Source organism: Hymenobacter wooponensis (genome assembly GCF_004745865.1).
GTDB lineage: Bacteria > Bacteroidota > Bacteroidia > Cytophagales > Hymenobacteraceae > Hymenobacter > Hymenobacter wooponensis.
Genome location: NZ_SRKZ01000005.1, coordinates 230,687 through 461,372, shown reverse-complemented (window position 1 = coordinate 461,372; position 230,686 = coordinate 230,687). Strand labels below are relative to the sequence as shown.

The following is a 230,686-nucleotide window of genomic DNA, read 5'->3' as shown; positions in this document are numbered from 1 at the left end:
GTATCATTCAGAATAGAGTATGACTGCTCGCCGGGCGAGAAGTTATAGGTCTTCTTGTCGGAGTCGTTGGGGGTGTATGAAATGCGGTACTCGGCCTGTAGTTGGCTGTACTGGCCTAGCGGCTCGGTGTAGTTCACATTGCCGTTCCAGGCCCAGCCCCGTTGCGTTAGCTCCGAGAACTGGTTGAGCAACGCCGTTTGAGTAGCGCCCGTGGTGTCAACCGATGAGGTGCTGGAAAGCAGGTTGTTGTCGCCGTTTTTGGAGTTATACGTCGTGTTGAGGCCTACCGAGAGCGTGCGCCGACGCGTCTGGAAGCGGTGGCGGTACAACAGCTGGTTGCCGGCCGTAATGCCCGTCAGGGCAGAGCGGTAGTCGCTGAGGTTGCCGCCCAAGCCTTGTTCTCCCTCTCCCGAAGCCACCTCGTAGGTACGGCCATTGAGGTTATTGTTGCCCGTATTGCGTTGCACCGACAAGCTTGGGCGCCACAGGATGGAGTTCAGAGAGTCAAACTTATGATCGAGGCGCAGATTAAATCGGTTGTTGATGTTGCGGCTCGTGGTAAGGGAGTTTTCATTATAGCGCAGGTCGCGGGTAGAGCCGGCGGGCGCCACATAATTGCGCAACAGATCGGTGCGGGAAGTATTGTCGCTGAGGTTGAAGAAATAGCTGCCCTGAACCTCCGTTTTAGCGCCCCAGCTGTCGGAGTAATTCAGCCCGATGGCGTGCGTTTTAGAAATGCCGCCCTGCTGGTTTACCAGGAAGTCGCCGGCATTATTGCCCCCGCCCTGGTTGCCACCACCGCCTCCGCCGCCTCCCACTCGGCCGCCGCCCTGGCCCCGCTGGCCCTGACCACCTCCGCCGCCCTGCCGCGAAGAGCCCACCACGCCTAGCAAGTCCTCGGTTCCGAAGTTCTGCTCATTCACGTTGTTGCTCTGCGCCACTACCGACAGCCGTTGCTTGCCCTTAAACGAGTTGATGTTCCCGCTCACGCGGTACCGGTCGTCTTGGGGGCCATAGCCGGCCAGCACGCGCCCAAACTGCCCGTTCCGAAATTGGGGCTTGGTAATGATGTTGATAGTTTTCTGCTGGTTGCCGTCGTCGAAGCCCGTGAACTGCGCTTGGTCGGAGGCGCGGTCATACACCTGAATCTTGTCAATTACCTCAGCCGGAATGTTCTTGAGCACCGCATCGGGGTCGTTGCCAAAAAACTCTTTGCCATCTACCAGCACCCGCTGCACCTGCTCACCCTGGGCCTGCACCTTGCCCGAGGAGGGGTCCACGGTTACGCCGGGCATTTTGGTGATGAGGTCCTGGGCGTTAGCGTCGGGGTTGGTTTTGTAAGAGCCCGCATTAAACTGCGATGTGTCGCCTTTCTGAACAGCGGCCGCCGCCTGGCCTACTACTTCTACTCCTTTAAGTGTAACGCCGCCGGTAGCCAGTGGCAAGGCTCCTAGCGCTATTGGCTGGCCAGCCAGCGTAAGCTCACGCCGCAGTGTCTGGTAGCCCAGAAAGGAAATAGTAAGCTCGTAGCGGCCATTGGGCAGCCCGGTTACGGTGAAGTTTCCGTCAGCATCGGCAGCAGCGCCGCTCTTTACCGAGTCGGCCGACAGGCCTCGCACTAGCACGTTGGCCCCAATCAGGGGCGACTGATCTGCACCATCTACCACGCGCCCACTTACCGTAGACTGGGCTTGGGCCGCTCCCAGGCTCGCCCACAACAGGGCAAAAAACAATAGAAAACGTCTAAGCATACGTCAGGGATAATGAACCACTGTCGCAATAGACGCAAAACGACGCCTGGCGTTTAGTCCGTCCCTAAAAATATCCGAATTTATAGATAGGTAAATATATATGTCTCAGTCTCAGGCGGAGTGGCCTAGCGCTTCCTAACCAGCAGCAATCCGTCGCGGAGGGGCAGGAACACATTTTCCACCCGCTCATCGGCCTGCACTTTGTCGTTGAATGCCCGAACGGCGAAGGTGTCTTTGTCCGAAGCCTTAGGGGAGTAGGAGGGCAGCACTTTGTCGCCCCACAGCACATTGTCAATGAGCAGGAAACCACCGGGGCGCACCTGTGGCAGTACCAGCTCGTAGTAGGTGTCGTTGTTGATTTTATCGGCGTCGATGAACACTAAGTCCCAGGTTTCGGCTAGGCCACCTAGTACATTGCGGGCATCGCCAATGTGCAGCTGAATCCGGTGCTCCTGTCCTGCCTCGCGCACATAGCGCCTAATGCGGCTTTCCAACTCAGCGTTCTGTTCTACCGTGTGCAACAGGCCGTCTTCAGCCATCCCTTCGGCTAGGCACAGCGCCGAGTATCCGGTAAAGGTGCCTAGCTCCAGAACCCGGCGCGGCCGAACCATGTGACTCAGCATGCTTAGCAAACGGCCTTGGGCATGGCCCGAGAGCATGCGCGCATGAAGCAGTTGCACATGAGTTTCGCGGTTCAGGCGGGCAAGCAGCGCGCTTTCAGGCGTGGTGTGCTGATCGGCGTAGGCCTGTGCTTCGTCGGTGAGGTACATATACTAGGGGACAATAGGCGCTAGGCCAGTGCACGCGGGGAGGTTAAGCCGCAGAGGATACAGGAATCAGCCGAAATTTCCAGACCATAAACCCAGACTTTCCGGCCTCAAAAGTAGCACCTACTACGCGATATAAGCCTTCATACCGATAGACCGACTCGCCCTCGTAGGCCACTTTGCGCACCACGCGCACAGGCTGACCAGTGGTGTGGCTGTGCAACAGTGCCTGATTTTTAGGGTTTAGGTCTTGGTCACTGACTTGATGGCCGGTTTTGGGGTCGCGGCCACCGTGGCCGGCATATACCAGTTCGTCTTCCGCAACTACATCATCCTCATATTGATCGGCCAGTACTATAGAGTCGGCACCTGCGGCGGGCGTGCCACTGATGCCGGCCCGCGTAGGCCTGTGCACACCCGCTTGGCTCAGGGCTAAACGGTTTGGGAAGGTATCGCCGGGTTGGTAGTAACTGACGTGGCCGAAGACGCGAAGCGACATGGAGGGATACAAAAAATAGAAGGGCAGTACTTAACTGCCTTAGCGAACAATTAAATGTAGCCCGCAAATAGAAAAACCAGGCTTAGAAGGCGCTAGGCCACTTTCTAGGTTATAGCCCAAAGCTAAATCCTGAACAATACGAACGAAAACGGTACTTTTAGCTTTTACAAATTCGTGTAATTCAGCGTAGTGGTTTCCATTTAAGCTGAACTTTATACTCTTATCTAATAACCAGTATACTGCTAATCAGTTGTTTGTCTTCAGTCTAATAAGCTTTAGCATTCTACCAAAGTAGCTTCTATACATACTATTCTGAGTTTAGACTAGGCTCCTGCCGATCTTACCCAACACATGCGGGGGCACTAGCCCTCTTACTAGCGCTTTAAACCGTCTATTTCATGCAAGACCACAACGCCACTTCTCTCGTCAGCCTGCCTCAACTGCCTAAAGCTCCCACCGGGATTGATGGGCTCGATGAGATTACGGAAGGGGGCATACCCAAAGGGCGGCCAACGTTGGTGTGCGGCAGCGCTGGGTGCGGCAAAACGCTCATGGGAGTAGAGTTTCTGGTACGGGGTATTCTAGAGTACGATGAGCCGGGAGTGCTCATGGCTTTCGAGGAAACTGCTGAGGAGCTTACGGCCAACGTCACATCATTGGGGTTTGACCTGAATGGTCTCCAGGCGGCTGGCAAGCTCCGCATCGACCATGTGCACATTGACCGCTCGGAGATTGAAGAAACCGGCGAGTATGATTTAGAAGGCCTTTTCATCCGGCTCGGCTACGCTATTGACTCCATTGGGGCCAAACGAGTAGTGTTGGATACTATTGAATCCTTGTTTTCGGGTTTTCCAAACCAGGCAGTGCTGCGCTCCGAGATTCGGCGCCTGTTCCGCTGGCTCAAGGATAAAGGCGTAACCACGGTAATTACTGCGGAGCGCGGCGACGGTTCGTTAACCCGGCAGGGCTTAGAAGAGTACGTTTCTGACTGTGTAATTCTGCTCGACAACCGCGTTATCGACCAGATTACTACTCGCCGCCTGCGCATTGTGAAGTACCGCGGCAGTACCCATGGCACCAACGAGTATCCGTACCTGATTACCCAAGAGGGAATTTCGGTGCTGCCCGTGACCTCCCTGCTGCTCAACCACGAGGTATCAGATGAACTGGTATCAACGGGGGTGCCGGCTCTGGATGATATGTTTGGCCTGAAGGGCTTTTACAAGGGCAGCAGCATTCTGGTAACCGGCACGGCGGGCACGGCCAAAACCACGCTGGCCGCAGGCTTTGCCAATGAGGTGTGCGCAAAAGGTGGCCGCTGCTTGTTTTTTGCCTTTGAGGAGTCGCCGCAGCAACTTGTGCGCAACATGAACTCGGTGAATATTCACCTGACTCCCTGGCTTGAGAATGGACAGTTGGTAATTGAGGCGTCTCGGCCCACCCTCAACGGGCTAGAAAAGCACTTGGTCACTATCCATAAACAGGTAAGCATTCACAAGCCCGACGCGGTAGTAATTGACCCCATCAGTAACCTAATTACTGTGGGCAACATTGCAGAAGTACGCAGCATGCTCACCCGCCTCATCGACTTCCTGAAGGTCAACAATATCACGGCTCTGTTTACTTCCCTGCTCAGCGGCCGCAATGAGCGGCAGGAAATGACGGAAGAAGGTGTTTCCTCGTTGGTTGATACCTGGATCAGCGTGCGCGACCTGGAAGGCATTGGGGAGCGGAACCGCGGCATCAGCATTCTTAAGGCGCGAGGCATGGCGCACTCCAACCAAGTGCGAGAGTTTATCGTTACCAGGGAGGGTATCCAACTCCTGGACGTAGTAATCGGTCCGGAAGGTATCGTGACCGGGGCTAGTCGCCTCACTCAGCAACTGCACGAGCAGGCCCAGGCCCGGGCGGCTCGCCTGGAGCTGGAGCGCAAAGACCGGGAGCTGGCCCGCAAGCGCCTCGTGCTAGAGGCCACTATCGCTAACCTACGCACCGAGTTTGAATCGGTAGAGGAGGAGTTGCGCCAGATCAGCTACGAAGAGCAATTCCGGCAGCGCCCCAGCAATGGCAGGAACCCGCTCGCCGATGCTGCTGAAGGTGGGCAATCCACTACTTCGGCCGATCAATAGGCTTTTTTTAGTACCGCATGAACACTGACGTTGCCAATACGGCACCTACAATGGAAGAAGAAACTTGGGAACTGCGCCTGTATGTGGCAGGACAGACTACCAAGTCGGTGACGGCGTTGGCAAATCTGAGGAAGTACTGCGAAGAATACCTGAAAGGACGGTATCAGCTGGAAGTAATTGACCTGCTGGAGCACCCCCAACTGGCTGCCGGCGACCAAATTCTGGCCATTCCTACGCTAGTGCGCAAGGTGCCCGTGCCCATCCGGAAAATTATTGGCGACTTATCAAATCAGGAGCGGGTTCTAGTAGGACTGGATATCCGGGCAATTGATGCTAAATAGTCACCAAGAAACAACGCCTGGGCCGGAGGAAGAGCCCTCCGCTGAATATGTGTTGCACCTGTATATTACGGGAGCAACGCCTAATTCTACTCGGGCGGTGCGCAACATTAAGGCAATTTGTGAGCAGCACCTGCGGGGCCGCTATGAGTTGCTTATAATTGACATTTATCAGCAACCTGCCCTGGCAAAGCGGGAGCAGATTATTGCCGCGCCCACCCTGATTAAAAAGCAGCCTCTGCCATTGCGCCGCCTAATCGGCGACCTGTCGGAGGAGAAAAAGGTGTTGGAAGCGCTGGGTTTACCTGACTTGCCCCTGAGTAACAGCCATGAATGAGGTGTCTGCTGATACGTACGCTGAGTTACTTCGCAAAAACGAAGAACTACGCTGGCAGCTGGAAGAGGCCGAAGAGCTAATTTCGGCTATCCGGACAGGCGCCGTTGATGCATTGGCTGTACAGGGCGCTGATGGCCCGCAGATTTTTACCCTCCACGGCGCCGACCAGGGCTACCGCACCCTGATTGAGCAAATGAACGAGGGAGCCCTGTTGCTCAGCCCAGATGGTACCGTGCTGTATTGCAATGCCTGTCTGGCCAGCTGGCTGCAGTATGCGCTCGAGGAAGTGATGGGTAGCTCGTTCACGGCCTTTGTTCCGTCGGCATTCCAAATTTATTGGGCTGAGCTACTGGCGCAGGGTTGGGCGGGCAAAAGCCGCGGTGAGTTGCCTTTGCAAACGCGCAACTCCTCCCTGCGGCCCTTTTCGGTTTCTATGAACCGATTGCTGTTCAACGATGCGCCCGTGCTGTCCGTCATCGTAACCGACCTCTCGGCGCAGCAAAAGATTCAGGATATTCAGGCCCTGGTTGCGGAGCAGAATGCCGTTATCAGCCGCAAAAATGAGGAGTTGGAATGGGAAGCGGCGGCTCGGCAAGCCGTGGAACAGGCCGCTGCCGAAGCGCGCCGTATGCTGGAGGGTATCCCGCAGATTGCCTGGACGGCCAACCCGGAGGGCAATAACACCTACCTCAACCGGCGCTGGTTTGACTATGCCGGCCAGGAGCACAACCTTGCGCTGTCTGACTGGCTCAGTAACTGTATTCACCCCGACGACATCACGAAGGCTGCAAAGTGCTGGAAAGATGCCCTGCTCACAGAAGACGCGCTGGAGGTAGAGTGCCGCATCCGGAACCGGCACGGGGAGTACCGCTGGATGCTGGGCCGGGCGCTTCCTTCTCGCAACAGCCAGGGCGAAATCATTCAGTGGATTGGCACCTATACCGACATTCATGAGCAGAAGCTAGCCCTGGAGCGTGTAGATCAAGCGCAGCGGCAGTTGCAGGAGAATAACACGCAACTCATCCGGGCAAACGTTGACCTGGACAACTTCATCTATACTGCCTCGCACGACCTGAAAGCACCTATCAATAATATTGAAGGGCTGCTGCACGCGCTGCTCTCGGAGTTGCCATCGGGTGCGGGTATAGAGCCAGTGCAGCCCATCGTGGATATGATGCAAGACTCCGTGGACCGCTTTAAACGCACCATTGAGCACCTAACGGAAGTCACGAAGCTGCAGAAGGAGAACGACCAGCCCGTTACATTGGTAGAGCTGGGTACCGTGATAAGAGACATCTGCCTGGACTTAGCCCCCCTTTTCCAGGCAGCAGAGGCGGAGCTGGAGATTGACGTGGACAAGTGCCCTACCATTTCTTTCTCTGAGAAAAACCTCCGCTCAGTGGTGTATAACTTGCTGAGCAATGCCCTCAAGTACCACGCCCCTGATCGGGCAGCGCGGGTTAGCATTAGCTGCCACGAGGTGGACGACTACGTAGTGCTAAAGGTGCAGGACAATGGCTTAGGCCTAGATATCACGAAAAGCCAGAAGCTTTTCAGCATGTTTCAGCGTTTCCACGACCACGTAGAAGGCAGCGGCATCGGCCTCTATATGGTAAAGAAGATCATGGAAAATGCTGGGGGCCGCATTGAGGTGCAAAGCGAGTTAGGCGCCGGCTCTACTTTCACAGCCTACTTCCGATTGCGGTAATACGCAACGAGGGAGCTTTCGCCATGCAAAAGCTCCCTCGTTTACCCTTTTGGCTAGGCCTCTAGGCCTACTCCGGCACGTATTGCAGGATGCTAAGCTGATCTTCGTGTAGCACTTCGTTCGCTAGTTCTAGTAGCTCAGAGGCAGTAATCTTTCGCACACGGTCGAAGATTTCGTTGATAGACTCTACCCGGCCCAAGTCGAGGGTGCTTTTGCCTAGTAGCTGCATGAGGCCACCATTGCTTTCCTCAGCCATAGCCAGCTGGCCCATGAGCTGCTCCTTAGAGGTATGCAGCTGAGCCGAGCCCAAGGCCTGCTCACGCAGGCGCTTCAGCTCCTTTTGCACCAGTGAAATGGTACGGTTCACCTGCTTTTTCTCCGTCCCGAAGTAGATACCGAACAGGCCGGTATCAGTGTAAGGTGAGTAGCTGGAATCAATAGTATACACGAGGCCGTATTTCTCGCGCACGGCCAAGTTGAGACGGGAGTTCATGCCGGGCCCACCCAACAGGTTGTTCAGCAGAAAGAAGGGGATGCGACGCTCATCTTCTAAGGAGTACGCCGGCCCGCCAATGAGGCAGTGAGCCTGCGAAATGGGTTTGCGCTCTACCCGCTCCACCCGGTTGTAGGCCCCAAACGGAATGCGGGGCCGGTCGCCGAGTTGCGCGGGCAGCGGGGCAAGGTATTTATTAGCCAAGCGCTTCACTTCCGAAAATGGCAGATTGCTCACCGTGCTGAACACCAACCGGTCGGTGCGCACGTTTTCGCCGAGAAACTTGAAGAAGTCCTCCTGCTGAAAGCTGCTCACACTTTCGCGGGTACCCAGAATGTTGTGGCCTAGGGAGTGGTTGCCAAATACCACCGCGTCGAAGTCGTCGATGATGGCATCCTCGGGAGCATCCTGATACATCGACATCTCCTCCAGAATTACGCCGCGCTCTTTCTCAATCTCCTTTTCAGGGAAGACGGAGTGAAAGGTGAGGTCGGTGAGCAGCTCCATAGCCCGCTCGAAATGCGTGCTGAGCAGGGAAGCGTAGAAGCAGATCTTTTCCTTAGTGGTGTAGGCATTCAGCTCACCACCTACCGTTTCGAGGCGGTTCAGAATGTGAAAGCTCTTGCGCTTCTCGGTGCCTTTGAACGCCATGTGCTCCCAGAAGTGGGCCAGGCCTTGCTGCGCGGGCTTCTCGTCACGAGAGCCAATATCTAGCAGGAAGCCGCAATGCGCGATTTTGGTGTGCGGAACGGTTTTATGCAGAACCCGGATGCCGTTGGGCAACTCGTACAGGTCGTAATCAGACATTAGGTAGAATCTTAGAAACGTAGGGCCGAGACGTGGAAGATAGCCAGTCTGGTTGAGTATAACCACGTAGCCCTGCGAGTGGTTGCAAAGGTACGGGAACGGGTAATGAGTGGGCAGCGAATGAGCGTAAGTGGCACCGGACTGCGTTCTTCACATCATGCTAGGCCACTTATGCTCATTCACTCTTTTGATTAACATACAGCTTGTGCCTCTCTTTCGGCTAAAACGGCCAGGAGCTGTTGGGTATTGATGCCGTGGGCGCAGCGGAAGTGGCCTAGCGGGCACTGGCGGTAGCCATGCAGGCCGCAAGGCTGGCAAGCCAGCTCCTCCTCAATCATTACAATTCGGGAGAACGGGCTCAGCGGGCCAAAGCCGAATGCAGGCACCGTGGAGCAGTAGATGGCGCACACCGGCGCGCCTACCGCCGAGCACAGATGCATGGGCGCCGAGTCGTTGACGTAGTTAAGGGTAGCTCCGCGCATAAGGGCTGCCGAAGCCAGCAGGGAAAGCTTACCTGCTAGGTTAACCGTATTGGGCCGCCCACTGGCTTGGAGTAGATTCTCGCAGGCTTCTACATCGGGTGGCCCACCCAGCAGGTACACGGTATAGTGAGGCGGTAGCGCCGCCAGCAGCTTCAGCCACTGCTCCTCTGGGAACTGTTTGGTAAACCACACCGATGTGGGAGCAATGCACAGGTACTGGCCTACGGTGGCATAGGGCGCAGCCGCGGCTTCATCCTGAGCAGTAGGGAAGAGGTGGGGGGCAATGGCAGGTCCGTCGTACGCCGGGTTGAGCAGGTGCAGGTTGCGTGAAACTTCGTGCACTCCATCACCAATTACGTGCGGAGCCGTGCGAGTAAAGCCGCGAGCTAAGGGGTTTTTGTCGAAGCCTATGCGCTCAGGGGCGCCGGAGAAGGCCGTCAGGAAGCCCGTGCTGGCAAAGCGCTGCAGCGTTACCACCCGGCCGTAGCCCGTGCCCCGAATCTGTTGGAGCAGGTGCCAAAGCCCGCGGTACTTCTCCTTTTTCTTATCCCAGATGAGCACGTGGCGCAGGTAGGGGTGACCCTTCAGCAGACCCTCATTGCCTTTGCGCACCAGAAAGTCTACAGGGGTATCGGGCTCGGTGCGGTGCAGGTACTCTAGCAGCGCCGTCGCCAGAATCACGTCGCCGATGAAGGCGGTTTGAATAAGCAGGATGGCGGAGCGGTTGGCTGAGTCAGGCATAGGGCTAGAGCAATTGGCAAAGGTACCGCACTACCCGCCGTTTGCCAACTGCAGAAGATAGCCTAGGCCACTACGCTAAAGCCGCGCGGAACTACCTAACTTGCCCCGGCCGCTTCGGCGGTTTCCGTTTGTGCCACCTTACCCCGCTTCCGCCCATGCGCTACGGCTCTATTTCGCCTGACCTATTTATTGAGAACCGCCGCCGCTTCACCCAGCAGCTGCCGCCGGCTTCCCTGGCCATTTTTCAGTCTAACGACATCATGCCGACGAATGCCGACGGTACGATGCCCTTCCGCCAAAACAACGACCTGTTCTACCTTTCCGGCGTAGATCAGGAAGAAAGCATTCTAGTGCTCTTCCCCGATGCGGTGCTGCCCCAGTACCGCGAAATTCTGTTCCTGAAGGAAACCAGCGAGCATATTCTGGTGTGGGAAGGCTACAAGCTCACGAAAGAGCAGGCCCGCGAGCAAACCGGCGTCCGCACCATCATGTGGCTTGATTCCTTCAAGTCGGTGCTGCCAGCCTTGATGAACGAGGCCGAAAATGTATTCCTCAATGCCAATGAGCACATTCGCTCGGTGGTAGAAGTGGAAACTCGCGATGCCCGGTTTATCAAGTGGATTAAAGAGGCCTATCCTCTGCACACTTACCGCCGCGCCGCGCCGCTCCTGCACCACCTGCGCGCCATCAAGAGCGATGAGGAAATCCGGCTGATGCGCCGCGCCGCCGACATCACTGACAAGGCTTTCCGCCGTTTGCTGGCCTTCGTGAAGCCGGGCGTGATGGAGTACGAGATTGAAGCGGAAATCTTCCACGAGTTCTTGCGCAATGCTTCCCGCGGCCCCGCCTACGGGAGCATCATTGCTAGTGGTGCCAACGCTTGCATTCTGCATTACGTCAGCAACGACCGTGAGTGCCAGGACGGCGACGTGCTGCTGCTCGACTTCGGAGCCGAGTACGCCAACTATGCCGCTGACCTTTCGCGCTCTATTCCGGTAAATGGTACGTTCACAAAGCGCCAGCGCGATGTGTACGAGGCCGTGCTGCGGGTAATGAAGTTTGCTACCTCACAACTGGTAGCTGGCAACAACATTGAGGCCTACCACGCTGCCGTAGGCCACACCATGGAGCAAGAACTCATCAAGCTCGACCTGCTCAACGAGCAGGACGTGAAGAACCAGGACCCTGCTGCTCCGCTCTATAAGAAGTACTTCATGCACGGGACCAGCCACTACCTCGGCCTCGATGTGCACGATGTGGGAGCGAAGTACCGCATGTTTGAGCCTGGCATGGTGTATACCTGCGAGCCGGGTATCTACATTCGGGAAGAGGGACTGGGTATCCGACTGGAAAACGACATCCTTATTACGTCTACTGGCAACGATGACTTGATGAAGAACATCCCTCTAGAGGCGGATGACATTGAGCGCATAATGCGGGAGAGACGCTAAGAATTCTTGCCCTGAGCTGAAAAAGCGGGTAGCCTAGTACTGGGCTACCCGCTTTTTTTGGTAGCACCGCTTCTGGTTGAGGTAATCAACAGCGGACAAGCGAAGCTCAAGAGGACAGACCCCAACTAGTAAATAAATAATCCAGAAATGGAACTTACTTAGATCTGGATGTAAGAAAGGGCAGCCAACCCATTTCCTTTTGTTATCCCACAAGTGGCGTTGGAGTAATAACACTTCTATCTCCGAAAAATGGCCTTGCCACTATATGTTGGCTTGCTTATGAGACAAGTAAACAGGAAGGTTAGTATATTTTTTTTGCTTTTTGAGGGTTAATGAAATTTGGGTGATTTCATAGAATAATTCAATATGTGGCGATGAGTTAAACAGTTTTTAAATAATAGATATATTGAATATAATGAGCTCTCGCAGTTGTACTTAGGCTAGCATTAGAGCGCGCCTGAATGGTTTTCTAATGCTCTAGATACAACTTTATTCGTTGGAGAAAGTATAGGCAGCTTAGCCGGGGTCGTGCGATCCACCACGCACTGGATTCTGACTGTACTATTTTCTTCACCTAATTTCGCCCATATGAGACACCTTTTAGCAACCACAACGGCCCTGGGTCTGTCGCTTCTGGCGGCTGCCCCAAGAGCGCAAGCGCAGTCGTCAGACCGCAAAACAGCCATTAGCCTTACCGGTAATGCTTTTCAGTACAAAGGCAGCTTCGGCTCCGATTATTGGAAGTGGAAAAACAACGAGTACGGCCCTGGCATCTCTATTAACCGCTACCTCACAGATGGCCTAGACCTGATGCTGAGCGGTAACTATGTTGAGTTTGCAAAGTCGGCCCCGGCTGGCAATCCTTACTTCGGGAGCAACTTCTCAACCAACGTAGTAAACGTAAACCTAGGCCTGAAACTGAAGCTCTTCAAGGAAGAGTCTTTCGTGCGTCCTTACCTGCTGGCTGCTCCTGGTATTACATATACTAGCCGCGAAGGCACTATCAACCGCAACAACGCCCCTATCCGTACTGATGAAGACAAGACGTACTTCGATCTGTTCGGCGCGGCTGGTCTGAACTTCCGCCTCGGTGATGCTGTGAGCCTGTTCGTACAGACGGGTCAGCATTTCCCGCTGGGTGCCAACATTGACGGCGAGCCCAACCGCGACGACAACAAAATTGATGACCGCTTCCTGCAGCACACTGTAGGCCTCACCTTTGCCCTCGGCAAAGCCAAAGACACCGATGGTGACGGTGTTTCTGACCGCAAAGACAAATGCCCCGACACGCCTGCTGGTGTAGCGGTGGATGAAACCGGTTGCCCCCTCGACGGCGACAAGGACGGTGTTCCAGATTACCAAGATCAGTGCCCCACCGAAGCTGGTACGGCTGCTATGCAAGGCTGCCCCGACCGCGACAACGATGGTGTAGCTGACAAAGACGACCAGTGCCCCGACCAAGCTGGTACCGCTGCTCTGCGCGGCTGCCCAGATGCTGACGGCGACGGCGTTGCTGACAAAGACGACAAGTGCCCCGACACGCCTGCTGGCACGCAAGTAGATGCTAGCGGCTGCCCCTTGGTAGTTGACGCCGACGGTGATGGTGTTCCAGATGCTGCTGATAAGTGCCCTGATACGCCAAAAGGTGCCCGCGTAGACGCCAACGGTTGCCCCATGGAAATTGATCCGGCTATCCGTAAGCTCGAGCAGCCTATCCGCTTCGAGACCAACAGCACCGTGATCAAGCGTACTTCGTATCCTGCCCTCAACAAGATGGTACAGGCCCTGAAGGATCACCCTGAGTACAGCATCCGTGTAGTAGGCCATGCCGACTCACGCGGTACTGATGAGTACAACCAGGCTCTGTCGGAGCGTCGTGCTGGCTCCGTGAAGCGCTACTTCACCGGCAAGCAGGTTGACCCAGCTCGCGTTGTGACCGAAGGTCGTGGTGAATCGGAGCCCGCTGCTCCTAACACCTCGTCTAAGAACATGTCGCAGAACCGTCGGGTAGAATTCCACTTCGAGTTCTTCATCCCGAACGCTCCCCAGCCCTAATCGGCCGGAGTAACAAGTAAGAAAGCGGCGTACCGAAAGGTGCGCCGCTTTTTTGTTGTCCCTAGTGCAATAGTAGCCACCCATGAAGAGCCGGCATTACTGCCCCTTATTAAGCCACGACTTACCGTGCTGCTGTATTGCTAGGCCAGTTGCTAAGGCACTTACCCGGAGGTGAAGCAAGTAAGGATAAGCTTTGGGGAGTAGAATGCAGTGAGGGCCAAGTTGGCTTCCTATCTATGTCTTGACAGTTGCTAGGCCAGTAGAATGCACGAAGGCAGTTCAAGCGAGTACCGAGCGATAAGGTGTAATTCCAAGCCAGTACAATGACCCCAGTGCAAGTGGGTGGCTGGTAGGCTCAGCAAGTAGAGTAGCCGTTTATAGAAGACAAACAAAAAGGCGGCCCCGGTACCGGAGCCGCCTTTTTGTAATGTGTGGTGGGGGATTAAGTTATCTGGAAAGCTCACCTGCTACGCTGGGCAGGAACTTCTTGATTTGGTTGAATTGCTCTTGCGTGAAGTTGCCGCCTACTGAAATCAACATAAATGAATCTGGGGCGCCTTGCACGTTGCCAGTTGCCACAAACTCTGTTATTCGGTCGCCTTGCTGGCGGGTGGCATAGCGTAGTACCGTGGCGTGGTCGGTGTTGTCGAGGGCAAGGGGGGTGTAGCGCTCATTGGCCAGTAGGCCATCTACTTCTTTCGTTAGGCCCTGCGCCACCAGCTCACGGGCGCTGTTGGTGGTGGGGGCAAACGTGAGCACCTTGGCGCTTCTGATAGAGCTTAGGGCCTGGGTCAGGTCGTTGTCGCCGCCTAGCTTGCCTAGCCGGCCCAGTAGCAGTCGGGTGGTTAACCCCGCCGACCAGTCGGTGGCCTTAAAACCGGGTCGGTTTTCATACTTGCTGAAGAATTGGGCTACGGTGCGGGCGGGTTGGCCCGGCCCACCGGCGCGACAGCCAGCCAGCAGGAGCAGGGCCAGAACCGTCAGGAAGGAGAGGGTGCGGAGTTTCATAGGGTACAAAGGAATAGGATGTGCCCCTGACATACGCAGTAGCGCACATCGTGTTCTGGGCAGCTTCCTATTCGAATGCAACACTATTAATGAAAAACACATTGCGGCTATTGAACCCCGACGTACGAACGCGCTGGTAGCCGTAGGCCAGGAACTTGCTGCCATACCACGCCTGCAACTCCGAGTGTGAAGTGTCTAACGTTTTCTCGTGCTGATCTTCTTCACTGGTCCGCAGCAGTACTTCCAGATCATTAGAAGAGGAAGTGGCCTGATCAATCACCTTATAGCGAAGCTTGTCTTCGTATAGATAGCTAAGCACTAAGCGCTTGCCATCCGGCATGGGGCGTACCTGTATGGTTTCAGCCAGCTCGCCGGTTTCTACATCTTTTAACAGGAAAGAGTTATCCCAGAGTAAGTTGCCGTACCGGTCGAAGGCGCACACCAAGGCATGGGTAAATCGGTAGCCATCCACGTTGCGGTTGCTGCGGTTGTAGCCCCGGCCATACATGTTGGAGCCGTAAAGCGGGTTATACATGGGCATGTAGGCCGCGGTATTGTAGTAAGTGCCATAGCCATACTGATAGCGCGGGTAATAAACCTCCGATACCAGCACATAAGCACCCTGAAAAGGAATCATATCATGCATAAGCAGGCGGTAGCGCAGCCGCTGCTGCCGAGAGCTAGCCCGTAGCTTTTGACTCCGCTGGCGCATGCGCTCTACTCGGGCGGGAGACATAAAGTCGAAGAAATGCTTCAGGTTCAGGAAATCGTAGAAGCGCAAAGAGCGGCGCTGGCCGGTTTCTGTAACGCCCGCCGTGAGGTCGGCGGCAAATAATCCTTGAGAGTAGCGAGAGTCGCGCAGGGTGTAGGTGCCAGCCAGCAGCCGGGCCGCACTATCGCCGGGGCTCAGCTGGGCTGAGATAAGGCCCCGCTCGCTTTCGGCCTGCACAAACTCAGAGTGCAGTAGCTGGCCTTGGTCAGAAAGCTGCTTCACCTGCAGGCGCGACTTAAACCCGTTTGATTCACTCAGGATAAATTCAGCGCGCTTCGTAACGGAATCGGCCAGGAAGGTGAGTGTGGCGGGTAGGGGCTCGTATACTGAGGGCAGAAACTTAAACTGCGCCGTGTGCAGATCTAGCAGCAAGATGGTCACGTGCTGGTCTAGGCCTACTGTCACGAACAGGTTGCCTTTCAATGCCTTCATGTTGTGCACGTGGCGAGTCAGCTTCGTATCGAATTCTCCTTTGCCTAACTCGCCGGTACGCGTGTCAAAAGCGGCTACCCATAGCTTTCCTTCTACGGAGGAGGTAAACAAAGCATATACGTCGGAGCCCTCAGCGCAAATCTGGCTGAATTCGTACTCGCGGGGTACTTCCACTACCTGCTTACGACCCGGTTGGAGCTGGTGGTTATACTGCTGAAAGAAGAACTCCGACTTCGTGGATAACGGTAGGTCTCTTTCTACTAATAACACCAAGCTGCTGTCTTCGGGCAGGGGCTGTACATGCACGTCACTGTTGTAGGCTTCCAGCGGAAGCTCTAGGCGGAACGGCTGCTTAGGGGTGGGAGCGGTGGGAGGAGTTTGGGCACGAGCCGGCCCCAGCAACCAACTCAGTAGCAGCAGAACAAGGGCAGAATACGCGTGTTTCATAGAGCAAGAGTGTACGTAAGCCAAGCGGAGTCAGTACTAGAAGTAAGATACGACGAAGTAGCCGCATTGTCACGTGCGCTATCAGATTCTTGATGCCTCAACCGTGCCTATTCCATACGAGTTCAGACACAAAAAAGCGGCTGCCTTATGGGCAGCCGCTAGAGTCAATAGGGCAAACGTACTTTAAGCGCTAAGCTCCAAAATCACATCAAACTCTTCTACACGCAGTGGCATCACTGAAAGGCGGGATTGGCGCAGTAGGCCTATCTGGCTCAGTCGTTCATCTTGCTTGATTTGTGCCAGCGAAACGGGGCGCGCCAAAGGCTCTTGGGGCTTCAGGTGTACGGCTACCCAACCGCTGCCCGCCTCGGCAGTAGCATCAGGGGCGGCTGAAGCAGCTACCTGAGCCACGCCCACCACTTCCTTGTCGCTGACGCTGTGGTAATAGAGTACGAGGTCGCCGGGCTGCATCTGCTGCAAAAAGTTACGCGCCTGATAGTTGCGGACGCCAGTCCAGTCGGTGCCGCCGTCGCGGTTAAAATCGGCCCAGGAATAGGCCGCGGGTTCAGATTTTACAAGCCAATAGTTCATGGCCTGCAAGCTACAAAAGATGGGGCGTGAGTACGCAGAAGCCAGTAGCGCTAGGCCAGAGGTACTGGCCTAGCGCTATCTGTGATGTTGCCGGGCTATGGGTTAATAGGTGCGGCGCGCCTTCAGCGTTTCACTATCCACCCCCTGCACGTGAAGTGTATAGCCTTGCCGTTGCGGATCCGTGAACTTGATCTGGTACGTGTATTTGCCAGTTTCCGTCCAGGTGCCGGGGCGCTCCTCACCTGCATCAGTGGGGCCTAGGCCATATTCAATGAAGTTACCGTCTGCCTCCATCCGAAAAGCATCATACCGCCAACCTATGGTTTGAGAAGTAGTACGAAAGGTGAAGAAGTCTTTTTCGTCCGGCGTGAAGGTGTTGTACCATTGCCGCCCGAACAGTGTTGTGGGCGCAACAGTATCTTCTTTGCAGCTACTCAGAATAAGTAGGAAAGCACTTAGCAATAGCGTAGTATAAAAGCGCATGGTTCGTATTGATATGAAAAAGGCCTCCCGTTCAGGAGGCCTCTAGCGCTAAAAAACGTTGCAAGCGCTACAAGTCTTTGCGGCGCACTTTCAGCACGTTGTTTTCCAGCGAGACTATTTCCAACTGATAGTCAGGATCTTTTTTGTCGTCGAGGCTGATGCGGAGGGTGTGGTCGTTTTCCGCAGTCCAGCGGCCTTTGCGGCCTTCAATGCCATCAGTGGGGGCAATGTCAAATTGCGTAAACAGGCCATTGTGGTCGAAGGAAAAGCCCGTACGGCCACGAGAGGGCGGAAAAGCATAAGTGTTGGGCCGGTACACGCGCACATCGGCTTGGTCCTCCTCGTGGGCGTGCAGCCAGGTACGTTCGAGTTGTTGCATTTTTACGGCCGTGTTGGCGTCGGGCTTGCAGGTGGCGGCCAGCAGGAGCACGCTCAGGCAGGCTAACAAAGTGAACAGACGCATAAGTTATAAGGGGTTGGGGCGGGTGACTACTTCAGACCGCAGCGTATGCTGTAGATAACGGTAAAAAGCAGATTGCGTTAGAATAGGAGGCGAAGCTGACGCCAGGAAAGGTTGTTACAGAAACCAGCAGCTCTAACGAGCCGCCAATCTACAACTTTGCCCCGTACATTTGCTGTGCCCTCATTTTCCGCCCTCTTATCCTCTTGCCGTGGACAACCGCGCCCTCATCCGTGCCTTCCGTCTAGCTGCCCAGCTCATGGAGCTGCACGACGAAAATCCGTTTAAAATCCGGGCCTACGAAGGCACCGCCAGTTCCTTAGAAGCGCTGAGCTTTCCTGTGTCTGATGTGGAGCGTACTGGCCTGCCCGACCGCACCGGCCTAAGCAAGACTGCTGCCGCCCGCGTGGCTGAAATGCTTGACACGGGTACCTTTGAAGAGCTCACGCGCCTGCTGAGCATCACGCCTCCTGGCGTAGTAGAGCTGCTGCAAGTAAAGGGCATCGGACCAAAGAAAATCCGGGCGCTGTGGAAGGAGCTAGGCATAGAAAGCCCCGAGCAGCTACGCGAGGCGGCCGAGAAAGATGAAGTGAGCAAACTGAAAGGCTTCGGCAAGAAAACGCAGGAGACTATTCTGGCCGCACTAGAATTTTCCAGCCAAAGCCAGGGCAAGCTGCTCTATCCGCAGGCAGAGGAACTAGCCCAGGACCTGGCTAAGCACCTCAAGGATGCCCTCCAGACGGAGCAGGTAGCCATAGGAGGCGAAGTGCGCCGCCGCCTGGAAATTGTGGAGACGATTACACTGGTAGCCGCCACCACCCAGCCCGACAATGCGCACGAACTGCTCGATACAATACAGGGTATTACGCCCGACCCGCGCCGCAGCGGGCCATTTGCCTGGCGCGGCACGGCTACGGTTTCGGGGGTAAAGGTGGAAATTCTGCTGGTTTTGCCTGCCGACTTTACCAACCAGCTTTTCCTTAACTCCGCGGCTGAAGCTCACCTTTCTGAAGCATTGGCTGATGTGCAACCTGGCCGGCCAGCTACGCTACGCCAGCTGCTGAAGAAGGAGAAGTTTGAGCAGGAAACTGATATTTACCAGAAGGCAGGCCTACAGTATGTAGAGCCCGAACTACGCGAAGGGCTAGGTGAGCTAGCTCTGGCGCAAGCGCATAAGCTGCCCCGCCTCCTGGAGAATGAAGACCTACGAGGCTCTGTGCACAACCACAGTACCTATTCCGATGGCAGCCATAGCCTGCGTGAAATGGCCACTTTCCTGCGCGACCAGGGCTATGAGTACCTGGGCATCTGCGACCACTCACAGGCGGCGCACTACGCCAACGGCCTCACCCCAGAGCGCGTGCGCCAGCAGCAGCGCGAGGTAGATGAGCTGAACCAGGAGCTAGCGCCGTTCCGGATTTTCAAGGGTATTGAGTCTGATATTCTCAGCGACGGTTCTCTGGACTACACGCCTACTGTGCTAGAAACCTTCGATTTCGTGGTAGCCTCGGTGCACAGCAACTTGCGCATGGATGAGCGCAAGGCCACTACCCGGGTGCTGCGAGCCATCGAGAATCCTTACACCACTATGCTAGGCCACCCCACCGGCCGGTTGCTGCTACGGCGCGAAGGCTACCCCCTCGACCACAAAGCGGTAATTGATGCCTGCGCTCAGCATAATGTCATCATCGAAATCAACGCCAACCCCTGGCGCCTCGACCTGGATTGGCGCTGGGTACATTATGCCTTGGAAAAAGGCGTAATGCTCAGCATCAACCCCGATGCCCACCATACCAACGGCTACGCCGACATGCGCTACGGCGTCTTTATGGGCCGCAAGGGAGGCTTAACCAAGGAAATGACCTTCAACACGAAGTCGGTGGCAGAAGCGGCGGAGTACTTTGCGCAACGTAAAGCAGCCATTAAGCCCCCACTGGAATTCAAAGATTCGTTGTTTGGTTGAACGCTGATAGAGGCGGCTCCTATGTTAAATGGGGCTGCCTAGTTCCTTGTTACTACTCACCGGAGCACCGGGAGGGCGCTAGCAACGCGCCTCTGCTGTTACTATGAAAATTCTTGTCCTGCGCTTTTCTTCCATTGGTGATATCGTCCTGACGACGCCGGTACTCCGTGGCCTGAAGCTGCAGGTGCCGGGTGCAGTGGTGCACGTAGCCACTAAACCAGCGTACCGGGGCCTGATTGAGCCAAACCCGTACGTGGATAAGGGCCACTACCTCACTGGCGGCTTGAAAGAGCTAGTAGCTGAGTTAAAAGATGAGCAATTCGATTTCATCGTCGATCTGCACAATAACCTGCGTACTTCGCTTATCAAGCTGCAATTGGGCGTGAAGTCGTCGAGCTTTGATAAGCTGAACCTGCGCAAGTGGCTCTTAGTAAACTGGAAGATAAACACCATGCCGCGGGCCCACATAGTGGACCGCTATTTGGCTGCTGCTGCGCCTCTGGGCGTGAAGAATGATGGCCTAGGCCTAGATTATTTCATCCCGGCCAAGGATGAAGTAAACCTCAGTGCCTTGCCTCCCGGCTTCCAAAATGGCTACGTGGCCTTTGCCATTGGGGCCCAGCATGCCACCAAGCGCCTGCCCGTAGAACGGATAATTGAGCTATGTGGCCTACTGCGGCAGCCCGTAGTGCTACTAGGTGGACCTGAGGATGAAAGCACAGGCCACATTATTGAACTAGCCTTCGACAACCAGGCGGCCGTATCGCCGCCCGCCCCCGGCCGCATTCCGGAAAGCCCGTATTACTTCCCTTCATCGGGAGCTAGTCAAACTCCTGCTCGAACGGTGATTTATAACGCTTGTGGGAAGTTCACTTTGAATCAATCGGCGTCATTGGTGCAGCAAGCACGTTTTGTGGTAAGCCATGACACCGGCCTTATGCACATTGCTGCCGCCTTCCACAAGGAAATTTACAGTGTGTGGGGCAACACCGTACCCGAGTTCGGGATGTATCCCTACCGCACCGAGTTTCGGATACTGGAGGTAAAAGGCCTAGGCTGCCGGCCATGCTCTAAGATTGGCTACGAGAAATGCCCCCAGGGTCACTTCCGCTGCATGCGCGACATTAAGTTTGATTTGAGCTAAGCTGCTCGCTACGTATAGGACAATAAATTGTTGCGCTATTAAGAGAGGTGCATAAAAATGTCCAGTAGAAATCGTAGAATTGCCGGGATTTGGTCGGATAAATCCTATAACATTCATTTCTACTACGCGTTCTATGCGATTTTCTACTCTGCGGGTTTTTGCCTGTGCCCTAATGACCGTATGGCTGACTGCCTGCGGACCAAGTATTTATTTGGCTCAAGATTTCAGGACCTATGCTCCCAAGCATAAGACGGTTGCCATTTTGCCGGCTGCCGTAACTATGCAGATGCGTCCTAATCAGGCTCGTCATACAACAGCTGAGCAAGTCCATAATCTGGAGCAGCAAAGCGGTGTTGATTTCCAGGAAAAGATCTACGCGTGGTTGCTGCGTCGCACTACCCAGCGTGGGTACACTGTGCAGTTCCAAGATGTAATGAAAACGAATTCCCTCCTGCGGGAAAGCGGCATCCCGTACTCAGAATTGCGGAGCCACTCTCCTCAGGAGTTGGCTAAAATTCTGGGTGTTGATGCCGTTCTTACTACCAGCGTGCGCACCAGCAAGCCAATGAGTGATGGCGCAGCCGTAGCCGTAGGCCTGTTGGTAGGTGCTTGGGGTGCCACAAATCAAGCGAATATCACGGTAAACATTCACGAGTCTGATGCAGGAAAGCTGCTGTGGAAGTACGACTACGTGGCCTCTGGCTCGGTTGGTAGCTCTACCGACGGCATGGTAAACGTGCTGATGCGGAATGCCTCCAAGAAATTTCCTTATACCCCAAAATCCTAGTGTAGGCCTGCCTGACCAGCTCCACAGATTTCAACAAGAAAAAGGCCGCTTCTGCTATATGCAGAAGCGGCCTTTTTCTTGTTGAGCTGACAACGTACCCAACAGGCACTTCGTAGGCTATGTACGTTTTTAATGCTGCATATGCCGATGTCTGAGATACCTAATACCGCAGTAGTAGTACGAGTAGGTGCTGAGGCTCTGCTAGCCGATGTGCAGGCCGGAATGCACACCTTCTTTGTGGATGAGCCCGTAGCGGTAGGTGGCCTAGACCGTGGCCCCACGCCCTATGATATGCTGCTCTCTGCCTTGGGGGCCTGTACTGCCATCACTCTACGCCTCTACGCTAACCAGAAAAAATGGCCGCTAGAAGCTATTGAAGTGCGCCTCAGCCACGCGCGGGTGCATCGCCAGGATTGCGATAAATGTGAATCGCCGGGCGAAACATTGGAGGAAATACGCAAGGAGTTACGTTTATTAGGCCCACTTACGCCGGATCAGCTCCAACGCCTGCACATTATTGCCGATAAATGCCCCGTGCAGAAAGCGCTGACGAGCGGCTCCTTCCGAGTGTTTACTACCGTAGTAACTGCTTAGTTTCATCCATCTTACCCACGTGCATATGGCTCTTTGCTCGCATCTGCAATCCATTGAAACCTTGCTGCCTGCCCCCGCCGACCACCTCTGCCCCGAGTGCGTAGCGCTGGGCGATACCTGGGTCCATTTGCGCGTCTGCCAAGCCTGCGGACACGTCGGCTGCTGCGACCAATCCAAGAACAAGCACGCCACCAAACACTTTCATGCCTCCCAGCACCCTGTTATTACTTCCGCGGAGCCCGGTGAGCAGTGGGCTTGGTGTTACGTGGATGAGCAAATGGCCGAGTATTAAAAGCGGGACATCAGCTCTTCTAATTTGGAAGCAAGTGCCGTAGAAGGAAGTAAGCTCTTTTGCTACTAGCAAAAAGAAAGGCCTTCGTCTGGAATACGAAGGCCTTTTCTAGATTCTTAGGTGGCCTAGGCCAGTCTCATTATCCTATCTTGTCAAAACCGCAGTAGGAGTGCAGTGCTTGCGGCAGACGGATGCCCTCCGGCGTCTGATTGTTCTCTAGCAGTGCTGCCACAATGCGGGGCAGGGCCAACGCCGAGCCATTGAGCGTGTGTAGAAGCTGCGTTTTACCATTCTCAGCGCGGTAGCGCAGCTTTAAGCGGTTGGCTTGGTAGGTTTCAAAGTTTGAGCACGACGATACTTCGAGCCAGCGGCCCTGGGCGGCGCTCCATACTTCCAGGTCGTAGGTGAGGGCTGAAGTGAAACCCATGTCGCCGCCGCAGAGGCGTAGCACGCGGTAAGGCAGTTCCAGCTTCTGCAATAAGCCCTCAATGTGGCCTAGCATCTCCTCCAGCTGCGTGTAGCTCTGGTCTGGGTGCGTAATCTGCACAATCTCCACTTTGTCGAACTGGTGCAGGCGGTTAAGGCCGCGCACATCAGCGCCCCAGCTGCCCGCCTCGCGGCGGAAGCACGGCGTATAGCCTGCGTTGCGCACTGGTAGGCGCTCAGTAGCTACAATCTCGTCGCGGTAGAGGTTGGTGATGGGTACCTCGGCCGTCGGAATCAGGTAGAGGTTGTCCTGGGCGTCGTGGTACATCTGACCTTCTTTGTCGGGTAGCTGGCCCGTGCCGTAGCCCGAAGCTTCATTTACCAGAATAGGCGGCTGCACCTCATCGTACCCAGCGTTGCGAGCCTCATCGAGGAAGAAGTTAATGAGCGCGCGCTGCAGGCGAGCCCCTTGTTTTTTATAGACCGGGAAACCAGCGCCAGTGATTTTATTGCCCAGCTCAAAGTCGATGATATCGTACTTCTTAATGAGCTCCCAGTGGGGGAGGGCATCGGCAGCAAGCTGGGGCTGCGCGCCCACTTCGCGCACTACCTCATTGTCTTGGGCACTGCGGCCTTCAGGTACGCTGCTGTGCGGCAGGTTGGGGAGTTTGTATAAGGTTTGTTGCAAAGCAAACTCTACCTGCGTCAGCTCGTCGGCGTGGGCTTTGGTTTGCTGCTTGAGCTCCGCAGTGCGCTGCTTCAGAACTTCTGCGCCGGCCTTATCCCCAGATTTCATCAAGCTGCCAATCTGGCGAGCCAGCTCGTTGGCCTCCGCCTGGGCAGAGTCGTGCTCAGTTTGCAGTTGCCGGCGGCGCTGGTCCAGCTCCAGAATAGCCTGAACATCGGCTTCAGCAGTCTTATAATGCTTTTTGGCCAAGCCGGCCAGCACCGCATCAGTGTGCTCTTTTAATACGGAAACTTGCAGCATAGTAGCAGAAAACGCGGATGTAGATGAGGCAAAAGTAGGAAGATGAATCGCAGATGTTGCAGAATAATCAGATTAACCCATCTGTAGGCCACTCGGTACGGCTAGCTGGGTTGAGAGGTTAACCTCCTAGGCAATTGAATACTGTTGAGATTGGTACTACCCAGGTAAAAAGACAGCACGAGTTTTAAGCTCAACCGTCTCCGTGAGAACTGCAAAAAGGCCTTGCTCTGGGGATGAGCAGCGCCTAAGCAGGAGTCGGTTTTATAACAAGGGTGAACTTTCTCTAAAAACCAAGGCGTTAAGCATACAAGCTCCCACTCTTTAAGCGGTGCTGCCACTGCCAGAATGCGCGTATGCAGTGCCTTTATGTAGTTGTACTTCGTCCGGGTTTACCAGGATTCGTACAATTACTGAATAATAAGGAAAACGAGAGGTAAAATTCCCGTATCCGATTTGGCAGTTCATCCGTATTAAGCTAACATTGCGTTAGCAAGCCGGCAGCTGATACCGGACCCGCAGTAAGTTTGTTTTTCTCGCGTACGGTCCGTTTTGTCTTTAGCGCCACCCCGCTACTACCCCTCCGTATTCGTTCCAGAATCCTGTTGAATGCGCGCCGCACTGCGGTTGCCCTTGTGTCCGGAATGGCCTGTGCTGCCTCTCATTTGGCTTTGTGCCCCGCCTGATTTTTTCGCCCAGCTTCTTATATGTACACTATCGAAGAGTTGAAGGACCGTCTGCTGTCCGAGTTAAAGGAAATTGCAGAAGAGCTAAGTGTCGGCAACTTCAAAAAACTCAGCAAGCAGGATCTTATCTATAAGATTCTAGATCAACAAGCTATTACGCCGCCAGATAAGCTTCCTAAGAAAGTGAAATCAGCGGCTGGTAAAGCCAGTGCAAATAGCCCCGCCGAGGCGCCCGCAGAGGCGGTGGCGGTAGCGGAGGCTACGCCGCCCGCCCGCCCAGCCCGGGCCCCCCGGCCTGCTCGCCCGGCCCGCCCCGCTGCAAAAGCAGCCGCACCGGCCCCAGAGGCCACAGCGCCAGAAATTGCTGCTCCAGCTGCTGTAGCAGAAGCGCCCGCTGTTGAAGCCCCAGTAGCTCCTGCCCCTGCTATCACACCCGCGCCTGTTGAAGCCGCGGCACCTGCAGAAGCTAATGAGGCTGCGCTACCCGATACTGAAGCACCGGCCACTGCCCCGCAGCCTGCTTCAGAAGAAACCGGCACCGAGCGCCCCATTAAGATTTACCAGCGCCCCGAGCGCCGTCAGCGCACTGACCGCAATGGTCGGCCCACGCCACAGCCCGCTGCCAATGGTGCCCCCGTTACGGCGGAGTTTGCCCAGCCTGAGGCTGTAGTAGCTGATGCGCCCCCTGCCACGGCCCCTGCTGAGGCCGAGGTGGCAAGTGCACCCGCTCCTTCTGCTGTACCACAAAGCTTACCCCGCGAACTACGCCCCATTGATCCTACCGCGCCTGCGCCTCTGCGCGATGGCCGCGAACAGCGTTTTAGCCGGGATGGCCGCGAAGGGCGGGAGTTCCGTGAGAACCGTCAGGAAGGAGGCCAGAATGGTCGCGAACTGCGCCAAGACGGCCGCAACGATCAGCCCCGGGAATTCCGGAACGATGCTCCTCGCGCGCTACGCGAAGGAGTAGTGCGTCCGGATGGCCGCGAAAGCCGCGAGCAGCGCCGTGAAGAGCGTTATGCCGCTCGTGAGCAGCAGCGCCAGCAGCGTTTGGCTGAGCGCCTTGAGCAGCGCCAAGGTCAGGGAGAACTCCGGCAAGGAATTGAGCCCCGTCAGAACGGTGAGGCACGTCAAGTTCAGGAGCAACGCCCCGCTCGTCAAGAGTTCGATATCGTTATTCCCGGTGATGGTACTCTGGAGATGATGCCCGATGGTGGCTATGGCTTCTTGCGTAGTCCCTTCTACAATTACCTGGCTTCACCCGACGACATCTATGTATCGCCGCAGCAGGTAAAGCAGTTTGGCTTGAAAGCTGGCGATACGGTGAAGTGCACCATCCGGCCCCCACGCGAAGGCGAGAAATACTTTGCGCTAGTGGGAGTAGAAGGTATTAATGGCCGCTCCGTAGAAGAAGCTCGCGACCGTATTCCGTTCAACAACCTGACGCCACTGTTTGCGGAGGAGCGCCTAAAGCTTACGACCAAGTCGGCACAATACAGCACGCGCATTCTCGACCTGTTCGCTCCGATTGGTAAGGGCCAGCGGGGGCTGATTGTGGCGCAGCCCAAAACCGGTAAAACGGTGCTGCTTCAAGAAATTGCCAACGCTATTTCTGAAAACCACCCCGAGGTATACCTGATGATTCTGCTCATCGACGAACGCCCGGAAGAAGTGACGGATATGGCTCGCTCAGTGAAGGCTGAGGTACTCAGCTCTACCTTCGATGAAACCGCTGACCGCCATGTGAAGATTGCCACCATTGCGATGGAGAAGGCCAAGCGCCTGGTTGAGTGTGGTCACGACGTAGTTATCCTACTCGACTCTATCACTCGTTTAGCCCGGGCCTATAACACGGTGCAACCTGCTTCCGGCAAGATCCTCTCGGGTGGTGTAGATGCTAATGCTTTGCACAAGCCCAAGCGCTTCTTCGGTGCCGCCCGTAATGTAGAAGATGGCGGCTCACTAACTATCATCGCCACCGCTCTGATTGAAACGGGCTCCAAGATGGACGAGGTAATCTTTGAGGAATTCAAAGGTACCGGCAACATGGAACTGCAGCTGGACCGCAAACTGGCCAACAAGCGCATTTTCCCTGCCATCGACGTGCCGGCTTCCGGTACTCGCCGCGAGGACCTGCTGATGAGCAAGGACGAACTGAACCGCATCTGGGTGCTACGCAAGTTTATGTCGGACATGACGGCCTCCGAAGCTATGGAGTTCCTGAAGGACCGCATGAAGGGCACCCGTGACAATGAGGAGTTCCTGATGGCCATGAACGGCTAACCTGTTTTAAGCAGTCTCTAGGCCACTAAAAAGCCCGCCCTACAAGTTGTAGGGCGGGCTTTTTAGTGACCTAAAAGGATCAAAATATTATTGCTTCACAAAGCGCTGTACGTTGTGCTTTTCAGCGGAAATAAGCTCCAAGAAATAGACACCCATGGGCACGTGCTGAATGTCAACGGTTGAGCCGCCAGCAGCCTGCCCAGTAGCCACGTTCTGGCCGGTTGCGTTGTAGATGCGGTACTGCACTAGGCCATTCACTACTGGCAACGTTACCTGGCTATTGGTGGGGTTGGGGTAGAAAGACGCCTCAATCTTATCAGCGCTAGAAATAGCAACTACGGAAGAGTATGACGAAGTACCATCAGTATCAACTTGGCGCAGGCGGTAATAGGAAGTTGCTGCTAACGGACTCTTGTCAGTGAAACTATAAGAAGCACCTGTAGCAGTGGTACCATTGCCAGCTACTTTACCGATGGTTGTAAAAGATTTGCTGTCAGTGCTACGCTGTACCTCAAAATAGGCGTTGTTAAGTTCATTAGCAGTGGCCCACTTCGCATATACGTTGCTTGATTGGCGCGAAGCAGAAAAGCTAGTGAGGGTAACAGGCAGGGTTTTTCCGTTCAGGATTACGCGCGTGATAGCATCATCAGCGCAGTTGCCTGTGGCAGTGGTTCCGCGTACTGTATATTGTGTAGTAGCCAGTGGCGTAACACTTATGGAGGGGTCAGTGGTAGTTGCAATTAACACATTACCGTTACCGCTGTTAGCATACCATTGGTATGTACCAGTGCCACCATTAACCGTGAGAGTCGAGGAGTTGCCGGTCGTAATATTAGCAGGCGAAGCCGAGGCAGTAAGTTCGTTCGCACTAATGCTGATTACCTGAGTTACGGTTGAATTGCCGCAGTTAGGCGTATTGGTTGTTACCGTATAAGTGGTAGAGGTAGTAGGCGTTACTTGCAAGGTGCCAGTCGCGTTTTGCCCCACAATTGTTCCGCTTGCATCGCGGAATGTATAGGTAGCACCGGAGCTAGCTCCTGTGGCTGTTAGAGTAACGTTGGTACCTGGGCAAATAGGGCTGGTCACGGCAGTGCCATTTACAGCAGCACTCAAATTTAAAGAAGGACTCAGTGCAAGTTGAACATACACTGCTTTCACATTTGAACAACCTATAGTGTTAACCACTGTATAGTTAGTAGCTCCGGAAGAACCAACTGTTAAAGTGAAGGTTACGGACCCGCCTTGAGTAGTAGTAACGGTTTGTAATGGCGTTTGAGTAGGAATGCCGCCGTTGTCAGCAATAGTGCCAACATATATTCGCGTTGTACTACCACCATTATTATCACCATCAGTCAGGGTGAAAGTGGCAGTGCCCTGACCATTAGGGCAATACGTAACAGGGGATGAATTAGTACCGTTATTGTAGGATAAAGGGGTTGTAGCTCCTGAATAGTTGATTGTAAACTGCCCGGAGCATCCCGCGAGCGATGCATTATATGCTCCGATGACTAGCCCCACTATGAGGACCATTATTCTGTACATTTTTTCCATGTTGCAAGAAGATATGTTTGAGTGCAGTTGTCTCGTATTTAATTACAGATTCGGCGAAGATAGGGATTTGCATTAATATCCAAATTTCCAGAGCGCTCAGTCGATTGTATGAGTTGTCCTTTAGATGAGCAAGGTGTCCTAATGAAACGAGAAAAACTGATAAAAAGTGTGTTGATATTTTAACTATGGAGTCAAATAATTATACAAATTCAGTGTGATCTTTGCTATTCCGAAATCTCCTGCTTTCATCCAATGTACAGATCTAGGGTTTGTATATTATTCAATAATATTGTTTTTGTTCAATTATAGTCAAGAATGAACAAGCATATATTAAGCCTCCGAAGTACTAGAAATACCAGTATGAACTGAAGGAAGAGATACGCTTATTCACTTCATGAAGAGGGTATGTGACCTATAGAATAGTAGGCCTTTTGAAAGCATAAAAAAACTATATAGCGCTTTAATGGCTGCACTCTAAGCGGTAGAGCTGGATCTTACCCGAAAAATTCCTGACGTACCTTTGTGCCATGCAGCCTCACCCCGACCTCCCCGAAATCCTTTACATCTACGATGCTTATTGCGGCTGGTGCTATGGTATGAGCCCAGTTATGCAGCGTGTAACTCAGGAGTACGCGGGGCGCGTGACCTTTGCGGTGTTGAGCGGCGGAATGGTTACGCAGGATGAAGTTGGCCCCATCGGCGAATCGTGGGAGCACATAGCAAATGCGCTGCAGCAAGTGGAGCAGGTAACCGGGGTGCGGTTTGGAGAGGCCTACAAGCAGCTAGGCCAGAAGGGAAGCTATGTACAGGACTCTGAGCCGCCAGCCAGGGCGTTGTACGCATTCCGCCAGCTTGACGCACAGGGCAGAGCAGTAGCATTCGCGCACGATGTGCAGCTAGCGTTGTTTGAGCGAGGACAAGACTTGAATACTTCGGCTACATACGAGGTGCTGGCTCAATCCTATGGCCTAGCGGCAGAAGATTTCCGGCGGGTTTTTCAGCAGCCTGAAACAGCTGAAGCGGTACAACAGGAGTTTGTGGCTGTTCAGCGCATCGGCGTGCAGGGGTTCCCAACTATTATTCTGCGGGTAGGGTCGCAGGGCTATGTGCTTAGCCGTGGGTACCAGCCTTACGAGACTTTTGTGGAGGGGCTGGAGCAGGCACTACAGCAAGCAGAAGAAGAGGCCTAGAAATTTCTAGGCCTCTGGCTATGAAAAAAGCAGCTGGCTATTGCACGCGCACTACCTGTTTGCGGAGTGGCGACCAGGCAATTACCCGGAGGTCTTCTTTCCCTACTAAATAGTGAAAGCTAAGGGCATCAGGCCGGCGATGGAGGTCATCCCAAGCGGCCCGATCGGCTAGACCAGGCTGGTAGGTAGCGGCGGCCGGTACTGCCGGACGCTGGAAGTTTTTATCCGCGAAAAACTCGTCTAGACGGCGGCGGACGTAGGCTTCACGCTCTGCCTGGGTAGCAGTTGGGCCTTTCATCTCGTAAACCAGCGCGGCTTCCAAATCGGGAGCGGTTAGCACTTCCCGAAAAATAACCTGGCCGCTAGCAGTGGTGATGGTAAATACCGCCTCGCTGCTAAGCAAATTGGGGCCACGGAGAGCCAACGTAAATACGTCGGGGGTAGCTGCAGCGGAAAATATGTGCCGCTTACGAACCACCTTCAAGGTGTCTGACTGAGCATTGACTGCCGCTGGCCGGGCCGTATCCATAGGTTCAGCCACTGTTTGCGCCGAATCAGTGTCAGAAGAGGTAGTGGCTTGCTCGGCGGGGGAGGAGCAGGCTCCTACCAAGGGCAGCAGCCAGAAAAGGGTACGGCGCATAGCAGAGTCAGGTAAATAGTTCGGTCAGGGAATATAGCGTTCTACGCGTAAAGCTACTGTTGGGGTTGAGCTGCCGGCTAATGTACCCTACGCGGGTGGCCTAGAGCCAATGGTGCATCAACATCACCAAGAATGCGGCGCTCAAGCATAACGAGGAAACCTGGTTCATACGCATGGTTCGCTCAAAATTGGCATTAGCGGGTGACTGCCACACGGCTCGGGCCCAACTTAGAAACAGGAGCACCACTGGGCCGGTGGCAAGCAGGAAAATATAGAGGTTAGGAAGCTCCTGCCGCCAGACATAGGCCAGGGCCAAAACAACGGCACCGGTTAACAGGCCTAGGCCAGCAAATACAAACGTGCCCCGGATGCCCAGGCGTAAGCTCAGAGTTTGGTCGCCGCGGCGGGCGTCTTCATTATGCTGGTACACCTGAGTGAGCGGGTAGGAGCCGCACAGGAACAGGCTACTCACCACCGCAACTAGTATGTTCTGAGGCGCCAGAATCTCGGTTAGGCTGGCATTTACTCCTACTTGCGTCATCAGAAAAGTGTAGGCGCCTTGAAATACCACTACTACCATAGTGCTGATCAACGGGTATTTCTTTAAGCGAATCCCCTCAAAGCTGTAGGCCTTCGAAACCAGAAGGTATACTGCTACCAGAAGGCCAAACCAAATATTCAGGAGTAGGCCACCTAGCACAGCCAGCACATCAAATAGCCACACCAGATGCAGTAGCTCAGGGGAAACTTTGGGCGGGTGTTTAAGGCCGCCAATGCTTTCCTCGTCACGGTCGTAATAGCTATTGTAGCCGTTAGATGCTGGATAAGCTAGTAGGTGTAGAATCACGAAAACACCAACGGCCCGACTGATGCTGAAAGGTTGGCGTAGGGCACTCAGCCCAAACCAGAACACCGGCATTAGGTACACGGAAAAGGGAATGCGCAGCAGGGGCAACGCGCGACGGTAGGCGGCAAGTGACATGGGCAAGCAGCGCCGTTGGGAGCGGAAGCGCAGAAGCAGGTTCCGGCGGCGGGTTGCGCAAGCTACGGCTTACGGCGTAGTATCCCGCGGAATACCCACTAGGTACGTTACCTGCGGGCCCCACCAATGGCGCACTTTGCCGGCTTGCCAAGTAAAAGTGCCCGCGGGGTCGGCGCGGTGGGCAAGAGCGAGGAGCTGCTCCGGTGGGTACATGCGCAGAATAGATACGCAACCATCCCACATGGTGAATAATGGGATGAGCGGCACCAGGTAGGTGAAGAAAAGTCGGCTCCAGCGAAACGGACGGATGAAGGGCGTAATGAGCAGTTGGGCCACGGGTAGCACCGTAAGCGCCAGCCCAATTTCCGCCCAATGCTTGCCGGCCCCTTCAAATACACCAATGCCCGCTCGTTGGCGCACGGCATCCGCCAAGATTGCCTCCGCCAGGTGCGGTGAGAAATGGTGAAAGGCTGAGAATACCGTGCGGAAACCGCCCAGGCCAGGTGGTACGGCCGTAGCATCAACCGCAGTGGGCTCAAACTCCAAGCCCGGCGTGCGGCTGGCCAGCAGCTGCCACGCCGCCGGTTGTGGGTACAGGTCTGTAAGGCAGATGCGCGCCTGCGGGAGCCCGGTATTCTGTATCGTACGTAGCACACCTTCGGTACCGCCGCCGGCCCCGGCACCCAGTTCCAGAATGTGAGGCTGCTTGGTTTGCCGTAAGGCGTCTCGTAATAGGGGCACAATGGGCTGATAAGTACCCAGCGCGGAAATCATGAAACGCAGGTAATCCATCATGCCCGCCCGAATCACGCGCGGAAACCAGGGCAGGTCTTCAAACTCGAATAGCTGGAGGCGAACTTTCACCCGCGTACGTACGCAGAAAACGCTGCCCAGGCTACTAGCTTAGGCATGAGCCAACTCAGCGCGGGCCGCTGGGCCATACAGCCATAGTACGGTTAGAATGGCTGAGCCCAGATAAGGCAGCGATAAATCTAGTAAACCAATAAGTGAAGTAACGGGCAGTAGCAACAGCAACAAGTAGTTTGCCACCAAAAAGTACAGACTTACGCCCAGCAAAGCCATTGTCCGCCGGGGCCAATCGGAGTAGCGGGTCATGACGGCAAAAAATGGAACCACAAGGGGAATTATCACCATGGATACCATAGCCGCAACTAACCCCACCAGTAGGGCAATGGAATAATCAGCTAGCCGGTCGAGGGAGAAGTCAATCGTGAGCCACAAGGTACCGCCCAGGTTGCTAAGCAGCCACAGTAGCAGCGTCCGAACAAAAGTAGACTGAACGGAGGGGTAAGAGTTAATCATAACTGAGTGAGATAAGCTAGGCCACTAACCCGACTGCAATCGGAGGGAAGTGGGAATGGTTGAAGGATAAGAACACCGGGATTTACGTTGAATAAAAGCGCGCCAGTTTGCGTGTAAACAGTGTTTTTATGGGAATTTGAGGACTATTTTGACACCTTCATTCCTGGTTTGGGAAAGGTGAATTGGGCCTCTTCTTAAAGGGTAAAGGCGTTAGAAATAGATCATGCTTGGATTGAAGAAGCAGTATGGCAGACCTAGAGTGTTGCGTTCGATTCAGTAAGTGTAGCTCAGTTAAGATCAGCCAGAGGGTAAATAGAGTTTGCTGATTACTGGTAGCGGTTAAGTGAGTACCACTAAGGTAATTGGATGAAGAAGGTCATCCCTTTTTCATCTAGAGTCACCCACGTTGGATCTATGCCTTCGATAATCCATTTTGATAGGTCTTGCCCTCTCAAATACGTTTTAAGAGATAGTTTTCCTAGTCCCAAGTGTAAAGGATGTATTTGATGGGTAAGTGGCTTTTTCTTGCCACTTCTTCCTTCCATCCAAGCTCGCAAAATAATCTCCTTACTTTTTGTAACATGCTGGGGTAGATACTCTTCTTCCCATTCAGGGTAGAGTACTCCATCGCACCAGTACCTGCGCAACTCTTCGTTATCTGACTCAGCCAAAGCATGAGTAAAGGTGTACTCTAATAGAGTGAAGAACTCTTGAGTTAGCATAGAATGACAGGCCTGCTGAGAGTTAAATATGATGCAAAGAGTTATTACACTAGTTGTATTGATACTGGAGCCTCTAGCATTACACATAAAAATATAGCCAATGAGGCTTGCAATGCCGAAGAAGTTTGCTGTGCTTTGCAATACAAAGTGCTTTTAGCTATGATGCAGCCCGCCACCGATCCGCTTGCCCAGCTTACTGAGATTCGCGCCATCATGGAGCGTTCCTCCCGCTTCATTTCCTTGAGCGGCCTCTCCGGGGTAGGGGCGGGCGTAGTAGCGCTAGCGGGAGCTGGCCTAGGCCACTGGTTTTTGCTGCGCTGGTTTCCGAGCAGCAGCTACGGTACGGTGGGCTACCTGCGGTTGCTGCAAAGTACTGAGTCGGAAAGGCTGTTGGTGCTGCCCTATTTGTTGGGGTTTGCCTTGGGCATAATTGCAGTGGCCTTAGTAGTGGCTACGTTTTTCACAGTGCGCCGCGCCCGGCAAGCTGGGCTGCCCGTTTGGAGTGCGCTGGGCCGCCGCTTGGCCATTAGCCTGGCTATACCGCTGGTTGCTGGCGGGTTATTTTGCCTGGCGCTGTATGTGCGCGGTGCGGTAAGCTTGGTTGTGCCGGGGCTGCTGACGTTCTACGGCCTAGCTTTACTGAACGGTAGCAAGTACACGCTCGAAGAAATTCGCTGGCTTGGCCTCACCCAAATTGTGCTCGGATTAGTTGCTGTGTTGCTCCCCGGCTTTGGGTTGGCGTTCTTTGCGCTCGGTTTTGGGTTTGGTCACATCCTCTATGGGCTGCTCATGTACAACCGCTACGAGCGTAAACAGGCCTAGCTACTGGTTTACCATTCTCACCTTCTTTATGGCCTAGTGCCTGTTGCTTCCTCGGGAAACTTGCCTGTGAAACATGTTATCCATACGCTTAATAAAGCTTTTGACAACCGCGTGCGGTTGGGCGTAATGGCTGTGCTCATGGCGAACGAAACGGTGAGCTTCAATGAGTTGAAAGAAGCCCTTGACCTAACCGACGGTAACCTGGCCAGCCACGTATCGGCCCTTGAGAAAGCAGGGTATGTGGCCGTGAGCAAGCAATTCGTTGGGAAGAAGCCCAATACCACGTATTCAGCCTCGACAGAAGGAAAACAGGCTTTTCAGGACCACTTAACGGCCCTCGAAAAACTGCTGCGCCCAAGCGGCTAATTTTTTTGCCCCTATACTTTGTAATTCAAAGTTCTTTCAAATATTAACTATGACTTCATTTGCTTCACTAGCTGGTGCCGTGTCCGAGCCACGTGCACATCGGGCGCAACCTATTCCGCTCAGCATCCTGCAGAAATTGATGGTGCCGTTGGGTGCCATTGCCTTCGATGTTCTATTCTGGAATCAGGAGGTTGGGGTAAACTTGGCCCTGTACTCGCTGTTTGTGGTGGTAGTCACACTGCTAGGCTTGCCGCGTCATGCTCCCCAATGGAAGTCAGCTGGGTTCTGGACAATGCTATTGGGCACGCTTCTCAGTTCGGGCTTGGTAGTCTGGCTGGGGTCGGGGGCGGCGCGGCTGGCTTGTGTGGTGTCGCTGGGGCTATTTCTGGGTTACCGTAACCAGCCGTTACTTCGGCAGGTGGCCTACGCCTTACTCACGGCGCTGGCAAGTGCCACACTAGCGCTGCCCGCGCTTCTGCCTTACCTGCACCTACCAGTTGGTGGCTCGGCAGGCTGGGCCCGTGCTCGTTTCTATAGCCGGATATTACTACTGCCTCTCGTAACACTGGGCGTGTTTCATGTGCTGTTTTCCCTTGGGAGCCCACAGTACGCGGAGCTAGGCCACCGGCTTTTTGGTGCGCTAGAAGAGTGGCTCGGCCAAGTGCTGGCGGGCATATCGGTGCCGCACCTGTTGTTCTTCCTAGTTGGATTCGTACTCACGGCAGGAGCTATCGTCATCGTGCCGTATCACTACTTCCTCGATCAGGAGTCGCGCTTCGGGGAGTTTGTGCGGCGCCAACGCGACCGGGTGGCTTCCTTGGCCGTGCGGCGCCCCGACTTCAGCTTCAAGAAGTTTCGCACCCTTGACCTGCGCAAGGAGTATCTGGCGGCACTAGCTGTGTTCGGGCTAGTGAACGTGTTGCTGCTGGTAGTAAATGCCCTCGACGTCAACCTGCTGTGGTTTGGCTTTACGCCCCGCCCCGGCTTCGACCTGACGCAATTCGTGCATGAGGGTACCTACGTGCTCATCCTGAGTATTCTGGTAGCCATGGGTATTGTGCTGTGGTTCTTTCGCCGCAACCTCAACTTCTACCAGCAAGGCCTGCCCGCTTTGCGCTGGGGCGCTACCATTTGGGTGGTGCAGAACGTGGTGCTCGTTATTTCAGTAGGCCTGCGCAATTACTATTACATCCTGCACACTGAACTGGCCTACAAGCGCATTGGAGTATATGGCTTTCTGCTCCTGACCCTGTTCGGATTGGGAACCGTGCTGCTTAAAATCTGGCAGCGGCGCTCTGCTTTCTCTCTGGTTCGCCTGAATGCTTGGGCAGTGTATGCACTAGTACTTGGGCTAGCCGCGGGCAACTGGGAGGTTTGGATTACGCGCTACAACCTGCAGCCCCGCTTCAAGGAAGTGAATCTGGGCTTTCTGCTGGATATGCCCGAGCGGATGCTACCCGAATTGGCTGCCCGGGAGGCCGTGCTAGATGGCATGACGCGCATTGTGGTGATTAATGATTCAGGCTACGGCGAAACGCAATTCACTCCGGCAGAGGCTCACCGGCTGGTGAAGCAACGCTTGCAGCGCTGGAAAGAAGCCTATCCCCGCTACCACACCTGGCAAAGCTGGACCTACGCTGAAGCCCAGGCTTACGAAGAATTGTATGGGCAGCCCCAGACTAAGGTTGCCCCCTAGGCCAGTAGTAGAGGGCTAAATCAATCCGGTATTTCCACTCATTGTGTAGTCGTTATGACACTTCTTCCCATGTTCTTGACCGCAGGCGGTGGGCTCCTATGCGCTGCGTGCATAGGTGGCCTAGCCTACCTGCTAAGCTGGCGGGAGCTGGCTGCTACGCCCTCAGAGCGTGCTCGGCGTTTATACCTAGCGGTATTGCCTGGCGCTAGCTTTTTACTCAGCCTCTTACTCTGGACCCTACTGCACGTGATGCTGCTCTGGGCGCCGGGGGCTTCGCCCGCCGTGGCGGTTGCACCATGAGCCGGGCTGGTACTCCGCTGCTGGCTTCTCGCGTGTCAGCTGGCCGCAGCTTATCGGTGCTCATCCTAGCGCTGGCCGTGCTCTGGATGTGGAGCCAGTTTCCGGCCTGGTACGCGAGTGGTCACAATGACGCCATGGCCGCACATCAGCTGGAGCGCTTTTGGTTTCAGCCCTGGCTGCTAGGCCTGTTGCTAGCCGTCACGAACCTAACCACACTGCATTGGGGCACCCTTCCCCTGGCCTTGCCCAGCTCGCCGGGCAGCCTGCTTGATGCGCCGCAGTGGCAGCGCGATGTGGTGTTCTGGACGTGCGTCATTTTTCACATCGGGAGTGCTGCCGCAGTGGTAGGGCTTGCCGCCAGCTGGCTGCAGCTATGAGCCGCCAGAGTTTTAGCCCCCCTGACCCCATCGGGCGCCTGTTCCGCTTCGGGTTAAATACCGTGCTGCCCGCTGCTCCGGCCGGCTTCTGGTGGATGATAGGCCTAGGCCTATTCAGCCTACTGAATATAATATTCCAGCAGGAAATCTGGCCGCACACGCCGGGCAGCGAAAAGTGGTGCATGCTCTTGGGGCTTGTTTGCTTATTGGTTCTGCCCTGGCAGATTGGGCGCACTGCCAATCAGGTAGCCAACTCATTGCACAGCATAATCTGGCAATTCTGCTGGCGCTTAGCGGCCTGGAGTGCCTACGTAGCTGGTGGCGTGTTGCTAATACCCGGCGTCATCGGGATAAGCTGGCTGCTAATAGCTGGCTAATGGACGGCACCAATTGGGGGCTTAGCCATTAAGCCAGAAACCAGCCTCTTCTCCATTTCTAACCAAGACTTTTACTCTACCTCTGTATGCAATCTTCTGAAGCTGTAACCGCTACCGAGCAGTCTGGTGTAGCCATTGCTCTGGCTTGGGCTCAACAAATGAAGGATACTATCACCATCATACTAATGAACCTTATGCTGCTAGTGCCTATTGCTTGGCCGGGACTGATATTGTTTGGCTTCCGGTGGTCACTACTGAAAAAGTCAACCTCCTCAACAAAGTCGGCGGTACTATGGAGCTGCACCATTGTGCACGAGGTGCTATGCTTCATGTTATTTGCCTCTTTCTCGCCGTCAGACGAGGTCATTGGCTTAGTGCCCAACCACTATTATGCCTGCGGATATGCTATTGGAATAGTAGTGAGTGCAGTGAGCTTGCTGGAGATGATGTACCGTAGCTCTGCCTCGGAATATTAACTTCTATCTGTGTTCTGGAAGTGGTACGCAGCAGAGGAAGACTAGCAGTTATCTAACAGTGAGTGGCCTACAGACACTCGTTACCGACACCGCTCCAAATCTAACATGGCTAAAACGAGGGGCTTTTCATCTGCCACCCGCGCCTAACTGGTATATTTGCGCCTTAGTTGCCGGGCCGTAGCGCCCTATTCGCCTCAACGCGCCCTGAATGTCCGCACCAGACTCTCCGAATACAACTTCTCCCACCCAGCCCACCCGGAAATGGCCTAACATCCTTTCCCGAACCATGTGGGGCTTTTTTGTGGTAGGACTAGGCATATTCCTGCTGTACCCCATCCTGGTCAGCATGAACTTTCTGTTCTTGTTTGGCAAGTCGCCGAGCTTAGAAGAACTGGAAAACCCTAAGGTAGAGCAGCCCTCGGAGGTCTATACTGCTGATGGCGTATTGATGGGCCGCTACTTCCGCGAAAACCGCTCGCCGGTGCCACTCAACCAGATGTCGCCGTGGTTGACGAAAGCCCTAATTGCTACCGAAGACGTGCGCTATTACGACCACTCCGGCATCGACCCCACGGCTATTGCCCGGGCCGTGGTGGGCGTGGTGCGAGGTGGGGGAGGCGGTGGTTCTACCATCACCCAGCAGCTAGCCAAAAACCTGTACCGCACCCGGCGTGAGGAGAATACGGGTGGCCTAGGCCACATTCCGGTGCTGAATACCATTATTAGCAAGACCAAGGAATGGCTGACTAGTGTGGAGCTAGAGCGACGCTATACCAAGGAGGAAATTCTGCGTCTTTATCTAAATACAGTTGATTACGGCTCCAGTTCGTTTGGTATTAAAGTAGCCGCCAAAACCTTCTTTAGCACCTCCCCCGACAGCCTGCAGCCCGAACAGGCCGCCATGCTGATTGGGGCCGTGAATGCGCCCACGGCGTACAATGCCCGCTTTCACCCTCAGGCTGCCATGCGCCGCCGCAATCTTGTGCTCACGCGTATGGGCCAAGCTGGTTTCCTGACTGCTGCTCAGGTGCAGGAGTATCAGGCTAGGCCACTCGGGCTGCGCTACCAAGTAGAGAAGCACGTGGATGGTCCCGAAAACTACTTTCGTGGCGCTATCAGTCAGCAGGTGGCCGCGTGGTGCAAGAAGAACGGCTACGATATGTACCGCGATGGTCTCAAAATCTACACGACCCTCGACTCCCGCATGCAAACGTATGCTGAAGAGGCAGTGCATGAGCGTATGAAAGCCCTGCAACGGCAGTTTGATAATTTCTGGCGCAACCGCGGGCAAAATCCGTGGGTAGATGAAAAGGGCAAGGAAATCCCCGACTTTATCGAAACCCAGATCAAACGCACCGAGCAGTATAAGGAACTAGCGGAGCGCTATAAGGGCCGGCCGGAGCTGCTAGAAGAAGCCCTGCACCGCAAGCGCAACATTGCCGTCTTCACCTGGAAGGGTAACGGAGTGGACACTTTGAATCTTTCCCTGCTTGATTCCCTGGCCTACTACAAGCACTTCCTGCACGCTGGCATGATGACGATGGACCCGTTCACGGGCCAGATCAAAGCCTGGGTGGGTGGCCTAGACTACAAGTTTTTCCAGTACGACCATGTGAAACAAGGCAAACGGCAGGCGGGCTCCACGTTTAAGCCTTTTGTGTACCTCACCGCCCTGGACAACGGATACACGCCCTGCGACCGAATTCGAGACCAGCGAGTAACCATTAAGTACGTGGAGAACGGGGAGCCCATGGAGTGGCAGCCCGACAATGTAACCCGCGAGTATACTGGCATCAACATGACGTTGCGCCACGCTATGGCGCGTTCTGTAAACTCCGTTACGGCTCAGCTCACCGAAAAAGTAGGGTGGGATAACGTAGCAAAGTATGCACATAAAGTAGGTATCCGGAGCAATCTGTTGGCGGTGCCCAGCATAGGCCTAGGCTCCGGCGGCGACGTGAGCGTGTACGAAATGGTGAATGCCTACAGCACCTTCGTAAACCAAGGCTTCCGGCCTGAGCCCATGCTCATCACCCGCATTGAAGATCAGAACGGCAACGTCATTAAGCAGTTTGACCCTCAGCAGCAGCGCGTGCTCCCCACAGAAACGGCCTGGCTGATGGTGTACATGCTGCGCGGCGGCATGGAAGAACCAGGGGGCACCTCCCAAGCACTCTGGGACTACGAACTGTGGAAGAAAAACAACCAAATTGGCGGTAAAACCGGTACCACCAGTAACTACTCCGATGGCTGGTACATGGGTATCACGAAAGATCTAGTAACGGGGGTGTGGGTAGGTGGCGAAGACCGCAGCATTCACTTCCAGGGCTCGCAGCAGGGAGAAGGGGGCCGCATGGCTCTGCCAATCTTCGGCAAGTACATGGAGAAGGTCTACCGCGACCCGGAGCTAGGCATTACTATGGGCCCATTCCCGCAGCCCACCGTGAAAATCAGTAAGAAGTACAACTGTATTTCTGAGTCGGAGCCCCGGCGGAGGCGCGTTGAGGCCGTAGATACTATTGTAGTAGACAACCTGCTCGAGAATTTAAACAACGGTACCATGGCGGTGCCTGATAGCTTGTAGCGGAGCTATTCATCCGGCAAGTAAAAGCCCTACCTGTTGCTACAGGTAGGGCTTTTACTTATTAGCAAACGAAGCGTTACGCTTCGTTGTAAAACGACTCTAGAGCGGGCTTTAGCTCAGGGTATTCGTATGTAAATCCTTGGTGCAGGACTTTCTCTGCACTTACGCGCTGAGAAGCCAGCACAATTTCGCTCATCTCGCCCATCACTAGCTTAAGGCCAAACTCGGGCACTTTGGGTAAGACTAGGGGCCGGTGTAACACCTCGGCTAGTGTTTTAGTGAATTCTTGGTTGGTAACCGGGTTGGGCGAAACGGCATTATAGGTCCCTGCCCAAGTGTTTTCCTCCAGAGACTGAATAAGTAAACGGCACAAATCGTCTAGGTGAATCCACGACATGTACTGCCGACCTGACCCCAAGGGGGCCCCAGCCATCATTTTTACTACGCGAGCCAGGGGTACCAGTGCACCACCTTCCGGGCTCAGCACAATCCCAATCCGAAAAATAGCCGTACGGATATTGCCCTCAGCTACACTCTGAGCAGCTGCTTCCCACTGCTGGCAGACTTCAGCCAGGAAATCGTTTGGAGCGGGCGGCGTCTGCTCGTTAACCACGCGGTCATCCTGGTCGCCGTAGATGCCAATGGCCGAGGCGGAGATAAACGCTTGCACATGGTGATTGCCCTTGGCCAGCTCACGGGCTACCAGTTTAGTGCCAGCCAAGCGGCTAGACAAAATTTCCCGTTTGCGCTCATTGGTCCATTTGCCATCCGATACGCTACTACCAGCCAGATTGATAATGTAATCGGCATAAGTGACAGCGGCTCCGTCAATGGCACCTGCTTGTGGATCCCAGCGGAAGCCACGGTAACGAGACGCGCCGGGATGTCGGCTCAATAGGGCCACCTCATAACCAGCGTCAATCAGCATCTCAGCAAGACGAGTGCCTATTAGGCCAGTGCCACCAGTAATCAGAACTTTGCGGGACATTATAGAGAGTTGCCAGGTGGTAGAGCCGGTGATTTGTAAAGTTCAACCCGGCAGCATAGATAGAGATCAGAGACGCAAGCTAACAGGCAACTGATAACTCGCAACAGAATAGTTTGCGACAAGTGGCCCAGCAGTTGAGCTTACTTGCCTACCAGACGCAGAAACTCTTGCCGTAGCGCACTATCAGTATTGAAGGCACCACCGTATTCGGCCGTAAGCGTACCACTGCTGGTGTCATTCACGCCCCGGCTCATTACGCACAAGTGGTCGGCTTCAATTAGCACTGCTACATCATCAGTGCGCAGCGCCTGCTTGAGCTCTTCGGCAATCTGGCGGGTAAGACGTTCCTGCACCTGGGGGCGCCGAGCATAGTATTGCACCACTCGGTTGAGCTTGCTTAGGCCTACCACATGCTCACCCGGCAAGTAGGCCACATGCGCTTTTCCAATGATCGGGACAAAGTGATGCTCGCAGCAAGAGAACAGAGTGATATCGCGCTCTACCAGTAGGTTCTGGTACTGGTAGCGGTTCTCAAACAGCTTCACATCGGGGCGGTGCTCGGGGTTGAGCCCTCGGAACCACTCCTGCACGTACATCTTAGCAACCCGCCTAGGGGTACCGTTCAAACTATCGTCGGAGAGGTCAAGTCCAAGCACTTCCATTATCTCACGGAAGTGGCCGGCAATAGCAGTTATTTTCTCCTCATCACTGAGGGTGAAAGCATCGGAGCGGAGGGGAGTACGGAGCGACTCGGTCAGGTGACCATCGGCCGCCGGAGCTGCGCCATCCGCAGCGGAGGCCGCGGGCACTGGGTTATCCATGGTATTCTACAAAATTGCGTTCGGTCTCATACAGCGTGACCGACAGGCTTAAGTGAGCCGCCAAGTGGGGGCGTAACCGGTTCCATATCACAACAGCGATATTCTCGGCAGTAGGGTTGAGGTTGCGAAAATCCTCCGTGTCAAGATTAAGATTGCGATGATCAAAGATATCCAGAATCTCGCGCTTCATCAGGTCACTGAGCCGCTTCATATCATATACGTAGCCTGTATCTGGATCAATTGGGCCCGTGAGGCGCGCAATTAGCTCGTAGTTATGGCCATGATAATGAGGGTTGTTGCACTTGCCAAACACGCGCTGGTTTTGCTCCTCGCTCCAAGCGGGGTTGTGCAACCGGTGGGCAGCATTAAAGTGTTCCTTGCGGCAGACGGTTACTTGCATAGTCGAGATAGAACCTGGAAGAGAGGCTTTTGTTTGCACTCTCCAAAGAAGAAAAAGGAGGCGATAGTTTCATCAAAATCGGCATTTATAGGAACATATATATGTTGTTTTGGCAGTTAAATAATACTGCATATGAATTATTCAACAAAAATGGTAAATCTCAAAAAAAATCAATCTGAGGTGTGCGAAGTTGGCTTACAGTCTATTTAAATTTGATGAGTCGGATTCCTGTATTCAAGCCGAATTAACCTGTAAATCATTTCTTCTCAACTCATTCCATTCCATATGAAAAGAGGCGTACTCCTTTCTTTACTGCTGGTATTAGTACTATCAGTAACCAGCTTCGCGCAAAAGTCGCCGGTTGACGAAACGGACATGGCTATTAAGGGCATTCCGCGTAAAGGCCAGCGTGTTTCGGTGCAGCTTGACAGCAAGCGTGTAGAAGATTCTTGGAAAAAGAAGCTCGACACGGAGTTCGGAGGCAAAGTAAAAGTTGACAAAGGTATCTATACCATGGATGGTGTGGTTATCGAGGCAATTTCGAAAACCCCTATTCGTGTAATCAGCAAAGTTGACGCGGTACCAACGGGTACTACCGTATGGTGGTCGATTGACTTGGGTAACGCTTACTTGAGCAAAGACGCTACTCCCGTGCAGTGGAAGTCGGCTGAAGGCTATTTGAAAGATTTCGCTCGTATGCTCTACCGCGAAGACTTGGCTATTCAGGTAGCTGAGGCTGAAAAAGGCTTGGTATCGTCGCAGAACAACCACAACGCAGTAATTGCGAAGGCCGACGCTATCAAGAAGGACATCGAGAAGAACAAAGCTAAGAAGGCTGAAATTCAGCAGCAGCTGGCTCAGAACGCCGCTGAACTGCTCCAGTACAACAACATGGTGGACATGAACCTGAAAGAGCAGGAAGCCGCACGCGCCGACATTGTGAACATGCGCGTGGCTCTGGAAGCTGTAAAGGAGCGCATGAATAAAATTGAGTAGTCGTTAACTACGCGCATAAAAAAGGCCCAACTGGTTACCAGTTGGGCCTTTTCGTTTACTGGCGTCACTAGAAAGTTCTTAGCAAGGGGGAGCTTGAAATTTAAGGGTGGCCTAGCAGCTACTACTGTAATTGCGCCTTGATCTGCTGCTCCGCGAATTTCTCGTCCTTCCAGCCAGCAATACGCACAGCATTGGAGGGGCTGCGGTGTTGGAACCATACGCCTAGTGCTTGACGAACTGCTGGGTAGCGTCGTTGCAGGGTAGTCCAATCAGTAACGTCTGGCAGGATACGTTGGCCAGGGCGGGCCGGCACGGCGAGTATTACCTGCTCCAATGCCCCATCAACATCCAGCAGCACTAACCCAATGGGCATCACCTCTAGGATGGTACCCGCAGGCTGAGTTTCAGCTAGCACCAGCGCTTGCAAGGGCTGGAAGGTACTGGCTGAGGCCTCCGCCGAGCGAGTGCCTGGAATAAAGCCGTAGTTGCCAGGAAACGGTAGGAACTCCACTACGCGTTCTACACCTGCCTGCCGCATAGGCTGAAACTTGTGGGTCTCAGGGTCAAAATGCTGCTCGTGGTTAGTGCCCGCTGGAGTTTCCACCACTACTTGCAGCAGCCGACGTTCTTTGGAATAGGTAGGAAGGTCGGCATAATCGGTCTGGCAACTTACCAACAGGCCTAGGCCACCAAGCAGGAATCCGATAACCAAGCCAGAAGCACGCATGAGGAAAGGACGTAAGGAAAACAAGCATTCCGAGCCAAGAAGCTCCAGCCTGCTTCTAGGCCAGTGTCTTCTCAGCTCGGAATGCCAAGTAACTTAAAAAACCGACAGATTAGAACTCTATTGCGCTAGCTGCTCATCCAGTAACCGGAACGGATTGAGCTGCTCCAAGTGCAGTACAAAGCGAATACGATCGGTGAAATCTTTGCGGCTGTTGGGCAAACCGTCCTGGTACTGGGAGCCCGCCACCGGCAGGTAGAGCCGGAACACGTTCTTGAATAGCGGAAGTACCAAGCCCGCATCATAATAGAGGCGCTGAGCCCCGCGCGATTCGTACAGCGTCTGGAATTCCTTGGTGGCGCCAAAGTCGGCAAATACGGCTAGGCTGGTCACGGGCAAATCAGCTTCCAGGTTCAGGGTGCTCAGCCAGCGCTGGCTATTCACTTGTAGGCCACTCGTGGTAGGCACGTAGCTTTTGAAGGCACCGTCGCGGTCATCGGTCTGGTGCCGCTGCGCGGTGAAGGCATCCGAAATCTGCTGACGGTCAAGGAAAGCTGTTTGCCGGCGGTAGTCGGGGCTACCGCTCAGGCCCATATAGAAGTCCGTGAAGGTAGATGACTGCAGAAACCGGCCCCCAAACAGGCGGGCCCGCACTTGCTTCTTGGCTGAGTAGTAGCGCCCATAGGTGGCCGTAGCGCGCAGCAAAGTGGCTTCGCTGGAAGGAATGTCGTCGGCTTGGGACGGGATGAAGTGGTTCAGTTCCAGGTGCGCCGACCAGTTTTGCAAGGCATTGTTCTGCTGCACCCTGTACTCCAGCGTCTGAATGCTGCTGGTGCGATGCAGGTCTTCGTCTTTGATATAAGACAGAGTTCCCTTCAGCGTGTGCTGCGGCTGATCATAAGCAGAGTGGGGGAGGGTAAGCGTGATGCTGGGCTCCAGCTTGCGGTACCGCTCAAAGCGCTGCACCAATACCTCCGTCACCAGCTGCCGAACGTTCTTCTGGGGCAGCACATTCAAGCTGATGTTGCCGATGCCGTTCAGTTCATTGCGGTTGAAGCTGTACATGGGCATGGCCAGGAAGTTTAGCTTCTTGGGCGCAATGCTGTTGTTGTAAAAGGCTGCCCCCAGCATAAACTTATCGGAGGTGTTTGCCCCAAACACGGGCAGCCAGTTGACGGTATTCCGGTCCCAGCGCTCCAGGCTTGCCAAGGGGCGGATGTGAAGTGGCTCCCAGGTACGGAAAGAGCCAGTGACCTTAATGTGGTCGTCGCGGCGGTTAAGTTGGGGGGTGAGGTAACCAGGGTCAATTACTACAGAGGCTACTCCCTCGCTACGGAAGTTGAGTTGCACCTCATCGTTCTCGTCCCCTTTAGTAGTGCCAAAGACAGGCGTCCACTGAGTTTCGAGGACTTTTCCTTGGGCATCAAGCGTCGCCACGGGTACTGCGAAGGGTGCCGAGCCATCATTACGAACCAGTACTTTCACTTGCTGGTCTTGCACCAATATGTCGGATAGGGTAGCGTCGTAGTGCACCTGATTCGTGAGCATGTCCTTGAAGAACCAGTCAAGCTTCTGCCCGCTCACTTCCTCAAACACTGCCTCCATATCTTCGGGGTAGGGGTGGCGGAACTGCCAGCGCTGGTAATAGGCCTGCATAGCGGCATCAAACTTATCCTGGCCCAGGTAGCCCGCTAAGTACTTCAGTAAAGAGGCAGTTTTGCCGTATACAATGGTAGCGTAATTCAGCCGGCCATATGCCATTGATGTGGGGCCGCTCACAGGCTGGTCTAGGCCACGGCTAGCCATCATTTGGTAAGGCACCTGGTTCAAGGCTGTAGCATCTAGGCCATCTATATCGAATGTACGAGCCAGGAACGGCACCTTTGTAAGAAAATCGAACTGCCCGGCCGTGGGGTTTTCGCGCTCAGCTACCCGATTCTCCACGTAGGAGTTCACGCCCTCGTCCATCCACGGAAAGTCACGCTCATTGGAGGCCAGAATGCCATAGAACCAGTTGTGGCCTACCTCGTGCACAATAGCGGCGGGCATGGTAACGGTCACCATGGGGTACTCCATACCAGAGCCGGCACTGAGAGCCCCATCAACGGCTGTAGCAGAAGCATACGGGTATTCGCCTACCCATTGTGAATAGTAGGTAAGAGCGTCGTTGACTTCCTGAAGGCCTTTTACCCACTTCTCCGCCTCTTTATTAGTAAACATAACCCAAGAGGTCACTTGCTTACCAGAAGGCAGCGTAACGCCGCTTTTTAGCACGTTAAAGCGCTTATCGGCAAACCAGGCAAAGTCGTGCACCCGGTCCTGCACATAGCGGAGAGTTTTAGTCTCCGGAGCTGAGGCCGGGAAGCTGACGTCCTCCCCAAACTCTTGCTGAGTTTTCTTGAGTGCTGTAGCTGCGGCCAACTGGTCCAGGCGCGCCTGTTCATCGGGGTTTTGCAGCACGCCGGTGGCCCCCACGGTATAGTTGGCCGGCAGCGTAATGCGCACATCAAAGGTGCCAAACTCCGAGTAGAACTCACCCTGATCTAAGTAGGGCATCTGGTGCCAGCCCTTACGGTCGAATACGGCCGGCTTTGGGTACCATTGAGTGACTTGGTAGCTCTGTCCAACGTGTCCGAACCGGGAGAAGGAGTTCGGAATCTTAACCCGGAATGGGGTAGTAATCGTAGCGCTGGCGCCGGGGGCAAGTGGCCTAGGCAGCACCAGTTTGGCTATGTCGGGGTTGTTAGGGTCAAATTCCAGCTTGGCCGCTACACCGTTTACTTTAAAATCTAGGCCGTCTATAAAGCCACGTTGCTCAGCTTTTGCAAACTGATACGTCCGAAACCCATTACGCAATTGCTGACGGGCAAAGGCCGTAGTGTTGTCGCGGTATGCATTCGGCCACAGATGAAACCAGATATAAGACAGGGAGCTTGGCGAGTGGTTAACGTAAGTAAGCTCCTCTTGCCCCGTCAACACGTGCTGCTTGTCGTCAAGCGCTACGTCAATAGAATAGTTGGTTTCCTGCTGCCAGCTAGCTTGTGCTGGCCTAGATTGAGCCTGAGTAAATAGGGGAAGCAACACCAGCCAGGTGCCGGATAAAAGTTTTTTCATGCGAAAGGATAAAGGACATGGGCGGGTAATAACACGAAAGTACGGTTCAGCCACCGGATAGCCGTCCATAACCTTTGCCAACCTCTTCCGTTTGCCACAGTGTTCCCTTCCTCAACTCCGCAGCAGCGGCTCAACCAAATACTTCTATGTCCTTCCATAAGCAACCCAAAGACGATACGCAGCACCAGAACCACCTTGACGGCGCAGTAAAAATCCTGACTAGCGACCTGCAGGAAGAAGCCACCCGCTCGGGCCTCGATAACCACTTCCAGCGCTGGATTGAAGATCTGAAAGACGTTAACAACCCGGAGCTACACCAGATCGTCACGGATTTGCAGGCGCTGAAGGCACACTTCGGTGGAGGTACTATTGATAAAAACTTGGTGTCGCAACTACTCAGCCGTCTCGGGGCCAATACGAGCAAAGCCGCCGTATTTGCTGACAACCCTAATACTGCAGAGCGGGTAGCTAACTTGGGTGAAGCCCTTAGCGCCGCTGCTAAGCAAGTACAATCTCCCCAGACTACCCCTGAGCAGGACCTGAGTCAAGATTCTAACCGCTAATTACTTAAGTAGCGGTTGTGTCAAAATAACGCCGGCTCCTGTAGCTACATAATTGCAGATACGGGAGCTGGGCGTAATGCTAGGCCTGTAACATCGGCATAGCAAACTGTCAAACGCAGAAAAGCCGGCCTCCGTAAGGAAGCCGGCTTTTTTATTCTCAGAGAAGTAGCTTAAGCAGTTACTTTCTCGGCTACGTTCAAACGACGCTCCTTGATACGAGCAGCTTTGCCCGACAGGCCACGCAGGTAGAACAGACGAGCACGACGAACTTTACCACGACGGATTACCTCGATCTTGTCGATGTTAGGCGACAAGAGGGGGAAAATACGCTCGGTACCGATCTGGTTCGAGATTTTACGTACGGTGAAAGTCTCGCCGTTCGAGTTAGAATTCTTGCGCTGGATAACTACGCCCTGGAACTGCTGAATGCGCTCCTTATTGCCCTCACGGATTTTCACGTGAACATTGATGGTGTCACCGGCGGCAAATTGGGGGAAGCTGGCGCGGCGCTCCTTGGATTCCTGCTGAATAAAATCGAGTAGTACGCTCATGGCTGGAAAAACTGTGAAGGACGGCCGCGCCGTCCGAGGTTTCTGTTAAAGAGGCGCAAATATAGCGCTCTATTTTTGAAATGTGAAATGGTGAGTTAGCGAAATTGTGAGTTAGTAGTTCTAGCTGGGGTACTTACGGAAGCAGAACAGCAGAATTTCCCTTTTACAACTTTCTAACGTCACTCTGATAATAAGTCCGGACGCCGCTGGCGGGTCCGTTCCAGTGCCTGGTCGTGACGCCAGACATCAATTTTAGGCGTGTTGCCGGAGAGAAGAATCTCTGGCACCTCATGGCCGCGCCACTCAGCCGGGCGAGTGTACACCGGTGGAGAGAGCAGGTTGTCCTGAAACGAATCGCTTAAGGCTGATTCCTCGTTACCGAGCACACCGGGCAGTAACCGTACAATGGCATCCACCAGAATAGCAGCTCCTAATTCACCGCCGCTCAGTACGTAGTCGCCCACGCTGATTTCGTGGGTGATGTAGGCCTGTCGAATTCGCTCGTCTACACCTTTGTAGTGCCCGCAGAGCAGCAACAGGTTACCGGCTAATGACAGCCGGTTTACGAGTGGCTGACGCAGGGTTTCTCCGTCGGGCGTTAGGTAGATAATGGCGTCGTAGGTACGCTGAGCCATCAGCTCATCGAAGCAGGCAGCAATGGGCTCTACCCGTAGTACCATGCCGGCTCCACCACCAAATACGTAGTCGTCAATCTGGCCATGCTTGTTGATGGCATAGCGGCGCAGATCGTGCAAATGAATTTCGGCCAGTCCCTTATCCTGGGCGCGCTTCACGATGGAGTGCGCAAAGGGGCTGACCAGCAAATCCGGCTGGCACGTGACGATGTCAATCCGCATGATGGGGGTGGCCTACTCTTCGTCTAGAGGTTCATCCCCATCATGCGAGCTCGGTGACAAGTATACGTCGAGCAAGCCTTCCGGCAGCCTTACGTGCAGCTTGCGTTCCTGCTCATCAGCGCGAGAAATCAGTTCATCTACCACCGGAATCAGCACCTCTTTTCCCTGATAGCGCATGGCCAGCAAGTCTTGCTGAGGTAGTTCGTAGAAAGTTTCTACGGTGCCTAGCGCGCCCAGCTGTTCATCAACTACTGTGTAGCCAATGACATCATGGAAATAGAACTGATCTTCTTCTAGCTCAGGCAGCTCCGCCAAGGGGCGCCACAGCTTCGCATTGCGAAGCGGCTCGGCGTCTTCTACGCGGTCAATGCCTTTGAGCTTGAAAAGAACCCGGTTTTCAGCTTGCGGCTGCACCTTCTCCACTTCGTAGGCCACTAGCTTGCCGGGGGCTGAAGGAAGCTCCAGCAAGACGGACTTAAGCTTGCGGTATTCGTCGAGGTTATCCACGTCGAAGAAAGCCACCACGAAGCCTTTGAGGCCGTGCGGCTTCCCAAGGGAACCGAGTTGGTAGCAGTCGTCGAGAGTCATGGTAGAGAATGGGAAGAGGAAAAACGTGAGAAGGTGATGAGGTTGAACAAGAAGCGTGGCGGCAGTTGCCAGCAGCACTTCTTAGTACCTCATCACCCTCAACCGTATACTCTAGAATTAAGCGCCAGCTTCCTCCGTGGTGTCAGCCGAAGCTTCAGCCGTTTCAGTAGCGTCGCCTTCAGCAGCAGGAGCAGCGGCAGCCAGAGCAGCAGCCTGCTTCTGACGCTGAGCTTCAGCGCGAGCTTCTTTAACTTTGGTTTCAGCAGCCAGAGCAGCTTTGCGAGCTTCCTCTTTAGCGCTGCCAATGTTGGTACGCTTGCCTTCGATCTTAGCGTCTTTCTGCTCTTTCCAGTCGGTGTAGCGCTGGTCAGCAGTTTCCTGCGAGATAGCACCTTTGATTACACCAAGCTGCAGGTGCTTACGGTAAAGCACACCACGGTAAGAGAGCATAGCACGCACCGTATCGGTGGGCTGGGCACCTTTCATGATCCAGTCGAAAGCCTTGTCGCCATCGAAGTTGATGGTAGCAGGGTTGGTCTGGGGGTTGTAGGTACCGATTTTCTCGATGAAGCGGCCGTCGCGGGGCGAGCGGGAGTCAGCAACAACGATGTCGAATTGAGCGGCCTTTTTGCGGCCGCGACGGGCGAGGCGGATTTTAACTGCCATAAACCGGGTTGGTTAAGCGACGCATCTCGTGCGTCTGATTGAAAGTGAGGCGCAAAGGTAGGGAAAAGTCTGGTAGAAAGGAATGGCTACAAAATGATTCCTGAACAAACCTAGCGCCTGCTTATTATAGCTGGTCAGGGCCTACGGGAAAATTAGCCGCACTAGGCCACTAGAAGGGGCTGCAGCATTTCTGCTGGAGACAACGAAAAAGGGCTGCTCCGCTCGCGGAACAGCCCTTTCCTACTGGTTACAATGAAAGCTAGGCAGCCATTTTCTTAGCTGGTTTCTTAGAAGTAGCCTCCACTTTACGCTTAATCTTTACAACCCCTACTTTATCCATGCCCCAGATGAACATGTAGGTAGGATCAAACTCCCACCACTTCACGCCGAAGTTAACGCGCATAGGGAGTTTGTGATGGTTATTCTGGAACAGCTCGCCGAAAGCAAGGAAATCCAGAGCCAGCGTATTTTTGGAATGGTCGTGGTTGTCGAAGTTCTGGTAGCCGTACTTGTGGCCGCCCCAGTTCACAATAGCGCCGTGGATGGGGCCCATCAGGAAGTGGATGGGCAACAGCAAGAACTGCCACCAAGCCGTAGCAAACTGCACGTAGAACAGCACATAAAGCGTGCCCCAGCCAAGGCGGGAGTACCATTTGTCGCCGAAGTTCTCAATAGCAGCCCACTCGGGGTAGTCGCCCTCAAATCGCTCCGCCAGCTCGTAGCGCTTGTTCAGTACATCATTGTAGATATTCTTCGTCTTCCACATCATCGAGAAAGCATTCGATGAGAAGAGCGGAGAGTGGGGGTCAAGCTCTGTATCGGAGTACGCGTGGTGCATGCGGTGCAACAGCGCGTACGCCCGTGGCGATAAGAACGAAGAGCCCTGGCAGATGTACGTGAACAGGAAGAAGAATTTTTCCCAGAAAGCATTCATTGTGAACATCTTGTGGGCCGCGTAGCGGTGCAGATAGAAGGTCTGCGTGAAGAGCGACAAATAGTAGTGCGCTACGAAGAAAACGAGTATCGCCATGGGCCAAAAAAGAGGTGAAACGGGGTTGGAAGCAGCTATGCCTCAGTTCGCAAAAGCCGGAAAGCCGAGGATAAGTTCAGCTGCTGTTTTGCAAAACTACTGCCAGGGTAAGGCAGACTGCAATTTCCCTATATAAAAGGCCAAAATGTTGTTCAGCACTAGCCGGGCAGAAAGACTACTATACAAAACAGCCGTCAGCCGGTACTGCTAAGGCATCTATTCGCAAGGAAGAAGTGGCCTAGCCACTACTCATCTGGAACCGATATCCTCTACATCGAGCTGACGGCTGGTTACTTTGTCTAGTGTTCTAGTAATAGACTTTGGCGGCCTCCCAATGCGCAATTTCGGGTACGGGTGCCTCAAAGCTCATGGCTTCTTTCGTAACAGGGTGCTGCAGCTCCAAGCGACGGGCGTGCAGGGCAATGCTTACATCAGGCAAGGGCGCCAAGAAGCCATACTTCACGTCGCCCACAATGGGGGTGCCTAGGCCAGTACTGAGCTGTACCCGGATCTGGTGGGGCCGGCCAGTAATGGGGTTTACCTGCACCAGCCAGCGGTTGCCGGCTTGGCCTAGCACCTCATAGTCTAAGTCTGACTTCAGGCCCTGGCCATGGCGCTCCGAGTACGCCTTGGTAGTGTTTTTAATGGGATCTTTCACGAGCCAGTGCGTAAGGTGGCCACTAGTAGGCTCGGGGCACTTGCCCGTAAGTGCCCAGTACGTTTTGTGCACCTTATTATCGCGGAACATCTCATTGAGCCGGCTTAAGGCTTTGCTGGTCTTCGCCAAGGCTACCACGCCGCTCACGGGCCGGTCGAGGCGGTGAGCTACGCCCACGAAAGCTGCCCCAGGCTTCTTATACTTGAAGCGCAAGTATTCCTCTGCCTTGGCAGAAAGTGGCTCGTCGCCGGTGGCATCGCCCTGCACGAGTAGGCCGGCGGGCTTGTTGATGATGAGCAGATGATTGTCTTCGAACAGAATTTCTTTCCGTTCCGACCACAGATTCGGACGATTCACTGGATAAAAATGAGCAATGAAAAATGCGTAATGAACAAGCTAGGAGCGTTGCACTAGATAGTAGGCAGGCTTCCAACGGCAATTGCTCATTGCGCATTGGTACTTGTTCACTGACTTAATACGCCTCGTCGGGCGTGGGGAAATCGCGGGCCTTTACATCCTGAATGTAACGCTGCACGGCATCGTGCATTACGTCGCCCAGGTCGGCGTAGCGCCGTAGGAAGCGCGGCTTGAACTCTTTGGTAATACCCAGCATATCGTGCACTACCAGTACCTGCCCGTCTACATCGGGGCCAGCGCCAATGCCAATTACGGGAATTGTCAGCTTTTCGGCTACCTGCTTGGCTAAAGCCGAAGGAATTTTCTCAAGAACCAGTGCAAAGCAGCCGATTTCCTGCAGCAGCAGGGCATCTTCAATAAGCTTCTGGGCCTCGGCTTCTTCCTTGGCCCGCACCGTGTACGTGCCAAACTTATAAATACTCTGCGGAGTGAGGCCGAGGTGACCCATTACCGGAATACCCGCCGTAAGAATCCGGGTGATGCTATCTTTGATTTCAGCGCCGCCTTCGAGCTTGATTCCGTGCCCACCTGATTCCTTCATGATCCGGATGGCCGAGCGGAGTGCCTCAGATGAGTTTCCCTGATAGGAGCCAAAGGGCATGTCCACTACCACAAAGGCCCGTTTTACAGCCCGCACCACTGATTGCGCGTGATAGATCATTTGATCCAGGGTGATGGGCAGCGTAGTTTCGTGACCCGCCATAACATTGGAGGCGGAATCGCCGACTAGTAGAACGTCAATGCCCGCGCCGTCCAGAATCTGTGCCATCGAGAAGTCGTAGGCCGTGAGCATGGAAATTTTCTCGCCGCGCTGCTTCATGGCCAGCAACTGATGCGTGGTCACGAGCTTGACTTCTTTGTGCTGAGACATAGCAGGAAGGGGATGTTAAGTTCTGAAAGGAAGTGGAAATAGCGTATTTGCGTTAAAGCGAATGGCGCCCCAAATCTGCAGAATTTTTCCACAACCGGCGGCTAAGGCAAGTCTTTGCCAGCGGGCTAAAGCTTACGGCCACAACCGTAGTCAGCTTCCTAGGCCAGTTGAGTATTGACCTAAACAACACAAAAAGACGCCTGCAATAAGCACTAGTGGCAATACTGGCCTAGAAGTTTCTTATAAACTACTGTGCCTAGTAGTTCAGGAAAGTGCGGTTTCGGCTCAACTTAAGGCTCTGCAGTAGCGCTGATTTGGCCGCAATGGTCACGAAGTAGCCGCGAGTAGGCCCAAATGGCCGCCAGTTGCCGTTAATCTGCCAGCAGTGCAGGTCCTTAAACACATCAAGGGACGTGAATGCAGGGTTCTTATTAACGAAGTCGTAGTTGGTGCTGAAGCCAAAGCGCAACGTTTCCGTCAACTTTACGGAGCCATTTAGGTTCAGGCTCACCGCTGTGTAGGGCGACCTGCGGGGCCGGTACAGTTGAGCAGGTAAGGGGCCTTGGTTGGCGTAAGTAGCCGTAAGGTTGGTGCTAAGGTCCCAGGGAATTTCGAAATCAACGTAATCCTCGTAGGGGTCGATGCGCGTAGGCGAACCTAGAGTGGGGTCGTTGGCCGGGGCTACTGGCCGTGAAATTGTCGACTTACGGTCGCCGGTGCTGGGGTTGAACTGGTAACTGATCGTGAGGTTGGCAGATCTCAAACGAGCTAACTTTTTCTTCTGCTGTTCCCACAGATATTTATTGATCAGTCGGCCAGTAGAGTCTTGTTGATAGAATTCGAAGTTGCTGTTGACCAGTAAGTTTAGCTTGCGGGCTACCTGCGTGCGGAACACAATACCCAGGGGGCTCAGGTTAAAGGCAGTATCAGCAAAATTGTAACCGATGTTAAAGTCTAGGCCATCAATCAAGCTGACTTTATTAAATGGAGTAGTGCCTGTAGTGTCGTTGCTGTTACGCACCTTCATCTCCACCGAGTTCTGGAGGGAGAAGTTTATAGCACTGACTTTTCGTGTAGTAGGCACGCCAAATAGAAAGCCGTTGTAGCGAGGCAGTAGCTGCGCATTTTGATAAGGTTGGCCACTAGAATTCAGTACATCCCTGAGGGCCGGATCATTGCGGAAAGGTCGACCTGTGGTTGGGTCAACCAAGTCCTGCAGCTCAGTAATGCCAAAGGCATTACTAGTCAGGGTGTTGTCTGGCGAAAATTGATAGCTTAAACTGGGCGTTACCTTGTGGCGGAGCGCTTGGATTTTGCGCGTCCCCTTACGTACAATAGTGCCGTAAAAGTTGGTGCTCAGGTTAGCCCCATAAGAAGCACTATTCAGGCGGTTGAAGCCATTGATGGTGTCAATCCGAACGGCACGAGCTACGGAATTATAGCTGTAGTTGAGGCTCTTGAAATACCAAACCTCATTGTAGTTGACACTAGGATTAAAGTTGAAGTGTTTTAGCAGTGTATAATTGCCTAGTGTAATTTGAAACTGGTGCTGAATACCGTTCTGAGAATTGCGCAGCAGCTTGTTGAAGTTGTCCAGCTTGAAGGGAATGACGGCAGCCTCTCGGGAACCACCTAATACTGGAATAGCACCGCTGTTGAGCAGCGTTCCAGATGTCGCATTAGAAATCCGGTTCTGGCCTACTAGGGTGTAGGCCACTGCCAGTTGTTCGTAGAACTTGCCTCGCGGCTCTAGGCCTACCAAGTCGTAGAGGTACTGCCGGGCCACACCCACTGTAACATCAGGCAGGGTAAAGTTCATAGTGCCCGTCTGCGTGTTCTGAGACTGGCTCAGTTGCAAGGCGTAGTTAATAGGAGAGTTGCGGATCTGCTTCGAGTAGGATACGGTAGAGGAAAAGGCCGACTGCAGGTAGTTGCGGACGTTATAGGAGTTTTGCCGGTAGTAGTTATTGCTGCTAATGTTCACGTTAGCCGAAAAACGTCCACCATTAGGCCGCGCTACGGGGGTGTGATTCCACGCTAATGCGTAGTTCTTCGAGGACCTGGGCGCGTTATAACCAGGGTTGGTATTCGCGTCGGTGGAGCCTAAGAGCTGCTCGGTGGGCTGAGAACTGTAGTTAAAGGATAGCAGCCCGCTGAACCGGTAGCGGGTAATGTATTGCATCTCGGCCGTGCCCCGCCAACCTCCGAAACGGTCAGCGTTGCCGGAGTAGATGTCGCCGGTGAGGCGCACGCCAATGTGGTCGTTGGCCGCCCAGTAGTAGCCGCCGTTGCGCAGAAAGAAGCCCCGGTCGGCGGCCTGACCAAACGTAGGAATCAGCAGGCCTGAAGCGCGCTTGTTACTCTTGGGCGTCGGGAAGTAGCCAAATAAGAAGCCCAGCGGCGTCGGAATGTCACCGATAACCAAGTTGAAAGGGCCAGTCACGACCTTCTCACCCGGTATTACCTTCATCTTGGAGGCGTTGATGTAGAAGTGTGGGTCTTCGAGGTTGCAGGTAGTGTAACGTCCTCGTACCCCGAACAGCTCATTCCGGTCGTTCTTCTTGATGGTTTCAGCGTGGATATAGCCCTCGCCCATGTTCGTGACTACATCGGTAATGCGGCCCCGCTTGGTTTTGGTGTTATAGTCGATGCGGTTGGCTTGGTAGGTGCTGCCCCCATCCTTGAACACCGGCCGGTCCTGCAGGCGGCCGGTAGAGTCCTTCCGGCCTTCCGCCGTTACAATGTTGGTGCTGTAGTCTACCGTAATTTTGGCCGACTGAATGTTCATGTCGCCGTAATCCACGTTGGCCTTATCGTACAGGATAGCGCGCTTGTTCTGCACTTCGAATCGAATCGAATCCTTGGCCTTGTACTTGACGGTAGTTTCCACGGCGCCTTTGCGGCCACCGGCGGCTACGCTCAACGAGTCCTGAGAGCCCGTTACCAGGCCTACAGTGTCGGGGCGGGTAGGAGCGTTGGGCTGTGGGGCGTTAAGTATGCGTGGTGCCGGGCGCACATCAGCGGGCACACTAGTGGTGCGGGGGCGCTGCTGGGCTAAGCCAGGTTGAATGGCGGCCAAGCATAACAGCAGGGGAAGTAACAGCAGGAAGAGCCGTGCCCACCGGCCGGGCGCGTCTAAAATCGGATGAAACACAGGCGCTAGCGGGGCCACGTAGTTTTTATCGTTTATTTTGTGGCGGTTTGCAAAGGTAGCGGGTAGCTACCCCAACTAACGAACTCCGTGCGGAATATTGTAGCTCTTAGCGCGGCGAGCCTGTTATTTTTCGCCGGCTCGTCGCGGGCTGTTGTGCCGGATGCTCCGGTACCGGCCCCACCCAAGTATCATTTGCGCACCGTTGTGCTTGACGCTGGCCACGGCGGCAAGGATAGGGGGTGCGCTGGCGTGAAAGCCCGCGAGGCAGATGTTGCCCTGAAAATTATTCTGGCGCTAGGCCACCAGATAGAGGCGGAGATGCCCGAGGTGAAGGTGGTGTACACCCGCAAAACCGACGTGTTTGTGGAACTTGCCGACCGGGCCGGTATCGCCAACAAGCATAATGCCGACCTGTTTATTTCTGTCCACTGCAATGCATCCTCTCCATCGGCCAACGGTACCGAAGTCTGGACCATGGGCCCGCACAAGACGGATGCTAACCTCTCCGTAGCCAAACGAGAAAACGCCGTAATTCTGCAGGAAGACAATTACCAGGAGCGGTATAATGGCTTCGACCCAACTTCTCCCCAGAGCCATATCCTGTTCTCGCTTTACCAGAGCGCGCACATCGTAAATAGCATTCGGTTTGCGCAAAAAGTAGATAAGCAGTTGCGCACCACAGTAGGGCGGCCGTCGCGCGGGGTGAAGCAGGCGGGCTTCTTGGTGCTCTGGAAGTCGACTATGCCCTCGGTCTTAATTGAGTCAGGCTTTCTAACTAACCGCGCTGAAGAACAGTATCTGAACGATAAAGCGGGGCAAACGTATATAGCCACAGGCATCTACCGCGCCTTCCGCGACTACAAAAATGAGCTGGAGGCGATGAATGGCGAATAGGCCTAGGCTCATTCGTCTGATCGGTTTCTACCTCTCCGCTACTCTCTCACTTTACTCTGACCCCTGTGTCGAAAGAAATAAAAGTGGCCCTCTTGGGCATCGTCGCTATTGCCTTGTTGGTCTTAGGCTTCAACTTTTTGAAAGGCAGCAACTTGCTGTCTTCTGACCGAACTTACTATGCCAAGTATGATAACGTGGATGGATTAACCATCGGCAACCCGGTTATTCTGAACGGTATCAAAGTAGGGCAGGTAAAAGAAATGAGCTTGATTCCGGAGGAAGGCAACCGGGTAAAAGTGGCCGTGGAACTCCAGAAGGGCGTTACCGTCGGCGACTCTACCGTGGCTAGCCTAAGCGGCTCGCTGCTCGGCTCGAAAACTATTACCCTGTTTTTGGGCAAGAACACCAAGGTGTATGATGGAGGCGAAGAACTGCGCTCCTATACCGTAGCCAGCATTACCGATGCCTTCCAGGCTAAAGCCCTGCCTGTGCTTGGTACTGTAGATTCAACGCTGATTAAGGTAAACGGCTTCCTGAACAAAGACGCCAAAGTAAGTCTGCAGGCTACTTTGCAAAACGCCCAGGGCAGCACCGAGGCGTTGAAGAATTTGCTGCTGATGAACCAGCGCAACATCAACCAGATTACGACCAATATGGCTCGCTTAACAGCTGATCTGAACAAGACTAGCGCCAAGTTCGACCGTATTGCCAGCAATTTTGCCCTGCTCAGCGATTCCCTCAAGAGTGCACCGGTAGGCCCTGCTATGCGCAAGCTCAATGCCACCATGACGGAGGCTCAGGGCACTATGACTACTTTGAACCGCTCCCTCTCCGACCAGAAAGGCTCATTGGGCAAGCTGATCAATGATACGCTGCTGTATAACAACCTTAACGCTACGGCGGCTAGCACTAACACGCTGCTGACCGATTTCCAGGCTAACCCCAAGCGCTACGTGCACTTCTCGGTGTTCGGTGGCGGCAAGGACAAGACCAAGAAGGAGGTAGAAACTACTACCACCAAACCCAACGGCACCACCGTAGAAACGGAAGCCAAGACAACCGTGAAGTAAGCTGGCTAGGCCAGTTCCACATTCTCCTTACCTTTGAAATCCGCCCCCACAGGCGGATTTCTTGCTTTCCCACCCACAGTGAATAAGTGAGAGGAGTGAAATAGTGAGTTTGAAGTTCAGCCAGCGCTGACGTTCAATCTAGGCCACTAGAATGTCACCTCACTCATTCACTCCCATCACTCATTCACCGCATCCCACCCTTCCCACCCACCCCATGAATCTCGAATTCAACAAGAACGAAGACAGCATTAAGCAACTGAATTTCCAGCTCCAGCAGCGGCTCAAGCGCGTGCAGCTCGGCGGCGGCGAAAAGCGCATTGCGGCCCACAAAAGCAAAGGCAAGCTGACCGCTCGTGAGCGGATAGACTACCTGCTGGATAAGGGTTCTGAAACCATTGAAATCGGGGCCTTTGCTGGCGAAGGCATGTACCAAGAGGAAGGCGGCTGCCCCAGCGGCGGCGTGATAGTAGTAATTGGCTGGGTGCAGGGCCGGCAGTGTGTGGTAGTGGCCAACGATGCCACCGTGAAAGCCGGAGCCTGGTTCCCGATTACGGCCAAGAAGAACCTGCGGGCCCAAGAAATCAGCATCGAAAACAAGCTGCCCATCATTTACCTCGTCGACTCAGCGGGCGTGTACCTGCCCATGCAGGACGAAATTTTCCCCGATAAAGAGCACTTCGGCCGCATCTTCCGCAACAATGCCGTGATGAGCAGCATGGGCATTGTGCAGTTGGCTGCCATCATGGGGCCTTGCGTAGCCGGTGGGGCCTACCTACCGATTATGTCCGACGAGGCAATGATTGTGGATGGCACAGGTTCGGTGTTCCTGGCGGGTTCCTACCTGGTGAAGTCGGCTATCGGCGAGAGCATTGACAACGAAACGCTGGGCGGCGCTACCACGCACTCTGAAATTTCGGGCGTTACGGACTACAAGTTTGCCAACGACGAGGAGTGCCTCGACCACATCCGCAACATCTTCGATAAGCTGGGCGGCCAGGCTACGGCCGGTTTCTCGCGGAAAGCTGCTGTTGCGCCCAAGGAGAACCCGCAGGAGATTCTAGGCCTGTTGCCCGCCGACCGCGCTAAGCCTTACGACATGATGGACATCATCAACCGTTTGGTCGACAACTCGGAGTTTGAGCCCTACAAAGACCTGTACGGCCAAACGCTCCTATGTGGTCTAGCACGCATTGATGGCTGGGCCGTGGGCATTGTGGCCAACCAGCGCAAAATTGTGAAGACTAAAAAGGGCGCCATGCAGATGGGCGGCGTTATCTACTCTGACTCCGCCGACAAAGCTGCGCGCTTCATCATGAACTGCAACCAGAAGAAGATTCCACTGGTGTTCCTGCACGATGTGTCGGGCTTCATGGTAGGCTCGCAGAGTGAGCACGGCGGCATCATCAAGGACGGCGCCAAGATGGTGAATGCCATGGCTAACTCGGTGGTGCCGAAGTTCTCGGTGGTTATCGGTAACAGCTACGGGGCCGGCAACTACGCCATGTGCGGCAAGGCTTATGACCCACGCCTCATCGTGGCCTGGCCTACGGCTCAACTGGCTGTGATGAGTGGTGCCGCCGCCGCCAATACTCTCCTTCAAATCCAGGTAGCCTCCCTAAAAGCCAAAGGCGAGGAAATTACCCCCGAAGCCGAGAAGGAGCTACTGGACCGCATCAAAGCGCGCTACGAAGAGCAGCTCTCGCCCTACTACGCCGCCGCCCGCCTCTGGGTAGACGCCATTATCGACCCGCTGGAAACCCGAAAAGTGATTTCTCAGGGCATTTCCATGGCCAACCACGCGCCAATTGAAAAGGCATACAACGTGGGTGTAATTCAGGTGTGATGACCATTCTTTTAAAAGAGGGATATCAGACCTATCTGAATAAACTTCTGCTACCAATTCGGGAGCAAGTAGAAAAGCTGAATTGGCTTGTTACCGGACTGGAATGTTGGGGAGAATATTCACCATCAATTGAAACTTGGCAGGCAAAAGGTGACTCGAAGCCATACTATAGTGTGGTATCCGGGGAAAAGTTTTATGAGGCATTTGTCGGTTGGAATATGCAGGTCATATGGGGCGTTTTCTGCGGTATAGTCGGTGATATTCCGGCTATACCAGCTGAAGAAGTGCCTTATGCAGATTGCAACCGACGAATATGGTGTGAACCGGAAGCGTTTCAACTGACGGTTTCTGCTATCGAAATCATAGCTTTTGATAGCACTTTTACCCTGCTAAATTTTCGTGATGAAAAACTAGGTTTTCAATTTTTAGAATCATTTCCGAAAGGCAGAATCATACGTACTCCTGATGACATGCTGACTTCCTATCAGTAGTACTTAATAAGCAAACGCCGGTAGTAATTGTGCGCGTTGGGTAGGCAGTGGAAGTGTCGCCTAATGACCTGCCACCTGATACATAGAAAGCGGCATAAATTACCCTTTTGTCATAGATTTTGGCCCGCTAGCACCACTCAGTGCGGCGGGCCGCTTTTGTTAGGGTATGCAGCATTATTCGGTTTTCTGAATGCCTTTTGTCGCGCTATAACTTATTCACATACAGATGAAAAGAATGCTATGTCTTTTGCTGTTGGGGGGCAGTATAAATTCGACCCTAGGCCAGTCCGTGAGCAAGCAGCGGGTGTTCACAGAAGATATTGACCGGTTCTGGGTAGCCTACGACAGCGTCCGAACTACCACTGACCGAACTAAGCAAGTAGCCTTCATCAACGACCTATACATCAAGCCAGGTACCGAAGGGCTGGCGGCGTTTATGAAGGCACGTGATTATTCGGTGGAGCTGTGGGTGGATCTGATTAACAAGCTACCGAAGTACTGGGCATCTATCCGGCCGAATACGCTGGCGGTGAAAACCAAAACCAAGTATATTGAGAAGAGCATCCGGGATTTCAAGCGGCTGTATCCGGAGCTGCGGGAGGCCAGCATGTACTTTACCATTGGCGGGTTACGCTCGGGCGGCACGGTGGAAGGGAGCAAAGTGCTTATTGGGGCAGAAATAGCCACTGGGAATGCGCAAACGGATGTATCGGAATTTAAGAATCCGTGGCTGCCTAGCGTATTCAAGGAGCAGTCCATGGATAACATCGTACCGCTGAACGTGCATGAATACGTGCATACCCAACAGCACGAGGGTGGTGCCAACCTGCTAGGCCAGTCGTTGAAGGAGGGCGCCTGCGACTTCGTAACCGAGTTGATTATGGGCAAGCCGCTTCAGGGGAGTTACTTTACCTATGGAGCCGCCCACGAGAAGGAACTGCGGGAAGCGTTCAAGCAGGAGATGTTCACCTCTTATTATGCCCATTGGCTGTACAATGGCTCTACCGCCAGCACTACGGCTGATTTGGGGTATTTTATGGGCTATTCCATCAACAAAGCCTACTATGCCCAAGCCAAGAATAAGCGGCAGGCAGTTAAGGAGATTATTGAGCTGGATTATGCCAACCCGGATGCTGTAGAGCACTTCGTAAAGCAGTCCGGCTACTACCCGGAGGGCTGGGATAAAGCAGAATTGCTGGCCGCTTTCACCGCTCACCAGCCAGTGGTAGTAGGCACCCTGCCCGCTACAAATGGCACCACCGAGCTCGACGCCAGTGACCGGACACTGATAATTCAGTTTGATCGGGAAATGGGGGAGGGGATGTCGTTTAAACCCGGCCCTCGTGGCAAGGAATACTTCCCGCTAAAAAAGCCAGTGGGCTTTTCTGCTGACCGTAAGTCTTTCACGGTCGAGATGGAGCTGCAACCTCACCATGAATATGAGTTCGTGGTGACCGTGATGCCACGCGGCTTCATATCCAAAGACGGCTACCTGTTGCGGCAGGACTATCCTATCAGGTTCAAGACGAAGTAAACGATTTGCATAGAGCTACAGGAAATATGATTGCTGGCAAGGAATGGAGCTTTGGATTAAGTACGCAGGTTGAGCCGGCTGAAATTGTTTTAAACACTGGTGAAGTTCGTATCACTGCGCATGGGCTTTTTACTACCCCATTGTCATTTCACAACCTTATCGGGAAGCATGCATACAGCTACCTACAGATAGTAGTAGATAAGCACAACCATTTCTTTCTATACTTCCGCTTCGATTGGCCTGCCGACCAGTACTACGGCCCATATCAGGTAATGCTCAACAGGCGGGAAACTCAATTTTTTACCGACCTACAGCTGACGAATTTTACTTGGTACGCTTATGGTACTGGTCAATTAAGTATTCGGTGCGTGCCCGGAATAGTAGGGGGAGTGTTTTATGATCTATCAGGCATCAGCGCAGAGAATGGACAGGCGCTAACTAGCCTGATCAAGAAACTGAAAGAGCCGCAAAGTCAGTGTCAGGAGTGGTTTTGACGACCACTTCTAGGCCACCCCATACGTACGGATGACCGCTAGGCCACGTACCTTTGCAGTCCAACTCAACACCGCTTCACTGTGACCGACCAGAATACCGCCGCTTTTGATAAGGCCCGCACCGGCCTCTGGACTAGCCTGCAAAAGCACTTGACGGCCGTGTATGGTGCCGAGAAAACCTTCCTGGCCGCCACCGCTTTTGTAGAGGCGTTTCCGTTTGCGCTGCACTCGGCCACCGAAGAGCAGCAGTCTGACTATACCAGTGCCCGCCGTGGCCTACGCGACCTGCACACCGACGAAACCAACCAGCTCGACACGCTGGTAAAAGCCATTCGTACCAAAGGCTACACCGAGGACCAGAAGAAGCAACTCTACCTGCTCATTCTGGGCTACATGGATATTGCCGCTTCGGTATTTGAACTGCTGACTACCCACGTGCCAGCCAAGCAGCCCGAGGATGAGGAGCTGACGGCGACGGTGGCTAAGTTTGAGCGGGTGCAGAAGTTTGCCCGACTGAATGTGAAGGGAATATCCGGGCTATTGGCCTAGAAAGCAGTATTCTGAAAAGCTGCTATCTTCCGGGGAACCCCCTCCGCCATGACCGCCGACTACCTCACCAGCGTCCGGAAGCAGTTTGAGTACTACAAGCAACTGGGGGAGAAAACCTTCGCCCAGCTCCCCGACGAGGCCTTGTTCTGGCAGTACAACGCCGAAAGCAACAGCATTGCCACCATCGTAAAGCACTTGTGGGGCAACATGCTCTCCCGCTGGACAGATTTTCTGACGACAGACGGCGAAAAGGAGTGGCGCCAGCGCGAAGCAGAGTTTGAGAACGACATTCAGAGTAGGGAAGAGCTACTAACGAAGTGGGAGCAGGGGTGGCAGTGCCTGTTTGCGGCGCTGGATTCCGTAACACCCGACAACTGCCACCAAACGGTATATATCCGCAACCAGGGCCATTCCATCACCGAAGCCATTAACCGCCAGCTGGCTCACTACCCGTACCACATCGGGCAAATTGTGTTCATCGGGAAGATGGTGCGCAATGGGGAGTGGCAGTCGTTGTCGATTCCGCGGGGCTACTCCCAGGCCTACAACGCCGAGAAGTTTGCCCAGCCGCCGCGCAAAGCGCATTTCACCGATGAGTATCTGAAAGGCACCGCCCGGGAGGCCTAGCTACAACCTATGGGTCCGCTTAGCTGCCACATTTTATGCGGCCCCTACGGCAGCCTTCCCGTATAGCCTTCGGACATAACCCCTGAAGACTATGGCGAAGAAGACTGTCTCTGAAATAATTGTGGATACCCTGATTGCGGCGGGCGTGAAGCGCGTGTACGGCGTGGTGGGCGACTCGCTCAACGGCATCACCGACGAAATTCGGGCGCGGGAGGGCATTGAGTGGATTCATGTTCGGAATGAAGAAGCCGGGGCTTTTGCCGCCGGGGCCGAGGCCCACGTAACGGGCACCCTGGCCGTATGCGCCGGTAGCTGCGGGCCTGGCAATACTCACCTGCTCAATGGCCTGTATGACTGCCACCGCAGCCGCGTGCCGGTGCTGGCCATTGCCGCCCAAATCCCGAGTATTGAAATAGGGACCCAGTACTTCCAGGAGACTCACCCCGAGAACACCTTCAAAGAGTGTAGCGCCTACTGTGAGCTCATCGGCCACCCCGACCAAACCGTGCGCACCACGGAAATAGCCATTCAAACAGCTCTCATCCAGCGCGGCGTGGCCGTACTAGTGGTGCCCGGCGACATCAGCCACCAAAAAACAGAAGCTTCGGAGCCGCGCCTGCCGGTGCTGCGCAGCCGTGCCACGCTGGTGCCCGCCATCGAGGACCTTCGGGCTGCCGCCGATGTGCTCAACACCAGTAGCAAGGTGACCATTATGGCTGGGGCCGGTTGCGCAGGCGCCCACGCCGAGCTGCTGCAGGTGGCCGAGGCGCTGGGTGCGCCTGTTGTGCACGCCCTGCGCGGCAAAGAGTACGTGGAAGCTAATAACCCCTATGATGTGGGGCTGAGTGGCCTGCTGGGCTTTACCTCAGGCTACGAAGCGCTGATGGCCGCCGACGCCATGCTGATGCTCGGTACGGACTTTCCCTACACCCAATTCCTGCCTCAAGAAGCCCGCACTGTGCAGGTAGATGTGCGGGGCGAACATATTGGTCGGCGCGCCAGGGTAGAGGTAGGCCTGGTCGGCGACGTGGCTGCCACCCTTCAGGCGCTGTTGCCGCTGCTCAACCACAAGTCAGACCGCCGCCACTTGGAGAAAGCCCTGGAAAACTACCGCGAGGCCCGCCAAGACCTGGACGAGCTAGCCACCGGGGAGCCCGGCGACACCAGCATGCACCCACAATACGTGGCTCGCCTGCTGAACGAGCAGGCCGCCGAAGACGCTATTTTCACCTGCGACGTGGGTACCCCAACCATTTGGGCGGCGCGCTACCTGCGCTTCAATGGGCAGCGCCGGCTCATCGGCTCCTTCAACCATGGCAGTATGGCTAATGCCATGCCGCAGGCCTTGGGCGCGCAACTGGCCTACCCCAACCGGCAAGTAATTGCCCTGGCCGGCGACGGTGGCTTTGCCATGCTCATGGGCGAGCTGCTGACACTTAAGCAGCTGAAAACCCCCGTGAAAGTCGTCATCTTCAACAACAATAGCCTGGGGTTTGTGGAGCTGGAAATGAAGGCCGCGGGTATTCTGGAATACGGCACCGAGCTGGAAAATCCCAACTTCGCGGCCCTGGCCGAGGCCGCCGGAGTGCGCGGCATCCGTGTTACTGACCCTGCCGATTTACCCGCCGCCGTGGCCGAAATGCTGGCCCACCCTGGCCCCGTTATTCTCGATGCGGTGGTGAAGCGCACGGAGCTCTCCATGCCACCCACCATTGATGCCAGCCAGGTAAAGGGCTTCAGCCTCTATACGCTCAAGGCCATTATGAATGGGCGGGGAGATGAGGTGCTGGAGATGGCCAAAGCCAATTTATTACGGTAGTAAGCACTGTTCAGCTTCGCCTTCCTAGTATATAACGCTTAGGCCAGTATACGCAGCTGACCTAGGCGTTTTAGGAAATATAGTATCCAGCTGATTGAACATTCTGACGTCCGCCAGATGTTAATTCCAGGCAACTTGCAGTGGTGAAACCGCGTCGGTTGCGTTTATTTGCCCTTCTCGTATGCCGGGCGACCCGCGCCGCCGACCCGCAGCTTAACTCCATGACCAACAAAGAAATCAAAGCCCTCATCTCCCTGCTCGACGACCCGGAAATTGCTCCGCAGATCCAAGAGAAAATCCAGACGCTGGGTGAGAGCATCATTCCCTTCCTCGAAGAATCGTGGGAAGAAACCTTGGATACTCAGCAGCAGCAGCGGCTCGAAGATCTGATTCATCATCTGCAGTTCGATGGTCTGCAGCAGCGCCTGCGCGTGTGGCGCGACTCCGGCGGCGAGAACCTGCTGGAGGGCATGTGGCTCCTGAACTCCTACCAATACCCCGACGCTGATTTTCAGGTGCTGAACCGGGCCATTGAGCAGCTGCGCTTCGAGGTCTGGACACTCCTGCAGCCCGAAATGCACCCCGCCGACCAGGTCCAGACCCTGAACCACGTCTTGTTCCGGACGCACAAGTTCGCGGCCAACACTCAGAATTTCCATTCGCCGGCCAACTCCATGCTCCACCTGGTGCTGGAAACCCGGCGCGGCAACCCTCTCACGCTGTGCGTGATTTACCTGCTGGTGGCCCAGCGCCTCAAACTGCCCGTGTACGGTGTGAACCTGCCCAACCTGTTTGTGCTGACCTACCGCCCAGAAACGCCGGCTGTGGAGCCGTTCTACATCAACTGCTACAACCGAGGGCTGGTATTGTCACGCACCGACATTGAGCACTACATCGGCCAACTCAACCTCACGCCCAACGAGATATTCTTCGAGCCCTGCTTCCATATCGATATTGTGCGCCGAGCATTGCGCAACCTGCAGCTGAGCTTTGAGAAGCTGCAGGAACCCGCCAAAGCCGCTGAAGTAGGCCAGCTTCTGGCTATCCTCACCGACTCGCCCAACACGGATGCGGCTCCGGATGAAGAGTAGTCTGCTCTTGAGTTAACTACACAAACAAAAAGCTTCCTGCATACTGCAGGGGGCTTTTTTGTTTCTATGGTTGGGCTAATCCGAAAATAGGACTGGCCTAGTTTTGCTTGATCAGGCAGCCTGCTGCTCGTTTGTCGGCGACGCCGGCGGGGCGGCCGGCCAATATGTTGTCGAGGGCCTGCTGGAGGTAGCGCTCCTTCACGTAGCTTTCTACTTGCGCGTTATCATCAATGGCACCTTTGTAGCGGACGGCAAACCCGTCGCCTACGGGTTGCAGCAAGATGGATTCCGGCGTTTTTGTGGCACCCAGCATGGCGCTTACCTTCTGGCCTTCATCCACTAGCAGCGGAATGTCGGCGCCGCCCGTAGTCTTGATTTTGAGCTTTTCGGCAGTGTTGCCATCAGCACTGGCTTCCAGGTTGATGGGCGTATCAATGAACAGGAACTCCACACCCCGGCCGTTGTAGCCCGAAGCGAGGGTGCTCAGGCGGTTTTGGTACAGGCGCGAGAAAGCGCAGTTGGGGTTCACGAATACTACCACAATTGCCTTCCGATCCGCGTAGCTCTTGAGGGCTACTTCCGTATTGGCGCTGTTCTTGAGGCTAAAATCAGAAACCGAACGGCTGCCCTGAGCCCGGGCTACACTTACTGCCACGGTACAGAAAAGCAGGGCCGCTGCAGTGATGATGGAGATTCGACGAAGAGACATGCAGGAGAGGTGAGGTTGTGAAGGAGTAAAGGTGTGAATTTGATGTGTTGGCGGCACTTTCTGCGCAACGAGAGCTAAGTAGGCCAGTAGAACAGCAACTCACCACTTCACAAATTCACCATTTCACCGAGAGCGTAAGTTAGGACGTAATCCGGATGTAAGCGCTGGTAATGGATCTGGTGTTGGCTGCGAGAGTTTTCGAGGAGCAGGTGTCCCGTCAACACACCGGCCTCTCGCAGCCCAAACGGTTCGAGCAATAGTTGCTCTTTAAACACCAAGCCCCGGCGGCTGTGCAGCTTGTAAAGCGTCTCCTTGGCACTCCAGTAGAGACTGTATTTAACTGCATCGTCGCCGGCGTCGGCCCGTTCCGTTTCCGATAGAAACCGCGGAGCCAACTGTTGCGCTTTGGTTCTTACTAGCTCAATATCTGTGCCAACCGCCCCGCGCGGGTCCAATAACACGGCTACCCACTCACCAGAATGTGAAATAGATAGGCCTAGGCCAGGCAGCTCCGCAAAATAGGGGCGGCCATTGGGGTCGTTGTGCACCGTAGCGGGAGCATCGTTCACCTCGCGTAGCAACTGATGCGCCAGCACCCGCCCCGCCAGCCACTGCCGAGCGCGCAGTTCGTCGCGCCCATCGGGGTAGCGGGCGAGGTAGTGCGGTTGCGCCGGAAGCAGGTCCCACAAACCGGGGATTGACTCGGTGAGCTGCCAGAGGCCTAGCACGGCCGTTTGCGATACCGGAGTGATGGAGTGTAAAGGCAAGTGGAGGCGATGAAGTGAGAAGAGGATAAGGAATGAAGTAAAGGTACGGCCGTCAGTACGAGCAGAACCAAGCACTCAGAAGACAATACCGCTAATGCGTTTTCAGCTGCTTCCAGTTAATTCATCTCCAGAAAGTCTTGACAGGTGGCCTAGCGTATCTCTCGTCGTTTAGGACTCAACTGTGCCAAGGAAAGATTGACGCCGCTTGATGCCGGAATGTCCTTCGTCCTCGCAATGACAACCGTACCTTTGTTTCCTCTTCACCCATCACTCCATTATCTCATCACCCCCTTGTCTTCCATTCACCGCCCCCAAGTTCAGAAAATAGCCTCCCTCACCGGGCACCGCGACTGCGTGTACGCGCTGGCCGGCACGCCCAGGCAGGAGGTGTTTTATTCCGCCGGAGCCGATGGGCTGGTAGCGGCCTGGAGCGCTGAGCATCCGGAGCGCGATGGTGAGCTAGTGGCGAAAGTAGAAAACAGCGTGTACGCTTTGCTGCACCTGCCCGAGCGGAACTTGCTACTCCTAGGCCACAACTTCCAAGGGCTACAAGCCATTGATCTGCAGGAGAAGAAACTGGCCTACGCCACCGCCTTGCCTCCCGCCGCCATTTTTGATATGGTGTACTCTGAGGCGCGGCAGCGGCTCTACCTTGCCCTCGGCGACGGCACCCTGGCGGTGTTGCGGGCCACCGACTTTAAAGTAGAGCAACTGCTCAAGCTTTCCGATAAAAGCCTGCGCTGCCTGGCGCTGCACGAGGAGCGTGGGGAACTGGCCGTAGGCGGCTCCGATTGGCTGGTGCGGATACTGGATGCTGACTCGCTGCAGGTAAAGCAAGTGCTGGAAGGCGCCACCAACTCGGTATTTACCCTGGCCTACACCCCTGATGGCCGCACCCTGTTCACGGCCGGCCGCGATGCCCACCTGCGCACCTGGGACGTGGCCGCCGGCTACCAGCCCGCGGCCAGTGTGGTAGCCCACATGTTCACCATCAACCATGTGGCTTTCTCGCCCGATGGGCAGTACTTCGCCACCTGCAGCATGGACAAAAGCATCAAGCTCTGGGACGCGGCCACGCTCACACTGTTGCGGGTACTTGACCGAGCCCGGCACGCTGGCCATGGTACCTCCGTAAACAAGTTATTTTGGCCGGGAAGGCAGAATAGGCTAGTTTCGTGTAGCGACGACCGCAGCCTCGCGGTCTGGGAGCTTAGTAGTGAGTAGTGAGAAAAAGGAGGCAATGGTGGCCTAGGCCACTACCCGTAGCCGTCCTGCTTCCCGTACCCGGTTCCTGGCTACTCAATACCTAATCTGTAGTACCACCCATGAAAATTACCGCTCTCGATATCCGGCAGAAAACCTTTGAAAAGGCCTTCCGCGGCCTTGATAAGGATGAAGTACAAGCCTTCTTGCTCACGCTTTCTCAGCAGTGGGAGCGGATGGGCGACGAAAACCGGGATTTGCGTTTGAAGCTCGAACACGCTACGCACGAGGTAAGCAAAATGCGGGAGGTGGAAACCAGCCTTTACCGCACCCTTAAAACCGCCGAAGATACCGGCAACAGCATCACCGAGCAGGCCCAGCGCGACGCCCAGCTGCGCATCCGGGAGGCCCAACTGCAGGCTGAGCAACTGTTGAACGATGCGCGCCAGAAAGCCCGCACCGTGGTAGATGACGCTTACCAGCAAGCTGAGCGCGCCATTGCTGATATGCAGAAGGAAGTGAATGGCCTAGGCCAGGAATGCCAGCGCCTGGAGAACGTACTGGAAGGCTTGGTAGGTGACCTGCACCGCCTGGCTTCTGATGCCCTTGATAAAGTAGAAAAAGCAAAAGCCCGGCCTAAAGCCAGCACGGCCGCCATCCTTTCCCGTGCAGCTAGCGTAAAAGTGAATCGTTCGCAACCCGCCGACGACTCACCTAAACAAGACGCTGCCATGCATACTACTCTTTCTACTACCTCATCTGTTGCTGCCGTTGCGGGCGGCACGGCCGCTTCTTTCGGTGGTTCAGCAGCAGTAGCCGAGCCGCGGCCCGTAGTGGCCCAGCCCGGCGCCTACAACCCCAAGCCCGGCCAGCAGCCCGACCCCGGCGCCCCAGCCCAAACGCCCGGCCCAGAGATTGACCGTCCCGGCGCGCCCCGCGAAAACCCTGGCATCTCGCCTGGCCCCCACGTTGACCCCATCGCGCCATCGCACGTGCCCGACCCAATGGCGCCCCAGGTAGACCCCATCGCTCCCGATATTCAGCCCGTAACCCCTAACCACCCCGAAATTGCTCAGCCTTCTCCGGCTACGCACCCGGGCCACCCAGGCATGGCGGCTGCCGCTACGCTGAGCGAGAAGTCTTTCTTCGACGAAATCTAACACAAGCCTGACGACGCGGAAATCAATCGTTCTGCGTCACTTGCTCCCCTCGAAGCCTACCTTTCCGGTAGGCTTCGTTGTTTTGTAACCGGGAAAAACAGCCAACTAGGCCACTAGCGCGCTTCCCAAATTCACACCTCACAAATTCACCACATGGGTCAGATTGCACTGGAAGGAATGGAGTTTTTTGCTTTTCACGGATACTATGATGAAGAGCAGAAAATCGGCAACAAGTACGGGGTTGACTTATACATCGACACCGACCTGCACGCCGCTGGTGCTTCCGACAAGCTGCACGAAACGGTAAACTACGAGGTGCTCTACCGCGTGGTAACCGAAGAGATGCTGGCCCCGGCTCGCCTCCTGGAGCACCTAGGCCACCGCGTAATGGACCGGGTCATGGAGGAGTTTCCCTACATCGAGGGCGTACGTATCAGCGTCTCGAAGTTCAACCCGCCGCTGGGTGGTATCTGCTACCGCGCCCGCGTAACGCTGGAACGGCGGCGGTCCTAGGCCAGTTGAAGCGCGGCCATTTGACTAGGGAATCACAAACACACGTCATCCTGAGCATTCCGTGCATCAAGCGGCGCCGAAGGGTCTTATCACACCTGAACGAGTCGTTTGGGATAGGTAAAGAGCTAAAAGGAACGTCATGTCGAGCTTGTCGAAACATCTTGCCTGCTGACATTGCAATAATAACCTAATACACCCGCACGTCATCCTGACGCAGGAAGGATCTTACCACGATAGAACGACTGGCCTAGAACAAGCAGTCCATGCGTGAGTAGATTCTTCCTGCGTCAGGATGACGTGCGGGTGTAATGCATTCTGTTTGCTTTAAGCAGGTGCAAAAACAGCAGCGGCTTCGTGGTGCATGGCACTGCGGAGCCGCTGCTGTTTTTGGGAGAGACAAAAATATTTTCCTACCTCTGTAACGAATGGTAAATCGGGTGGTACTCCTCATAACTCTCCCGCAAATAGCTCTTTCTACCCCGTGCAAAGCCCCAGCGACGAAACCCTGATGGAGCAAGTCCGTGACAACGACCTCGACCAGCTATCCACGCTGTTTGAGCGCTACCAAGGGCTGCTGTTTGGCTTTTTGCTTCGGTTGACCAACGACCGAGACACCGCCCAGGATTTAGTGCAGAACGTGTTTCTGCGCATCCTGAAATACCGCACCAGCTACCAGTCTACTCACCCGTTCAAGGCGTGGATTTACCAGCTGGCCCGCAACGTGTACGCCGACCACTGGAAGAAGCACCACGTACCGGCCGGCGACCTAGAAGAAGCCGAGCGGACGCCCACCCTACGCCGCGCCGCCATGGCCGGGGTAGAGGCCTCCTACGAAGGCCAGGATGTACAGGAAGCCATGGCCCTGCTGCCCTCAGCCCAGCGCGAAATTCTGGTGCTGCACCGCTTCCAGGGTTTCGATTATGCCGAGATAGGGGAGATGCTGGGCTGCTCAGAAGGAGCAGCCCGCGTGAAAGCGCACCGAGCCCTGGAGGCCCTGCGTAAAATTTACTTCAGCTGATTTTCCGACTACTTAGTCATGTTACCTACCGAAAACCATTTGCCCACCCCACCCGACTGCTCCGACCTGGAGCCGTTGCTGGTGGACTATGCCGCCCGCACCCTGCCGCCTGCCGAGCGGGCCCAGGTAGCCACCCACTTGGCGCAGTGCCCAGCGTGCCAGGAAAAAGCCGCTCAATACAGCACCCTACTTACCGCCCTCGACGACCTGCCGCCCGTGCTGCCTCCCATGGGTCTGCGCGACGACTTCCAGGCTATGCTAGCCGCGGAAAAAGCGAAGCTGCCTACCAGCAGCCAAGCCAAGGCGCACGAAGCTAAAGTACTACCCCTTCACCCAACCACTGGTGCTACCGCGGCCTCGAACACTGTGATGTGGCTGCGCATTGCGGCTAGTATAGCGCTGCTAGCGGTAGGTACGGTGTTCGGGTTGTTGCTGCGCCAGCCAGCTGCTCCAGAAATGGCTGCTGTTACACCCGCCGCTGATGCCCAGCAACTGGCTGCCCGGCTCACGGCCGCTACGCAGCAGCCCGCTACGGCCAGCCACCGCATTGAGCTGGTGAGCGAAGCTTCCGGCAACTCCCGCCCCGGCGACCCTACCGTGCTGGTGCTCATCAATACCCTCAACGCCGACCCTAACCCCAACGTGCGCTTGGCGGCCGCCGAAGCCCTCTACCGCCTGCGGGCCGACTCGCTGGTAGCGCCGGCCCTGATTCAGGCTCTGCCCGTGCAAACCGACCCCAACGTGCAGATTACCCTCATCGAGCTCCTCGTGAAGCTGCGCGATAAGCAAGCCGTGCCGCAGCTCAAACGCCTCTCACAACGCCCCGATGCCTTGCCCGCCGTGCGCGACCAGGCTCGCCAGGGCATTAATATCCTGATTTAACCTTCTCTTTTTTCTGATTAGGTAGTAGTTCGACTACTGGAGTCCGCGGCTCCTGCCAGTCTTACTAGGCCTATCTGCAACTGACTCTTCTTATGAAAAAGCATAGATTTCTTCTTTTCTTCAGCCTGCTGTTAGCCGGCTCCGCCGCTAAGGCGCAGGAATACCGCACCAAGCTCAGCGGCAACGACCGCAAAGTGGTGATTGAAATGCAGCACGGCAGTGAAGTGACCGTGGAAGGCTACGACGGTGATGAGCTAATCATCAAAGGCGACAAAGCCGAAGAGCCGCCCAAGCGCGCCGAAGGCTTGCGTGCCGTGTATAACTCAGCCGTAGATAACACCCGCATGGGCTTGGCCGTGACGAAAGAGGCCAACACGGTGCGCATTGTTAAGGCTTCGCGGCAGGATGGACACTACACTATTCGGGTGCCGCGCTCGGCTGATGTGGTGTACCGGGAAATGCAGTGGAGCGGGGGCAATGTGGTGCTGCAAAACCTGCAGGGTAAGCTAGAAGTGATGATGAAAAGCTCGGATGCCAAGCTGCTGAACGTGGCCGGCCCCGTAGTGGCCAACAGCACCAGCGGCGACATTACCGTGCGTTACAATACCCTGGGTAATGGGCCAAGCGCCATTACCAACATCAGCGGCGCCATTGATGTGGCCCTCCCCACAGCCACCAAGGCCACGCTGATGATGCGCACCATCTCGGGCGAGGTATACACTGATTTTGACATAGCCTTGCCCAAACCCGCCAACAGCAACGGCCTGACCCAGATTGGGGGCCAAACGCTCAACGGTGCCATTAATGGTGGCGGTACTTCTATATCACTGAAAAACGTGAGCGGCGACGTGTACGTGCGCAAAGCCAAATAGCGCATCCTAGGCCACTACCTATTCTTTCACCTCTCTACTTCCTACCCCATGTTTCGTTTCTTGCTGTTGCTGTCGGTCCTGCTCGGACTGAGCAGCCTGGGAGCTTACGCCCAAAAAGTACTCGAACAAAAGGCCACCCTGACCTCCGGGCAGCGCCTGAACCTGGAGCTGAAACACGCCACGGCTATAAAAATCCATCCGGCCAGCGGCTCAGAGATGGTACTGCGTGCCACCGTCACCATCAACGGCGGACAGCTGAACGAGGCAATCACGCTCACTTCTAGCAAAGCGGCGGAGGGCCTTACCGTCACCTCAAACCTAGACGAAAAGCTGGTGCAAACCAGCCAGCTAACTAATTGCCCCGATGGCGAAGGCGCTACCCGCTGGGGCGGCAACTGGCGCAACGGCCAGGCAACCGGCGGGGGCATTTGCCTGAAAATGGAAGTAGATGTGGCCGTACCCGCCGGCGTGTCGGTGCGCGTGAATACCATCAGCGGCAATATTGAGGTAAACGGCCTCACGGCCCCGCTAGACGTGAAATCCATCAGCGGCTTTGTGGATGTAAACTGGCCTGCCAAAGAGAGTGCCGATGTGGCATTCAAAACTATTACTGGTGAAGTATATACTGATCAAGATATAGCTTTCGTTAATCGCAAAGACAACCCCATTGTGGGCTACCAGGTGCGCGGTACGTTGGGCAGCGGGAGCGGCCCCGCCGTGCGGCTCGAGTCAGTGAGTGGCGATGTGTATTTCCGGAAGCGGAAGTAAGGAGCAAGCTGAGTGATAGCTAGGCCTATCCTTCGCCCAGCCAAGAGGCAGGGAGAGGCCTAGATGGAGCTGAAGGTAGTAGTGATAGGAACTGTGATAGGTGGGCTTGAGAAGAATAAGGTGACAATGAATTATAGAGACCAGGTTATGGGTAGTGTGCTGATAATGAGTAACAAAATGATAAACGAAATATTTCGTAGATTTTATTGCATTTATACAGATACCGCTATATGTTTGTAGTACGAAATGATTCGTAGTAATGAAGGGCTCAGCTCCATCCCGCTAGCGAGCTGAGCAGTCTGAAAGATCCTGTGTGTGCAGTGCGCTTTGGTATTCGGGCCTGAGCGCTATACAAATCAGTAACAACTATTGCCAGGTGGCCTAGGCCACTCCGGGCTACTCTTGCGGCCCCTTACCTATTTCTTCGTTGCCTTTTGCTATTGCTCGCTGAGTTGATAGCCAGGCTGTTACGTGCCTTTATATTTTCCTTTTCAGCTTGCTTAACTCCTTGATATGCTTCGTTATACACTCTTGTTATGGGCGCTTCTGAGCAGCATCTGCACGCTGCAGGCCCAAACGGTATCTGCAACTGGCACAGGCCGCTTAACGGGTACGGTGCTCAACGCTACTACAAAGCAGCCGGTGGAGTTTGCCACAGTAGCACTGCTAAGCCTGGCCAGCTCTACACCCATTACCGGTGCCACCTGCGACGACAAAGGCGCTTTTGTGCTGGATAAATTAGCAGCGGGAGAGTACAAGGTGACGGTGAGTTTTGTGGGTTTCGCGACTAAAACCGTAGAAAAGGTGACCGTAGGAGCCACCACGGTGTCGCTAGGCCAGTTGCTGCTGGCGCCTTCCGCTCAGCAGCTGGGGGAGGTACAGGTGGTGGGGCAGAAGGAACTGGTTGAAACCCGCGCCGACCGCATTGTCTATAACGCCGAGAAGGACATCAGCAATGCGGGTGCCACGGCCGCCGAAATGCTGCGCAAAGTGCCCCTGCTCACTGTGGATGCCGATGGCAACGTGGAGCTGCGCGGCTCCACCAGCGTGCGGGTGCTCATCAATGGCAAGCCCAGCTCTATTCTGGCCAGCAGCGTAGCCGATGCCCTCCGCCGCCTGCCTGCCGACAAGGTGAAGTCAGTGGAAGTTATTACCTCGCCCTCGGCCAAGTATGATGCGGAAGGTACGGGCGGCGTAATCAATATTATTCTGAAAAAGAACGACCTGGCCGGCGTAACGGGCTCCGTAAACATGTCGGCGGGAACGCGCAACAGCAACTTCAACAGCAGCCTCAGCATCCGGCAGGGTAAGCTGGGTATCTCGCCCGAACTGGGCTCCTACGCCCATTATAACCCCAACCGGGGCAGCGTTGACCGCACCGACTTTCTGGGCGAAGGCCAAACGGCCCGGCTGCTCCAGCAGCGGGAGGGCCGCAACAGTGGCGGGGGCATCTACGGGCGGTTGGGCTTTGATTATGACCTGACCGAAAAGGATGCCCTGAACGTGGGTATCTACACCGACCTCTACCACTCCACGGGCACCCAAACGATCCGGTCGAGCTACGTGGCGCCGCAAACCATCGATCAGTTTACGCGGGATATTCGGCGGCCGTGGGGCCCCAACTGGTGGCCCGAGCTGAATCTGAACGGTGGTTACACCCACACTTTTAAACCCAAGCAGGAGCTGAGCCTGCTGGCCCTGCAGAGCCGCTCCGCCAATACCAGCGCCTACAACCTTGAGCAAACCCGCCCCGAGACTGGCCTAGACTACCTGGAAACCAGCCGCAACAAACGGCGCAGCCGTGAAACCACCCTGCAGCTCGACTACACCCAGCCCATTGATAGCACGAACCTGCTGGAGCTGGGGGCGAAAACCATTCTGCGCAACGAGCAGAGCGGCTATCGCATTGAAGCCGACAGCCTCAACGGCCGCGGCTTGGTGTTTGTGCCCGCCCGCTCCAACGAGTTCCGCTACGACCAGAACGTGTTTGCGGCCTACGGCACCTACGGCTTCAGTCTGCCCCAGAATTACAGCATCAAGGCCGGAGCCCGCGTGGAGCACACCCGCGTAAACGGTGACTTTCTATCGAGCAGCACCACGGTGCGGCAGCGCTACACCAATATCATCCCGACGCTGACTATTTCCCGTGATTTTGGGAAAGAGAAGGAGCAAAAGCTTAAGCTGAGCTACGCGCGGCGTCTGCAGCGGCCTTCTATCTACATGCTCAACCCCTACCTCGACGTGAGCAACCGGCGCGTGGCCAGCTCCGGCAACCCGAACCTGACGGCCGAGCTGACCGATGCCTACGAGCTCGGCTACAGCACTACCATCAAGAAAACTACCCTGAACATTTCGGGTTACTGGCGCCAAACCAACAACGCATTTCAGCCCTTCGCCAGCAACGTGCCCGCCAGCCAGCTCATTCCCGGCGACACCTCGAATGCTACTATCTTTTTCACGCGGCCGCAGAACGTAGCCCGGCGCGCCACCTACGGCCTCAACCTGTACGGCTCTACCAAGCTCACCGACAAGTGGACTCTGAACGGAAGCGTAAATGGCTACTACCTGTCGGTGAAAAGTGCCGCGTTGGGCATCGGCAATGAAGGCTGGATTTATAACGGCAACCTCACTTCTGCCTGGACCTTTGAGCACGGCTTGAGCGCACAGGCGGCGGTGTACGTCAACTCGCCCCGGGTGTTTTTGCAGGGCCGTACCAATGGCAACGTGTGGCATACCCTGTCGGTGAAGAAGGAGCTGTTTGATAAGAAAGGCAGCCTTTCCCTGGCCGTTGAAAATCCCTTCGCCCGCACCATCCGCTACGCGGCCACGCTGGAGCAGGAGGGAGTGTTCGTCTCCCAGGACGTGAATTACGGCTACAACCGCGCCGTGCGCCTGAGCTTCAACTGGCAGTTCGGCAAGATGGACTCGGCGCCCGCCAAAAACCGCAAGACCATTCAGAACGACGACCGGCAGGGCGGCAAAGGGTAGGGGAGAGGCCTAGGAGCGTTCTGACACCCGCACCGCATCGGGGGCCCGCTGCATCACGCTGCCTACCACAAAAGCACGTCATTCTGAGCGTGCGCAGGATCTTCTCCCGGGAGCACAAGCCACTAGGCCTGTCGTTGCCATCTGATAAGATCCTGCGCACGCTCAGGATGACGTGTTGGCTTAAACAACCGAGGTATCAGCTTACGAATGCCTATATTATGGCTGTAGTGTTGTGATAGTGAGTTGGATAGGTTGCGTTATTAAATATTGTACGAAATAAATCGTAGATTATAGTTGTATGTACTACATCCTTCGTATATGTTTGATGTACGAACTAATTCGTAGGATAAACAGCCCGCATATGAACAAGTTACCCGCTCCCAAACCTACTGAATCTGAACTGGAAATTCTGCAGGTGCTCTGGCAGCACGGCCCCAGCACTGTCCGGTTCGTGAATGATGAGCTCAGCAAAAAGCGCGATGTAGGGTACACCACCACGCTCAAGCTGCTGCAACTGATGCTGGAGAAAACCTTGGTATTCCGCGACGACGAGAGCAAGACTCACATCTACCGGGCGGCCGTGCGCGAGGAGGAAACCCAAGGCCTGCTGCTCGACCGTTTCGTGGAATCAACCTTCGGCGGCTCGGCGATGAAGCTGGTAATGCAGGCCCTTGGCAACCGCCGCACCTCCCAGGAAGAGCTCCAGCAGATCCGACGCTTGCTCAACGACATCGAGATTAAGAACGACACCACCCCACCCTCAACCGACGAAGCCCTATGAACTGGCTCGAACAACTCATGCCGCCCGCGCTCATCCGCGCTCTGGGCTGGACCTTAGTGCACTCGTTGTGGCAAGGCGCGGTGGTTGCGCTGGCGCTGGCGGGCCTGTTGCTGCTATTGCAGCGGCACCGGGCGGTGGTGCGCTACAACACGGCGGCCGCAGCCCTCGTGGCTCTGCTCGTGCTGGCTACAATCACGTTTGGGCGATATTACGCCGCCGCTCGTGCTGAGCAGCAGAATGTTGCCGCTGTAACAACTGAAACTGTTGTGGCAGATGCCCCTAGCACAACAGCGGCCCCGGCTCAACAAGCAGTGGCAAGCGTAGTGCCTGCTACAAAGGCCTCGGCAGCGCTAGCCGCAGTAGCTCCGGCAGCATCCCCGGCTCCGGCTGGCTTGCAGGCTTGGCTGACTTACTTTGATCAGAATTTGCCCGTATTGGTGGCCGCTTGGTTGCTAGGCCTGTTGGCTATGACCCTGCGCTTACTCGGCGGACTGGCCTACGTGCAGCGCCTGCGCCGCTACCGGGTGCAGCCCCTGGCTGAAGAGTGGCAGCAGCGCCTGAGTGTCCTTGCTAGTCGGGCCGGTTTGCAGCAGCCGGTTGAGTTGTTAGAGTCGGCGCTGGTGCGGGTGCCGGTGGTGGTAGGCCACTTGCGGCCGGTAGTGCTGCTGCCCCTGGGCACCGTTACGGGCCTGAACCAAACCTACCTGGAGGCCATTCTGGCCCACGAGCTGGCTCACGTAGCGCGCCGCGACTACCTGGTGAACCTGCTGCAGTCGGTGGCCGAAACGCTGTTCTTCTACCATCCGGCGGTGTGGTTCCTGACGGCTTGCCTGCGCACTGAGCGCGAAAACTGCTGCGACGATATGGCCACCACCATGGTAGGCGGCAACCCCCTCACGGTGGCCCGCGCCCTGGCCGCCCTGGCCGAGCTAAGCGCCGTGCCAGCCGCTCCGGCTCAATTAGCAATGTCGGCGCTGGGGCCCGATGGCTCCGTGCTGGGCCGCATCAAGCGCCTAGTACAAGGGCGCACGGCGCCCACGTTCTCCGAAGGCTTTATGGCCGCCTGCGTGGTATTGGGCGGGATGGTGCTCCTGACTTCGGCGGTGGCTATTGCTGACCCTAGGCCAGTGAGCCCCGACAACCAGGATGGCGCCCTCAGCAAGCTACCGTTCCTGCAAGCAGAACCCGATACCAGTCTGGTACCACCGGTGGTAGTGGATGCCGATGATGCTGAGGAGGCCGAGGATGCCCTGGAAATAGTGGACGAAGCTGAGGGGGCGCCCGCCATGCAGGACGATGATGACGACAAGGATAAAAAGCGTCGCAAGCGTGCCAAGCATGTAGTAGTGGTGCAGGAAGGTGCCCGCCGCAACGGCTCCGTCGTTATTGAGAAAGACAAGAAAGGCCGCCTGACAGATTTGTACGTGGATGGTCGGCGAGTAGAAACAGCCTCCGCTGATAAGAAAAGCAAGAAGAAGAAGACTCAGGACGTGGAGGTAATTCGGGTGGGGCCCAACGGCCAGGTGTGGAGCACCACTCCGGGGGCTGATTTCCGCTTCAATGATAATTTCTCCCGTGTATTTACCATGCCCAGAGGTGGTATGAGCGAGGCTGATTTAAGCCGGATTCGTCGGCAGGCAGAGGTAGGAACCCAGTTGTGGCGTGTTAATCCGGAGCTGAAAGCCCTCACGTTTAACATCGACCGCAGTGAGCTGGAGCGCACTACGCGCCGGGCCTTGGCTCAGGCTGAGCGGAACCTGCAAGAAGCGCAGCGCAATACTACCTCTGAGGAAGAACTGGCGCGGCTGGAAAAATCATTGGACAAGCTCCGTGACCAGCGCGAAGAGTTGGAAGACCGCCTACGGGAGGGCAGCGATGAGAGCCGGCAGTTTGAGGAGCTCAGAGCACCCAACGGCAACTTCCGGGTGCTGAGCGGGAATGTGTTCCGCTTGGAAGACGGCGAAACTACCCGCCGCGTAGCCGACGCCGCCCGCAGAGAAAGTGACCTAGCGCGGCGCGAAAGCGACAAGGCTCGACGGGAAGGCGACATGGCCCGCCGGATCAGTGAGCTAGACCGCCAGCGCGATGCGGCCTACAAGCAGAAGAATCAGAAGGAAGCCACGCGGCTAGGCCAGGAGATAACTGCCCTGGAGCGGCAACTGGCAGCCGCCCACCGCGAGACGGAGGCCGCCCACCGGGAAACCGAAGCAGCTCATCGCGAGACCGAGCGGGTAGAACGTGAGACCACCGCACGGGGAACGGCCCGCCTGAGTAGCAGCACCCGCAACGGTGGCGACGAAGCCCTGCGCCGGGAGCTACTCAAGGATGGTCTCATTGAGGACGATGGCAACTTCCAGTTCAAGCTCAATAGCACGGAGCTGGTTGTGAATGGTAAGAAGCAGTCGGCTGCCTTGCACGCAAAGTACCTGAAGCTAGTGGAGGCCCAAACGGGCAATAAGCTGAGCAAGGGTTCTTACAACATTACCCGCAACACAAACAGCAACAGCAGCACGAGCTACGGCGATGCACCCGCGCCGCCTAGGCCACCCCGGGCCCCGCGAGCAATGACGCCACCCGTGCCGCCGGTTCCGCCCGCGCCAGCAGCACCCGCTGCCCCTGCTGCCCCTGCTGCCCCTGCTGCCCCCGGCGCACCAGGTGCCCCCGGTGTGCCTGCCCCGCCCGCACCTCCAGCGCCACCCCGCCTTGACTCCGACGAAATTCGCGCGGAGTTACGCAAGGATGGCCTGCTGGGCGCCAGTGAGAAAGCCTTTCAGTTTCAGCTCAATGACGAGGGCATGAAAGTGAACGGCAAAAAGCAGTCTGATACCTTGGCCGACAAGTACCGGCGGATGTTGGATGTTCCGACTACCAAAGACTCGAAAGGCAGCAAAGCCCGCCGCAACATCCAGATCAATGTGAGTGAATAGAGGCCTGACCTCTCCTCAAAAAGGCCGCCGCTGCAACGGCGGCCTTTTTTTATTGTGAAGTTTCTGTGAAGAGGCAACGATAGGGGCAGTGTCTGCATCTATAGCCACATTCTAGCCGAGCTATATATCGGCGTTGCTACCCCGTCCTGACCTGGCCTAGGCCACTCCGTCAGGTGTTTAACTGCCCATCACCCATTCGCTTGTCCCACTTCTCCTCCCGCCCACACGCCGTGAAATGCTTCTGTATGTTTATGCTGGTCTGGCTCGCTATGGTAGCGCCCACCAGTGCACAAACAGTTGAAACGGCTGCCCAAGCCGCCGTACCCGCCCCCAAGCGCCAGCTGCAGGCCTTGCGCATCACCGAAGCCATAAAGCTCGATGGCCAGCTCGACGAGCCCATTTGGCAACAGGCCCCCATTGCCACCGACTTCATTCAGCAGCGCCCCAACCCCGGCCCGCACGAGAAGCACCCCACGGAAGTGCGTGTGCTCTACGACGACGCCAACCTCTACGTGGGCGCTATCATGCACGATGTGTCGCAGGACTCGATTATGCGGGAACTGAGCGCCCGCGACGACATTGGTAACTCCGACTTCTTCGGAGTTTTCCTGGATACCTACCACGATCAGCTGAACGGCTACAGCTTTATTGTGAGCACGGGTGGCGTGCAGGTAGATGCGCGCTACTCCCCAGCCGGGGGCGAAGACGGCAACTGGAACGCCGTGTGGGACTCGCGAACCACCATGCGCGGCACCGACTGGCTATGTGAAATCCGGATTCCGTACTCGGCCATTCGCTTCAGCAAAGCCCCGGAGCAGTTGTGGGGCCTGAACTTCATGCGCCAGCGTAAGCGCGACAACCAGGCCTTCTTCTGGAATGAGGTGAAGCCCGCCGTGGATGGCTTTGTGAACCAGTGGGGCGAGCTGCGGGGCCTGCGCGATATTACGCCGCCCTTGCGCCTCTCACTTACGCCTTACGTGAGCAGCTACGTAAACCATTTCCCATACCAGGAACAAGGCACCCGCAATACCAGCACCAGCTTCAATGGCGGTGCCGACGTGAAGTGGGGTATCAATGAAAGCTTTACTCTGGATGCCACCCTGGTACCTGACTTTGGACAGGTGCAGAGCGACAACCAGGTGCTCAACCTCTCGCCATTTGAGGTGCAGTTTCAGGAAAACCGCCAGTTCTTCACCGAGGGTACTGAGCTGTTTAATAAAGGCAACCTGTTTTACTCGCGCCGGGTGGGGGCCACGCCCATTGGGTTTAGCAGCGTAAGCAGCCAGCTCCGGAAAGGACAAATGGGCCCCGATGGAGAGCGTAGGCCAGGGGAAGCCGTGGTGAGCAACCCCGGCGTCACGCGCCTGCTCAATGCCACTAAAGTATCGGGCCGCACCAAGAATGGCTTGGGGGTGGGGGTGTTCAACGCACTCAGCAACGATGTGTATGCCACCGTGCGCGACTCCGTAGATGGCAGCCGCCGCGACGTGCTTACCCAGCCGTTCAGCAACTACAGCATCATGGTGCTAGACCAGTCGCTGAAAAACAACTCCTACGTTTCGCTCATCAATACCAACGTTACGCGCGTTGGCAGCACCTACGACGCCAACGTGACGGGTGGCCTATTCCGCTTCGCCAACAAAAAGAACGCCTATGCCGTGGATGGCCGGGTGGTGTACTCGCGGCGGCGCGGCAACAAATTCGGCTCCGAAAAGGCCATCGACGACCAGGACGGTTACAAGTACCAAGTGGGCGTGAGCAAGATCAGTGGCAATTTCACCTGGGGCCTAAATCACGGTATTGAGTCGGATAAGTATAACCCGAATGACCTGGGCATCTTGTTCGGCAACAACAACATCAGCCAGGGCGTGTACGCGAACTACAACAAGTATAAACCTTTCTGGAAGGTCAATAACCTGTATACCTATTTCAACCTAAACCACTCGCTGCTCTATAAGCCCACCCGCTACCAAAACGCCAACGTGGCGGCCGGCTTTAATACTACGTTCACCAAAAACTTCCTGTCGGTGGGCCTTGACTTCGATGCCAACCCCGTCACGCATGACTACTACGAGCCCCGCCAATACCCGCTGGGCGACTACTTTGTGCGGCTGCCGGCCAACGCCAACGTGGGCGGCTATATCTCTTCCGATTATCGCAAAAAGCTAGCGCTAGACGTTAATGGCGGCGTGCGGCGGTACGATACGGATGACCGCCTGGAGCGCGCCCGGCCCCGCCGCATGGGCTACGGCTGGAGCATATCGCCGCGCTACCGCGTCAGCAACCAGCTGAACTTCCGTTACAGCCTCGACTGGAATCTGAGCCAAAACCAGGTGGGCTACGTGAATGGGGACTTGGACGAGAGCCTGCCCGACGATGCGGAGTTCCGGAAAAACTACCCCTCCGATGTGCTGCTGGGCCGCCGCCGCGTGCTCACGGTCACGAATACCCTGTCGGGAGCCTATACCTTCAACAACCGCATGTCGCTCACCATCCGCACGCGGCACTACACCAGCACCGTGAACTACGCCGACTTCGCCCGCCTGGGCAAGAACGGCCAGGAGACCCTGGTAGACTACCGCCGCAACCGCGACAATACGTTCAACGCCTTCAACGTAGATGCGGTGTACTCGTGGTGGTTTGCGCCGGGCTCGCAGGTGAGCATCGTGTGGAAGAACGCCAGCTCCTCCTTCCTGGAAGCCAACGAAGCCACACCGCTCTATTTCGATAACCTGAACAACACCATCAACACCCCGCACAACAACAACGTCTCCATCAAAATCCTATACTATCTCGACTACTTGATGCTGAAGCGGAAGCTGGCCAGCTAGGCCAGTAGGAGAACTCATTACATCAGCACGTCATCCTGAGCTTGCGAAGGATCTTCTCATGGGAGCACGAGGCGCTAGGCCTGTTGTTTCCACATGAGAAAATCCTTCGCTCTGCTCAGGATGACGTGCTGTTTTAGCGAAACAGGAGCCGAGAAAATTCTTTTACAGCGGCTGTAACGGCGGCTGTCTGACGGCGGTATTCGTGGTGCAATCATCACTTGTACTGTCTTATTCCTTCTGCCTTATTGCCTGTTTCTCTATGCGATACGCCGCTATTTCATTGCTGCTGGTGCTCACTTTATTTACTGCAAAGGCCCAGCAGTTTAGCGTTACCTACACGCCCGCGGCCTACGCTGGCCCCTTCACGGGCAACGTGATTCTCTATCTGTCCTTGAAGAACGAGGAGCCCAAAAACCAAGCGGGCTGGCCCTGTTACCGGCTGGCCGTGCGGAATGTGAAGCCCGGCGAGGCCATCGTATTTTCGGATGAAGCCATTTCCTTTCCCACGTTGCTTTCCCGAATTCCTCGCGGTGAGTATTACGTGCAGGCCGTATGGGACCTGAACCAGGAAGGACGGGTAATCGGCCTGAGCACAGGCAATCCCTACAGCCAAGCCCAGAAGGTGTCTTTGCTGAGCAAAACAGAAACCTTCACGCTGGTGTGTGACCGGGCCGTGGCGGCGCCAGTATTTGTGAATACAAAATTCTGCCGGGAACTGAAGGCCCCCTCAAAGCTGCTGAGCCGCTTTCACCGCAAGCCTACTTCCCTGAACGCCGCCGTTATATTGCCCGCCGATTACTACACTCGGCCCAAGAGGCGCTACCCGGTTTTGTTTACTGTGGCCGGCTACGGGAGCACCTACCAGCACTACTCGCGCTCCGTGAGTACCGATACGCTACCCGCTAACCCCATTGATACCATTACTTGCATACGGGTGTACTTGGATGGTGACTGCTCGCTAGGCCACAGCGTGTACGCCAACAGCGCCAACAACGGGCCAGTGGGAGATGCCTTCACCACGGAGTTTCTGCCGCTGCTGGACCGCACCTACCGCACCAACGGTGGGCGTTTGCTGCGTGGGCATAGCAGCGGCGGCTACACGGTGGCCCACCTAATCACGCATTACCCCAAGCTATTTGCCGGGGCAAATGCCAGCTCGCCGGACCCGGTTGATTTCCGCAGCTTTATCCGCACTAATCTGTACGCGGGTCAAAACCGGGTAGAAATGGTGGACTCCTTGACCTACGGTGAACGAATACCTACGGCCAGTATCTTCGACCGCCCCAACATTGCTCATCACTTGGAAGATGTACTGTACCGAGGCGAGCAGGACGTGTCGTTTGATGCCGTGTTTGGCCCTCGGGGCCCCCGAGGCTTACCGCAGCCGTTGTTTAATTCAGCAACGGGCGCGCTGGCCCCAAAGGTCTTGGCGCACTGGAAACGCTACGATCTGACCCAATATGTGGTGCAACATTGGGCACAGCTCAGGCCAGACCTGGATGGTAAACTCCGCATGGCCGTAGGCAACGAGGATACATACTTCCTGAATGAGCCAGTGAAGCTCATGGACCAGGAAATGAAAAAGCTGGGCGCCGACATGCCCTTTGCGTACTATCCGGGCGACCATTTCTCCGTCGTGACGCCAGACTACAGAAAGGCGGAAGCTATGTGGCTGCGTAAAACCTACCTGCGCTGGTTGGCTCAGCACCCAGAGGCCAAGATATAATAAGCGGCTACTGGCCTAGCAGCTCCTCGGCGGCGCCGAAGGCTGATTTGCGGCCGTTCATGACCTGCTCCCTGATTTCGGGAAGGCGGGCGGCAATGTCGGGGCGGGCGTAGAAGCGGGTTTCCAGGGTTTCGCGGATGGTTTCGTGTAGCCAGTGCAGGTTCTGCTCTTGGCGGCGGCGCTGGAAGTAACCGCTTTCCTGGGTTTGCTGCACGTACTGCTCTACCAGCTGCCACACGGCCGGCACGCCCGCCCCCGTAACGGCCGAAGAAACCGTAACGACGGGGTTCCACTGCGAAGGGGCCAACGGAAACAGGTGCAGGGCATTTTGATACTCCACGCGGGCCCGGCGGGCGGCTTGCTCGTTGCCGCCGTCGGCCTTGGTGATGGTTACGGCGTCGGCCATTTCCATGATGCCCTTCTTGATGCCCTGCAGTTCATCGCCGGCGCCGGCCAGCATCAGCAGCAGGAAGAAGTCGACCATGCCGTGTACAGCGGTTTCGCTTTGGCCTACGCCCACGGTTTCCACGAATATCACGTCGTGGCCGGCAGCTTCGCAGAGCACCAGGGCCTCGCGGGTGCTGCGCGTGACGCCCCCAAGGCTGCGGCCGGCGGGAGAGGGCCGGATGTAGGCCTGCTGGTGCGCAGCCAGTTGGTTCATGCGGGTTTTGTCGCCGAGGATGCTGCCGCCGCTGCGCTGAGAGGTGGGGTCAACGGCCAGCACGGCCAGACGGTGGCCTAGCTCGCGCACCAAATGCAGGCCTAGTGCCTCAATAAACGTGCTTTTGCCCACGCCCGGCACGCCCGTAATGCCCACCCGCACCGAGCGGCCCGCGTAGGGCAGCACCGCATCGAGCACCTGCTGGGCCAGGGCCTGGTCGGAGGGCAGGGTGCTTTCCACTAGCGTAATGGCCCGGCTCAGCAGCACGCGGTTGCCGGCCAGAATGCCATCGGTGTACTCAGAAACGGAGAAGCGTTTTGCCAAAGCGGGAAAGAAATGTGCGGGAAGCTTCGTTAGTTTGAAGCCGTTACCAGGTGCCTACGTAAAGTAGGCGTGTGGTGGCCTACAGGCCTAGCCCAAGGTATCGGCCCCAAACTAACGAAGCTTCGGCCACAATTCCGTCTTATGAAACGCACTCGTCTTTCCCTGTTGCTGGGGCTGGCCCTTACCGTGCCCACCGTTCTGCGTGCCCAAAACGAGCTGAGCAACTTCACGGCTACCGGCCGGGGCGGCGTGGCCACCACCTTCGCCACCGACTATCAGGCCATCGGTATCAACCCCGCCAACCTGGGCCGGGTGGGTGGGGCTACTTTCTCCTTTACGCTGGGTGAGCTGGGGGCTGGCGTGGGCTCCCGCTCCCTCACGCGCCAGCAGCTGCGCAAGTTCATCTACAACACCAAAGACCAGCTGCCGCAGACCGATCGGTTGGAGCTGGCGCGGGCATTTACTTCCGATAATGCCCTGAACTTAAACGCCGATGCTACCACCCTCGGGCTATCGGTGCAGCTGCCCGTAATCGGGGGTATTGCTATCAGCAACCGCATCCGGACGGCGGGACACGTGGCCCTGAACAAGAACGCGGCTGAGCTGCTGTTTCTGGGCCGTGATGCGCCGGTGTACACCTCCCTGGGCGCAGGAGGCAACGTTCCGCTGGTATCGGAGGCGTTGGCAGGCACCGATCTGCAGTTTTCCCTGCTCAACGAGTTCAACCTGGCTTGGGGCACCCGGCTGATTGATCAGCCCATGTTCCAGCTCTCGGCCGGGGCAGGGTACCGCTACATTCAAGGGCTTGGCATTGTAGACATTCGGGTGGAACCGGGCAACCTGCAGGCCTACAGCTCCATGTCGCCGCTGTTTGATATCAACTACGGCTCCTTGGCTACTAACCCTAGCTTCAACATCCGGAACGGCAGTGGCCTTAAGCCCGTGGGTACCGGCCACGGCTTCGACCTGGGCTTAGCTGCCGAAGCGGGCAAAGCTCTCCGGCTGGGTGTGGCCATTACCGACATTGGGCACATGGACTGGGAAGGCAACCTGGTAACGGCCAACGACCAGCCCTTAAAGCGCCTCAACTCCAGCGGCGTCGGGACCTACAACTTTATCAAGGAAGCTACCCAAATCTTCGCCGCCGGCACTGATAGCCTCTTTAACTATCAGGCCAGCCAAACCCGCCGCGCCGATTTACCCACCAAGCTGCGCGCTGGCGCCGGCCTGCGCATCAGCGAGTATTTTGAAGCCGGCCTCGACGTGACCCTGCCCTTGAACGATGTAGCTGGCAACCTACCTTCCGCCTTCGTGGGCGCCGGCCTCGACTACAAGCCCATGCACTGGCTGCGCCTAAGCAGCGGCCTTACTGGTGGCGCCGGCTACGGGCTCAGCGTGCCACTAGGCTTCACGCTCACTACCTCCGTCTACGAAGCCGGCATCAGCACCCGCGACGTGGTAGGCCTGGTAGCGTCTAAAAACCCCTATGTTTCCGTAGCCGCGGGCTTCCTCCGCTTCAAGTTCGGTGGCCAGTCGCAATAGTGGTGATTTAGTGATTGAGCGAGTTAGTGAAGTAATCTAGGCCTATTAGGATGCAGAACGCCAATCCTTCCCTTCTACCTCGCCAAGCCTTCTAAATCGCAAAGCCCTACGTCCATGTGGACGTAGGGCTTTTAAATAAGTCAAAGATTGTAGAGGGCTGACGAATTATTACTTCGCTCCGCTCACCATGATGATAGGCTTAGGCCACTTCACTCAATCGCTATTTCACTCAATCACCTCATTTCCCCGGCTCCGTTATGAAGTTGGGGAGGCCTAGCTTGCTGCGGCGGCCGCCGAGCTTGAGGCCGTTGTCGAGGTAGGTGGCTTTATCAGAGTTAGGGTTCTGGATGATGCCGAGGAAGAGGTTGTCTTCGCGGGCCACGTAGATGTTGCCATCGGGGGCGCGCTGCAGGGAGCCCACTTTCCGGTTAGCCGACTTGCCTACTACTGTGGCTTTGCCGGTTTTCAGGTCGAACTGGAAGATCTGGGCTTCGCCGCCACCTTCGCCGTTGCTGGAGCCGTAGAGCTTGCTGCCATCGGGCGAGAACTCCACGCCGTAGGCCTCGGGGTAGGGCGCAAAGGCCTTCACGTTGCTTACCTTGCCGGTGTTGCGGTCGAAGTCGAAGACCTCGTACTTGTTGGCTTCGCGCCACAGTGCCACGGCCAGCTTCTTTCCATCGGGCGAGAACTTCATGGCGCCAATGGCATTGCGGCCGGGGCCGGCGTGCATGGAACCCACGTTGCTCAGGATGGGCTTGCTCTGCACGCCGTCGGCCGTTACCAGGAAGGTCACGAAGGCGTTGGAATTCCAGCGGTGCGCCACAATCCAGACGTCGCGGCCGTTTTGGTGGCGCACGGCGGCCAGCTTCTCGGCCACGGGCGTAATCAGGAGGGCATTGGCCCGGGGCACGTCGCCGAGGCCGTTGTCGCGGGTCATGTCCACGGTAGAATAGCGCAGGCCATTGCCGTTGCCCTGGGCCGCTACCGTGAACACGTAGAACACGTTGCCGCTGCCGGGATCGGGCACGATGAGGGCGCTCTGGGTGCTGGAATTGGAGCCCATCAGCTTTTTGCCGTTGGGCATCACCTGGTGCTGGCGGTTGAATACAAACTCGCCATTGGTATAAAACAGCAGCTGGCCCTGCTGGTTGGTTGCTACCGCCGAGCCTTCATAGGTAGTCATTTTGCTGGTGAGCAGCGGAGTAGGCGCGCCACCATCGGCGGGGAAGCTGAGCCCCGCCTGCTGGCCAAACAGCCAGATAGACTGCTCCCGCTGGGCAAAAGAAGCCACGGCCGGTAACAGCAAAAGCAACAGAAGCGAAAGTCGTTTCATCGAAAAGATAGTGAAAGCGCAGAGTGCGTTCGTGACGCAACTTATAACGCAATTTCGTGCCAGATTTAGGTGCTGAAGTGACGGAGGAGGTAGGTGAGGAGGCAAGGTGGCCTAGGCCTGTATATCATCCTATCGAGCTGGTTGACACATCCCGCTCGAATTGTTGAAGTAGCGCCACAACCTCAGCACATGAGATGTCTCAACCAGCTCGACAGGACGTTCATTTAATTTCACCTCATCAGCACATCTCACACTTCCCATTCACCAGCGAGCAGCCTTGGGATGAGGGGGCGGATAATGTTGTAGCTGGCGCCCCAGAGTTTGTAGGCGCCTATGTGATAAAACGGTACGCGGCGGGCGCTAGGCCAGCCGGGCAACTGCCAGTCTTCTTCGGTGTGATTGGTTTCGTCGGCGAGGTGAAGCAGCGGAATCTCCAGCACTTCATCTATTTCGCGGGTTTGCCATTCCCATACCTCCGGGCGACGAATGCGGCCCAGAAAAGGCGCAATGCAAAAGCCTGAGAGTACGGGCACCGTGGGCAGCGCCGTGAGGATCTCCACATTGGTCGGCAGCAGGCTTACTTCTTCGTGGGCTTCGCGCAAGGCTGTGGCCTGCAACGACACATCTTCGGGGTCGCGCTTGCCGCCGGGAAAGGCTAGCTGGCCGCCATGCACGCCAAACGCTGCCCGGCGCACCATCACAATCTGCAGCTGCCCCGTGGCATCGCGAAACACGGGCACCAGCACCGCCGACTCGCGCAGATTCTTAGGAATTGGAACGTCTGAAATAGAGGGGATAGACATACGTGCAAGGTACAGTGCTGGGCCTATAACAAGGCTAGGCCACTCTTAGAACACAGCCAACGCCGCAGTAGATCCGGGTAAGGGCAAACTGCTGAGGTGTGCGCCAACAGTTCCATACCTGCCCGGTAGTTCACTGCACCGCGTAGGCTCCGCGGTCGGTTACCGTTACGGCTGGCAGCAGGTGGTGGTCGGCGAAGTATTGATAACCGGGTGCCAGCTCCTGCCAAAAGCCCATATGTGGGCTGCTCAGGCGGCGGGCCAGGTTGCCGGGAGTAAGCTCAAACGGGAAAATATGCACCGGAATGTCTGTTTGGCCGGCGGCGCGGGCTTCTATAGCCAGCACGTACAACTCCCGGATACCTGCGTCGGTGATGGGCAAACAGCCAATGGTCACGTCGGAGCCGTGAATAAAAATGTCCTTGCCCGGATCTTCTAGGCCACTGCGCATCAGGTCGGCAGCGTTCGGGTAGTCGAGGCCCAGCGACAAGTGGTACTCGCTGATTGGGTTGAAGCGGTTGATGTAGTAGAAACCTTCGGGCACTTGCCCGTCGCCACCACGGCGCTTGGGCCCAAGCGTGCCCGATGTGCCCGCCAGTCGAAACGTACGCAGCAGCTGATATTCGCCTTCACCTTGGTTCCGGCCCCAGGCCTCCACTCGTCGCTCCACCTTCAGGGCCCGGATAAACAGCTCCAACCGCTCCGGGTCAAGATGGTGCTCCTGCAACATGACGTGCATGCTGTTGCCAACCAGGGCATAGGCATCCCGCACGCGGGGGTAACGGAGCTGGTCTTGCCGAAAAGCCGGATCAGGAGTAGAGGAGGGGAGGTAGCAGGCCGTGAGGAGGGTGACGGCCCAGAGCAGCAGACGCATGAAAGAGAGGTGTGGCCTAGAGCTGTGTGATGAGCACTGCCAAGGCGGTGGGTAGCTCAACGCTACTAACGGCTGCAAAAGTATGGGAAGTGCTATATTCAAAACCAGCCTTACTTCTTTTTATGCAATTACACGCTATGGCTGCCCAGCTGCTACGTATACTCAACTATACCACTTAGCCTATTGCCTGCGTATGGTTAGCATGTCGCATTCCGAAGTATCGCCTCCCGCTTCCTATTCTGATTATGTGCCCGACATCCTCGGCGAGGGTTTTGAGCAGCTTACCATTACTCCCGCCGATTCTCCCGATTACGAAGGGCCCGTGTTCAGTACGCTGGTGCGCCACCCAGCCGACGTGCCCACCACCCGCGCCGTACTGTATGTGCACGGCTTCAACGACTACTTCTTTCAGCGCGAGCTGGCCCTAACGTATGGGGCCCACGAGTTTAACTTCTACGCCCTCGATTTGCGCAAGTATGGGCGGTCTATCCGGTCTCACCAACGGCCCAATAACGTCCGCGACCTGCGCGAGTATTTCTATGACCTGGATGCGGCGCTGGCTCGGATTCGGGAGGAAGGCAATACCACCATTGTACTGAGCGGGCACTCCACCGGCGGCCTCATCATTTCGTTGTATTTGTGGTACCGGAAAGAGAAAATCAGCGTAGCGGCGGTGGTGCTCAATAGTCCTTTTCTAGAAATGCACCAGCCCTGGCTATTGCGGAGGCTAGGCATTCCGTTGATGAAACGGCTGGGCGCCAAGTGGCCTGATATGAAGTTGAAAACCAACCTTTCTCCCATATATGGGGAAAGCCTGCACCACTCATTCCAGGGCGAGTGGGACTATAATCTGGAGTGGAAGCCTAACCAAGTGTTCAGCATGAATGCGGGCTGGCTGCGGGCCATTCGGTGGGGGCACGCCCAAATTCGGCGCGCCCTCGGGATTGAGGCCCCCATTTTGGTGCTACACTCCGACCGTACCGCCCGCCGTGGGCATCGGGAAGATGTGTTCGAGACGGATGTTGTTCTTAACGTGGCGCACATCCGGGAACTTGCTCCCTGGCTAGGGCACCGCGTAACCACGCATGCCTTAGAGGGAGCTATTCACGATGTGTTTCTCTCCCGGGAAAAAGTACGAGCTGAGGCCTATCGGGTGCTATTTGAGTGGCTGGGCCGAGTATTATCGCCCCCGCTAGCTCGGCCCCAAGCAGCCTAGCCTGCGTATGCAGCAGCATGAAACGCTTTGTCTTCCTGCTCCTGGCCGTTACTGTATGGAGCGCCACCGTTACGATGGCCCAGAACGCGCCAGGCTCACTAGCCTCTTGGCTGCCCAAGCAACGGTGGCAGAAACGGGTGGTTCTGCTGTGCGCCCCCAATAACACCACTCCCGAGCTGCAGGCCCAGCAACAGCAGTTTGCGGCTGCCAGAAGTGCCATGCAGGAGCGCGACATTAGTGTGCGGGAGGTGCTGTTCGAGCAACTATCGGCGGCCGATAAGCAGTATCTGACGCAAAAGCTCGGGGTGAAAACCAGCGGCTTTACCTTATTGCTCATCGGAAAGGATGGTGGCATAAAGCGCCGAGAAACCCAGCCAATTACCCCTAAGTCGCTTTTTCAAACCATTGATGTAATGCCCATGCGCCGCGAGGAAGCCCGGGGTTCTAAGGGGACCTAGGCCACGTGCTTGGCCTTGCCCATGCACGGGCTGAAGCTGAACCTTACCTTTGGGTAATCATACGGCCGTCTGCTTGTCTAGTATCACCGCTACTACTTACGATGTACTCATAGTGGGCGCTGGCCCGGCAGGTACCGCCTGCGCCCTGGCGTTGCGGGGTAGTGGCCTACGGGTTGCGCTGGTAGACAAAGCGCAGTTCCCGCGCGACAAAATCTGCGGCGACGCTATTCCCAGCCCTACGCTCAAGGCCCTGACGCGCCTTAACCCGGCGTATGCCACCGAGCTGCGGGCTCTCACGGCAGCGCACCGCGCCGAGGTAGCCCATAGTCGGTTGATAGCCCCCGCCGGGGCTGAGGTAAGCATCCAGTGGAAAGCTCCGGCCTTCAATAGCCCGCGCCTGCACTTTGACGATGCCCTGCTCCAGCTAGTACGCCGCCATACCCGCACGGAGGTGCTGGAGAACTGGCCCGTGCAGGCGGTACAGGCCACCGCCGACCACGTTGTGGTGCGTCCTAGCCGGCCCGAGCTGGCACCCCTCACGGCCCGTTTGGTTATTGGCTGCGATGGAGCACACTCTGTAGTAGGCCGCCACGTAGCACCCTGGCCCCTCGACCGCAGCCGACACTGCGCCGCGGTGCGTGCCTATTACACCGGCGTGCAACAAGCCCCTGAAACCACCAGCGACTTCTTTTTTCTGCGGCGCCATTTGGCAGGCTATTGCTGGGTATTTCCGGTGGGCAATGGCGTTTACAACGTGGGCTTCGGGATGCTATCCTCCGACATTGCCCGCGACCAGGTAGATCTAAAGGAGGTGCTACGGGAGTTGCTAGCTGAGCACCCTGGCCTAGCGCCTCGGTTTCGCCAGGCCCAAGCCCTGAGCGAGGTTCGGGGCTTTGGGCTGCCGCTGGGTGGTTCTGCTAGGCCACTCACTGGCGGCCGCGCCTTGCTCTGCGGCGACGCGGCCGCCCTCATTGACCCCATGCAGGGCCACGGCATTGACAAGGCAGTGCAGAGTGGCCTGCTGGCCGCCAAGCACGCCATGCGCTGCTTTCAGCAGAACAATTTTGGCCCCGAGAGTTTGCAGCTGTATCAGGAAGAAGTGCAACGCCGCATTGGTCGGCCCTTGGGCCAGCGCTACCGTCTCATGCGGCTGCTTGCCGCCCGCCCATGGCTGGTTGATGGGGTGATGCAGTTGGCGCGCATACCCTGGCTGAAACGCATGTTCGTGAAAGCCATCGGCTAAAAGGTTTTTAACTTTATGTAGCTCAACACGTTCTTACTACCAGGCCCAGTTCAGGCTACCCTCCCTTACTCTTGCTGACTCGCTCCCTCATATCACTCTCGCTGCGCCTGGCGCTGCTGCTGGCCTTCTGGCTGGGAGCGTTGGCGTGCCCGGCATCATCGGGGAAGGCTCGTCAGCCCGACATCCGGGCCCAGCTAACAATTGGGCATCAGCCTACTGAGCCAGGTTTTCAGTTTTCTTCGGCTGCTATGCTGGAGCAGGCCGCTCTGCTGCCGGCCGTACCACAAGTGCCCGCAGTACTTGTCGCTAGTGGCCTGCCGCCCGTCGCGCTAGCGTGGCTAAGGCCGGTGTGGCCTTCGGCCGTGGGCCTGCCCACCAATGTGCGGCCTTGCGCCCTGCCCGATTTATTTCGGGTGCGCCTCTTGCTGACGGCCGTAGCGCCCAACGCACCCTAGCTACCACTGGTTTACTGTTGTGTATGACGTGGGCCTTGAACACTTGCGGTTCAACGCCACGCCGCCTTCGTGCATCTGGCTTAAGCCCAGGGCACTGTATTCTCACGGAGGCGTTTTTACTAGAGTCTAAATCAAGTGTATGTTTTTGCAACAACTGTTGTTTGAGCGCAACAAAAAAGCGCCCGGTGAGGGAGCCCCCACGGTGGTAGGTCCACTGCCTGAGTTTCCTACGGAGGCCTTAGGTGCCGCTCGTCGCCGTATGCGGCGCGGTGGGCTGCAGGTAGGGTTAATTGTGGCTGGTATCTTTTCGGCTGCTCTGGGGCTGAAAGGGTTTTTGCTGCCTAATGAGTTTATTGATGGCGGTGTAACGGGTATTTCCCTGCTGCTGAACCAACTGACTGGCCTCTCGCTGTCGGCGCTAATCGTGATTATCAATATCCCTTTCATCATTATGGGATACTACCAGCTGGGGAAAGGCTTTGCCTTACGCACGCTGGCAGCCATTCTGGGACTGGCATTAGTGCTGCTGGTTATTTCCTTCCCGGTTATTGCTACCGATAAGCTCCTGATTGCCGTGTTCGGCGGCTTTTTCCTTGGAGCAGGCATTGGCTTAGCTATTCGGGGAGGTGCCGTGCTCGATGGTACCGAAATTCTGGCGGTGTATATCAGCAAGAAAACGCCCCTTAGTGTTGGCGATATTGTGCTGGTTATCAACATCCTGATTTTTGGGGTGGCCGCAATGCTGCTGTCTATTACTACTGCCCTGTACTCCATTCTGGCGTACCTCTCGGCGGCCAAAACCATGGACTTCATCATCGAGGGAATTGAGGAATACACCGGCGTGACCATCATTTCGCAGCACTCCGATGCTATTCGGCGCATGATTACCGAGAAGCTGGGCCGCGGGGCAACGCTCTACATGGGCAAGCGCGGTTTCGGTAGCCGTGGCGAGCAGCTAGAGTCGCTCGACATCATCTTCACGCTAGTAACCCGACTAGAAGTCTCTCGCCTGACCGACGAAATTGACCGCCTCGATCCGCAGGCGTTTGTGGTTATGAGCAGCGTGCGTGATACCAAAGGTGGCCTAGTAAAACGCCGCCCCCTACATTAATCCATACCCGGTAGCAGGAGCAAGTTTACAAAAAAGCCCCACTGGTTTCTCAAAGGTTGAGAAACCAGTGGGGCTTTTTTATAAGTAGGAGTGGCCTAGCCGATGCTCCGGATAACGCCGCCGTCAACGCGCACGGAGGCGCCGTTGGTAGCCAATGCCAGTGGGCTAGACAAGTACACTACCATGTTGGCTACCTCCTCGGTGGTGGCAAAGCGCTGCAACAGGGAAGAGGGCCGGGCATCGCGGAAGAACTCGTGCTCGGCCTCTGCCGATGTCTTACCTTCGGCGGCCATCTTGCCAATAAACTCTTGCACCCCCTCCGAGGCCGTGGGGCCCGGCAGCACCGAGTTCACCGTGACGTTGGTGCCCTTGGTCAGCTCCGCCAGGCCGCGAGCCACAGCTAGCTGCGCCGTTTTAGTGGTGCCATAATGAATCATCTCCTCCGGAATCTGTAGGCCTGACTCGCTGGAGATGAAAATGACGCGGCCCCAGTTGTTGGCCAGCATCTGCGGGAAGTAGTGGCGCGACAGGCGTACCCCGCTCATCACGTTCACCTCAAAGAAGCGCAGCCACTCCTCATCCGGTATCTCGGTGAAAGGCTTGGGGTCGAAGATGCCCACGTTATTGATCAGAATATCCACGTTAGCCACTTCGCGCAGGAGGTTGGCTACTTCCTCGGGCTTGCCAAAGTCTACGGCCACGCCACGCACGTTGGCCTGCGGCACTGCCCCCTGAATAGTAGCGCGAGCTTCTTGAATGCGCCCCTCCGTGCGGCCAGTAATGATGATATGAGCGCCTTCGGCAGCCAGGCCACGGGCAATGGCCAAGCCAATGCCGCCCGTAGAGCCCGTAATGAGAGCTACCTTGCCGGTCAGTTGTAAGTCCATAGGTAATGGTTGGTTTAGGTCAATTCCTTGTCTAACCCGCGAAGCCTGGTTTTGTCTACGTGGCCTAGCCTACCCATTGGGAAGGTAAACGGTGGCCTAGAGCGGTGGAGCCGCCCTTGCTATAGAGCTGTCTTGACCAGCTCTATAGCAAGGGCATTATCAACAACGGATGTCAGCTGCCCTCTGCCTCTGGTCAACTAGCATTGGCTCCGTACCATTAGTTGCTAGGCCACTTGAGTGGCACTACCGTTCTGCGGCGGGGCGGAAATCGGGGTTGAAGTTTAGGCTGACTTGTAGGGTGTGGTTTTGCTCGAAGACCACGCCATCATCGTGTTGCACAGTTTGGTGCAGGTAGCTGGTTTCTACGCCTAGAGCCTCCGTAATTTGATAGCCTAGGCCACCATAGAGGCGGTTTTGGTTGAACACATTGGCCTTCACGTTACGGCCGTAGCTGATGAATAGCTCATCTGAGGCCAAGGCGTAGAGGGTACCGGCTTCCACGGTTGGGCGGTTGAGCGGAAACTGCAGCTGCAGGCGGTAACGAGAACGGTTTTGAAAGGCGTAGGCCACATCTTCGGGGCCGCGCAGCCAGCGCAGATCCTGGGTGTAGCGGTGCGTAAGCGTAAGTCGGCCGAGTGAGTTTTCTAGCTCGGCGCGCACAAAGGCCCGCCGCTCATGGCTGCGGCCAGACTCGGGAAAGTCGCCGTAGGGTAGAGACAACAGGTACACGTAGCCCCCCGTGACCAAGAGTTGCTCAGTGGCGTGATAGTTAAGGCCAGTGCGGTAGAAGTACTGCTGCGGGTCTTGTAGGCCCTGGGTGCGGCGGTACTGAAACTCGGTGTGCAGCCCCCAGCGTCGGCTGAAGCGCGCATCGCTGAAGTAAGCCAGCCAGGCGTTGTGGTTGCGGTCGGTGATGCGCTCAGGCGGCATCGTTTGGGCCAGGGCCCCACAGGGTAGCAAGCTCATCAGCCCGATCTGCCACCGTACATGCAAAGAAGTTAACACGTTGAGGCTAACGCAAAGCTGAGCAGAACGGATACGCTTTGAGCGCTAGCGGCCACTAGTAGCCCGCGTAGCACAAGAGGCCCAGCACGGAGTGAGCAGGAAAGCAAGGCAAGAGAGTAGGCTAAAATGATGGCGCACCACTCGCGACATTGTCAGATCGGCTGCACACGCATAAAGGTGTTCCTAGGCCACTTTTCACAAAGCATGCAGCTTAATACGGCAGGGTGAGAAAGGAACCTAAATGCCTCTTACCAAGAACGCCCAACTGCTCGCTGAGCAATTGGGCGTTCTTGGCAAAAGATTATTGGGCTAGCGACGGGGAAATAAAATATCGAGAATGTCGCGGCCTACGGTGCCGGGGCGGCGCTGCTCAGCGGCCCGCCAATCATACTCAGCATCATAGGCCCGGTCGCCGTGCAGAATGAACGCACCGGGCTCCAACCGAACACCAACCAAACGGTCGCAGCTGGTGGGTGGCGGCTGATGCCCAGGAGGGCGGTTGGGGTACCAAATACGGCACTCGCCGGGAGGTGGGTAATGCCCCTTAGGTACCCCGGCAAGTTCCCGCGGGCCAGGTGTGCCCGGCCGCGGCAGAATTACCCGGCCCAAAACGCCTCCCACGCCACCAACCGTCCGCGGATTGCGGGAATCGGCCCGGCCATCTTTGTAGCGGTCGTCACGTTCCTTGTCTTCGTCCTTGCGGTCCTTATAATAGTCTTTCCGTTCCTTGTCGTAATCCTTGCGGTCTTTCTCCTTGTATTCTTTCTTGTCCTTGTCTTTGCCTTTACCTCTGCCCTCGTCTTGAGCCCAGGCAGGAGAAGCGGAAAGGAATAAGCCAGCAGCTAGCAGTAGGTGAAGTATTTTCATCAGCAGTAGAAATGATCGACTAGGGAAGTTCTTATGCCGTCTTGGGCAAAGTTCGGACCACAATGTATTCAGCATCGGCTATGGATGCGGCAGCGCCATAGGAAGGAGTTTATCCGACCGGGTAAAAGCTGTTCCTTTGCCTAGTATGTTGCACAATTTCCTGTTTAGTCCTTTTTCTGATGCCGGGCAAGGCCAGCTCTACGAGCAAGTGCGGGATATACTGCGCGCTGAGGCCTCAACGGGAACCACATTACTGCTGGGCAACTTTGCCGTAGAAGAGGAAGGCGTAGCACTAGATGCCGTTATTGTGCGCCCCCATAGCATCACCTTGCTGGTGCTTGTGCCCCGGGGAGGCCAGCTGCAGGTGCCAGCCCTAAGCTACGGAGCGTGGCAACTGGATGGAAAGCCACTGGCCGGAACCTTAGCCACCGCCGACAACCCCTATGAGCAGTTTCGCCGGCAGAAGGCCGCGCTTGCCGCTTGGCTGAGTTCCCAGTTCGCTCCCGAGCAAGCCAATTTGCAGTTTATCACGGGGCTGGTGGTTTTTGCCGCACCCGTTACATTTGGTTCCAGCGTAGAAGAGCAGCTTACCCAGCAACCTGATGGCAGCTTTCATCTACTAGGGAACCTTCAGCAGTTGTCCCGCCGCCTGGTTCAGTTGGCTCGCCCGGAAATTGATTTCAGTGAAGCCGACCTGGCAGAGTGGGCCCGCACGCTGGCGGCCCCAGAACAAGAAGCCGAGATATCATCGGCTGAGCCATTCTATTCTGAAGCGGAAGAGCCAGTTGCTACTCTACCTGCCGAGCGAAGTTTTCTAAGACGAGCTTGGGGCTGGTTGGGGGCTGAAGACGTTCCCGAGGATGTTCCATACGGCGGACAACCGGCGGCGCGAGCAGCAGCGAGTACTGCCGAAAAGCAGCGGTTAGAACAGATGCAGCGCGAGGCCCAGGCCCAGGTGCAGCAGCAACTCCAAGCCCTGGAAGCCCGGGAGGCCGAGCGGGAGCGGCGCATTGAAGAGTTGCGGAACCAGTTGGCCCAGGCTCCACCCGTAACCACTGAGGCGCAGGAATTGCAGGAGCGACTTGCCACGGAGAGCCAGGAAAAAGCAGCTCTGGAAGCTGCCATCCAAGCTTCACGCGCCGAATCAGAAGCCCGCAACCGTGACCTAGATGCTAAAATAATGCAGCTGGGCCAGCTTATCGAGCAGCTGAATACTAGAACCGCGGCCACTGCTGGTCCCCTCCAGGCCACGCCCGCGGCTCGCGGGGGCAGTCAGCTACCAAAGCAGCGTCAGCGCCTGTTGCGAACGGCTGCCGTGGTGGGGGGCGTAACCCTGCTGGGCGCCGGAGTATGGGGCCTGAGTAGGTTGGGCGGTACTTCTGCTGCCACAGCTCCCGTATCTACCGCAACTGCTGGCTCGGGTTCGGCCACGGAACACACGCGGCCAGCGGCCGAGAGTGTCACCACTGACCCAGCCCCGGCAAATGACTCCGACGCGCCTTCTGTGGAAGAGGCCTACGAGGCGCGCTATCCGTACGTGGATGGCTACGCCCGGGTGAGAATGAAGGGGGGAGCCTACACTTTTATTGACCAGAACGGACACCCCTTCAGCGCTACTTATTTAGAAGCCCGCGATTTCTTGGAGGGCTACGCCGCCGTACGCGACCAGCGCGGTTGGCAGTACATCACGGGGCCAGAACCGGAAGACCCAGCAACGCCCCCTTTCCTGTTTTTAGAAGCCTATTCCTTCCGCGACGGCTTGGCACGAGTACGCCTGGAGCCCGGCTACACGTACATCACTAAAAGAAACCTGGCGGGGCAAGGCCCATCGGTCTTTCAGTTATATGAGGCCGCAACGGATTTCGAAAATGGCCGGGCAGAGGTGACTCTAAGAGGGGATAGATTTATAATTGATAGCACGGGTCAGCCAGTAGAGTAGTGTGCTAGGCCACTACCACAGTGGCCTAGCACACTCAGAAAGGGTAGGCCCCATCATCCAGACGGGTAGTAGCCTAACATGGGGCGACTGTACGTGGAGAACCTCAGTGCGCCCTGTACTGGTGTATGCCTTGAGGAGGCAGAACAGCGTGAAGGCACCAGCATGAGCTTCCTCTTCAACGGCTAGTTTAATAGAATTATAATGATACTTTAATCTGGTTGTAATGTGCATTTAATGCACTTATAAGACCCTTTTAATAGACGCTTAATGTCTCGCTTTTAGGGGTGGGGTATATTTGTGCGGTATGTAATACCAACTGGTTCGAGGTTTTCACTCACGCGTTTTGCCATTTTAAAAACCATGATGCGGCCCTCTAAAAACCTTTGTGCACGGTAGCGCTCCTCTTCTTCCAGCTCATCTGAGCTGAGCGCTAGGCCCACCAATTCTTCCGGGCTCTATTTCTCCTGTGCGTTTCCTTAACCGCTGCTAGGCCTATTGGCCTGGCCTGGTTCACTCTTGTCTTTAGTTGCGTGAATTAATATGAGTAATCAACCTGGTGCTGCTCGTTTTTTAGACTTCACATATTTTAAAAACGACTTTCGGGGCGGCTTTGTCTCGTTTTTGGTGGCGGTGCCCCTGTGCCTGGGCATTGCGCTGGCTTCGGGTGCGCCGTTGTTTGCGGGCATCATTGCCGGGATAGTGGGCGGGCTGGTGGTAGGGGCGCTGAGTAAGTCGGCGCTAAGCATTTCGGGTCCCGAGGCCGGACTGATTCTAGTAGTAGTGAGTGCTCTAGATTCGTTGGGTTCGTTTGGGGCGCTACAGTTGGCGCTGTGCGTGGCCGGACTGATGCAGATTGTGCTAGGCATTGCACGTGCCGGCATTATCAGCAATTTCATTCCATCGGCCGTGATTAAGGGGATGCTGGCTGCAATCGGCATCATCCTGATCATGAAACAGCTTCCCCACCTGCTAGGCTACGATGCTGACGCGGCCGAAACGCTGGCCCTGTTCCCCAAAACCGGCTCGACCATTACGGCCCTGCTCCAAACCGCGGTGCACCACATTCAGCCTACTGGCCTAGCCATTGCAGTGCTGGCTTTGGCCGTGTTGGTGCTCTGGGAGCAAGCGGTTATCAAGCAGCACCGCATTCTTTCTAAAGTGCCGGGGGCCCTGATAGTGGTGGTGCTGGGCGTGGTGGTAAACCAGCTGGTACTGGCCTTTAACCCCGCTTTGGCGTTGCGCGGCACCCACTTGGTGCAGCTGCCCGTGGTATCCAGCGCCGCCGATTTTCAGAACCTGTTCACCCTGCCTGATTTCAGCCAGCTTACCAACGTGAAGGTGTACCTGGCGGCTTTGTCCATTGCCTTGGTGGCAAGCCTGGAGGCGCTGCTGGCCATTGAAGCCACCGATGCCCTTGACCCACTTAAGCGCAAAACGCCTACCAACTGGGAGCTGAAGGCCCAGGGCGCGGGCAACCTGGTAAGTGGCCTGATAGGTGGCCTACCGCTGACTTCCGTAATCGTGCGCAGCTCGGTGAGCCTGAATGCGGGCGCCCGCACTAAGCTGGCGGCCCTGCTCCACGGTACGTTTCTGCTGATCAGTGTGCTGCTCTTCCCGAAGCTGCTGAACATGGTGCCGTGGGCCGCCCTGGCTGCTATTCTGCTCGTGACGGGGTACAAGCTGGCGCGCATAAGCGTGTTTAAGGAGCAGCTGCAAGGCGGCTTCACGGAGTTTGTGCCGTTCATTGTGACCATCGTAGCCATTCTGGCGACGGACTTGCTCATTGGCATTGGGATTGGCGCGGCCGTGGGGATGTTCTTCATCCTGCGGGAAAGCTACCGCAATGCCCATTTCTTTGAGCACCACACCGTTGATGGGCGCGATAAAATCCGCATCAGCCTGGGCGAGCATGTATCGTTCCTCAATAAGGCCAGCATCCTGACGGTGCTCAAGGATATTCCCGAAAATGCCACCCTGGAAATCGACGGCACCAACTCCGCCTTCATCGACCGCGACATCCTTAGCGCCATTGAGCATTTCCGCGACACCGCCCGGCAGCGCAATATTCAGGTAGTATTCTTGCGCAAGGGCGAGGATTACACCCAGAGCCTAGCCGAGCAGCGCCGCGTAAGTGAGCCCGAAGCTGAGTTTGAGGCCTACTACAAACTATTCAACAACGACCGCAACTGGGTAAGTCAGAAGTTAATGAACTCGCGGCATCCGGGCGCAGAACCAGCCACCGATGATGCCCCTAAGTTCCTGTTCATTGGGTGCTGCGACAGCCGCGTGCCAGCTAGTGAAATCATTGGGACGGCGCCAGGCGAGGTATTCGTGCACCGCAACGTGGCCAACCTGGTGGTAAGCACCGATTTGAACCTGATGTCGGTGCTGGAGTACGCGGTGGAGGTGCTGGGCGTGGAGCACATTGTGGTGTGCGGGCACTACGGCTGCGGCGGCGTGCGCGTGGCCATGGAAAGCCCCGAAAACAGCCTGCTCACTAGCTGGCTGGGCAATGTGCGCGAGGTAATGCAGCGCTACCGCACCGAGCTAGAGGCGCTAGAAACCGACGAAGAGCGCTACCGGCGTCTCGTGGAGCTGAACGTGATTGAGCAGGTGTATAACCTCTACCAAACCAACGCTGTGTTGCAGGCGCGCCAGCACAGCCGCCCGCTGCATATTCACGGCTGGGTCTACGATTCTCATGCGGGCCGCATCCAGGACCTGCAGATTGATACCCGCCGCGACTTTGCTGAGTACGATACCGCCCTGCGCTACCAACTGCGCCCCGACGGCCTCGCTCGCCTCGGCGGCACGTTGCACCAGCCCCCAGCTATCTATTCCATTTTCGCTAACAACACCGGTGGCCCCATCATTGCCATTCCGCCCTTGCGCGGCGATGCGCCGCTGGGCACTCCATAAAACCACTTTTGAGGGGAAGTGAGCACAAGGCCGGGCTGGTAGTCCGGCCTTGTTGCGTGGTGGCCTAGGCCTAGGGTTGGAAAAGTTGCTTTTCTACCGCCGCCGCAAAACCAGTAAATCGTAGGGGTAATCCATTTTCTGGCATCGTCGTAGTATGTACGAACTTGTTTTACCCTTGCACTGCTGCCTTTATGGATTTTACCTCTGCCCGGCCCGAAGACTTACTGATTGATGCTGCCCGTAACGGCGATGTTGCCCACCTCCAGGAGCTCCTGGCCAGTGGCCTCGACGTAAACATGCAGAATGGCAAGGGCTTCACGCCGCTGATTGTAGCTGCTTATGATGATCAGGTAGAAGCCACGCGGCTGTTGCTGCAGGCCGGCGCCGACCCCAACGTGCAGGATGCTTCTGGCAACACGGCCTTGATGGGGGTGAGCTTTAAGGGCTACCCCGAAGTGGCGCGCCTGCTGATTGAGCACGGTGCCCAGCTTGATGTGCAAAACGGCAATGGCGGCACAGCTCTCATGTTTGCCACCCTGTTTGGCCGCAACAACATACTGCCGGTTCTGCTGCAAGCTGGTGCCGACATCAACGTGCAGGATGTGCGCGGCCTCACCGCTCCCGACCTTGCCGTGCAGCAGGGCAACGCCGAAGCCCTCCGAATCTTCGATGAGCATTTCGGCCGTAAGTCCTAGGCCTCTGGCAAGGCTGTTCTGTACAAAGTGCCCAAGGCTAAGTCAATAGCCTTACCTTAAATAGACCATTAACCCTTACTGCCTTACATCTATGGACCGCGGAAACACTTACGCCTCGTATGCCTACGCTTTGCTGCGCATTGTGGTGGGCTTGCTCTTTGCCATGCATGGCAGCCAGAAGCTGCTGGGGTTCCCCGGCGGCGACGGTAACACCGTAGAAATTGCCTCACTAATGGGCGTGGCTGGTATCATTGAGCTGGTGGGTGGCCTCCTGATCTTGGTGGGTTTCCTCACGCGCCCCGCCGCCTTCATTGCCAGCGGCACTATGGCGGTGGCCTACTTCATGGCTCACGCACCCCAGCATGCCCTGCCCATCGTGAACAAGGGCGAGCTGGCCGTAGTATTCTGTTTTGTGTTCCTCTACATCGCGGCCCAGGGCGCAGGCGTCTGGAGCGTTGATAACTCGCTGCGCCGCCGGAGCCCTGCCACGGTAGGCGTGTAGGCCTGCTCAACTTGGTATATGCACAACGGCCGGACACTTGTCCGGCCGTTGTGCGTGGTATTACTTCTGTGAGGTACGGCGGCTGTCAAAGACCAGGAAGCCTACCTGGAAGATGTACTGATTCGTGTTCTGCCGATAGGCATAGGTCTTGTTGTTGAAGCGGAGTTGTCTGGTATAGGGCGTAAAGCTGCCCTGGCAAGAAGTAAAGAAGGTAGCGTATATAGTATATATCCCTTGTAAAAAGTAGGTTACGCCCTGATTTTGCATAGCCACGTGGTTCAGCCTGACGTAATGAGAGCTACGACTACCAATCTGAACCTACTGACCTATGAAACTCAAACCACTGAACCAGCAAACCATTGTTATTACTGGGGCCACCAGCGGCATTGGCTTGGCTACGGCCCGCATGGCCGCCGAGCGCGGTGCCCGGCTCGTGCTGGCCGCCCGCAGCGAAGCCGACCTGCACCACGTTGCCGCCGAGCTCAGCCACAAGGGCGCCCAAGTAATAACGGTAGCCGCCGACGTAGCCAGCGTGGCCGATATTGAGCGCATTGCAACTACTGCGAAAGAACGCTTCGGGGGCTTTGATACCTGGATTAACAATGCGGCGGCTTCCATCTGGGGCCGTCTGGAGGAGGTGAGCCATGAGGACAACCACCGGATGTTCGAGACCAACTTTTGGGGTGTGGTATATGGCTCGTTAGCTGCCGTGAAGCACCTGAAAAAGCGGGGTGGCGCACTCATTAACCTGGGTAGCGTGGCTTCGGATATTGCGTTTCCATTGCAGGGTATGTACTCGGCCAGCAAGCATGCTATTAAAGGCTTTACTGATGCACTGCGCATAGAGCTGGAAGAGGAGGGAGCCCCCATTTCGGTTACGCTCATCAAGCCTGCCGCCATCAACACGCCCTTCCCCCAGCACGCCCGCAACTACATGGACAAGGAGCCGAAGCTGCCCCCACCCGTGTATGAGCCCGAGGAAGTAGCCAACGCCATTGTGCATGCCGCCCAGCACCCCGAGCGCGACATCTACATTGGGGGCGGTGGAAAGATGTTCAGCACCATGAACAAGCACCTGCCCCGGGCCATGGATTTTATGAATGAGAAGGTGAACATGAAGCTGCAGGCCCGCGACGAGCCTCCGCGCAACCCTGCCGGCTCCCTGCACGGCCCCTACGTGCCCGACGGCAAAGTACATGGTGACCATCCGGGCTACGTGATGAAAACAAGTTTATATACCCGCGCTAGCCTGCACCCCGTCATTACCGGGGCCTTTGCAGCGCTGGCTGGGGGCATTCTGGTAGCGCTGTTGTCGGGTAAGAACGGCAGCAGTGAAGCAGTAAGCAACGAAAGCGCCAACGAGTAACAACCCGCTAGGCCTGTAAAGCATACGCCTCCCACTACTGTAGCAGTAGTGGGAGGCGTTTTTTATGCGCTAGGCCACTGGTATGGCTATGGCCAGCCTATAAGCTGCAGAGCAGGTGGTTTAGCCGGGTGTGCTAGGCAAATACGTATCTGATTTACGTAGTAAAACTCAGATAAATAGTCGTTTGTGCGGATAAATCCAGGGGGAGGTTTCCAGACTTTTATCCTGAGTGGCGGGCCTTAGAGGCCCCGGCTCGGCTCCGGACCTGTTCATACCCAACTCGCCTTGTACTATGGATTCAACCCCACTCATCAATTCGGAAGGAAACCTCAACCGCCAAGGACCAGTAGGAACCGCCACCCAGGGCAGCACTGCCCAACGGCAAACGGAGATTGAAGGTGGGGCGCGCACAACCGAGCCCGGCATTGAGCACGACGAGCACGTGCACCACGACGAGCACCACGAGGAGCAGAACTTCTTTCAACGGTACATTTTCAGCACCGACCATAAGACCATTGCCAAGCAGTTCCTGATTACTGGTATTGCCTGGGCCTTCATTGGAGGAGCCCTTTCCAGCATCATGCGCCTGCAGCTGGGCTGGCCAGAATCCACGTTTGAATGGCTGCAACCAGTACTCGGCAAGTGGATTGAAGCCGGTAAGCTCAACCCCGAGTTCTACCTGGCGCTGGTGACCATGCACGGCACCATTATGGTGTTCTTCGTGCTCACGGCGGGCCTGTCGGGCACGTTCTCCAACTTCCTGATTCCGCTGCAGATTGGGGCCCGCGACATGGCCTCAGGCTTCATGAACATGCTCTCGTATTGGTTCTTCTTTATTTCCAGCGTTATCATGTTTGTGTCCCTGTTCATTGAGACAGGACCTGCGGCAGCTGGTTGGACAATTTATCCGCCACTGAGTGCGTTGCCCCAGGCCATTCCGGGGTCGGGGGCCGGTATGACACTGTGGTTGGTTTCGATGGCTTTGTTCATTGTGTCGCAGCTATTGGGAGGCGTGAACTACATCACCACGGTCATCAACCTACGCACCCAGGGCATGAGCATGAGCAAACTGCCGCTGACTATCTGGGCCTTTTTCCTGACGGCCATTCTCGGCCTGCTGGCCTTTCCGGTACTGTTCTCGGCGGCTCTGCTGCTGATCTTCGACCGCTCATTTGGCACGTCCTTCTTTCTGTCTGATATCTACATCGCCGGGCAGGCGCTGCCTCATACCGGGGGCTCACCCATTCTGTTTCAGCACCTGTTCTGGTTCCTAGGCCACCCCGAGGTGTACATTGTAATTATGCCGGCCATGGGCATTGTGTCGGAGGTGATGGCCACGAATGCCCGCAAGCCCATTTTCGGCTACCGTGCCATGATTGGCTCCCTGCTCGGCATCACCTTGCTCTCGTTCGTTGTGTGGGGCCACCATATGTTCGTGACGGGCATGAACCCATTCCTCGGCTCAGTCTTCATGTTTCTGACGCTGATTATTGCGGTGCCTTCGGCGGTCAAGACGTTCAACTGGCTGGCCACCCTGTGGCGCGGTAATATTCGCTTTACTACGGCCATGCTGTTCGCTATTGGCTTTGTGTCGTTATTTATTTCTGGCGGCCTTACGGGAATTGTGCTGGGTAACTCGGCCCTCGATATCCAGATGCACAACACCTACTTTGTGGTAGCTCACTTCCACCTGGTAATGGCCAGCTCGGCCATATTTGGCCTATTTGCTGGCGTGTATCACTGGTTCCCGAAGATGTTTGGCCGCCACATGGATGAAAAGCTCGGCTACGTCCACTTCTGGTCTACTATTGTGGGGGCCTACTGCGTATTCATGCCCATGCACTACATCGGCATTGCCGGCTTCCCGCGCCGCTATTACGCCTGGACGGGCTTCAACACCTTCAGCCAATTTGCCGACCTAAATAAGTTTATCTCTCTGGCTGCCATTTTGGTGTGGCTAGGCCAGTTCATATTCCTGTTCAACTTCATCTACGGCATCTTTCGCGGCCGGCGAACCACCCAGAACCCTTGGAATTCTAACACGCTGGAATGGACTGCGCCCGTCGTGCCCGGCCACGGCAACTGGCCTGGCGCTATTCCTTCCGTTCACCGCTGGCCGTACGATTACAGCAAGCCCGGGGCCGAGCATGACTACATCCCCCAGAACATCCCGTACTCACAGACGCAATCCTCTAACCTGCCCTACGAAAAAGACCCGGCAGAGTAGCCCCTAACAACTAACCATCTATCAACCCCAACCCGGCCGGACCTCCAAGTCCGGCCGGGTTGGGGTTGATAGATGGTTAGTAAAAGAACCGGCCCGCTCACTGAGCGGGCCGGAGAGAATTAGCTACTGCAACAGGGCGGTGACTTAGCCCAGAGGCTGCCATGGCTGCTCTACCACCGCGGCGGTGTTTTTGGAGAGGAAGTCGTTGTAGAGCTGTTCGGCGGGGCCCTGGCCTAGCAGTGGCTTTCCTTCGCTGGGCAGCACCAGCAGCAGGGCATCGGGGGCCATGCCTAGCAGGGAGGTAAGCTGCTGCTGTAAAGCATCGGGGTGTTGCACGTAGGCCTCCTGCAGCTTCACCACGGTAAGGTGCTGGCCGTTGTGCTCAATGTGGGCAACCACGCCCGCGGGGCCGGTGGAGAAAGTATCGGTGTCGTTCTTCATGGAGGAAGGGTTCGGTAGGTGGAGCTATCCTATACGGGCCCGGCCCGGCAACCGCCGTTTTTAGCGAAGGGCCGTCAGTGCCAGTGTGTCGCCGGGTTGCAAGGTGTGCACCGTTACGCCCGCGGTCGGGGAGAGGTAGGTGCGCAACTGCTCCGGCGTGCCTACCAACGAGGCAAACGTACCATAGTGAAACGGCACCACGTGGCGCACCCCTAGCAGCCCCGCCGCGTAAGCTGCTTCCCGCGGCCCCATCGTGTACCGGTCACCAATGGGCAGAATGGCTACGGTCGGGTGGTACAGGTCGGCTAGCAGGCGCATATCCCCGAACAGGCCCGTGTCGCCGGCGGCGTAGAGGACCGTGTTATCGGAGAAGCGCAGCACGTAGCCAACGGCTTCATGTGCATAGCCTGTGCGGCCGCCGGGCAAATCGATGTGGGCTGCGTGGTGGGCTACGGTCATGGTGAGGCGCAGGCCTAGCACATCAATGCTGCCGCCCACGTTTATGGCCTCGCACTGCTCCGGCAATACGCCATGCTCCTGCAGGTAAAACCGCACGCGGGCGGGCGCTACCACTTTGGCTCCGGTGCGCGCCAAGAGGGTGAGCATTTCCGCATCAAAGTGGTCGTCGTGGCCGTGGGTGATGAGCACAAGGTCAACCTGCTCAGGCTCGCGCAATTCATCTGGTACGAAAGGATTATCAGACAGCCACGGATCTAGCAGAATCACGTGCCCTTCGGGGGTGGTAATGCGGAATGAGGAGTGGCCTAGGAGCTGAAGTTGGGTGGTAGTGGGCATGCGAGCAAGGTAGCAGAAACTCGTTGGCTGAAGCCATGCCGGAAAGAGGAGTTATGGCGCATAACACAGTAGCGCTACTGCCCACCGGGAGGATAAATTTCAGGAAACCCTATATTTGCCTCGGATATACCCACCTGTACTCCAATGGAAATCACTGAGTAGAAAAGATAATGGCGTACCGGCCGCATTCTGAAGTTCACCAGAATGGATGGTCAGTACTTGAAAGGTCCAGTTATCCGCCGCGCTATTCTAGCTTGGCCGCCAACCTCAGTTTGCATGTAATCCATTCCCTGGCCTAGGCCTGTTCCTCAGTTCTTCCTGCGCCTCACGCGGCCAGCTTCCCGTGAAGCGGCTAGTGGCATTTCCGCGCTGCACGTGCCGCTGCTGTGTTGCTACGGCGTTTCGGCGGGCTTCTGTATTCCTGAGGCCGCCGGTATCTGGGCGCAATGCCCCAAGCTCTTTTGCCATTGCGGCTTGCTGAGTACGCGGTTGGCACTCCGGCAGAGAGAACAGGTTGCCTAGGCCTATTCCTTGTGGCTCCTGTCGCGCCACCTAGCACCTCCCATTTGTAATGCAAGCGGCTGCCTGCGGGTAGCTGCGCTTGGCGTTATCCACCTTCTATCGTTTGCACTATGAGTATCGTAGCAAGAGCACTGACTTATACTCACCCCGATAAAGAAGTTCTTTTTCAGAACCTCCAGTTTTCCCTCCTGAAAGGCGGTAAGGCCTCCCTGCTAGGGAATAATGGCGTCGGAAAATCTACTTTCCTGCAGCTGATTGCCGGCCGGGTGCTGCCTTCGTCTGGCGAGGTGGGGCTTGCCGAGACGCCATACTACGTGCCGCAGCACTTGGGCCAGTACGATGCCTGTACCGTGGCCGAGGCGCTGGGCGTGGCCGGGCAGCTACAGGCGTTGCAGGCTATTTTAGCCGGTGAGGCAACCACCGAAAACTTCAGCCTCCTGAACGACGCCTGGGACCTGGAAGAGCGCGTTTGGTCGGCCCTCTCTTGTTGGCACCTGCAGCACCTAGGCCTATGGCAGCCCCTGCGTGCGCTAAGCGGAGGCGAGAAAACCAAGGTGTTTCTGGCTGGGGCGCTGATTCATGACCCCGGCATTATCCTGCTGGATGAGCCCTCCAACCACCTCGACGGTGAAAGCCGCCACCTGCTCTACGAGTTTATGGAGCGCAGCAAGGCCACCATACTGGTAGTCAGCCACGACCGCGCCCTGTTGAATCTGGTGAATCTCACGCTTGAGCTGACGCCCACCGCGGTGGAGGTATACGGTGGGAATTACACGTTTTACCGGGCGCAAAAAGACGCCAAGCTAGCGGCCCTCCATGCCCAAGTAGACGATAAGGAAAAGACCCTGCACCAAGCCCAGCAAAAAGCCCGCGACGTAGCTGAGCAGCGCCACAAGCAGGAAGCCCGCGGGAAAGCCCAGGGTCAGAAAAAGGCCCTGCCCCGCATTGTGGCCGGTAGCCTCAAGAGCAAAGCCCAGCAAAGCTCCGCCCAGCTCAAAGAAGCTCACGCCGACAAAATCAACGGCATTACCCAAGACCTGCAGCAGATAAGGGCGCAGTTGCAGGCACAGCAACTCCTGAAGATAGACCTAGCCAAGCCAGACCTGCACCGGGGTAAAACGTTAGTAGAAGCCCAGGCCCTCAACTTTACCTACGCCAAAGAGCCGCTCTGGCAAGCCCCACTAACGTTCCAGGTGCGCTCGGGCGACAGGGTGCGCATTGCCGGTAGCAACGGAGCCGGCAAGAGTACCCTGCTGAAACTCATGACGGGCAGCTTGTCGCCCACCAGTGGAAAAATTTACGTGGCGGATTTCGAGTACTTCTACATCGACCAGGACTACTCCTTGCTGAACAATGAGTTGACGGTGTTTGAGCAGGTGCAACGCTTTAACTCGCGCGGCCTGCTAGAGCATGAGTTGAAAACAGTGCTCCATTACCAGCAGTTTCCTCGCCAAGCCTGGGACCGAAAATGCGCTGGACTCAGCGGCGGCGAGAAACTAAAGCTGCTGCTCTGCTGCCTCATCGTGAGCAACAACGCCCCCGATGTGCTCATCCTCGACGAGCCCACTAACAACCTCGATGTATACAGCCAGGAAGTGCTTACCGCCACCGTGAAAGACTTCGGCGGCTCCGTGCTGTTAATTTCTCACGATCAGTATTTCGTAAATGCCATTGGCGTGGATACCACCATTCAGCTGGCATAGTTGGTAACATGACCAGATTACTACTATAGCTGAGTAAGAAGAGAGCCTGAGCGAGTGGCCAGCGCCGCCTGCTCGGCTACTCAACGTTTACATCAGCCTAGAAACTGCTCCTAGGCCACTTGCCCTGGCCTAGGAGCAGCGAATTCTCCAGTATTTTTACCTGCATGAAAGCTACTTCGCTCGATCAATTTTACCAGCGGCTGGCAACTGCCGTAGGTACTGAGCCGCAAACCTTGCTCCCGCCTGATGCGGAGCGGGCCGTTGGGCACTTCAACGTATTCAACATTGCCGAGCAGTTTCGCAACTACCCCGAAATGCCGGTGATGCCCTACGACCGGCGCGCCTACTACAAGATCAGCCTGATTAGGGGCCGCAGCCGCGCGGAGTACGCCAACAAAGTCATTGAGCTCGACCAGAACGCTCTGCTTTTTGCCACGCCCAAAGTGCCCTACTACTGGGTTCCGCAAGATCCGGCTCAGACGGGGCGCTTCTGCGTGTTCACCAGTGAGTTTCTGCTGCCGGCTAAGAGCGGAATTGTGCTGGAAGAGCTGCCATTGTTCCAGGCGGATGGGTTTCCGGCCTTTCAGGTGTCGGATATCGACTGGGCAGAGCTCAATACTATCTTCGAGAGAATGGAGCGCGAATTGGCTTCGCCTTACGCCTTCAAGTACGATTTGCTGCGTACCTACGTGCTGGAGCTGCTGCATGCCGGGCAAAAGCTGCAGCCGCTCCCAGCCCAGCAGTCGGTTCCCACGGCTGCGGCCCGCATCACCTCACTGTTCACGGAGCTGCTTGAGCGGCAGTTTCCCCTTACTAGCTCGCCCCAACAGGTGCCGCTGCGTTCCGCCAAAGACTTTGCCGACCGGCTGGCCGTGCACGTTAATCACCTCAACAAGGCGCTGAAGCAGCAAACGGGCCACACCACCACTGCCCTGATTGCGCAACGCTACGTGGAGGAGGCCAAGCGCCTCCTGCAACAGCCCACCTGGACGGTGTCTCAAGTGTCCGACAGCCTGGGGTTTGCCGAGGTAGCCGATTTCTCCCACTTCTTTAAGCGGCACACGTCAGTGTCGCCGGCGGCGTTTCGGCAGTAACCAACTGGATTGAATGGAGCAACAACCGGATTGTTGCGCCCAACTGCCTGCCCGGTCATGGAGCGGACCTTTGCCGCCTAGGTAAACCACATTATTCCATGACCACTTCCAAAATAGCCCTCATCACGGGGGGCAGCCGCGGCATCGGCAAAGACACGGCCCTGAGCCTGGCTAAGCAAGGCACCAATGTCCTGCTCACTTACCAGAGTAAAGAGGCCGAGGCGCTGGCAACCGTTGCCGAAATTCAAGCCCTAGGCCAGCAGGCGGCCGCACTCCAACTCGACACGGCCAACGTAGCCGCCTTTGATGCCTTTTACGCCCGGGTAACCGATACCCTGGCAACCACGTTTGGCGCTGAGCGCTTTGACTTTCTGATCAATAATGCCGGTTCAGGCCTAGGGGCGTCCTTCGCCGAGACAACGGAAGCGCAGTTCGACCACATGCTGAATGTGCACTTCAAAGGCGTGTACTTCCTGACTCAGAAGGCTTTGCCACTGCTCCACGACGGCGGACGCATTGTGAATATCTCCACTGGGCTCACGCGAAGCGTTTTCCCCAACCGGGCGGCCTACGCCAGCATGAAAGGTGCCATCGAAGTCCTGACCAAGCATCAGGCCCATGAGCTAGGGCCACGCCGCATTACCGTAAACGTGGTAGCCCCCGGCGCCATTGCCACCGACTTCAGCGGCGGCATCGTGCGCGATAACCCCCAAGTAAACGCCCACATCGCCGAACAAACTGCCCTTGGTCGGGCTGGCCTAGCCAGCGACGTTGGAGGGGTAATTGCCTTCCTCTGCACCGATGTCGCCGGCTGGATAACCGGCCAGCGCCTAGAAGTATCAGGAGGCATGCACCTCTAGGCCAGTAGGGTTGTGCAGAAGGACAAGTTGGAGCTAGTTTCCTTCCTCAACTGAGGAGGGGTTAGGAGTGGTTGACTGATGCAAGAACAACCCTCTCATGTGGCATTCCGAGCGCAGCCGAGGAATCTCGTGTGCTGACATGGCTAAAGAAACTGTCATGCTGAGCCTGCCGAAGCATCTCTAGCGCTTCGTTGCTGTTCTAGGCCAGTTAGTCAGCAGTAGAGATGCTTCGGCAAGCTCAGCATGACACTATAGGGTAGTCGTTCTAGGCCGTTCAACCACCCCTAGCCCCTCCTCGTCTGAGGAGAGGAACTAGCTTTAGCCCGTAGCCTAACATTCTAAGATAGCTTTTCAACCAGCAACGGCTCACCGGTAATCTTCAACAGCACCTCGGCCAGCGGCTCAAGGCTGGTTATTTCCTCCACGTGCGCTAAGGGGCGAAGGCTGGCGGTGCGGTTGAGCCAAACCGGGCGGATGCCTACTGCCAGTGCCCCCACCACATCGGCCTGCCAGTTGTCGCCTACCATTACAGTTTCGGCGGCGCGGCTGTGCAGGCGCTCTAGGGCTACCTGAAAAATGCGTGGGTTGGGCTTGGGTACCCCAATTTCCTCGGAGGTGATGAGGGCATCTACCAGCGGCGTCATGCCTAGGTATTGGAGCTTCTCCTGCTGCTCAGCCAGGCGGTTATTGGTTACTATGCCAATCTTATAGTGGGGCTTGAGGGCTTCCAGCAAGGGTAGCGCCCCCGCAAGGGGGTGGCGCAGGCGCTGATAATGGCCGTAGTGGCGCTGCGTAAAGTCGGCCAGAGCCATATCGGTGCTGGCCACTCCGTAGGGCGCCAGCAGCCGCTGAAACCGCAGGCGGCGGGCCTCTTCGTAGGTGTATTCACCGGCCAATACCCGCGGGTGCATCTCCTCCAATATCTCGCTGTACTGTTGGTATAAGACCTCCAAATCGGTGCCCGCAAACTCTGGGAGCCCGGCGGTGCTAGTCGCCAGTGCTGCGCGGGCGGTATTGGCGTGGTCGAAAAGGGTATCGTCTAAATCGAAGAGGATGGTTGTAACCGGCGAGACGAGCGGCATGAGGGTACGGTGCGGTTGAGATATGGCCTAGAGTATGATCTGACCAAAGTAGGGTAGGTGGCGAGTAGGCCTGGTTGGCGCAGGAGTTTCTGTAGGCGGTTCGCTTCCCGAAATTACTGCCAGCCAATAGCTGCTGCTGATCCTGCTTTCATGAAATCTGTACCGTTCCCTTGATATGGGTTAACGCCCACTGGTCTAGGCGCTGCAAAATGGGCGCTAGCTCGGCACCTTTAGGGGTCAGCTGGTAGGTCACCTCGGGTGGGAAGCCGTTGTGCACGGTGCGCTCCACAATGCTGGCGTCTTCCAATTGGCGCAATTGTTCCAAGAGTACTTTCTTCGAAACCCGCGGTATGGCCCGCCACAGCTCCGTGAAACGCAGCGCGCCGGATGCCAGATGGAAAAAGATAATCGGCTTCCATTTGCCCGAGAGCAGGCCTAGGGCCACTTTGGTGGCGCAGAATTCAACCTCGTGATAGGTGTGGCGCATACATGGGAAACGAAAAGGTAACTAGGTAACCAATGGGTAACCTTCTTGGCGTGGCGGTAGAGGCAAAGATACTTTTGCCTCGTTAGGTAGCCGCTGCCGCTAGGGTGCCGCGCCTAACCAAGGTAGTATGTAACCCGCTTCTCCTATGCAAGTTCAACTGATTCGTAACGCCACGCTGCTGCTGAAGGTGGCTGGCAAAACCCTGCTCGTCGACCCGATGTTGGGCGCCCGTGCCCAGTACAACCCCATTCCGGTGGCTGGCAACGAGCTGCGCTATCCGCTGGTGGAGTTGCCTTTCCCGGCCGAGGAGCTGCCCCCGCTCGTGGCCTCCCTCGACGCCGTGCTGCTCACCCACACCCACCCCGACCACTGGGACGCCGTGGCCCAGGAACTCCTGCCCAAGGAGTTACCCATCTTCTGCCAGCCCGCCGACGTGGAAACCCTGCTAGGCCAGGGCTTCACCCAGGTGCGCCCCGTTAAAACGCAGCTCGAGTGGGAGGGTATCCGCCTCTTCCGCACCACGGGCCAGCACGGCACCGGCGAAATCGGTCAGCTAATGGGCACGGTTTCCGGCTTCTTGGTGGAGGCCGAGCAGCAGCGCCTCTACATTGCCGGCGACACTATCTGGTGCGACGATGTAACCCAGGCCCTCGACCAATACCAGCCCGATGCCGTAGTGCTCAACGCCGGTGCTGCCCGCTTCGTGCAGGGTGACCCCATCGTGATGACGGCCGCCGAAGTAGTGCAAGTGGCCCAGCACGCCCCACAAGCCCAGGTATATACCGTGCACCTGGAAACCGTGCCCCACGGCACCGAAAACCGAACCACTACCCAAGAAGTAGCCGAACGAGAGGGCCTATCATCGCGGGTACACGTGCCTGCTGACGGCGAGTGGATAACCATCCAGAAATGAGCACAACCTTCTGATATAAGAACAATGTAGAGACGCGACACTTCGCGTCTCGGCCCAGAACGACTGGCCTAGCACGTTCACCGCTCCATAGCCCAGGGTTTAAACCTGGGCTAGTGAACAACGATTCGCAACGTCAGCACGCGAGATGCTTCGGCTGCGCTCAGCATGACGTTCTTTTCTCACTGGCCACTCAGCCTAGAACGATGCGAGGTAAATAACATCAGCACGCGTCGAGACGCGAAGTGTCGCGTCTCGACATCGTTCTCACATCAGCAGTACGCTACTGCAGAAGCTTATAGAATACGTGGCGCCTGCAGCTCTACCTTCTCAGACTTGCAGATACTCTGCTAGGCCACACCGTAGGCCTCTGATTACTGCCAGCCGGGCCGGTAGTCGCGCTTGACGAAGCGGTTCACATCGTCGAAGTTCGTGACGCGGAGCTGCTTGGGGTCCCAGGTCAGCTCAATGCCGCGGCCGGGATAGTCTACGCCGGGGCCGGTGGTTTTGGGGCGCTGCAGGTCGTAGCCCCGAATGGCCAGATTGGCCATGAGCAGCGCTTCGGTGAGCGGGCCTGCCGTTTCAAAAGGGGCACTGACGGTGTGGTTGCCGTGCCCGGCTATGCAGGCTTCTACCCACTGGGCGTAGTGGCCCTCGGCCCCGCCCGGCACGCGGGCCAGGGTAGGCTTCACTTTCGCCTCCTGGTTGCGGGAAAGCGGCAGTAGGCGCGGATCGGCGGCATAGGTGCTGGCCATCATTTTGCCCTTCTTGCCCACAAACAAAATGCCGTTGCCCCCGTCGCCAAACAGCTCGTTGGGGCCTAGCTCATCGGGCCGCTCCGGCTGAATGCCGCCGTCCATCCAGTGCACCGTCACTTCCTGCTTATTGCGTTTGGTGGCCGGGAACGTGAGCGTGACGTGGCTGGAGGGCGGGCAGCTCTCGGGGAAGTAGCCGCGCTTAAACTCATCCACGTACACGCTACCCACGCTGGCCTGCACGGAACTGGCGTATTCCAGGCCCAGCACCCGGAAGGGCGCTTCCAGCAGGTGGCAGCCCATGTCGCCGAGGGCGCCAGTGCCGTACTCCCACCAGCCGCGCCAGTTAAAGGGCACCAGCTTATCCACGTAGGGGCGGAAGGGTGCCGTGCCCAGCCACAGGTCCCAGTCTAGCTCGGGGGGCACGCTGGAGGCCGGCGAAGGCCAGGCAATGCCCTGGGGCCACACGGGGCGGTCGGTCCAGCAGTACACGGTGTGCACCTTCCCGATGAGGTTGGCATCGTACCACTCCTGCAGCTGCCGCACCCCGTCGCCGGAGGCGCCCTGGTTGCCCATCTGCGTGACTACGGGGTAGCGCTTGGCGGCCTCGGTCAGGGCGCGGGCTTCGTAGAGGTCGTGGGTGAGGGGCTTTTGCACGTACACGTGCTTGCCCAGCTGCATGGCCGCCAGCGTGACGGCCGCGTGGTTGTGGTCGGGCGTGGCGACTGATACGGCATCGAAGTTCTTGGACTCCTTATCAAGCAGCTGCCGCCAGTCTTTGTAGTATTTGGCCTGCGGAAAGGCCTGCCTCGACTTCACCGCCCGGCGGTCGTCTACGTCGCAGAGGTAGCCGATGCGCGCTTTGCCGGATTTAGCAAACGAGGCCAGGTCGCTTTCGCCCTTGCCGCCTACTCCCACGCCCGCAATTACGAGCTGGTCGCTGGGGGCAGTGTAGCCCTTGCCGCCCAGCACGAAGCGGGGCACAATCATGAACGTGGCCGCCGCGGCGGCACCCTGCTTGATAAACTCGCGCCGGGAGGGCAGGAGGGGAGTTTGGCTCATACGGAAGGAAGGATAGCAGCGAAACACAAACCAGTCGCCCACCGGGCGCCTGGGTACGCTGGCCCACGGATATGCCTGGGCCCAAATAGAATAAGCGCTATAAGGTAGTAAAATCAGGTATATAGCCTACTAACCTGCTAACCATTAGCCCGTCATGCCGCGCCATTAGCCCATCCTCTCACGCCAAAAGAATGTCATGTCGAGCTGGTCGAGGAATCTCGCGTGCTGACGTTGCAATAGTAACTCAACACAAAAGCACGTCATCCTGAGCAGAGCGAAGGATCTTCTCACGTCAGCACGAGGCGCTAGGCCAGTCGTTCTATCGTGGTAAGATCCTTCGCTCTGCTCAGGATGACGTGCTAGTGGCTGTTCTAGGCCAGTTGGTTACCATTACAACGTCAGCACGCGAGATTCCTCGACCAGCTCGGAATGAGGGTCTTTTAGCTACTCCTACGGGATGCTGGAAACGTTCAGGCTAGTCAGGTCGGCTACGGAGCCCGGCAGCCAGGTTTTCTGGAGCAGCGCGGCAATGTGCTCCGGCAGCTCCGCCACCGTCAGCGGGCGGACTGGCCTAGCCACCACGTAATACCGCGAATCGGCCCGCTCGTGGAGGCGCGCCTTGGCGAAGGAGAATAGGCCGCGCTGGGCATAGCGCGCCGCGCCGGGGTAGCTGCTTTCATCGGCTCCCACTTCCAGCTGCACCGCCTCCGCCGAACCGCCCGCCGGCCACGTCAGGAAATACTGATGCAGCTCCAGCAGCGCCTCCTGAGAAGCCGCCACCGATTCGGGCAGTATCCCACCGCCGGAAGCCACGTGCAGGATATAGCCATTGCTGTCCGTGGCAAACCAATCAATATCCGCGTCTTCCTGGTCTATTTCGTCAATGCGCATGGGTTTAGTTCTAAATTCTATTAGTACAGTAGTAATTATAGGAGCGAAGTATTGCTATTTATATTTTATGGTATCCTGACTAAGGATAATGAATAATGGCGTATATTTATTAAGGTATATATTTGTGAATAATTGGTTTTTAGTATTGTAATTACCTTTTTCATAAATTCCTTGCTTGGATGATGTTTTAGTTATAAATAAATCAATTGTATCTTTTTTGGGAAAATAAAAGAATTTTTTGAATTCTGTTAAATTGTTGCCTGTTAATACGAATTTGTAATTATTGTAGAAGAAAGATATTTTTGTTAGAGAATCATGAAGAACCGGGAAGCTGACATTTTGATTATATGGTTTAACAAAATATACATCTCTTTTAGTCGATAGCTCTAAATAAATGGAATTATCAATGACATCTATTTGAGCAGGCTTCGAGTCAATTGTAACATTTAAATGCGTGTTTCCAGTAGGCTCATAACCGCTATATGTTGGAATATTTCTTTTGTTTTTGCAAGAAAATAGCAGAAAGTAACAAAAAGCTATTAATGAAACCCTCATTATTTATGGCTATTCTTGGTGTTGGTTCTTGATGTAATCTAATATCTGCTCATGATTTTCTAGTGTCTCAAAGGTTGTGGCGAAGTCAAGTGTGTTAACTCGCTTGCGAAAAAAGTATGTGTTTGTTCCTAAATATATTTTTGAATAACCAGGAAAAACAGAAGAGATATTTCTGTACATGTTATAGCTGTATGTTTTGCTAAAAAATATATTATTAACGGTTATTCCGTTTGTTGTCAGTGAAATATTCGATGTAAAAGCATTATTAAATAGTATTATTGATAAAAAGGTCAGGCTTACTGCAATTACAATCCAAAAACTGACTTTATCTGAAAAGTAAAAAGCGCGAAGCGCTATTGTGAGTCCAAGACTTGTCACAATTATTCTTGTCCATTTCAAGGCTGAGGATTGATGTACACCAATAGGCGCATCCGCATAGTTTGCCATTCTATATCGTCATCGTATTAATAAGTTACTCCCCTAGCTTCTCCAATATCTCCTGCGCCGCCACGGCAATAACCGTCCCGGGACCATACACGCCGACCACACCAGCGTTGTAGAGGAAGTCGTAGTCCTGGGCGGGGATGACGCCGCCGGCAATGACGAGGATGTCTTCGCGGCCGAGCTGCCGGAGCTCCTCAATGAGCTGCGGAATCAGGGTTTTGTGGCCGGCGGCGAGGCTGCTCACGCCCACCACGTGCACGTCGTTTTCGGCCGCCTGGCGGGCTACTTCGTCGGGGGTTTGGAACAGGGGCGCAATGTCCACATCGAAGCCCACGTCGGCGAAGGAGGTGGCAATAATCTTGGAGCCTCGGTCGTGGCCATCCTGGCCCATTTTGGCTACCATCATGCGGGGGCGGCGGCCTTCCTTGGCGGCAAAGTCGTCGGCGGCCTGGCGGGCCTTCGCGAATTCCTCGTCGTAGTTCATCTCGGCAGAATACACGCCCGAAATGGCGCGGATAGTGGCCTGGTGGCGGCCATATACTTTCTCCAGGGCATCGGAAATCTCACCTAGGGTAGCACGCAGACGGGCCGCCTGCACAGCCAAGGCCAGCAGGTTTTCGTTGCCGGAGCGGGCGGCTTCCGTGAGGGCATCGAGGGCTTGCTGCACGGCGGCGCCATCACGCTCGGCCTTAATCTGGTTCAGGCGCGCAATCTGCGACTCACGCACGGCGGCGTTGTCGATGTCGAGCACGTCAATCTTCTGCTCCTCGCTGGGGCGGTACTTGTTCACGCCCACCACTATTTCCTTGCCCGAGTCGATGCGGGCCTGCTTGCGGGCCGAGGCTTCCTCAATGCGCATCTTCGGTAGGCCAGTCTCAATGGCTTTGGCCATGCCGCCCAGCTCCTCCACTTCCTGAATCAGGGCCCAGGCTTTGTCGGCCAACTCGTGGGTGAGGGTTTCCACGTAGTAGGAGCCACCCCAGGGGTCAACTACGCGGGTAATGTCGGTTTCGTGCTGGAGGTAGAGCTGGGTGTTACGCGCAATGCGGGCCGAGAAGTCGGTGGGCAAGGCAATGGCCTCGTCGAGGGCGTTGGTGTGCAGGCTCTGGGTGCCGCCCAGGGCCGCGGCCATGGCCTCAATGCAGGTGCGGGCCACGTTGTTGAAGGGGTCCTGCTCGGTGAGCGAGTAGCCCGAGGTCTGGCAGTGCGTGCGCAGGGCCAGGCTCTTGGGGTTCTGCGGATCAAACTGCTTGATGAGCTTGGCCCACAGCAGGCGGCCAGCGCGCATCTTGGCAATTTCCATGAAGTGGTTCATACCAATGGCCCAGAAAAACGACAGGCGCGGGGCAAACTGGTCAATGGTCATGCCCGCCGCGAGGCCGGCGCGCACGTACTCCAGGCCATCGGCCAGGGTGTAGGCCAGTTCAATATCGGCGGTGGCTCCGGCTTCCTGCATGTGGTAGCCCGAGATGCTGATGCTGTTGAACTTGGGCATGTGCTGCGCCGTGTAGCTGAAGATATCCGCAATGATGCGCATACTCGGCAGGGGCGGGTAGATGTAAGTGTTGCGCACCATGAACTCCTTCAGAATGTCGTTCTGAATGGTGCCTGCCAGCTTGTCGGGGCTCACGCCCTGCTCCTCGGCCGCTACTATATAGAAGGCCAGTACCGGCAGCACTGCGCCATTCATGGTCATGCTCACCGACATCTGATCCAAGGGAATCTGGTCGAAGAGAATCTTCATGTCCTCCACCGAATCAATAGCCACGCCGGCCTTGCCCACGTCGCCCACCACGCGCGGGTGGTCGGAGTCGTAGCCGCGGTGCGTCGCCAGGTCAAACGCCACCGAGAGGCCTTTTTGTCCGCCCGCCAGGTTGCGGCGGTAGAAGGCGTTGGATTCCTCGGCCGTGCTGAAGCCCGCATACTGCCGGATGGTCCAGGGGTTCTGCACGTACATGGTGGCGTACGGCCCGCGCAAGTACGGTGCCTGCCCCGCCCCAAAGCCCAAGTGGCCTAGGCCAGTTACATCCTGCGCCGTGTAGAAGCTCTTGAGCGGAATCCCCTCAGGAGTGGTAGAAGTAGCAGTTTCAGTGGGTGGCGCCGGCAGCTGAGCCGCGTCGTAGGCTATTTGGGAGAAGTCGGGCTTCATAAGTATGATTTAGTGATTTAGTGATTTAGTGCGTTGGTGAAATACGGAGTCTGCTGTTCTGATGGCGCCTGTAGGGTCGGCTAGGCCACCAGCACATCAAACTCACTAAATCACCATTTCGCTAAATCACTTTTTCCCCTGCAAACGGGCTAGTACGTCCTCGGTGCTGTAGCCTTGCACGGTGAATTCCTGAAAGCCGAAGACGCGGATAGCTTCCTGCATGGTGGGCAAGTCGGCGGTAAGCAGAGCCGAGGGGATGAAGTTGGGCTCGTCGATGGGGATATGGTTGATGGCGCGGGCCAGCCGTCCGTACTGCTCGGGCGTGGCATACATCAGCGTAGCTTCCTCGGCCGAGGAAAACAGGACCGACAATGTTCCATCCGGGTGAGCTTCGCGCAGCTCGGGGCGCTCTGCGGCCGGCAAGGTTCTCAGGAACGACTCTAGGATGTGCTGGTTGGTGTGCGCCCCCAGCAGCACTAGGGCCGAGCGTTTCCGCTTCCGCTCGCGGCGGTCGAAGTGCATGGCAGTGGCCAAGCGCAGCACCTCCGTAGGGTAGGTAGCGCGGGTGCTGTCGAACTCCCGGCTGCGCAACAGGCGCTTAGGATTGTAGTCGAACTGCTCGTTGGGGTTCTGGAATTTGTTGGTGCCTACCACTACTTGTTCGGCATTGGCAATGCGCCGGAATTGGGCCTGAGCGGAAGCGTGCAGCTCCTGTAGCACCAGCCCCGTAGCACCCGGTAGGCCACCCTGGGCTTCAATCTTCTGAAATAATATCCAGGCTTGATGCGCCAACTGATCGGTGAGCGTTTCGAGATAGTAAGAGCCGGCCGCGGGGTCTTGCACCCGATCGAGGTAGGCCTCTTCGCGCAGCAGAATAGGGAGGTTGCGAGCCAGGCGCTCGGCAAACTCGTTGGGCTCGTGAAACAAACTATCAAACCGGCCTACGCTTACGGCGGTGGCCCCGCCCAGCACGGCGCTCATGGCCTCGGTGGTCACGCGCAGCAAGTTGGTATGCGGGTCGAGGGTGGTCTGGCTCCAGGAGGAGGTGCTGGCGAAGATGGGTAACTCCTGCGCTATGGCCGTGGGCACCCCGTAGGCCTGTAGCAGGGTGGCAAACAGGCGGCGGAAGGCGCGCAGCTTAGCTATTTCAAAGAAGTAGTTGGGATTGATGCCGACATGCAGGTGCAGCGCCCGTGCCACCATTTCTACCGTAATATCCTCCCTGGGAATTTCACTCAGGTAGGTGGCAGCAGTAGCCAGCGCGAAGGCTATCTGCTGAGTTACGGTGGCACCGCGGTCAGCATAATACGCCGAGTTGATGCCCACTATGCTTACGGCAGGCCACGCTTGGCAGGTCTGGAGTGCGGTGCGCAGCTCCGTAAGTTGGCTAGGCACGTCGGGGGCGTGGCAGGTGATGGGGTCCAGCACAAAGAAGCCCTGCGGCGTCAGGTTCAGCTCCTGCAGGCGCTTTACTAATTCGCCTAGGCCACTTCGCATGGAGTACCCCACGTAGGCGCTGTTCAACGAGACTTTTTGATGCAGATAGTCTACATCGAAAGTACCCGCGTTGGAGAGCAGGAAGTGTGCGCCTTCAGCGCCGCGCTCTAGGCCTGCAGCGGCTCGGTCGATGGCCGCGTGGCCCCGGTCGCCAGCGGGTACGCTGTAGGTGGGCACGTTGCGCCAAGTGGGTGCCGTGCGGACCAGCGGCGTGGGTGCGCCGCCCAGGGCCTGCAGCGCCTCCTGGTGATAAAAGGGCTCAACAGTAAGGCCATCGGGCGTAAGCCAGCTAAGGGCAGCCGGGTCCTGGCCTTTCAGGTCGCGTGTAATGCGCTCCTGCCACTGCGTCGTTGTGACGGCTTCAAACTCAGAAAAAGAAACCGGGGTGGAGCGGGGCGTATCGGCCATAAGTTGGCGGGGTGGGGTGGAAATCAGGCAAAGGAAAGCGGGCTAAAGATACCGTTTCGGGGCCATAAACGGACGACGAACGGCAAGGGCTTCCGCTGGGTGGTGGCAAGCGCCGGAGGGTTATACTGATTACTGTAGTTTATGGATCCGTAGCATACGGCTGCTTGTTTGCTAAGCACAACCCAGTAACTGTTGATGGCTGCTCTAGGAGCCTCTTACTTGCGAGAGTGGCCTAGGGCGCGCAACTCCCATCCATCTGCTGTATCTTTGCGGTCCGCATTCTATTTCCTCTCAGACCTGATGCACTTCCTTCGTTCTCGCGTAGCGGCCCTGGGCCTGCTAACGGCCGTAGCGCTGGCCCCCGCTTGCCAGCGTGCTGCCTACCAGCCTAAGGCGCAGCTGGCGCCCGTTACGGGCCTGCCCGTCGGCAAATCCATCCCCGACGACCCTACCGCCGCCGCCACTATTGCGCCCTACCGCCAGCGCGTAACGTCGCAGATGACCGAGGTGATAGGCACCGCCCCCGTGGCCATCACGAAGAACAATGGGGAGTCGCCGCTCTCCAACTTCACGTCCGATATTCAGCGGATGCGGGCTAGCAAGGAAATTGGTCAGCCGGTAGATTTGGGTGTGATGTCGAATGGTGGCCTACGGGCGCCCATTCCGGCCGGCTCCGTTACGGTGGGCTCCATCTTTGAGCTGATGCCCTTCGAGAACGAGCTAGTGGTTCTCGACGCCCCTGGCACTGTGGTGCAGCAGTTGTTCGACTACGCCGCCAAGGCTAAAATGCCGGTTTCGGGCGCATTCTATACGGTGTCGCCAGAGGGCAAGCCGGAGAACGTCCGCATCAACGGGCAGCCCATTGACCCTGCGCGCACCTATACTATTGCCATTTCCGACTATCTGGCTAGCGGCGGCGACAACATGGTGTTTTTCAAGCCGATCAAGTTCCGGCACACTAACGTCTTGCTGCGCAGCGCGTTTATTGATGCCATCCGGGAGCAAACCAAGCAAGGCAAGCCCATTGAGGCCAGACTGGAAGGCCGCGTAAAATAAGAGCAGGTAGGAGCGAAAGGCTAGTGCAGCCTGTTAGCTACTCGCCAGCAAATCAGCATCTCAAGAAATCAATCCCGTGGATCGTCGCGAATTTCTGAAACATACTGGCCTAGGAGCCGCCAGCGTAGCCTTGTTAGGGGTAAGCCTGCCCGCCGCAGCGGCCGACAAGAAGGCCACTCGCCTCACTATTCTGCACACCAACGACATGCACTCCCGCATTGAGCCCTTTCCTGATAATGCGGCTCAGTGGGCGGGCATGGGTGGCATGGCCCGCCGGGCTACGCTGATTGAGCAAGTGCGCAAAGAGGAGTCCAACGTGCTGCTGCTTGATTCCGGCGACATCTGGCAGGGCACGCCCTACTTCAACTTCTTCATGGGCGAGCTGGAGTACAAGCTTATGTCGCAGATGAAGTACGACGCCAGCACCCTCGGCAACCACGACTTCGACAATGGCCTGGAGGGACTGCAGAAGCAGCTGCCCAATGCCAACTTCCCCTTCCTGATTGCCAACTACGACTTTTCGGCCACGCCCCTAGCTGGCCGGTTCAAGCCCTATAAGGTGTTTGACAAGCAGGGAATCCGCGTGGGTGTGTTTGGGCTGGGTATTGAGTTGGCAGGCTTGGTAGCTGATAAGAACTTCGGCGCCACCAAATACCTCGACCCCATCACGGTGGCCAATGAGATGGTGAAGCAGCTCCGCGGCCCCGAGAAGTGCGATATGGTAATTTGCCTCTCGCACCTGGGCTACAAGTACCAAGGCCCCAAGGTAGATGACTTCAAGCTGGCTGCTGGCGCACCCGGCATCGACCTGATTTTGGGCGGGCACACCCATACTTTCCTCGATAAGCCTGACGTTGTAGCTAGCACCAACGGCCACCAGACCTTGATCAACCAGGTGGGCTGGTCGGGGATTAACCTCGGCCGTTTGGATTATTCTTTCGAGCGGGGCTCGCGCCGACCAGCTGTAGCGGCTGCCTCGGTCGTGCCTGTGCGAGAGGCGTAAAAAGCAAGAGGTAGGAGCGTTTTTTTGTCTCCTGACTTTTCCACATTTTTGTCTCCCTCTTGAAAAAACGGGCCTTTTTTTGGCGTACCGTAGTTTCCTATTCTCCTCACCTTGCACCTGTTGCTGCTGCCCTATTTAATTGATGCTGAAGGATTGCCGAACCGTATGGGTCAACTGTCTTCGCGTCATCAAGGCAAACATTGGTGAGCAGAGCTTCAAGACGTGGTTCCAACCCATCGTCCCGGTACAGCTCCACAATAATGTTTTAATCATTCAGGTCCCCAGCCAGTTTTTTTATGAGTGGCTGGAGGAGCACTATGTGGAGGTACTCAAGAAGGCCATCTACCAGGAGCTAGGCCCCGAAGGTCGGCTGGAATACTCTATCGTAGTTGACCAGGGCAACGCCCAAACCAAGCCGCGCACGCTCAACCTGCCCACCTCGCACAAGGCGGCCGGTCCGGCGCCGGTAGCAACGCCCGCGGCTGCCTTGGCCACTGGTCCCATGTCCTCGTCGGCGCGCAATGTGGCAGCGGCAGCGGCGCAACCGGCCCAGCCCGCTACATTGCGCAACCCGTTTGAGGCCAGCAAGGCCATCGACCGGAACTACCTCAACTCCCAGCTCAATCACAGCTACACCTTCGAGAATTACATCGAGGGGGACTGTAACCGCCTGTCGCGCTCAGCAGGGCTGGCCGTTGCTAACAAGCCCGGCACCACTTCGTTCAACCCACTGATGATTTACGGCGGGGTAGGGTTGGGCAAGACACACCTGGTGCAGGCCATCGGCAACCACATCAAGGCCACGAACACCGATAAGTTTGTGCTCTACGTGTCGGCGGAGAAGTTCACGAACCAGTTCATCGAAAGCCTGCGCTCCAACGCGGTGCAGGACTTCGCCAACTTCTACCTGCTGGTAGATATCCTGATTCTGGACGATGTACAGTTCCTGTCGGGTAAGGACAAGACCCAGGAGATGTTCTTCCACATCTTCAACCACCTTCACCAGGCTGGTAAGCAGATTGTGATGACCTCCGATAGGCCCCCCCGTGACCTGGTAGGCCTGGAAGACCGGCTGTTGTCGCGCTTTAAGTGGGGTCTCACCGCCGACTTGCAAAGCCCCGACTTCGAGACGCGCATGGCCATCATCCAGAACAAAATGCAGCAGGATGGCATCGACATCCCGCCGCAGGTAGTGGAATACCTGGCCCACTCCGTGAATACCAACGTGCGGGAGCTAGAAGGCGTGTTGATTTCGCTGGTAGCCCAGAGTAGTCTTAACCGCCGCGAGATTGACCTGGAAATGGCCAAGCAAGCGCTCCGGCATATCATTGAGGAAGTAGAAGCCGAGGTGAACCTGGATTTCATTCAGAAGACCTGCGCCGAATACTTCAGCGTGCCAGTAGAACTGCTTAAGGCTAAAACCCGCAAGAAGGAAGTTGTAACAGCGCGTCAGGTAGCTATGTACTTCGCCAAGGAGCACACGAGCCATTCCTTGAAAAGCATCGGGCACCACTTTGGGGGCCGTGACCACAGCACCGTCATCCACTCCGTGCAGACGGTTTCTGACTTGATAGACTCTGACAAAAGCTTCCGCTCAACTATTCAAGAGCTCCGGAAGAAGTTCGCCGGCAAATAGCTGAACACACCTGTCATTCCGAATGACAAACAGAAAGCCCGCTCCTGAACAGAAGCGGGCTTTCTTGTTGTGTTGCCAGACTGGCCTAGGCCACTTAAGCGGGTGCTTGCGTGTCGCGGAGCGGAATATTGTGTTTGCTGGCGAAGCTGCGGATTTGGTCGCGCAGGGCCCGCTTGCGCTTGGTGCCTTTTACTTGGCGCAGACTTAGCGCGTACGTGCCGCCTTCTGTAAGCTGCACGCGTAGCTGCTGAGGTACCAGCTCCAGGGCAGAGATGTTTTCAGCTGGGAAAGCCTGCTTCGGGCGAAACAACCCATCCTTATGCACGATATAGGCGGGCGTAAACTCCAGGTAGCTCTGGGTACCAAATACGGGGGCGTTGTGCACCAGCACGTAGCCTACGTAGATTAAGCTGAACGCCAAAAATACATAGTGCAAGAAATGCAGGTCGTTTAGGCCACTGTCGGTGAGAATCAAAGACAGCGTGTACGCAATCCAGAGAAAGCCAATAAACAGTTGCCCCCAGAACGGTATCCGGGAGTTGTTGGCGGGCTGGAGACGAATTCGAGTAGAAGCTGGAGGCATAAGGGCGCGGTAGGGTCGCTTGAGCTCGCAAAATAAGCGAATAGTTGCTGAACCGAAGAAGCCCAGATACCACTACGTACGCAGAGCCAGCAGTTTCAGATTGTAAATTATTGCTGGTCTTGCTTCTGCGGCTGTCCGGGGCGGGTTACTTCAACGTAGCCGAAGCCAACTCCATTTCAGGCACAGCGCTCAGCAGCTGCGATATGGGGCAATGCAGCTTGGCATTCTCTGCCTGCTTTTGAAATTCCTCTTGCGTAATGCCTTCTACTTCGCCTTCGGTAGTCAACACAATCTTCACCACTTTGGGCACTTCGCCCGACGTATCCAGCGTCACTTTCGATTCAGTCCGGATTTGCTTTACCTGCGCGCCGGCCTTAGTGAGCTGTCCGGTCAGGAACATGGTATAGCAGCCAGCGTGGGCCGCACCAATCAATTCCTCGGGGTTCGTGCCCTTCTGGCCTTCGAAACGAGCACCTACTGAGTACGGCGCTTTTACGGTGCCGCTTTGCGTAGAAATTTCGCCGCTGCCTTTGATGTCGCCGTTCCATACGGCATTGCCACGTTGGTTAATCATGATGAAGAGTAGTTGTGAAAGGTGAGGTTGTGCGGTTGTTACGGGTGGCGTGGGTAAAAAGATGAGCTTCCGCAAGCTATTCTCCGGCCAACAGAACGTTTAACGAAGTATACCTTCGGGTAACACAAAGTGAAGCTGTGTCCTAAAACCTTCACAACTTCGCAACTTCACATCTTCCCTCTTGCCATGGGCCTGAAATCTGCTTTAAGCCGCCCGGTAGCCGCCTACGTTGCCCGTCAATATGCCCAGTGGCAACAAGACCCCATTGGTACGCAACAAAAGGTATTGAAAGGCCTTTTAGCTCAGGGTGCCCGCACCGCCTTCGGCCATGACCATAACCTAGCCGGCGCCCGCACTGCTCAAGATTTGGCTGCCCGGGTGCCCGTGCGCGACTACGAGGCCCTGAGTCCCTACTTCAACCGCGTGAAAGCCGGAGAGGCCAATGTGCTCTGGCCCGGTAAGCCACTCTATCTGGCCAAAACCAGCGGCACCACCAGCGGCGCTAAGTACATTCCGCTTACCAAAGACAGCATCCCCAACCACATCAACGGCGCGCGTGATGCTCTGCTCCATTACGTGCACAGAACTGGCAAAAGCCGTTTCCTGGATGGCAAGCTGATGTTTCTATCGGGCTCACCGGAGCTGGAAATGGTGGGCGGCATCCATACCGGCCGGCTCTCGGGCATTGTGAATCATCACGTTCCCGGCTACCTGCGCCGCAACCAGATGCCCAGCTACCAGATCAACATCATCGAAGACTGGGAAACCAAGCTCGACCGCATTGTGGAGGAAACGCTGCCCCAGCCGATGAGCCTGATTTCCGGGATTCCGCCCTGGGTACAGATGTACTTCGACCGAATTGTGGCGCGCACCGGTAGGCCAGTGGGGGAGGTGTTTCCGCAGTTTGATCTATTCGTGTATGGGGGCGTCAACTTTGAGCCTTACCGCAAAAAGCTCTTTGATACCATCGGTAGGCCAGTCGACAGCATCGAGCTGTTCCCGGCTTCTGAAGGGTTCTTGGCTTTCCAGGATGAGCCTAGCAACCCCGGCATGCTACTCTTACTAGATGCAGGCATCTACTTTGAGTTCATACCGGCCGAGCGGTTCTTCGAGCCCAGCCCACCCCGCCTGACCCTGGCCGAAGTAGAATTGGACAAGCAATACGCGCTGGTGCTCAACTCCAATGCTGGCCTTTGGGGCTACAGCCTCGGCGACACCGTACGCTTCACCCAGAAGTATCCGTTCCGGGTAGTGGTGTCGGGCCGGATCAAACATTTCCTATCAGCCTTTGGGGAGCATGTTATTGGTGAAGAAGTGGAGCAAACCCTGCGCGAAGCCATGCAGCAGCACCCGGAGGTAGAAGTGGTAGAATTCACGGTGGCACCCCGCGTCAGCGACGACCCGGCCGTGCCCTCTCGCCACGAGTGGCTCATTGAGTTTGCTAGGCCACCCCACGATGCCGCCGCCTTCGCCGCCGCCCTCGAAACTGGCCTACGCCGCCGCAACGTGTATTACGATGACCTCCTGGCCGGCAATATTCTCGCGCCCCTGCAACTCACCCCGCTGCCAACCGGAGCCTTCCAGCGCTACATGAAAAGCCTAGGCAAGTTAGGCGGCCAAAACAAGGTGCCCCGCCTCAGCAACGACCGCAAAGTGGCGGATGGGCTGTTGGGGTAGCAGCAGCTACTGTGGCATTTCTTATCTTGCCGGCCACCGCCACCCGTTCAACTTTTGGCGAATCTGCACGAGCGGGGTATTGCGGCGCAGATTAGTCAGAGGGTTCGACTCCCTCCAGTGGCGTGGAGCAATGCCCCTTTCAGGGTATCGGCCTTAACAGCTGTCTGAGTGAAGGGGGAGAAGCATGGTCTAATGTGACCAAAGCTGTGTTGTGGTTTGTAGTCGGCCGGATACCGCCTTCTCAGGAAGTGCTTAAGGCCGGTTCCCTACGATGTGGTGTTTCTCCCTTTTCCATCAGCGGGCTATTTCTTCCTATTCAATGGGTCTATTCACAACTACCTACCAAGTAAAGCCGAATCAGCAAGGCTTTCTATTCCGTGATAATGTACTAGAGCGTACGCTGCCGCCTGGGCGTTATGAGCTATTAGACTGGCGCAATCGTACCAATTTACTGACACTGCCAACCACCAGTCGTCTACTCACCGTCACTAATCAAGAGGTGCTGACGAAAGACAGTATAGCCCTGCGGTTCTCTTTTGTGGTACAGTACCGCATTCAAGATGGTGCCTTGTTTCTGAGTCAGTTTGAGTTGAACGTATCTGCCAGCTTGCTGCTGCAGGAGGCTGAGAAGCGTATCTACCAACTGGTGCAGCTAGCCGCCCGCAACAAAATAGCTGCGTTTGACAGCGAGGAGCTGCCTGATCGCCGAGCTGAGCTAAACGACCTGACTACTCCCGAACTGGTTGCTCAACTGGCACAGTTGGGCGTAATGCTGGAAGAAGCCCAGCTTCGTGATCTGACGTTTCCCAAGAACATTCAGGACTTGTTTGCTCGTTACCTCGAAGCCCGCATCCGGGCAAAAGCTGATCTGGAAAATGCCCGTACGGCTGTTGCTACGGCCAGAACGCTCAAGAACGCCGCTGAACTAATGAAGGGCGACGATAACCTGCGGTTTTATCAATACTTGGAGACTATCAGCAAAATTGCTGCGAAAGGCAAGCATACGTTTTTGGTAGGTGAGTATCCAGCTAGCTCTAAACCACAGTAGTTAGCTTGCCACTTCACTATCTTAATTCTATCCGCAATGCGCATACTCCTTTTCTGCCTGTTGAATTGCCTATTGATTACCCAGGTAGCACTAGGCCAAAAAGCACCCCAACCCCTGCGGGTGGCCACTTATAACCTGCGCCTCAACGTGGCCAGCGACGGTGTGAATGCTTGGCCGAACCGCAAGGAAATGGTGAAGAGCCTAGTGCGCTACCATAATTTCGATGTGTTTGGCACCCAGGAGGGGTTCCGTGGCCAGCTCAACGATGTAGTGGAGTTGCCGGAGTACACTTTCGTAGGCCACGGCCGCGATGATGGTAAAGAAGCTGGCGAGCACTCAGCCATCTTCTACAAGAAGAGCCGTCTGAAAATGCTGCAAACCGGCGACTTCTGGCTCAGCCAAACTCCCGAAAAGCCCTCCAAAGGCTGGGATGCCACTTGCTGCAACCGCATCTGCACCTGGGCTAAATTCCAGGATCTGAAAACAAAGCAGGAATTCTACTTCTTCAGCGTTCATTTCGACCACGAAGGCGTGGAAGCCCGCCGCCAATCGGGCAAGCTAATGGTGCAGAAGATGCAGGAAATTGCCAAAAATACCCCAGTTATCTGCGTCGGCGATTTCAACTCCACCCCCGATACCGAGCAGATTAAGACCATGCAGGCGCTCCTGCAAGACTCCTACCATACTACTAAGCAACCCGCTTACGGCCCGGTAGGCACCTTCATTGGCTTCAAGCTAGATGCTCCGCTGCAAGACCGCATTGATTATGTATTTGTGAGCAAGCAATTCGACGTGCTGGATTACGCCGTACTCACTGATTCCATGCGTGGACTCTATCCCTCTGACCACTTCCCAGTGATGGTGAATGTGGTGTTGAAATAGAAGGCTAACCCTATGAGTAGGGAATATCCCTTGTCAACCTGCTAGGCCACCTCTTGCTATCTTGGCAAGTCGAAAACGATTCTGAACTACTATGGCAGGCCCAGACCAGCTAATCAAACCCCAACTCCATGCCGCCTGCCTGGCCTACGCGCAGGAGCGCATTGACGCCTGCCAAGCCGCCATTCAGGCCGCGCAGGAATCGGCCAACTCCGAAACCAAGAGCAGCGCCGGCGACAAGTACGAAACCGGCCGCGCCATGGCCCAGAATGAGCGCGACCGAAATACCGTGCAACTCCATCAGGCCCAGCAACTGCAAGGCGAGCTGGCCCGCATCAACCCCGAGCTACCTTGCGACACCGTGCGCCCCGGCGCCCTGGTCCGGACCAGCCTAGGCCACTTCTACATCAGTATTAGCGCCGGCAAACTTACCGTGGGTGGCCTAGATTACTTCGCCGTATCACCGGCCGCACCCGTAGCGGCGGCGCTAGCGGGTAAGCGGGCTGGGGAGCAAGTGGTGTTTAATGGCAAGCCCGTGCAAATACTGGCTATCCAATAAAGTCAAGTAGGCCACCCACTGAAAAGCCGCGCTAAGTCGGCCAGAAATGCCGCCCGCATTGCACTACCTTTGTTTGAGGTAGTTCCCATTCCCGTATGCCCGATTCCTTTCCCAAACGCGTTACCCTCCTCGGCTCCACTGGCTCCATTGGTACCCAAGCCCTTGATGTAATCCGCAGCCAGCCCGGCAAATTCACCGTCACAGCTCTTTCGGCTCATTCCAATGCCGATCTGCTCATTCAGCAGGCTCAGGAGTTTCGGCCCGCCGCCGTGGTTATCGGCGATGAGAGCAAGTACGAAACCGTTAAGGCCGCGCTGGCCTCGCAACCCGAAACCGAAGTGCTGGCTGGCGCTGCTGCCCTCGCCGATGTGGCTGGCCGCGACGATGCCGACGTAGTGCTTACCGCCATGGTAGGCTACGCGGGGCTGCTACCCACGGTGCGCGCCATTCGGGCCGGCAAAACCATTGCCCTGGCTAATAAGGAAACTCTGGTTGTAGCGGGGCAACTGATTACTGAGCTGGTAAAGGAGCACGGCGTAGGCCTATACCCCGTCGACTCGGAGCACTCGGCCATTTTCCAATGCTTGATAGGGGAGGAGCAGAACCCCATTGAGAAGATTATCCTTACCGCCTCGGGTGGTCCGTTCCGGGGGCGCAACCGGGCGCAGCTGGCCCAGGTAACCAAGGCTCAGGCGCTCAAGCATCCTAATTGGGACATGGGCGCCAAAATTACCATCGACTCGGCCTCGCTCATGAACAAGGGCCTGGAAGTGATTGAAGCCAAATGGCTTTTCGGTTTGCGCAACGACCAGATTGAGGTGGTAGTGCACCCGCAAAGCATCATTCACTCGCTAGTGCAGTTCGAGGATGGCTCTCTGAAAGCGCAGCTGGGCCTCCCCGACATGAAGCTGCCCATTCAGTACGCGCTGGGCTATCCGCAGCGCTTGGCCAATGCCTTCCCACGTTTTTCCTTTCTCGACTATCCCCAGCTCACCTTTGAGCAGGCCGATACCAGCGCCTTCCGCAACCTGGCCCTGGCATTTGAGGCCATGGGCCGGGCCGGTAACGCGCCCTGTATCCTGAATGCGGCCAATGAAATTGCGGTAGCAGCGTTTCTGCGCGATGAGATTGGCTTCCTGGAAATGTCGGATGTGGTAGAAACCAGCCTCGCACGGGTTTCGTACCTTGCCGCTCCGAGCCTCGATGACTATGTGGAAACTGACCGCGAAACGCGCCGAATTGCGCAGGAGCTGGTAGGCCTCTCCTGACACCCTGGCCGAAATGTTCCGCTTGGGGCACGCCAACGCCTTTCGGTGCGTTGTTTGTGTACCTGTCCTTTACGCGCTGGCTTCCTGAGTTTACCATCGGAAGTCAGTACCTACTAATCACCTAATACTCTACTCTCTTTGGAAGGATTAATCATGGCCGGGCAGATGCTGCTGGGCCTTTCCATTCTGGTTGGTCTGCACGAGTTCGGACACTTTGCAACTGCCAAATACTTCAAGATCCGCGTCGATAAGTTTTACATCTTTTTCGACTTCCTGTTTCCACTGCCTGGCGTGATGAACTTCGCCCTCTTCAAAAAGAAGATTGGCGAGACGGAGTACGGCCTGGGCTGGTTCCCGCTGGGTGGCTACGTGGCCATTCACGGCATGATCGACGAAACGCAAGACGCCGAAACGCTGGCTGCAGAGCCCCAACCCAACGAGTTCCGCGCTAAGCCAGCTTGGCAGCGCCTCATCGTGATGCTGGGCGGCATCATCATGAACGTCATCACGGGTATCGTTATCTTTTCCCTCCTGACGTTCAAGTACGGTGAAAGCTACCTGCCCGCCTCGGAAGTGCGCTATGGCATAGTGCCCAACGAGCTGGGTAAGGAAATTGGCTTTCAGAATGGCGACAAGATCGTGAAGATCAACGGTCGCCCTTTCACGGAGTTCAATGACGTATATAGCCCCGAGGTAGTACTCGGCAATAACGCCTACTACACTGTCGACCGCAGTGGGCAAATCGTGGACATTCCGGTGCCCAACAACTTCATGGACCGCCTCTCCGACGAAGGCCAGGCGGCTTTCGTGCTGCCCCTTGACCCCTTCGTGGTAGATGAAGTAGTAAGTAACAGCCCCGCTGCTAAGGCTGGTCTCCAGCCCAACGACCGGGTAATGCAGGTAGCTGGTCAGAAGATTCAGTTCTTCCCGGAGTTGCAGAAAGCCCTAAAAGACCACGCTGGCAAGCCCACAATAGTACAGGTAGAACGTGCCGGTCAGCCTGTTTCGCTAACGGTTGAAGTTGACGACGATGGCAAAATTGGTTTCAAGCCAAAATCCTTGCTCAACTATGCTACCCGGCATTACGGCCTTGTTGAGTCTATTCCGGCTGGTACTAAGCAAGCATTTGGCGTGGTAACCACCCAAATGAAGGCTTTCGGTAAGATTTTCAGCGGTCAGGCTTCCCTGCGTAAATCCTTGGGCGGCCCTATTGAAATTGCCCAGCAATACGGTGGCAAGTGGGATTGGCTGCGCTTCTGGACGCTCACCGGCATGCTGTCTATGGTGCTGGCCTTTATGAACCTGTTGCCCATTCCAGCCCTCGATGGTGGCCACGTCATCTTCCTACTCTACGAAATGATTGCTGGCCGCAAGCCTTCCGATAAATTCCTGGAAGGTGCTCAGAAAGTAGGCATGGCCCTCATTCTGATGCTGATGGTGTTTGTGCTAGGCAATGGTCTGTTCAAAACCATTTTCCACTTCTAGGCCAGTACGTTGCTAGTTGTGGTGAGTATGTTGCCCCACAACTCATAACCGACAACTGATTTCTACCCGGACCTTCTTACGCTGGCACGATAGTCGTTCTACCAGAACGGCAGTGGCTAGCGCAGGAAGGTCCTGTGTATTCTGTCACTTTCAGCCATTCCTTTCCCATGTCTCGTCGAATTTTCTTGTTGCTTCCAGTGACCCTGCTGCTGAGCCTAGTGGCTTGGGCGCACGCATACCACGCGAGCATTATGGAGTTGCGCTATAACCCACAGAAGCTGCAACTAGAAATAGCCCTGAAGCTCTTCAGCGACGATTTCGAGAAGGCGCTGTCTGTAGGCCAGTCAACCGGTATCAGCCTGGACAAGTCCCCTAAGGAGCAGGTAAACGCGCTGGTATTGCAACTGGTCCGACGGTCTATTGAGTTTAGCACCAAGCCCGGCGAAGTGCTGCCATTAACGCTGGTGGGTATTCAGCACGAGCATGATTCACACTGGGTATATTTCACTGCTAAGCTTGCTAGGCCAGTCCAAGGGGTTTCTCTACGTAATAAGCTGCTACTCGATGTATTTCCAGATCAGATGAATATTGTTAATCTAGAAGCTGCCGGCCAGAAGCAAAGCTTGCTGTTCCGCAGCGGACAGGAGCAGCAGCAGCTGAAGTGGTAACTATACCTGTTCTGTTAGTGCCAGGAAGTACGCCGAGGTAATTCTTCCATAACTGAGCGCAGAACCTTGACCTAAGTAAAAGCCCTTACTCCCCCAGTGGGAAGTAAGGGCTTTTACTTAGGTCAAGCCTGTTATTGAGAATGAAGAAATGGCTTCGCACTACTCGCAGTTACCAAAAGAGGCCTACCAACCAGTACCACCAGCATCCTTTTTGCCGCCGGTATCACCTTCAGGCTTGATTAAGCGGAATTCAACGCGCCGGTTGGTGCGGGCATCCTCGGCGGTAGCTTCCTCCTTGAGTGGCTGCGTACTGCCGTAGCCCATGCTCTCAATGCGGTTGGGCTTAAGCTTGCCCTTTTGTTCAATGTAGCGTCGGATGGCTTCGGCCCGGTCCTGAGATAGGGTCATGTTGAAATCAGGGTCGCCTTTCGAGTCGGTGTGGCCGGAAATGCTGAGGCGGAACGTGGGGTGGTCTACCATGAACACGGCAATACGATCCAGGATAGGTTGCATGCTGGCCCGAATGGTCGCCTTATCCTGATCAAACTCAATGTTCTTAAAGACAAGCGGAATTCGGTAGTCGATAGAATTAGTCATCAACTTCATCACCGTGTCACCCTGCAGAGCAAAGCTTTTTTCCACGCTAAAGAAGTCGGGGCTTTGAATAAGCATCACGTAGTGCGAGCCTTCAATCAAATCGAAATCAAAAGAGCCATCATCGCGCAGATATTTGCTGGCTACCTCAATGCCGTTATCTGTGTCAATAATGCTAACGATGCCATTAAGCGGCTTGCTGCTGACTGAGTCGATTAGGGAGCCTTCTACGTGCGTGGTAGCCAGCGGCTGCGCCTCCATTGGCAGCGGGAAAGAGAAAAGGTCCAGGTTTTTCATGTCCTTTTCCTCCGAGCGGGCATAATATAAGCTCTTGGAATCGGCATCAATGGTGAAATAATACTCTGAGCCTTTACCATTTACCAACGGACCAATGTTAATTGGTTCCTGCCAGCGCCCTCGCACCCGGTACGTCTTATAGATGTCAAAGTCTCCGAAGTTCAGAAGCTGCCCTCGTGAGGAGAAATACAATACGTGGTAGAGCGGGTGATAAAACGGGCTTACCTCGCTCTCCCGCGTGTTTACGGTAGGCCCCATGTTTAGCGCCCGGCTCCATTGCCCATTCTTCTGCTTTACGGTATACCAGATATCCGAGAGGCCAAAGCCGCCTAGGCGGTCAGAGGCGAAGTACAGGGTATCCTCGCCCGGTGAGAGGGTAGGCTGCGAATCCCAGGCGGTAGAATTGACGTTAGCGCCCAAGCTTTTCGGCATCGACCACTGTCCATCCTTGAAGGTAGAAACGTACAGGTCGCAGTTGCCGTGGCAAGTGGGGCACTCGCACCGCGCAAAGTAGAGCGTTTTGCCATCCTTGCTGATGCAGGCCGATCCCTCGTTATAAGGAGAGTTGATAGGCTTAGGAAGTGCCTCGGCCTCCGTCCAGACGCCGTTCTCAAACCGAGCGGTATACAAGTCCTCATCAACCACGTTGTTGATGCCCCGGCGTTTGCGCTTGGAAGTAAAGATCAGCTGATCAGCATCGGCACTGAGCGTGGGGCCGTAATCCTCGGAGGAAGAGTTAATGACGTCGCCCATGGAGGTATAGACCCCTTTCGGGGGCCGGAACGTCGCAATATTTTTCCGGTACTCTACAATGTCGTAGTACGTTTTGAGCGGCACGTACAAGTCGGCATCCTTCTGCTCCAGCGAGTCATAATAGAGTTGCACCTTCTTGAGATCCTGGCGGCGGTGCTTTAGCGCGAGGCTATAATAGACTTTGGCGCGACTTTCATTCCCCGCTTTTTCCCAGAGCTGACCTAGGCGCCAGAGCATGTTCGTGTTTTTATAAAAGTTCTCGATGCCAAACTGGCCTACGTAGGCATCAAGTAGGTTGCGGGCCGCCGTCCAGTTTTTACGCTTCTCTGCTTTTTGAATATCCCGTAATGCTTTCTTGTCCTGAAAATAAGGAACTCGGTTTACGTTGGGAAAGTCGGGAGTAGCATCTGGCCGTAGGCGCATTCGTTGTACCACCTTGCCCGAAAGCTTGCGCTGAGAATTTGGTAGGCCACCTTTTTGCTGCGCCCAAGTGACAGCTGGGAGAAACAGTAATAAGTAGAATAGGCGCAGGCGAAAAAAGGCAAGCATAAAAATAGTAGGCACAAGAGCGGTGGGATACCAGCGCAAAGAAGATCAAAAATAGGAATTTTTCGATGCACATAGCAGTTGTTTTAAGGCGGATTAAGTGACGATTCGCCTTAGCCAACATGCCGGGTTGGCAACTTATGTCTTGCGAAATGCCCTTACTACACCGTGGCATGGCACTTGCCGAATCCTTACCTTCGAAAGAATATCCTGCTTAGGGTAAGGGTGCCAGCTCTTTCGGCTGTCATAATGGCACCTTATTTCCCTTTCCGCTCTTCCTGCTCATGAATCAATCTGATCCGAATACGCCGCTGTCTACCCTTTTGCTGATGAGTGATGATCCTGCTGAAGTGGTTTCCATTGTGGCTACTGACCCAGATCAGCCGTTAAGCCCCGAGGATTCTCCCGCTATTCTGCCGCTGCTGCCCGTTCGTAATACCGTGTTGTTTCCTGGCGTGGTGTTACCCGTTACGGTCACTCGTAAGAAGAGCATACGGTTGGTTCGCAAAGCCTACCGCGGTAATAAGATTGTGGGCGTAGTGGCCCAAAAGAATGTGCAGAGTGATGATCCGGCTTTGGCTGACCTCTACCAGGTCGGTACAATGGCTAAGATTCTGAAACTGCTGGTGCTGCCCGACGGCAACACCACTATTATCATTCAGGGACAGTCGCGCTTTAAAATCGAGGAGGAAACTCAGAATACGCCTTACCTCACGGCGCGGGTAAGCTATGCCCAGGAAACCTTCCCGAACAAAAACTCCAAAGAAGTTAAGGCTTTGGTATCGTCGTTGAAAGATGCGGCGGCCAAGATGCTCAAGCTCAATCCCGAGATTCCGCAGGAAGCTCAACTTGCCCTGGAGAATATTGAGTCGCCTTCGTTCCTGACGCACTTCTTGTCTTCCAACATCAACGTGGAGGTAGGCATGAAGCAAAAGCTGCTGGAAATAAACGACGGCGTAGAGCGCGGCACGCAGCTGCTGGAGCTGATGATGCGTGAAATTCAGCTGCTGGAAATCAAGCGCGAAATTCAGACCAAAGTTCACACTGATATTGACCAGCAGCAGCGCGACTACTTCCTGCGTCAGCAGATTAAGGTGCTGCAGGATGAGCTGGGGTTTGATGGGCCAGATCAGGAAGTGGAGAAGCTACGTCTGAGGGCCAAAGCCAAAAAGTGGCCCGAAACCGTTGCTAAGCATTTTGAGAAAGAGCTAGATAAACTGGGGCGCATTAACCCACAAGCAGCCGAGTACCCCGTAAGCCTGAACTACGTGGAATTCCTTCTTGATCTGCCGTGGGCTGAGTATACCAAGGACAATTTCAACCTGAAGCGCACCAAGAAGATTCTGGATGATGACCATTATGGCCTAGAGAAGGTCAAAGAGCGTATTATTGAATACTTGGCCGTGCTTAAGCTGAAGCAGGACATGAAGGCGCCTATCTTGTGCCTCTACGGCCCGCCCGGCGTAGGTAAAACCAGCTTGGGTCGTTCCGTGGCCAAGGCCTTGGGGCGCAAATATGTGCGCATGAGCTTGGGTGGAGTGCGCGATGAGGCTGAAATCCGGGGCCACCGCAAAACCTACGTGGGCGCCATGCCGGGCCGCATCATCTCACAGATCAAGAAGGCTGGGGCTTCGAACCCGGTTATCGTGCTCGACGAGATTGACAAGCTAACTTCTGACTTCCGCGGCGACCCATCGTCGGCGCTTCTAGAAGTGCTGGACCCCGAGCAGAACTCTACCTTCACCGATAATTACCTGGAGGTAGAGTATGACCTCTCGAAGGTCCTATTCATCGCCACGGCCAACTCTCTGGAAACCATTCAGCCCGCTCTGCGCGACCGGATGGAAATCATTGATCTGACGGGCTATACTCTAGAGGAGAAAACGCAGATTGCTAAGAAGCACCTGTGGCCTAAACTACTGCAGGAGCATGGCCTAGGCCCAAAAGATGCTACCATCACAAATGGAGCCCTGCAGCGGGTAATTGATGATTACACCCGCGAATCGGGGGTGCGGAGCTTGGAGCGTAAGCTGGGTGGTGTAGTACGCAATTTGGCCAAGAGCAAGGCTATGAAAGAGGCCTACCCTACTACCTTGGAGCCCAAAGACGTCTCACGTATTTTAGGTGCTGCCATTTTCGACCGGGACTTGTACCAGGATAACGAAACTGCGGGCGTTGTGACTGGCCTAGCGTGGACTTCGGTAGGCGGCGACATACTCTTTATTGAAAGCCTCTTGAGCCGCGGCCGTGGCAAGCTCACGCTTTCCGGCCAGCTCGGCGACGTGATGAAGGAATCGGCTATTACGGCTCTGTCTTACCTGCGGAGTCGTGCCGAAGAACTGGACATCGACTACCGACTCTTTGACCAGTACGACTTGCACATTCACTTCCCGGAAGGTGCTGTGCCCAAGGACGGGCCCAGTGCCGGTATCGCCATTTTCACCAGCATTGCCTCTGTATTTACTCAGCGCAAAATCCAGAGTCATTTGGCCATGACGGGTGAAATAACGCTGCGTGGTAAGGTCTTGCCGGTAGGTGGTATTAAGGAGAAGATATTAGCTGCTAAGCGCGCAGGTATCAAGAATATCATCCTCTGCCATAAGAACCGCAAGGATATCAACGAAATCCCGGCTGAGTATCTCAAAGACCTCAATATCCATTACGCCGATCGGGTGGATGATGTGCTGGAGGTAGCCCTGTTGCAAGAGAAAGTAGCGCATCCTATCAAGCTAGTGGTACGGGATGAGCCGGTGGCTGCAGTAGGCCCCAGCGTTGAAGTAAACTAGCCGCTCTGTGGCATTGACTAGAGTGGAGGGATTCGCAGTGTAGCATGGTGCTACGTGGATTCTTTACTCTAGTCAATGAGGACTTGCCATTTGCTACTGAGCCCCGGCTAGGCCAGTATGGTCACGCTGCCGCGCAATAAAATGCGAGCTATGGCGTGCTATGCCGGATACTCAGTTTCCCTATATCTTGGAGCAATGATTATACTGCTACGCCGTCCTGTTGCTGTTCTTGCCACTGTGGGGCTGCTACTAGGAGCTGCTAGGCCAGTTGTTGCCCAGATCGGTGGCCAGCAAGCTTTTTCATTTCTCAACCTACCCACTAGTGCTAAGTTGGCGGGGCTAGGCGGCGTGAATGTATCGTCACGAGATGCTGATGGGACCATGTTGTATGGCAATCCGGCCCTGTTGAATGCTGATATGGATGGCCGCCTAGCACTCGGCTACGTCGATTATCTGGCTGATATCAAGCAGAGCACGGCCGCGTACGTATTCAATTCGGAACGCGCCGGCCGTTTTGGAGTGGGGCTGACGTATATGAACTATGGCAGGTTTGAGCAGGTCGATGCTGCTGGTAACAGTCTAGGCGACTTCTCCGTCAATGAGTATGCGCTAAGTGCTTCCGACTCTTACACTAGCGGAAGTTTTACGCTAGCTGGCACTCTGAAGCTTGCGGTATCAGGCATTAGTGGCAACCACTCTGTGGCTACCCTCGCTGATGTGGGAGGCTTGTTTAAGCACCCGACCAAAGACTTTACCGTAGGCTTGGTGGTTCGCAATGCCGGCTACCAGCTGAAGCCCTATGAAGGAGCAGGTCGTGAGCCCATGCCATTAGATGTACAAGTGGGTACATCCATTAAGCCAGAGCATTTGCCTTTTCGGTTTTCTATCTCAGCACACCATCTCCAACAGCTCGATATCGTATACCTCGACCCCAGTCAGCGCGGCCAGCTAGACGAGCTGGGGAATGAGATAAAGCCGAAAAAGACTCTTGGCGATAAAATTGCCCGCCATTTTGTGGTAGGAGGGGAGTTTCTGCTGAGTAAAAACTTCAACCTGCGTGTTGGCTACAACCACCTGCAGCGCCGCGAGTTGCGACTAGATAATACGTCAGGTGGCGCAGGCTTTTCGTTTGGTGCTATGCTGCGCATCAGTGAGTTTCAGCTCGATTATACCCACGCTGGCTACCACGCATCTGGCGCGGCTAACTATTTCACGGTAGCTCGAAACGTCAATTCTTTGTTTAAGAAGAAAGAGTAACTACTTCCACTGCTGGCTTTACAGTGAGTATATACTGCAAGGTCTAGCAAAACCTTTCCTCGTGATTCCGGCTATACTCCGGCACCTGTTCCTGTTTACTCGTTCACCCTATGTTAGATTCTGCTGAATTCCTGACGCCGGCGCAAATTGTTGCCGAACTCGATAAATACATCATAGGCCAGCATGATGCCAAGCGTCATGTGGCAATTGCCCTGCGCAACCGCTGGCGCCGCCTGCATGCTCCCGCCGAAATGCAGCGCGAAATTGTACCGAATAACATTCTCATGATTGGCTCAACGGGTGTAGGCAAAACCGAAATTGCTCGTCGCCTGGCCAGCATCTCCGGAGCTCCCTTTACGAAAGTAGAGGCTTCTAAATTTACCGAAGTAGGCTATGTAGGCCGCGACGTGGAAAGCATGGTGCGCGACCTAGTAGAGCAGTCCGTAAACATGGTGCGGCAACGGCGCAAGGAGGAAGTAAAGGCCCAAGCCGCGCAAGCCGTGGAAGACCTAATCCTCGATGCATTAATTCCGCCGGTATCCGGTACCACCGTGGCAAAGCCGGGTGTGGGCTTCGGGTCTTCTGATGGAAGCCACGTACCTGATTCTGACTACGAGTTAAATGAAAGAACTCGTGAGCGTTTCCGCGAAAAGATCCGCAGTGGTGAGATGGATGAGCGGAAGATTGATATTCGGGTGCAGCAAAATAACTCGCCTGGTATTGGGGTAATAGGTGGCCCAGCAGGCCTAGATGAGGCCTCCATGGCAGGCATCCAGGATATGTTGGGTTCTATGATTCCCAAGAAAACCCGTAAGCGCAAAGTCACTATTGCTGAAGCTCGGAAAATCTTGCTTGATGAAGAAGCGGCTAAGCTCATCGATATGGACGAAGTGAAAGACGAGGCCATCCGCCACGCCGAAAACGCCGGCATCATCTTCATCGACGAGATTGATAAAGTAGCCAGCCGTAGCGGCAAAGGGGGAGGTGGGCCCGATGTAAGCCGTGAAGGTGTCCAGCGCGACCTGTTGCCTATTGTAGAAGGCTCGGCGGTCAGCACCAAGTACGGTATCATTCATACCGACCACATCCTGTTCATCGCCGCCGGTGCCTTCCACGTAGCTAAGCCTTCCGACCTCATTCCGGAGCTCCAAGGCCGCTTCCCCATTCGCGTAGAGCTACAAAGCCTTACTAAGGACGATTTCTACCGCATTCTGAAAGACCCCAAAAACGCACTTACTAAGCAATACGAGGCACTTTTGAAGGCGGAGGATGTTGAACTCAGTTTTGACGATGAAGCCCTGGAGCGTTTAGCTAGCATTGCTTTTGAGGTCAACAGCGAAGTCGAAAACATCGGAGCACGCCGCCTGCATACCGTTATGAGCCGCTTGCTCAACGACATCTTGTTTGATGTTCCTGATCTAATTGGCCCCAATGCTCGCATCCTCATTACCCGCGAGCTAGTGGAAGAACGTCTGCGTGATATGGTCCGCAACCGTGACCTGAGCCAGTACATTCTCTAGGTTAGTTAGCAGCTCAGTACTTCAACCTACAAACAAAAGGAGGTGGCCTAGGCCACCTCCTTTTGTTTTCTATCGTATTTTTTAACTACTCTTTCTCACCTATTCTTTTCCTGCATGCATTACTACATTATCACAGGTGCCAGCCGTGGCCTAGGCAAAGCCTTAGCGGATGCGGCGCTCGAATTACCTAATACTTCTGTGTTGGGAGTATCCCGTCACGCCACCATTACCCATGAGCGTTACACACATCAGCCACTTGACCTATCTGACATGCTAGCTGTGCAGAACAACTTGCACAAAGTTTTTCCGGCTAGGCCAGATGCAGAAAGTATCACCCTCATTAACAATGCCGCAGTATTAGGCGATATAGGCTACTTAGGTGAACACCAGAATGAGCACTTCGAATTTGTGTTTGATGTGAATACCGTAGCGCCAGCCATGTTCATGAATACGTTCCTGAGTGCATATTCTAACCTTACTATCCCCCGTACTATTCTCAACATTAGCAGTGGCGCCGCTCAACGTGCGGTAGATGGTTGGGGTGCATATTCTGCCTCTAAAGCCGCTCTAGATGCCCTATCCCGCACTGCTCAAAAGGAGCAAGACATTCGTGGCACTGGCATCCGTATCCGTAGCCTTTCACCTGGCATTCTAGATACTCCCATGCAAGAGCACATCCGCAGTGCTGAGGTGAGTGACTTTAGTGAAGCTGCCAAGTTCGCTAATTTTCATGCCGAGAATAAATTGACTCAGCCCACAGAAATTGCTGAAAAACTAATCCATTGGCTCAGTAAGCCCATAAGCCATAGAAAGTTAGTTGTCTTTCATGTTAATGACCTGGAAATAAATTTTTAAAGAGAAAAAGGCCCCAATTACCTAATTGGGGCCTTTTTCTCTTTAAAAATTTATTGGTAACCTTCGTTTTGCACAAGGTTGGGGTTCTGCTGTATTTCGCGAAGCGGGATTGGCATAATTAGCTTGGGGCTACCGTAAGGTTGTGCGGCCGCTGAACCACGAGCAGTTGTTCCTTGCTTCGTGCGAAACAAGTCGAACATACGGTGGCCTTCGAAAGCAAGTTCTAAGCGACGCTCGAGTAGAATAGCGTTCAAAAGCTCTGTAGATGATGCGAAAGTTACATAGGGAGCAGTAGAACGGCTGCGTACTTGATTGAGCAAAGCAAGTGCCTCTTCGTTTACAGTGTTAGTAGTTCTAACCAAAGACTCAGCACGATTCAGTAAGACTTCTGGGTAGCGAGAAATTGGAACCCAGTCAGCTGAGATAGCTGCGTATTTGAGAGTATAGTAGCGGTTATTAGCGGTAGACTGTGTAGTTAGCAAAGTCCGGCGCTTATCATCTGCAGCAAATTGAGTCGTTGGAATGCTGACATATGGAGTAATTGTAATGTCAGCGCGAGCAGGTGATGGACCATAATGCTGCCCAATAGCATTATTCGTATTCGGGTTATCTGAGGTGCCCATCGCTACAGAGAAGATGGATTCGCTCGTAGTAAAAGTACGGAAGGGAGTTAAAGGTGACGGGTTAAGGGTATGACGTCCCCCCGTGATTACATCACCAGCCAACTTAGCTGATCTCACATAGTCCCCTTTATAGAGGGCTACCCGAGAAAGTAATGCACGTGCTGCGTCTTTTGTAGCACGTCCTACTTTGTCAAATGCCGTAGTGTATGTTTCCGGTAGATTCGCAATAGCGTCATTTAAGTCACTTTCGATCTGAGCATACACTTCTGCTACAGTAGCCCTCGGGAGATTCTGAGCAGGATCAAAAGCGCTGGCAGCATCAGGCGCAACTAACTGGATAGGAATACCTAAGTGAGTTGCTCCAGCAGTATAGTTGTATGGCTGTGCGTACAAGTTGACTAAATAGAACATTGTTAAGGCTCGTATATACTTACCCTCACCAATGTACTGAGCTTCTAAGTTTGCTGGAGCAATACCAGTATTAGCTTGCAACTGCTGCAAGAAGAAGTTAACTGAATAGATTGTACGATAACCACCCTGCCAAGCAAGCTGTGCAGTTCCATCACCCGCTAATTGGGTATTGTTCGCTAAGGTGCCAAAGTAAGCGGCTGGGTCAACGTCATCGGCGCGAATATCAGCGTAAATCAAGGCGCGGCCACCTAAGAATTCAGCGTCTTGTAGGCCATTGTACATGCCTAAAGCTGAACTAGCAATACGGGCAGGAGTACTATAGCCTTCTGTTGTAGTAAAGGCAGCAGGGGGCTCTTGGTCAAGAACCTTGTCGCAACTCGAAGCAGTGGTAAAAAGTGCTACACCAAGTGCAGCTTTCCAAAACAAATTTGACTTATGTGTCATAAAGCGTTGAAGTAGGTTTTGAGCAAAGATTTAGATACCAATGTTAACTCCGAAAACGTAGCTCCGAGGTTGTGGCACAGAGCGGTTATCCGTGCCATAACCAATGTTGCCTGTAGTTGTGTTCCGGTTAGAATTAACTTCTGGATCCGTTCCTTTGTAGTCTGTAAAGACGTATGCATTCTGAACCATGACATAAACATTCACATTGTTCATGCCGCCAATAGCTGCCAGAGCTGGCTTCGGTAGATTGTAACCAAGACGCACTTGACGTAGTCGTAGGAAATCACCTTTTTCTAACCAGCGAGTAGAGTTTTGTGTAGATACGTTGTCTTGCAGTACTAACTTAGGAACATCAGTTTTTTGACCAGGTGTGGTCCAACGGTCTTTAATTTCCTCAAGGTTATTGTTCAAAGAGTTAGTCATTAGACCCTGGCGAGTGGCGTTATAAATTAAGTTGCCACCGCTGTATTGCAGGAATACACCAAGCTCAATGCCTTTCCAAGAAAAGGTGTTGTCAAAGCCACCATACATTGTAGGATATCCACTCTTCTTGGTGTATTTGAAATCAGCAGCCCCTATGGCCGACGTAGGCTCGCCCGATAGGGTCGTCCAAGTCAACGTGGATGCATTGTATTGCTTGATGTTGCCATCCTTATCTTTGAACTGAGCATTACCATTATCGGGGTTAACACCAGCCCATTCCGGTAAGTAGTATACACCTACAGATTTACCTACCCCAGCACGTTGTACACCTGTAATCAAATCGTTAGGAGTAGCTAACTCGACAACACGGTTTTTTAGTACTGAGAAATTCAGTTGTGAAGCCCAAGTAAAGCCATTTTCCAACCGGACGTTAACCGTATTCAAAGAAAGTTCCACCCCACGGTTATACATCTTGCCAACGTTTCTCGATACAGCACCGCCTGGAAGGCCTGTTGTTAAAAGCACTGGAGCGCTTAGAAGCAGACCGTCGATGTTTGTGTTGTAGAAATCAAACGTGACACCTATTCGATCTTTCAAGACCGACATATCGAAGCCTACGTCGAGTTTCTTCGACGTCTCCCACTGCAAGCTTGGGTTGCCAACTTGTGTAATGCTCAGGCCGTTAACATCAGCGTATTGTCCGCCTCCAATTGTGGTCACCGAGGCATAATTACCTATGCCACCAGAATTACCTACAATGCCGTAGCTAGCACGTACTTTCAAGTCACTGATGAAGGAGTAATTGCTCATGAAGCCTTCCTCAGAAATACGCCAAGCTATCGAGCCTGCTGGGAATGTGCCTCTCTGGTTACTTTTACCAAAGCGTGAGTCAGCATCGTTACGAATAGTGAATGATGCATAGTACTTATTCGCAAATGAGTAGTTAGCTCGACCGTAATATGATTGGAAGCCCCGCGCCGTCAAACTGCCACCGCCTGTGAAGGTGCCAGCGTATAGTCCATCAAGAATGTTCTTGTACTTGGGATCTACAAAGTTCTCTGCAGGGGTATAGACTTGCTGCTGGCGCTCTTCCTGGTACTCAACACCTGCAGTAAGATTCACTGTATGATTATCACCAAACGTCTTATCATAGTTGGCGTAATTCTGCCAGTTCCATAAGTTTTGGTTAAGGCGGTTATTTTGTACCAGGCCATTGTAAGAGCGGCCTAGCCCCGAAATAAGAGGGCTGCTGTACTGATCTTCTAAGTTATCAAAATAGTCAATACCGAACTTAGAAGTCAATTTGAGGCCTGCAACTGGCTCAACGGTTAAATAGCCATTAGCGATAATACGCTGAGTCGTGTTATTATTACGCTGCAGTTCTGTAATAGCAGTTGGATGATTATAATTGTTTAATACATACTGAGTTAAATTATTGCCATTTCCTAAATTGCCGGCTGAGTTCAAATAGTAAGTACCATCTGGGTTATAAATTGGAACGTTTGGGGGAGCATTATATCCAGCAACCGTAACCCCTGCTAAATAGCCATCCGTTAGTACACCTCTGTTGAGCGCTTTAGAATAGCTACTGCTTATCCCTCCCTTTAACCACTTCTTTGGGGTAATATCTAAGTTTAAGCGGATAGAGCCACGCTTCAATTGGTTATTCGCTAAAATGCCTTTTTGATCAGTCCAGTCGCCAGAAGCGTAGTAGCTAGCTAGTTCAGTGCCGCCAGATAAAGCAACTTGGTAATCTTGTTGTATGCCTTTCCGGAAAATTTCATCCATCCAGTTGGTTCGATCAGGAACACCGTCGCCATTTAGATCGATATCCTTGGCAATTATCGCGGTAGGATACTGAGCAGGTCTAGCAGCATTTGCGTTGAATGCCTTTTCATTTTGAATCAATGTGAAGTCGTCACCATTCAAAACTTTTGGAACACGAGCCGCCTCTTGGAAGCCGACGTATGAGTTGAAGGACAATCGGTTTTGTCCAGATTTTCCACGCTTAGTTGTAATAAGAATTACTCCATTAGCAGCGCGTGAACCGTAAATAGCTGCGGCTGCAGCATCTTTCAGGATATCAATTGACTGTATATCATTAGGGTTGATATCAGCTAAAGGATTATAGCGCGTACCATTGCCACCATTGAACACGTTTGCATTATTGAGGGTATTTAGTGGAACTCCATCAACTACGAAAAGTGGCTGTGAGCTATTAGAAAGTGAGTTTACCCCACGTATACGGATAGCAACACCATCTGCAAGTGTACCGCCAGGGCTAGTAATTTGAACACCTGCAGCTCGGCCTGTTAGAGCTTGATCAAAGCTCTGTACTGGCTGGTTTAATAGCTTCTCCTCAGTTACCCGGCTTTGCGAACCTGTTATTTCTTTTATATCTTGGGTTCCACCGTATCCTGTTACAACTACCTCGCTGAGTGCTTTAGTGTCAGAACTTAGGCCTATATTGATCTGCGCATCAGTTCCTATGGCACGTTCTTGAGCAACAAAACCAACTGAGCTAAAAGTTATAACTCCTCCTGCTTCGGGAACAGTAAGGGTATATGTACCATCAGAGTTCGTAGAAACACCATTGCTTGTGCCTTTTACAAGAACTGTCACACCTGGTAGTCCTTCACCAGTGATGCGATCAGTAACACGACCACTAATAGTACGTGTCTGTGCGAATACCTGTACTACACTCAGAGTAGCAATGGGTACAGCAAGAAGTAATGTTTTTTTCATGTAAGGAGGTGTGAATGAAGTAAAGGCTGGATAATAAAAGGTTATAAACCTTGTTATCCTGAGTTGAGGTTCAGTTATAGAAACTGAAAGTTATGAAGAGAATTTAAAATAACTGCAATGATGGTTGAAAATTTGGCATAAATCTTTAGCTATTCTTGTGAATAAGGTGGTGCGAATACTATCGTTTAAGTATAAAAAATATCTATATTCTTATTTGATATAATATAAACAGACTAAGTATGTATACTTCTTATACAGCTATATAAATGTTCAGCAAGTACGACTCCCAAGGCTAATTGCTAGGATAGCATTTATAACGATCGTACGTTCATGATGAGACTCACACTATAAGAATTTCAGTGATGTTCACTTCAAAATGTCGACAAAGCACACTAATCAAAGAAGGATTGATAAAATTATTTTACATTGCAGTTCCGTCTTATAAGAAAGTTTTCTGTATTTGAAAATCATAATGTTAGCGAATACTATTGATTGAGGCTGTACTTCTTGTTCCACCTAGATTGTTTCACCTTTAATTCACCCATTTACCTTTAAACACTCACTCACAACTCCATGCGAAAAATTTTATTGAGTGCGATACTCGTCGCGCCCGTTCTGTTGCAGCAGGCGGCCGCTCAAAATCGCCAAGTTTCCGGAAGGGTCACAGATCGTGCCACAGGGCAAGGATTGCCAGGTGTAACTGTGTTAGCCAAAGGCACTACAATTGGTGTATCTACTAATGCTGATGGTACTTATACGATTAGTGCTCCGGCATCTGCAACTACACTTACTTTTTCTTCTATTGGCTTTGTAGCTGTTGAAAGAGCAATAGGAGATGCTTCGACTATTGATATAGGTTTAGCGTCTGATTCTAAGCAGTTAGGAGAAGTCGTGGTAACGGGTGCTTTGGGAATCCAGCGCCAGCAGCAGCAAGTAGGTTACGCTACTGCTTCTCTCGACACCAAAGAATTAACACAGGCTCGGGTTACGAACGTGGCTAATGGTTTGGCTGGCAAAGTCTCGGGCCTGCAGATTCAAACCTTAAGTGGTAGTGTAAACCCAACTCCTCGTGTGACGCTTCGTGGCAGCCGTTCCTTGACAGGTAACAACGAAGCGCTGGTGGTAATCGATGGGGTTATCTCGACCAACGAAGTGTTGGGCGCTCTAAACCCTGATGATATTGCTTCTATTGACGTACTGAAAGGTGCTAACGCAGCTGCTCTTTACGGCTCACAAGCATCTAACGGTGCACTCATCATTACCACCAAAAAAGGTGGTAGCAATAACCAGGTTACTTTCTCTCATACTTCACAGTTTGAGTCGATTTCTTTCCTGCCTAAGTTTCAGAAAGAATTTGGTCCTGGCTCGCCTGATTGGTACAACAACTCAGATAACGCAAAAGCAGGACTATTCTTCGATCCAACTAATGCAGTTGACGAAGAGTACCACTATCAGTACCAGGGCTTCGAAAACCAGCAGTACGGCCCTCGCTTCGACGGCTCTTTACGCCCATTTGGCCAGACCCTCGCCGATGGTACTGCGCAGATGCTGACTTACGAGGCTCGTCCCGACGAAAAGAAGAAATTCTTTAACCACGGATACCAAATGCAGAATGGTGTAACCTTCTCGGGTGGTGATGATAAGACGAAGTTCTTCACTTCCTTCCAGAATGTACACAACAACGGCGTTGTGCCGAAGGATAAGTTCGACCGCAACAGCTTCCGTTTCAATGCTTCGCGTGAAATGGGCCGCTTGAACATTGGCTTTAATGCTTCCTACTCGCAGCAGGTAGCAGATGTGACGTCAAACCTAGACCGTAATACTTCGGTGTACTGGAACGTGTTCAACACTACAGTGATGGCACCCCTCACTCAGTACAAAGACTATCAGAACGATAAGTATTCGGAACCGAACTTTGGCTATTACAACGCCTACTACTTTAACCCTTATTTCATTATAGACGCCAACCGCACCAAGGACCGACGTAATACTATTCAGGGTAACATTGATCTGGGTTACAAGTTCACTGATTGGTTGCGTCTAAATTACCGTTTGGGTACTACTAGCACGGCACAGTCTAGTCTGACTACTCAAAACAAATTCTCGCTAGCTGCTAACTCGCCTAAGTCAATTTCCAGCTACACCGGTTTTGTACAAGACCTGAGTAGCAGCTTGACTCGTTTGAACTCGGACTTGTTCCTGAGTATGGATAAAACTTTTGGTGATATTTCAGTACAAGCCATCCTCGGCAATAACGTTCAGCAGCTTGATAGCCGTTACAACTTTGTTGCTTCTTCAGCATTAGCAGTGCCAGTTGAGGGGGATAATTTTAACCTGAACAACCGCATCGGCAACCTCGATGGACGTGCTGGACGTGCTCAAACTCGCTTATATGCGTTCTATGCTGACCTGACATTGGGCTATAAGGACTTCTTGTACCTACATGGTTCAGGACGTCAAGATAATGTGTCTATCCTCGAGCCTGGTAATCGCAGCTTCTTCTACCCAGCTGTTGATGCCTCGTTTGTTTTAACTAACGCCGTTCCGGCTTTGAAGGATTTGTCTTTCTTAGATTATGCTAAGATTCGCGGCGGTGTCTCCAAAGTTAGTCAAGTAAACCTAGGCGGTTTCACTACTAATGGGGTGTACAACACGGGTGGTGCATACTCGCTTCAACAGTCATTCCCTCTTGGTCTCGGCTTTCCCTTCCCTTCTAGGGCTGGCTTCACTGCAGGTGGCACTCTTGTGCAGCCTGGCCTCAAGCCAGAAGACACTCGGTCTATTGAGACAGGTATTGAACTCAGCTTCCTAAAGCGCCGTGTATCGGCTGCAGCTACCTACTACGCGCAGAAGAGCACAAACCAAACCGTTACAACTAACATATCGGGTGCTGCAGGTGCGCAATTTGTGACGCTAAATGCAGGGGAAGTTCAAAACAGGGGTGTTGAACTTGACCTGAACATTACACCGGTTCGTATCGAAAATGGGCTATCAATTACAGTTGGTGGTAACTTCAACTACAATGCTAATGAAGTAGTATCGCTGCCCAGTGGCCTCACACAGTTGAACCTGACTGGCAGCGGCCGTCAGAGCACAAACGCAGACCTATTTGCTATTCCTGGCCAGCCTTTTCCTTCACTCATAGGTACTTACTATCAGCGCACTGAAGATGGCCGGGTGAAGATGACGCAGGTGAGCGACCCTAATGACCCTACACTAGTTCGTTACGCTCCACTCATTGCTACCGACACGAAAAACTTCGGCAATACACAGCCTAAATATCGCTACGGCTTCAACACCAGTATTAATTTCAAAGGCATCACACTAGCCGGACAGGCTGAGATGCGGACAGGGTATGTAGTGTATAATACTATTGGTGAGAACCTTGATTTCACCGGTATTGGAACACGCAGCACTCAGTACGGTCGTCAGGACTTCGTATATCCCAACTCAGCTATCCCTCAAACCGATGCTGGTGGCAACGTGACTTACGTACCCAACACGTCGGCCTTGACACCTGGTGGCTCTGAGTTTTGGGCCAACACTGCCAGCTGGAATACTGGGGTTGCTGAGAACTACGTTACTTCTGGTAAGTTCTTCAAGATCCGCGAGTTAACATTAGGATACACCCTGCCAACTGACCTGGTATCGAAATTTGGATTCATAAAAGGGGCTTCAGTGAATCTTTTCGGTCGGAATCTTTTTACATGGGTGCCGAAGGAGAATATCTACACCGATCCTGAGTTTAGTGGCACCGCTCTGGGTAGTAATGCCATCGGTATCAATACGGTTTTGCAGACTCCTCCTACCAAATTTTACGGGGCTACTATTAACGTAACCCTTTAATCATACCTGTTCATGAAAGCACTTTTTAAAGTACTGATTGCGGCGGCTCTTACTACCGCGGCAACAGGTTGCGAGAACTTTCTCGACATCAACGATAATCCCAATAATGCCCTAACGGTAACGCCTGATGCTTTATTGGCTAACGCCTTAGTTACCACAGCTGCAAACTACACTGGCGGCGTAGCTAATGGCAATAACTATAATACTTACGCTAGCTTTGCAGCTGGTTACTGGGGTAAGTCAGGTACGGTTAGCGGCTTCTCGCCAGAGCGGACTTATACTTACAACAACACATATAATCAGTCGCTGTTTAACTCGACATACGATAACATAGCTGATTATGACCTCATTCAGCGCGATGGGGCTACAACTTACCCTAATCACGCGGCAATAGCCCGGATTATGAAAGTGTACAACTATTTGCTGCTAGTTGATCAGTTTGGGGATATTCCGTATACACAGGCTCTTAAAGGGTTAGGGAATACGGCTCCTAAATATGATAGTGCTGAGTCTATATATAAAGACTTAGTAGAACAGCTCAAAGGAGCTGTAGCGGATATAAACAACGTACCTGCTGGCGCGTTGGTTGTAGGAAACGAAGATGTTGTCTTCAATGGTGGTGCCACGGGCATGGCTCGATGGAAGGCTTTTGCGAACAGCCTGCGCTTGCGAATACTTCTTCGTCAATCCTCAACTAATGATGCAACACGTAATACTTACGTGAGTACAGAACTGCGCCTTCTACAAACGCAAGCTGCTACCGCTACAGGTGGTGGCTTTATCGATCGTGACGTAGTGGTTCAGCCTTCTTACACGGCTAACACTAACCAGCAGAATCCATTCTATGATCGATATGGTTTTGCTCCTGGCGCAACTCGGGCACAGTCAGAGTACAGCTATATCGTACCTACAAACTATATAATTCGCCAGTACGAGACCAACTCTGATCCACGCATCGCTCAATTGTACCGCAGGGGTCAGCGCAATAACGGCCCTACGGATCCAGACCATGCTACGGCCGCTTACGTTGGCACTGACCTAGGTGAAGGAACGCCTCCACAGTTTAGCGCTGGTGATTGCGGGTGCCAGACGGTAGGTTCGCGTTTCTTGCAAGGGGGAACATTCCTACGTGCCGCAACAGCTCCTACCGTGCTGATGCTATTATCCGAACACCTCTTTAATAAAGCAGAGGTGGAGGCCCGTGGCCTATTTGGTGCTGTAGCCGATGCGAAGCAGGACTTTAATGACGGAATTAAGGCTTCGTTCGTTACTACCTATCGTGAAGCTGCTACTGTTCCAGCCACAGTAGCTTCAGCTACTTCAAGTAATGCTGCTGGCATTGCACAGTATAACGACTACGTCAATGCTACTGCCAACCAAACAAATGGCTTGGTAAACTATGACGCTCCCACAACGAGAACCCCCGAAGGTGAAGGTGCTAATGCTGGTACTGCTCCCCTAACAACTCCTCGTGCTGTTACGGCGCAAGAGAAGATTCTTTACCAAAAGTATTTGGCCGAGAATACCATTGCTGCTGTAGAAGCATTAGACGACATTCGTCGTACAGGTTTGCCCCGAATCAAGCTCTCTCTGCAACGTGGCGGGAATCCACTGCCCAAGCGTCTATTCTATCCACAATCGGAAGTGAGCACTAACCAGGCTAACATCCCCTCTGGTGTGACACAATTCACAAAAATCTTCTGGCAGATGGACTAACTATCTTCTGGAATAAGAAAAAAGGGCTGCACTATTGTGCAGCCCTTTTTTGTTCTGTTTCAGTTACAATTAGTTGTTCTGCTCAGCTTTGCATCAGGTAGCCCCTGATGTATTCATTCAAATCCCCGTCAAGCACGTTTTGTACATCGGTGCGCTCAATGCCAGTACGGAGGTCTTTAATAAGCTTATATGGGTGCAGAACATAGTTCCGAATCTGTGAGCCGAAGTCAATTCGCTTCTTACCGGCCTCGACTTTATCCCGTTCTGCGTTGCGCTTGTCCATCTCAATTTGGTAAAGACGCGACTTTAGCATGCGTAGGGCGTGCTCCTTATTCATCAGCTGGCTACGCTCGATTTGGACGGCGATGATGATACCTGATGGAGCGTGAGTGAGTCGTACGGCTGTTTCAACCTTATTAACGTTCTGGCCGCCGGCGCCGCCGGCGCGGAAAGTGTCCCAGGATATGTCAGCTGGGTTGATCTGAATATTGATGGTGTCATCAACGACAGGATAGGCAAATATTGAGGCAAAAGAGGTATGACGGCGGCCGCTGCTATCGAAAGGAGAAATACGGACGAGGCGGTGCACACCGATTTCACTTTTTAGGTAGCCGTATGCGAATGGGCCGTCTATTTCTAAAGAAGCTGATTTGATACCAGCACCTTCACCGGGTTGGTAGCTTACCTGACGAACCGTGAAACCTTGCTTTTCGCCCCACATGATGTACATGCGCATGAGCATTTCGGCCCAATCTTGGCTTTCAGTACCTCCTGCACCAGGATTGATTTCTAAGATGGCGGAAAGCTGGTCTTCCTCGTCAGAGAGCATGCGCTTGAACTCAAGGCGCTCTACGGCCTGCTCTGCAGATTCAAATTCCTGTTGTATTTCCTGCTCAGTGACATCTCCTTCACGGTAGAAGTCATATAGTACTTCTACATCCCCTACAGCCTTTTCCACGGCCTCAAAGTCATCAGTCCACACTTTAAGGGCCTTGATGTCCTTCATGACAGCTTCGGCTTTTTTGGAGTCATCCCAAAAGCCGGAAGTAGTAGTTTGCGCTTCTGTCTCTACGACTTGAGCTTTGCGGTTATCGTAGTCAAAGGTACCTCCTCAGGGCCTCAGCGCGGCCCTTCAAGTCCTTTACCTGTTCATGGGTCATCGGGACAAAAAGTGAATGATGGAAATAGATGAGTAAGCCACAAAGGTCAACATAAAAACTGAGGCCGGCTTCATGTGAAGCCGGCCTCAATTTTTTATACTTGTTGTATTTACTTCTGGAAAATTATAAGCGCACCATCCAGTTGTGCGGATCCGCAGCATTACCACTACGTATTTCAGCCAAGGCTGCTGAAACTCGATAAGAGAAAGCGTCTGCAGGAGGAATTGGCAAAGTGTAATCTTCACCTTGGTAGCCAATTACCGCAATAGGAGCGATAGTGGCTGCAGTACCTACTCCGAAGGCTTCCTGTAAAGTGCCATTAGCTTGAGCTGCCAAAATTTCCAAGGCAGATACTTTACGCTCTTCTACAGGAATATCCCAATCGCGAGCTAGCTGTAGAACGCTACGGCGGGTAATGCCATCGAGAATAGACGAACTGAGGGCTGGAGTAACGATACGGCCATCAATGACGAAAACAGCATTCATAGTGCCCGACTCTTCCACATAACGGTGCTCAGAGGCATCAGTCCAGATGAGTTGGTTGTATCCTTCTTGTTGCGCAAGCTTAGTGGGGTACATGGCTGCGCCATAGTTACCCGCATTCTTAGCAAAGCCAGCACCACCCTCAGCAGAGCGAACATACTTCTCTTCGAAGCGTACGCGCAAGGGCTTGTTATAATAGAGGCCTACCGGGCAAGTAATAATCATGAACCGGTAAGAGTCAGAGGGGCGCACACCTAGCAGACCGTCCGTCGCAAACATAAAGGGGCGGATGTATAGAGAGCTACCGGTGAAGCTTGGAATCCACTCCGCATCGAGGCGCAGAAGCTGTGCGAGGCCTTGCATGAAGATTTCCTCCGGAATAGCAGGCATGCACATGCGCTCAGCCGAAGCATTGAGGCGGTGTAGGTTGTCGTAGGGGCGGAACATGTACACTTCGCCCTGCTCATTTTTGTAGGCCTTCATACCCTCAAAAATAGCTTGGCCGTAATGTAGAGCCGAGTTAGCGGGGCTCACTGTCATGTCGCCGTAAGGAACAATCTGGGGCTCCTGCCATTCACCATCCTGGTAGTCGACTACCAACATATGGTCTGAAAAGGTCTTGCCAAACTCTAGGTGGTCAAAGTCCACTTCGGGTAGGCGGGAAGCGCTAGTACGCTTCGTCTGGATGGTGAGCGTGTCAATCATAGGAAGAAAGTGGGGTGGGTGGGAATAAGGGAACAATAGCGGGTGGTAGAGACCTTTGAAACGGACTCAGCCAACCGCTGGTTGTGAGAGAGGGTGGGAAGTAGGGCTAGTAAAGTGCAGATTAAAAGTTACTTGTGCGCGTAGCTGGGCAAGCTACATACGAGGCTGCCAAGTGACTTCCTCGGCATCCAGATCGTGGGCCATTTGCCGACTCAATACAAACAGAAAATCGGATAGGCGGTTCAAATACATTACTACCAGATCGGCAACAAAGGACTCCTCACGAAGCTGAATAACTAAGCGCTCAGCTCGGCGGCAAATACACCGGGCAACATGCGCAAAAGACACCGACTGGTGGCCGCCGGGCAAGACAAAAACGCGCAACTCAGGTAAGACAGCATTCATTTGGTCCATCTGCTGTTCCAAAAGCGTAACATCTTCGGCATGCAGATCCGGAATCTTCATTTTAGACTTTTCAGGATCTGAGGCCAAGGATGCGCCAATAGTAAAGAGCCGGTCCTGTATCTCCTTAAGCAACGGGCGTCGAGCTACATTCACGTCTTGGTCGCGCACCAACCCGATGTAGGAGTTAAGCTCGTCAACGGTGCCGTAACAGTCGATTCGTAAGCTAGACTTTGGTACGCGAGTACCACCGATAAGAGAAGTAAGACCTTGGTCGCCGGTTTTAGTATATATCTTCAAGAGCTGGGTAGGTAGAAGGGGAAGGTACCCGAAAGACAGTCTGCAAGGCAGAAAGTTGCGGTGTAGCCAAAATCGATTGTCTGCTGCCGGGTGTACCTGGCCTACTTACTTACCAACTGATGGTGCGTGTTAACCTCGTGATTGATAACGTCGGTTTCAATCAAGCCGTCACGCAGGCGCACAATGCGGTGGGCGTAGCGGGCAATGTCTTCTTCGTGAGTAACCATAATAATGGTATTTCCCTTCACGTAGAGTGCCTCGAATAGGTCCATGATTTCATGGCTGGTACGGGTGTCTAGAGCACCTGTAGGCTCATCAGCCAAGATGATGCTGGGATTATTGACTAGTGCTCGGGCAATGGCTACCCGCTGACGCTGACCACCGCTTAGCTCATTGGGTTTATGTAAGGCGCGTTCAGCTAGGCCTACGCTGCGCAGAGCCTCCCGGGCAATTTCTTGGCGCTCCGATTTACCATAGCCGGCATAGATCAATGGCAGGGCTACGTTATCGAGAGCAGTAGCGCGTGGTAGTAGGTTGAAAGACTGGAACACAAACCCGATTTCGCGGTTGCGCACGTCCGCCAGCTGGTTGTCGGTCATGTTGCTGACGTCGTGGCCATTCAGGATGTACCGGCCGCCACTAGGCGTATCAAGGCAGCCCACGATGTTCATCAGCGTCGACTTACCAGAACCCGACGGGCCCATGAAGGCTACATACTCACCACGCTGGATGGTAATGGATACTGATTGTAGCGCATGGATTTCCTCCGTCCCCATGCGGTAGACTTTAGAAATGTCAGTGGTTTCAATGACAGGGTGCAGCATAACCAAATCAGATTAGTTCCAGGGGGCATTGGAGGAGGCCTGCGCCGCGCGCCGTGTCTCTACCTGCGTACGAAAGGTACTATATTCCTGAGGTGAAAGCAACGCGGCCAAGTGCTCCAGAGGTGCCGCTGCATATTCGTTCAAGCCTACTGGAATGGCCGCTAGTATATACGCCTTTAGTAGCTCCGCTGACTCTGGGTTGTAGTCGATGCCTTTCAGCAGGGTGTTATATGCAGTGATAAACTCTTTGCGCTGCGTGTAGAACTGAGCCGCAGCCAGGATGCCGCTTTCAACAAAAGGAGTTTCCTGTACTAATTGCGCGTATAGCTTGGCAGCCTGTTGAGGCTGCTGGTGAGTTTCGGCTAGGATTGCCTGAAAATAACGGCGCCAAGCCTGATCGGGGCCCTGCAGGTAGGCCTGCTCTGTGAGTTGTTGCAAGGCTGGCCACTGCTTAGTCCGAACCAGTAACTCGCCCCGTTGCACATTCCAGGCAGAGGTCTGAGCAGAACGAGTAGTAACTGCCGGTGCAAAGCGTTGTATTACCTGCTGAGTAGAAGCTGTCTGGCCAGCGCGGAACGCCCGAGGAAGCTGAGCCAAGAGCGCTGTTTGTTGAGGAGCAGGTTGCTGCAACGCTATAGCCGGGGCCAACAAGTCGGTAGTAGCGGGGAACTCATCGCCGCGCAGCACTAAATATTGCGCCTTCAGAGAATCAGTAGCTTGTGCATAATCGGCGCTGAAGTCGGGTTGTGTTACCGTATAAAACTCTCGGGTGAGAGCTGGAAATGGTACCTGGGGCTGTTTGAGCAGATACGTGGCTACCCGGTGAGCCGAGTCAAGCTGCCCGCTCAGAGCCAGTGCATAGGCCTGGGGTAAACCTGCCGCTACGGCGCCATTCTGCACTGCCTCGGCTAAGCGCGGAGCCGCCGCCGCGTACAAGCGCTGGTCCAGCAGCCACAAGCCCTGTACTGATTGATAGTAGGCCGCCGCAGGTCCCGAGCCTGAAGCTAAAGGCCGCAGTGTAGCTTGAGCCGCCACAGATTGCCCACCGTATTGCTGCGTAAGAGCACGCAGAAATTGAAGCTGATCGGCGTAGGCGCTGTTATCGGGTTGAGAGGCCAGTTGCGTGAGCGTGGGTAGCAGAGCAGTATCGCGGCGAGTGGCCTGGCCTAGCGCGTAATGATACAGGCGCGCAAAAGTTGCCGCAGTCAGCGGTTCTGTGCTAGTTGGTGGTGCTGCGTTGCTTTGGGCGTGATGATCAGTTAACTGGCCTAGAAGTAGCTGGTTGCTCTGCAAAGCCGGATCTGTTGCACCAGCTGCCTCAGTGGCAAACTGTTTAGCCGCAGTCCACTGCTGTTGCTGCATAAGGTAGGCCAGCCGGTTAGACCTAAGGACCTCGTCGTTGGGAGCGAGAGCCTCCGCGCGCGCTTGGTAGTAGGCAACTGAGTCGGAGAGGGAGGAGCGGGTATAAAGCTGTGCTAGGTCGTTGGCGATGCGGGCACTGCGAGGGGTGCTTTTTAGGCCTGCTCTTAGGATTTCTAGGCGGTCAAAGAAATCAGCAGGCTCATTGTAGAGAGCTGCCAGGCGGAGGGAAATCTTTTCAGATGGCCGACGGCTAAGGGCGCGCCGCAGGATGTTAATCTCATTTTGGCGCTGCAGGCGGAAGTGATACAATGCGGCCCGGCCCAAGCTGGCTTTGTGGTTGTGCAGATCTAACTCATCACTCTCTGCATAGTAGCGCTCGGCTAGCAACGCCAGCGCATCGGCACCAGGCGTCAGTTCACTTTGTAAGCGAGTAAGGTCGCCGAGGTTATTGTAATAGGCAGCCTTAACCTGATCAATAACGAAGAAATTATTGCGTAACTCCACTGCGCCTAGTACTGCCACACCTAGCATGTACATAGCGAAGAAGGGGAAGCGTCGGGGCTCATATACTACCCTATGCACGGCCATCTTCTTGCGGATAAGTGGCCCGAAGTTAACTAGCACATATAGCAGGAAAGCCGTGCCAATTGCCAAAAACGCAAGAGCTGTAAAGTCGCGGGCAGCAAACAAGAATGGGTCATTAGCCGTGGCAAAAGCGTAGCCCAACGCTGTGGCTGCCAGCAGCACAAATATCAAGTACAAGTAATTGGCACCAGGCCAAAAAGGCACCCATGAGCCATAGGTTGTGCTTCGCTGTTGCAAGCTAAGCCAACCAATAACCACGGCGGGCACCAGCAGCACCAATGGGTCGAAGTGCCAGCCGGGTAGGATAAGCAGTTCGCCCTCATTCCAGTAGTACAACAGGAGTGTACCCAAGTAGAGGATGCTGGTAAGCAGGAAAGGCAGCAGCCCAAAGCGGCCACTAGGCGTTTCAGCCTGAGTATTCAGCCATAGGAGGCCATAGATGTTTTCGTAGGCCACCCACAGCACAAGAAGGGCAAAAGCTACGGCGCCAGAGACCGTGAAAAACGCCGTGAGATGGAGGGCCGTAACATCAGATGGATGTTGGCTGCGCAGAAATAGCAACCCACCCAAGAGCGCTACTAAGGTGCTAAGTACCAACAGCCTTCTCGTGAAGCTGGTGTTGGGCGAGAAGGCATGAAAGGCGAAAGTGAAGCCGCCTAATAGCACCAGACTTAAAATCAGAAAATACTGCTCCCGGGCATTAAACACACCAAGCAAGTCGGCGTTCAGCGACATTAGCAGAAAAATCACCAAAGCCATTCCGACTACAAACGCGGGGCGCGCCAGCGTACTTACGGCTGCTAGAAAATAAGCCAGAGCGGCTCCTAAGAGGGCTATGAGCAATACGGCGGCAGTAGGCTGCACGTAAGGACCATCTACGCTGTAGGTCTGGGTGAGCAGATAGCCATTGGCTTGTACTGGCAACTCCGCTAGGCCTATGCGGACGGATGCGATGGTGGTAGGTACCGGTGTGAGCTGGGCCACAGGCCGTACTGGCAACACAGTGTCGTTGCCAGTGAAGGCATGCCAACCAGTGAGCCCAAGGGCCAATACCGTGAGTACAGCCAGCACCAGCAGTGGTCCACGCCAGCGGTTTGGAGGGGAAGCAGGAGGGAGTAGCAACCGTTATTCTAAAACTTTCGGAACGCGGAAATAGTCAGAATCCTTGCGCGGAGCATTGCGCAGACCGTCCTGATGACTCACTGTATTGTGCGCTTCATCGGGGCGTAGCACGTTAATTTCGTGCGAAAGGTGAACCAAGGGCTCCACATTGGAAGTATCCAGCTGGCGCAGCTGATCCACCCAATCCAGAATCTTGTTCAGGTCGCCGAGCATTTGCTGCTCTTTGTTTTCGTCAAATTCTAGGCGGGCCAAATGGGCCAGTTTGCGCAGGGTGGCTAGGTCGGTGCTCAAAGTAAGAAGAGTAAAAAGTAGATTTACGAAGTAGGCAGTGCCATTTCCTCTTTCTGAGGCTGAGGCTTTCGCCAAGTGCTGGGTTCAGGAATACCAGCCCCTTCTGGCAAGAACTCACTGGCAATAATCGCATAAACCCGGTCCTTTAGTTCCGGGGCATCGGCTAAGGTAAGGCCAGCAGTAGGAATGGGCTCGTGCATAACCAAGCGCAGGGGAGAGTAGCGCACCCGCAACGAGCCCTTGATGCTTGGCATGAACTTATGATTGAGGGGCATGGTGATGGGCACGATGGGTACACCGGTCGCAATAGCCAACTGAAAGGCACCTTCCTTGAAGGGTACCATCTCTTCACCAGCTTTGGGCGAAATAGTGCCCTCCGGAAAGATAACTACCGAGCGGCCCGCTTCCAGGCTACGCCGTGCCTCTACCATAGAGCGCCCACGGCTTACAGCACTGTTGCGGTTTACCGTGATATAGGTGTTCCCAAAAATGGAGCCCCAAACGGGCACCTCGGCTAGGTCACTCTTGCCCACCATGTTCAGAAAGCCGGGAATAGCTTTGAACAGCATTAGAATGTCGATGTAAGAGCCGTGGTTGGCTACATACACGCAGGTCTGGTCAGCTGGCAGCGGTTTTTTCTTGATAATCGTGACGGGCACCCCCCACATGCGGATGGAGAAAATACTCCAACCCCGGTTGATGGAGTGGAGCTGCCGGTGCCATTTCTGGCGGCTCATCAGCCATTGCAGTGGATAGGTCAGCACGAAAGGCAGCACAAACCAGAAGGTTGCCCAAGTGGTATAGAGTCGGTGGCCTATGTAACGTATCAAGCGACGCATACCTACAAAGGTAAAAGGGATAACCGAGTAACGACGTAGCCAACCCCAAACCATTGGGCTCTGGCTACGTCGCTAGCGGCTATTGTGCTAGAACGCGGGCGGCTTTCAGCAAGCCCGCCACACTAATGGCGTCGGTAATGCGGTTGTTCATTACCATCTCAATGGCCTCAGAGAGGGGGAGCTTCCACACGTGCAGATCCTCGGTGTCTTCGGGCTCTTCGGCGCCAAACTCCAGGTCTTGGGCCAAGAACACAAAGCCTTCTTCATCGGTCACCGAGTTGGAGGTGTGCAGGCGGGCGATGTTGGTCCAGCGGCGGGCCGTAATGCCAGTTTCTTCGCGAAGCTCGCGTTGGGCTGATTCCAAGATATCCAGTTCTACCGGGCCCCCACCCATGGGGATTTCCCAGCTGTATTCACTGAGGGCATACCGGTACTGGCCTACCAGCCAGGTGTTGCCTTCCTCGTCGACGGGGACAATGCCTAAGGCCTTGTTCTTCATGGACACTACCCCATACAGGCCTGGGTTGCCGGCGGGGTTGGTAATCTGATCTTCCCGCACCCTGATCCAGGGGTTTTCATACTTGACCTCGCTGCTGTGCGTTTGCCAAGGGTTGTGGGTTTCGTCTAGCTCGGAGAGGCTCTTATTGGACATAAACAAGAAATTGCTGGAAGTTGATGGCTGTAAAGGTACGGCTGATTTACTGCTTTACCGGCACCAGTTTATCATCGGCCGGGCAGAAAGTGTAGTTGGCCGGCAAAGTAGCACCATTGGTCAAGTTTCACAGCAGGGGGCTATAGCGCTGGTATACATTTGTATCAGTAATGAATGGCGCACGTAGGGTTAATGGAAAGGAAGGCTTCTACTGCGTTGTGTTGCCGCTGGCAAAGGAGTAGGGTAGATGAATGATTTGCCGGCCAACACACTGAAAAAACCGCTGCTTAAGGCAGCGGTTTTTTTGTTTTCTCACGGTTGAGAAGAAGTATAATCCCAAAATCCTGTAGGCTGCGGCAACCAACCTCGTCTGAGTGGGGCGCGTATCTACCAGTAATCGACCGTTCACATCCCGGTCGGTGCTGTAAGTTTTATGGCCAATCAGTCAAAGAAACAAGCTTCCCAAGATCAGCCCGGCGATCCGCTTTTCAATCTTAAGCATGCCCAGGCCGAATCTGAGTTAATACAGAACACCGGTGGCCTAGGCCCCTCCACTAACGTGTATATCACCACCGACGAAGACGATGCCATTGATGAAGGCCCACGCGATAAGCAAGGCAACCGTCGGGGCGACAATGACAGTCCAGAAGTAGGCTCAGCCGCTGGCAGCCACAAATAAGTACCCTTACTGCTTAGCAGTGCCCTAGAAAAGGCCTCTCCGATTGCTAGAAGCAGTCGGGGAGGCCTTTTCCCGTGTTCTAACGGTTTAAATAAGGATTAAGGTGGCCTAGCCAGTATACCTTTGTAGTATGTTACTCGCCTCCTATACGGGCCAACCCCTGGAAGCCGGACTCGATGAAGCGGGCCGGGGGTGTTTGGCCGGACCTGTTTTTGCGGCCGCCGTTATTCTGCCACCCGACTTTTCGCCTCAATACCTCAACGACTCCAAGCAGATGACGGCGCGGCAGCGGGAGCTCGTGCGCGCCGAAATTTGTCAGGAAGCAGTAGCCTGGGCCGTAGCCGAAGCTTCGCCCCAGGAAATAGCCGCTATCAATATTGCTCAGGCCAGCTACCTAGCCATGCACCGAGCGGTAGAGCAGCTAGGCCTAACACCTACGCATTTGCTGGTTGATGGCAACCGCTTTCGGCCACACCCTACGTTGCCGCACACCTGCATTGTTGGGGGTGATGGTTTGTACCGCTCTATTGCAGCCGCATCAGTGCTAGCCAAGACCTTTCGGGATGAGCGAATGCGCGAACTAGCGGCGGAGTTCCCCTTCTATGGTTGGGAGCAGAATGCTGGTTACCCGACTCCAAGCCACCGCATGGCCATCCGCGACCATGGGCCCACTGTGCACCACCGCATGGGTTTCCGGCTGCTGTAGGTTGAGAAATACCGGGAATACAACTAAGCTAAAAACAGAAAAGGATCTTGGTACGCTAGAACAAGCCGTTGCTAGGCCACTGTTCACGCGCACTAAGATCCTGCACAAGTATTCAGGCAAACAGGTGCAGAAGCGTTCTGACGCCTTAGTCCTTCAGCCGTAATAGATCAAGGAATAAGCTGAAGCCATCTACCGTGGTGCCCCCTTCGCCAAAGCTGTCGAAGCTCAGCGGTTTAATGATGTAGCCACTCACGGCTAATTCCTGAGCCTTGAAGCGTTCAGTTTCTAAATCGGAGGTAGTAGTGATAAATACGTTTAGGCCTACAAAGTCAGGGTCAGAGCGTAAAATCTGTAGTAGCTCTAGGCCATTCATGCGAGGCATATTGATGTCTAACATGACCACATTAGGCCGAGGAATCTGGGTCTTTCCATCTTCGCCCCGAAGAAGGCTGAGGGCCTCTTTACCGTTACGGGCAATGTGTAAAGGAACATCAATGTTGTGCTTCCGCAGTTCGCGTTGCACATTCATTATATCCATCTGGTCGTCTTCGACGAGCAGAATGCTGGGTTGTGGAGCGTCACTAATCATGAGGTCGAAAAACGGATAAATGACCGAAAATCTTAGCCGGTATACGGATTACCGACGACTTTGGGCATCTGAAACCGGTATTACAGTTTCTTTCGAGCGTGATTCTGTACGCCGAGGATTTTCTTTGGGCCACGTAAATACAAAAGTTGCGCCCTGGCCTTCAGCTGATTCTACCCGAATAGTACCGCCGCGCCCCTCTACTATTTTCTTCACGATGGCTAGGCCTACTCCCGTACTTTCCAGCGTGTCGCGCTCGGTGAGCGTCTGGAAAATGACAAAAATCCGCTCATGGTACTCGGGCGCAATGCCCGGACCATTGTCTTGCACTGAGAATTGAAACTGGCCGCGCTCTTCGCGGCAGCCAACCCGAATTAACCCAGACTCTGGATGGTCGTGGTACTTGAGGGCATTGCTGATGAGGTTGCTGAACACCTGCTGCAGCTGCACGCGGTTGGTAGTAAGGGTAGGCAAGTAGCTGGGCAGTTCTACCGTGAAGCCCGGCGGTGGCGCCAGCGAGTCGAGGATTTCCTGCAGCAGTTCTCGCACGTTCACGCGCTCTTCGGCCTGCTTTGTGCGCCCCACACGGGACAGCTCCAGAATGCCACTGATCAGGTTTTCCATGCGGAAAACGCGGGTGCGCATCAGCAGCAGAAACTCCCGAATATGCTCTGGCAAGTCTTGCCGCATATCTTCCTCAATCCAGCGAGACGCAGTTTCAATGCCCCGCAGCGGCGCTTTCAAATCGTGGGAAACCACATAGGCAAACTGATCAAGCTCCTGATTGCGGCGCTCCAGCTGGGTGATGGTGCCATCAATAGTGTTCGACATCACGTTGAGCGAGTCGGCCAGCTCCGTGAGTTCATCTTGCTCCGTGTCTAACACGGTGGTGGCGTAGTCGCCGTCGGCAATGCGGCGAGAAAGCGTCACCATGCTACCAATACGGTGGGAGAGTTGGCGCACCAAATAGGAAGCATATAGCAGGCCTAGCAGAATAGTAGCCAGCGTGATACCCACCGACAACACCCTGGTCTCCCGGATGCTTTCCTGCAGTTTCTGGCGTTGGCCAAGGCGCATGCGGGTTTCTTCCTGTTCAAATGCCGTAAACACCACCCGAATTTGGTCCATCAGAACTTTACCGGTGAGCCCCGATGTGAGGTTGCGGTGCTCTAAGCCCTCTAGCGCTATTTGGTTGGGGTTCCGACGTAAGGCTTCCCGCTTTTCACTTATCAGCAAATGAGAGTAAGCGGTCCATTGCTGATAAAGCTGCTGTGCCCGCAGCATACGGTTGTACTGCGGGGTGTTGATGGGCAGCTCATCCCGCAGTTCAGCAAACCGGCCTAGCAGGTTTCGCTCACCTTCGTAGTAATACTCCAAGAGTACCTCATTGCCGATGAGCAGATAGCCCCGGAAGCCGCTTTCCATGTCAATGATATTGCGCAGCAGGGTAGTGGCCTCCCCGGTAATACGCTGGGAGCGTTCTACGCGCTGGGAGTTGCGCAGCACCTTTCGGGAAAGCTGATAGTTGATAACCACTACGGCTGCAAACAGCACCGAAATGGCCACAAAGCCAGCAAAGAGTTTAGTGGAAATCCGAAGCTTCATGCGAGGCAGGTGGGAGGACAAGGGCTAGGCCACTGAACCGCAGGAGGTGGCCTAGCGGCCTGTGCGGAGCTGGTGCTGCATCGTACGCAATAGTTGAGTTATATGATCGGCTATCTGGTCAACTTCTGCTAGGCCAGCAATTGCTTCATCTTGGTGGCCCTGCTGCAAAAGATCCATAAGGCGGTTGGCCACCTGATGCATCCGAATATGCACTCGGTTCAGCTCTTGACTAATGGGGAGATGGCCATAGTCTTGCAAAACCCGAGCATTAATCCATTGCCCAAAGCTGCAGACGTTTGGGTCACGAATGGGCGTTTGGCTGGTGCCGCTGCCGTAAAGAAAGGAGCGTAGCTTGGACTTAAACGACAAGTGCTTGATTAGAGCGGAATCGAAATCCTGTTTGAGCTCGTCGGTCATAAATTCTGGTCAGGTGCTGCTAAAAGCAGCGAGGAAAACGGCAAAGCGCCAGTAAGCGAGCTTCAAGGCAGGAATGGTCCCGAGGGTCGGGAGAAAGCAAGCACAAAGATAAGGTTGGGCGGTTAGCCTAAGCGCAAGCGGATTTGGCTAATTTCGCCCGGCGCTAGGCCACTCGCTCGCACTTACGTGGGTGAGTGAATGAACCGATGCTTCTGAGTGTGAATGCACTAACGTATACGGCTCCAAGCTCCTCCGTAGTCATGGTAATCCACCTGATTTTTTAGTTTCTTATTCTTTTCTCCCACCACCCATTTTCTGATGGCCGAAGACCTTAAAACCGTTCCGTTGAATGATGTGCACCAGCAGCTAGGTGCTAAAATGGTGCCTTTCGCGGGCTACAACATGCCCGTGCGCTACTCTTCCGACCTGGATGAGCACCACACCGTGCGCCGGGCCGTGGGCATCTTCGACGTATCGCACATGGGCGAGTTCCGGGTGCGCGGCCCCCAGGCCCTCGACCTGATTCAGCGCGTAACCAGCAACGACGCCAGCAAGCTGCAGCCCGGCAAAGCGCAGTACTCATGCCTGCCCAACACCCAAGGTGGCATTGTAGACGACTTGCTGGTGTATAAGCTGGCCGAGGAAGACTATCTGCTGGTGGTAAACGCGTCTAACATCGACAAAGACTGGAACTGGATTCAGCAGCACAACACCCAGGGTGCCGAGATGGAAAACGTGTCGGATACCATTAGCCTGTTTGCGGTGCAGGGGCCCAAAGCCATCCAAGCCCTGCAAAGCCTCACTGATACAGACCTGACCACCATTCCGTACTACTCCTTCGTGCAGGGCACGTTTGCCGGTGCACCCAACGTCATTATTTCGGCCACCGGTTACACCGGCGCGGGTGGGTTTGAGCTCTACGTGCCCAACGAACATGCCAAGCAGGTGTGGGATAAAGTAATGGAAGCCGGCCAGCCATTCGGTCTGAAGCCCATCGGTCTGGGTGCCCGCGACACGCTCCGCCTGGAAATGGGTTACTGCCTCTACGGCAACGACATTACCGACGAAACGTCGCCCCTGGAAGCTGGCCTAGGCTGGATCACGAAGTTCACTAAAGACTTCACCAACGCCGATAGCCTCAAGCAGCAGAAAGAAGCTGGGGTTTCGCGCAAGCTGGTAGGCTTCCTGATGGATGGACCCGGGATTCCGCGCGGCCACTACGAGCTGGTGAATGAGGCCGGTGAGAAGATTGGCGATGTTACTAGTGGCACGCAGTCGCCGAGCCTCAGCAAGGGCATAGGCCTGGGCTACGTGCAAACGGAGCTGAGCACGCCCGGTACCAAGATTTTCGTGCAGGTACGCGGCAAAAACCTGCCTGCTACGGTAGTGAAGCTGCCCTTCGTGCCCGGCACCGAAGAAGCGTAAGCAACTCCCAGTTATTGGTTGCCAGTTACCAGGTTTCGGCTTGGTAGCTGGCAATTTTTCTTTGCTCAGCACGACTGCTAGTCAGTAATGTACCTCAATATGCCTTCCCTCGATATTTGTTTTTCCCCAGAACTGCTGCCCCTGTATGACCTGCAGGGCCGGGTAGCGGTAGTTGTAGATATTTTGCGGGCTACCTCTTCCATCGTCACTGCACTAGCTCAGGGAGTCACGCATTTGGTGCCATTCAGTGAGCTGGAGCCGTGCCGGGAAATGGCGAGCCAAGGCTACCTCACGGCCGCCGAACGTGATGGCCGGCAGGCCGAAAACGTAGACCTAGGAAATTCCCCCTTTGGCTACCTGGATGGCGTAGTGCCCGTGCGGGGCCGCAGCGTGGCAATTACGACCACCAACGGTACCCGGGCCCTCCATTTATCTGCCGCTGCTGAGCATGTGGTGCTGGGCGCCTTCCTGAACCTGGGTGCTGTAGCTGATTTCGTGCGGCAGCAGCAGCAAGATGTGATAGTGGTGTGTGCGGGATGGAAGGGCAAGTTCTGCCTCGAAGACACCCTATTCGGTGGCGCGCTGGCCCAGCGGCTGGCCCAGGAGTTCGACGTAACCAGCTCCGATGCTACACTAGCTGCCTTGGACCTCTGGCAGGCAGCCCAACCCGATGTAGCAGCCTACTTACTAAAATCCTCGCACGTGCGGCGCCTCAATAGTCTGGAGTCGCATAAAGACATGGAGTTTTGCGTACGCCAAGATGCGTATGATCTGGTGCCAGTGTTCCGGGAAGGGCGGATTGTAGTGGCCTAGAACTGTCATTCCGCGAGCAGCGAGGAGGCTGAGACTTGGCCTAGAAGCTAACCCAGATTCCTCGCTGCTCTCGGAATGGCAGTTTAGTGGCCTAAAACAGCTTTTCGTTTTGGCGGTGGCGGTCGGCATCGCGCTTGGTTTTCTTTTCCAGGTTGCGCTGCAGGGCCTCCGTGAGGTTGACGCCGGTTTGGTTAGCCAAGCAAATCACCACGAACAGAACATCGGCCAGCTCATCAGCTAAGACTTTGTCTTTGTCTGATTCTTTAAACGACTGCTCGCCGTACTGACGGGCAATGATGCGGGCCACCTCACCGACCTCCTCGGTGAGCATGGCCATGTTGGTAAGCTCATTGAAGTACCGGACGCCAGTAGTCTGAATCCACTGATCAACGGTTTGTTGGGCTTCTTCGATAGTCATAAGAAGAGAGGAAAAGGAATTGATGACGTGCGGCTCGCTTACTCCGGCGAGTCCAGCACAATGGTAACTGGGCCATCGTTGAGCAGTTCAACTTGCATATCGGCCCCGAACTCACCGGTAGGCACCGACTGGCCTAGCAGCTGCTCGAGCATCCCAACAAACTGCTCGTACAAGGGAATGGCCACGGGGGGAGGGGCCGCTCCAATGTAGCTGGGGCGGTTGCCTTTGCGGGCATCTGCCAGCAGCGTAAACTGGCTTACTACCAGCACTTGTCCGCCCACATCCTGCACTGAGCGATTCATTTTGCCCTCCTCATCAGAGAAAATCCGCAGTTGCACGAGCTTGCGGGCCATCCTGTCGAGGCTGCGGGTATCATCGGTGGGGGCGAAGCCAGCCAGCACTAGCAAGCCCGGACCAATTTGTCCGGTAACGCGGCCTTCCACGGTCACGCTGGCATGTCGGACGCGCTGAATTACAGTACGCATGAAGGAGAGAAGTGTAAGGTGAGATGGCGCATCCTGAGCCAGCAGCTCAGGATAGGTAGAGCCGGGTTCAACAGATATTGCCGTACTTCGCCATACGCTCTACATTGCGCATGGCGGCCACGAAGAACGACATTCCTTACGCGAACCTCAACCTCTGGTGGCTGCTGGCCCTGGTTGCTCTGGCTGCATTGCGCCTGTATGGCCTGCGTGAGGCAGCCCTACCCGATTATGATTCGGTGCGCAACTGGCAGATAGTGCAGGAAGTGGCCTACGGAAATGTGCACCACATTTTTCACCACGGCAGCCCTGGGTTTTACTTGCTATACGCGCCGCTAGCTTGGTTTACCTCCAACTATCAGGTGTTTCAACATGTAAACGCATTGCTGGCAGTAGCAGCTTTGGGCATGCTTATTCGCTTCGTAGGCCACCATTTACAGCTGTCGGGATGGCAACAGGCGCTGCTCACGCTCTTTGCCGGTACGTCGGTACTGCTCACGTTCTCGGGCCGCGATTTTACCATGAGCTCGGGTAGCTTGTTTTGCTTTGCAGGCTTACTGGGGGCTTACTGGGGCCGCCTGCAACAGCCCAGCCGCCAAACCTTGCTTCAGGCAGCCGCGTGGCTGATGCTAGGCCTGTGCATCAACTATAAGTTTATCCTGACGATACCCATTCTGACGGTGCTGGAGCTGTGGCACAACGATGGACTACTCTGGCGGCGAGGCAACCTGATGCGAGTTGCGGCCCTAGTAGCAGCCCCCTACCTGGTGTTTGGGGCCATCGGAGTGGCGGCAGGGCTGCGCTGGTACCTGTGGCCGGCTTTCTACTACAAGGTAGCCTTTCCGGATGCGGCTAACGCGGCCGGCCGGAGCAACACGCTGCGGTTTGATGCCTTGTACTACTTCCGCTACCTCTGGAATTTTGAGTCACCGCTGCTGGGCGTAGGAGTGGGGCTTTTGCTGCTGAAGCTGCGCAAAGAGTGGCCTAGCCGCCGCGGACAGCTTCCTTTCTTGCCGTATCTGCTAGTGTGGGCTGCCTGCCTCCTTGCCGGAATGACCTTGTTGATAAAAGCGCCGCGGGGCCTGCTTTGGGCGTATCCACTGTTCTATGTACTCGCGTATGCGGGGCTGCGCCAATGGTTGTCCGGCGGTGTCTTGGCAGGGCTGATTATAGCCGCCATTGGTTTTAACGGTTACCGCCTGCAGCGCGAAATTTACGCCTATACTCCCACTCGGTACCCACAGGTAGCGACCTGGCTCCAGGCGCACGGAGGAGGAAAAGTAGCCAGCACCGTCAGCCTAGGCCTAGCACCTTTTCAGCCCGATACCGTTTTGTCAGTGAATGATGAGCGGGCGTTGGCGGCTTTGCGGCGGTGGGGCTACCGCTACGTGCTGCTAGACAGTTACTGGCGCGTAACCGGCGTAGCCCGCTTTGATTCACTGCGGCGCCTACAACCCGTAGCGGCCTGGCCGGAGCCCCTGCTAACTTCTCCGCTGCTATTCTTGGAGCACTCTGAGTACACTGGCCTAGGCTATGAGGAAACCTTGGCTCGGCAACGTGTGGCGAAGCAAGATACTCTGCAACTGCGGTTGCTGAAGCTGTAACAACTGGCTCTATCGCAGAATACGCATGCTGTCCAGCATATGCTGGTAGCGGCGGGCGTTCTGCTTATGCTCCGCGAACGTCTCGGCGAAGTCGGAATATCCGCTGTGGTCGGGGCGGGCGCAGAAGAACAGGTACTGGTGGGCGGCCGGCTTTAACACGGCATCCAGGCTTTGCCGGTTGGCGGAGGTGATGGGACCAGGGGGGAGGCCTTTATGCTTGTAGGTGTTGTACGGCGAGTCCACGAGCTTATCCTTGTTCAGCACCCTCTTCACCCCAAAGTTGCCAATGGCCCAAAGCAGGGTAGGGTCGGCCTGGAGGCGCATGCCGCGGCGCAGCCGGTTCAGGTACACGCCCGCAATAACGGGTTTGTCCTCCTTCTTGGCAGTCTCTCGTTGCACAATGCTGGCCAGTACATGCACTTCGGTGGGCGAAAGCCGGAGCGAGTCGGCGCGCTGCCGGCGTTGCACGGTCCAGAACCGCCGGTGGGTGGCCGCCGCCGAATCCAGAAACTGCCGCGCCGAGGTGTTCCAGAACAGGCGGTAAGGCCCCGGCAGAAACAGGGTAAGAATGGTGGTAGTATCTAGCTGGTATTGGCGCTGCAGGAAAGCATTGTCCTGCAGCAAGTGGCGCAGGCTACCAGAGTCCGTTTCCAGTTGGCGGGCTACCTGGCGGGCCAGTTGAGGCTTGTACTTGAACGCATCGAGCACAAAGGCTATGGTGTCCTGCTCGCCCCGCTCCAGCTTATCCAGCAAAGCCGAATTACTCAGGTTAGGCGCCAGCAAATACCGACCGGGGCGCACGTGATTCGGATACTCACGCTTTCGCGCCAGCCACTCAAATGTACCTGGGTCGCGGAGCAACTCATACTTACGCAGTGAGTCCTGCACGGCCGCAAAGCCGCTGCCCGTGCGGATATACAGGTAAGCAGGACCAAACGCCGACGGTTTCACATTGGGCTTCCAGAGCACATACCAGGTACCTGCCAGCCCCGCTAGGCCTAGTAGCACAAGCAGCGTGAGCATAGGCCACCCCCAACGCGCAAAAAACGACTTCTTCAAATCTGGCAACTACTAATTCTCTAATGTGAGAAGATTACCCTCCGTTGACCAGGGCGGCAACCGACTCTTCTAATTCCCGCTGCCGCTGCCGGCGCTCTACTTCTACCGGAGCCGCGGCCCGTACCTCGCAGTCGAAGAACGTGCACCGCTCGCAGGTCTCATTCACGTCCTTCTGCACAATAGCTGGGTCGTCGAGGAAGCGGAGCTTCTGGCGTAGGGTATCATCGCAGAGCAGGCCTACGGTAACACTCACGGCGGGCTCGGTAGCGGCACCCGAGCGGGCCAGCGACAAGCACAGGTATTCGTCGCCGTTGGGGTAGCGGGAGCGTTGGGCACCCAGCGTGAAGTTGGGTGTGCCCGTCATAGGCTGCTGGCGCAGATCGGCAATGAGGCGCAGGGAAACCCAGCGGCGGCAATAGTGCTCATGCAGCTCGTTTCCGTGGGGATTATGGAGGCGTGAAAGGTGCAGTTCCTTGGTCAGCTTGAAGGCTGCCGAGGAGTTGGCCTGGTCGAAGCGCAGGAAAAACAGGCTCTGCAACCCGAAGTGGCGCGGGAGCAGGTTGGTAATCCGCTGCATGAACATCTCCGGCGAAACATCATACTTCGTCAGTAGCTCCAGCAGCAGCGTGGGCTCCCATTTCTTATGAGCGAATAAACGCTGTAAGTCTCGCACCAATGACTCTTCCTCCATCAGCAGCGCCCCCGCGAAGTACGACGCTTTGAAGTTGTTGAGTACTTCCTCGAAGGAACGCACCGGGAAGGTGGCATTCACATAGGGCCGCTCGCGCAAATTGAGGTAATTAAAGGCCACTTCGCGGCCTAGCACAAAGCCTTCCTGAGCCCCCGTAAGGCCTGGGCGTAGCAATAAGCGCCGGCTTTTGTGCTGGAAAACCGAGCGTAATCGCCCTAAGTTGCTGTATTCCTGAAGCGTAGTGCGGTCGAGGGTATAGCCATAGTTTTCCTCCAGAACCCGCATGAGCTGGGAGCGGTCAAAGGGGGCAGAGTGTTGAATCTTGTGCTCTACAACAAAGGTGCGCACGTCCTGCTCCAACTCCTCGAAGTAGTTGTCGTGCATCTCCTGAAAGGAGCGGAGCGCTGCCAGAAAGAAGTGCTCCTGTCGCATTTCGTAGTTGCGCGCAATCTCAAACAAGGTGCTGATGAAGGCATTCATTTTCGCCGGTGCATCAGCAATCAGCTCCACAATTCGCAGCGGGTCCAGCCCGAACATATCTAGTGGGAACTCCTTCAGCAGGTTTGATTGCAACAGCTCCGAAATAGGCTCCAAGCGGCGGCTCAAGGTCAGGGAAGTGAGCTGATCGTAGCTGACTCCCAAGACCTTGCTTAAGCTCAGAATCTTATCAGCCTTGGGATACTTCTTGCCCTTCTCAATCTCATTCAGATACGAGACGGAAACATCACAGGCGCGGGCCAGCTCGGCGGGAGTGTAGCCGCGCTCTTGGCGCAGCTCGCGAAGCTTCAGTCCGAAAATTAGTCGGACAACTTGACCGTGACTCAGCATAAAAGGAGAGAGTGAATAGCAGTTAAGGGGAAGCAGCCAGCGGACTTTGGGTGGAAGCCTATGCCATGCTGCTTGGGTGGGAGTAGCTCTAAACGCAATTGGGGCAGATTTATGACGCTTAGCGCTATAGCTAGAGTCCAGTTAATGCCCCGATTAAGCCAAACTAGCTGGCAAGCAAGTACTAAATTTAAATACCTGCAAATGCAGACGCTATCAGCGTATATTTTACATTTAGCGAATATTCGCTTGTTTAATATAATTCGCTTTGCTATGTTTGGTTTAGATAGCTCGCCGGGCTACTGATCCAGCCACCTTAAACTTCCTACCTATGTCACTATTTACTGAGCCCCATGCGGTAGCAACGGCACCGAAGTATCGTACGCCGGAGCGCGTAAAGATTACCGGTACCTACAGCCCTGAGTTTGCTGAAATCCTGACTCCTTCTGCGCTGGCCTTCGTAGCGGAGCTGCACCGCCGGTTTGACCAGACCCGCCGTCAACTGCTGGCCCGGCGCGAGGAACGTCAGCAGGAACTGGAGGCGGGCGTGCTGCCTGATTTCCTGATGGGGACCCGCCTGATTCGGGAGAAGCCCTGGACGGTGGCGCCCCTGCCGGAAGACCTGTTGGATCGGCGGGTGGAGATTACGGGCCCAGTAGAGCGTAAAATGATTATCAACGCCATGAACTCCGGGGCCAAAGTGTTCATGGCTGATCTGGAGGATTCTAATTCTCCCACTTGGAGCAACGTGGTAGAAGGCCAGCGTAACCTGCGCGATGCCGTGCGCCGAACTATTTCCCTGGCTACCCCGCAGAAAGAGTACAAGCTGAATGAGAAAACAGCCGTGCTCATGGTGCGCCCGCGGGGCTGGCATCTGCTGGAAAAGCACATGCTGGTAGATGGAGAGCCGGTAAGTGGGTCCTTATTCGACTTCGGGCTATACTTCTTTCATAATGCTCACGAGTTGTGCTCCCGCGGAACGGCACCCTATTTCTATCTTCCCAAGATTGAAAGCTACCTCGAAGCCCGGCTCTGGAATGATGTATTTGGCTTTGCGCAGTGGTCGTTGAAAATGCCTAAGTGCACGATCAAAGCAACGGTGCTTATCGAAACGCTACCGGCGGCATTCGAGCTGAACGAGATTCTGTGGGAGCTGCGGGAGCATTCTGCTGGCCTGAACTGTGGCCGCTGGGACTATATTTTCAGCTACATCAAGCGCCTGGGCCTCAAGCCTGATTTTCGCTTGCCCAACCGTGCCGAGGTGACTATGTCGGTGCCCTTTATGGCGGCGTATTCGCAACTGGTTATTCAAACGTGCCACCGGCGCGGGGTGCATGCTATGGGTGGCATGGCCGCGCAAATTCCCATCAAGAACGACCTCGAGGCTAATGAGGCTGCTCTGGAGAAAGTGCGCCTCGACAAAGTGCGCGAGGCCCGCAACGGGCATGATGGCACCTGGGTAGCCCACCCTGGCCTAGTACCCGTAGCGCTGGCGGTGTTTGATGAGTTGATGCCTCAGCCCAACCAGATTGAGAATAAGCGCGACGACCTGCATGTCTCGGCCGCAGATTTGGTTAAAGCGCCCGAAGGTTCCATTTCGGAAGAAGGCTTAAAATTGAACATCGATGTAGCCGTGCAGTACATCGAATCGTGGCTGCGTGGCAATGGATGTGTACCCATTTACAACCTGATGGAAGACGCTGCCACCGCCGAAATTAGTCGGGCCCAGGTGTGGCAGTGGCTGAATACGCCAGGCACCACCCTGCAGGATGGTCGCCCTGTCACGGTAGAGCTGTACCGCTCTTTAGTACCAGGCCAGCTTGAGAAAATTAAGGCGCTGGTAGGAGAGGAGGCTTTTGAGCAAGGCCGCTACAAAGAAGCCGCCCGGCTATTTGACCATCTCGTGACCAGTAAGAAGTTTATCGAGTTCCTGACGGTACCCGCATACGACCAACTGACCTAGCGTCTGGCACGAAGCCGGCGAAAGTAGTCGTCAGCTTACCTCGTCCACATCATCTTCTGGCTGCTTTTCTAGGCCACTCTTTTGAGTGGCAGGGCCGCGCATTGTCTTCGCAAACCACCTTCCATCTTCCACTTCCATTCCCATGAACAAGCAAGAGCGTATTGCCGCATTAGAACAGGATTGGTCAACTAACCCACGCTGGGAAGGCATCGAGCGGCCCTACTCGGCCGAAGATGTGCTAAAGCTGCGCGGCTCCGTGCAGATAGAATATTCACTGGCCCGGCAAGGAGCGGAGCGGTTGTGGAAGCTGCTACACACCGAAAGTTACGTGGCTGGTCTAGGAGCCCTGACCGGAAATCAGGCCATTCAGGAAGTGCAAGCGGGTTTGCAAGCCATTTACCTTAGCGGCTGGCAGGTAGCCGCCGATGCCAACCTGGCCGGCCACATGTACCCCGACCAAAGCCTCTACCCATCCGACAGCGTGCCCGCCGTAGTAAAGCGCATCAACAACGCCCTGCTCCGGGCCGATCAAATTCAGAGCGTAACCGGCGAGGGCAACGTGCATTGGATGGCCCCCATCGTGGCTGATGCAGAGGCTGGCTTTGGCGGCAACCTGAATGCGTTTGAGCTGATGAAGATGATGATTGAAGCGGGCGCCGCTGGCGTGCACTTCGAGGATCAGCTATCATCTGCTAAAAAGTGCGGCCACCTGGGCGGCAAGGTGCTGGTACCCACTCAGGAGGCCATCAATAAGCTGGTAGCCGCGCGGCTAGCCGCCGATGTACTGGGCGTACCTACCCTGATTGTAGCCCGCACCGATGCCGACGCCGCTGACCTGCTGACCGCCGATGTGGATGAGCGAGACCGGCCCTTCATTATGCAGGAGGCGGAGCGTACTTCAGAAGGATTTTATCGGGTGCGCTGTGGGGTAGAAGCCGGTATTGCCCGCGGACTGGCCTACGCGCCCTACGCCGACCTGATCTGGATGGAAACCTCGACCCCAGATCTGGCGCAGGCCCGGCAGTTTGCGGAAGGCATCCACGCCAAATACCCCGGCAAGCTCCTGGCCTATAATTGCTCTCCTTCCTTTAACTGGGCTAGCAAGCTGAGCAAGGAGCAGATGGAAACGTTCCGGGAAGAACTGGCCGCCATGGGCTACCGCTTCCAGTTCATTACGCTGGCAGGGTTTCATGCCCTCAACACTAGCATGTTTGAGTTGGCAGTGGCCTACCGAGATCGGGGCATGGCAGGCTACTCAGAGCTGCAGGAGCGGGAGTTTGCCCTGCAGAAGCAAGGCTTTAAAGCTGTTAAGCACCAAGCCTTCGTGGGCACCGGCTACTTCGATGCAGTGCAAAATGTAGTGTCAGCGGGTAAAGCCAGCACCAGCGCCCTAATCGGCAGTACCGAAGAAGCCCAGTTTCAACACTAACGGCCTTCATCAAAACAGCAACAGCCCCGACTTTCATCGGGGCTGTTGCTGTATCTGACGCTTTGAGTGGCCTAGAAAGGCTTGGCAATCTGGTTAAAGTCGAGGCCATGACGCTCAGCCGTTTCGCGCAGAATCGTTTTCTGCCAGGGCCGCAGCGACTGTTCAGCCCCTTGCTCCACTATGTCAGCTATAAGGCGGTTCGAAAGCACGAGGTTAGCTACGAACCCATTCACATCGGTAGTAATGTGGGTTTTGAGCTGAGCAAGCAGCTGCTCACGAGCATCAGCCTGCGCCGCTTTCTCGCCAGTAAGGCGGCGGCGGAACGGAAAGCGTCGCTGCTCACCCGACTGTGGCGGCTCAGGACGAGATACAAAGTTGTCGGGCGACAGCGCTACAAGCTGGTCCAGATATGGAGTGCGCTTGAGCTCGGGGTGTAGGCCACGTGCCGACTTCCAATCGTTGAGGTTGCGGGGTGTATCTCGCACCAGCTCCGCCAGGCGGTCGTTGGCGAAGATCATGTACGGCGGACGGTCCAGGTCGCGGGCAATCTGGTCACGCAGCATATACAGGTCACGGAACAGGGGCAGCTCATTGGGCATAATCCGGTACTTGCCGGCATTGCGCATGTAGGGCCGCTCGTCGCGTACGTAGCGAACTTCTTCCAAGGCCGCATTCTCCTGCTCCGCCCACTCCGTCCGGCCCAAGGCTGCCAGCTTAGCGCTAAGACGGTCTGCCAGCTCAAAGAGATAAATTACATCATTAGCAGCATACTCTTTCTGAGCATCCGTGAGCGGGCGCTTCAGCCAATTCGACTTCTGCTCTCCCTTGTCTACCTCAATTCCTAGTTCAGCCTGAATAAGACGGCCTAGGGAAATGTTATTGTCTGCTTCTCCTAATAGTGTATATTGTACACTAGTGTCGGTGATGTGACGAACATGTACGCTGTACAGTTCATCGAGTAGGAGAATGTCAGACTTGCAGCTGTGGAAGATCTTTTCCACTGCGGGGTCACGCAGAATAGCCCACAGGGGCTCTAGCTCGTGAGCAGGGTTAGTGAGGGGGAGCGGGTCAATCAAATAAGCTTCTTGGCCATCGAAGAGCTGAATAAGCGCCAAGTTGCGCCCGTAGCGGTGGCGCATATCGTCAAATTCCAGGTCAATGGCAATGCGAGGTGCCGTCTGCAACGCCTCGGCGAGTTGTTGCACTTGGGCGGCAGTAGTCAGGTACTGAAGATTAGGCATTCACAAATGAAATAGGCGAACATTATCCAGCAAGGCCCACACTGTATTTAGGAAGGACAGGCTGGTAAAGGTAGGGAGCCTGCAGAGGCAAAACCAATTAGCTGTTCATATCAACAACTACCTGCCATAAGTAGTGCTGCTGATAGGAGTGCAGTAAAGCCGACATATTAGCTAAAAGCTGGAGAGACGAAAAGTAAGCACCTATCAGCTAAATAGAAATAGTAGGCATGCAGAATGACCTAACAAACTGTTAAACTGAATAATAGTAATGTGTATATGTAATGAATGTCATTAAAATTTAAGGGTATTATTGAAATAATTACGTCTTTAATCGCTTAACTCTTTAATTTGCGAATCGGTATCGGCTGAATTTTAGCCGTTTCGAGCTAAAAGCACCGGAGATTTTGAAGCCGGTGAATTTTCACTCTAATCGACCGTAAGGTCTAGATTATATGAAACAAAATTTCCTCATTCCTCTTGCTTGCGGATTAGCACTAGCTTCCACTGCAACGGCGCAAACGCGCGCTGTTAGTGGCCGCGTAACAGATGCTGGTGGCACGGGGCTACCTGGAGTAACTGTACTGGAGCGCGGTACTACTAATGGTACGAGCACTGACGCTAATGGCGGATTCTCATTGTCGGTACAGCCCGGCGCTACCTTGGTAATTAGCTCTATCGGATTTGAAACCCAAAACGTAGCAGTTGGCGACCGTACTTCAGTACCAGTAACGCTGAAAAGCAGCGCTACGGAACTGGGTGAAGCGGTAGTAGTTGGCTACGGTACCCAAACCAAGGCTGATGTAACCGGTTCGGTTACTCAACTCAGCAGTAAAGACGTTCAGAACGTACCCACTGTAAGCTTCGAGCAAGCTATCCAGGGACGCACTCCAGGTGTGCAAATCAATCAGACATCGGGTAAACTAGGGGCTGGCGTACAAATCCGGGTGCGTGGTTCATCTTCCGTGACGGCTTCCAACCAGCCGCTGTACGTAATTGATGGTATTCCCGTAACGTCACAGGATGTAGGATCTGACACGGAGCCTCTGAACCCGCTGGCCGACCTCAACCCCAACGACATTGAGTCGATTACCATTCTAAAAGATGCTGCTTCTTCGGCTATTTACGGCTCGCGTGCATCTAACGGCGTTATCCTAGTAACTACCAAGCAGGGCCGCCAGGGGCAGACTAAGGTAAATCTGGGTTACTATGTAGGTACCAGCGAAACCACTCGTCGTCGGAAATTCTTGAATGCCGCTGAATACCGTCAGCTGTTCGATGCGGCTATTCTAAATAGCGCTTCTCGCACGGGAGGCTATATCAACCGGAACTATGGCCCCACGCCTGATCTGGAAGAAGTATACGCCAGCGAAGGGGGCTTGGACTACAACTCTCCCTACGACGAAACTTGGGGTAACGCCCCTTTCCGTCGTGGTAAAGTGTCGCAATACGATGTGAACGTGAGCGGCGGTGATGCCAAAACTCGTTTTTATCTAAGCACTACTTACAACGACCAGACCGGTATAATTATCGGCAACCGATACCGTCGGGGAAGCGCGCGGATTAATCTGGATCACTCTATATCAGACAAACTGCGAGTAGGATTCAACTTGTCGCTAACGCGCTCTGTGAACGACCGGACGCCGAACGATAATGCCTTCTCTAACCCTGTTCAGCTGAATGCGCTGCCACCGTTGCAGCCTAAGATTGACCCGGCTACGGGTCAGCTAAACCCGAACACGCTGTACTATAACAATCTGCTGGATCTGGATAAAGGATCTAACCGCGCTGGTACGTATCGTTCGTTCAGCAATGTGAACTTAACTTACAAGCCTCTCAAGGATCTGACGTTGCGCACTGAGGCTGGTGCCGACTTTTTGAACCTGAACGAGGATCTTTACCGGGCTGCCGGTACCCAGGATGGTGGTAACACTGGGTATGGGTACAGTAACCAGGTGCAGGTAATCAACTACACAACCAACAACACGGCTACGTACCTCAAAACGATTGGCGAAGATCATAGCATCGAGGCCCTGGCAGGTTTCTCCTTCCAGCGTTCAGATGCTCAGGAAACTTCGGCTGAAGGTCGGGGCTTCCCGAACCCAGAGTTTACCAAGGTAGCTAGTGCTGCTATCAAAACAGCCGGCTCTAGCTCCTCGCGTGATGGCTTCTCCTTTATTTCTTACTTCGGCCGTATTAATTACGCTTTCCAAGGTAAGTACTTAGTATCGGGTAGTGTTCGTCGGGATGGTTCCTCGCGTTTCGGATCAAACAACCGCTACGGTACTTTCGGGGCGGGCTCAATCGGCTGGCTTATTTCGGAAGAAGGCTTCCTGAAGGACAACGCGATTGTTAACCTGCTGAAGGTGCGGGCTAGCTATGGTCTTACGGGTAACGCTGAGATTGGCAACTTTGCTTCACGTTACCTGTATGGGGCACTGCCCTACGCTGACCAGGCAGGCATTTCGCCCAGCGCGGTTGTAGGCAACCCAAACCTGAGCTGGGAAAACACAGCCCAAACTGACATTGGCTTGGAGTTTGGCTTCCTAGATAACCGCATCTCAGGTGAGGTTGACGTGTACGAGAAGAAGACCACTGACTTGCTGCTGAGTCGGCCACTTCCCTATAACAACGGTTACACCAGTGTAACTGAAAACGTAGGTTCGTTGCGTAACCGTGGTCTGGAAATTTCTCTCAACACGCGCAACCTCGATGGCGCTTTCAAGTGGAGCACCAACTTTAACGTTTCTTTCAACCGAAACAAGGTTACTTCTCTAGCCGCTCCTATCCAGAGCCAGTACCTGGGCAGCGTGCGTGAGGGTGAACCAATTGGCGTATTTTATGGTCGTGAGTATGCCGGTGTAAATCCAGAGAATGGCGATGCGCTCTATTACACTGCTGAAGGCACCACTACCAATAACTCAGCCTTAGCTGTACTGAAGAAAGTCGGTAACCCCAACCCTAAGTACACAGGTGGTATCACGAATAACCTTTCCTACAAAGGAATTGATTTAAGCGTGCTAGGCCAGTTCGTTTATGGAAATGATATCTACAATGCTGCTGGGGTTTATCAGTCTGTTAACGGAGATTATTTCGATAACCAGAGCGTTGATCAGCTGAAGTACTGGACGCCAGACAACCGGAATACCAACGTTCCTCAGCCTCGCTTCGGTGACGCTAATGGTACAGTGCAGTCGTCGCGGTGGGTAACAGGCGGTTCTTTCTTCCGGGTGAAGAATGTAACGCTAGGTTATAACCTGCCCCAGTCTTTGGTAAAGAAGGGTAGCATGGCTTCGGTACGCGTGTATGTATCGGCGCAGAACCTGTTCACAATTACGAATTACGATGGATATGACCCTGAGGTAAACACTGCCGCATTTGGCGCTGCTAACTACCTCATCGGGCACGACTTCTACACGCCACCTCTGGCTAAGACCTTCCTGGCCGGTATCAACGTGGGTTTCTAACGCTCTGACTTTACTTTCTGATGAAAACTATATTTTTCCGTTCCGCTGTACTTCTTGCACTAGGCTTGAGCCTGGGCCTGACAGCCTGCGACAAACAACTTGATATTGACCCGTATCAGTCCGTTGACGCGGCTACTGCGCTTGACACGCAGGACAAGGTGGGTAGTGCCGTAATCGGCCTGTACGCCCGTTTGGATTCGCCAAACCTTTACGGCACTGATCTGATTTTAGTGCCTGAGTTGCTGGCAGTAGACAACTACATCAGCTTTCAAGGGTCTTTCCAAAACTACCGGCAGATAGCTACCCGCAACACTAATTCGCAGACCACTACTGCGGAATCTATTTGGCGCACTGCTTACCAAGCTATCAACCAAACAAACTTGGTAATTGATGCGCTACCTGTTGTGAAAGACGAAGATCTAAAAGCTCAGTACGAAGGCGAGGCTCGTTTCATTCGGGCCGATATGCACTTTGAACTGGTGCGTTTGTATGCCAAGCAGTATGAAGCCGGCGGTGCAAACGCACAGTTGGGTGTTCCACTAAACCTAGTACCTATAAGAACAGTAGAAGAATCTTCTACGCTGCAACCACGCGCTACAGTGGCTCAGGTGTACGCGCAGGTAATTGCAGACCTAAAGAGCGCTATTACGCTTCTGCCTGCGAGCAATGGTACCCGCGCTTCTAGCTACACCGCTAAAGCCCTGTTAGCCCGAGTGTATTTGCAGCAAAGCAACTTTGTTGAGGCTCGCACTCTGGCCGATGATGTAATTAAAAACAGTGGTAAAGCACTTTCCCCCACATTGCAGTCGGTTTTTACAAACCGCAATTCGTCAGAAACGCTGCTTGAGATTCAGCAAAATGACCAAAACAACGCCGGAACTTCTAACAGTGGCCTAGCAACTCTGTTCGCTAGCATTGGTCAGCTTGGCCGTGGTGATGTGCGCGTGCTAGGGAGCTTTGCTGGACAATATGAAGAAAGTGATGCTCGTGGGACAGACTCTCTTGCTTTCGGAAGCTCCAGAAAACTCATATATCTTGGTAATGGTGCTCGTGCTGGCGCACTTCGTACTGGAAAATACAGTGCTTATGGCCAAAACATTCCGATAATTCGTCTCGCGGAGATGTACCTAATTCGGGCAGAAGCTGCTTTCCGCGCTGGTGATGTCACTACTGCATTGGCTGATGTTAACCGTGTGCGTACGCGTTCTGGGGCTACTCCATTGACTGAGGCTCAATTGTCACTTGCTTCCATTTTGCGAGAACGTCAGTTAGAGCTTGCTTTCGAAGGTTTTCGTATTCATGACCTAAAAAGGACTAATACTAACATTCTTATTCCAGGAGCGAACGGAAGCCCCGCTACTACATATCCCATTACCAGCGACCGACTGGTGCTGCCAATTCCGTTACGCGAAATCAACGTGAACACTACATTGGTGCAGAACCCTGGCTACTAAGTATTTTATATAATAATTTAAAAAGGCCGCAACGATTCCGTTGCGGCCTTTTTTTGTGCTATAGGTACTGCTGGTATTAGCCTAGGCCACTAGTTTGCTATTGGTCTTCTTCGTCATCCTCATGATGGCTGAAGTCGAGTTGGGTGGCTACTTCCAAAGCCTCCTGAATAACCCCATCCATCAACGGCTGGGTGTCGGCATCAAGGGTACGCTCGAAGAGGCCTAGCAGAAGCTCACCGTCTTCATTAACGTAGAGGTTAGTGTAGAGGCGCTCGAATACTTTGGCGTCTTTGTTAATAGTAGCATCAATTTCAGCAACAGAGCGGGCACCTAGGGCACGATGGAGGACATCCATCACGCGGCGGCTTTCTTCATGGTCGCCCAGGTCAGCGAGGAGCTTCATCAGGGCCAGGGCCACACCTAGGCGTACTCGCTCGAAGCGGAATGCAATATCCGTTTTAGAGGCCTGCCGGAAGGTATCGTAGGCTGTTAGCGTGGCAGGCGAGAGGAAGCGGCTGGCATCGGTAGCCTCTGGGAAGGCAACCTGCAGGAGTTGTTCGTAAGCAGAAGGCATAAAATTAGTATCAGTGGGAGGCCTAGCGCTGTGAAAAGAAAGCTGCTGAGGCGAAACATTCAGACTCAAAGGTACGATTGTATCTGCAGGCCTTGTTCAACTCCGGAATTGGCGCCATCTTCACTGTCCCGATACATTTGCACACTCCTATGACGCACAAGAAAAAATGGCTCACGTTTGCCCCCGCCGGACTGGTTGTTGTCGGGTTTGGTACCTGCTTAGTGCAGTGGGCTGCTGACAAGAAACGAAACAAAGCCCCTACATCGGAGTGGGTAGCGGCTGGCACAGCGGCGTTGGTAGTGTTCAACGCTGGCCTGAGCTTGTTTGGCCGTGGAGTATCGGAGGGTGTGCTGTATGAATTGAAGGAGAAGCCTCAGGAGATGGATTTTTATAACGTGCCCCGCATGTAGAGTAGGTTCCCTCTAGAAACAGCAAAGAGCAACGATACCCAATATCGTTGCTCTTTGCTGTTTCTAAAGGGGACGTAAGTGGCCTAGAGCACTCTCACAGTGAGCTGAGAGGTATGCTCGGGAGAATGATACAAGCGGTGCGTAGCGGCCTGAAAATCCTTCTCATCTGCCTCAAAAATGTTCGGCACGAAGGTCTGCGGGTTCCGATCCACTAGTGGGAACCAGGAGCTTTGCACCTGCACCATTAGGCGGTGGCCCTTCCGGAAGGTATGGCAGAGGTCCTGCACGGTGAAGGGAACAGCCGTTACTTGGCCTGGCACAAAGGCTTCGGGCTTGGAAAAGCTATTACGGAACCGGCCCCGCATCACTTCTGAGCGAACCATTTGTTGATAGCCACCGAGCTTTACGGCGGGGTTAGTGCGCGGATTATTAGGCGTGTCATCCGGGTACACATCAATAATCTTCACCACCCAATCCGCGTCGGTGCCGGTGGTAACCACCTGCAGCAGGGCCTGAATGGGGCCTGCTAAGGTCATATCTTCAGTGAGCGGTTCCGTCTGGTACGTGAGCACATCGGGCCGGCGACTGGCGAAGCGCTGGTCATCGGTCATGTACTCGCGCGTCATGCCCGTGGTAGTGGCTTCGGAGAAGGGTACGGGGTGAGCTGGGTCGCTGAGGTACTGATCGTACTCTAGGCCACTGGTGGGCTTATCAAAACCCATTTTACCTGCTGCTTGGAAGTACAGAACACGCTCCTTAACCTCCTTAGGCGGCCAAGCCTCAAAGGTGCGCCAACGGTTGGTACCGCTTTCAAACACGGTAGCTTCGGGAGTGGCGGCAGGCTTACCATCTTTCAAGTAAGATTTGAAGAAGGGCGCCTCGATTTCCTTCTGGTAATACAGCGACGGAGACTCTCCGTAGGCCACATTACCTACCATTTCGCCGGTGCCGCGCGCCCAACCGCCGTGTACCCACGGGCCCATTACGAGGCCATTGCGCATACCGGGGTTTTGCTTTTCAATGGTCTCATAGGTTTTCAAGGCTCCAAACAGGTCCTCGGCATCATTGAAGCCACCTACGGTAAGCACGGCCGTGCCCTTGTTAAGGTTTTTGAGGTGGGGGCGTAGGTTGCGGGCCTGCCAGAACTCATCGTAGTTTGGGTGGCTCGTCATCTCGTTCCAGAAGGCCACCTTGCCCTTGTAATAGTTGGCATCGGCATTCTTCAGCGGCCCCATCTTCAGGAAGAAGTCGTAGCCATCAGGCGTACCATGGTTGAAGCCGGGGTTGCCAGTAGGCGTAGGCTGGGGCCGGGCAAGTCCGAAGGAGGCTAGGAAATTGAACGCGTGCGGCAGGAAGAAAGCCCCGTTGTGGTGGAAGTCGTCCCAAAACCAGTCGGCAATGGGGGCCTGCGGTGAGGAAGCCTTTAAGGCTGGATGGCGGCTCAGTAGGCCAGTTGCCGTGTAGTAGCCGGGGTAAGAGATGCCCCACTGGCCTACGCGGCCGTTGTTCTTGGGGCCGTGCTTCAGCAGCCACTCTATAGTGTCATAGGTGTCGGTACCTTCGTCGATATCTTTCTTGCCCTTGTGCGTATCCTTTTCTGGGCGTACATCTACAAACTGGCCCTCTGACATATAGCGGCCCCGTACATCTTGGTAGGCGAAGATGTAGCCCTCGTGCATCATGGTGCTGCTGGGACCCAGGCTGTACTTGTATTTACCGGCTCCGTAGGGGCCTACCGCGTAGGGGGTGCGGTTGAGCATAATCGGGTAGCGGACTTTATCAGCGTCGTTGGGCGCGTACACTACGGTGTAGAGCTTGGTACCATCCCGCATCGGAATCTGGTATTCCTTTTTAGTGTAGTGCTGCTGAATGTAGGCTGTGTCGGCCGTTGTAATGGCTAATTGAGCCTTATCAGCTTCTGATGCTACTGGATAAGTAATGGCTGATTGCGCATAGCCACTCAAGGCTCCGGCTAGCAGTAAACCAATTAATGTGGCGGCGTGAGGAGAATTGTTGGACATAAGTAGATGGAAGGGTGGCGTAGGCACTCAATCTACTCCCTATTTTCCTGATTGCTACGCTGTGCATGCGACATATGCTCTCGGCGATAGAGGCATGAGCTAATGAGCAAGGTTTCCGGCTTTCGTATGCTTTCCAACGCTTCTTTGTGCTTTCTTTGAGTTCCACTTGTACTATGTGGGCTGTAGCCTGCGCAATTTTCCTTTCCGTGCAATATTCTCGCTTTCGAGTGGCCTACTTGCTGCTCCTGCTCTTATGGGCCCCTCGGCTCTTCGCCCAAGCCCCGGCCACAACCAATGAGGGGCCTTTGCTTACTCCCGCTCAGTTTTTGGGTTATGAGCTCGGGACCCAGTTTACGCCGCACGCTGCGCTACTTCGTTATGTAGAACATGTGGTGCAGCATACGCCCGGCCAAATGAAGCTGCAGCGTTACGGCAAAACCTACGAAAACCGCCCGCTAGAGCTGGTATATGTGGCTACTGCAGACAACATGAGCCAGTTGGAGAACATCCGCCACAATAATTTGCGCTTAGCAGGCCTAGAGAAAGGGGCCATTCAGCGCCAGCAGCCGGCCGTGGTATGGCTGAGCTACAATGTGCACGGAAACGAGGCGGTATCGTCGGAGGCAGTGATGGAGGTGCTCTATGACCTGGCCAACCCACAAAACCAGCAAATGCAGCAGTGGCTACAAAACCTAGTAGTTATTGTGGACCCCTGCGTGAATCCCGATGGCCGCGACCGGTACGCCATGTGGTATAACCGAGTGCGCAACCAGCAGGCTAACGCCTCGCCCTACTCCTGGGAGCACCGGGAACCATGGCCTGGCGGGCGCTACAACCACTACTATTTCGATTTGAACCGTGACTGGGCTTGGCAGACTCAGCAGGAAAGCCGCCAGCGGATTGTGGTATATAACCAATGGTTGCCCCAAGTGCACGCCGACTTTCACGAGATGGGGCCCAATAACCCTTACTACTTCTCGCCGGCAGCCAAGCCCTTCCACGCCGACTTAACAGAGTGGCAGCGGAAGTTTCAGAACATTATCGGCGACTACAACCGCCAGGTATTTGACAAGAACAACTGGCTCTACTTTACCCGCGAAACCTACGACCTATTTGCGCCTTTCTACGGCGATACGTGGCCATCCTTCAATGGCGCCATCGGCATGACCTATGAGCAGGGTGGCGGTGGCCCGGCCGGTATTCGCTACACTAAGGCCGACGGCGATACCCTAACCTTGTCGCAACGCATTGCTCACCACCACGCCACTAGCCTAGCAACTATCCAAGCGGCTTCTGACCGCCACAACGACCTGGTGAAGGAGTTCCAAAACTTCTACACCAATGCTAGCACTAAGCCTAAAGGGGAGTATAAGTCGTTTGTGCTGGCTAGTAGTGGCGACCCTGGGCAGATGCGGGCCTTCACGCAATACCTCGACCGGCAGCAGATTGCCTACGGCTACGCTACTAAACGCAGCAAGCTCAAAGGCTTCGACTACACCACCGGCAAAACTGATAATGTACAGATCGAGCCGCACGATGTGGTGGTGAGCATGTATCAGCCGAAATCAACCTTGGTGAAAGTGCTGTTCGAGCCGCAGTCGGCCCTCGAAGATTCCCTGACTTATGACCTTACTTCCTGGTCTCTGCCTTATGCCTTTGGGGTAAAGGCCTACGCGTTGAAGAGCCGGGTGGAGGCTACCGGGTCGCGGCCGGCGGCAGCTACCGTGAAAGGAAGTGCTGCCGCTCCGGCAGAGCGCCCGTACGCCTATTTGGCTCGTTGGAACAGCCTGCAGGATGTGCGCTTTCTGGGGCGTTTGCTGCAGCAAGGCGTGAAGGTGCGAGTAGCCGATGAACCCTTTGAAACGGAAGGCCAGAAATATCAGCGGGGTACGGTTGTTATTACCAGAACTGGCAACGAGGCTCTCGGCAACCGATTCGATCAGCTGGTGCGCGCCCAGGCAGATTCTGCTGGGGTGTTAGTACAGGCCGTTCAATCGGGCTTTTCAACGAGTGGCGGCGACTTAGGCTCGCGCTCCGTGCGCCCAATCAAACAGGCGAATGTAGCTGTGCTAGCTGGCCCAGGCGTAGATGCTACGGCTTTTGGTGAGGTGTGGCACTTTTTCGAGCAGCAGCTAGGCTATCCCATCACGGTTATAGGCACAGAGTATTTCAACTCTGTGCCGCTTGCTAAGTTTGATGTGCTCATTCTGCCCGATGGGGGCTATGAGGATATTCTCTCGGAGCGCAATTTGGAGAGTGTAAAAGCTTGGGTGCGGGCAGGTGGCAAGCTAGTGGCCCTTGAGGGGGCTTCCCGCTTTCTGGCTGGTAAGAAAGACTTCCTGCTGAAAACAAAGCCTGCTGACTCGGCAGCAACCAAGAAGGCTAGCCCTTATGCGGCCCTGCGTCGCTATGCCGATGCAGAGCGTGAGCAGATTGGCGAGCGGGTACAAGGCAGCGTCTACCGTGTTCAACTGGATAATACCCACCCATTAGCTTTCGGGTATGGCGACACGTATTACGCCTTGCTGCGTGACATCCCTAACTACCGCTTTATGCCCAATGGAGGATGGAATGTGGGCGTACTGAAGAAGAACAGCTATGCCGCCGGTTTTGCAGGCCGCAAAGCTCAGCGCGTATTAAACGACACGTTTGTGCTCGGTACGCAGGATATGGGGCGCGGGCAGGTAGTGTATCTTGGCGACAACCCTCTCTTCCGGGCCTTCTGGCAGGGGGGGAAGCTTCTCTTCGGCAACGCCATCTTCATGGTAGGCCAGTAAGCATGTACCGCACAAAAAAGCCCCGCTGCCATGGCAGCGGGGCTTTTTTGTGCGGTAAGGCAGAGACTAGTCTACTACGTCTTCTGCCTTGTTCTTTACTGCTTTAGCGCCCTTTTTCACAGCGTGGCCGGTTTTCTGAGCACCTCTTTTCACCACGTGGCCAGTTTTCTGGGCACCTCTTTTTACGGCGCTACCAGTCTTCTGACCAGCGTCTTTGGCGTCCTCTTTGGTGTTGTGAATCTTTTCACCAGCTTCCGTGCGGCCCGTCTGCGACTCCACTTTCATGGTGCCGTTGTCGCGGGTGGTTACGGTAGTTTTAGCGCCGGTAGCATCATCTTTTGCTACAGTTTTGGTATCGCCTTGGGCGAAAGCTGCGGTAGAAAAGGCTACGGCAGCGGCTATCATCAGTATCTTTTTCATGACAAGGAGTAGGCTTGGAAAAGTAAACCTGTGTCCTTATACGCTACTCTAAAAATAAGTTGCTGTTGAGAAGAATTGCAGGTGAAAACTGCAAAAGCATGCTCTAGGCCACTTGCGTAACGTTAATCAAGGGAGCAGCAACGAACTGTCGCCGTAACTCAGGAAGCGGTAGTTGTTCTCTAGCGCGTGCTCATACAGGTGCCGCCACTCAGGGCCAACCAGAGCAGCCACCAGGAGCAGCAAGGTGCTTTCTGACTGATGAAAATTCGTAATCAACCCCTTAATCAATCTAAACCGATAGCCGGGCGCAATTAGCAGTTGCGTGGTAGCATGTATCTCCTCAGTGCCGGTGGCCTGAAGATGAGCTAATAGCGCCTGAAGTGCAGCTTCCGTCGGAACTTCTGTTGTTTGTTCGTAGGGCTGCCACTGGCCTACGTGCCACTTCGTTTCCGCATGTGGCTCTTGAACAAGCCGAGCGCCCAGCCAGTACAAGCTCTCCAGAGTTCGGAGACTAGTAGTACCAACGGCCAAAATAGGCCTAGGCCAGTGTTCCAGCAGCTGACGAAGTGTGGTAGCAGTTACGCTAATGGGCTCACCGTGCATGGGGTGGCCTAGCATCTGGTCGGCTTTTACCGGCTGAAACGTGCCGGCCCCAACATGTAGCGTAACGTGCGCAGAAGCTACCCCACGTGCTTCCAGTTCAGCTAGCACAGAATCGGAGAAGTGAAGGCCGGCAGTAGGGGCGGCTACGGCTCCTTCGTGCGCCGCATAGACAGTTTGATAACGGACGGCGTCGACGTCAGTGTCGGGGCGGTTGAGGTAGGGGGGGAGGGGTAAGTGGCCTGCCGCCCGCAATACCTCGGCAAATGGCAGATGAGCAGGCTCCCAGCTGAACTGAATGAAGGCAAATCCTTCGCCTTGCTCTAAGCGCTCAGCCGTAAGTGTAGCAGGTTGGCCATCAACGGTGAAGTCTAGCAACACAGGTCCCGTTTTCCAGCGCTTTCCATTTCCCACTAAGCATTTCCAAACGCAACTACCGGTCTGCTGCATAGCCGGCTCAATAGCTGTGTGCGGAGCCACGGGCTCTAGGCAAAACAGCTCTACTAGGCCACCCGTTGGTTTGTGCGCAAACAAACGAGCACGCACTACTTTGGTATCGTTAAAGACTAGCAGCGAATCGGGCGGCAGTAGGGTAGGTAGTTCCTGAAATCTGCGGTCTTCAAGCTGGCCGGCTTGGTAAACGAGCAGCCGCGACTGGTCGCGGTTAGCCAACGGCTCGGGGGCTATCCGGTCGGGGGGGAGCTGGTAAGTGAAATCGTGAATAGAGAGCTGGCGAGGATCGGGGGCGGCAGAGGCAAACATGCCACAAAGGTAGGCCACCTAGCGCACTCTGCACGGTCACTCCATAGCCCTATACAGCCTAGGCCTGTTACTTAGCCCGGTGGAAGATCATTAGATGTTGCTGAGGGAGCGTCTCGATGGTATCAGCCAGTTCTAGGCCTACGGCCGCCATTTCACGCTTCGCCTGCGCTACTGACATCTTGTGGATGCGCTTGATGGGCACATTAGGGTCTTCGGCCCGGTATTCTACTAGCGCCAAACGGCCCGTAGGAGTGAGGGAATTGCGCACGGCACGCATCATCTCTCTAGGATGATCAAACTCGTGATAAGCGTCCACAATCAGCACCAGATCTACCCCATTAGCCGGTAGATTAGGGCTTTTAGTAGTGCCCAGCACCGGTACTACGTTTGGAGCTTTAAACTTGGCTTTGTTCGCTTCCAGAGCCGTGAGCATTTCGGCCTGAATGTCAACGGCTAGTACTTTGCCCTGGGGAACAAGCGGGCTGAGGCGAAACGTGAAGTAGCCCGTGCCAGCTCCTAAGTCGGCTACCACATCGGTAGGTTTCAGGCGAAGCTCCCGCAACAAAATATCTGTACCCTCTTCCTGCTGACGGTCGGGTCGCTCCAGCCAATCAGAGCCTTCATGGCCCATTACGTGCGCAATCTGGCGTCCCATGTAGTATTTGGCAATACCGTTTAGGTCTTGCGGAGTCCGGCGCTCATACCCACTACTGTCGGGTACCACACTTCCCTGAAATTGGGAAAGCTGAGCAGCAGTGCTTTCAGTGGGCGGTTGGGTGCAAGCTGTAGTACATAACAGCAAGCTGGCCACACTTACACGCCAAAACAACAAAAGAGAAAAGGGCATACGCACGGTGCAATTAAACGGCGAATGGGCTAACATCCTAATTGAGCGAAGCGTTCGAACTGACCAGTTCTTGTGCTGGCACTAGTTGTTTCTAGGCCTGCTCTGGGCCCACAAAACTTTACTGTAACACAGCTGAGCACAGATTTAATCCCGCTTTTTATGACCAATTATTACTTTAGCCCGTAGAAAACGCGTTTGCTTACCATTCACACTAATTCCTTTTTCCATGAAACACTTGTCCGGATTCCTTCACAAGCTGACTGCCGTTGCTGCCGTAGCAGTAGCTCTCACGAGCTGCAACCGTGCTGAGTACGCCATGCTGCCCAAGACCTCTTCGGCTTACCACGGTACCCAGCGCGGTGTGATCGTAACACCCGCTCCTGCTACGGCACCTGTTGCAGCTGAAGCAGTTACTGCTAGTGCTCCGGAGGCTGCTCCAGTTGAGAAAGTCCCTGTAGTAGCAGCACAACCAGCTACAGCGCCTGTTGCAACTGAGCGTACCGCCGTTGCTATGGCTCCTGCCAAAGCTCCTGCCGCAGCTCCTAAGTTGAGCCTTGCGCAGAAAGCATTGGTGCGCAGCATCGCTAAGAAGGCGGATAAGCTCGCAACTAAAGCGCAAGTGAACAAGAAATCGGAAGTTGCTTCTAAGAAAGACACGAATGCACTGAACCGTAATATTAAGCTAGGCATCATCTTACTTTTGGTAGGTATTCTGCTAGGTATTTTCGGTGGGGTACTTGGTGTGATTGGTACCATCTTCGCCGTTATCGGTATAGTTCTGATTGTTCTTGGATTGCTTGACGAGGTTTAAGAATAATTACAATATCAAAAAGGCCCTAGTTACATATGTAACTAGGGCCTTTTTGTTTACATACTATACGTTCTGAAGAAGGTCTGTGCTTTAGTAATGTTAGCTCCTTTATCTGTGTAAAATCCCCTTATGACTATTCTGAGGTTGACAATTCATGTGGTGTCATTTTTACATCGGGTCTACATCGGCTGCAATACGCGCTTGCTTAAAGTCTTTGTGGTCACGTACAAGGTTAATAGACTCCAGAATATCAGTTTTAGCTGACCGCAGCACGGTGTGCTCCCGGCTGAGCTTAATGGTAATTTCTTGAAGGTAGAAATTCCGAATCCGGAAAATATAAGGCGCCTCAGGGCCTAGCACTGCCTCGCGGCCGAGGCGGTCAACCAGCTCCTGCGTGAGCATAATGGCGGCTCGTTCTGCAGCTACCGGGTCTACGTGTTTCACGGTGAGGCGAATTACACGCATGAAGGGTGGGTACCCATGCTCACGACGCTGCAGAATCTCATACTCATAGAACTCCAAGTAGTCGTTGCGGATTACCTTATCGAAGATCACCTGTTGCGGATCACCCGTTTGGATAATCACTTTGCCCTTTTTGCCCTTGCGGCCTGCCCGTCCGCTCACCTGCACAAACATCTGGAAAGCCCGCTCGTGGGCCCTGAAATCGGGGTAATGAATGATGCTGTCGGCGTTGATGATGCCTACCAGGCTCACGTTGGCAAAGTCCAAGCCTTTCGTCACCATTTGCGTGCCTACCAGCACGTTGGTTGTTTGCTTCTCGAAGTCGGAGATGATCTGCTGGTAAGAGTTTTTGGCGCGGGTAGTATCCAAGTCCATTCGCTGCACGCTGGCAGCGGGCAGCATAATCTTCAGGTCGTCCTCCAGCTTCTCAGTGCCAAACCCCACCGTTTTGATGTTGCGAGAGCCGCAAGCCGGGCACTCTACCGGCATCCGGTCGTGGTAGCCGCAGTAGTGGCAGCGTAGCTCGTGGGCGTGCTTGTGGTAGCTGAGGCTTACGGCGCAGTTTTTACACTTCGGAATCCAACCGCAGTCGAGGCAGTTAATGAAGGGAGCATAGCCGCGGCGGTTCTGGAATAGAATTACCTGCTCCTTGGCCGCCAGCTTACGCTCCATCTCCTGCATCAATTCCGGCGTGAAGTGGTTGAGCATAGTTTTCTGTTCCCGCGATTTACGGGTGTCCACTAGCTCAATCTCCGGCAGGCCGGCTTCACCAAAGCGCTTGGTCAGTAATACCAAGCCGTAACGCCCCGTGCGGGTCTGGTAATAGGTTTCCACAGAAGGGGTGGCTGAGCCCAACAGCGTTTTAGCGCCTTGGAAATTAGCCATCATCAGGGCTACCTCGCGAGCATTGTAGCGTGGGGCCGGGTCGTACTGCTTGTAGCTTGATTCGTGCTCCTCGTCTACAATCAGCAGCGCCAGGTTATCGAAGGGCAGGAATACCGATGAGCGCACGCCCACTACCACCTGAAAGCGTCCCGAAAGCACTCCATTCCATACTTCTACCCGCTCGTTGTCGGAGAACTTGGAGTGGTACACGCCCAGCCGCGAGCCAAACACGCGCATCAGGCGCGTTACTATCTGGGCCGTAAGGGCTATTTCGGGCAACAGGTAGAGCACCTGCCCGCCGCCTTCCAAGGCTTGCTGAATCAGGTTGATGTAGATTTCTGTTTTTCCCGCGCCCGTTACACCGTGCAGCAGCACAATGTCTTTCTCCTGAAACTGCCGCATGATGTCGTCGTGGGCCTCCTGCTGGGCCTCACTCAAGGTGAAGTGCATGTTGGCGGCCTCGTCATCTTCCATCGGAAACCGCGACACAATCACATCAAACTGCTCCAACACGCCATTTTTGATCAGCGTGTTCACGGCCGAAGGAGAGAGGTGCGGAGCGCTGGTTAGCGCCGCCTTTTCCATGCCCTTGTGGTTGGCGTGCTCGTTCTGGTACACGGGCACCCGCTGCAGGTACCGCATAAGTACATCAAGCTGCTTGGCTTTGGAAGCAAGCTGCGTAAACAGTTGCTCTAGCGCTGCTTCGGCCACGTAATGATGAGCCAAGCGCACTTTCTTCACCACTTTGGGCGAGTACTTGTCGGAAAGATGCTCGAAAAGGAATACCACATCCTTCTGCATCAACGACTTGATGTACTTGTGAAAGGATGCAATGCCTAACAGGTCACCAACCTCGGTGAAGGTCATGGATTTACCCTCCTCACCGGTGCTCAACGCCTCTACAATCTTCTTCTCCTGCTCACTCAGCGGGTATGGGTTTGTCTCGGCCTCAAACGCCGGATGAAGCTGCACGCGGCTTTCGGAGCTGAGTTTGAGGGCAGCTGGCAGTGCAGCATTAATCACCTCACCCAGCGTACACAGGTAATAGTCGGCCATCCAGCGGAACAGCTTCAGCTGAGGCTGAGTCACCACGGGAGCATCATCAATAAACTCCAGGATGTACTTAGCCTGGTAGTTGGCGGGTGGCGTTTCGTGCACGGCCGCCACTATGCAGCTCAACGTTTTCTTGGCTCCAAACTGCACAATTACACGGCCCCCAATCACCACTTGGTCATTTAGCTCGAAGGGGACGCGATAGGTGTACAGTTTGGGCAGCGGCAACGGCAGAATTACGTCCGCGAATAGCGTAACGCGGTCGGCTGCCGGTTCGGGCTGCGGCTGAACAAAGTCAAACGTGAGGCTCAAAAGAAATCAGAAACAGAATGCGAATAGTAAAGATAGACGGCTTGCCTCAATGAAGTGACGAGCCCGCTACGATTTGCCTAGGCCAGTTCTATATAGCAAGCCTGGCATAAGCGCCACTAAGGTCACGCTTAAACGGACTGCTATAAACAACAAGTAGAGTGGCCTAGTTGCGGACAAATAGTAAGCTTTCTGAGCTTCTAGGCCAGTTGAGCTAGCGCCTCATCTACAGAGTACACCGGCTGCTGACAGGCTCGGTTAAAGCAGACGTAAATGGTTGTCTGGTTATGGCGGGCATCACGGTTAGCCAATAGAGGCAACCCACTAGAAGTAGTGGTACCAGCCAGCACAATGTTGGGTAGATAATGTCGGCTCAGGTCTGCTCGGAATTTTTCCGCCTCTGGGCCTACAATAGCTATTTCTGCCGTAGGGCGCAGGCGTGCCGCATACAGGGCTGCCCAGTTGGTGAGGTGCTGCGGCTCTTTCACTGCTAGCTCATGCACTTGCTCTAGCATGAGGCCTGCCAGTTCTGTGTAACGCTCATTCTCCAGGTGCAGGCCTAGCCGGTGCAGATTGTGCGCCATTACGGAGTTAGAAGCTGGTATTACATTGTCAAAAAGCTCCTTCTTGCGAGCTATCAGCGCAGCACTTTGGGCATTGGTATAGAAAAACTGGTTTTCCTCTGGGTCAAAGAAGTTTGCCAATATGTAGGCCAGTAAAGTGTCAGCCTCACGCAGCCACTCCTCCGCAAACGTAGCTTCATAGAGGCTGATGTAGGCCTGGATCAACAAGGCGTAGTCTTCCAGAAAGGCGTTAATGCTAGCTTGCCCATTTTTGTAGTTGCGGTAAAGCTGGTCGCCCCGGCGTAGGTTCTGCTGCAGAAATGTAGCATTCCGTAAGGCCAGCTCCAGAAACTGAGGCTCCTGAAAAGCCCGGTACGCATCTACGAGCCCTTGCAGCATAAGCGCATTCCATCCCGTCAGGATCTTGTCGTCTAGGCCAGGGCGCACGCGGTTTTCCCGCGCCCCAAGGAGCTTTTTCTTCCAACCTGCTACTAAGTCAGCTAGGACCGGCAGTGTAAGCTCATGGCGTTGAGCAAAAGCCACGTCTGATTCGCGGAGGTGCAGGATGTTGCGGCCGTGCTCCCAGTTGCCCAAAGCCGTGCAGCTATAGTACTCAGTGGCCAAAGGCTCTTCGTCGCCGAGAATCTCTTGCAGTTCCTCCCGCGTCCAGACGTAAAACTTACCTTCCTCGCCCTCACTATCTGCATCCAGCGAAGAGTAGAAGCCGCCTTCCGGGCTCATTAATTCACGTTGCACAAACCCCACCGTATCGTAGGCCACCTGTCGATACAGCTCTTCTTGGGTATGTTGGTAGGCCTCTGCGTACAGGCTTAGCAATTGGCCGTTGTCATAAAGCATTTTCTCGAAGTGCGGAACCAGCCACTCTTCATCCACTGAGTAACGAGCAAAGCCGCCGCCTACCTGATCGTAGATGCCGCCCCAGGCCATTTCGCGCAATGTAAGGTGTACTTGGTCCGAAACGACGTCGCTGTTGGTTAACGCATGAGTGCGCAGCAGAAACCGCCAGATGCTAGGCATCGGGAATTTGGGCGCCCGGTTTGTGCCGCCTTTTTCACGATCAAATCGGGCAGCTAGGTTGTAGATAAGAAGCTTGAACTGTTCGGCAGAAAGACCGGTGTCTGTGGCTGGCATGCGATATTTATCCAGTTCACTGGCCTGCAACACCTGGGCAAACTGCTCCGCCGAGGCATCCAACTCGGCTCGGTGTTCACCCGCATAGCCTTGGCCAATGCTTTCCAGCAACTGCACCCAGTTACGAGGTGAAAAGTATGTGCCACCATAAAATGGCTTGGCCTCGGGATTTAAAAAGACATTAAGCGGCCAACCACCTGACAGTCCCATGGCTTGCAGCGCATCCATGTACACCTGGTCCACATCAGGCCGCTCTTCCCGATCTACTTTGATGCAGACGAAATAGCGGTTCATCACCTCCGCTATCTGCGGATTCTCAAACGACTCCCGTTCCATCACATGGCACCAGTGACAAGCCGCGTACCCAATACTAACTAGAATGGGCTTTTGCTCCGCCTGAGCGCGTGCCAACGCTTCTTCACCCCACGGGTACCAATCCACGGGATTATGCGCGTGCTGTAGCAAATACGGGCTTGTTTCCTGCGTTAAGCGGTTACTAGAAGCGGGAAAGGAGGTTGATGACATGCAATGGTGGTAAGGTGATAAATAGAAAACCCGGCTACCAGGAGCCGGGTTTCTAAATCATGCACAATACCAGAATCTAGGCCGCATTATTCACTGGCCTCCGTGCCTTGGTCAGCGGCAGGTTTGCGGCGGGGTGGCCTAGTGCGCTTGGGCGCTGGTGCCTTGACTTCTTCAGGAGCCGGGGTAGGATCTGGAGCGGGAGTTGGCTTCTTACGGCTGCGAGGTGCTTTGGGAGCCGGCGTTGCGTTGTCCGAAGTGGGCGCCGCGGGCGTTTGCTCCGGAGCCGGAGTTGATGCTGCCTTTCGGGTGGGGCGTTTCTTAGGAGTAGGAGCAGCTACCGGCGTCTGTGGCTCGGGCACAACAGCCTCCACGGGCAGAGTAGCTGCCTCCGGGGCCGAAGTGGCAGCTGCCGGCTTGCGTGGAGCGCGCTTCGGTCGTGATTTTGGGGCTGCCGCTGGTTCGGTTACCGATTCGTTAGGAGTAGGAGCACTGGGCGTAACAGCTTCAACGGGCACTTCAGCAGTAGGAGACATGCTTTGCGGCGCAGCGGCAGCAGCAGACTCGGCGGCGGCAGCCACACGACTTTTGGCAGCGTTTCCACGGTTGCGTCCTGCTCCTCCGCGGTTGCGGGTACGGCTTCGTGCCGGAGCGGGTGCTTCCTCTGCCGTTGGAACCTCTGGAGCAACTCCTTCCATGGGCTCTGATACCGGAGCCGCAGATTCTACAGCAACAGGTGCCGTTTCCGTTGCTACTGGTTCCTCTTCTGTATGGGCCGCAGTTTCCTCAGCAGGAGGTACTGCATACAGGGCCGGACGGTTACCCCGGCGTGGTTCCCGCTCCTGTTGCTGGCCTTTCCTCTGTGGGCGATTACGCCGGCGTGAGCTTCGCTCTACTGGTTCAGCCGCGTCTTGTGCATCATCAGAAGCCGACGCTTCTTCCGCCGTAAGCAAAGGCTCTTCTTGAACCACAGCTTCTGGTAGCTCTGGTACGCTAGGCCTGTTCGTCTTACCGAAAAGCTCTGCTTCGGATATATATGTAATGCCTTCGGAGGCCGATGCAGGCTCCGGAGTAGCTTCAATCTTGTCCGCTGAGTCAGCATTAGACTGGCCTAGCGGCGTATCTACTGCCGTAACAGCCATGGCAGCTTCGGCTTCAGCTGCCAAACGTGCCGCTTTGCGCTTACTGCGTTTAGCGCCTCCGCGCGACCGACGCTTCTTCTTGCGCACGGGTGTTTCCTCGCTTTGCGCGCTAGCATCAGCCTCTTCCTCCGTTAGCTCATCTTCCGCCGCATATTCCAACTCAGCGCCTGAGTAAGCTGACTCGTAGGCCTCCTCCGGGTTGGCTTCGTCTGTTCCTGATTCATCAGCTTCTTCTGCCTCAATGAGTAGGCCAGTGCCTTGACTGAGCAGCTCAGCCCTAGCTTGATCTGCTTCCTGAGGTTGATCGTCGTCAAAGAATTCATCTTCCTCATCCTCATCTTCGGGCTCAGGAGCCGGTGGGGGAGGAGGTAAGGGAAGAGCAGCTAATTCTCTTTCTACATGCAGCAGCTCCATCCGCACGTCAGCCTGCGCACTAAGGCGCTGCAGCCGGGCGAGGGTGCCTTCCAGAAATTGCCGATGCTCGGGTGCCGCAATGTGCAAAGGTCGGTGAGCTAATGCCTGCCGAATACCTTCCCACTCTTTTTTGAACCGGCCAAAAGCCGCATCAAAATACGTGCGTGTAAAACGCTCCCAAATGTAGTTTTCTGCTACATCAGAAGGGTGCAGCATGTCTGAAGCATAGAAACGGTAATCCCGCAGATCATCCACCAGCAACTCGTAAGCCGGGAAGTAAGAGACATCGGGTAGCAACTCGCTTAGGTAATGGCAAGCTACACGTAGCATGGCTTTACTTACTGAGCTGAGCGGCAATGTTTCCTTCAAGTGTCGCACTGGGCTTACCGTCAGGATAAAGCGTAAGCGAGGATTTATCCGCCGCAAGTACGCGTGCGTCTCCGCAATAGCCGCAATGATTTCATCTGCGGTCAGAAGCTCTTTATCAAATTTCTCCGCTGGTACCTTATGGCAGTTACTGATGATTTCTTCAGTTTCCCGCAGGCGATACGCATACGCAGTACCCAGCGTCAGCACTACTGCATCAGCAGTAGCCAGGAAAACGCCGGTGTCACGCACAATGCTCTGAATGCGCTGCAGCAGGTCTACTGGCGAGTCGGCGCCAAGGGTGGCATGTAAGTCGTAGCTCTGCCAGCGGCCACGTGCTTCCAGTAAGTGCTGCTGCCAATCCATATCTTCGCCCGCCGCTGCCCGAAGCAATTTGCACGCTGACACAGGATTGAAAACGGTGCCAAAGGGATTTACCAGTGTTGCCACCTTAAAATCTGCTAATCGATTTCCAATAGAATCCGAAAAGCATGAGCCTATCGTCAACACCCGCGCTGAGTGCGGCAGTTGTTGCGGATGAGGCGTAAGTGGTAATTCAGTACGAAACATTTCTCCTTGATACGGCCCTAAAGCGGCCAACGGACAGGCAACCTACTTAACATCGCTCGTTCAACCAAAACCATGCGGAAGCACAGTGAATAGTTGACTAGGTTGTCGGGCATTGAAAAATAGAAATATTCGAAGCATCACTAAGTAGATGCTGATGGCGTTCCAGTAAGAAAAAAAGCCCGGCTACTCAAGCAGCCGGGCTTTCTTATACGTAAGCGGAATAGCTTATTCAGCTACTACGTTGAAGCGTACTTTGTGTTTTACTTCGCGGTGCAGGTCAACCGTAGCAGTGTACTCACCAACTGCGCTTGGCTCCGAGTCAAACGAGAGACGCTTACGGTCAACCTCGATACCCTTTGCTTTCAGTGCGTCGGCCAGCTGCAGAGTGGTTACACGACCGAAAATACGGCCGCTTTCTCCCACTTTAGCAGGAATGTCCAGTACCACATCACCAATCTTGGTAGCAATTGCCTGGGCATCCGCTTTCACCTTCTCGGCTTTGTGAGCAGCCTGACGTACGTTCTCGGCTACAATTTTCTTGTTGGTTTTGTCGGCTAGGATAGCCAGACCCTGCGGGAGCAGGTAGTTACGGCCGTAGCCAGGCTTTACAGTAACGGTATCGTTCTTGTAGCCCAGGCCTTTAACGTCGTCTTTCAGAATTACTTCCATGTCTTTATTGAGTTGCTAGCTGCTGGTTGTTAGTTGTAAGTCGATTGCAAAAGCCCCGACCGACAACTGTCAACTAACAACTTATTTCAACGAGTCGGTTACGTAAGGCATGAGCGCCAGGTGACGGGCTTTAGCCACGGCCTGAGCTACTTTACGCTGGAACTTCAGGCTAGTGCCCGTGATGCGACGGGGCAGGATGCGACCCTGCTCGTTCACGAACTTCAGCAGGAAGTTCGGGTCTTTGTAGTCTACGTACTTAATGCCGTTCTTCTTGAAGCGGCAGTATTTCTTGCGCGTATCCTGCTTGTGGATTTTTTCGTTGGCGAGGCTCATCTTTCTAACTTACTGGGCTACGGCTTCCGACTGTTTTGCTTTCTGCTGATTCATCTCGCCCTTGCGACGACGCTCACCGTAAGCTACGGCGTGCTTGTCCAGAACGGTAGTCAGGAAGCGAATTACACGCTCGTCGCGGCGGAAAGCCAGCTCCAGCGTGTCTACGATGTTGCCCGAACCGGTGAACTCTACAAGGAAGTAGTAACCAGTGGACTTCTTCTGAATTGGGTACGCCAGTTTCTTGAGGCCCCAAGCTTCAGTGTTGATAATGTCGGCGCTATTTTCCTTAAGCACCTGAGTGAACTTCTCGACCGTCTCTTGCACTTGGCTCTCGTTCAGAACGGGAGTCAAAATGAAGACCGTCTCGTAATTTCTTACTTCCATTACGACGGGGTGAAAATTGTGTGAAAAACTAAATGAGGGGGCAAAGGTAATAGGTTTTTGCCTTGGTACTATACTATAAGGATAAATAATTCGCGGAAGAGTTTGTAGCAAGCAATTGATAGTCAGTTAGCAAAACTTTCTTCTTCGTTGTAGAGTTGCAATTCTGATACCTATTAAAAGAGGTGTGCGCTGAGAAAGTAGGAGTAGGAGCGAAGCAGAAGTGTCTGAGAGTAGGAAATTGCATTGACCTGCTGAAAGCGGTGGAATTGTCATTGTCCATAGCTTTTTAGACTAATTCTAGACTATCGCCAAAGGGCGAAAATTAGCAGAAGCGGGTTTGTTCTCTGCGTTTCCCGACCTACATTTGTGGCCTTGGAGCACCCCCGAGTTTCTTTTTCCCCGTCAAATTGTGCTATGAATAGCATCCGACTTCGTTCTCTTCCTCATCTCCTTCTTGCTCTGTTTCTGACGCTTGCTGCCTACGGTCAATCCCTGGCACAAACGGTAGGCTCGGCTCCGGCCGTGAGTAAGGAAGGTGTAGCGCCCGACGCTACGGCTGGCGCAACTGCTGCTACAGCCACTGCACCCGCTGCCGGTGGTGGCGATGCCGCTGCCATTGCGGCCGGTGATGCCTTGTTTAAAGGTAACTGTGCCCAGTGCCATGCGGTGAACGACGTAGTGGTAGGCCCGGCGCTAGCCGGTATTACCAAGCGTCGTCCAATGTCCTGGATTATTCCATGGGTAAAGAATTCAAGTAAAGTTGTTGCCAGTGGTGATGAATATGCTGTGAAGCTTTTCAATCAGTACGGCAAGCAGCAGATGCCCAGCTTCCAGCTGTCTGATCAGGAGATTACCTCTATTGTTGCCTGGGTAACTTCGCAGGAAGGAAAAGCTACTGGTCCTAACGACAATGCGAACGGTACCAATATCGCTCCTGGCGATGGCAGCAAGACTCCTGGTGATGACGCTGCTGCTGGTGCAGGAAGCTATATGAACGTACTACTGATTGTATTGGTAGTAGTGCTCATCGTGCTGGTAGTTACGCTGGTTATCATCGCCAACATCATGAAAGACGTGCTTCGCGGCCGTAAGGACCTTGATGGTCGTGATGTTGAAATCATTGAGCAGCGCTTCGACTACTCGAAGATTTACAAGTCTACTGCTGTTCGAGCGATTGTTGGAGTGGTATTCGTTCTGGCAGTACTGTATGAGTCGGTGCAAGGTGCTATGGGTGTAGGCCTGCAGCAGGGCTATCAGCCCACCCAACCAATTGCTTTCTCGCACAAGCTGCATGCTGGTGAAAACCAAATCAACTGCGCATACTGCCACACCTCAGTATATAAGAGCAAGTCAGCTAACATCCCTTCGGCTAATATCTGTATGAACTGCCACTCGCAGGTTAAGACGGAGTCGCCTGAGATCAAGAAGATCTACCGTGCTATTGAGCGCAAGCAGCCAATCCAGTGGGTTCGTATTCACAACCTGCCTGACCTGGCATACTTCAACCACTCCCAGCACACTCAGGTAGGCGGTATTGAATGCCAGACTTGCCACGGCCCTATTCAGAATATGGAGGTGGTTTACCAGTACTCTCCTCTGACCATGGGCTGGTGCATTAACTGCCACCGCGAAACTCCTCTGAACACGAAAGGCAATGCCTACTATGATAACCTCGTGAAGTTGCATGATACCAAAAACGGTGCAGTTCCCTTTACGGTATCGTCGAATGGTGGCACTGAGTGCTCGAAGTGCCACTACTAATAGGTCAGTAAGATATCAGGCGCCTAGGATGTTGCTCTAAACAACCTAGGCGCCTGAATCAAGAAGCCTTAAGCCTTTAACTAAGCCTTAAACTTGCGGACTAAGCGGGGCAACAAAGCCGAAACCCCAAGTCCCCAAGACCCTAAGTCCCCTAAACAAATGCAAGAGTCGCCTAAGTACTGGAAGGGAATTGAGGAACTGGAGAACTCACCGGAGTTCATGAAGAATGCACTCACTGAGTTTGCAGACTTCCTCCCGGTGAAGGAATCTCATGGTGCTTCGGATGCCACGGTGGCCCCCCGCCGCGACTTTCTTAAGCTCATGGGCTTCGGCATTGCCGCCGCTACCCTCGCCAGCTGCGAAACCCCCATCAGAAAGGCAATTCCCTACCTCAACAAGCCAGAAGAGGTGGATCCAGGAATTGCAAACTTTTATGCCTCCACGTTTTTCATCGGCCAAGACTATAACAGCATCTTGGTAAAAACTCGTGAAGGCCGCCCAATTAAATTTGAAGGCAACCCTGAATCACCTATCACACGTGGTGGCCTGTCTGCTCGTGCTCAGGCTGCAGTTCTAAGCCTGTACGATGGTGGTCGTCTGCAGCACTTTGCCATTAAGAAAGGCAACGAGCACGTTAAGTCCGACCGCGACCAAGTTGACCAAGAGGTTCGTGCTGCTTTAGCTAGCGCAACTGGGAAAATTGCCATCGTTTCTCCAACAATCATCAGCCCTTCTACTAAGAAGGTTATCGCTGAATTTGCTGCACGCTTCCCCAGCACGGAGCACGTGATGTACGATGTTAACTCGGCATCTGGCTTGTTACAGGCAAATGGAGGAGTGCTTCCTTCGTATGATTTTAGCAAGGCACGTACAATCGTAAGTGTTGGTGCTGACTTCTTGGGTACTTGGCTGTCGCCAGTAGAATATGCTCAGCAGTACATCACCAACCGCAAGGTGTCGAGCGAAAAGCGCGAGATGTCTCGTCACTACCAGTTTGAGTCGGCCCTGACTCTGACGGGCTCTAATGCTGACGTGCGGGTAGCTGTGAAGCCATCTATGCAAGGTGAAGTTGTATTGGCTCTATACAATGCAATTATAGGTGGTGGCGCAGCTTCAAGCTACAATGATGAGAGCAAGCAGCTGGCTAAGGCCGTTCGGGACCTAAAGAATGCTCGTGGCGCGGCACTGGTTGTTGCCGGTTCTAATGATCCTGCGGTTCAAACTCTCGTGGCTGCCATCAACCAAACGTTAGGTTCGACTGCTGTCGATGTTGCAGCTCCTTCCATGATTCGTCAGGGAGATGATGCTCGCATGGCTCGTCTGATTCGTGAGATGAACGCTGGGCAAGTAGGAGCAGTGATCTTCTACCACGCCAACCCTGCATACGATCATCCCCTAGCTGAGCAAGTAGTTAATGGCCTGAAGAAGGTTAAGACAACTATTTCCCTCAACGACCGCCTCGACGAAACTGGTATTCTGTGTACATATGCAGCACCAGACCATAACTTCTTGGAATCTTGGAACGATTATGAGCCCAAGCGTGGATCTTTAAGCTTAGCTCAGCCAGTTATCACGCCGCTGTTCGCTACACGCCAGGCACAGGACTCTCTGCTAGCTTGGGCAGGTAATCCAACAACCTACTACAATTACCTCCGCAATCAGTGGAAAGGAGTATTAGGCGGTAACTTCCAAAAAGCATGGGACACCGCTGTACACGATGGAGTTGCTGTTGGTACCGCTTCGCCGGCTCCTGTGGCTCGTGTAGCCGCTCCTCTCGATGTTAATGCCGCTATTTCCGCTATTAAATCAGCTCCAAAGCCATCTGGCATTGAACTCACTATCTACGAAAAAGTAGGTATTGGCAATGGCGCTAACATTTACGCTAATAACCCTTGGTTACAGGAATTACCTGATCCTGTATCTAAAGCTACTTGGGGTAACTACGTAGCTGTGTCTCGCAAAATGGCTGTTGAGCGCAAGTGGGAGCAGGGTGATGTAGTAGAAGTAAGCGCTAACGGGAAATCAATCCAACTGCCCGTATTGATTCAGCCTGGCCAAGCCGACGGAGCCGTTAGCATTGCCTTAGGCTACGGTCGTACTAATGCAGGTAAAGTAGCTAATGGAGTAGGGGCTAACGTACTGCCTCTTGCTTCTATGCGTAACGATGGTATCCTCTATACCAACGTCGTAAACATCAAGGAGACAGAAGCAAAATCCCCAATCGCTCAGACTCAGACGCACCACACAATCATGGACCGCAAGGCCGTGGTACAGGAAGCTTCTTTGGCTGATTATATCAAAGATCCTAAAGACGTAACTGAGTACGAGACTATCTCTACTCCAGAAGGCCCACAAAAGCCTAATAAAGTTTCTCTGTGGCAGGATTACGAGTATAAGAACCACCACTGGGGAATGGTTATCGACCTCAATTCTTGCATTGGCTGTGGCTCATGCGTGATTGGGTGCCAAGTAGAAAACAACGTAGCAGTAGTTGGTAAGCAGGAAGTACTCAACCGTCGCGAAATGCACTGGATGCGTATTGACCGCTACTACAGCTCTGATGCGCACAAAGAGGACTTTGAGACGAAAGGCAAGCTGGACACTTATGAGGCTATGGAGCATCCCTCGGACAACCCAAAGGTTATCTTCCAGCCGATGTTGTGTCAGCATTGCAACCACGCTCCCTGCGAAACGGTGTGCCCCGTACTAGCTACTACGCACAGTTCGGAAGGTCTCAACCAAATGACCTATAACCGTTGCGTAGGTACTCGCTACTGCGCTAATAACTGCCCATATAAAGTGCGTCGTTTCAACTGGTTCTCGTACTACTCTAATGAGAAGTTCGAAACAGTTAACGGTCACATGTTCACTGATCTGGGCCGGATGGTGCTGAACCCCGACGTGACAGTACGTGCTCGTGGTGTGATGGAAAAGTGCTCTTTCTGCGTACAGCGGATTCAGCTCGGCAAACTGGAAGCAAAGAAGCAAAAGCGTCGTCCGCAGGATGGTGAAGTTGTTTCAGCTTGCGCCCAGTCTTGTCCTACTCAGGCCATCGTATTCGGTGACATGCGTGATCCTAACTCGCGTATCTCGCAGATCATGCGTCGTGAAGATGGTGAGCGTGCGTTCCACGTACTTGACACAATCAACACGCAGCCGAACATCACGTATCTGACTAAGATCCGTAACACGGAAGCAGAAGTTCGTAACGCCTAGAAACAGAGCCATAGGGGAGGGCCATGTGGCCTAGCGCTAAATAGCCCTTCCCGTTTACTCCTTTAAGTCTAAACATATGCAGCACGTATCGCCTGTACGGGAGCCGCTCGTAACCGGGGGGAAAACGTACCACGACGTCACCCAGGACGTGTGTCGCCAGGTAGAAGCCGCCCCGAATGTTCGGTGGATGGCCGCCTTAAGCGTCGCCCTTGTTCTCCTCGGCGTATTCTTCTATTCCGTTTATCGTACTCTATGGTATGGTATCGGTGAATGGGGCCTCAACAAGACTGTTGGTTGGGCCTGGGACATCACCAACTTCGTATGGTGGGTAGGTATCGGTCACGCTGGTACCCTCATTTCAGCAGTTCTTCTGCTGTTCCGTCAGAAGTGGCGGACTTCCATCAACCGCGCTGCAGAAGCTATGACGATCTTCGCTGTAATCTGCGCCGCTATGTTCCCAGTACTGCACATGGGCCGTCCTTGGCTTGCTTACTGGGTATTCCCTTTCCAGAATACTTTCGGTTCGCTGTGGGTAAACTTCAACTCGCCCCTGCTGTGGGACGTGTTTGCTATCTCGACCTACTTCACCGTGTCACTAGTATTCTGGTACACTGGCCTCGTTCCTGACTTCGCCACCATCCGTGACCGCGCAAAAGGTCCTATCGCAAAAGTAGCTTACTCGCTGCTGAGCATGGGCTGGAAAGGTTCAGCCAAGCACTGGTCGCGTTACGAAACCGTCTCGCTGATTCTGGCTGGTGTTTCTACCCCACTCGTACTTTCGGTACACACTATTGTATCGATGGACTTTGCTACCTCGGTAGTTCCAGGTTGGCACACGACTATCTTCCCTCCCTACTTCGTAGCAGGTGCTATCTTCTCGGGTTTTGCTATGGTACTTACCCTGATGCTTATCACTCGGGTAGTATTCAAATTAGAAGATTATATCACCATCGAGCACATTGCCCTCATGAATAAAATCATGATGGTAACTGGTTCAATTGTGGGTGTGGCCTACATCACTGAGTTTTTCATTGCTTGGTATTCTCAGGTTGAATTTGAACAATATGCTTTCATCAACCGTGCTACTGGTCCCTACTGGTGGGCGTACTGGTCGATGATGACTTGTAACGTAATCACGCCGCAGCTGGTATGGATCCGTCGGGTGCGCTACAGCATCCCACTGACCTTCATCCTGTCGATCATCGTGAATATTGGTATGTGGTTCGAGCGCTTTGTTATTATCGTTACCTCGCTGCACCGCGATTACCTGCCTTCAAGCTGGGTAATGTTCTCGCCTACTATTATTGACATCGGTATCTATGTAGGCACGATTGGTTTGTTCTTCACACTGTTCTTGTTGTTCGCCAAATTCTTCCCTGTGATCAACATGGCAGAAGTGAAGTCTGTATTGAAGTACACTGTGGATAACGGCCCAACCTATACTGGCCACGATCCTCACCACGCTCCGACTACACATCAACCCTCCACCCACGGGGTTCCGGCTTCGGCTCCTGTAAACTACGATAAGCATGACTAAGCGCTTCGCCCTCGGCATCTTCGACGACGAAGACGTGCTGTTGCACGCTGTTGAGAACGTCCGTGAAGCGGGCGTTAAAATCTACGAGGTTTTCTCCCCGTTCCCCGTTCACGGTATTGACGACGCGCTTGGCATCGAGCGTTCCAGATTGCCTATTGCCGCATTCTTCTTCGGCTTAACTGGATTGTGCTTCGCGCTGTGGCTACAGATCTATACGCTCGGTTTCGACTGGCCTATGATTATCGGTGGCAAGCCGCATATCGCACTGCCTGCCTTCATCCCAGTATCTTTCGAGCTGACGGTGTTTTTCTGCTGCCACGGTATGGTTATAACCTTCTATACCATTAGCAAGCTCTACCCACGTTGGAAAACTCCTGTACTGGATGTACGCTCCACTGACGACAAGTTTGTAATGGCCATTGAGGTAAATGAAAATACCGACATGACTAAACTGTCGCAGTTGCTGCGTGACAACGGTGCTTCTGAGGTGAACCAAAAAGAAATGTCTAAGTTCTAATGACGCATTCGCTGAAAATAACTCTGCAAGCGTCGGCGGTTCTGCTGGCATCGGTGTTCACCACCGCTTGCAACCGCGCCGATGACCCAGGAGTGGAATATGCTCCGGAGATGTACTATTCCATCCCTTACGAGCCACTGAAACAGGAGAGCACCAATAAGGTAAATCCTATGGGTCTCAACATGAGGACTCCTGCCATAGGAACTGTACCTCGTGGTAAGCTCAACTACTTTACGCACATCGGTAAGGATAGCGTTGGCATCGCCGAAAAGACGTTACGTGAGCCTTACGCTTACACCAAGGAAAACCTAGCGGAAGGCCAAACACTGTATACGCGCAACTGCCAACATTGCCATGGTGAACAAGGCGATGGTCAGGGAGCAGTAGGAGTGAAGTTCAAAGGGGTACCTAACTATTCGACGGGTGCCTACAAAACCATGAACGAAGGCCACATCTACCACGTGATTCAATGGGGTAAAGGCCGTATGATGCCTCATGGCTCGCAGGTAAACCCAGAAGAGCGTTGGAAGATTGCCATGTACGTTCGCGTACTACAGTTAGGCAAAGGTCCTGATGGGCTTACTGACCTACTTGCATCCAAAGGCGTTTCAGCCACGGACACTGCTCAGACCACTGAAGCTTTGAATCAGGGCCCAGTAGAAGAGGCTCAGGCTGACAAAGGTTCTACTACACCTGCTCAGGGTGATAAAGCACGTAACGGAACGGCGAACTAACTGGATATGGCAACTCTGACCCATCACGAAAACGTGACGGCTGAATACCTGGAGGTTTCGCCGAATGCACGTAAACGATTTATAACTTTCATTGTAGCTGGCGTAATTCTGCTGGTTATCGGTCTGATTGTAGCTGCAATGGGCATTGGCGCAGAACACCATGAGGGTGCTGCGGCAGCTCATGGCGCTGCCGCTGGCCACGGTGCTGCTGGTCATGAAGGTACTGGCCACCATGGTAGCCCTACTTGGTTGAAGCGCTTAATTGTTAGTCTTTGGCACAATAACGTGTTCTTTACAGGAGTGTCTGTAATTGGAACCGTGTTTATGGCTATCCAATATGTGGCCTACGCCGGCTGGTCTGTATTGATCAAGCGTGTTAATGAAGCCCTTAGCGCATGGGTATTACCAGGTGGTGTTTTAATGGTGCTGATCTTCCTAGCTGGATTGATCAACCATGACATCTTCCATTGGACTCTGCCTGGTATCATGGAAAAGGGTAATGCCAACTATGATGCAATCATTGCTGGTAAATCAGGCTTTCTTAGCATTCCTTTCTACCTAATCCGCACTGTTTCTTATATCGTAATCTGGGTAGTATTTACCAATAAGCTACGTACGCTTTCTCTGCAGGAAGATCTGAACGGCGGTACCGAGTACTTTCACAAAAGCATTACAGCTTCTGCCTTGTTCTTGGTTCTATTCGCAGTGAGTTCTTCTATGTCAGCTTGGGACTGGGTGATGTCTATTGATACCCACTGGTTCTCAACGATGTTCGGCTGGTACGTATTCGCTTCTTGGTGGGTATCTGGTATTGCTGCAACCACACTTATTGTAATCTTCCTGAAGCAGGCTGGTTATCTCCAGTTCATAAAAGAGGGCCACTTGCATGACCTAGGTAAATTCATGTTTGGCTTCAGCATCTTTTGGACTTACGTGTGGTTCTCACAGTTCATGCTCATTTGGTATGCCAACTTGCCTGAAGAAGCTGTTTATTACAATCAGCGTCTGGGTGGGTTCAATGGTCAGTATACTTGGATCTTCTTTTTCAACCTATTCATCAACTTTGCTTTCCCCTTCTTGGTCCTCATGACTCGGGATGCAAAGCGTCAAATGATCATGTTGAAAATTGTGAGCATTGCCATTCTCATAGGTCATTGGTTCGACTTTTATTTAATGATCATGCCAGCAACTATGCAGGCTGAGAATGGGTTTATCATAGAGATTGGAACAGCCTTGATATTCTTAGGATCATTCTTGCTCTTGATAACCAAACGCCTATCACAGGCCTCATTGGTGCCGATCCATCATCCGTTCTTGGATGAAAGTGTGCATCATACGACCTAATCATAGACATGAGTATTGAGAGGTGAGAGGAAGACTACAAAGGCCTGACTTCTCACCTCTAATCTCTCACAGTTTCAGCTTACCCTTTTCTCATGACTGCACTTGGTATTCTTCTGGTATTGGCGTTACTGCTGGTCGTATTCGGCCTGCTGTTCCGTCTCCAGATTCTGACTTCCATCTTTTCGGGTAGTACAACACGCGAAGTTGGAGTAAGTAACCGTGTTAACGCCATCCTTTTCATCGTCTTTATGATTGTGGGTGGAGCAGCTTTCGCTTGGTCATTTGTCGATAACTTCGATAAGATGAACCCACCGATTGCATCCGTTCACGGGCACGCTACTGAGCGAATGTTCTGGACGACAATGATCATCCTGGGCATTGTATTTACGCTCACTCACATTCTGTTGTTTGTCTACTCCTACAAGTATCAGCATAAGGAGGGACGTCGTGCTTTCTTCTTCCCTCACAACAACAAGATTGAGATCATCTGGACTCTCATCCCAGCTGTAGTGATGGCGGGCCTGGTATTCGCAGGTTGGAAAGAGTGGTCACGTATAACTGGTCCTGCTCCTAAAGATGCAGTGGTATTGGAAGTAATGGGCAAGCAGTTTAACTGGCTTGTACGTTACCCCGGCCGTGACCAAAAATTAGGTATGGTTAACTACCGCTTGATCGACGCTACCAACGAATTTGGTTTTGACCTGAGTGATCAGAGTGGCCTAGATGACTTTGTAGCTCCCGAGATTCACGTACCTAAAGGCCATCCAGTGTTGTTACGCATTCGTTCACGTGATGTGTTACACGCTGTATACATGCCGCACTTCCGCGTGCAGATGTACGCTGTACCCGGCATGCCTACAAAGTTCTGGTTTACTCCTACTAAGTCTACCGATGAGATGCGGGCGCAGACGGGCAATCCAAAGTTCAACTATGAACTAGCTTGTAACCAGATCTGTGGTCGTGGTCACTTCGCAATGAAGCTGAACATTGTAGTCGATGAACCAGATGACTATGTTGCGTGGTTCTCTCAGCAGAAGTCTTTCTCGGAGCAGAATCCAGATGTACTGGCTAGCTTCAAGCAAAAGACGAATAAGTTAGCTAGCAAGGAAGCGGCTATTCCTGCCGCCGCAGTAGTACCTGCTGCTAAAGCTTCGCTTTAATCTACTTTAAACGCACGCTTCTCATATGGCTGCTAATCTTCCTAACCAAGCTCAAGTGCAGGGTGGGGCCGGTGTAACCGAGCCTGGCATCTCGCATAATGAGCATACGCACCACGACGAGCACCACGAGCAAGGCTTCTTGTCGAAGTACGTATTCAGCACCGACCACAAGACCATTGCCAAGCAGTTCCTGATTACAGGTATGCTGTGGGCAATAGTTGGTGGTACGCTTTCGAGCCTTTTCCGTCTACAGCTAGGCTGGCCAGAATCCACGTTTGAATGGCTGCAGCCAGTACTCGGCAAGTGGATTGAAGCTGGTAAGCTCAACCCCGAGTTCTACCTGGCGCTGGTGACCATGCACGGCACCATTATGGTGTTCTTCGTGCTCACGGCGGGCCTGTCGGGCACGTTCTCCAACTTCCTGATTCCGCTGCAGATTGGGGCCCGCGACATGGCCTCAGGCTTCATGAACATGCTCTCGTATTGGTTCTTCTTTATTTCCAGCGTTATCATGTTTGTGTCCCTGTTCATTGAGACAGGACCTGCGGCAGCTGGTTGGACAATTTATCCGCCACTGAGTGCGTTGCCCCAGGCCATTCCGGGGTCGGGGGCCGGTATGACACTGTGGTTGGTTTCGATGGCTTTGTTCATTGTGTCGCAGCTATTGGGAGGCGTGAACTACATCACCACGGTCATCAACCTACGCACCCAGGGCATGAGCATGAGCAAACTGCCGCTGACTATCTGGGCCTTTTTCCTGACGGCCATTCTCGGCCTGCTGGCCTTTCCGGTACTGTTCTCGGCGGCTCTGCTGCTGATCTTCGACCGCTCGTTTGGCACGTCCTTCTTTCTGTCTGATATCTACATCGCCGGGCAGGCATTGCCTAACACTGGTGGTTCGCCTATCCTGTTTCAGCACCTGTTCTGGTTCCTAGGCCACCCCGAGGTGTACATCGTGATTATGCCCGCCATGGGCATGGTTTCCGAAATCCTCGCTACCAACTCGCGTAAGCCTATCTTCGGCTACCGCGCCATGATTGGCTCTCTGCTGGGTATCTCGTTGCTCTCGTTCGTTGTGTGGGCTCACCACATGTTCGTGACGGGCATGAACCCTTTCCTCGGCTCAGTCTTCATGTTCCTAACACTGATTATTGCAGTGCCTTCAGCTGTGAAGACGTTCAACTGGTTGGCCACCCTGTGGCGCGGTAACATCCGCTTCACGGCCGCCATGCTGTTCTCGATTGGCTTCGTGTCTCTGTTCATCGCTGGTGGTTTGACGGGTATCGTTTTAGGTAACGCTGCTCTCGACATCCAGATGCACAACACCTACTTTGTGGTAGCTCACTTCCACTTAGTAATGGGTAGCTCGGCTTTCTTTGGTCTCTTTGCTGGCGTGTATCACTGGTTCCCGAAGATGTTTGGCCGTCACTTAGATGAGAAGCTGGGTTACGTACACTTCTGGCTCACCTTCCTTGGTGTATACCTTGTGTTCCTGCCCATGCACTATGTAGGTATTGCTGGTTTCCCTCGTCGTTATTACGCTTGGACTGGCTTCGATACCTTCAGCCAGTTTGCTAACTTGAACAAGTTTATTTCGGTGGCCGCTATTCTGGCATTCTTTGCTCAGTTTGTGTTCGTCTTTAACTTCTTCTACAGCATCTTCCGTGGTCGTCGTGCCAGCGAGAACCCTTGGCGTTCAACCACGCTGGAGTGGACTACTCCAGTTGTTCCTGGTCACGGCAACTGGCCTGGCGCTATTCCTGCTGTACACCGTTGGCCCTATGATTATAGTAAGCCAGGTGCTGCTGATGATTTCATCCCGCAGAACGTTCCTTACTCGCAGACGCAGTCTTCAAACCTGCCTTACGAGAAGGAGATGGAGTAGTAACCATTTGGTTATAGCATGACAAATGGGCCGCTGTGTTTATGGCGGCCCATTTGTCTTTTAACGCAACCGCATCGGCTTAGTCGGTGTCGGTTTTTTGCGTTTCATGAAGCAAACTCTTAATAAAGATTGTTTGCTAAGTATCAACCGTTCTTCTTCGACATGTCTGGTTCTGACTACGTTCGTCGTTTTCGCTTTATAGGAATTTTAACAGTAGTTGCTGTCTACATATTGATTTTAGTCGGCGGGATTGTACGCAGTACGGGTTCTGGAATGGGCTGTCCAGACTGGCCTAGGTGCTTCGGTACATGGGTACCACCGACTGATATTAGTCAGCTTCCGTCTAACTATAAGGAGATATATACCGCTCAACGAGTTGAAAAGAATAAGAAGCTGGCGGCTAAACTGGAGCGTATGGGCTTCCATCAGGTAGCCGGAGACATTTTTGCTCACCCTACTCAGTATATCGAAACGGATTTTAACCCTGTCAAAACTTGGATTGAGTACGTCAACCGTTTGGTAGGAGCTTTAATTGGCGTTTTCGTATTTTTGACTGTAGTATTTGCGGTGCCTTACTGGAAACAGGATAGAGTTGTATTCTGGCTTGCGTTTGGCTCTTTCCTGCTTACGGGAGTACAGGGTTGGCTTGGCTCATTGGTGGTATCAACCAACCTACTGCCTATCATGGTGACAATTCATATGGGTCTGGCATTGCTAATTGTAGCACTGCTTATTTATGCCGTCGACCGTTCGCAGAGAATACACGTGGTAGTGCAACCAGTGCGGGCTATTCCTGGACTTACGGCTTGGCTATGGTTTGCCATTATGCTCACCTTCGGGCAAATTGTGTTGGGCACACAGGTGCGGGAGCAAATTGATATGGTAGCATTCAGCAACAACTACTTGAATCGGGCTGAGTGGGTAAGCCAGCTGGGTGGTTCTTTCCGCTTCCACCGTACTTTTTCGGCTCTGCTACTCCTGGTTAATGTTTATCTGGCCTACCGCTTATACCTATTGCCTTCCCGTAAGCTACACGTAATGGCTACTGCTGTGCTCGCCTGTATTGGGCTGGAAATACTCGCAGGTATAATACTGGCTTATTTCTCCTTTCCCGCAGTTGTGCAGCCAGTGCATCTCACAATAGCCACATTGCTGTTCGGGGCGCAGTTTATTGCCCTGGTCGACTATCGACGGGCCACTAAATTGCAGCAGCAGACCGCTATTCCGGCCGTTGTTGCGTAACTTTGCGGCCCCGTTCCGGGTGCATTCAACCCGGTCACTTGTTTGTACAATTGATGAGTAAAGCCAGGGCGTATTTTCAGTTAATCAAATTCCGGCTGGCGCTGACAGTAGCCTTTTCAAGCGCTATCGGGTATTTGCTGGGAGCCCATGAGCTGGACTGGGGCAAAGCTGTTTTGGTTATGCTAGGTGGCCTAGCCGTTACAGGTTCCGCCAATACCATCAACCAGATCTTCGAGATTGAGCTTGATAAGCAAATGAAGCGCACCGCCAAGCGCCCGTTGCCCATGGGTGTGCTATCGGTGGCAGAGGCTTGGGTATTTACTGCTGTATTAGGAGTAATAGGACTAGGCCTGCTTACCTATTTCTTCAATCCTCTGGCCGCTGCCTTGTCGTTGGTATCATTGATCCTGTACGGCTTTATTTACACCCCTCTTAAAACGATTTCGCCGATCTGCGTGGCGGTAGGAGCTATTCCAGGCGGCTTACCGCCGCTAATTGGTTGGGTTGCTGCTACTGGCTATTTGGGTGTGGAAGGCTGGATACTGTTCGGAATCCAGTTTATGTGGCAGTTCCCGCACTTTTGGGCCATTGCTTGGGTGTTGGACGACGACTACAAGAAGGCTGGATTTAAGATGCTGCCTACACCAGGTAAAAAGGACCTGCGCACTGCTTTCCAAATCATGACCTATACGCTTGTCCTGATTCCGTTGAGCCTACTGCCTTTCTACTTCGGGATGACGAATACTACATACCCTATGGTAGCGGCTATTTGTGGGGTATTGTTTCTGATGCAAACGTTTTACTTGATGCGCACGGTTAGCAAAAAGGCTGCAATGAGCATCATGTTTGGTTCTTTTCTCTACCTGCCAATTGTACAAATTGCCCTCGTTCTTGATCGAATGTAGGTCATGCACACCAGTGGGAGCAGCAGGAAATAAAGCCGTGCTTCTGGCTTTTAACGCGCACAAATCCAAGCTGCTATTTGTTCTTCAATAGCAGGCCTAGGAATCAGCTAGGCGGCTTTTTGGTACTTCTAACACAACAATCTTATGCATCCTGCAGAAGCTTTGAATAGTAAGCAGCCCGCCACGGGTGTCCACCCACTGCGGTTCCTGCTCTGGCTCATGATGGTGAGTATCACCATGATTTTTGCAGCCTATACCAGCGCTTATATTGTGCGGCGCGAAGAAGGTAACTGGCTGGAGTTTGACTTGCCGGCTGGTTTCCTGATTACCACCTGTATCATCGTTGTCAGCTCGGCCACTATGCAGTGGGCGTGGTTTGCAGCGCGCAAAGATGAAGTGAACCAAGCTCGTATTGGGCTGCTACTTACCTTCTTGCTAGGAGTAGCCTTTTTGGCTGGTCAGTGGGCAATGTGGGGACAGCTGGTAGACAACCGGATCTTTTTTGGCGGCACCGATGCCAACCCTTCCGGCTCTTTTCTGTATGTATTAACCGGAGTACACGGTTTTCACTTGATTACGGGCCTCATCTTTTTGTTGGTGGTGCTACGTAAAAGCTTTAACTATCAGGTGCATTCACGTCAAATGCTCTCTATTGGCAACGTGACCATTTACTGGCACTTCCTCGGCGCGCTTTGGTTGTACCTGTATTTGTTCCTACTTTTGAACCACTAGATTTTCGTCAACCCCCCGCACGCTATGTCCACCATTTCCACGACGCAGACGATTCCTGATTCCGCCCTGGATAAGCCGCGCACCGGCACCTGGGATGGAGGGAACGAGCCCTTCAAAGCCAGCTATGGTAAGCTGATGATGTGGTTCTTCCTGCTGTCGGACGCTTTCACGTTCGCCGCTTTCCTGACCACTTATGGCCTGATCCGTCACCGCTACGCTGCGTTTGACGAAAAAATTCACGGCGCATTCAAGTTCTCTACTGACTATTGGCCTGTACCAGATAAGGTGTTCAATGCCTTCCCTGGCCTACACGGCATGGACGTTCCACTGGGCTTTGTGGCCTTGATGACGATGATCCTGATCTTTAGCTCAGTAACGATGGTACTGGCTGTAGAAGCTGGCCACCGGATGGATAAAGCTGACGTGCAGAAATGGTTGCTTTGGACTATCCTGTTTGGGGCTACGTTCTTGAGCTCTCAGGCCTGGGAGTGGAGCCACTTCATTGGTGGTCACGAGGAGCCAACTATCATGGCCGATGGCACTCGTTTCTTTGGGGCCAACCTGACCATGAACCAGTATGGTCCTGTGCTGTTCGCTGACCTGTTCTTCTTCATTACGGGCTTCCACGGTACGCACGTATTCTCGGGCGTTTGCCTGCTGGTATACTGCTTCATTGCTACTACCAACGGTACCTTCGAAAAGCGTGGCCACTACGAAATGGTGGAGAAAGTAGGCCTGTACTGGCACTTTGTAGACTTGGTGTGGGTATTCGTCTTCACCTTCTTCTACCTCGTTTAAACCTCATTTATACCCAGGTAGCTATTGACTTTCGAGTTGAAGCTACCTGGGTTTGATTTTCCTTACCACAATGGCTAATCACGTAAACACAGCTCCTGCGCAGGTAGGAGAAATTCCGAAGCCTAACACGGGCTGGATCTGGAAGACGTTCTTTGTTTTGGTTGGTATCACGGCACTGGAATTCGTGTTCGTGTTTGCCATGGATCCAAGCACACTGCGTAACTCGATCTTTATCATCCTGACGATCTTCAAAGCCTTCTTTATTGTGGCTGAGTTCATGCACCTGAAGCATGAAACGAAAGGACTCATCTGGAGTATCATGATTCCAATGGCCCTGCTAATCTGGCTACTTGTAGCTCTGGTTACCGAGGGTAATGCCATCGGTGCTGCCGTCGATAACATCGTAACCTAACGGATGAGGCCCAAACAAACACTTGTCTTGGGCCTCATTCTGCTGGTTCCGGTTTTAGCTTTTCTGTTTCTGAAAAGCTTTGGAACTAACCGTTACGCGCTGCCAACTTATCTGCCCGACTATGTGGATTCAACACAGGTCGACGGGAAGTGGCAGCGCGATACTGTTTTCCACCAAGTCGGTGACTTCCGGTTGCCGGCACAATCGGGGCGGGAGGTTTCGCAATCGGAACTGGCAGATAAGGGTCTTTACGTGGCAAGCTTCTTTGAGACTGGCAGTGCAGACTACCAGCGGCTGAATACGCAGCTGATGCGCGTACAAGAGAAGTTCCGACGGGAACCCCGCGTTAAAATGGCCTCATTCAGCGCTGATCCAGCGCATGATTCGGTAGCAGTACTGTCTCGTTATGCTGAGCAGTATGGCGCCATTGCCGGAAAGTGGTTCTTCCTGACGGGCGACGAAGCCACCTTGAACAAAGTGGCTACACAGGAGTTTAGATTATCTCCTGCAGCCGGCACGAGCGGCGGATTACAGCACGGTCAGCGGGTGTTTTTGGTTGATAAAGACCGCCGCGTGCGTGGCATCTATGATGGCACCAGCGAGAAGGAAATCAATCGGCTCATGACCGAAATTGAAGTGTTGCTTTACACCTATGACCACGAATAATTCAGCCGTTAATCCCGGCAATTTCACAAAGTACAAGGTATTAGCGGCTGTGTTGGGGGCGGTAATCCCGGTAGCAGTGGCAGTGCTGTACTTCTTTCCAGACGTGTTTCGGATTGAGGGGGCGCAAGTAAAATCGTTACCGAAGGTAAATGCGGTCCTCAACTCTTTGACGGCTGTGTTCCTGATGATTGGATATTACTTTATCCGGCGCAAAAATGTGGCACGCCATCGGGCCATGATGGGGATAGCCTTCCTTCTGGGCTCCTTATTCTTGGTATCGTATGTGGCCTACCACTCGCAGGTGCCAAGCACCAAGTTTGGGGGCACGGGCCTAATTAAAGGCGTTTACTATTTCATTCTGCTGACTCACATTGTACTGGCTGCCGTTACGGTAGGCCTGGTGCTATTTACGCTATACTTTGCCCTAACCGAGCAGTTTCAGAAGCACCGGCGGATTGCCCGCTGGACGTATCCTATCTGGCTGTATGTGTCCGTAACGGGAGTAATAGTGTATTTTATGATTGCGCCTTACTATACCTGATAACAGGGAATTGTTTGGCTGCCTCAGTGTTGTGGTATAAAGAGGCCTACGGATGGCAAAGGAACGGCACTCGTAGCGCTCAACCAATCTTTGTATTTGAAGTTGTACTAGGATGAAAAAGACTGTATTTGCTGGAGCGTTAGCCATGTTGCTGGGAGTATTACTCAGTGTTTTGCCGCTGAATGTACAAGCCCAGTGTACCATGTGTAAAACTCAGGTAGAAGCTTCCCGTCAGGAGAAAGATGGCTACGATACCACAGGCCTCAATAAAGGCATCTTGTATCTGATGACTATCCCGTATGTACTGATGGGCACTGTCGGCTACTTCTGGTACCGGAATAGCAAGAAGAAAAAAGTAGCTAATAGCCGTTAATCGGGCCGCATTACCGGCACTTGCGCTTGTGCTGCAGCAGTGTCTGCGTTTTCATTGCGGGTGTCTGTTTAAATCTTCGGCGCTCAACCTGGTCTAGTAATATTTACGGTCTTGGTGTTGCTGTATTAGTTATCCCGCCACTCACCGGTGTGGATATATACTACAGCAGAGGCTATAGCTATGCTGATGCTCACATCGTTATTGTTCCGCTGCGCCAGAGTAATGAGGCTGTATTTCTTTGGGGCGTACACTACGACAGTCACTTTGCGCACACTGCTCCTAGGCACTCAATAGAGGTAAAAGAGCCAAGTTAGGAAATGCCGCCCAAGGGCGGCATTTTTGTTGCTTACTATCAGCGCTTAAGCCCGACCGGGTAGGCCACTCGCTATTCACGCTGAACCTTGAAGTTTATTCGTCTCTCGCCTGTACCATTACTGTTACTGGCCGCCTTATGCTTTATTGGAGCCTACGTAAGCAACCGGTACAGCCGTACGCCGGAGGTTGTGTTGCATTTGGCAGCTTCTCGCTTACAGCAGCAGGTATTAGCGGCGGAAGAAACAGCCAAGCAAGAAGCGGCTGAGCTGGCACAGGATGTAGCTGCCAATGCTATCAGCTTTCAGTCGTTGGTAGGCCATACTACCTACCCAACCTTCATTTTTCGGGGTGAAAAACTGCTGTATTGGTCTGACCATATTGTGCGGCCCGAGCCCGAGCACGCTACGCAGATTTATGAGGACAAGCTGGTAGAAACGCGCTTTGGGCAATTCCTAACCATGCGCCACGTGGCGGGGCCCTACGTGATTCTGACGTATGTGCCCTTGGAATTGGCCTACGGTATTAGCAACCGTTACTTACGAGAAGGATCAGAACGGGCCTTGTTCCGCGACCTGACGGTGCAAATCGTTAAGGAAACCACTACTACCAAGCGGCCCCGCATCTACTCTGAGAACGGCAAGTACCTGTTCTCCATCGAGAGTTTGCAGGCCGACCCCATCACGGGTCGGTACTTGCCGCTAGGCCTGTTGTTAGTGGGGTTTGGGCTTTATCTGGCTGCTTGTTTGCAAGTGGCCCGGCGGTTCTTTAAGAAAGGGCGAGTGGTAGAAGGCGCAGCCACTGTCGTATTGTCGCTGGCTCTGTTTAGAGCGGTCATGCTGTATCTAGGCCTGCCGTTCTCCTTTATTGAGCTGCGGCTGTTTGACCCGCGGGTGTACGCAGCTTCCTGGCTGTCGCCTTCTCTGGGCGACTTGTTGCTGAACGCTATCTTGTTCGTGGTGGCGGCTTACTACACGTTGCTGTTGTTCCGGCGGTACGGGGTACTTCGTTGGACTCAGCACGCCGTTGGTACTCAGCGGTGGATAGTGGGTAGCCTAGCGGTGTTACTCTTCTTTGGGCTGCTAGAGCTGCTGTTTGATTTCTACACCAGCAGTTTTAATAACTCTTTGTTGGTGCTCGACATCACGCAAAGCATTCAGTTCAGCTCCATCAAAGCTCTGCTGTGCTTGGCCATTGTATTGCATACCACCGGGTACCTGATCGGCTTCTACCTGTTGTCGCTGGTGTTCGTGAGTATTGTACGACCCGCTACCCGTCGCCTAGGAATTACGCTGCTGCTATTTTCTACCATTTTTATCTTGCCATTTGGGCTGGTTTTTGGGCAGATTGATCTGATTCTGCTGGGCTTGGCGCTGCTGTTCTTTTTGGTGCTGCGTATTACCGGCCTTAAAACAAGAGGAGCGGTGCTGCCCTATCAGGTGTACCTGTTTATTTTCCTGATGCTGGGGGTTAGCTCCGCCGTGGGGGCCCTAGCACTGTATGAGCACTTTGATCAGCAATTACTGCTCAACAAGCAAACTATTGCCGGAAACCTACTAGTTGATAATGACCTGCAGGGAGAGTACTTGCTGGCTGAGCGCGCCGTGGATATGGCCGAGGACCCTGGGCTGCGGACCATGCTGGCTAGCCCCTTTATCAATATGGACCTTATTCGGCAGAAGGTGGCTAAATACTACCTGCGCGGATATTTCGACAAGTACGAGGTCAATATCACAATTTTCGGCCCCAATGATTTGGCCGTAGGGATGCCAGGCAGCCTGAAGCAGATGCGGGATTACCTGCTTCCGCAGGCGGTGCCCACCGATCATCCGAATATTTATTTGTTGCGGGGAGCCACTTCCTTTGTGAGCCGCCGTTACGCTGCCTTTTTGCCAATACCTATGGCTGAGGGCGACACCAGCCACGTGGTGCTAGAGCTATCCTTGAAAAAGCTTACTGCTAACAGCGTAGTGCCGGAGCTGCTCATGGACCAAAAGTATTTCCAGCCTGGCCTAGGAACCGAACTGAGCTATGCCGGCTACGAAAACAACCGGTTGGTATACAATGAAGGCAACTTTGATTACATAAATCAGCTGCCCAACTCTCTGCTTCAAGATCCGCGCCTCTATACCACAGGCCTATCCATTGATGGCTTCCAGCACTTAGGGGTGCGCGGTCCGAAAGGGCAGCACCGAGTAGTTGTGGTTACAACAGCTACCTACTCTTTTACCGATTGGCTGGCTAACTTTTCTTTCCTGTTCCTGCTGTTCACCTTTTTCTGGGTGCTAGGGCTAGGAGTATATCTGCTGATCAGGGGGCAGTATGTGGAGTTGCTGCGCACCAACTTCAGTACCAAAATTCAGCTATTCCTGAATCTGGGTATTCTGGTACCGCTGCTGGTAGTGAGCATTGCCACGGCTAGTCAGGTAACTAACTCGTATAAGCGCGACCTGCGGCGCCTATACCAACGGCGGGCCCAGGCCGTGCAAGACAACCTACTGAAGAACCGCGACCTGCTGGCTGATTCCGCTAGCCGAGTAGATCTGGTAGAGCTGGCCGAAAACGTATCGGGCCTCACTGAAACCGACCTGAACTTGTACAACTCACAAGGTGAGCTGCTGGTGAGCAGTCAGCCCTTGATATTAGAATCGGGCTTACTGAGCACTCTGATCAACCCCCAGGCCGTGGCCGAGTTGCGGGAAGGTGGCAAACCGCGGGTGCTGCTCACGGAGCGAGCGGGCACGCTTTCTTTCAATGCTCTGTATCTGCCTTTGCGGGCTACGACCACCTCGCCGGGCCGACCTGGTGCTGTGCTGGGCTACGTAGGTATTCCTTTCTTCGACTCGGAAAAGGATTTGGACAACAAGCTTACGGAGTTGATTTCAACCATTCTGAACATCTTCACGGTGATGTTCATCCTGTTTCTGGTGCTGGCTTTTGTGGCCTCCCGCATCCTGACGGAGCCATTGAAGCTAATTACGGAGAAGCTCAAGCAGACTACGCTAACTGGGCAGAACGAACGACTGGCCTACGAATCGGAGGATGAGATTGGGTTGCTGGTACGGGAGTATAACCAAATGCTGTTGAAGCTTGAGGACAGCAAGAAAGAGCTGGCTACGCAAGAAAAAGAAGCCGCTTGGCGCGAAATGGCCCGGCAGGTAGCGCACGAAATCAAGAATCCGCTTACCCCGATGAAGCTGAGCCTGCAGTTCCTGCAAAAAGCCATTCAGGAACAGCGCCCCAACACAGAAGAGCTGATCAGCAAGATCTCCCAGACCCTTATCACCCAGATTGATGTGCTGTCGGATATTGCAACGTCATTCAGCACATTTACCAATTTGCCCGCCATGAAGCCCGAGCGCCTAGATGTGGCGGCCGTGCTGCGTCGTTGCGTAGCCCTGCACCAAGGCGTAGGCAACCGTGATATTCAGGTGAAGGTGCCAGCAGATGCGGAAGATGGCCGTTACGTGGTGTATGCCGATGAAAATTTGCTGGTGCGCACGTTCAACAACTTGTTGATTAACGCAGTGCAAGCTGTACCTGCCGACAGAGTGCCGCACATTGTAGCAAGCATGGAGCTGTTGGAAGGAGACCGAGTGAAAATTTGCATCCAGGATAATGGTAGCGGCATCCCGGATGAGGTGAAGGAGAAGATCTTTGTACCCAACTTCACTACCAAGGAAAAAGGGTCGGGGATAGGCCTAGCGGTAGCGCGGCGCGGGATAGAGAGTGCTGGTGGCGCCATCTGGTTTGAGACCAAGGAGGATGAAGGCACTACCTTCTGCATTGAACTTCCTTTGGCTGGGTAAGTGGCACGAATTCAGCGGCCTTTAACGTTGTGTTAGCTCTAAACTACAGGCCACGTATTTTTACTGAATGAGTAGCAGCTTTCCGCACCTTTTCCTGCGCTTTTGGCTGTTGCTCATTCTGTTGATGGGGGTGAGCGTGGCGTCTACTAGTGCCCAACAGGTATCTCCTGCTAATACGCGGCGGTGTACGTGGGTGCGCTTGTTGCCGAACCGCGATACCACTGAATTTAGTCTGCAGGATACGCTGACTATTGTGCCTGCCTCAGTAGCAATTGATGGGCGGTCAGTGGCCTACGATAGCCGGAGTGGGCGCTACCGTTACATCCGGCCCACTACGCGGTTTCCCTCTCCTGAGCCGGGGCAGCCCGACCTGGTATTGCCAGGTGGCCTAGACTCCGTGCTGGTGTGCTACCGGGTGCTACCAGTACAACTATCGGCGGCTCGGTACCTGCGGCCCCGGCGGCTAATGGATAGCCTGGAGTTTCTGCGGCGGCCATTTGGGCTGGAAGATTTCACCGTGAAGGAACAGATTCTGAGTACACCTGGCATCAACAAAACGGGAAATCTGTCGAGGGGTATTTCCTTCGGTAACACCCAGAACGTGTTCGTTAACTCCTCACTAAACCTACAGCTAGAGGGGCGCCTCACCGATCAGATTACCCTTACAGCGGCTATTTCGGACCAAAATGTGCCGTTCCAGCCAGAGGGCAATACCCAGCAACTGCAAGAGTTTGACCGCATTTTTATCACGCTTACCCATCCTCGCTGGAATTTAACGGCCGGCGATGTGGTGCTGCGCAACAAGCCTGACTACTTCCTGCGGTTCTATAAGAACATTCAGGGCGCAGCCGTAGAGGTGAATTTTGGCCAACTGCCACTGGGTGGTTTTGGAGGCGGCGCGGTAGGCCCCGGTGTCAGCAACCCCCAACTTTTTCAATACCCCAATGCCTCCGGTACCAGCACCGGCACCTTCGTAACGTCCCCGCCCACGGTGCCCGTGAACCCGCCGGCTGCTGGAGCAACCGTACCACTCCCTCCAGACAATACGCAAACAGTTACCACAGTTACTCCCGGCACTGGGGTAGTAGGAGCAGGTGGAGGGCCGCGTAGGCCAGTGTTTGCCACTACTACTGCGGCGGCAGGTGTAGCAAAGGGCAAGTTTGCCAGTATTGACGTGGCTCCTCTGGAAAACGTGCAGGGGCCATATCGGTTGCGTGGCCCAAATGGAGAGCAGTTTATCATTGTGCTGGCTAACTCCGAACGGGTGTACCTGGATGGGCGCTTAATGGTACGGGGCTTCGATTTCGATTATGTCATCGACTACAACCAGGCAGAGGTAACTTTCTCGCCTCGGCACCTGATAACCCGCAATTCACGCATCAAGATTGATTTCGAGTATTCCGACTTCAACTATGCCCGCTCACTGCTTCATGTAAGCCACTACCAGCAAGTAGGCCGCCTGCAGGTGCACGCCAATTTTTATCGGGAGTCTGATAACCCGGATAACTCACCAAACCTAGTGTTGTCGGAGACTGATAAGAGCCTGCTGCGCAACATCGGTGACAATGTGAGCCGGGCCGTAGCGCCGGGGGCAGAACCGCAAGATTACGACCGGCGGCAAGTGCAATACAACCTCAATGAGGTGAATGGCGTGCCCGTGTATGCGTACTCCGACCCGCCTGACTCTACCCGTAAGGTGTACAACGTGCGGTTCACGAATGTGGCAACCGGACAGGGGAGTTACAACCTCAGTACCAAGTACCCGAATGCTAACGGGCGGGTGTATGAGTACGTGGGGGAGGGCAAGGGCAACTATGCGCCGGTGCGGGTGCTGCCCACGCCTATTCAGAAACAATTGGCCACGCTGGGAGCCAGCTACCGCCTCGACTCCACGAGCACGGTGTTTGTGGACCTGGCTTCCTCGGATCTGGACTTGAACCGTTTCTCGCCTGAATCGGCAAAGGGCCAAGCAATGCGCGTGGGGTATACCATCCAGGACCGGCCAGTGCAGCTGCCTGGCCTAGCGGGCTATAAATTGCGCAGCTCCCTGGATTATGAGTACACCAGCCATCGGTTTTCACCTATTGATCGATACCGAGATATTGAGTTTGACCGCAACTGGAGCGCTTCTACCTCCACTACCACCACCATCAACGGTACGGCTCCTACGCCTAAGGAGGAAAACATTCTGAACTTTAGCCTGGGGGTGGTGAAAGATGCCGATAATGCTATTGGTTACCGCCTGAGCCGCCGTTACCGGGCAGGAGAGGTGAGTGGCCTACAGCACTGGCTGGACGTGGCTCATCAGACCGGCAACGTGCAACTGCGCGGCAGCTTGTTTGTGCTAAACTCAGAAGCAGGCCGGCGCCACTCTAGCTGGGCCCGCGGCGAAGCTACGGCTCGCTACGTGGGTGGCCCAGTAGTACCTGGCTATGCTTACCGCTTCGATAAAAACCGAGTAGCTCTACCTAACGGCGACTCCCTGACTTCGGCTAATTACTTCGATGAGCATGCGCTGTTCGTGCAAAGCCGCGACTCCGCCCGCACCCGCTTCCGCCTCGACTATAGCTACCGCCGCGACCAGGCCCCCAACCCCGACCAGAAGGCGCTACGTGAGCGGGGCCGGGCCCAAACCTGGCAGGGCACCATGGCCACGCGCTTAGGCAGCTCCCAGGAGTTCTCCCTGCTGGCAACCTACCGCGACCTGGCCTCCTTAGACAGTGCCCGGCAACGCACCGTGCTCAGCAAACTCGACTGGAATGCCAGCTTCTTCAATAACCTGCTTCGCTCAGAGCTCAGCTACGCAGTGGCTACGGGCCGTGAGCTAAAGCGCGACTACGCCTTTATTGCCGTGCCCAACGGCCAGGGCACCCACTACTACGCCGGCGATACGAACCCCAAAAATGGGCAGCAGGACAAAGCTGAGTTCTTTGAGGCCCAAACGTTGGATGCGCAATACCGCACTCACATAAAAGTGTACCTGCCCACCGATGAGTACATTCTGGCCTTTACTAACCGTTTCAGCTACCGGCTCACTACTAATGCGCCGCGCGGCTGGCGAGAGCAACCTGGCCTACGCAGCATCATCGGGCGGTTCTCGGCTATTACTACCGTCACCCTCGACCGCAAAACGACGGAAAAGAACCTGGGCTCCCGCCTGAATCCCTTCGCCTTCCAGACTGAGGATAGTTTGCTGCTAAGCCTGAATAAGTTGCTTCGCAATACATTGTACTTCAACCGGTCTAACCCAATTTTTGGGGCCGAGTTTACCGTGCAGCAGGCCCAACAGAAGGTGCTCTTGACCCAAGGCTCCGATATCCGCAATCTGGCGAGCCAGAGCCTATTGCTACGCCGTACGCTGGCCCAGTCGCTGACCGGACGCCTTACTACCAGCCGGACTATTCGGCAGAACGCTTCTAACTATTTAGTAGACCGTAATTTCCGGCTACTCCAGTACGAAATTGCTCCTGAACTCAGCTATCAACCCACGCAGGCCCTCCGCTTTACGGGTACTTATCTGCGCACCACCAAGCAAAACACCGCCGGCCCAGAGCTAGACACGCGCGGCACCTTTGATGAAATGGGAGTAGAAACCCGCGTCAGCCAGGTTGGTAAGCGCACCCTGTCGGCTACCACGCGCTACGTGCGGGTGGGGTTTGAGGGGGAGCAGGCTTCATTGGTTGGGCTGGAGATTCTAAATGCCCTGCGCCCCGGCAGTAACTTCACCTGGAATCTGAACCTGGAGCAGCGCCTCAGCAATGGTCTCAACATTACGGTGGCCTACGATGGTCGCAAGGCCAATGGCCTTGCAGCCGTACACACGGGGCGCATGCAAGTAGCGGTCCTTTTCTAGAAAACTACCCGTTGCACGGCCTGAAGGTGGCCTAGCGCCCCCGAACCAGCGTGTATTGCAAAGGGCCGCGTAGCAAATCGGGCTCGGCTACGCGGGCGTTGTAAAGCCGCACAGTGTCTTGGCTGATGGTAAACACGTAATCCTGCTGACGCTTAGTGCCGATGTCGAAAATAAGATTGTCAAGGTTATTTTCTACGGTCACTACAAAGTCGGTGGCTACGTAGTACTGCCGGAAATTATCGAGGCCTTCTACTTGGCCCGTGGGAGAAAACGTAACCTGTTTTTTATTGCCCTTTGCGTCGAGGGCAGTGTACGTGCCCGCCAGCAACTGTTTGTTGACGAAGTACTGCAGACCATCAGAGGGCGCGGAGGTTGACTGCGCTACCCCCCGAATACGGGAATACTGTACCGACTGCAGTAGGCGTTTCTGTTGGTTGTACTTATTAAGTAACAGCACTGTATCGGTGGCACTCGCCCGGTAGGCCAGTTCAAAGAAGTTGGTGGGCTGGGCGTAATCTGACCAAGTAGTGGGCAGGGATGCCGACTGCAAACCGGGCCGCAGAACTACCTGGAAAGTAGCCGCCTCATGATTATTGTAGTTAGCATCTACCAGCAGGCTGTCGCCACTGGCGCGGCGCGGCTGCACCGAAAGAGCCACAATGTCCGTTAGCTTACGAGCTGCTTTCAGCGGTGATTTCGTGCGGGCAACTTCCGTCAGGTAATCTGATTTTACCCAAACCCCTTCTAAGATAGGGGACACCCGGGCTAGGATAGGAGCGGCTGTGGCACTAACAGTAGTAGGGGCAGTGCTTTCCCCGGAGCGAGTGGGGTCGGCGGCCTCAGGCTGGGGCCGTTGGCAGGCTGCCAGCAGGAGTAGGGCGGCTAAGCGGGAGCGTTTCATAGGTGGGAGAGCGTTGGTCGGGTTACTTAGCTTCTACGAGCCGGCGCACGGCCGGGACGATGGCCAACTCCGCTTGGCCGGCCGGCGCTTTAGCTGCATCCAACTGCTTTAGAGCCGCCGCCTGCCAAGCCGCGGTAGGGGCCTGCTTTTTCTCTAGTTGTGCTAACCGCTCCAGCGACAACGTAGCCAGGCCTTTGAGCTGGCTTGACAGCGGAGCGTATTCCGTTAGCGTAGGGTTGGCATTGAGTACGGGCTGCACCAGGGCATCATTGGCCTGCCAACGAAGCAGAGTGGCACGTAACGTAGCCAAGGCCGTGCGAGTATCGGCAGCGGTGGTAAGCGGGGCGGTAAGGGTAGAGCGGCGCGCCAGCAGCGCATCTACGGCTACGCCAAATTCCCGCGCTGCATCCGATTCAGGTAATGCCGCATCTACGAGCCGGTTCAGAGGAGTTTGAGTGGTGTACTTGAAGCCCTGAAAATGCCGCTTGTATTCCTTCACTGGTTCTAGCACGCTGGCTAGTGTGCGCAATGGCGCCACCGCTTGGCCCTGGGCCAGCTGAGCAAGAAGCTTCTCTGGAGCCTTCTTATGCTGTAGGCCTAGGGCGTCCAGTTCTTGGCTTACAATGGCCAAGCGGCGGTACATATCTGGTACCGACGTAACGGTGCTGCTGCTCCACAGACGCTCGGCTACCGCCGCCGCCCGGGGCCAAATCCGCGAGTCAACAATTACTGAATCCACAAACTCTGCCCACATGG

Annotated in this window: 188 protein-coding genes (2 of these 188 cut by a window edge); 106 read left to right on the top strand and 82 right to left on the bottom strand. The window is 54.5% G+C overall.

Features of this window, described 5'->3' with window-relative positions:
- From EU557_RS19005 to EU557_RS18995, 3 genes are all read right to left on the bottom strand, one after another.
- Positions 1-1,751, bottom strand: the 5' portion of a protein-coding gene (locus tag EU557_RS19005) for a TonB-dependent receptor (protein ID WP_135532048.1). The gene continues 1,231 nt to the left of window position 1, outside the view; the window shows 1,751 of its 2,982 coding nt (coding positions 1-1,751); its start codon is at positions 1,749-1,751; the stop codon falls past the left edge of the window.
- 125 nt (positions 1,752-1,876) lie between these two features.
- Complete coding sequence (locus EU557_RS19000) at positions 1,877-2,521, bottom strand: O-methyltransferase (RefSeq protein ID WP_135532047.1); 645 nt, start codon at positions 2,519-2,521, stop codon at positions 1,877-1,879.
- Between the two features lie 43 nt (positions 2,522-2,564).
- Positions 2,565-3,017 (bottom strand): YDG/SRA domain-containing protein, encoded by a 453-nt coding sequence (locus EU557_RS18995; RefSeq protein ID WP_135532046.1) that lies wholly within the window; start codon positions 3,015-3,017, stop codon positions 2,565-2,567.
- 398 nt (positions 3,018-3,415) lie between these two features.
- Here EU557_RS18995 and kaiC point away from each other — a divergent pair, with 398 nt between their 5' ends.
- From kaiC to EU557_RS18975, 4 genes are read left to right on the top strand one after another with little or no spacing between them, the layout of a single operon-like run.
- Positions 3,416-5,146 (top strand): circadian clock protein KaiC, encoded by a 1,731-nt coding sequence (kaiC, locus tag EU557_RS18990; protein WP_135532045.1) that lies wholly within the window; start codon positions 3,416-3,418, stop codon positions 5,144-5,146.
- 17 nt (positions 5,147-5,163) lie between these two features.
- Positions 5,164-5,487 (top strand): circadian clock KaiB family protein, encoded by a 324-nt coding sequence (locus EU557_RS18985; protein ID WP_135532044.1) that lies wholly within the window; start codon positions 5,164-5,166, stop codon positions 5,485-5,487.
- Complete coding sequence (locus EU557_RS18980; RefSeq protein WP_135532043.1) at positions 5,477-5,821, top strand: circadian clock KaiB family protein; 345 nt, start codon at positions 5,477-5,479, stop codon at positions 5,819-5,821. The genes EU557_RS18985 and EU557_RS18980 overlap by 11 nt, the downstream gene beginning before the upstream one ends.
- A complete protein-coding gene (locus EU557_RS18975; RefSeq protein WP_135532042.1) occupies positions 5,814-7,529 on the top strand; it encodes a PAS domain-containing sensor histidine kinase in 1,716 nt (571 codons plus the stop codon). Before EU557_RS18980 ends, EU557_RS18975 begins: the two co-directional genes overlap by 8 nt.
- Before the next feature lie 67 nt (positions 7,530-7,596).
- Here the strand turns inward: EU557_RS18975 and EU557_RS18970 are convergent, their stop codons facing one another.
- Positions 7,597-8,829, bottom strand: coding sequence for a M16 family metallopeptidase (locus tag EU557_RS18970; RefSeq protein WP_135532041.1), 1,233 nt, complete (start codon positions 8,827-8,829; stop codon positions 7,597-7,599).
- 191 nt (positions 8,830-9,020) lie between these two features.
- The gene (locus EU557_RS18965; protein WP_135532040.1) at positions 9,021-10,052 is read right to left on the bottom strand and encodes a glycosyltransferase family 9 protein; all 1,032 of its coding nucleotides are present in this window, start codon (positions 10,050-10,052) and stop codon (positions 9,021-9,023) included.
- 155 nt (positions 10,053-10,207) lie between these two features.
- On the opposite strand from EU557_RS18965, the gene EU557_RS18960 reads away from it, so the two are divergent.
- Together EU557_RS18960 and EU557_RS25960 are read left to right on the top strand one after the other, a co-directional pair.
- Positions 10,208-11,503, top strand: a complete 1,296-nt coding sequence (locus tag EU557_RS18960) for an aminopeptidase P N-terminal domain-containing protein (RefSeq protein WP_135532089.1) — start codon at positions 10,208-10,210, stop codon at positions 11,501-11,503.
- A 588-nt stretch (positions 11,504-12,091) separates the two neighbouring features.
- Entirely contained in the window at positions 12,092-13,558 is a 1,467-nt protein-coding gene (locus EU557_RS25960) for an OmpA family protein (RefSeq protein ID WP_135532039.1), read from the top strand.
- A 447-nt stretch (positions 13,559-14,005) separates the two neighbouring features.
- Here the strand turns inward: EU557_RS25960 and EU557_RS18950 are convergent, their stop codons facing one another.
- The 5 genes from EU557_RS18950 to EU557_RS18930 form a co-directional block, all read right to left on the bottom strand.
- A complete protein-coding gene (locus tag EU557_RS18950; RefSeq protein ID WP_167855274.1) occupies positions 14,006-14,566 on the bottom strand; it encodes a DUF4252 domain-containing protein in 561 nt (186 codons plus the stop codon).
- 67 nt (positions 14,567-14,633) lie between these two features.
- Positions 14,634-16,217, bottom strand: a complete 1,584-nt coding sequence (locus EU557_RS18945; protein ID WP_135532037.1) for a ubiquitin family protein — start codon at positions 16,215-16,217, stop codon at positions 14,634-14,636.
- Between the two features lie 183 nt (positions 16,218-16,400).
- Complete coding sequence (locus EU557_RS18940; protein WP_135532036.1) at positions 16,401-16,808, bottom strand: EVE domain-containing protein; 408 nt, start codon at positions 16,806-16,808, stop codon at positions 16,401-16,403.
- A 102-nt stretch (positions 16,809-16,910) separates the two neighbouring features.
- On the bottom strand, positions 16,911-17,291 hold the full coding sequence (locus EU557_RS18935) for a hypothetical protein (RefSeq protein ID WP_135532035.1): 381 nt from the start codon (positions 17,289-17,291) through the stop codon (positions 16,911-16,913).
- Positions 17,292-17,358: 67 nt separating this feature from the next.
- Positions 17,359-17,754: a hypothetical protein gene (locus EU557_RS18930; RefSeq protein ID WP_135532034.1), complete on the bottom strand. Its 396-nt coding sequence runs from the start codon at positions 17,752-17,754 to the stop codon at positions 17,359-17,361.
- A gap of 208 nt (positions 17,755-17,962) precedes the next feature.
- Between EU557_RS18930 and EU557_RS18925 the strand changes: the two genes are divergently transcribed.
- The 5 genes from EU557_RS18925 to EU557_RS18905 all read left to right on the top strand — a co-directional run bounded on the left by EU557_RS18925 (position 17,963) and on the right by EU557_RS18905 (position 22,531).
- Positions 17,963-19,714 (top strand): DNA polymerase/3'-5' exonuclease PolX, encoded by a 1,752-nt coding sequence (locus EU557_RS18925; RefSeq protein WP_135532033.1) that lies wholly within the window; start codon positions 17,963-17,965, stop codon positions 19,712-19,714.
- 103 nt (positions 19,715-19,817) lie between these two features.
- On the top strand, positions 19,818-20,858 hold the full coding sequence (locus EU557_RS18920) for a glycosyltransferase family 9 protein (protein WP_135532032.1): 1,041 nt from the start codon (positions 19,818-19,820) through the stop codon (positions 20,856-20,858).
- 133 nt (positions 20,859-20,991) lie between these two features.
- Positions 20,992-21,645 (top strand): hypothetical protein, encoded by a 654-nt coding sequence (locus EU557_RS18915; protein ID WP_135532031.1) that lies wholly within the window; start codon positions 20,992-20,994, stop codon positions 21,643-21,645.
- A gap of 147 nt (positions 21,646-21,792) precedes the next feature.
- The gene (locus EU557_RS18910; protein ID WP_245326323.1) at positions 21,793-22,239 is read left to right on the top strand and encodes an OsmC family protein; all 447 of its coding nucleotides are present in this window, start codon (positions 21,793-21,795) and stop codon (positions 22,237-22,239) included.
- 25 nt (positions 22,240-22,264) lie between these two features.
- A complete protein-coding gene (locus EU557_RS18905; protein ID WP_135532029.1) occupies positions 22,265-22,531 on the top strand; it encodes a UBP-type zinc finger domain-containing protein in 267 nt (88 codons plus the stop codon).
- A 139-nt stretch (positions 22,532-22,670) separates the two neighbouring features.
- Here the strand turns inward: EU557_RS18905 and serS are convergent, their stop codons facing one another.
- The gene (gene serS / locus EU557_RS18900; protein ID WP_135532028.1) at positions 22,671-23,945 is read right to left on the bottom strand and encodes a serine--tRNA ligase; all 1,275 of its coding nucleotides are present in this window, start codon (positions 23,943-23,945) and stop codon (positions 22,671-22,673) included.
- 704 nt (positions 23,946-24,649) lie between these two features.
- On the opposite strand from serS, the gene rho reads away from it, so the two are divergent.
- Positions 24,650-26,908, top strand: coding sequence for a transcription termination factor Rho (gene rho, locus EU557_RS18895; RefSeq protein ID WP_135532027.1), 2,259 nt, complete (start codon positions 24,650-24,652; stop codon positions 26,906-26,908).
- Between the two features lie 87 nt (positions 26,909-26,995).
- Here the strand turns inward: rho and EU557_RS18890 are convergent, their stop codons facing one another.
- Positions 26,996-28,021, bottom strand: a complete 1,026-nt coding sequence (locus EU557_RS18890; protein WP_167855273.1) for a T9SS type A sorting domain-containing protein — start codon at positions 28,019-28,021, stop codon at positions 26,996-26,998.
- Positions 28,022-28,986: 965 nt separating this feature from the next.
- On the opposite strand from EU557_RS18890, the gene EU557_RS18885 reads away from it, so the two are divergent.
- Positions 28,987-29,649, top strand: coding sequence for a DsbA family protein (locus EU557_RS18885; RefSeq protein ID WP_135532025.1), 663 nt, complete (start codon positions 28,987-28,989; stop codon positions 29,647-29,649).
- 37 nt (positions 29,650-29,686) lie between these two features.
- On the opposite strand, the gene EU557_RS18880 is transcribed toward EU557_RS18885, so the two are convergent.
- The 5 genes from EU557_RS18880 to EU557_RS18860 all read right to left on the bottom strand — a co-directional run bounded on the left by EU557_RS18880 (position 29,687) and on the right by EU557_RS18860 (position 33,457).
- Complete coding sequence (locus EU557_RS18880; RefSeq protein ID WP_135532024.1) at positions 29,687-30,289, bottom strand: hypothetical protein; 603 nt, start codon at positions 30,287-30,289, stop codon at positions 29,687-29,689.
- 100 nt (positions 30,290-30,389) lie between these two features.
- Positions 30,390-31,271 (bottom strand): UbiA family prenyltransferase, encoded by an 882-nt coding sequence (locus tag EU557_RS18875; protein ID WP_135532023.1) that lies wholly within the window; start codon positions 31,269-31,271, stop codon positions 30,390-30,392.
- 69 nt (positions 31,272-31,340) lie between these two features.
- Positions 31,341-32,135, bottom strand: coding sequence for a class I SAM-dependent methyltransferase (locus EU557_RS18870; protein WP_135532022.1), 795 nt, complete (start codon positions 32,133-32,135; stop codon positions 31,341-31,343).
- A 39-nt stretch (positions 32,136-32,174) separates the two neighbouring features.
- Positions 32,175-32,594: a hypothetical protein gene (locus EU557_RS18865; RefSeq protein ID WP_135532021.1), complete on the bottom strand. Its 420-nt coding sequence runs from the start codon at positions 32,592-32,594 to the stop codon at positions 32,175-32,177.
- 353 nt (positions 32,595-32,947) lie between these two features.
- On the bottom strand, positions 32,948-33,457 hold the full coding sequence (locus EU557_RS18860; protein ID WP_210116083.1) for a hypothetical protein: 510 nt from the start codon (positions 33,455-33,457) through the stop codon (positions 32,948-32,950).
- An 18-nt stretch (positions 33,458-33,475) separates the two neighbouring features.
- On the opposite strand from EU557_RS18860, the gene EU557_RS18855 reads away from it, so the two are divergent.
- The 7 genes from EU557_RS18855 (at position 33,476) to EU557_RS18825 (ending at position 40,314) form a co-directional block, all read left to right on the top strand.
- Complete coding sequence (locus EU557_RS18855) at positions 33,476-34,138, top strand: hypothetical protein (protein ID WP_245326322.1); 663 nt, start codon at positions 33,476-33,478, stop codon at positions 34,136-34,138.
- 66 nt (positions 34,139-34,204) lie between these two features.
- On the top strand, positions 34,205-34,504 hold the full coding sequence (locus EU557_RS18850) for a winged helix-turn-helix domain-containing protein (RefSeq protein WP_135532019.1): 300 nt from the start codon (positions 34,205-34,207) through the stop codon (positions 34,502-34,504).
- Between the two features lie 49 nt (positions 34,505-34,553).
- Positions 34,554-36,200: a DUF4153 domain-containing protein gene (locus EU557_RS18845; RefSeq protein ID WP_135532018.1), complete on the top strand. Its 1,647-nt coding sequence runs from the start codon at positions 34,554-34,556 to the stop codon at positions 36,198-36,200.
- Positions 36,201-36,496: 296 nt separating this feature from the next.
- Entirely contained in the window at positions 36,497-36,877 is a 381-nt protein-coding gene (locus EU557_RS18840) for a hypothetical protein (protein WP_135532017.1), read from the top strand.
- Positions 36,874-37,254 carry a hypothetical protein gene (locus EU557_RS18835; RefSeq protein ID WP_135532016.1) on the top strand — a complete coding sequence of 127 codons (381 nt, stop codon included), beginning with the start codon at positions 36,874-36,876 and terminating at the stop codon, positions 37,252-37,254. The genes EU557_RS18840 and EU557_RS18835 overlap by 4 nt, the downstream gene beginning before the upstream one ends.
- A gap of 86 nt (positions 37,255-37,340) precedes the next feature.
- Positions 37,341-37,730: a hypothetical protein gene (locus tag EU557_RS18830; protein ID WP_135532015.1), complete on the top strand. Its 390-nt coding sequence runs from the start codon at positions 37,341-37,343 to the stop codon at positions 37,728-37,730.
- Between the two features lie 208 nt (positions 37,731-37,938).
- Positions 37,939-40,314, top strand: coding sequence for a transglycosylase domain-containing protein (locus tag EU557_RS18825; RefSeq protein ID WP_245326321.1), 2,376 nt, complete (start codon positions 37,939-37,941; stop codon positions 40,312-40,314).
- 76 nt (positions 40,315-40,390) lie between these two features.
- Here EU557_RS18825 and EU557_RS18820 read toward each other — a convergent pair whose 3' ends face one another.
- The 3 genes from EU557_RS18820 to EU557_RS18810 all read right to left on the bottom strand — a co-directional run bounded on the left by EU557_RS18820 (position 40,391) and on the right by EU557_RS18810 (position 42,523).
- Complete coding sequence (locus EU557_RS18820) at positions 40,391-41,302, bottom strand: TIGR01777 family oxidoreductase (RefSeq protein ID WP_135532014.1); 912 nt, start codon at positions 41,300-41,302, stop codon at positions 40,391-40,393.
- Positions 41,303-41,442: 140 nt separating this feature from the next.
- The gene (gene folE, locus EU557_RS18815) at positions 41,443-42,123 is read right to left on the bottom strand and encodes a GTP cyclohydrolase I FolE (protein ID WP_135532013.1); all 681 of its coding nucleotides are present in this window, start codon (positions 42,121-42,123) and stop codon (positions 41,443-41,445) included.
- Complete coding sequence (locus tag EU557_RS18810; protein ID WP_135532012.1) at positions 42,116-42,523, bottom strand: 6-pyruvoyl trahydropterin synthase family protein; 408 nt, start codon at positions 42,521-42,523, stop codon at positions 42,116-42,118. Before EU557_RS18810 ends, folE begins: the two co-directional genes overlap by 8 nt.
- Before the next feature lie 285 nt (positions 42,524-42,808).
- Here EU557_RS18810 and EU557_RS18805 point away from each other — a divergent pair, with 285 nt between their 5' ends.
- Positions 42,809-43,519: a DNA repair ATPase gene (locus tag EU557_RS18805; protein WP_135532011.1), complete on the top strand. Its 711-nt coding sequence runs from the start codon at positions 42,809-42,811 to the stop codon at positions 43,517-43,519.
- A gap of 121 nt (positions 43,520-43,640) precedes the next feature.
- Here the strand turns inward: EU557_RS18805 and EU557_RS18800 are convergent, their stop codons facing one another.
- Together EU557_RS18800 and EU557_RS18795 are read right to left on the bottom strand one after the other, a co-directional pair.
- On the bottom strand, positions 43,641-44,246 hold the full coding sequence (locus EU557_RS18800) for an inorganic diphosphatase (RefSeq protein WP_135532010.1): 606 nt from the start codon (positions 44,244-44,246) through the stop codon (positions 43,641-43,643).
- Between the two features lie 117 nt (positions 44,247-44,363).
- On the bottom strand, positions 44,364-47,357 hold the full coding sequence (locus tag EU557_RS18795; RefSeq protein ID WP_135532009.1) for a M1 family metallopeptidase: 2,994 nt from the start codon (positions 47,355-47,357) through the stop codon (positions 44,364-44,366).
- Between the two features lie 146 nt (positions 47,358-47,503).
- Here EU557_RS18795 and EU557_RS18790 point away from each other — a divergent pair, with 146 nt between their 5' ends.
- A complete protein-coding gene (locus EU557_RS18790; protein ID WP_135532008.1) occupies positions 47,504-47,920 on the top strand; it encodes a hypothetical protein in 417 nt (138 codons plus the stop codon).
- A 170-nt stretch (positions 47,921-48,090) separates the two neighbouring features.
- On the opposite strand, the gene rplS is transcribed toward EU557_RS18790, so the two are convergent.
- From rplS to EU557_RS18750, 8 genes are all read right to left on the bottom strand, one after another.
- Positions 48,091-48,471, bottom strand: a complete 381-nt coding sequence (gene rplS, locus EU557_RS18785; RefSeq protein WP_135532007.1) for a 50S ribosomal protein L19 — start codon at positions 48,469-48,471, stop codon at positions 48,091-48,093.
- Between the two features lie 179 nt (positions 48,472-48,650).
- A complete protein-coding gene (gene trmD / locus EU557_RS18780; protein ID WP_135532006.1) occupies positions 48,651-49,328 on the bottom strand; it encodes a tRNA (guanosine(37)-N1)-methyltransferase TrmD in 678 nt (225 codons plus the stop codon).
- Positions 49,329-49,340: 12 nt separating this feature from the next.
- Positions 49,341-49,916: a ribosome maturation factor RimM gene (rimM, locus tag EU557_RS18775; protein ID WP_135532005.1), complete on the bottom strand. Its 576-nt coding sequence runs from the start codon at positions 49,914-49,916 to the stop codon at positions 49,341-49,343.
- Positions 49,917-50,033: 117 nt separating this feature from the next.
- Positions 50,034-50,582: a 30S ribosomal protein S16 gene (locus EU557_RS18770; RefSeq protein WP_135532004.1), complete on the bottom strand. Its 549-nt coding sequence runs from the start codon at positions 50,580-50,582 to the stop codon at positions 50,034-50,036.
- A gap of 259 nt (positions 50,583-50,841) precedes the next feature.
- The gene (locus tag EU557_RS18765; RefSeq protein ID WP_135532003.1) at positions 50,842-51,612 is read right to left on the bottom strand and encodes an acyl-CoA desaturase; all 771 of its coding nucleotides are present in this window, start codon (positions 51,610-51,612) and stop codon (positions 50,842-50,844) included.
- A 307-nt stretch (positions 51,613-51,919) separates the two neighbouring features.
- Positions 51,920-52,627, bottom strand: coding sequence for an RluA family pseudouridine synthase (locus EU557_RS18760; protein ID WP_135532002.1), 708 nt, complete (start codon positions 52,625-52,627; stop codon positions 51,920-51,922).
- Positions 52,628-52,742: 115 nt separating this feature from the next.
- Positions 52,743-53,558 (bottom strand): 3-methyl-2-oxobutanoate hydroxymethyltransferase, encoded by an 816-nt coding sequence (gene panB / locus EU557_RS18755; RefSeq protein WP_135532001.1) that lies wholly within the window; start codon positions 53,556-53,558, stop codon positions 52,743-52,745.
- Between the two features lie 256 nt (positions 53,559-53,814).
- Positions 53,815-56,712, bottom strand: a complete 2,898-nt coding sequence (locus EU557_RS18750) for a putative LPS assembly protein LptD (protein ID WP_135532000.1) — start codon at positions 56,710-56,712, stop codon at positions 53,815-53,817.
- A gap of 87 nt (positions 56,713-56,799) precedes the next feature.
- Between EU557_RS18750 and EU557_RS18745 the strand changes: the two genes are divergently transcribed.
- The 10 genes from EU557_RS18745 to EU557_RS18700 all read left to right on the top strand — a co-directional run bounded on the left by EU557_RS18745 (position 56,800) and on the right by EU557_RS18700 (position 67,124).
- A complete protein-coding gene (locus EU557_RS18745) occupies positions 56,800-57,606 on the top strand; it encodes an N-acetylmuramoyl-L-alanine amidase family protein (RefSeq protein WP_425351962.1) in 807 nt (268 codons plus the stop codon).
- Positions 57,607-57,671: 65 nt separating this feature from the next.
- Complete coding sequence (locus EU557_RS18740) at positions 57,672-58,676, top strand: MlaD family protein (RefSeq protein WP_167855272.1); 1,005 nt, start codon at positions 57,672-57,674, stop codon at positions 58,674-58,676.
- A 214-nt stretch (positions 58,677-58,890) separates the two neighbouring features.
- Positions 58,891-60,519, top strand: coding sequence for an acyl-CoA carboxylase subunit beta (locus tag EU557_RS18735; RefSeq protein WP_135531998.1), 1,629 nt, complete (start codon positions 58,891-58,893; stop codon positions 60,517-60,519).
- Positions 60,519-61,010 (top strand): hypothetical protein, encoded by a 492-nt coding sequence (locus tag EU557_RS18730; protein ID WP_135531997.1) that lies wholly within the window; start codon positions 60,519-60,521, stop codon positions 61,008-61,010. The genes EU557_RS18735 and EU557_RS18730 overlap by 1 nt, the downstream gene beginning before the upstream one ends.
- A gap of 226 nt (positions 61,011-61,236) precedes the next feature.
- Positions 61,237-62,544: a DUF2268 domain-containing putative Zn-dependent protease gene (locus EU557_RS18725; RefSeq protein ID WP_135531996.1), complete on the top strand. Its 1,308-nt coding sequence runs from the start codon at positions 61,237-61,239 to the stop codon at positions 62,542-62,544.
- A gap of 26 nt (positions 62,545-62,570) precedes the next feature.
- Entirely contained in the window at positions 62,571-63,038 is a 468-nt protein-coding gene (locus EU557_RS18720; RefSeq protein ID WP_135531995.1) for a hypothetical protein, read from the top strand.
- A gap of 81 nt (positions 63,039-63,119) precedes the next feature.
- Positions 63,120-63,587, top strand: coding sequence for a hypothetical protein (locus EU557_RS18715; protein ID WP_135531994.1), 468 nt, complete (start codon positions 63,120-63,122; stop codon positions 63,585-63,587).
- 48 nt (positions 63,588-63,635) lie between these two features.
- A complete protein-coding gene (locus EU557_RS18710) occupies positions 63,636-64,214 on the top strand; it encodes a DUF1572 domain-containing protein (RefSeq protein ID WP_135531993.1) in 579 nt (192 codons plus the stop codon).
- Between the two features lie 91 nt (positions 64,215-64,305).
- Complete coding sequence (gene poxB / locus EU557_RS18705) at positions 64,306-66,033, top strand: ubiquinone-dependent pyruvate dehydrogenase (RefSeq protein WP_135531992.1); 1,728 nt, start codon at positions 64,306-64,308, stop codon at positions 66,031-66,033.
- Between the two features lie 221 nt (positions 66,034-66,254).
- Positions 66,255-67,124: a transglutaminase-like domain-containing protein gene (locus EU557_RS18700; protein ID WP_135532085.1), complete on the top strand. Its 870-nt coding sequence runs from the start codon at positions 66,255-66,257 to the stop codon at positions 67,122-67,124.
- A 97-nt stretch (positions 67,125-67,221) separates the two neighbouring features.
- On the opposite strand, the gene EU557_RS18695 is transcribed toward EU557_RS18700, so the two are convergent.
- Positions 67,222-67,833, bottom strand: coding sequence for a redoxin domain-containing protein (locus EU557_RS18695; protein WP_135531991.1), 612 nt, complete (start codon positions 67,831-67,833; stop codon positions 67,222-67,224).
- A gap of 107 nt (positions 67,834-67,940) precedes the next feature.
- The gene (locus EU557_RS18690) at positions 67,941-68,600 is read right to left on the bottom strand and encodes a 4'-phosphopantetheinyl transferase family protein (RefSeq protein ID WP_167855271.1); all 660 of its coding nucleotides are present in this window, start codon (positions 68,598-68,600) and stop codon (positions 67,941-67,943) included.
- A gap of 291 nt (positions 68,601-68,891) precedes the next feature.
- On the opposite strand from EU557_RS18690, the gene EU557_RS18685 reads away from it, so the two are divergent.
- From EU557_RS18685 to EU557_RS18630, 12 genes are all read left to right on the top strand, one after another.
- Complete coding sequence (locus EU557_RS18685) at positions 68,892-69,824, top strand: WD40 repeat domain-containing protein (protein WP_245326320.1); 933 nt, start codon at positions 68,892-68,894, stop codon at positions 69,822-69,824.
- A 101-nt stretch (positions 69,825-69,925) separates the two neighbouring features.
- Positions 69,926-70,963, top strand: a complete 1,038-nt coding sequence (locus EU557_RS18680; protein ID WP_135531988.1) for a DivIVA domain-containing protein — start codon at positions 69,926-69,928, stop codon at positions 70,961-70,963.
- 153 nt (positions 70,964-71,116) lie between these two features.
- Positions 71,117-71,476 (top strand): dihydroneopterin aldolase, encoded by a 360-nt coding sequence (gene folB / locus EU557_RS18675; protein WP_135531987.1) that lies wholly within the window; start codon positions 71,117-71,119, stop codon positions 71,474-71,476.
- Positions 71,477-71,957: 481 nt separating this feature from the next.
- Positions 71,958-72,494, top strand: coding sequence for an RNA polymerase sigma factor (locus tag EU557_RS18670; protein WP_167855270.1), 537 nt, complete (start codon positions 71,958-71,960; stop codon positions 72,492-72,494).
- 18 nt (positions 72,495-72,512) lie between these two features.
- Entirely contained in the window at positions 72,513-73,376 is an 864-nt protein-coding gene (locus EU557_RS18665; RefSeq protein ID WP_135531985.1) for a HEAT repeat domain-containing protein, read from the top strand.
- 92 nt (positions 73,377-73,468) lie between these two features.
- Positions 73,469-74,248 carry a DUF4097 family beta strand repeat-containing protein gene (locus tag EU557_RS18660; RefSeq protein ID WP_135531984.1) on the top strand — a complete coding sequence of 260 codons (780 nt, stop codon included), beginning with the start codon at positions 73,469-73,471 and terminating at the stop codon, positions 74,246-74,248.
- 48 nt (positions 74,249-74,296) lie between these two features.
- A complete protein-coding gene (locus EU557_RS18655; RefSeq protein WP_135531983.1) occupies positions 74,297-75,016 on the top strand; it encodes a DUF4097 family beta strand repeat-containing protein in 720 nt (239 codons plus the stop codon).
- A gap of 513 nt (positions 75,017-75,529) precedes the next feature.
- Complete coding sequence (locus EU557_RS18650; RefSeq protein WP_135531982.1) at positions 75,530-78,004, top strand: TonB-dependent receptor; 2,475 nt, start codon at positions 75,530-75,532, stop codon at positions 78,002-78,004.
- Between the two features lie 361 nt (positions 78,005-78,365).
- Positions 78,366-78,785, top strand: a complete 420-nt coding sequence (locus tag EU557_RS18645) for a BlaI/MecI/CopY family transcriptional regulator (RefSeq protein WP_135531981.1) — start codon at positions 78,366-78,368, stop codon at positions 78,783-78,785.
- The gene (locus tag EU557_RS18640) at positions 78,782-81,712 is read left to right on the top strand and encodes a M56 family metallopeptidase (protein ID WP_135531980.1); all 2,931 of its coding nucleotides are present in this window, start codon (positions 78,782-78,784) and stop codon (positions 81,710-81,712) included. Before EU557_RS18645 ends, EU557_RS18640 begins: the two co-directional genes overlap by 4 nt.
- Before the next feature lie 251 nt (positions 81,713-81,963).
- Complete coding sequence (locus EU557_RS18635) at positions 81,964-84,543, top strand: DUF5916 domain-containing protein (protein WP_210116082.1); 2,580 nt, start codon at positions 81,964-81,966, stop codon at positions 84,541-84,543.
- A gap of 259 nt (positions 84,544-84,802) precedes the next feature.
- Positions 84,803-86,269 (top strand): alpha/beta hydrolase-fold protein, encoded by a 1,467-nt coding sequence (locus EU557_RS18630; protein WP_135531978.1) that lies wholly within the window; start codon positions 84,803-84,805, stop codon positions 86,267-86,269.
- 7 nt (positions 86,270-86,276) lie between these two features.
- Here EU557_RS18630 and meaB read toward each other — a convergent pair whose 3' ends face one another.
- Positions 86,277-87,254 (bottom strand): methylmalonyl Co-A mutase-associated GTPase MeaB, encoded by a 978-nt coding sequence (meaB, locus tag EU557_RS18625; protein WP_135531977.1) that lies wholly within the window; start codon positions 87,252-87,254, stop codon positions 86,277-86,279.
- A gap of 141 nt (positions 87,255-87,395) precedes the next feature.
- Between meaB and EU557_RS18620 the strand changes: the two genes are divergently transcribed.
- Positions 87,396-88,796 carry a DUF5723 family protein gene (locus EU557_RS18620; RefSeq protein ID WP_135531976.1) on the top strand — a complete coding sequence of 467 codons (1,401 nt, stop codon included), beginning with the start codon at positions 87,396-87,398 and terminating at the stop codon, positions 88,794-88,796.
- A gap of 238 nt (positions 88,797-89,034) precedes the next feature.
- On the opposite strand, the gene EU557_RS18615 is transcribed toward EU557_RS18620, so the two are convergent.
- The 3 genes from EU557_RS18615 to EU557_RS18605 form a co-directional block, all read right to left on the bottom strand.
- A complete protein-coding gene (locus EU557_RS18615; protein WP_135531975.1) occupies positions 89,035-90,129 on the bottom strand; it encodes a YncE family protein in 1,095 nt (364 codons plus the stop codon).
- A 248-nt stretch (positions 90,130-90,377) separates the two neighbouring features.
- The gene (locus EU557_RS18610; protein ID WP_135531974.1) at positions 90,378-90,932 is read right to left on the bottom strand and encodes an NUDIX hydrolase; all 555 of its coding nucleotides are present in this window, start codon (positions 90,930-90,932) and stop codon (positions 90,378-90,380) included.
- A 130-nt stretch (positions 90,933-91,062) separates the two neighbouring features.
- Positions 91,063-91,803, bottom strand: a complete 741-nt coding sequence (locus EU557_RS18605) for a L,D-transpeptidase family protein (protein WP_135531973.1) — start codon at positions 91,801-91,803, stop codon at positions 91,063-91,065.
- Positions 91,804-92,005: 202 nt separating this feature from the next.
- On the opposite strand from EU557_RS18605, the gene EU557_RS18600 reads away from it, so the two are divergent.
- The 5 genes from EU557_RS18600 to EU557_RS18580 all read left to right on the top strand — a co-directional run bounded on the left by EU557_RS18600 (position 92,006) and on the right by EU557_RS18580 (position 96,286).
- Positions 92,006-93,019, top strand: coding sequence for an alpha/beta hydrolase (locus tag EU557_RS18600; RefSeq protein WP_167855269.1), 1,014 nt, complete (start codon positions 92,006-92,008; stop codon positions 93,017-93,019).
- A 17-nt stretch (positions 93,020-93,036) separates the two neighbouring features.
- Positions 93,037-93,477: a DUF4174 domain-containing protein gene (locus EU557_RS18595; RefSeq protein ID WP_135531971.1), complete on the top strand. Its 441-nt coding sequence runs from the start codon at positions 93,037-93,039 to the stop codon at positions 93,475-93,477.
- A gap of 73 nt (positions 93,478-93,550) precedes the next feature.
- Positions 93,551-94,720, top strand: coding sequence for an NAD(P)/FAD-dependent oxidoreductase (locus tag EU557_RS18590; RefSeq protein ID WP_167855268.1), 1,170 nt, complete (start codon positions 93,551-93,553; stop codon positions 94,718-94,720).
- A gap of 71 nt (positions 94,721-94,791) precedes the next feature.
- Positions 94,792-95,175: a hypothetical protein gene (locus EU557_RS18585; protein WP_135531969.1), complete on the top strand. Its 384-nt coding sequence runs from the start codon at positions 94,792-94,794 to the stop codon at positions 95,173-95,175.
- Positions 95,176-95,314: 139 nt separating this feature from the next.
- Complete coding sequence (locus tag EU557_RS18580; RefSeq protein ID WP_135531968.1) at positions 95,315-96,286, top strand: YitT family protein; 972 nt, start codon at positions 95,315-95,317, stop codon at positions 96,284-96,286.
- A 95-nt stretch (positions 96,287-96,381) separates the two neighbouring features.
- On the opposite strand, the gene EU557_RS18575 is transcribed toward EU557_RS18580, so the two are convergent.
- From EU557_RS18575 to EU557_RS18565, 3 genes are all read right to left on the bottom strand, one after another.
- Positions 96,382-97,173 carry an SDR family NAD(P)-dependent oxidoreductase gene (locus EU557_RS18575; RefSeq protein WP_135531967.1) on the bottom strand — a complete coding sequence of 264 codons (792 nt, stop codon included), beginning with the start codon at positions 97,171-97,173 and terminating at the stop codon, positions 96,382-96,384.
- A 243-nt stretch (positions 97,174-97,416) separates the two neighbouring features.
- A complete protein-coding gene (locus tag EU557_RS18570) occupies positions 97,417-98,139 on the bottom strand; it encodes a DUF2490 domain-containing protein (RefSeq protein WP_135531966.1) in 723 nt (240 codons plus the stop codon).
- Positions 98,140-98,487: 348 nt separating this feature from the next.
- Positions 98,488-99,045 (bottom strand): hypothetical protein, encoded by a 558-nt coding sequence (locus EU557_RS18565; protein WP_135531965.1) that lies wholly within the window; start codon positions 99,043-99,045, stop codon positions 98,488-98,490.
- Between the two features lie 145 nt (positions 99,046-99,190).
- Here EU557_RS18565 and EU557_RS18560 point away from each other — a divergent pair, with 145 nt between their 5' ends.
- The 6 genes from EU557_RS18560 (at position 99,191) to EU557_RS18535 (ending at position 108,693) form a co-directional block, all read left to right on the top strand.
- Positions 99,191-100,984 (top strand): WG repeat-containing protein, encoded by a 1,794-nt coding sequence (locus EU557_RS18560; RefSeq protein ID WP_135531964.1) that lies wholly within the window; start codon positions 99,191-99,193, stop codon positions 100,982-100,984.
- A gap of 540 nt (positions 100,985-101,524) precedes the next feature.
- A complete protein-coding gene (locus EU557_RS18555; RefSeq protein ID WP_135531963.1) occupies positions 101,525-103,903 on the top strand; it encodes a SulP family inorganic anion transporter in 2,379 nt (792 codons plus the stop codon).
- A gap of 191 nt (positions 103,904-104,094) precedes the next feature.
- Positions 104,095-104,598, top strand: a complete 504-nt coding sequence (locus EU557_RS18550; RefSeq protein ID WP_135531962.1) for an ankyrin repeat domain-containing protein — start codon at positions 104,095-104,097, stop codon at positions 104,596-104,598.
- A gap of 91 nt (positions 104,599-104,689) precedes the next feature.
- Positions 104,690-105,100: a DoxX family protein gene (locus EU557_RS18545; RefSeq protein WP_135531961.1), complete on the top strand. Its 411-nt coding sequence runs from the start codon at positions 104,690-104,692 to the stop codon at positions 105,098-105,100.
- 328 nt (positions 105,101-105,428) lie between these two features.
- Positions 105,429-106,466, top strand: coding sequence for an SDR family oxidoreductase (locus EU557_RS18540; protein WP_135531960.1), 1,038 nt, complete (start codon positions 105,429-105,431; stop codon positions 106,464-106,466).
- 292 nt (positions 106,467-106,758) lie between these two features.
- Positions 106,759-108,693 (top strand): cytochrome c oxidase subunit I, encoded by a 1,935-nt coding sequence (locus EU557_RS18535; protein WP_135531959.1) that lies wholly within the window; start codon positions 106,759-106,761, stop codon positions 108,691-108,693.
- Positions 108,694-108,837: 144 nt separating this feature from the next.
- Here EU557_RS18535 and EU557_RS18530 read toward each other — a convergent pair whose 3' ends face one another.
- Both EU557_RS18530 and EU557_RS18525 read right to left on the bottom strand, forming a co-directional pair.
- Positions 108,838-109,134: a hypothetical protein gene (locus EU557_RS18530; protein WP_135531958.1), complete on the bottom strand. Its 297-nt coding sequence runs from the start codon at positions 109,132-109,134 to the stop codon at positions 108,838-108,840.
- A gap of 60 nt (positions 109,135-109,194) precedes the next feature.
- The gene (locus EU557_RS18525; protein ID WP_135531957.1) at positions 109,195-109,929 is read right to left on the bottom strand and encodes a metal-dependent hydrolase; all 735 of its coding nucleotides are present in this window, start codon (positions 109,927-109,929) and stop codon (positions 109,195-109,197) included.
- A 632-nt stretch (positions 109,930-110,561) separates the two neighbouring features.
- On the opposite strand from EU557_RS18525, the gene EU557_RS18520 reads away from it, so the two are divergent.
- The 3 genes from EU557_RS18520 (at position 110,562) to EU557_RS18510 (ending at position 114,108) form a co-directional block, all read left to right on the top strand.
- Positions 110,562-112,154, top strand: coding sequence for an ATP-binding cassette domain-containing protein (locus tag EU557_RS18520; protein ID WP_135531956.1), 1,593 nt, complete (start codon positions 110,562-110,564; stop codon positions 112,152-112,154).
- 164 nt (positions 112,155-112,318) lie between these two features.
- The gene (locus EU557_RS18515) at positions 112,319-113,248 is read left to right on the top strand and encodes a helix-turn-helix domain-containing protein (protein WP_135531955.1); all 930 of its coding nucleotides are present in this window, start codon (positions 112,319-112,321) and stop codon (positions 113,246-113,248) included.
- 98 nt (positions 113,249-113,346) lie between these two features.
- Entirely contained in the window at positions 113,347-114,108 is a 762-nt protein-coding gene (locus EU557_RS18510) for an SDR family NAD(P)-dependent oxidoreductase (protein ID WP_135531954.1), read from the top strand.
- 338 nt (positions 114,109-114,446) lie between these two features.
- On the opposite strand, the gene EU557_RS18505 is transcribed toward EU557_RS18510, so the two are convergent.
- Together EU557_RS18505 and EU557_RS18500 are read right to left on the bottom strand one after the other, a co-directional pair.
- Positions 114,447-115,190 carry an HAD family hydrolase gene (locus EU557_RS18505; RefSeq protein ID WP_135531953.1) on the bottom strand — a complete coding sequence of 248 codons (744 nt, stop codon included), beginning with the start codon at positions 115,188-115,190 and terminating at the stop codon, positions 114,447-114,449.
- Between the two features lie 148 nt (positions 115,191-115,338).
- On the bottom strand, positions 115,339-115,677 hold the full coding sequence (locus EU557_RS18500; protein ID WP_135531952.1) for a winged helix-turn-helix transcriptional regulator: 339 nt from the start codon (positions 115,675-115,677) through the stop codon (positions 115,339-115,341).
- A gap of 145 nt (positions 115,678-115,822) precedes the next feature.
- Here EU557_RS18500 and EU557_RS18495 point away from each other — a divergent pair, with 145 nt between their 5' ends.
- Positions 115,823-116,590 (top strand): MBL fold metallo-hydrolase, encoded by a 768-nt coding sequence (locus EU557_RS18495; protein ID WP_135531951.1) that lies wholly within the window; start codon positions 115,823-115,825, stop codon positions 116,588-116,590.
- Positions 116,591-116,961: 371 nt separating this feature from the next.
- Here the strand turns inward: EU557_RS18495 and EU557_RS18490 are convergent, their stop codons facing one another.
- The 5 genes from EU557_RS18490 to EU557_RS18470 all read right to left on the bottom strand — a co-directional run bounded on the left by EU557_RS18490 (position 116,962) and on the right by EU557_RS18470 (position 124,348).
- Complete coding sequence (locus EU557_RS18490) at positions 116,962-118,404, bottom strand: Gfo/Idh/MocA family protein (RefSeq protein ID WP_135531950.1); 1,443 nt, start codon at positions 118,402-118,404, stop codon at positions 116,962-116,964.
- Between the two features lie 450 nt (positions 118,405-118,854).
- Positions 118,855-119,295, bottom strand: coding sequence for a hypothetical protein (locus EU557_RS18485; RefSeq protein ID WP_135531949.1), 441 nt, complete (start codon positions 119,293-119,295; stop codon positions 118,855-118,857).
- Positions 119,296-119,859: 564 nt separating this feature from the next.
- The gene (locus EU557_RS18480; RefSeq protein ID WP_135531948.1) at positions 119,860-120,297 is read right to left on the bottom strand and encodes a hypothetical protein; all 438 of its coding nucleotides are present in this window, start codon (positions 120,295-120,297) and stop codon (positions 119,860-119,862) included.
- A 25-nt stretch (positions 120,298-120,322) separates the two neighbouring features.
- Positions 120,323-122,443: a methylmalonyl-CoA mutase gene (gene scpA / locus EU557_RS18475; RefSeq protein WP_135531947.1), complete on the bottom strand. Its 2,121-nt coding sequence runs from the start codon at positions 122,441-122,443 to the stop codon at positions 120,323-120,325.
- A 126-nt stretch (positions 122,444-122,569) separates the two neighbouring features.
- Positions 122,570-124,348 (bottom strand): methylmalonyl-CoA mutase family protein, encoded by a 1,779-nt coding sequence (locus EU557_RS18470; RefSeq protein ID WP_135531946.1) that lies wholly within the window; start codon positions 124,346-124,348, stop codon positions 122,570-122,572.
- A gap of 300 nt (positions 124,349-124,648) precedes the next feature.
- Here EU557_RS18470 and EU557_RS18465 point away from each other — a divergent pair, with 300 nt between their 5' ends.
- From EU557_RS18465 to dnaA, 3 genes are all read left to right on the top strand, one after another.
- A complete protein-coding gene (locus EU557_RS18465; protein ID WP_167855267.1) occupies positions 124,649-125,404 on the top strand; it encodes a 5'-nucleotidase C-terminal domain-containing protein in 756 nt (251 codons plus the stop codon).
- A gap of 76 nt (positions 125,405-125,480) precedes the next feature.
- Positions 125,481-126,407, top strand: coding sequence for a bifunctional metallophosphatase/5'-nucleotidase (locus EU557_RS18460; RefSeq protein WP_135531944.1), 927 nt, complete (start codon positions 125,481-125,483; stop codon positions 126,405-126,407).
- A 142-nt stretch (positions 126,408-126,549) separates the two neighbouring features.
- Positions 126,550-128,043, top strand: coding sequence for a chromosomal replication initiator protein DnaA (gene dnaA / locus EU557_RS18455; RefSeq protein ID WP_135531943.1), 1,494 nt, complete (start codon positions 126,550-126,552; stop codon positions 128,041-128,043).
- 94 nt (positions 128,044-128,137) lie between these two features.
- On the opposite strand, the gene EU557_RS18450 is transcribed toward dnaA, so the two are convergent.
- On the bottom strand, positions 128,138-128,626 hold the full coding sequence (locus tag EU557_RS18450; protein WP_135531942.1) for a hypothetical protein: 489 nt from the start codon (positions 128,624-128,626) through the stop codon (positions 128,138-128,140).
- A 145-nt stretch (positions 128,627-128,771) separates the two neighbouring features.
- Entirely contained in the window at positions 128,772-129,200 is a 429-nt protein-coding gene (locus tag EU557_RS18445; RefSeq protein ID WP_135531941.1) for an OsmC family peroxiredoxin, read from the bottom strand.
- A gap of 186 nt (positions 129,201-129,386) precedes the next feature.
- Here EU557_RS18445 and EU557_RS18440 point away from each other — a divergent pair, with 186 nt between their 5' ends.
- The 7 genes from EU557_RS18440 to EU557_RS18410 all read left to right on the top strand — a co-directional run bounded on the left by EU557_RS18440 (position 129,387) and on the right by EU557_RS18410 (position 136,784).
- Positions 129,387-130,877, top strand: coding sequence for a GH3 auxin-responsive promoter family protein (locus EU557_RS18440; RefSeq protein WP_135531940.1), 1,491 nt, complete (start codon positions 129,387-129,389; stop codon positions 130,875-130,877).
- A 319-nt stretch (positions 130,878-131,196) separates the two neighbouring features.
- Positions 131,197-131,925 carry a slipin family protein gene (locus EU557_RS18435; RefSeq protein WP_135531939.1) on the top strand — a complete coding sequence of 243 codons (729 nt, stop codon included), beginning with the start codon at positions 131,197-131,199 and terminating at the stop codon, positions 131,923-131,925.
- A 36-nt stretch (positions 131,926-131,961) separates the two neighbouring features.
- Complete coding sequence (locus EU557_RS18430; RefSeq protein WP_135531938.1) at positions 131,962-132,807, top strand: endonuclease/exonuclease/phosphatase family protein; 846 nt, start codon at positions 131,962-131,964, stop codon at positions 132,805-132,807.
- Between the two features lie 91 nt (positions 132,808-132,898).
- Positions 132,899-133,363: a 3-oxoacyl-ACP synthase gene (locus tag EU557_RS18425; protein WP_135531937.1), complete on the top strand. Its 465-nt coding sequence runs from the start codon at positions 132,899-132,901 to the stop codon at positions 133,361-133,363.
- Between the two features lie 95 nt (positions 133,364-133,458).
- Positions 133,459-134,631 carry a 1-deoxy-D-xylulose-5-phosphate reductoisomerase gene (locus tag EU557_RS18420; RefSeq protein ID WP_135531936.1) on the top strand — a complete coding sequence of 391 codons (1,173 nt, stop codon included), beginning with the start codon at positions 133,459-133,461 and terminating at the stop codon, positions 134,629-134,631.
- A gap of 138 nt (positions 134,632-134,769) precedes the next feature.
- Positions 134,770-136,116, top strand: coding sequence for an RIP metalloprotease RseP (gene rseP / locus EU557_RS18415; protein ID WP_135531935.1), 1,347 nt, complete (start codon positions 134,770-134,772; stop codon positions 136,114-136,116).
- 167 nt (positions 136,117-136,283) lie between these two features.
- Positions 136,284-136,784: a DUF6702 family protein gene (locus EU557_RS18410; RefSeq protein ID WP_135531934.1), complete on the top strand. Its 501-nt coding sequence runs from the start codon at positions 136,284-136,286 to the stop codon at positions 136,782-136,784.
- A 183-nt stretch (positions 136,785-136,967) separates the two neighbouring features.
- Here the strand turns inward: EU557_RS18410 and EU557_RS18405 are convergent, their stop codons facing one another.
- The gene (locus EU557_RS18405) at positions 136,968-138,977 is read right to left on the bottom strand and encodes an OmpA family protein (protein ID WP_135531933.1); all 2,010 of its coding nucleotides are present in this window, start codon (positions 138,975-138,977) and stop codon (positions 136,968-136,970) included.
- A 281-nt stretch (positions 138,978-139,258) separates the two neighbouring features.
- On the opposite strand from EU557_RS18405, the gene lon reads away from it, so the two are divergent.
- From lon to EU557_RS18385, 4 genes are all read left to right on the top strand, one after another.
- Entirely contained in the window at positions 139,259-141,760 is a 2,502-nt protein-coding gene (gene lon, locus EU557_RS18400; RefSeq protein ID WP_245326319.1) for an endopeptidase La, read from the top strand.
- A 195-nt stretch (positions 141,761-141,955) separates the two neighbouring features.
- The gene (gene porQ, locus EU557_RS18395; protein ID WP_135531932.1) at positions 141,956-143,017 is read left to right on the top strand and encodes a type IX secretion system protein PorQ; all 1,062 of its coding nucleotides are present in this window, start codon (positions 141,956-141,958) and stop codon (positions 143,015-143,017) included.
- A gap of 110 nt (positions 143,018-143,127) precedes the next feature.
- Positions 143,128-144,537, top strand: a complete 1,410-nt coding sequence (hslU, locus tag EU557_RS18390; RefSeq protein WP_135531931.1) for an ATP-dependent protease ATPase subunit HslU — start codon at positions 143,128-143,130, stop codon at positions 144,535-144,537.
- 114 nt (positions 144,538-144,651) lie between these two features.
- Positions 144,652-145,392, top strand: a complete 741-nt coding sequence (locus EU557_RS18385; RefSeq protein ID WP_135531930.1) for an SDR family NAD(P)-dependent oxidoreductase — start codon at positions 144,652-144,654, stop codon at positions 145,390-145,392.
- Between the two features lie 50 nt (positions 145,393-145,442).
- On the opposite strand, the gene EU557_RS18380 is transcribed toward EU557_RS18385, so the two are convergent.
- Positions 145,443-146,870, bottom strand: a complete 1,428-nt coding sequence (locus EU557_RS18380; protein WP_135531929.1) for a RagB/SusD family nutrient uptake outer membrane protein — start codon at positions 146,868-146,870, stop codon at positions 145,443-145,445.
- Positions 146,871-146,900: 30 nt separating this feature from the next.
- On the bottom strand, positions 146,901-150,038 hold the full coding sequence (locus tag EU557_RS18375) for a SusC/RagA family TonB-linked outer membrane protein (RefSeq protein ID WP_135531928.1): 3,138 nt from the start codon (positions 150,036-150,038) through the stop codon (positions 146,901-146,903).
- Between the two features lie 573 nt (positions 150,039-150,611).
- Here EU557_RS18375 and EU557_RS18370 point away from each other — a divergent pair.
- Complete coding sequence (locus EU557_RS18370; protein WP_135531927.1) at positions 150,612-153,884, top strand: SusC/RagA family TonB-linked outer membrane protein; 3,273 nt, start codon at positions 150,612-150,614, stop codon at positions 153,882-153,884.
- A gap of 12 nt (positions 153,885-153,896) precedes the next feature.
- A complete protein-coding gene (locus EU557_RS18365) occupies positions 153,897-155,600 on the top strand; it encodes a SusD/RagB family nutrient-binding outer membrane lipoprotein (RefSeq protein WP_135531926.1) in 1,704 nt (567 codons plus the stop codon).
- 82 nt (positions 155,601-155,682) lie between these two features.
- Here EU557_RS18365 and prfB read toward each other — a convergent pair.
- From prfB to EU557_RS18325, 8 genes are all read right to left on the bottom strand, one after another.
- A protein-coding gene (prfB, locus tag EU557_RS18360) for a peptide chain release factor 2 (RefSeq protein ID WP_135531925.1) occupies positions 155,683-156,760 on the bottom strand; the annotation gives its coding sequence in 2 pieces (ribosomal slippage) (positions 155,683-156,699 and positions 156,701-156,760; 1,077 coding nt in all).
- Between the two features lie 123 nt (positions 156,761-156,883).
- Positions 156,884-157,948, bottom strand: a complete 1,065-nt coding sequence (locus EU557_RS18355; RefSeq protein WP_135531924.1) for a branched-chain amino acid aminotransferase — start codon at positions 157,946-157,948, stop codon at positions 156,884-156,886.
- A 153-nt stretch (positions 157,949-158,101) separates the two neighbouring features.
- Positions 158,102-158,650 (bottom strand): cob(I)yrinic acid a,c-diamide adenosyltransferase, encoded by a 549-nt coding sequence (locus EU557_RS18350; protein WP_135531923.1) that lies wholly within the window; start codon positions 158,648-158,650, stop codon positions 158,102-158,104.
- 101 nt (positions 158,651-158,751) lie between these two features.
- Positions 158,752-159,474, bottom strand: a complete 723-nt coding sequence (locus EU557_RS18345; RefSeq protein WP_135531922.1) for an ABC transporter ATP-binding protein — start codon at positions 159,472-159,474, stop codon at positions 158,752-158,754.
- A 12-nt stretch (positions 159,475-159,486) separates the two neighbouring features.
- Positions 159,487-162,492, bottom strand: a complete 3,006-nt coding sequence (locus EU557_RS18340) for a tetratricopeptide repeat protein (protein WP_135531921.1) — start codon at positions 162,490-162,492, stop codon at positions 159,487-159,489.
- 54 nt (positions 162,493-162,546) lie between these two features.
- Complete coding sequence (gatC, locus tag EU557_RS18335; protein WP_135531920.1) at positions 162,547-162,834, bottom strand: Asp-tRNA(Asn)/Glu-tRNA(Gln) amidotransferase subunit GatC; 288 nt, start codon at positions 162,832-162,834, stop codon at positions 162,547-162,549.
- A 23-nt stretch (positions 162,835-162,857) separates the two neighbouring features.
- On the bottom strand, positions 162,858-163,673 hold the full coding sequence (locus EU557_RS18330) for a lysophospholipid acyltransferase family protein (protein ID WP_167855266.1): 816 nt from the start codon (positions 163,671-163,673) through the stop codon (positions 162,858-162,860).
- A 79-nt stretch (positions 163,674-163,752) separates the two neighbouring features.
- A complete protein-coding gene (locus EU557_RS18325) occupies positions 163,753-164,325 on the bottom strand; it encodes an NUDIX domain-containing protein (protein WP_135531918.1) in 573 nt (190 codons plus the stop codon).
- Positions 164,326-164,758: 433 nt separating this feature from the next.
- Between EU557_RS18325 and EU557_RS18320 the strand changes: the two genes are divergently transcribed.
- The gene (locus EU557_RS18320; RefSeq protein ID WP_135531917.1) at positions 164,759-165,004 is read left to right on the top strand and encodes a hypothetical protein; all 246 of its coding nucleotides are present in this window, start codon (positions 164,759-164,761) and stop codon (positions 165,002-165,004) included.
- A gap of 130 nt (positions 165,005-165,134) precedes the next feature.
- Positions 165,135-165,710 (top strand): ribonuclease HII, encoded by a 576-nt coding sequence (locus EU557_RS18315; RefSeq protein ID WP_135531916.1) that lies wholly within the window; start codon positions 165,135-165,137, stop codon positions 165,708-165,710.
- A 145-nt stretch (positions 165,711-165,855) separates the two neighbouring features.
- On the opposite strand, the gene EU557_RS18310 is transcribed toward EU557_RS18315, so the two are convergent.
- From EU557_RS18310 to EU557_RS18300, 3 genes are read right to left on the bottom strand one after another with little or no spacing between them, the layout of a single operon-like run.
- Positions 165,856-166,299 (bottom strand): response regulator, encoded by a 444-nt coding sequence (locus EU557_RS18310; protein ID WP_135531915.1) that lies wholly within the window; start codon positions 166,297-166,299, stop codon positions 165,856-165,858.
- A 48-nt stretch (positions 166,300-166,347) separates the two neighbouring features.
- Positions 166,348-167,901, bottom strand: coding sequence for a sensor histidine kinase (locus tag EU557_RS18305; protein WP_135531914.1), 1,554 nt, complete (start codon positions 167,899-167,901; stop codon positions 166,348-166,350).
- A gap of 51 nt (positions 167,902-167,952) precedes the next feature.
- On the bottom strand, positions 167,953-168,318 hold the full coding sequence (locus tag EU557_RS18300) for a CZB domain-containing protein (RefSeq protein WP_135531913.1): 366 nt from the start codon (positions 168,316-168,318) through the stop codon (positions 167,953-167,955).
- A gap of 318 nt (positions 168,319-168,636) precedes the next feature.
- Here EU557_RS18300 and gcvT point away from each other — a divergent pair, with 318 nt between their 5' ends.
- Positions 168,637-169,743 carry a glycine cleavage system aminomethyltransferase GcvT gene (gene gcvT / locus EU557_RS18295; RefSeq protein WP_135531912.1) on the top strand — a complete coding sequence of 369 codons (1,107 nt, stop codon included), beginning with the start codon at positions 168,637-168,639 and terminating at the stop codon, positions 169,741-169,743.
- A gap of 99 nt (positions 169,744-169,842) precedes the next feature.
- Positions 169,843-170,556, top strand: coding sequence for a 2-phosphosulfolactate phosphatase (locus EU557_RS18290; protein ID WP_135531911.1), 714 nt, complete (start codon positions 169,843-169,845; stop codon positions 170,554-170,556).
- A 91-nt stretch (positions 170,557-170,647) separates the two neighbouring features.
- Here the strand turns inward: EU557_RS18290 and EU557_RS18285 are convergent, their stop codons facing one another.
- Together EU557_RS18285 and dtd are read right to left on the bottom strand one after the other, a co-directional pair.
- A complete protein-coding gene (locus tag EU557_RS18285) occupies positions 170,648-170,974 on the bottom strand; it encodes a nucleotide pyrophosphohydrolase (protein WP_135531910.1) in 327 nt (108 codons plus the stop codon).
- A gap of 38 nt (positions 170,975-171,012) precedes the next feature.
- Positions 171,013-171,459, bottom strand: a complete 447-nt coding sequence (gene dtd / locus EU557_RS18280) for a D-aminoacyl-tRNA deacylase (RefSeq protein WP_135531909.1) — start codon at positions 171,457-171,459, stop codon at positions 171,013-171,015.
- 110 nt (positions 171,460-171,569) lie between these two features.
- Between dtd and EU557_RS18275 the strand changes: the two genes are divergently transcribed.
- A complete protein-coding gene (locus EU557_RS18275) occupies positions 171,570-173,060 on the top strand; it encodes a hypothetical protein (RefSeq protein WP_135531908.1) in 1,491 nt (496 codons plus the stop codon).
- Between the two features lie 9 nt (positions 173,061-173,069).
- Here the strand turns inward: EU557_RS18275 and mltG are convergent, their stop codons facing one another.
- Both mltG and EU557_RS18265 read right to left on the bottom strand, forming a co-directional pair.
- The gene (gene mltG, locus EU557_RS18270) at positions 173,070-174,119 is read right to left on the bottom strand and encodes an endolytic transglycosylase MltG (protein ID WP_210116081.1); all 1,050 of its coding nucleotides are present in this window, start codon (positions 174,117-174,119) and stop codon (positions 173,070-173,072) included.
- Positions 174,120-174,153: 34 nt separating this feature from the next.
- Positions 174,154-175,638: a helix-turn-helix domain-containing protein gene (locus EU557_RS18265; protein ID WP_135531906.1), complete on the bottom strand. Its 1,485-nt coding sequence runs from the start codon at positions 175,636-175,638 to the stop codon at positions 174,154-174,156.
- Between the two features lie 328 nt (positions 175,639-175,966).
- Between EU557_RS18265 and aceB the strand changes: the two genes are divergently transcribed.
- Positions 175,967-177,598 (top strand): malate synthase A, encoded by a 1,632-nt coding sequence (aceB, locus tag EU557_RS18255; protein WP_135531905.1) that lies wholly within the window; start codon positions 175,967-175,969, stop codon positions 177,596-177,598.
- A gap of 142 nt (positions 177,599-177,740) precedes the next feature.
- Positions 177,741-179,027 carry an isocitrate lyase gene (gene aceA / locus EU557_RS18250; RefSeq protein WP_135531904.1) on the top strand — a complete coding sequence of 429 codons (1,287 nt, stop codon included), beginning with the start codon at positions 177,741-177,743 and terminating at the stop codon, positions 179,025-179,027.
- A 71-nt stretch (positions 179,028-179,098) separates the two neighbouring features.
- Here the strand turns inward: aceA and EU557_RS18245 are convergent, their stop codons facing one another.
- Positions 179,099-180,268, bottom strand: coding sequence for a ribonuclease D (locus EU557_RS18245; protein WP_135531903.1), 1,170 nt, complete (start codon positions 180,266-180,268; stop codon positions 179,099-179,101).
- Positions 180,269-180,720: 452 nt separating this feature from the next.
- Here EU557_RS18245 and EU557_RS18240 point away from each other — a divergent pair, with 452 nt between their 5' ends.
- Together EU557_RS18240 and EU557_RS18235 are read left to right on the top strand one after the other, a co-directional pair.
- Complete coding sequence (locus EU557_RS18240) at positions 180,721-183,732, top strand: SusC/RagA family TonB-linked outer membrane protein (RefSeq protein ID WP_135531902.1); 3,012 nt, start codon at positions 180,721-180,723, stop codon at positions 183,730-183,732.
- A gap of 20 nt (positions 183,733-183,752) precedes the next feature.
- Positions 183,753-185,186, top strand: coding sequence for a RagB/SusD family nutrient uptake outer membrane protein (locus EU557_RS18235; RefSeq protein WP_135531901.1), 1,434 nt, complete (start codon positions 183,753-183,755; stop codon positions 185,184-185,186).
- A 97-nt stretch (positions 185,187-185,283) separates the two neighbouring features.
- On the opposite strand, the gene EU557_RS18230 is transcribed toward EU557_RS18235, so the two are convergent.
- Entirely contained in the window at positions 185,284-185,760 is a 477-nt protein-coding gene (locus EU557_RS18230; RefSeq protein ID WP_135531900.1) for a hypothetical protein, read from the bottom strand.
- A 149-nt stretch (positions 185,761-185,909) separates the two neighbouring features.
- On the opposite strand from EU557_RS18230, the gene EU557_RS18225 reads away from it, so the two are divergent.
- Complete coding sequence (locus EU557_RS18225) at positions 185,910-186,170, top strand: hypothetical protein (protein WP_135531899.1); 261 nt, start codon at positions 185,910-185,912, stop codon at positions 186,168-186,170.
- An 83-nt stretch (positions 186,171-186,253) separates the two neighbouring features.
- Here EU557_RS18225 and EU557_RS18220 read toward each other — a convergent pair whose 3' ends face one another.
- Positions 186,254-188,191 carry a CocE/NonD family hydrolase gene (locus tag EU557_RS18220; RefSeq protein WP_135531898.1) on the bottom strand — a complete coding sequence of 646 codons (1,938 nt, stop codon included), beginning with the start codon at positions 188,189-188,191 and terminating at the stop codon, positions 186,254-186,256.
- Between the two features lie 206 nt (positions 188,192-188,397).
- Here EU557_RS18220 and EU557_RS18215 point away from each other — a divergent pair, with 206 nt between their 5' ends.
- Positions 188,398-190,968 carry a M14 family metallopeptidase gene (locus EU557_RS18215; protein ID WP_245326318.1) on the top strand — a complete coding sequence of 857 codons (2,571 nt, stop codon included), beginning with the start codon at positions 188,398-188,400 and terminating at the stop codon, positions 190,966-190,968.
- A 66-nt stretch (positions 190,969-191,034) separates the two neighbouring features.
- Here the strand turns inward: EU557_RS18215 and EU557_RS18210 are convergent, their stop codons facing one another.
- The 3 genes from EU557_RS18210 to EU557_RS18200 all read right to left on the bottom strand — a co-directional run bounded on the left by EU557_RS18210 (position 191,035) and on the right by EU557_RS18200 (position 193,597).
- Positions 191,035-191,388, bottom strand: a complete 354-nt coding sequence (locus EU557_RS18210; protein ID WP_135531896.1) for a hypothetical protein — start codon at positions 191,386-191,388, stop codon at positions 191,035-191,037.
- A gap of 126 nt (positions 191,389-191,514) precedes the next feature.
- On the bottom strand, positions 191,515-192,750 hold the full coding sequence (locus EU557_RS18205; RefSeq protein ID WP_135531895.1) for an S-adenosylmethionine:tRNA ribosyltransferase-isomerase: 1,236 nt from the start codon (positions 192,748-192,750) through the stop codon (positions 191,515-191,517).
- A 67-nt stretch (positions 192,751-192,817) separates the two neighbouring features.
- A complete protein-coding gene (locus EU557_RS18200; RefSeq protein WP_135531894.1) occupies positions 192,818-193,597 on the bottom strand; it encodes a class I SAM-dependent methyltransferase in 780 nt (259 codons plus the stop codon).
- Positions 193,598-193,823: 226 nt separating this feature from the next.
- Between EU557_RS18200 and EU557_RS18195 the strand changes: the two genes are divergently transcribed.
- Positions 193,824-194,408, top strand: coding sequence for a hypothetical protein (locus tag EU557_RS18195; protein WP_135531893.1), 585 nt, complete (start codon positions 193,824-193,826; stop codon positions 194,406-194,408).
- A 168-nt stretch (positions 194,409-194,576) separates the two neighbouring features.
- On the opposite strand, the gene priA is transcribed toward EU557_RS18195, so the two are convergent.
- The 6 genes from priA to rpsF form a co-directional block, all read right to left on the bottom strand.
- Positions 194,577-197,120 carry a replication restart helicase PriA gene (gene priA, locus EU557_RS18190; protein ID WP_135531892.1) on the bottom strand — a complete coding sequence of 848 codons (2,544 nt, stop codon included), beginning with the start codon at positions 197,118-197,120 and terminating at the stop codon, positions 194,577-194,579.
- A 197-nt stretch (positions 197,121-197,317) separates the two neighbouring features.
- Positions 197,318-199,357 (bottom strand): thioredoxin domain-containing protein, encoded by a 2,040-nt coding sequence (locus EU557_RS18185; RefSeq protein ID WP_135531891.1) that lies wholly within the window; start codon positions 199,355-199,357, stop codon positions 197,318-197,320.
- Positions 199,358-199,443: 86 nt separating this feature from the next.
- Complete coding sequence (locus tag EU557_RS18180; RefSeq protein ID WP_135531890.1) at positions 199,444-201,846, bottom strand: GSCFA domain-containing protein; 2,403 nt, start codon at positions 201,844-201,846, stop codon at positions 199,444-199,446.
- Between the two features lie 225 nt (positions 201,847-202,071).
- On the bottom strand, positions 202,072-202,515 hold the full coding sequence (rplI, locus tag EU557_RS18175) for a 50S ribosomal protein L9 (RefSeq protein WP_135531889.1): 444 nt from the start codon (positions 202,513-202,515) through the stop codon (positions 202,072-202,074).
- A gap of 81 nt (positions 202,516-202,596) precedes the next feature.
- Positions 202,597-202,848, bottom strand: coding sequence for a 30S ribosomal protein S18 (gene rpsR, locus EU557_RS18170; RefSeq protein WP_045687822.1), 252 nt, complete (start codon positions 202,846-202,848; stop codon positions 202,597-202,599).
- A gap of 9 nt (positions 202,849-202,857) precedes the next feature.
- Entirely contained in the window at positions 202,858-203,232 is a 375-nt protein-coding gene (gene rpsF, locus EU557_RS18165; RefSeq protein WP_135432176.1) for a 30S ribosomal protein S6, read from the bottom strand.
- Between the two features lie 414 nt (positions 203,233-203,646).
- On the opposite strand from rpsF, the gene EU557_RS18160 reads away from it, so the two are divergent.
- From EU557_RS18160 to EU557_RS18080, 18 genes are all read left to right on the top strand, one after another.
- A complete protein-coding gene (locus EU557_RS18160) occupies positions 203,647-204,993 on the top strand; it encodes a cytochrome c3 family protein (protein ID WP_135531888.1) in 1,347 nt (448 codons plus the stop codon).
- A 159-nt stretch (positions 204,994-205,152) separates the two neighbouring features.
- Entirely contained in the window at positions 205,153-208,209 is a 3,057-nt protein-coding gene (locus EU557_RS18155) for a TAT-variant-translocated molybdopterin oxidoreductase (RefSeq protein ID WP_135531887.1), read from the top strand.
- A gap of 76 nt (positions 208,210-208,285) precedes the next feature.
- Complete coding sequence (gene nrfD, locus EU557_RS18150; RefSeq protein WP_245326317.1) at positions 208,286-209,746, top strand: NrfD/PsrC family molybdoenzyme membrane anchor subunit; 1,461 nt, start codon at positions 208,286-208,288, stop codon at positions 209,744-209,746.
- Positions 209,739-210,263 carry a DUF3341 domain-containing protein gene (locus EU557_RS18145; RefSeq protein ID WP_135531886.1) on the top strand — a complete coding sequence of 175 codons (525 nt, stop codon included), beginning with the start codon at positions 209,739-209,741 and terminating at the stop codon, positions 210,261-210,263. The genes nrfD and EU557_RS18145 overlap by 8 nt, the downstream gene beginning before the upstream one ends.
- Positions 210,263-210,997 carry a c-type cytochrome gene (locus tag EU557_RS18140; RefSeq protein WP_135531885.1) on the top strand — a complete coding sequence of 245 codons (735 nt, stop codon included), beginning with the start codon at positions 210,263-210,265 and terminating at the stop codon, positions 210,995-210,997. Before EU557_RS18145 ends, EU557_RS18140 begins: the two co-directional genes overlap by 1 nt.
- Before the next feature lie 6 nt (positions 210,998-211,003).
- Complete coding sequence (locus EU557_RS18135) at positions 211,004-212,341, top strand: quinol:cytochrome C oxidoreductase (protein WP_210116080.1); 1,338 nt, start codon at positions 211,004-211,006, stop codon at positions 212,339-212,341.
- Positions 212,342-212,433: 92 nt separating this feature from the next.
- Complete coding sequence (locus EU557_RS18130) at positions 212,434-213,501, top strand: cytochrome c oxidase subunit II (RefSeq protein WP_135531884.1); 1,068 nt, start codon at positions 212,434-212,436, stop codon at positions 213,499-213,501.
- 25 nt (positions 213,502-213,526) lie between these two features.
- Positions 213,527-215,386, top strand: a complete 1,860-nt coding sequence (locus EU557_RS18125) for a cytochrome c oxidase subunit I (protein WP_245326316.1) — start codon at positions 213,527-213,529, stop codon at positions 215,384-215,386.
- A gap of 162 nt (positions 215,387-215,548) precedes the next feature.
- Positions 215,549-216,628 carry a COX15/CtaA family protein gene (locus EU557_RS18120; RefSeq protein ID WP_135532080.1) on the top strand — a complete coding sequence of 360 codons (1,080 nt, stop codon included), beginning with the start codon at positions 215,549-215,551 and terminating at the stop codon, positions 216,626-216,628.
- A 53-nt stretch (positions 216,629-216,681) separates the two neighbouring features.
- Complete coding sequence (gene cyoE, locus EU557_RS18115) at positions 216,682-217,533, top strand: heme o synthase (RefSeq protein WP_135531883.1); 852 nt, start codon at positions 216,682-216,684, stop codon at positions 217,531-217,533.
- A gap of 144 nt (positions 217,534-217,677) precedes the next feature.
- Positions 217,678-218,265 carry a cytochrome c oxidase subunit 3 gene (locus tag EU557_RS18110; RefSeq protein WP_135531882.1) on the top strand — a complete coding sequence of 196 codons (588 nt, stop codon included), beginning with the start codon at positions 217,678-217,680 and terminating at the stop codon, positions 218,263-218,265.
- Positions 218,266-218,289: 24 nt separating this feature from the next.
- Positions 218,290-219,063 (top strand): cytochrome c oxidase subunit 3, encoded by a 774-nt coding sequence (locus EU557_RS18105; protein WP_135531881.1) that lies wholly within the window; start codon positions 218,290-218,292, stop codon positions 219,061-219,063.
- 70 nt (positions 219,064-219,133) lie between these two features.
- The gene (locus EU557_RS18100; protein WP_135531880.1) at positions 219,134-219,475 is read left to right on the top strand and encodes a cytochrome C oxidase subunit IV family protein; all 342 of its coding nucleotides are present in this window, start codon (positions 219,134-219,136) and stop codon (positions 219,473-219,475) included.
- Positions 219,476-219,502: 27 nt separating this feature from the next.
- Positions 219,503-220,141, top strand: coding sequence for an SCO family protein (locus EU557_RS18095; RefSeq protein ID WP_210116079.1), 639 nt, complete (start codon positions 219,503-219,505; stop codon positions 220,139-220,141).
- A complete protein-coding gene (locus EU557_RS18090) occupies positions 220,128-220,682 on the top strand; it encodes a DUF420 domain-containing protein (protein ID WP_135531878.1) in 555 nt (184 codons plus the stop codon). The genes EU557_RS18095 and EU557_RS18090 overlap by 14 nt, the downstream gene beginning before the upstream one ends.
- Before the next feature lie 202 nt (positions 220,683-220,884).
- The gene (locus tag EU557_RS25565; protein ID WP_167855264.1) at positions 220,885-221,055 is read left to right on the top strand and encodes a hypothetical protein; all 171 of its coding nucleotides are present in this window, start codon (positions 220,885-220,887) and stop codon (positions 221,053-221,055) included.
- A 401-nt stretch (positions 221,056-221,456) separates the two neighbouring features.
- On the top strand, positions 221,457-225,176 hold the full coding sequence (locus EU557_RS18085; protein WP_135531877.1) for a sensor histidine kinase: 3,720 nt from the start codon (positions 221,457-221,459) through the stop codon (positions 225,174-225,176).
- 67 nt (positions 225,177-225,243) lie between these two features.
- Entirely contained in the window at positions 225,244-229,029 is a 3,786-nt protein-coding gene (locus EU557_RS18080) for a hypothetical protein (protein ID WP_135531876.1), read from the top strand.
- Positions 229,030-229,060: 31 nt separating this feature from the next.
- Here the strand turns inward: EU557_RS18080 and EU557_RS18075 are convergent, their stop codons facing one another.
- Both EU557_RS18075 and EU557_RS18070 read right to left on the bottom strand, forming a co-directional pair.
- Positions 229,061-229,930: a hypothetical protein gene (locus tag EU557_RS18075; protein ID WP_135531875.1), complete on the bottom strand. Its 870-nt coding sequence runs from the start codon at positions 229,928-229,930 to the stop codon at positions 229,061-229,063.
- A gap of 22 nt (positions 229,931-229,952) precedes the next feature.
- Positions 229,953-230,686 carry the 3' portion of a beta-N-acetylhexosaminidase gene (locus EU557_RS18070; protein ID WP_135531874.1) on the bottom strand. Its footprint extends 1,390 nt past the window's final position, so only the last 734 of its 2,124 coding nucleotides appear in the window; its start codon lies beyond the right edge, outside the window — the gene reads right to left on this strand; its stop codon occupies positions 229,953-229,955.

What these genes read in the sequence shown, in the direction of transcription:
- EU557_RS19000 (WP_135532047.1), bottom strand. Translation starts at nt 2,521, where the DNA reads ATGTACCTCACCGACGAAGCACAGGCCTACGCCGATCAGCACACCACG.
- EU557_RS18995 (WP_135532046.1), bottom strand. Translation starts at nt 3,017, where the DNA reads ATGTCGCTTCGCGTCTTCGGCCACGTCAGTTACTACCAACCCGGCGAT.
- kaiC (WP_135532045.1), top strand. Translation starts at nt 3,416, where the DNA reads ATGCAAGACCACAACGCCACTTCTCTCGTCAGCCTGCCTCAACTGCCT.
- EU557_RS18985 (WP_135532044.1), top strand. Translation starts at nt 5,164, where the DNA reads ATGAACACTGACGTTGCCAATACGGCACCTACAATGGAAGAAGAAACT.
- EU557_RS18980 (WP_135532043.1), top strand. Translation starts at nt 5,477, where the DNA reads ATGCTAAATAGTCACCAAGAAACAACGCCTGGGCCGGAGGAAGAGCCC.
- EU557_RS18975 (WP_135532042.1), top strand. Translation starts at nt 5,814, where the DNA reads ATGAATGAGGTGTCTGCTGATACGTACGCTGAGTTACTTCGCAAAAAC.
- EU557_RS18970 (WP_135532041.1), bottom strand. Translation starts at nt 8,829, where the DNA reads ATGTCTGATTACGACCTGTACGAGTTGCCCAACGGCATCCGGGTTCTG.
- EU557_RS18965 (WP_135532040.1), bottom strand. Translation starts at nt 10,052, where the DNA reads ATGCCTGACTCAGCCAACCGCTCCGCCATCCTGCTTATTCAAACCGCC.
- EU557_RS18960 (WP_135532089.1), top strand. Translation starts at nt 10,208, where the DNA reads ATGCGCTACGGCTCTATTTCGCCTGACCTATTTATTGAGAACCGCCGC.
- EU557_RS25960 (WP_135532039.1), top strand. Translation starts at nt 12,092, where the DNA reads ATGAGACACCTTTTAGCAACCACAACGGCCCTGGGTCTGTCGCTTCTG.
- EU557_RS18950 (WP_167855274.1), bottom strand. Translation starts at nt 14,566, where the DNA reads ATGAAACTCCGCACCCTCTCCTTCCTGACGGTTCTGGCCCTGCTCCTG.
- EU557_RS18945 (WP_135532037.1), bottom strand. Translation starts at nt 16,217, where the DNA reads ATGAAACACGCGTATTCTGCCCTTGTTCTGCTGCTACTGAGTTGGTTG.
- EU557_RS18940 (WP_135532036.1), bottom strand. Translation starts at nt 16,808, where the DNA reads ATGAACTATTGGCTTGTAAAATCTGAACCCGCGGCCTATTCCTGGGCC.
- EU557_RS18935 (WP_135532035.1), bottom strand. Translation starts at nt 17,291, where the DNA reads ATGCGCTTTTATACTACGCTATTGCTAAGTGCTTTCCTACTTATTCTG.
- EU557_RS18930 (WP_135532034.1), bottom strand. Translation starts at nt 17,754, where the DNA reads ATGCGTCTGTTCACTTTGTTAGCCTGCCTGAGCGTGCTCCTGCTGGCC.
- EU557_RS18920 (WP_135532032.1), top strand. Translation starts at nt 19,818, where the DNA reads ATGAAAATTCTTGTCCTGCGCTTTTCTTCCATTGGTGATATCGTCCTG.
- EU557_RS18915 (WP_135532031.1), top strand. Translation starts at nt 20,992, where the DNA reads ATGCGATTTTCTACTCTGCGGGTTTTTGCCTGTGCCCTAATGACCGTA.
- EU557_RS18910 (WP_245326323.1), top strand. Translation starts at nt 21,793, where the DNA reads ATGTCTGAGATACCTAATACCGCAGTAGTAGTACGAGTAGGTGCTGAG.
- EU557_RS18905 (WP_135532029.1), top strand. Translation starts at nt 22,265, where the DNA reads ATGGCTCTTTGCTCGCATCTGCAATCCATTGAAACCTTGCTGCCTGCC.
- serS (WP_135532028.1), bottom strand. Translation starts at nt 23,945, where the DNA reads ATGCTGCAAGTTTCCGTATTAAAAGAGCACACTGATGCGGTGCTGGCC.
- rho (WP_135532027.1), top strand. Translation starts at nt 24,650, where the DNA reads ATGTACACTATCGAAGAGTTGAAGGACCGTCTGCTGTCCGAGTTAAAG.
- EU557_RS18885 (WP_135532025.1), top strand. Translation starts at nt 28,987, where the DNA reads ATGCAGCCTCACCCCGACCTCCCCGAAATCCTTTACATCTACGATGCT.
- EU557_RS18880 (WP_135532024.1), bottom strand. Translation starts at nt 30,289, where the DNA reads ATGCGCCGTACCCTTTTCTGGCTGCTGCCCTTGGTAGGAGCCTGCTCC.
- EU557_RS18875 (WP_135532023.1), bottom strand. Translation starts at nt 31,271, where the DNA reads ATGTCACTTGCCGCCTACCGTCGCGCGTTGCCCCTGCTGCGCATTCCC.
- EU557_RS18865 (WP_135532021.1), bottom strand. Translation starts at nt 32,594, where the DNA reads ATGATTAACTCTTACCCCTCCGTTCAGTCTACTTTTGTTCGGACGCTG.
- EU557_RS18855 (WP_245326322.1), top strand. Translation starts at nt 33,476, where the DNA reads ATGATGCAGCCCGCCACCGATCCGCTTGCCCAGCTTACTGAGATTCGC.
- EU557_RS18845 (WP_135532018.1), top strand. Translation starts at nt 34,554, where the DNA reads ATGACTTCATTTGCTTCACTAGCTGGTGCCGTGTCCGAGCCACGTGCA.
- EU557_RS18840 (WP_135532017.1), top strand. Translation starts at nt 36,497, where the DNA reads ATGAGCCGGGCTGGTACTCCGCTGCTGGCTTCTCGCGTGTCAGCTGGC.
- EU557_RS18835 (WP_135532016.1), top strand. Translation starts at nt 36,874, where the DNA reads ATGAGCCGCCAGAGTTTTAGCCCCCCTGACCCCATCGGGCGCCTGTTC.
- EU557_RS18830 (WP_135532015.1), top strand. Translation starts at nt 37,341, where the DNA reads ATGCAATCTTCTGAAGCTGTAACCGCTACCGAGCAGTCTGGTGTAGCC.
- EU557_RS18825 (WP_245326321.1), top strand. Translation starts at nt 37,939, where the DNA reads ATGTCCGCACCAGACTCTCCGAATACAACTTCTCCCACCCAGCCCACC.
- EU557_RS18820 (WP_135532014.1), bottom strand. Translation starts at nt 41,302, where the DNA reads ATGTCCCGCAAAGTTCTGATTACTGGTGGCACTGGCCTAATAGGCACT.
- folE (WP_135532013.1), bottom strand. Translation starts at nt 42,123, where the DNA reads ATGGATAACCCAGTGCCCGCGGCCTCCGCTGCGGATGGCGCAGCTCCG.
- EU557_RS18810 (WP_135532012.1), bottom strand. Translation starts at nt 42,523, where the DNA reads ATGCAAGTAACCGTCTGCCGCAAGGAACACTTTAATGCTGCCCACCGG.
- EU557_RS18805 (WP_135532011.1), top strand. Translation starts at nt 42,809, where the DNA reads ATGAAAAGAGGCGTACTCCTTTCTTTACTGCTGGTATTAGTACTATCA.
- EU557_RS18800 (WP_135532010.1), bottom strand. Translation starts at nt 44,246, where the DNA reads ATGCGTGCTTCTGGCTTGGTTATCGGATTCCTGCTTGGTGGCCTAGGC.
- EU557_RS18795 (WP_135532009.1), bottom strand. Translation starts at nt 47,357, where the DNA reads ATGAAAAAACTTTTATCCGGCACCTGGCTGGTGTTGCTTCCCCTATTT.
- EU557_RS18790 (WP_135532008.1), top strand. Translation starts at nt 47,504, where the DNA reads ATGTCCTTCCATAAGCAACCCAAAGACGATACGCAGCACCAGAACCAC.
- rplS (WP_135532007.1), bottom strand. Translation starts at nt 48,471, where the DNA reads ATGAGCGTACTACTCGATTTTATTCAGCAGGAATCCAAGGAGCGCCGC.
- trmD (WP_135532006.1), bottom strand. Translation starts at nt 49,328, where the DNA reads ATGCGGATTGACATCGTCACGTGCCAGCCGGATTTGCTGGTCAGCCCC.
- rimM (WP_135532005.1), bottom strand. Translation starts at nt 49,916, where the DNA reads ATGACTCTCGACGACTGCTACCAACTCGGTTCCCTTGGGAAGCCGCAC.
- EU557_RS18770 (WP_135532004.1), bottom strand. Translation starts at nt 50,582, where the DNA reads ATGGCAGTTAAAATCCGCCTCGCCCGTCGCGGCCGCAAAAAGGCCGCT.
- EU557_RS18765 (WP_135532003.1), bottom strand. Translation starts at nt 51,612, where the DNA reads ATGGCGATACTCGTTTTCTTCGTAGCGCACTACTATTTGTCGCTCTTC.
- panB (WP_135532001.1), bottom strand. Translation starts at nt 53,558, where the DNA reads ATGTCTCAGCACAAAGAAGTCAAGCTCGTGACCACGCATCAGTTGCTG.
- EU557_RS18735 (WP_135531998.1), top strand. Translation starts at nt 58,891, where the DNA reads ATGAATCTCGAATTCAACAAGAACGAAGACAGCATTAAGCAACTGAAT.
- EU557_RS18730 (WP_135531997.1), top strand. Translation starts at nt 60,519, where the DNA reads ATGACCATTCTTTTAAAAGAGGGATATCAGACCTATCTGAATAAACTT.
- EU557_RS18725 (WP_135531996.1), top strand. Translation starts at nt 61,237, where the DNA reads ATGAAAAGAATGCTATGTCTTTTGCTGTTGGGGGGCAGTATAAATTCG.
- EU557_RS18720 (WP_135531995.1), top strand. Translation starts at nt 62,571, where the DNA reads ATGATTGCTGGCAAGGAATGGAGCTTTGGATTAAGTACGCAGGTTGAG.
- EU557_RS18710 (WP_135531993.1), top strand. Translation starts at nt 63,636, where the DNA reads ATGACCGCCGACTACCTCACCAGCGTCCGGAAGCAGTTTGAGTACTAC.
- poxB (WP_135531992.1), top strand. Translation starts at nt 64,306, where the DNA reads ATGGCGAAGAAGACTGTCTCTGAAATAATTGTGGATACCCTGATTGCG.
- EU557_RS18700 (WP_135532085.1), top strand. Translation starts at nt 66,255, where the DNA reads ATGACCAACAAAGAAATCAAAGCCCTCATCTCCCTGCTCGACGACCCG.
- EU557_RS18695 (WP_135531991.1), bottom strand. Translation starts at nt 67,833, where the DNA reads ATGTCTCTTCGTCGAATCTCCATCATCACTGCAGCGGCCCTGCTTTTC.
- EU557_RS18680 (WP_135531988.1), top strand. Translation starts at nt 69,926, where the DNA reads ATGAAAATTACCGCTCTCGATATCCGGCAGAAAACCTTTGAAAAGGCC.
- folB (WP_135531987.1), top strand. Translation starts at nt 71,117, where the DNA reads ATGGGTCAGATTGCACTGGAAGGAATGGAGTTTTTTGCTTTTCACGGA.
- EU557_RS18665 (WP_135531985.1), top strand. Translation starts at nt 72,513, where the DNA reads ATGTTACCTACCGAAAACCATTTGCCCACCCCACCCGACTGCTCCGAC.
- EU557_RS18660 (WP_135531984.1), top strand. Translation starts at nt 73,469, where the DNA reads ATGAAAAAGCATAGATTTCTTCTTTTCTTCAGCCTGCTGTTAGCCGGC.
- EU557_RS18655 (WP_135531983.1), top strand. Translation starts at nt 74,297, where the DNA reads ATGTTTCGTTTCTTGCTGTTGCTGTCGGTCCTGCTCGGACTGAGCAGC.
- EU557_RS18650 (WP_135531982.1), top strand. Translation starts at nt 75,530, where the DNA reads ATGCTTCGTTATACACTCTTGTTATGGGCGCTTCTGAGCAGCATCTGC.
- EU557_RS18645 (WP_135531981.1), top strand. Translation starts at nt 78,366, where the DNA reads ATGAACAAGTTACCCGCTCCCAAACCTACTGAATCTGAACTGGAAATT.
- EU557_RS18640 (WP_135531980.1), top strand. Translation starts at nt 78,782, where the DNA reads ATGAACTGGCTCGAACAACTCATGCCGCCCGCGCTCATCCGCGCTCTG.
- EU557_RS18635 (WP_210116082.1), top strand. Translation starts at nt 81,964, where the DNA reads ATGCTGGTCTGGCTCGCTATGGTAGCGCCCACCAGTGCACAAACAGTT.
- EU557_RS18630 (WP_135531978.1), top strand. Translation starts at nt 84,803, where the DNA reads ATGCGATACGCCGCTATTTCATTGCTGCTGGTGCTCACTTTATTTACT.
- EU557_RS18620 (WP_135531976.1), top strand. Translation starts at nt 87,396, where the DNA reads ATGAAACGCACTCGTCTTTCCCTGTTGCTGGGGCTGGCCCTTACCGTG.
- EU557_RS18615 (WP_135531975.1), bottom strand. Translation starts at nt 90,129, where the DNA reads ATGAAACGACTTTCGCTTCTGTTGCTTTTGCTGTTACCGGCCGTGGCT.
- EU557_RS18610 (WP_135531974.1), bottom strand. Translation starts at nt 90,932, where the DNA reads ATGTCTATCCCCTCTATTTCAGACGTTCCAATTCCTAAGAATCTGCGC.
- EU557_RS18605 (WP_135531973.1), bottom strand. Translation starts at nt 91,803, where the DNA reads ATGCGTCTGCTGCTCTGGGCCGTCACCCTCCTCACGGCCTGCTACCTC.
- EU557_RS18600 (WP_167855269.1), top strand. Translation starts at nt 92,006, where the DNA reads ATGTCGCATTCCGAAGTATCGCCTCCCGCTTCCTATTCTGATTATGTG.
- EU557_RS18595 (WP_135531971.1), top strand. Translation starts at nt 93,037, where the DNA reads ATGAAACGCTTTGTCTTCCTGCTCCTGGCCGTTACTGTATGGAGCGCC.
- EU557_RS18580 (WP_135531968.1), top strand. Translation starts at nt 95,315, where the DNA reads ATGTTTTTGCAACAACTGTTGTTTGAGCGCAACAAAAAAGCGCCCGGT.
- EU557_RS18575 (WP_135531967.1), bottom strand. Translation starts at nt 97,173, where the DNA reads ATGGACTTACAACTGACCGGCAAGGTAGCTCTCATTACGGGCTCTACG.
- EU557_RS18570 (WP_135531966.1), bottom strand. Translation starts at nt 98,139, where the DNA reads ATGAGCTTGCTACCCTGTGGGGCCCTGGCCCAAACGATGCCGCCTGAG.
- EU557_RS18565 (WP_135531965.1), bottom strand. Translation starts at nt 99,045, where the DNA reads ATGAAAATACTTCACCTACTGCTAGCTGCTGGCTTATTCCTTTCCGCT.
- EU557_RS18560 (WP_135531964.1), top strand. Translation starts at nt 99,191, where the DNA reads ATGTTGCACAATTTCCTGTTTAGTCCTTTTTCTGATGCCGGGCAAGGC.
- EU557_RS18555 (WP_135531963.1), top strand. Translation starts at nt 101,525, where the DNA reads ATGAGTAATCAACCTGGTGCTGCTCGTTTTTTAGACTTCACATATTTT.
- EU557_RS18550 (WP_135531962.1), top strand. Translation starts at nt 104,095, where the DNA reads ATGGATTTTACCTCTGCCCGGCCCGAAGACTTACTGATTGATGCTGCC.
- EU557_RS18545 (WP_135531961.1), top strand. Translation starts at nt 104,690, where the DNA reads ATGGACCGCGGAAACACTTACGCCTCGTATGCCTACGCTTTGCTGCGC.
- EU557_RS18540 (WP_135531960.1), top strand. Translation starts at nt 105,429, where the DNA reads ATGAAACTCAAACCACTGAACCAGCAAACCATTGTTATTACTGGGGCC.
- EU557_RS18535 (WP_135531959.1), top strand. Translation starts at nt 106,759, where the DNA reads ATGGATTCAACCCCACTCATCAATTCGGAAGGAAACCTCAACCGCCAA.
- EU557_RS18530 (WP_135531958.1), bottom strand. Translation starts at nt 109,134, where the DNA reads ATGAAGAACGACACCGATACTTTCTCCACCGGCCCCGCGGGCGTGGTT.
- EU557_RS18525 (WP_135531957.1), bottom strand. Translation starts at nt 109,929, where the DNA reads ATGCCCACTACCACCCAACTTCAGCTCCTAGGCCACTCCTCATTCCGC.
- EU557_RS18520 (WP_135531956.1), top strand. Translation starts at nt 110,562, where the DNA reads ATGAGTATCGTAGCAAGAGCACTGACTTATACTCACCCCGATAAAGAA.
- EU557_RS18515 (WP_135531955.1), top strand. Translation starts at nt 112,319, where the DNA reads ATGAAAGCTACTTCGCTCGATCAATTTTACCAGCGGCTGGCAACTGCC.
- EU557_RS18510 (WP_135531954.1), top strand. Translation starts at nt 113,347, where the DNA reads ATGACCACTTCCAAAATAGCCCTCATCACGGGGGGCAGCCGCGGCATC.
- EU557_RS18505 (WP_135531953.1), bottom strand. Translation starts at nt 115,190, where the DNA reads ATGCCGCTCGTCTCGCCGGTTACAACCATCCTCTTCGATTTAGACGAT.
- EU557_RS18500 (WP_135531952.1), bottom strand. Translation starts at nt 115,677, where the DNA reads ATGCGCCACACCTATCACGAGGTTGAATTCTGCGCCACCAAAGTGGCC.
- EU557_RS18495 (WP_135531951.1), top strand. Translation starts at nt 115,823, where the DNA reads ATGCAAGTTCAACTGATTCGTAACGCCACGCTGCTGCTGAAGGTGGCT.
- EU557_RS18490 (WP_135531950.1), bottom strand. Translation starts at nt 118,404, where the DNA reads ATGAGCCAAACTCCCCTCCTGCCCTCCCGGCGCGAGTTTATCAAGCAG.
- EU557_RS18485 (WP_135531949.1), bottom strand. Translation starts at nt 119,295, where the DNA reads ATGCGCATTGACGAAATAGACCAGGAAGACGCGGATATTGATTGGTTT.
- EU557_RS18480 (WP_135531948.1), bottom strand. Translation starts at nt 120,297, where the DNA reads ATGGCAAACTATGCGGATGCGCCTATTGGTGTACATCAATCCTCAGCC.
- scpA (WP_135531947.1), bottom strand. Translation starts at nt 122,443, where the DNA reads ATGAAGCCCGACTTCTCCCAAATAGCCTACGACGCGGCTCAGCTGCCG.
- EU557_RS18470 (WP_135531946.1), bottom strand. Translation starts at nt 124,348, where the DNA reads ATGGCCGATACGCCCCGCTCCACCCCGGTTTCTTTTTCTGAGTTTGAA.
- EU557_RS18465 (WP_167855267.1), top strand. Translation starts at nt 124,649, where the DNA reads ATGCACTTCCTTCGTTCTCGCGTAGCGGCCCTGGGCCTGCTAACGGCC.
- dnaA (WP_135531943.1), top strand. Translation starts at nt 126,550, where the DNA reads ATGCTGAAGGATTGCCGAACCGTATGGGTCAACTGTCTTCGCGTCATC.
- EU557_RS18450 (WP_135531942.1), bottom strand. Translation starts at nt 128,626, where the DNA reads ATGCCTCCAGCTTCTACTCGAATTCGTCTCCAGCCCGCCAACAACTCC.
- EU557_RS18445 (WP_135531941.1), bottom strand. Translation starts at nt 129,200, where the DNA reads ATGATTAACCAACGTGGCAATGCCGTATGGAACGGCGACATCAAAGGC.
- EU557_RS18440 (WP_135531940.1), top strand. Translation starts at nt 129,387, where the DNA reads ATGGGCCTGAAATCTGCTTTAAGCCGCCCGGTAGCCGCCTACGTTGCC.
- EU557_RS18435 (WP_135531939.1), top strand. Translation starts at nt 131,197, where the DNA reads ATGGGTCTATTCACAACTACCTACCAAGTAAAGCCGAATCAGCAAGGC.
- EU557_RS18430 (WP_135531938.1), top strand. Translation starts at nt 131,962, where the DNA reads ATGCGCATACTCCTTTTCTGCCTGTTGAATTGCCTATTGATTACCCAG.
- EU557_RS18425 (WP_135531937.1), top strand. Translation starts at nt 132,899, where the DNA reads ATGGCAGGCCCAGACCAGCTAATCAAACCCCAACTCCATGCCGCCTGC.
- EU557_RS18420 (WP_135531936.1), top strand. Translation starts at nt 133,459, where the DNA reads ATGCCCGATTCCTTTCCCAAACGCGTTACCCTCCTCGGCTCCACTGGC.
- EU557_RS18410 (WP_135531934.1), top strand. Translation starts at nt 136,284, where the DNA reads ATGTCTCGTCGAATTTTCTTGTTGCTTCCAGTGACCCTGCTGCTGAGC.
- EU557_RS18405 (WP_135531933.1), bottom strand. Translation starts at nt 138,977, where the DNA reads ATGCTTGCCTTTTTTCGCCTGCGCCTATTCTACTTATTACTGTTTCTC.
- lon (WP_245326319.1), top strand. Translation starts at nt 139,259, where the DNA reads ATGAATCAATCTGATCCGAATACGCCGCTGTCTACCCTTTTGCTGATG.
- porQ (WP_135531932.1), top strand. Translation starts at nt 141,956, where the DNA reads ATGATTATACTGCTACGCCGTCCTGTTGCTGTTCTTGCCACTGTGGGG.
- hslU (WP_135531931.1), top strand. Translation starts at nt 143,128, where the DNA reads ATGTTAGATTCTGCTGAATTCCTGACGCCGGCGCAAATTGTTGCCGAA.
- EU557_RS18385 (WP_135531930.1), top strand. Translation starts at nt 144,652, where the DNA reads ATGCATTACTACATTATCACAGGTGCCAGCCGTGGCCTAGGCAAAGCC.
- EU557_RS18380 (WP_135531929.1), bottom strand. Translation starts at nt 146,870, where the DNA reads ATGACACATAAGTCAAATTTGTTTTGGAAAGCTGCACTTGGTGTAGCA.
- EU557_RS18375 (WP_135531928.1), bottom strand. Translation starts at nt 150,038, where the DNA reads ATGAAAAAAACATTACTTCTTGCTGTACCCATTGCTACTCTGAGTGTA.
- EU557_RS18370 (WP_135531927.1), top strand. Translation starts at nt 150,612, where the DNA reads ATGCGAAAAATTTTATTGAGTGCGATACTCGTCGCGCCCGTTCTGTTG.
- EU557_RS18365 (WP_135531926.1), top strand. Translation starts at nt 153,897, where the DNA reads ATGAAAGCACTTTTTAAAGTACTGATTGCGGCGGCTCTTACTACCGCG.
- EU557_RS18355 (WP_135531924.1), bottom strand. Translation starts at nt 157,948, where the DNA reads ATGATTGACACGCTCACCATCCAGACGAAGCGTACTAGCGCTTCCCGC.
- EU557_RS18345 (WP_135531922.1), bottom strand. Translation starts at nt 159,474, where the DNA reads ATGCTGCACCCTGTCATTGAAACCACTGACATTTCTAAAGTCTACCGC.
- EU557_RS18330 (WP_167855266.1), bottom strand. Translation starts at nt 163,673, where the DNA reads ATGCGTCGCTTGATACGTTACATAGGCCACCGACTCTATACCACTTGG.
- EU557_RS18325 (WP_135531918.1), bottom strand. Translation starts at nt 164,325, where the DNA reads ATGTCCAATAAGAGCCTCTCCGAGCTAGACGAAACCCACAACCCTTGG.
- EU557_RS18320 (WP_135531917.1), top strand. Translation starts at nt 164,759, where the DNA reads ATGGCCAATCAGTCAAAGAAACAAGCTTCCCAAGATCAGCCCGGCGAT.
- EU557_RS18315 (WP_135531916.1), top strand. Translation starts at nt 165,135, where the DNA reads ATGTTACTCGCCTCCTATACGGGCCAACCCCTGGAAGCCGGACTCGAT.
- EU557_RS18310 (WP_135531915.1), bottom strand. Translation starts at nt 166,299, where the DNA reads ATGATTAGTGACGCTCCACAACCCAGCATTCTGCTCGTCGAAGACGAC.
- EU557_RS18305 (WP_135531914.1), bottom strand. Translation starts at nt 167,901, where the DNA reads ATGAAGCTTCGGATTTCCACTAAACTCTTTGCTGGCTTTGTGGCCATT.
- EU557_RS18300 (WP_135531913.1), bottom strand. Translation starts at nt 168,318, where the DNA reads ATGACCGACGAGCTCAAACAGGATTTCGATTCCGCTCTAATCAAGCAC.
- gcvT (WP_135531912.1), top strand. Translation starts at nt 168,637, where the DNA reads ATGGCCGAAGACCTTAAAACCGTTCCGTTGAATGATGTGCACCAGCAG.
- EU557_RS18290 (WP_135531911.1), top strand. Translation starts at nt 169,843, where the DNA reads ATGCCTTCCCTCGATATTTGTTTTTCCCCAGAACTGCTGCCCCTGTAT.
- EU557_RS18285 (WP_135531910.1), bottom strand. Translation starts at nt 170,974, where the DNA reads ATGACTATCGAAGAAGCCCAACAAACCGTTGATCAGTGGATTCAGACT.
- dtd (WP_135531909.1), bottom strand. Translation starts at nt 171,459, where the DNA reads ATGCGTACTGTAATTCAGCGCGTCCGACATGCCAGCGTGACCGTGGAA.
- EU557_RS18275 (WP_135531908.1), top strand. Translation starts at nt 171,570, where the DNA reads ATGGCGGCCACGAAGAACGACATTCCTTACGCGAACCTCAACCTCTGG.
- EU557_RS18265 (WP_135531906.1), bottom strand. Translation starts at nt 175,638, where the DNA reads ATGCTGAGTCACGGTCAAGTTGTCCGACTAATTTTCGGACTGAAGCTT.
- aceB (WP_135531905.1), top strand. Translation starts at nt 175,967, where the DNA reads ATGTCACTATTTACTGAGCCCCATGCGGTAGCAACGGCACCGAAGTAT.
- aceA (WP_135531904.1), top strand. Translation starts at nt 177,741, where the DNA reads ATGAACAAGCAAGAGCGTATTGCCGCATTAGAACAGGATTGGTCAACT.
- EU557_RS18245 (WP_135531903.1), bottom strand. Translation starts at nt 180,268, where the DNA reads ATGCCTAATCTTCAGTACCTGACTACTGCCGCCCAAGTGCAACAACTC.
- EU557_RS18240 (WP_135531902.1), top strand. Translation starts at nt 180,721, where the DNA reads ATGAAACAAAATTTCCTCATTCCTCTTGCTTGCGGATTAGCACTAGCT.
- EU557_RS18235 (WP_135531901.1), top strand. Translation starts at nt 183,753, where the DNA reads ATGAAAACTATATTTTTCCGTTCCGCTGTACTTCTTGCACTAGGCTTG.
- EU557_RS18230 (WP_135531900.1), bottom strand. Translation starts at nt 185,760, where the DNA reads ATGCCTTCTGCTTACGAACAACTCCTGCAGGTTGCCTTCCCAGAGGCT.
- EU557_RS18225 (WP_135531899.1), top strand. Translation starts at nt 185,910, where the DNA reads ATGACGCACAAGAAAAAATGGCTCACGTTTGCCCCCGCCGGACTGGTT.
- EU557_RS18220 (WP_135531898.1), bottom strand. Translation starts at nt 188,191, where the DNA reads ATGTCCAACAATTCTCCTCACGCCGCCACATTAATTGGTTTACTGCTA.
- EU557_RS18210 (WP_135531896.1), bottom strand. Translation starts at nt 191,388, where the DNA reads ATGAAAAAGATACTGATGATAGCCGCTGCCGTAGCCTTTTCTACCGCA.
- EU557_RS18205 (WP_135531895.1), bottom strand. Translation starts at nt 192,750, where the DNA reads ATGTTTGCCTCTGCCGCCCCCGATCCTCGCCAGCTCTCTATTCACGAT.
- EU557_RS18200 (WP_135531894.1), bottom strand. Translation starts at nt 193,597, where the DNA reads ATGCCCTTTTCTCTTTTGTTGTTTTGGCGTGTAAGTGTGGCCAGCTTG.
- EU557_RS18195 (WP_135531893.1), top strand. Translation starts at nt 193,824, where the DNA reads ATGAAACACTTGTCCGGATTCCTTCACAAGCTGACTGCCGTTGCTGCC.
- EU557_RS18185 (WP_135531891.1), bottom strand. Translation starts at nt 199,357, where the DNA reads ATGTCATCAACCTCCTTTCCCGCTTCTAGTAACCGCTTAACGCAGGAA.
- EU557_RS18180 (WP_135531890.1), bottom strand. Translation starts at nt 201,846, where the DNA reads ATGTTTCGTACTGAATTACCACTTACGCCTCATCCGCAACAACTGCCG.
- rplI (WP_135531889.1), bottom strand. Translation starts at nt 202,515, where the DNA reads ATGGAAGTAATTCTGAAAGACGACGTTAAAGGCCTGGGCTACAAGAAC.
- rpsR (WP_045687822.1), bottom strand. Translation starts at nt 202,848, where the DNA reads ATGAGCCTCGCCAACGAAAAAATCCACAAGCAGGATACGCGCAAGAAA.
- rpsF (WP_135432176.1), bottom strand. Translation starts at nt 203,232, where the DNA reads ATGGAAGTAAGAAATTACGAGACGGTCTTCATTTTGACTCCCGTTCTG.
- EU557_RS18160 (WP_135531888.1), top strand. Translation starts at nt 203,647, where the DNA reads ATGAATAGCATCCGACTTCGTTCTCTTCCTCATCTCCTTCTTGCTCTG.
- EU557_RS18155 (WP_135531887.1), top strand. Translation starts at nt 205,153, where the DNA reads ATGCAAGAGTCGCCTAAGTACTGGAAGGGAATTGAGGAACTGGAGAAC.
- nrfD (WP_245326317.1), top strand. Translation starts at nt 208,286, where the DNA reads ATGCAGCACGTATCGCCTGTACGGGAGCCGCTCGTAACCGGGGGGAAA.
- EU557_RS18145 (WP_135531886.1), top strand. Translation starts at nt 209,739, where the DNA reads ATGACTAAGCGCTTCGCCCTCGGCATCTTCGACGACGAAGACGTGCTG.
- EU557_RS18140 (WP_135531885.1), top strand. Translation starts at nt 210,263, where the DNA reads ATGACGCATTCGCTGAAAATAACTCTGCAAGCGTCGGCGGTTCTGCTG.
- EU557_RS18135 (WP_210116080.1), top strand. Translation starts at nt 211,004, where the DNA reads ATGGCAACTCTGACCCATCACGAAAACGTGACGGCTGAATACCTGGAG.
- EU557_RS18130 (WP_135531884.1), top strand. Translation starts at nt 212,434, where the DNA reads ATGACTGCACTTGGTATTCTTCTGGTATTGGCGTTACTGCTGGTCGTA.
- EU557_RS18125 (WP_245326316.1), top strand. Translation starts at nt 213,527, where the DNA reads ATGGCTGCTAATCTTCCTAACCAAGCTCAAGTGCAGGGTGGGGCCGGT.
- EU557_RS18120 (WP_135532080.1), top strand. Translation starts at nt 215,549, where the DNA reads ATGTCTGGTTCTGACTACGTTCGTCGTTTTCGCTTTATAGGAATTTTA.
- cyoE (WP_135531883.1), top strand. Translation starts at nt 216,682, where the DNA reads ATGAGTAAAGCCAGGGCGTATTTTCAGTTAATCAAATTCCGGCTGGCG.
- EU557_RS18110 (WP_135531882.1), top strand. Translation starts at nt 217,678, where the DNA reads ATGCATCCTGCAGAAGCTTTGAATAGTAAGCAGCCCGCCACGGGTGTC.
- EU557_RS18105 (WP_135531881.1), top strand. Translation starts at nt 218,290, where the DNA reads ATGTCCACCATTTCCACGACGCAGACGATTCCTGATTCCGCCCTGGAT.
- EU557_RS18100 (WP_135531880.1), top strand. Translation starts at nt 219,134, where the DNA reads ATGGCTAATCACGTAAACACAGCTCCTGCGCAGGTAGGAGAAATTCCG.
- EU557_RS18090 (WP_135531878.1), top strand. Translation starts at nt 220,128, where the DNA reads ATGACCACGAATAATTCAGCCGTTAATCCCGGCAATTTCACAAAGTAC.
- EU557_RS25565 (WP_167855264.1), top strand. Translation starts at nt 220,885, where the DNA reads ATGTGTAAAACTCAGGTAGAAGCTTCCCGTCAGGAGAAAGATGGCTAC.
- EU557_RS18080 (WP_135531876.1), top strand. Translation starts at nt 225,244, where the DNA reads ATGAGTAGCAGCTTTCCGCACCTTTTCCTGCGCTTTTGGCTGTTGCTC.
- EU557_RS18075 (WP_135531875.1), bottom strand. Translation starts at nt 229,930, where the DNA reads ATGAAACGCTCCCGCTTAGCCGCCCTACTCCTGCTGGCAGCCTGCCAA.